The organism is Ornithinimicrobium flavum (assembly GCF_004526345.1).
Lineage (GTDB): Bacteria > Actinomycetota > Actinomycetes > Actinomycetales > Dermatophilaceae > Ornithinicoccus > Ornithinicoccus flavus.
The window spans coordinates 1,307,365-1,536,542 of sequence record NZ_CP038213.1; the positions used below are offsets into that span (position 1 = coordinate 1,307,365).

A 229,178-nucleotide genomic window follows, 5' to 3' on the forward strand; every position below is an offset into this window, starting at 1 on the left:
ACCGACTCCTCATATATAGGTATGCCGCACCACCCCGGAGCCGCACGCGGACCCCGCGTCGTCGTGGTCGTCGACCGGCCGGGGACCGGTTGCCCGCCGGGATCGCCGAGCAGGTCGCGGGGGGGTGGGCGGCGAGCGCCCCGCACGTGCAGGTCGGGGCGTTCTCCTCCCACGACGGCGGCGCCGGCTTCGCGGCCGTGGTCGCCGAGCGTCTGGGCGCAGCCCTGCACCCGGTGGTGGTCCCCGGACCCACCGGGGCCGACGTGCCCGCCGCGGTCGCGGTGGTGGGGGACGCCGAGGGTGGCACCGCATACCTCGACACCGCGCAGGTCGCCGGCCGCCACCTCGTGGGCGCCGACCGCCTGCGCGACCCGGACGGTATGACGAGCGCCGGCGTCGGTCGGCTGCTCGCCCTGGCGCGGGGGACGGGGGTGCGGCGCGTCGTCGTGGGCGTCGGACCCCTGGCCTGCCACGACGGTGGCGCCGGTCTGCTCGCCGCGCTGGGAGCGGGGGCGGACCTGACCGACCTGCGGGCGGTCCGCGACGACTGGGCCGGGACCCAGCTCGTGCTCGCGTCGACGACCGAGTCGCCCCTGCTGGGCTTCTCCGGTGCCAGCGCCTCCCTCGGGGAGCTCGGCGTGGCTCCCGAGGTGACCCAGCGGCTCGAGACCGCGATGGGTGACGTGGCCGACCGCGTCAACGCCGTGCTGCCGCCCGCGCGCGACCTGCTCACCGGGCTCCCCCGCCGGCCGGAGCGGGCGGCCGGGGCCGGTGCCGGGGGAGGGGTCGGCTACGCGCTCCAGCTGCTCGGCGCGCGCACCGACACCGGTGCCCGGCTGCTGCTGGACGAGCTCGGCATCCGCCCGCTGCTGCCGGGGTCGCTGCTGGTCCTGGTCACCGACGCCTACGACCACCACACGGTCCACGAGGGCGTGGTGGCCGAGACGGCGCGCGCAGCCCTGGAGACGGCGACCCCGACCGTCGTCCTGGCCCGCGAGGTCGCGGTCGGACGACGCGAGGGTATGTCGCTCGGCATCAGCGGCTCCTACGCCCTCCGCCCCGGGGAGGACCTCGCCGCGCTTGCCGGCCGGGTGGCCCGGACCTGGACGCCCGCACCGCCAACGACCTGAGCCGCCCCCGACCGCCTGAGTCGACACAGCCCGGTGACGTACCCTGTCCTGAGCGGGAACATTCGGGCCTGACCCGGGCGTTGCCCCCAGAGCATCGACATCCCTGAAGGAGATGACCGCTTCATGACCGACACCCAGAGCACCGCGACCCACGGCGTCAAGCTGTCCGACGTGGCGGCCACCAAGGTCAAGAGCCTGCTGGAGCAGGAGGGTCGGAGCGACCTGCGTCTGCGCATCGGCGTGCAGCCCGGCGGCTGCTCCGGCCTGATCTACCAGCTCTACTTTGACGAGCGCACCCTGGACGGTGACCTCTTCGCCGACTTCGACGGTGTCGAGGTCGTCGTGGACCGCATGAGCGCCCCCTACCTCGACGGCGCCTCGATCGACTTCGCCGACACCATCGAGAAGCAGGGCTTCACCATCGACAACCCCAACGCCGGCAGCTCCTGCGCCTGCGGCGACAGCTTCAGCTAGTCACGCCCCGAAGACCCCCGTGCCCACCCGGGCGCGGGGGTCTCGTCGTCCCCTGGCTCGATCGGCAAGACTGGTGATATGCCCGTCGAGCCGCCACCGACCCCCTGGGTGCTGACCCCGGCCGGGGCCGGTCCCGGGGAGGACCTCGTTGCGGTCGGGGGTGACCTGGAGCCGGGGACCCTCCTGGCGGCCTACCGGGCGGGCCTGTTCCCCATGGGGCTCGGCGTCGGCGGGGGGCCTCCGCTGGGCTGGTGGTCACCCGACCCGCGCGGGGTGATGCTGCCGGGGGACCTGCACGTCAGCCGCTCCCTGCAGCGGTCGCTGCGTCGCTTCGAGGTCTCCGTCGACGCCGCCTTCGACCGGGTCGTGGAGGGGTGCGCCGACCCGCGGCGGGACGGGGCGTGGATCACGCCGGAGATCGGGACCGCCTACCGTCGACTGCACGACCTGGGTTGGGCCCACTCGGTCGAGGTGTGGCAGGAGGGGGAGCTGGTGGGCGGGCTCTACGGCGTGGCGGTCGGGGGGCTCTTCGCCGCCGAGTCGAAGTTCCACCGGGTCACCGACGCGTCCAAGGCGGCCGTCGTCGCGCTGGTGCGGGTGCTCGAGCAGGACGGTATGCCGTGGCTGCTCGACGTGCAGTGGCGGACCGACCATCTGGCGACGCTGGGGGTGCGTGAGATGCCCCGTGAGGACTACCTCCGACGACTCCGCGAGGTGCGGTCCGCACCCCTGCCCAACCGGTGGCGCGCCATACCTTCCTGACCGCCTCCCCTCGTGCGAGAATCGCCCGAGGGAAGGGTAGAGTCCCTCCCAGTCATGCCCGGCAGCGCGAGAAGTGTGAGGTGGATAGTGCGACGCCTTGAGGAGACCCGGCCCAGTCCGGCCCGCAGGCGGTGGGGGACCGCCGCCGTGGTCGCCGCCGCGTCCCTGCTGCTGAGCGGCTGCGGCGCCTTCGGTGAGGCGGGCGGCGTGCTCCCCATGCCGGAGCCGGTCACCGAGGTCGGCCCGGACATCGTGGCCTTCTGGAACGGCACGTGGATCGCCGCCTGGGGTGTGGGCATCCTGGTCTGGTTCCTCATCCTCTGGGCGGTCTTCGCCTACCGGCGCCGCTCCGACGACGAGGTCCCCACCCAGTTCCGCTACCACGTGCCGCTGGAGATCCTCTACACCGTCGTCCCGATCTTCATGGTCGCGACCCTGTTCGGCCAGACCGTGCAGCTCGAGAACAAGATTCGCGAGATCCAGGACGACCCGGACGTCGTCGTCAACGTCGCCGGCAAGAAGTGGAGCTGGGACTTCAACTACGTCAACGAGGACGTGCACATCGCGGGCATCCAGGCCCACGACCTCAACGAGGGGGAGGAGGGTGTGCCGGAGACGCTGCCGACGATGGTGCTCCCCGTCGACTCCCGGGTCGAGTTCGTGCTCACCTCGCGCGACGTCATCCACTCCTTCTGGGTCCCGCAGTTCCTCACCAAGCTCGACATGATCCCCGGCCGGGTCAACATCCTGCAGGTGACCACCACGCAGGAGGGCACCTTCCAGGGCAAGTGCGCCGAGCTGTGCGGCGCCTACCACTCGGAGATGCTCTTCCAGGTGCAGGTCGTGTCCCAGGACGACTACGACCAGTTCATCGAGGACCTGCGTGCCTCGGGCAACACGGGTCTGCTCGGTCCCGAGCTCGACCAGTACGAGCTCCAGGTCGACCAGGCGGAGAAGATCAACCTCGACGCGGCCAACCAGGACTAAGGACAGACCTATGGCGACGATCACCGGACCTTCCCTGACCCCCTCGACCCTGCCCGAGGGCACCGAGCGCCCCGAGGAGCGCAGCTCCTTCGTCCGCAACGCGGTCAAGGTGCTCACCACCACCGACCACAAGGTCATCGGCAACCTCTACTTCGCCACCACGATGTTCTGGTTCATCGTCGGTGGCCTCATGGCGCTGGTCATTCGCGCCGAGCTGTTCACCCCCGGCCTGCAGGTCGTGGACAACCCGGACGTCTACAACCAGATGTTCACCATGCACGGCACGATCATGCTGCTGATGTTCGCGACGCCGCTGTTCGCCGGCTTCGCCAACGCGCTGGTGCCCCTGCAGATCGGCGCACCCGACGTCGCCTTCCCGCGGCTGAACATGCTGGCCTACTGGTTCTTCTCCTTCGGCAGCCTCATCGCCGTCGGTGGCTTCCTCACCCCGGGCGGCTCGGCGGCCTTCGGGTGGACCGCCTACATGCCCCTGGCCGGGCCGACCCACAGCCCCGGCCTGGGCGGTGACCTGTGGGTCCTCGGCCTGGCGATCTCCGGCTTCGCGACCATCTTCGGCGGGGTCAACTTCATCACCACGATCCTGTGCATGCGGGCCCCCGGCATGACGATGTTCCGGATGCCGATCTTCACCTGGAACGTCCTGGTGACCTCGATCCTCGTCCTCATCGTCTTCCCGGTCCTGGCCGCTGCCTTATTCGGCATGGCCGTCGACCGGCTCTTCGGCTGGCACATCTACGACCCGGCCTACGGCGGCGCCCTGCTGTGGCAGCACCTCTTCTGGTTCTTCGGCCACCCCGAGGTCTACATCATCGCGCTGCCCTTCTTCGGCATCATCTCCGAGGTCATCCCGGTCTTCTCCCGCAAGCCGCTGTTCGGCTACAAGACGCTGGTCTTCGCGACGATGGCGATCGCCGCCCTGTCCGTGGCGGTGTGGGCCCACCACATGTACGCCACCGGTGCGGTCCTGCTCGAGTTCTTCGCCATCATGACGATGCTCATCGCGATCCCGACGGGCGTGAAGTTCTTCAACTGGATCGGCACCATGTGGAAGGGCTCGATCAGCATGGACACCCCCATGCTGTGGGCCGTCGGCTTCATGGTGACCTTCCTCTTCGGCGGTCTCACCGGTGTCATCCTGGCCAGCCCCGCCCTGGACTTCCAGGTCACCGACAGCTACTTCGTCGTCGCCCACTTCCACTACGTGGTCTTCGGCACCGTCGTCTTCGCGATGTTCGCCGGGTACTACTACTGGTGGCCCAAGTTCACCGGGCACATGCTCGACGAGACGCTGGGCAAGATCCACTTCTGGCTGCTCTTCATCGGTTTCCACGGGACCTTCCTCATCCAGCACTGGCTGGGGGTGTCGGGTATGCCGCGTCGTTACGCCGACTACATGCCCGAGGACGGCTTCACCTGGATGAACCAGGTGTCCACGGTCTTCTCCTTCGTGCTTGCCGTCTCGATGCTTCCCTTCTTCTACGCCGCGTGGAAGAGCTTCAAGACGCCCAAGGTCACCGTGGACGACCCGTGGGGCTGGGGCACGTCGCTGGAGTGGGCTACCTCCTGCCCGCCCCCGCGCCACAACTTCACCTCCATCCCGCGGATCCGCTCCGAGCGCCCGGCCTTCGACATGAACCACCCGGAGATCGGCAGCCTCGAGTCGCCCGAGCCGGACAAGGGCGTCGCCGAGGTCCTGCTCGGCGGACCGACCACCGACCCCGCCGGTCGCACCGGCACCGACACCGGTGGCTACACCGGAGAGGAGCGCTGACCCATGAAGGCTGAGACCAAGGTCTTCTTCGTCCTGGTCCCGTTCTTCCTGCTGATGACGGTGATCTACGCCTACTTCACCGACTTCTCGGAGTGGGTCGGCATCATCGGGCTCTTCCTCACGGCGCTCTTCGCGGCGTGGATCGCCGCCTACCTCTGGCTGACCGGGCGCAAGACCGACCCGCGCCCGGAGGACAACCTGCAGGGCGAGATCTCCGACGCCTCCGGCGACTTCGGCCACTTCGCGCCCTACAGCTGGTGGCCGCTCTGGCTGGGGCTGTCGACCAGCATCCTCGTCCTGGGCATCGCCGTGGGCTGGTGGCTGGTCATCGTCGCCGCACCCTTCGTCGTGCTGGCCGTCATCGGCTGGACCTTCGAGTTCTTCCGCGGGACCAAGGCCGTCTGAGCCCCCCCACGAGCAACGGCACAGGGCCCGACCACCAGGTCGGGCCCTGTGCCGTGTCCGTGGCCCGCGGGAGCCCGGAGGGGCAGCGGGTCAGGAGGTGAGCAGGATGAGCTTGCCGGTCGTGCCGCCGCCCTCGAGGTCGCTCTGCGCCCGTCCGGCGTCCGCCAGCGGGTAGCGCCCCCCGATCCGGATCTGCAGACGACCCTCGGCGATGGCGCCGAGCACCTCACCGGCCCGCCACACGAGCTCGTCCCGGTCGGCGGCGTAGTGCGCCAGGCTCGGGCGGGTGAGGTAGAGCGACCCCCGCTGGTTGAGCAGCTGCGGGTCGACCGGTGGGACGGCGCCGCTGGCCGCGCCGAAGAGGACCATCATCCCGCGCGGACGCAGCAGCTGCAGACCCGCGTCGAAGGTGTCCTTCCCGACGCCGTCGTAGACGACGTGCACCCCGGCCCTCGGTGAGGCGGGAGGCCTCGGCCTCGAGGTCGACCTCGCGGTAGAGGACGGTGTCGCTCGCGCCGTGCGCGCGGGCCAGCTCGGCCTTGTCCTGGCTGCCGACCGTCCCGATCACCCGGACGCCCTTGTCGCGCAGCATCTGGCACAGCAGCAGGCCCACTCCTCCGGCCGCCGCGGTGACCAGGGCCGTCTGTCCCTCCGCCGCCGGGAAGGTGGAGTTCACCAGGTAGTGGGCCGTCATGCCCTGGAGCATGCTCGCCGCGGCGATCTCCAGGTCGACCCCGTCCGGCACCGGCACCACCCGGTCGGCCGCGATCACGACCTGCTCCGCATACCCGGTCTGGGGGGTCATCGCCCAGGCGACCCGGTCACCGACGGAGACGCCCTCGACGCCGGCCCCGACCGCGGAGACCGTGCCGGCACCCTCGCTGCCGGCGACGAAGGGCAGCGGCAGGGGGTAGTCCCCCCGGCGCTGGTAGACGTCGATGAAGTTGACGCCGGCGGCGGTCACGTCGACCCGCACCTGCCCCTCACCGGGCTCGGGGGTCTCCCGCTCGACGACGGTGAGGGCCTGCGGCCCTCCTGGCTCTTCCACGATGACAGCACGCATGCCTGCGACGGTAGCGCAGGCGGGTGCGGCGACCCGGGTCGCCCCGTCAGGTCGTGGCGGCGGCCCAGCGCCGGACGACATCGGTGGCCGCGCCGCCGTCGATGGCGGCCGCCGCCCGGTCCATCCCCGCCCGGACCAGCTGGTGCAGCTCGGTCTCGTCGGCGGGATGGGTGCCTGCCTCGCCGGCGTCGAGCAGAGCCAGGGCGGTCCCGGCGTTGAGCAGGACCGCGTCCCGCACGGCCCCGCGCTCCCCGGCGAGCAGCTGCCGGGTGACCTGGGCGTTGTGCTCCGCGTCGGCCCCGCGCAGAGCGTCGACCGGGTGCAGCGGGAGTCCCAGGCGCTCGGGGTCGAGCCGCCACTCCCGGACCTCGCGTCCCGGGACCCCGTCCACCCACCACAGACGGGTGGTCGTGGCGGGGGTGATCTCGTCCAGCCCGTCCTCCCCGCGGAAGACGGCGGCGGCGGTCCCGCGCGCCGCGAAGACGCCGGCCAGCAGCGGAGCCATCCGCGCGTCCGCCGAGCCCACCGCGGCATACCGGGGCTGGGCGGGGTTGGTCAGCGGGCCGAGGAAGTTGAAGGCCGTCGCGACGCCGAGGTCCTTGCGCACGGCGGCGGAGTGGCGCATCGCCGGGTGGAAGGTCTGGGCGAAGCAGAAGGTGATGCCCGTCTCGTGCAGCACCTCGGCGACCCGCTCGGGGGACAGGTCCAGGCGCACGCCGAGGGCCTCGATCATGTCGGCGGACCCGGACCGGCTCGAGCTGGCGCGGTTGCCGTGCTTGACGACCCGGGCGCCTGCCGCCGCCATGACGATCGCCGACATGGAGGAGATGTTGACGGTCATCGCCCGGTCCCCACCGGTGCCGACGATGTCGATGGTGGGGCCGTCGACGGTGAAGCGGTGCGCGTGCTGCAGCATCGTGCTCGCGAGCCCGGTCATCTCCGGCACGGTCTCGCCCTTGGCCCGCAACGCCGTGAGGAACGAGGCCAGCTGGACGGGGGAGGCCTCCCCGGACATGATGCGGTCCATGGCCCAGGCGGCCTGTTCGACGCCCAGGTCCTCACCCTGCAGGAGCGAGGTGAGCAGGTCCGGCCAGGTGGGGGAGGGGGCGTCGGTGGACGGCGGGGTGCTGCCCGTGCTCACCGGCGCGCGAGGTCGGCGACGGCGGCGCGCAGGCGCTCCTCGTCGAGCGGCCGGGCCAGGACGGCGTCGGCCAGCGACCAGGTGGCCAGCCAGCCGTCACCGGGGCGGCCGGTCAGCACCAGGATCGGGGGGCAGTCGAAGATCTCGCTCTTGAGCTGGCGGGCCACGCCCATCCCGCCGTAGGGCTGGGACTCCCCGTCCAGGACGAGGACGTCGTAACCACCGGACTGCACCTCCAGCAGGGTGGCGGCGGGCGTCGCGCACTCCTGCCACCGGGTGATCCGCACGTCCTCGGCGGGCTCGTCGCCGACGGCGATCCGCACGGCGTCGCGGACCCCGCGGTCGTTCGCGTAGAGGAGCACCGAGACCTCACGGGTCGACTGCGAGGGGACTGCAGGAGTCGTCATGATGGGATCGTACCGAGCCTTTCCCGACGGGGGGGACCACGGGGGCACGCCACGCGGGACAAGGGGGTGGCGCACCGGGCCCGGTCGTGGGCCATAATGTGCGGGTGGCGACGACACCTGCAGCAACGATGACCGACGCGGAGCGGTTCCACCTCACCGCGACCGGGCCTGCGACGCGGCCCAACATGACGGCCGTGGGCACCATGGTCTGGCTGGGCAGCGAGATCATGTTCTTCGCCGGGCTCTTCGCCATGTACTTCACGATCCGCTCGGTGTCCCCGGACCTGTGGGCCGAGCGCACCGAGTACCTCGACCTCACCTTCGCCAGCATCAACACGATGATCCTGGTCATCTCCTCCCTCTGGTGCCAGTTCGGCGTGTGGGCGGCGGAGAAGGGGATCCCGCACCGCACCGGCCGCCTGCTGGAGGTGGGCAAGTGGGGGATGCGCGAGTGGTACACCCTGACCTTCCTCTTCGGCGCCACCTTCATCGCCGGCCAGGTCTGGGAGTACGCCACGCTCACCATGGAGGGGGTCACCCCGACCGCCGACCCGTACGGGTCGGTGTTCTACATCACGACCGGTTTCCACGGGCTGCACGTCACCGGGGGTCTGCTGGCCTTCCTGCTCATCATCGGCCGCAGCTTCACCGCCAAGCGTTACACGCACGCCCAGGCCACGGGAGCGGTCGTCACCTCCTACTACTGGCACTTCGTCGACGTCGTGTGGATCGCGCTGTTCGCCGTGATCTACCTCATCCGGTGACCTCATGGCCGGACCCACCGCCCCGTCCCCACGTCCCCACCCTCGGAAGGACCGACGAGTGAACTCCCTCGCCGCCCGCCGCCGCAGCCCCATGGCGCTGCTGGTGCTGCTCCTGCTCGGGCTGGGCTTCACCGGCACCGCCTACGCGGCGCTGCAGCCCTCCGCCACGCTCGGGACCTCGAGCACCACGGTCTCCGCCGACGACATCGAGGCGGGCGAGCAGCTCTTCCTCGCCAACTGCGCCACCTGCCACGGCACCAACGCCGAGGGCACCCCGGACGGCCCGTCCCTGCACGGTGTCGGCGCGGCCTCGGTGGACTTCCAGGTCGCGACCGGTCGGATGCCCCTGCCCGCACCCACGGTGCAGGCCCGGCGCAACGCCTCGCAGGTGCAGTTCAGCCAGGAGCAGATCACCCAGATGGCGGCCTGGGTGGACTCCCTCGGCCCCGGCCCGGACGTGCCGGACGAGGAGTGGCTCGACTACGCCCAGGGTGACCCGGCCAACGGCGGTGCCATCTACCGCACGAACTGCGCCATGTGCCACAACTCCTCCGGCACCGGCGGCGCGCTGACCCGCGGCAAGTACGCCCCACCCTGATGAACGTCGAGGCCGTCCACATCTACGAGGCCATGGTCACCGGCCCGCAGTCGATGCCGGTCTTCAACGACGAGAACATCACCCCGGAGGAGAAGCGGGACGTCATCGCGTTCCTCAAGTACATCGAGGAGGGCGGCAACGACCACGGCGGTCACACCCTGGGCAGCCTGGGCCCCGCCGGCGACGCCCTCTTCGCCTGGACGATCGGCATCGCCGCCTTCATCGGCGCGGCCATCTGGCTCGGACGGAAGGCGGCCTGACATGGCGGACACCCACGACGACCGGCCCGTGCCGACCGAGGCCGGGCAGAGGGCAGGCGCGCTGAGCACCGAGCGGTTCGAGAACCCCGGCCTGCCGCCGCACGTGCCGCGGCGTGCCGACGTCGACCCGAAGGCGGCCGACCGCGCCAGCCTCCAGGTGGTCATCCTCTTCTCGCTCTCGGCGCTGGCCTCGATCGCCTTCGTGGTCGCCTACTACGCCATCGACCCCGACCTCAAGGGCTACCTCCTGGGCATCGGGGAGATGAACCTCTTCCACCTGGCCCTGGGTGTGACGATGGGCATCTCGCTGCTGGGCATCGGTCTGGGCACGATCCACTGGGCCAAGACCCTCATGCCCGACCAGGAGGTCGTCGAGGAGCGTCACCCGCAGGCCTCCGAGGAGGACGACCGGGTCGCGGTCGGCCAGACCCTCTCGCACGGCTGGCGCAGCTCGCAGCTGAACCGCCGCACCGCGATCCTCGGGTCTGCCGGGGGAGCGCTCGGGCTCTTCGCCCTCCCGCTGGTGCTGCCGGTGGTCGCCGGGCTGGGGCCGCGTCCGCGCCAGGAGCTCTACCACACCAACTGGGAATCGGGGATGCGGCTCATGATCGACCCGTCCGGGACGCCGATCCGCGCCGCGGACGTCACCCAGGGCTCGGTCTTCCACGTCATGCCGGACGGCTTCGTCGGGTATGAGGCCTTCGAGGAGCTCGGTGCCGAGGAGGCGATGATCTCCAAGGGCAAGGACCAGGTCATCCTGGTCAAGCTCGACCCCTCCCTCATCAAGAGCCAGAAGCAGCGCGACTGGGGGTATGACGGCATCGTCGCCTACTCCAAGGTCTGCACCCACGTCGGCTGCCCGGTGGCGCTCTACGAGCAGCAGACGCACCACCTGCTCTGCCCGTGCCACCAGTCCACCTTCGACATGACCGACGACTGCAAGGTCATCTTCGGTCCGGCGAAGCGCCCCCTGCCCCAGCTGCCGATCACCGTGGACGACGAAGGTTACCTCGTGGCCGCGGACGAGTTCCGGGAGCCCGTCGGTCCCAGCTTCTGGGAACGCAACCGTCCCGGGCTCCTCGGTGGAGGTAACGAGTCATGACCACCCACGTGCCCCAGGGCGCCGGCCACCTGCGCAGCGACACGACCGTCACCCAGGACCGACCCTTCGACCAGACCAACCAGGCCTCGCCCGACGCCCAGTTCCCCAGGGCGTTGGTGTGGGCTGACGAGCGCACGGGCGCCGCCAAGGGTCTGCGCTTCATCCTCAAGAAGGTCTTCCCCGACCACTGGAGCTTCCTGCTCGGCGAGGTCGCGATGTACTCCATGGTCATCGCCCTCATCACCGGCACCTTCCTCACCCTGTGGTTCGTGCCGAGCATGGGGCACGTGACCTACGAAGGCTCCTACGTCCCCCTCAAGGGCATCGGCATGTCCGAGGCCTACCGTTCCACCCTCGACATCAGCTTCGAGGTCAAGGGCGGGCTGCTCATGCGCCAGCTGCACCACTGGTCGGCGCTGTTCTTCATCGTCGGCATCGCGCTGCACGCGGCCCGCGTCTTCTTCACCGGCGCCTTCCGCAAGCCGCGGGAGATCAACTGGGTCATCGGCGTCGTGCTCTCCCTGCTGGCCGCGATCGAGGGCTTCGCCGGATACTCCCTGCCGGACGACCTGCTCTCGGGCACCGGCATCCGGGCGATGAACGGCTTCATGATGTCGGCGCCGGTCATCGGCACCTGGCTCACGTTCTTCGTCTTCGGCGGCGAGTTCCCCGGTGAGGCGATCATCCCCCGCCTCTACATCGCGCACGTGCTGCTGCTGCCCGCGATCATCGTCGGGCTCTTCGTGGCCCACCTGCTGCTCGTCGTCGTGCACAAGCACACCCAGTACCCCGGCCCGGGCCGCACGGACGACAACGTCGTCGGCTACCCGATCATGCCGGTCTACGCCGCCAAGGCCGGTGGCTTCTTCTTCGTCGTCTTCGGCATCACGGCCCTCATCTCCGCGCTGGTCCAGATCAACGCGGTGTGGGCCTACGGGCCCTACGACCCGACGCAGGTGACGGCCGGGTCGCAGCCGGACTTCTACATGTGGTTCTCCGACGGGGCGCTGCGCTTGCTGCCCGGCTGGCTGGAGTTCGAGCTGTTCGGCACCGTCTGGAGCATGAACATCTTCCTCGGCTCGCTGCTGCTGCTGCCGCTGGTCTGGCTGATCCTGGGCGCCTATCCCTTCTTCGAGGCCTGGATCACCGGTGACAAGCGCGAGCACCACCTGCTGCAGCGTCCGCGGAACGCCCCGGTCCGCACCGCCATCGGTGCCGCCGGCATCTCGATGTACCTCGTGCTCGCGCTGGCCTGCATCAACGACATCCTGGCCATCAAGCTGGGGATGTCGATCAACGACCTGACGATCATCTTCCGGATCTCGTTCTTCGTCCTGCCGGTCATCGTCTTCTACGTGGTCAAGCGGCTGTGCATGTCGCTGCAGCGGCACGACCGCGAGCGGGTCCTGCACGGCAACGAGTCCGGCAACATCGTCCGCACCCCCGAGGGCAAGTTCTTCGAGGTGCACGAGCCCCTGGACCCCTACGAGCGCTGGACGCTCGTGCAGCACGACACCCCGCAGCCGCTGGCCCTCACCCAGGGTCCGGGTGTGGACGAGCACGGCGTCGCCCGCAAGCAGGGGGCACTGTCCGGGGTCCGGAACTCCCTGTCGAGCTTCTTCTACAAGGACGCCGTCACGCCGGTGACCCCGGCGGAGCTGGCTGCCTCTGCCCACCACGGGGAGCACGAGGCGCTCGACAGCGCCCACAGCCCGCAGCTCGGCATCCCGGTCAAGGACTCCGCCGGTGACGACGACTTCGAGGACGAGCACGGCGCAGCCGTGCAGGCCCCGCGTCATCATCACTGAGCCCGACGAGGCACGCCGCCCCGATCCCTGCGTGGACGGGGCGGCGTCGCCGTGCCCGGACTGTGGCGGTGTCCACGAGCCCCTGGAGATGTCCCGGGAGGAGTTCGAGGAGGCGGTCGGCGACGCGCTGGACCTCGTGCCGGAGGCGCTGATGGACCAGCTCGACAACGTGGTCTTCCTCGTCGAGGACGAGCCGCCCCCGGACGACCCCGAGCTGCTCGGGGTCTACGACGGGGTCCCCCTGACCGAGCGCGACCTGTCCTGGGGAGGCTCCGTCCCCGACCGGATCACGATCTTCCGCGGTCCGCTGCTGCGCCTGTGCGGCGACCGCGAGGAGCTGCTCGACGAGATCGCCGTCACGGTGGTCCACGAGATCGCCCACCACTTCGGCATCGACGACGACCGCCTGCACGAGCTGGGCTGGGGCTGAGGGAGCGGACGGGGCTGGGACCGGGGGACGGGGCCGGGGGGACGGGGCTGAGACCCGGGGCTGAGACCGGAGGCCGCGGCCTCCCGCTACAGTGAGCAGGTGATTTCCGCCATTGTCCTCATCAAGGCCGAAGTGGCCCACATCCCGGAGGCCGCCCGCGAGATCGCCGGCATCGACGGCATCACCGAGGTCTACTCCGTCACCGGTGACGTCGACCTCATCGCGGTCGCGAGGGTGTCCCGGCACGAGGACTTCGCCGACGTCATCGCCGACCGTCTGAACAAGGTGCAGGGGGTGCTGGAGACCAACACCCACATCGCCTTCCGCACCTACTCCGCCGACGACCTGGACGCCGGCTTCGCCCTCGGTCTCGACGACGCCTGAGGCCGGGGCGCCGCCAGGCCTGGGCCAGGCCGGCGACCGTGCCGCTCAGACGGGCACGGCTCCGACCGGGCGGTCCAGCGGGCGGGCGGGAGCACGGTCGACCCACTCCACCTCGCCCCACGTCCGGGCCTGCGGCTCCAGCGCGGCCCGGCTGCCGCCGGCACCGTCCACGGGGCAGGTCCACTCACCATGGAGGGTCACCAGCCGCGTCCCCTCCGACTCCAGCCAGCCCAGGATCAGCTCGGTCTCCTCGGGCAGGGCGGTGCGACCGGGCTCGGGGATCACCACCTCGGCCGTCTCCCGCAGCGCGGCGACGTAGGGCAGGGGGTCGGCCCCCGCGGGCTCACGGAGGCGCCCGCGAGCCTGCCGTGACGGACGCAGACGAGCTCCCACCCGCCCCCCTCCCGGCGGCGGGCCGCGACGATCTCCGGCGTGGCGGTCACGGGGCGCAGCCGCTGCGCCCGGGCCGACGCCCGCACGAGCGCCATCATCCGGTCCCGCAGCGTGCCGGCCTCCTCGAAGCGCTCCTGCGCCGCAAGGGTGTCCAGCCGCTCCAGCAGGGCGGAGACGACCTCGCGGGAGCTGCCGCCGAGCGCGGCCGCCGCCCGCCCGGCGACCTGGGCGTAGTCCTCCGCCGTCTGTGCCCCCACGCACGGCCCGCCGCAGCGGCCCAGGTCGAAGAGCATGCACGCCGAGTCGCTCGGCCGGGTCGGCGACAACCGCGCGGTGCACTGCCGCAGGGGCAGCACCTCCTGCAGGGCCGTGACGGCGGCCTCCGCCGTGCGGCGGGAGGCGAACGGCCCGGCGTAGTGGGCGTCGTCGTCCTTGACCACGCGCACGACCGACAACCGGGGGAAGGCCTCCGTCGTGAGCTTGACCCAGACGGCCTTCTCGGGGTGGCGGGAGCGTCGGTTGTAGCGCGGCTTGTGCTCGGCGATCAGCCGGAGCTCGCGGACCTGGGCCTCCAGGCGCGTCTGGCACACGATGGGGGTCAGGGACTCGGCCAGCCCGACCATCTCGGCCATCCGGCGCCGGGTCTCCGAGGCCGTGAAGTAGGTGAGCGTGCGCCGGCGCAGGTCGCTCGCGGTGCCGACGTAGAGCGGCTCGCCCCGACGGTCGCGGAAGACGTAGACACCGGGGGCCGAGGGCATCGCCTCGGCGAGGAAGCGCTTGCGCCGCTGGGCCGGGCTGACCCGCGAGCTGTAGGACTGCAGCTCCTCCAGCGTGTGGACGCCGAGGTTGCCCACGCGCTCGATCAGGCCGTGCAGGACGTCGACCGTGGCCCGGGCGTCGTGCAGGGCGCGGTGGTCCGGGGTGGTGGTCGCGCCGAACAGCCGGGCCAGGCTGGACAGCTTGTGGTTGGGCGCCTCGTCCTTGTGCACGAGCGCCCGGGCCAGCCGCACGGTGTCGATCACCGGGTGACCGGGCCACGGGTGACCGGTCTCGAGGGCGGCGGCCTTGAGGAAGGAGATGTCGAAACCCGCGTTGTGGGCCACCAGCACCGCACCGGCGGAGAACTCCAGGAACTGCGGCAGCACCGAGCCGATCCGCGGCGCGTCGGCGACCATCGTGTTGGTGATGCCGGTCAGCACCGTGATGAAGGGCGGGATCGGGGTGCTGGGGCGCACGAGCGTCTGCAGCTCACCGAGGACCTGGCCGCCCCGCACCTTCACCGCGCCGATCTCCGTGATCTGGGAGCCGGCCGGTGACCCGCCGGTGGTCTCGAGGTCGACGACGACGAAGGTGACCTCGGACAGGGAGGTCCCGAGATCCTCGAACGTCGCCTGCACCATCTGCATACCGACGAACGTAGACGCGGCCGCCGACAGACCTCCGACGACAGGCCGACCGGCCACTGCTGCGTGACTCCTGTGACGGGTGTGACGGAGTTCCCCCCACCGGTCTCAGCCGGGTCTGTCGGTGCCCCCCTCTAGCGTCGGGCAGGACAAGGAGGTGGACCGATGACCACGACGTTCACGATCGACTGCCAGACCTGCCCGGCCCGCGGACGGATGTGCGGTGACTGCTTCGTGCCGGTGCTCGGACGCACCTGGCTGCAGCCCCCCACGCTCAGGGACGACGGCCGGGGGGAGGGACCGGAGCGCCACCCCCACGCGGAGCTTCACCCCCACGCCGAGCACGAGGCCCAGGCGGAGCCCGCGCCCGGGCTGCCCGACCTGCCGACGGCGCCCCTGGACACCGACGAGCTGGCGGCCGTCAGCGCGTTCGTCCGGGCCGGCCTCGTGGACCCCGCGGAGGCCGCCGGGGTCCGCGCACGGGTGACGACCCGGGTGCGCAGCGCCGCGGGCTGACCCTCAGGGCCGGGGCCGGGAGTAGATCGCCTCGATCTCGTCGGCGAGCCCCTCGGCGATCCGGCTGCGCTTGAGCTTCATCGAGGGGGTCAGCAGCCCGTTGTCGGTGGTGAAGTCGTCGGTGAGGACGCGGAAGGTGCGGATCGACTCGGCCCGGCTGACCGCGGCGTTCGCCTCGTCGACGGCCTCCTGCAGCGCGGCCCGCACCGTCGCGTGGTGGGCGGCCTGCTCGAGGGTGAGGTCGCCCAGGCCACGGCTCTGCGCCCACGTGGGCAGCATCTCGGCGTCCAGCGTGACGAGCGCGGCGACGAATGGCCGGCCGTCGCCGACGACCATGCACTGGGAGATGAGGGGATGGGCGCGCAGCCGGTCCTCCAGCGGGCCGGGGGAGACGTTCTTGCCTCCCGCCGTGACGATGATCTCCTTGGTGCGGCCGGTGATCGTCAGGAACCCGTCGGCGTCCAGCGTCCCCAGGTCGCCGGTCGCGAACCACCCGTCGCGCATCGCCGCCTCGGTCGCGGCCGGGTTGTCGTGGTAGCCCCGGAACACCCCCACCCCCTTGAGCCAGATCTCGCCGTCGTCGGTGATGCGCACGGACACCCCCGGCAGGGGGCGCCCGACCGTGCCGATCCGGATCATGTCCGGGGTGTTGACGGTCGCCGGGGCGGTGGTCTCGGTCAGGCCGTACCCCTCCAGGACCACCAGCCCGATCCCGCGGTAGAAGTGGCCGAGCCGCTCACCCAGCGCCGCCCCGCCGGAGATGGCGTAGCTCACCCGACCGCCCATCAGCGCGCGCAGCCGGGAGAAGACCAACCGGTCGGCGAGCGCGTGCTGGGTGCGCAGCGCCAGCCCGGGGCGCCCGGAGTCCAGCGCCCGGCTGTAGCGGTCGGCCACCCCCGCGGCCCAGCGGAAGACCCGGCCCCTGCCCCCGGAGGCGGCCTTCTGCTCCGCCGAGTTGTAGATCTTCTCGAAGACCCGGGGCACCGAGAGCAGGAAGGTCGGGCGGAAGCCGGCCAGGTCCTCCAGGACGGTGCTGGGGTCCGGCGTGTGCCCCATCCTGGCCCCGGACTGCAGGCACACCACCTGGATGAAGCGCGCGAAGACGTGGGCCAGCGGCAGGAAGAGCAGGGTGGCCGCGCCGTCCGCGCGGATGACCTCCGGCAGCCGCTCGGCGGCGTTCTCGGCCAGCGCCATGAAGTTGTCGTGGGTCAGCTCGCAGCCCTTGGGCTCCCCGGTCGTTCCCGAGGTGTAGATCAGCGTCGCCACGTCGTCGCGGGTGACGCCGCGCCGGCGCTCCTGCAGGGTCTCGTCCGACACCTCGGCACCGGCGACTGCGAGCTCCTCCAGCGTGCCGGCGTCGATCTGCCAGACGTCGCGCACGCCGGGCAGCTCCCCCCGGAGCCCCGCGAGCATCGCCATCATGGCGGCGTCCTCGACGATGACCGCAACTGCCCCGGAGTCGGCGCAGATCCACCGCACCTGGCTGGCCGAGCTGGTCTCGTAGACCGGCACGGGGACGGCCCCGACGGCCCACAGCGCCAGGTCCGTGACCGTCCACTCCACACGCGTGCGGCTCATCAGCGCCACCCGGTCCCCGACCTCGATGCCGGCCGCGATGAGGCCCTTGGCCAGCCCGTCGACCCGTCGCGCGAGCTCGGCGGCCGAGACGTCGGTCCACGTGCTGCCCGACCGCACGCTGACCAGCACCCGGTCCGGCTCGTCCCGGGCCCAGCGGGCCGGGTAGTCCGCGAGGTTGCCCTCCGTGGTGACGGGGGCGAGCGGCGGGACGGACACCTCGGTCACGGGACCTCCAGGGGGAGCGGGGGGAGACCGGGCCGGCGGGCGCGGGGGACGGGCCGGGGTGCGGGCTCACGGGCGCCACCACCATACCCACCGCGGTTAGGCTGGGCGCGTGAGCATCAGCGTCGGCGTGGACATCGGGGGCACGAAGATCGCCGCGAGCGCCGTCTCGGCCACCGGGGAGATCCTGCACCGCGCCCGGCGCGACACCCCGGCACAGGACCCGGACCTCATCGTCGCCGCGGTCGCCGAGACCGTCGCCGAGCTGACCGAGGTGTGCCGCGGCGAGGGCGGCCAGGTCGGGGCCGTGGGGGTGGCCTGCGCCGGCTTCATCGACCGCCGGGGTGAGACGGTCGTCTTCGCGCCCAACCTCGCCTGGCGGGACGAGCCCCTGAAGGCGCGCGTCGAGGCCGCGACCGGGCTGCCCGTGGTGCTCGAGAACGACGCCAACGCCGCGGCGTGGGGGGAGTTCCGCTTCGGCGCGGCACGGACGGCCGACGACGTGACCATGGTGACCCTGGGCACCGGCGTCGGCGGAGGCATCGTCGTCGCCGGGGAGCTGCTGCGGGGGGCGCACGGCATGGGCGCCGAGGTGGGGCACCTGCGGGTCGTGCCGGACGGCCACCGCTGCGGCTGCGGCAACCGCGGCTGCTGGGAGGTCTACGCCTCCGGCAGCGCCCTGGTGCGCGAGGCCCGGGAGCTGGTCGCGCAGGGCAGCCCCCACGCGGGCGCGCTCTCGGACCGGTGCGGCGGGGACCCCGAGCAGCTGGACGGCGAGATGGTGACGCAGGTCGCCCGGGACGGCGACCCGGCGGCCCTGGAGCTGCTGGAGGACGTGGGCCGCTGGACGGGGGAGGGCCTGGCCAGCCTGGCGGCGGTGCTCGACCCGGGGCTGCTGGTCGTCGGCGGCGGGGTCAGCGCCGCGGGCGATCTCGTGCTCGAGCCGGCCCGGGCCGCCTTCGCCCGCAACCTCACCGGCCGTGGCTACCGCACCCCACCGCCGATCGTCCCCGCCGCGCTCGGCAACGACGCCGGCATGGTCGGGGTCGCCGACCTGGCCGCCCGCCGCACGTGAGCGGGCCGTTCGCGATCGGCGTCGACGTCGGCGGCACCCGTCTCAAGGCGGGCCTGGTCGACGACCGGGGTGCCGTCCTGGTCGAGACCGTGCGGGACACCCCGGCCCGGACGTCGACGCCCGAGGTGCTCGAGGACGCCGTCGTGGGGGTCGTCGTGGAGCTCCTGGGCCGCGCTGAGGGCCCGGTGGCGGCGGTCGGCATCGGGGCGGCCGGCTTCGTCGACGCCGAGCGGGGTGTCGTGGTCTTCGCCCCCCACCTGCCGTGGCGCGACCACCCCCTGCGGGACCGGCTCGCGGAGCGGCTGGACGTCCCGGTCCTCGTCGACAACGACGCGAACGCCGCAGGGTGGGCCGAGCACCGGTTCGGCGCCGGGCAGGGGGAGACGCACCTGGCGGTGGTCACGCTGGGCACCGGGATCGGGGGCGCCGTCATCACCCACGGGCGGCTGCAGCGCGGGCGTCGCGGGCTGGCCGGGGAGTTCGGCCACCAGCAGATGGTCCCCGGGGGGCGCCCCTGCGAGTGCGGCCACGACGGGTGCTGGGAGCAGTACGTCTCCGGCTCGGTCGTCGGACGGGCCGGGCAGGAGCTGGTCCGCGCCGGCGGGGCGCCGGCGCGGGCGCTCGACGAGCTCTGCGGCGGCGACCCGGCCCGGCTGACCGGGGAGCACGTCACCCGGGCCGCCCGGGCCGGCGACCCGGCCTCGGTCGCCGTCCTGGCCGAGGTGGGTGAGCGTCTGGGTGAGGGCCTCGCGGGCGTCGTGGCCGCCCTCGACCCGGGGAGGGTGGTGGTGGGGGGCGGCCTGAGCGAGGCCGGGGAGCTCCTGCTGCGGCCGGCCCGGACCGCTCTGTCCCGGCGGCTCGTGGGCGGCGCCCACCGGTCGGTCCCCGACGTGGTGGCGGCCCGGCTGGGTGCGCGGGCCGGTCTCGTCGGCGCCGCGGACCTGGCGCGGGGCACCGCGGGCGGTGGGGGAGGATAGGGGGTATGCCGGACCCCTTCGCGCCCCTGCGCATCGCCAGCTACAACCTGCGCGGACTCAAGGACGACGCCTCGCTCGCGGCCCGCGTGGTCCGACGGATCACCCCCGACGTCCTGCTGGTGCAGGAGGCCCCGCGCCACCCGCTGTCCAGCTACGCCATGACGAGGTTCGCCCGCGAGAGCGGGATGCTCTGGTCCGGGCGCACCCGCGTGCTCAGCGGGACCACGCTGCTGACCAGCCTGGCGGTGACCGCGAGCGACGCGCAGGACCGACGGCTGCGGACCGGTCTGCGGGAGAACCCCCGCAGCTACACGGTGGCCACGGTCCGCCGCACCGGCGGGCCGGCGCTCGCCGTCGCGTCCGTGCACCTGTCCCTCGACGCCAGGCAGCGGGTCGAGCACGTCAGGGCGGTGCTGGCCGAGATCGAGGCGGACACCCCGTCGCTGCCGCTCGTGGTCGGCGGTGACCTCAACGAGGGGAGCGACGGCACGGCCTGGGGCGCCCTGGCGGGGCACCTGACCGAGGTGAGCGACGACCGCCCCACCTTCCCGGCCGCCCACCCCCGCTCCCGCATCGACGCCCTCTTCGGCCGCGGGCACGCCGGGGTCACACCGGGGGACCCGGCACTGCTGGAGGGAATGGGGCTCTCCCGGGCCAGCGACCACCTGCCGGTCTGGGTCGACCTGCAGCTCTGAGCCTCAGACGCGGGCGCCGTGGCTCCCGTCGTCCGGGCCGCGGCGGGGCGGCTGCCGCAGCACGAGGAGGACGAAGCCGGCCAGGGCGAGCAGCACGCCGACCACCGTCCAGGCCGGCCCCAGCACCGGCACCCCGGCCGAGAGCACGACGAGGAGCGGCCCCAGCACCAGGCCGACCACGATCCCCCAGAAGTGCAGGTCGCCCGCAGGCAGCGGCGGCGGCTCCGGCGGGACGAAGTGGTCGTCCTCCTCCGGAGGCTCGTAGGAGCGGTGGTCGGTCGCCATACCCTCCGGTGTCCCCGCGCCGTGGTGGGAGGACAGCGGGGGGTTGACGTAGGGCTGAGGACGGGGCTGGGCGGGTCCGCGCAGGCCGGCGACGATCTCCCGGAACGCGCGGTCGACGTCGGGGTCGCCGGCGCCGTCCTCGGGGTGGCGCGGCGTGCTCATGAGGCCACGCTCGCGACCGGCTGCCTGCTCACAGCACCCAGTCTCGCACGTCGCGAGGGCAGGGCCCCGGGACCGGACCGGGGGTAGAGTCCTACCCCGGAGGATGCCCGCCCGGGCCTCCGGTCGAAGGGACACCACGTTGATCTACTGGATCCTCAAGCACCTCGTCGTCGGCCCCCCGGTGCGCCTGGTCTTCCGTCCCTGGGTCGAGGGCAAGCACCACATCCCCGAGCACGGCGCGGCGATCCTGGCCAGCAACCACCTGTCCTTCTCCGACTCCATCTTCCTGCCGCTCGTGGTGGACCGGCGCATCACCTTCCCTGCCAAGATGGAGTACTTCACCGGCAAGGGCGTCAAGGGCTGGCTCACCAGGACGTTCATGACCGCGACCGGGCAGATCCCCATCGACCGCTCCGGCGGCAAGGCCTCGATGGCGGCGCTGGACCAGGGCCTGGCGGTGCTGCGGCGCGGTGAGCTGTTCGGGATCTACCCCGAGGGCACCCGCAGCCCCGACGGCCGCCTCTACCGGGGCAAGACCGGCGTCGCCCGCCTGGCCCTCGCCGCAGACGTCCCGATCATCCCCTGCGCCATGATCGACACCGACAAGGCCCAGCCGACCGGCCAGAAGATCCCCAACCTGGTCAAGGTCGGGGTGCGGATCGGCCGGCCCATCCACCACCCCGAGCACGCGGGCAAGCTGGACGACCACCAGGTGCTGCGCGAGATCACCGACGAGGTCCTCCGCGAGCTGCAGCGCCTCTCCGGGCAGGAGTACGTCGACGAGTACGCCGCCACCATCAAGGAGCGCCAGGCGAGCCGGGCCCGCGCCGGTCTCGAGCAGGCCCGGGCCGGGCTGACCCACGCCCGGGACCGGGCCCGGGAGGGTCTGGCCGACGCGCGGGAGGGTCTGGCCGAGCGGCGGGCCCGCCGGCACCCCGAGGACGGGGCCGCCGAGACCCCCGACGGGACCCCCGCCGACACCCCCGCCGACACCCCGACGGGACGCCGCCCCCGACGCCCCAGAGGTCGTCCGACTGACGCCGCGTCAGGAGCGGCCCGGCGCGTCTCCTACCATGGACAGGGTGAGCACCGACACCTTCGGTCTGGTCACCACCGGTGGCCATGACATCCAGTGGCCCGACCTGCCGGCCAAGCAGCAGCCCACCTGGGGCGACCCCGCCGCGCTGGAGCGCACGCTCGCGGTGCTCTCGACCTTCCCGCCGCTGGTCTTCGCCGGCGAGTGCGACCAGCTGCGCGACCGGATGGCCGCGGTGGCCGCCGGCGACGCCTTCACCCTCCAGGGCGGGGACTGCGCCGAGACCCTCGCCGACGTCACCGGACCCAACATCCGCGACCGGATCAAGACCATCCTGCAGATGGCCGTCGTCCTCACCTACGGCGCCGGTATGCCGGTGGTGAAGGTCGGGCGGATGGCCGGGCAGTTCGCCAAGCCCCGCAGCCAGGACGAGGAGACCCGGGACGGCGTGACCCTGCCGGCCTACCGGGGGGACATGGTCAACGGCTTCGAGTTCACCCCGGAGTCCCGGCGCCACGACCCCAACCGTCTGCTGCGCAGCTACCACGCCAGCTCGGCCACGCTCAACCTGGTGCGCGGCTTCACCAGCGGCGGGTTCGCGGACCTGCGCAGCGTCCACGCCTGGAACAAGGGCTTCCTGCAGGGGCCGGCGCAGGCGCGCTACGAGCAGATGGCCACCCAGATCGATCGCGCGGTGCGCTTCCTGGAGGCCTCCGGGGTCGCCGACGCCGAGGAGATGCGCAGGGTGGAGTTCTACTCCGCCCACGAGGCCCTCGTCCTGGACTACGAGCGCCCCATGGTGCGCCGCGACCACCGCACCGGCCTGCTCTACGACACCTCCGCGCACCTGGTCTGGGTGGGGGAGCGCACCCGCGAGCTCGACGGTGCGCACATCGACTTCGTGTCCCGGATCCAGAACCCGGTGGCGGTCAAGCTCGGCCCGGGCGCCGACCGGGACACCGTCCTGGCGCTGATGGACCGGATCGACCCCGAGCGCACCCCGGGCCGGCTCAGCTTCATCACCCGGATGGGCGCGGAGCAGATCCGCGACCGGCTGCCGGCGCTGCTCACCTCGCTGGGGAGGAGGCCCGGCACGTCAGCTGGATCTGCGACCCGATGCACGGCAACACCTTCACCTCCCCGAGCGGTCACAAGACCCGCCGCTTCGAGGACGTGGTGGAGGAGGTGCGGGGCTTCTTCGCCGCGCACTCGGAGGTCGGCACCCACCCCGGCGGGATCCACGTCGAGCTCACCGGCAACGACGTGACCGAGTGCGTCGGCGGCACCTCGACCGGGGTCGACCTGGCCGACCTGGGCCTGCGCTACGAGACCCTGTGCGACCCCCGGCTCAACCACCAGCAGAGCCTGGAGCTGGCGTTCGTCGTCGCCGAGATGCTGGAGCGGGGCGTCCGCTGAGGTGACCGTCCTCGCCGACCTCCGCTCGGACACCCTCACCCGGCCCACGCCGGCGATGCGGGCCGCGATCGTCGACGCCGCGGTGGGCGACGACGTCTACGCCGAGGACCCCACCGTCCAGGAGCTGGAGCGACGGGTCGCCGACCTGCTCGGCCACGAGGCGGCGCTGTTCATGCCGACCGGGTCGATGGCCAACCAGGTCGGGCTCCGGCTCCACGCCGGACCGGGCCAGGAGGTCATCACCGACTCGCTCGCGCACGTGCTGCGGGCCGAGCTCGGCGCGGCGGCCGCCTACTCCGGCATCACCACCCGCAGCTGGGTGGCCCCCCGCGGCCGGCTCGACGTGGGGGCCGCCCTGGCGATGATGGTCCCCGACGGGGGGCTCTACCAGGTGAGCACCGCCTGCGTCGTCGTCGAGAACACCCACAACTTCGGCGGGGGCACCGTCCAGCCCATCGCCGACCTGCGCCGGCTGCGGGAGGAGACGTCCCGGGCCGGTGTCGGGGTGCACCTCGACGGGGCACGGCTGTGGAACGCCTCCGTGGCCAGTGGCGTGGCGCTCGCCGACTACGGTGCCTGCGCCGACACCGTCTCGGTCTGCCTGTCCAAGGGGCTGGGCGCCCCGGTCGGCTCCCTCCTGGCGGCCTCGGCCGAGCGGGTCCGGGAGGCGAGGGTGCTGCGCAAGCGCATGGGCGGGGGTATGCGGCAGGTCGGCCTCCTCGCCGCCGCCGGGCTGCACGCGCTCGAGCACCACGTCGACCGGCTCGCCGAGGACCACGCGCGCACCCGGCGGGTGGCACAGGCGGTGGGCACGGCATACCCCGCGGTGGTCGACCCCGAGCACGTCGAGACCAACATCCTCGTCCTCGACGTCTCCGCAGCCGGCTGGGTCGCCGCAGACCTCGTGGCCGCCGCGGGGGAGCGGGGGGTGCTCGGCTACCCGACGGACGCCCGGCACGCCCGGTTCGTCTGGCACCTCGACGTCGACGACGAGATGACCGAGCACGCCGGGGCGGTCCTGCTCGACCTGCTCGCGCGGGGGCCGGGCGCCTGAGCGTGGACGACGCGGACGCGCCCGGGGGGCACCCGCTGCCCCCGGGGCAGCGGGTGGTGGGCTCCTGGCAGCCCTCGCACTACGGACGGGTGCCGCGCATCGACCCCGAGCGCTGGACCTTCAGCGTCGGGGGCGCCACCCGGGACGGCGGCCACATGGTCCTGGACCTCGAGGCGCTCGACCGCCTGCCGCGGGTGGAGGTCGACGGGGGCATGCACTGCGTCGCCCGCACCTCCGTGGTCGGGCTCCGCTGGGGCGGCGTGCCGCTGCGCCGGGTCGTGGAGCTGATGCCACCCGAGGACGGGGCGCAGCACGTGCTCCTCGCCGCGGTGCGCGGGTATGCGGCCAGCGTGCACCTGGAGGACGTGCTGCACCCCGACGCCCTGCTGGCCACCCACGTGGACGGGGAGCCGCTGACGCCGGAGCACGGGTGGCCCGCCCGGGTGGTGCTGCCGCACCTCTACGGTTTCAAGGGCCCCAAGTGGGTCGTCGAGATGACCTACCACCACCAGGAGCAGCAGGGGTGGTGGGAGTCACGGGGCTACCACCCCCGGGCGCGCGTGGACCGCGAGGAGCGGTGGGCCCACCAGGGCTGAGCGCTCAGACGACCGCCAGCACGACCTCGGTCCCCCGCGGGACCTCCTCGCCCGGCTCGACGGACTGCTCGCGCACGGTGCCGAAGAAGCCTCCGCGGACGTCCTCACGGACGACCACCAGACCCAGCTCGGTGAGCTCCCGCTCGGCCGCGGAGAACTGCCGCCCCACCACCTGGGGGACGACCACCAGCTCCGGGCCCTTCGAGAGCACGAGGGTCACCGAGGTGCCGCGCGGGACGGCGCCCGAGGTCGGCGACTGGCTCACGACGGACCCGTCGGGCACGGACCCGTCGTGCACCCGCTCGGTGGCGACGGTCACGGTGAGACCGACGCCGACGAGTGCCTCCGTCGCCTCCTGCTGGGTGCGCCCGGTGACGTCGGGCACGTCCACCGGTGCGGGGCCGGCGCTCACCACCACGTCGACCGGGGTGCGGGGAGGCACGGACGACCCGGGCTCGGGGGAGGACCGCAGGACCCGCCCCTCCGGCTCCACCTCGTCGTGCTCGCGCACCTGCTCGCCCAGCACGAGGTTGGCCGCCTCGAGCGCGGCGGATGCCGAGTCGAGGGTCAGCCCGGCGACCGGGGGCACGTCATACCGCTCCGGGCCCTGCGAGACGACCAGGCGGACGTCGGTGCCGTGCGGCAGGGACAGACCGGGCTCACGGTCCGCGGAGACGACCACGCCAGCCGGCACCTCCTCCGAGTAGGCCGGTTCAACGACCGGGTCCAGGTCCTCCCCGTCCAGCGCCTGGCGGGCGTCGGTCTCGGTCAGGCCGACGACCACGGGCATGGGGGAGTGGACCGCGGGTCCCTCGGTGAGGTACCAGAAGGCGTAGCCGCCGCCGGCGAGCACGCCGAGGAGCAGGAGCCCCAGGACCCAGCTGCCCGCAGCGCTGCGCCGGCGGCGAGGGGGGCGCCGGGCCGCCCGGGGCGGTCGCACCTCCTCGCGCGAGGGTGCGGGCGGACGGCGGTTGCCGGTCGTGCGGGCGTAGTGGCCGTCCCCGCCGGGGCGTGCCACGGGGATGTGGCGCGTCGAGGACCCGGACCGCGAGCCCATGAGCTGGGTGAGGTCACCCGCCGGTCTGCCCCCGGGCCCGCCGGTGGGTCGGTGGTGGTCGGGGGCGGTCGGGGCGACGACGTCCAGGTCCTCGTCGTCCAACGTGCGCAGCAGGGTTCGCAGCTCCTGCAGGAGCGCACCGGCGTCGGGGTGGCGGTCACCGGGGTCGGTGGCGGTGGCCCGACGGACGAGCTCGGCGACCGGGTCCGGGACCGTCGGGGCCACGTCGCGCACGTCGGGGGCACCGCTGTGCACGTGGTCGTAGGCGACCCGGAGCGGGTCGCCGCCGGGGAAGGCCTTGCGGCCGGTGAGGAGCTCGAAGAGCAGCAGGCCCACGGCATACACGTCCGTCCGCGCGTCGGCACTGCCGTCCTCGACCTGCTCGGGCGCCAGGTAGGCGGCCGTGCCCCACAGCATCTCCGAGGTGGCCTGCTGGCCGGCGGCCGTGATCGCCCGCGCCAGGCCGAAGTCGGCGACCTTGACGCCGCTCTGGTGCCCGTCGGCGAGCAGGACGTTCTCGGGCTTGACGTCGCGGTGCACGAGCCCGCGACGGTGGGCCTCGGCAAGGGCCTCGGCCACAGGGACGAGGAGCGAGAGGGCCTGGCGGGGGGAGGCGGGGGCGCGGTGGTCGATGACGTCCCGGAGCGTGGGGCCGTCCACGAGCTCCATCGCGAGGAAGACCGCGTCGCCGTCCTCACCCTGGTCGAAGACGTTGACGATGTGAGGGTGGGACAACCGGGCCGCGGCCCGTGCCTCCTGGACGAAGCGCCGCACGAAGGCGTCGTCGTGGGCGAGGTCGGCCCGCATCACCTTGAGGGCGACGGGTCGGTCCAGCCGCAGGTCCCGCGCGCGGTAGACCGTGGCCATGCCGCCCCGGGCGATCTCGGCCTCGACCCGGTAGCGACCGTCGAGGACGCGGTCGAGCACGGTGGGGGTCGGGGCGCTCACGCACCGAGTCTACGAACCGGGACGCCCCGACCGTGGGACGTCCGGGGGCTCAGAGGGTCCGCATGAGGTGGCGGATGTTGCGCACGTACCGCTGGGTGTCCTCGAACATCCCGTGCTGCCGCACGCTGGCCAGGCCCTGGTAGTACCCGCCGATCGCGTCGTCACCGGACGAGGCGGAGCGCTGCAGGGCACGCATGATGACCACGCCCGCGGTGACGTTGTCCTGGGGGTCGAGCAGGTTGAGCTCGCGACCGATGAGGGCGGAGGCCCACTCGCCCGAGCTGGGGATGACCTGCATCGCGCCGATGGCGTTGGCCGGCGAGACCGCCCGGTGGTTCCACCCCGACTCCTGGTAGGACAGGGCCACCATGAGTGTGTGGTCCACCCCGTGCCGCTTGGCGGTGTCGACGATCATCGCCCGCATCTGCTCCCGGCCGGGGACGTCGATCGAGGCGAGGTACTCCCGGTTCGCCTTCGCCGAACGGGCGATCCCGCTGCTGTAGCGGTAGTGGAGGAAGGTGTCGTCGACGTCCTCGCCCTCGTGCAGGTCCCCGATCGTGGTCTCGTCGTAGGGCCGGGACAGCGGAGTGGTGGAGCGTGACGGCGAGCCCGCGGCGGAGCCTCCGGACGCGCCGGACCCCGGGAGCCGCAGCTTCTGGCCGGGGTGGATGAAGGACGAGGAGGAGATGCCGCTGGCCTTCGTCAGCGCGCCCACGGTCACCCCGTGGCGGGCGGCGATGCCCGTCAGGGTGTCGCCGGCGCGGACGGTGTACGTACCGCCGGAGGTCGCGCCGGAGCCGGAGGAGGGACGGGACGGCGCGGTGGGGGAGGGTGAGGACGGCGTGCGCGACCCCGGCAGGCGCAGCACCTGCCCGGGGTAGATGAGCCGGCTGTCGGAGATGGTGTTGGTCTCGACGAGCGCAGTGACGGTGACGCCGTGCCGGAGGGCGAGGTGCGAGAGCGTGTCACCGGGCCGGACCGTCACCGAGCCGCCGGAGCCCGAGGAGGAGGAGCCGGAGGACCGCGAGGGGGCGGGGGCGGGCACCGCCGTCGCGGTGCCGGAACCGCCCGGTATGCGCAGCACGGTCCCGGGCAGGACCCAGCGGCCCCCGTCGGCCAGGGAGTTGGCCCGGACGACCGCCTCGACGCTCACGCCGTGGCGCGCGGCGATGTCGTAGACGGTGTCCCCCTCCTTGACCGTGTGCGACCGGTCGCGGGCCATGAGGTGGATGCCCGTGGGCGCGACGTAGGCCATCGTGGGCAGGTCGGTCGGGGGCAGGGCGGCGAAGAGAGGGCTCAAAAGGTCCTCCGGTGAGGGACGGGACGGGCGGGACGGCGGGTGCCCACGCGGCGCTCGTTGCAGGGGATGAGCGAGTGACGCGTGAAACTGAGGGGACAGTACCGCCTCCCCGGCCGAACGCGCCACCTTTCGGCGTGTCGTTTCATGTGATTGACTAGAAGATGTGGTAAATGACGCCGATGTAATTCACGAGTGGCTCACGGTTCCCGACATCGTCGAGCGGACCGGAGCGCCGCTCCAGCAGGTCAAGCGCTGGTTCCAGGAGCGCGAGCTGGTGGGGGTGCGCAGGGGCGAGAACCGGGCCCTGGCGGTGCCGTCGAGCTTCCTCGACCCCGAGGGTCCGTTGCCGGCGCTCCGGGGCACGATCACGGTGCTGGGGGATGGCGGGCTCAGCGACGAGGAGATCGTCGACTGGCTGCTCGCCGAGGATCCGTCCCTCCCGGGGGGCAGCGCGATCGCCTCGTTGCGGTCGGGGTCGAAGACCGAGGTCCGACGCCGGGCGCAGGAGCACGCCTTCTAGGAGACCCCGTGGGGGACGGCTCCGGCTCAGGTGAGCCGGTCGGTGCAGATCGCGACGAGGTCGACCAGCGCGGCCCGGCCCTCGTCGGTGAGGTCCTCCACCCGCTCCAGTGCGCCGAGGGCTCCTCGCGCCGCGGTGGAGATCATCTCCTCGGTGCGGGCGACGGCGCTGGAGCGGACCAGCACCCCGCGGCACTCGGCGACGGTCGCGTCGTCGAGGTCGGGATCGCCGAGGCTGGCCGCGATGAGCTCGGCCCCGGCGGGGTCGGCGTGCTCGAGGACGTGGGCGATGAGCACGGTGTGCTTGCCCTCGCGCAGGTCGTCCCCGGCCGGCTTGCCCGTCTGCCCGGGGTCGCCGAAGACCCCCAGGACGTCGTCGCGCAGCTGGAAGGCCTCACCCAGGTGGTCGCCGAAGGTCGCCAGCGCCTCGATGTCGCCGCCCCGGCCCCCGGCCGCCAGCGCCCCGATGAGCAGCGGCTGCTGCACGGAGTAGCGGGCGCTCTTGTAGCGGATCACGGTGCGGCACTGGGCGATCCGCTCCTCGTAGGTCAGGCCGCCCCAGCCGCGGGCGCCCTCCAGGACGTCGAGGAACTGCCCGCCCATGAGCTGGGTGCGCATCCGGTCGAACTCCGGGCGGGCGCGCTCCAGCGCCGCGGTCGGTAGGCCGCTGGTGGCGAACAGCTGGTCGGTCCAGCCCAGGCACAGGTTGCCGGCGAGGATCGCCCCGGCGTGGCCGAAACCCTCCGGGTCCCCGCTCCACCCCTGGTCGCGGTGCCAGGACGAGAAGGCCCGGTGGGCGGTAGCCCGGCCGCGGCGCAGGTCGCTGTTGTCCATGACGTCGTCGTGCAGGAGGGCTGCCGCCTGGAAGATCTCCATCGAGCTGGCCGCCCGTACGGCGGCGTCGTCGTCGGGGCCGCCGAGGGCCCGCCAGCCCCAGTAGAGGAAGGCTGCGCGCAGCCGCTTGCCGCCGGCGAGGAGGTCGGCCACGGCGTCCACGAGGGGGAGCACCGGCGCACCCAGGTCCGCCAGCACCTCCCGCTGGGAGGTGAGGTGGTCGTCGAGCGCCCGTTGCACACGGGGTCGCAGGTCGACGCCGTCCAGCGGGTGGGCGTGCGTCACGTCTTCTCCTCTGCTCGGGACCGTCGCCCCTGAGCCTAACCGGCCCGCGGTGCCCTCCGGCCCGGGCCATCCCCTCCCTGGCCCGGGCCATCCCCTCCCTGGCCCGGGCCTGGACCCATCCTCGGGGGTCCGGCCACGAGGGCGTCCGGGTTGTCCACAGGCCTGTCGGTGGGGGTTGACAGGATCCGGCCATGGCGTCGTACATTTGTCTCATAGGATCGAACGCATGTTCGATCACGAAGGAGGGTGAGATGCGGCACTACCGGGAGATGATCGAGGTGCGGGTGGGGTCGGCGCAGGAGCACGGGGTGCAGCTGGTCGGGGCGCTGCCGGCGGTGGGGGCGGGCCGCGACCCGGTCCAGGTGCCCACCCTGTTCCTCTGGCGTGGACGGGTCCACCAGGTGCGGGCGGTGCTGTCCCAGTGGACGCAGCGGGTGCCGTGGTGGCGGGCGGTGGGGGAGGGCCTGCAGTCCCGCCGGGGGGAGGGTGACCTCCTCGAGCAACGGGTGTGGCGGGTGGAGGCCGGTGCCGGACGGGCCGGGGGTCTGGGGGTCTACGACCTGGTGGAGGACGAGCAGTGGTGGCTCGAGCGGGTCGCGGACTAGAGGTGGCCCGCCCCACGCGACCACTGGCAGCAGCACGAGACCGGACAGCAGCACGAGACCGGACAGCAGCACGAGGAGGACTGGCATGACCATCCAGACGACGGCACGACCCGACCCCACCCGCACGGCGCCCGGCCCGGGGGTGGCTGCAGGCACGGTGCTGGACCTGCTCGAGCGGGCCCGGAGCGGGTTGCTGGCGGCCTGCCACAGCGAGAGCGCCGGTGAGCGCTACACCCAGGCCCACCTGGCGGCCCTGCGCGCGGGGGCGGCGCTACTCGCGGCCCGCACCGTGCCGAGCCGCCGGGCCCGGCCGCGCAGCGTCTGGGAGATGCTGCCCACCGTGGCGCCCGAGCTGTCCGAGTGGGCGGTCTACTTCGCCGACTCCGGGCGGCGCCGGCTGGCCCTGGAGCGGGGCACGACCCAGGTCAGCACCCGGGACGCCGACGACCTGGTCCGCTCCGGGGAGCACTTCCTGGAGCTGGTGCGCTCCGCGCTCCACCTGCCCTGCGAGACGCCGCTGAGCATCGAGCTGGCGCCCCTGGGGCGGGGGTGATCATGGGTGGCTCCCGTCCCGGCGACGACTTCGTCCATCTGCACGTCGCCTCCAGCGCCTCGATGCGCTACGGCGCGTCCCACCCGGCCGACCTGGTCGCGCGGGCGGTCGAGCTCGGTCAGCCGGCGCTGGGGCTGACCGACCGGGACGGGTTGTACGGCGCGGTCCGTTTCGTGCGGGCCTGCCGCGACGCCGGGATCGCCCCGGTCCTGGGGGTCGACCTCGCCCTGGGGGAGAGCGTGCTGGACGGGGCCGACGGTGCCGGCACGCCGTTCGTCACCGGGGTGCGGCCGACCCGGACCCCCGTCAAGGGCGGGGCCCTGGTCGACGACCAGCAGCCCCGGGTGGTGGTCCTGGCCCGGGGGCAGCAGGGCGGGCTCGGCGCGGGGGTGGGGTGGGCCCGGCTCTGCCGGCTGGTGACCCAGACCCACCTGGCGGGGGAGCGGTCGGTGCCCCGGACCTCCCCGTCGCTGCTGGCCCGGGCCGCCGCGGCCGTCGACGGCGTGGCTCCGGTGGTGGTCCTGCTCGGCCCGGACTCCGACGTGGGACGTGCGGTCCTGGGCCGGCGGCGCGGGTCGGCACGACAGCTGCTCCACGCCTGGGTGGACCGCCTCCCGGCCGGGTCGGTCCGGGTCGAGGTGGTCTGCCACGGCGGGCCGGAAGGCACCCCGGCCAGCCTGGGCCACGCCAGTGCGCTGTGGGCCCTGGCGCGGGAGGCCGGGGTGCCCGCGGTCCTCACGGCCGCGGTCCGGCACGCGACCCCGGAGCAGGCCAGGGTGGTCGACGTGCTCGACGCGGCCCGGCGCATGGTCACCCTCGACGAGCGGCACCTCGACCGGGTCTCCTCGGCCGGCCACCTGACCGGCTCGGCCACCATGCATGCCCTGGCCCGTCAGCTGGAGGTGGCCGGCGGCAGCGACGCCCGCGCCGCCGACCTGCTCCGGGACACCCTCACGCTCGCGGCCGAGTGCCACCAGGACGCCCGCGGCGACCTCGGGATCGGGGCGGTCCACCTGCCCGAGCCGGAGGTGCTGGGCGTGAGCGGGGTCGGGCAGGCGCACCGGGTGCTCACCGAGCGGTGCACCCAGGCGGTCGCCACCCGCTTCCCCCAGGCCGGGCCCGCCCGGCTCGAGCAGATCCGGGACAGGCTGGCCGACGAGCTGGGGGTCGTCGCCGGGCTGGGCTACCCCACCTACTTCCTCACCGTGGCCCAGGTGTGCGACCTGATCCGGGAGCAGGGTGTGCGGGTGGCGGCGCGCGGGTCGGGGGCGGGGAGCCTGGTCACCTACCTGCTGGGGATCAGCGGGGTCGACCCCATGGAGCACGGGCTGCTCATGGAGCGGTTCTGCTCCCCGCTGCGTGCCCAGCTGCCCGACATCGACATCGACGTGGAGTCGGCGCGACGCACCGAGATCTACGAGAAGATCCTGGAGCGCTTCGGCTCCGAGCGGGTGACGTGCGTGTCGATGGCCGAGACCTACCGCGTGCGGCACGCCGTCCGGGACGTCGCCGCCACCCTCGGCATGCCGCCGGGAGAGGTCGACGCGCTGGCCAAGGCCTTCCCCCACGTCCGGGCCCGCGACGCGCGCGCCGCCGTCCGTGACCTGCCCGAGCTGCGCAGGCAGGGTCTGGACGCCCCTCGCATGCAGCAGCTCCTGGAGCTGGTGGAGGCGGTCGACGGGCTCCCGCGGCACATCGCCATGCACCCCTGCGGGGTCATCCTGTCCGACACCAGCCTGCTCGACCGGACCCCCGTCGAGGCCAGCTGGCTGGGCTTCCCGATGAGCCAGTTCGACAAGGACGACGTCGAGGAGCTCGGGCTGCTCAAGCTCGACGTCCTCGGGATCCGGATGCAGTCGGCGATGGCCCACGCGGTGCAGGAGATCGAGCGGGTCGACGGGGTCGGGGTCGACCTGGACGACCGGGCCCAGGTGCCGCTGGACGACCCGGACACCTACGCCCTCATCCAGTCCACGCGCACCCTGGGGTGCTTCCAGATCGAGTCGCCCGGGCAGCGCGAGCTGGTCGGCAAGTTCGCCCCGGAGACCTTCAACGACATCATCATCGACATCTCCCTCTTCCGCCCCGGCCCGGTGAAGTCCGACATGATCCGACCCTTCCTGCACGCCCGGCAGGGGTGGGGGGAGCCGGAGTACCTCCACCCCACCCTCATCCCCTACCTCGCGGAGACGTGCGGGGTGGTCGTCTTCCACGAGCAGGTGCTGCAGATCGTCGCCGCGACGACGGGGGTGAGCCTGGCGCAGGCCGACGAGGTGAGGCGGGCGATGGGCACGGTCGTCGGGCAGGAGCAGGTCGAGGTCTGGTGGCGCGCGGCGGCGACCGCCCGCGGCTACCGGCGCCAGGAGGTCGACCGGATCTGGGAGGTGCTGGCGGCGTTCGCGTCGTTCGGCTTCTGCAAGGCGCACGCGGCGGCCTTCGCGCTACCCACCTACCAGTCGGCCTGGCTGAAGACCCACCACACCGCGGCCTTCCTCGCGGGCGTGCTCACCCACGACCCGGGGATGTATCCCAAACGCCTCATCCTCGACGAGGCCCGGAGCATGGGGGTGCACATCCTCGGCCTGGACGTCAACGCCTCCGACGCCACCTACCGCGTCGAGCGCGTCGATCCGCGCGAGGAGGGCGGGTGGAGCGCTCCTGCCGCTCCCGCGCCCCGCCCTCGTCGTGGGCGCGCCCCGGACCACGTCGACGCCGTCATGGCCCGTACGGAGCAGGTGGCCGCCGGGTACGGCATCCGGCTCTCGCTCACCGACGTCAAGGGGATCAGCGAGGACGAGGTCGCCCGGCTCGTGGCGGGGCAGCCCTACGACTCCCTGGCCGACCTGTGGCACCGCGCGCGGCCCAGTCGCCCGACGGCGGAGCGGCTCGTGCTGGCCGGTGGCCTCGACGCGCTGCACCGGGTCGGCCGGCACCGTCCGAGCGCCTCCCGTCCCGCCGACGGCAGCCCGCTCACCCGCCGCGACCTGCTGCTTCACGTCCGCGACCTGGACCGCTGGACCCGGCACGCCACGACCGGTCACGGCCGCAGCCGGGCCGGGCGACGGCAGCCGGCCCCGACCCTGGCGGGGGGAGAGGTGGCGGCCCGGACCGGCGCGCAGGCCGTGGGCAGACGCACCTGGCACGCCGGCCCGGCCCCCGCGGCCCAGCTCACGCTCGAGCTGGGGGACGACCCCGCCCCCCTCACCGGCAGCGGGCTGCCCGAGATGACCCCGTCCGAGCAGCTGCGTGCCGAGCTGGAGGTGCTGGGGATGGACGTCAGCAGCCACGTCGTGGCCGGCTTCGCCCCCATGCTGGCCGAGCTCGGCGCGACCCGCTCGCGCGACCTGCTGTCCTGCCGCAGCGGGCAGGAGGTGCTCATCGCCGGGGCGAAGGTGGCCACCCAGACCCCGCCGGTGCGCTCCGGGCGCCGGGTCGTCTTCCTCACCCTCGACGACGGCACCGGGCCCTCGGACGCGACCTTCTTCGAGGACGTCCAGGGGCCCTACGCCACCACCATCTTCCACTCCTGGCTGCTGCTCGTGCGGGGCGTCGTGCGGCGTACCGGTCCACGCGGGTTGTCCATCCGGGCCACGGCGGCCTGGGAGCTCGGGGCGCTCGCCCAGGCCTGGGAGGTCGGCGGCCTCCCCGCCGTGCAGGAGGAGATGGCCCGGACGGAGGAGCAGGCGCTGCTGCTGTCCCGGCAGGCGCTGGAGGCCGAGGGGGGCGAGGGGGCGGGTCGTCGGGTCCTGGTCCACCCCTCGGGGTTCCGGCAGTCCCCCTACGCCGACATCCGTCCTGCCGGTGACAGCACCCGTCAGCCCGGGTCCAAGCTGTGGCACTCCAGCCCGGGGAGCTCAGGATGGTGAGCCGTCCTCGGCGGACCGTCCCCGACGACCGTTACGTCCTCCACGTCGACATGGACGCCTTCTACGCCTCGGTGTCGCTGCTCGAGCAGCCCGAGCTGGTGGGGCTGCCGGTCGTGGTGGGCGGTGGCTGGCGCAGCGTGGTGCTCTCGGCGACCTACGAGGCCCGGGCCTACGGCGTGCGCTCCGGGATGCCGATGGCCACCGCACGGCGACTGTGCCCGCAGGCCGTCGTGGTCCGGCCTGACCACGACGCCTACGCCCGGGTGTCCGAGGCGGTGATGGCGATCTTCGCCGAGGTCACCCCGCAGGTGGAGCCGGTCTCGATGGAGGAGGCCTTCCTCGAGGTCTCGGCCGCGGGACGGCAGTGGGGGAGCCCCGCCCGGATCGGGCGGTGGATCCGCGACACCGTGGTCGACGAGCAGGGGATCACCTGCTCGGTCGGGGGGGCACCCACCAAGGCGGTGGCGAAGATGGCCTCGCGCGCCGCCAAGCCCGACGGGATGCGTCTGCTCACCCGGGAGGAGGTCATCCCCTTCCTGCACCCGCTCCCGGTCGGGGCGATCTGGGGCGTGGGCGAGGCCACGCAGGAGGAGCTGCACCGGCTCGGCCTGCACACCGTCGCCCAGCTCGCCCACGTCCCCACACCCACCCTGCGCAGGGCGCTGGGTGAGCAGTCCGCCGCCCACCTGCACGCCCTGGCCTGGGGCGTCGACGACGACCCCGTCGTGCCGGCCCGACGCGAGCGCAGCGTGGGCTCCTCGGAGACCTTCGCCCACGACGTCGACGACCCCGAGGTGGTGCGTCGTCAGCTGCTGCACCTCGCCGAGCGGACCGCGAGCCGGATGCGGCACGGTGGCGTGCTGGGCCGGACGGTCGTGCTGACGGTCCGGTTCTCCGACTTCACCACCATCACCCGGTCCCGGACGGTCCCGGTCCCCACCGACGTCACCAGGGACGTCCACGCGACGGCCTGCGGGCTGTATGCCGCACTCGGGCTGCAGCGGGCCCGTATCCGGATGCTGGGGGTGCGCGTGGAAGGCATCAGCGACGCGGGGAGCACGCCGGTGCAGGCCCGGCTGGACGAGCCGGAGCACGGCTGGCGGGACGCCGAGCGCGCCATGGACAGGGCTGCGGCCCGGTTCGGCCGGGGCGCGGTGCGCCCGGCCAGCCTCGTCGGTGCGGGACGACAGGGCTGAGATGCGGGCCGGTTCGGGTCCACCCGGCGAGTCCGTTCGACAACGACGGGAACTCCCGCTAGTGCTCCACGCGTTGACCACCTATCCTGAGAACAGTCCTGCCGTCGGTCCGCCGACACCGCGTCGACCGACCTACACCACCGGAGGTGACCGTGCCCCTCTCCGAACACGAGCAGCGCGTCCTGGAGCAGATGGAGAAGGCGCTCTACGCCGAGGACCCTCGCCTGGCCACGCAGCTCAAGCGCACGGCAGCCACCGGCGGCCCCGCAGGCCTGGACCGTCGTCGGCTCGCCGTCGGTGTGCTGCTCGCCCTGGCGGGTCTGGCGCTCGTGGTCGTCGGTGTCATGTCCCAGCTGATCTGGGTGGGGGCGATCGGCTTCCTGGCCATGGTGCTCGGCGGGGCCTGGGCCGCCACCCCCACATCGCGCCCGCACCTGGGTGTGGTCGGCACCTCCGGGACGGTCAGCCACCCCGCCGGCAAGGGCCGCAGGACCAGGAAGACGGGTTCGTTCATGGCCCGCATGGAGCAGCAGTGGGACAAGCGCAAGGAGCAGGGCCCCTACTGAGCGGCAGGAGCTGAGGCAGCAGGACGTCTCAGCTGCGGTCGAGCAGCACCGTGGTCGCCACGAAGGCGCCGATGATGACGAACGCCGTGACCAGCTCGATGAGGATGTTGGTGCCCACGGCCCGCAGCGCGTGCCTGGTCGCCCCCCACGCCTCGTGCCGGTTCCGGGACCGCGCCAGGGAGACCAGGAAGATCCCCAGCGGGAACCCAAGGAACAGCCCCACCACCGGGATGACGAAGCCCATCACCAGCGCGCAGGCCACCCCGACGAGCAGGGTCGAGGTCCTGACCCCGGCCCGGCGCATCCGCTGCCCGGGGATCGCCCACTGCAGCACCACCCCGGCCAGGTAGATCGCGGCCGCCACGGCGAAGAGGATCCAACCCAGCCGTGACTGCTCGCCGAGGGCGTAGAGCAGCACCCCCAGCAGCACGATGACGAGACCGGGCAGGACGGGGATGACGATCCCGAGCACACCGATGGCCATCAGCAGCAGGATGAGGATCTCGACGGGCTCCACCCGGTGATTGTGCCAGCACGCACGAGCGCCCGCCCCCACCGTGATGGGGACGGGCGCTCGCGGTGCCGGGAGGCCTCGCGGTCAGATCGCGGGGCTCTCCTCGGCGTGCAGGCGGTGGGTCTCGTCGAGGATGTCGACGTCGTCCAGGTGGCGCAGCTTGTCGAGGTGCTCGCGCCCGTGGTGGGCGCAGAAGTGCAGCTCGAGACCGTCGCCGAGTCGGGCGCGGACGTAGGCCTGGGCCCCGCAGCGGTCGCAGCGGTCCGAGGCGGTCAGCTCAGGGGTCAGCGTGGCGTTCACGGGCTGTCTCCTCTCCTGCTCCAGTCGGGCCGGTGGAGGATCCCCCCGGCGCGCTCTAGAACTCTCAGTCAAGCATGTCAACGTCCCGGCCCCCGGACTTTGTGCCCCGGAGGCGGCGTGTTTCGCTCACCGCGTAGTCCCGCCCCGGGGGGAATAGGCCAGCCTGCGCGGGTGTGTCGGGAGCCCGGGTTAGCCTGCACAGCGTGACGACTCAGGACTACTCCGCCCGGCACCTGCAGGTCCTCGAGGGCCTGGAGGCGGTGCGCAAGCGCCCGGGGATGTATGTCGGGTCCACCGACTCCCGAGGTCTCATGCACTGCGTCTGGGAGATCATCGACAACTCCGTCGACGAGGCGCTCGGGGGGCACGGCGACCGGATCGAGGTCATCCTGCACGCCGACGACTCGGTCGAGGTCCGCGACCGGGCGCGCGGCATACCCGTCGACATCGAGCCGCGCACCGGCCTGTCCGGGGTCGAGGTGGTCTTCACCAAGCTGCACGCGGGAGGCAAGTTCGGCGGCGGCTCGTACGCAGCGTCCGGCGGTCTGCACGGCGTCGGGGCCTCGGTGGTCAACGCCCTGTCCGCCCGGCTGGACGTCGAGGTGGACCGCGCCGGCAAGACCTACGGCATGAGCTTCCGCCGGGGGGAGCCCGGGACCTTCGCCGACGGCGCCGAGCGCGCCCCGGACGCCCCCTTCACCCCCTTCGAGCGGAGCAGCGAGCTCGCCGTCGTCGGCAAGGCCAGGCGGGGCGTGACCGGCACCCGCATCCGCTACTGGGCCGACCCGCAGATCTTCCTCCGCAGCGCCAGGTTCGACTACGACGAGCTCATCGCCCGGGCCCGGCAGACCGCCTTCCTGGTCCCGGGCCTGACGATGGTGGTGCGTGACGAGCGAGGCCTCGCCGGCACCCCGGGGGCCGAGGGTCCGCACGAGGAGGTCTTCGTCTACGCGGGGGGCATCACCGAGTACGTCGAGCACCTCGCCACGGACACGGGAGTGACCGACGTGTGGCGGCTGCAGGGCTCGGGCACCTTCACCGAGACCGTCCCCGTCCTGGACGACCGCGGGCACATGGTGGCCAAGGAGGTCGAGCGCGAGTGCGAGGTCGACGTGGCCCTGCGCTGGGGCACCGGCTACGAGACCACCCTGCGCAGCTTCGTCAACATCATCACCACCCCCAAGGGCGGCACCCACGTCGCCGGCTTCGAGCAGGCGCTGCTCAAGGTCTTCCGCCGCCAGCTGGAGGTCAGCTCCCGCAAGCTCAAGGTCGGCAACGACAAGGTGGACAAGGACGACATCACCGCCGGGATGACCGCGGTCGTGACGGTGCGCCTGCCCGAGCCGCAGTTCGAGGGACAGACCAAGGAGGTGCTCGGCACCAGCGCCGTCCGCGGCATCGTCTCCCGGGTCGTGGAGAAGGCGCTCACCGAGCGGCTCACGAGCACCCACCGCGGGGACAAGGCCCAGGCCTCCCAGCTGCTGGAGAAGGTCGTGGCGGAGATGAAGTCGCGCATCTCCGCGCGGTTGCACAAGGAGACCCAGCGTCGCAAGAACGCCCTGGAGTCCTCCTCGCTCCCGGCCAAGCTCGCCGACTGCCGCACCAACGACACCGAGCGCTCGGAGCTGTTCATCGTGGAGGGCGACAGCGCCCTGGGCACCGCCAAGCTCGCCCGCTCCAGCGACTACCAGGCGCTGCTGCCGATCCGGGGCAAGATCCTCAACGTCCAGAAGGCCTCGATCCAGGACATGCTCTCCAACGCCGAGTGTGCGGCGATCATCCAGGTCATCGGGGCGGGGTCGGGCCGGTCCTTCGACGTCGACCTCGCCCGCTACGGCAAGGTCATCATCATGACCGACGCCGACGTGGACGGTGCCCATATCCGGACCCTGCTGCTGACCCTCTTCTTCCGCTACATGCGCCCGTTGGTCGAGGCGGGACGTGTCTACGCCGCGATGCCGCCGCTGCACCGCATCGAGGTGACCGGCGGACGGGCCAAGGGCAAGGAGGTCCTCTACACCTACACCGAGCAGCAGATGCGCTCGACCGTGAGCGCCCTGCAGAAGAAGGGGCGGTCGATCAAGCAGCCGATGCAGCGCTACAAGGGACTGGGGGAGATGGACGCCGACCAGCTCGCGGAGACGACCATGGACCCGCGCCACCGCACCCTGCGACGCATCACCATGCCGGACGCGGCCCGGGCGGACGCGGTCTTCGACCTGCTCATGGGCTCCTCGGTCGCCCCCCGCAAGGACTTCATCGTCGGGTCGGCGCACGAGCTCGACCGGGAGCGGATCGACGCCTGACCCGGGGGTGTGGTCCGGCCCACCCTGCGGCATCCGGTAGACTCGACGGGCTGCCGCGCCATCTGACGCGCGGAGCACGCCCCGGGACGAACCGTTCCCGGTGGCCCATGCGGGTGCCGCGAGTTGCACCTGGAGGTAGGTCCGACCGCGCCGGAGTGCGTCGAGGCGAGAACCGACCTCGACGATCCGAAGTGATGTGAGCCGCCATGGCCAAGCCTGTGACCAACCCCTCCGGCGGGAAGAAGCCCCGCCACACCCCTGCCCAGAAGAAGGCCGCCCGCCAGGCGCGGGAGAAGACCGCCCGCGCCCAGCTCAAGGGTCGTCCTGCGCGGCGTCCCGAGCGGGGTGAGCGGTGGGAGGACCGCGGCGACCAGCCGCGCAAGGACCGCTGGCGCGAGCGGGACGACGCCGACCCCCGTGGCCGGGGTGACCGTGCGGAGCGTCGCACCTCCTGGCAGGACCGCGACGACCGCCCGCGCCGGGACGTCCGCACCGACCGCCCGGACCGGGGCGGCTACGACCGGCCCGAACGTGGTGGCTACGACCGCCCTCGCCGCGACGACCGCACCGACCGTTCCGACCGCCCGGACCGTGGTGGCTACGACCGTCCCCGCCGCGACGACCGGGGCGAGCGCCGCCCGTTCGCCCAGGGCACCGACCGCAGGGCCCCCGCCCGCTGGGAGGACCGCGAGGAGCGGGGACACCGCCGCCGTGACGACCAGCGCGAGAGCTTCCCCCGCCGCGAGCACACCTGGCGCGCCCACCGCGAGGAGCGCGAGGGCCGCAACCCCGAGCGCGGCCGGCACGAGGGCCGCAGCTGGGACGAGGACCGGCGCCGCAGGGACGACCGGTGGGAGTCCAAGGACCGCTTCGAGCGTCGTGACCGTCCCGACCAGGGCCGCCCCGACCAGGGCCGCTCCGACCGGCCGCAGCGGTTCGACCGCCCGGCCCGCCCCGAGGGCCGGGACGGCTTCCAGGGTCGTGGCCGCCCCGAGCGCCGTGACGGGTTCCAGGGTCGCGACCGCTTCGACCGTCGTGACGGGTTCGACCGTCGTGAGCGCGACCTGTCGCGGTCCGGTGACGACGCCTTCGCCGAGGCGGAGGCCGAGCGCGACGAGGCCGACGCGGCCTACCAGGCGCGCCGCTCGGCGACCCGGGCCGAGGACAGCTCCGCCCAGGTGACGCAGGACAACGGGTTCGCCGCCATGGGCCTGCACGACGAGCTCGTGGCCGCGCTGGCCCGGATCGGCATCACCTCCCCGTTCCCGATCCAGGCCGCCACCATCCCCGACGCCCTGGAGGGTCGCGACCTGCTCGGCCGCGGACAGACCGGCTCGGGCAAGACGATGGCCTTCGGGCTGCCGATGCTGCACCGGCTCTCCAGCCGGCCCCGGGCGGTGCCCCACCGTCCGCGCGCCATCATCCTCAGCCCCACCCGTGAGCTGGCGATGCAGAGCGTCGACGCGTTGACCCCGCTGATGCGCGCCGTCGACCGGCGCTTCGTCCTCGTCGCGGGCGGCATGTCCTACACCCCCCAGATGAAGGCCCTCGAGAAGGGAGTCGACGTCCTGATCGCCACCCCGGGTCGGCTCATCGACCTCATCGACCGGGGCGCGGTCGACCTGTCCGAGGTCGAGGTCACCGTGCTCGACGAGGCCGACCACATGGCCGAGATGGGCTTCGTCGAGGCGATCACCCAGGTCCTCGACCTCACCCCGGCCGACGGGCAGCGGATGCTCTTCTCCGCGACCCTGGACCACGGTGTCGACCGGGTGGCCAAGGCCTACCTCACCGACCCCGTGACCCACTCCACGGACGACGTGTCGGCCAGCGTCGAGACGATGGCCCACCACGTCTTCCTCGTCCACCCGCACGACAAGAAGTCGATCACCGCGGCGATCGCCAACCGTCCGGGCCGCACCGTCGTCTTCTGCCGCACCAAGCTGGGCGCCGACCGCATCGCCCTCCAGCTGCGCGAGTCCGGTGTCTTCGCCGCGGCGCTCCACGGTGGGCTCAACCAGGCCCAGCGCACGCGGGTGCTCGACGCGTTCAAGTCCAGCCAGCTGCCGGTGCTGGTGGCCACCGACGTGGCCGCCCGCGGCATCCACGTCGACGACGTCTCCCTGGTGCTGCAGGTCGACCCGCCGGCGGACCACAAGGACTACCTGCACCGCTCCGGCCGCACCGCCCGCGCCGGCGAGGACGGCGTCGTGGTCACCCTGGCCCTTCCGCACCAGCGCCGGCAGGTCAAGCGGCTGCTCGAGCAGGCCGGCGTGCAGACCGAGCCCCAGGAGGTCCGGCCCGAGGACACCGCGGTCATCGAGACCGCCGGTGGCTCCGTGCCGACCGCCGAGCCGGTCCTGCAGAGCCAGCTCGACGAGATCCTCCGCCCGCGTCGGCCCCAGGGCCGCGGCGGCCGCCGCCCCGGCGGTCGCCCCGGCGGTGCCGGCGGACGGTATGGAGACCGCCCGCGCCGCGAGGGCGGCCCGCGCCGCGAGGGCGGCCCCCGTCGCGAGGGTGGCCCCCGTCGGGACGACCGGCCGGACTGGCGCCCGCGCGGCTGAGCCGGTCCTGCGATGAGCGACGCGCGCCACCAGGCAGGCCTTCCCGGGCCTGACCTGGTGGCGCGCGCGTTCGTCGAGGCCTGGGCCGACCGGGACGCGCGCGCGATCGCGGACCTCTTCGTGGAGGACGCCGACTTCGTCAACGTTGTGGGCCTGTGGTGGCGCGACCGGGACCGGATCGAGCAGGCGCACGCCTACGGCTTCGAGCGGATCTTCGGCCGGAGCACCATGACCCTGGGCCGGGTGCGGACCAGGCGGCTGGGGGAGGACGTCGCCGTGGTGCACGCAGCCTGGCGCATCGAGGGCCAGAGCGCCCCGGACGGCGGCGACGGTCCCGGCGACCGGTCGGGCGTGCTCGTCTTCGTCATGGCCCGGTCGGCGGACGGCTGGCGGGCCGTGGCCGCGCAGAACACCGACCGCGTGCCGGGTGCGGACACCCTGGTCACCGGCCCTGCCGGGACGCCCGGGGTGAGGGGCGCCTCATACCGACAGGGCCGGTGAGTCTGCTGGTCAGGGGTTGGGGCCGACGAGGAGCAGCCCGACGATGAGCACCGCGCCGAGCGCGAGCATGACCACCATCGTGTAGCCGAGGATGTCGCGGATCCGCAGCCTGGCGATCGCCAGCAGCGGCAGCGCCCAGAAGGGCTGGATGAGGTTGGTGATCTGGTCGCCGTAGGACAGCGCCATGATCGCCACCTCCGGGTCGACCCCGAGCTGCTCGGCGGCGGTGAGCAGGACCGGGCCCTGGACCGCGGCCTGGCCGCCGCCCGAGGGCACGAAGAAGTTCACCAGACCGGCCGACAGGAACGCCAGCGCGCCGAAGGTCGCCGGGGTGGACACGGCGACGATGGAGTCGGACAGCACGGCGATGAGGCCGGTGCCGCCCATGATGCCCATGATGCCGGCGTAGAGCGGGAACTGCAGCAGGATCTCGCCGACGTTGGAGGCGCCGCGCTTGGTCAGCTCGACGAGCACGAAGGGGTTGCCCACGAGCAGCAGGACCAGCGTGAGGAAGGTCCAGTTCACGATGTCCAGGGTGAGGGTGCCGCCGTCCCGGAAGTGCAGGACGAGATAGAGCGCCAGGAGCAGACCGGGGACGAGGGTCACCAGGCGGCTGGCGTCGAGGCGGTCGGCGGGGGTCTCCACGTCGTAGGTGATCGACTCGTCCTCCATCTGGTGCTCGGGCATCTCGTGCACCGGGTCGCCCTTCCTCGGCGCGAGCAGGGCGTAGCAGGCGGCGAGGACGGCGAGGCAGACCGCGAGGATGAGCAGGTTCCAGACCGAGAAGATCGTGTCGGACAGCGGGATCGTGCCGCCGAGCTGCTCGGCCAGGAAGCTGTCGGGGGTGGCGGCGGTCAGGGGCGCCGAGCCGCTGTACCCCATGTGCCACACCGCCATGCCGGAGTAGCCGCCGGCCACGAGCAGGGGGAAGTGCAGCTTCTCGCCGCGGCGCCGGGCTGCCGCGGCGACCTGCGTGGCCATGATGGCCCCGACGATGAGACCCAGTCCCCAGGTCAGCAGGGCGGAGACGGCGGTGACCAGCGCCACGAAGACGTAGGGCATGACCCGGCCGCGGGGGATGTCGGCGAGCCGCACCAGCAGCGCCCGCACCGGGCCGGTGTTGGCCAGGATGTAGCCCAGCAGGAGGATGAGCGCCATCTGGGTCATGAAGGCGAGCAGGCCGGCGAGCCCGTCGCCCCAGGCCCGGACGACGTCCAGGGGACCCGAGTCCGTCAGGAGCAGCGCGCCGATCATGACGATGACGGTCAGCACGATCGCGAAGACCAGCGCCGAGGGGATGAACCGCTCGACCAGCGTGTTGACCGGACCCATCATCCGGCTGACGCCGGAGCGCGGTCGGGTGGGGGTGGGCGAGGGGGGAGTCATGGACCTGCTCCTTCTCGGAGGGGAACCGGGAGGCATAGGTATGCAGTGCAGAGCATAAGATGCCGCGCATGACAGGAACCATCGACCCGGCGCTCCAGCACGTCTACGACGCCGTCCTGCGGCGCAACCCCGGTGAGAGCGAGTTCCACCAGGCGGTCGAGGAGGTGCTCGCCAGCCTCGGCCCGGTGGTCAGGCGTCACCCCCACTACCTGGCCGAGCGCGTCATCGAGCGGATCTGCGAGCCGGAGCGGCAGATCATCTTCCGGGTGCCGTGGACCGACGACGCCGGGCAGGTGCAGATCAACCGTGGCTTCCGCGTGCAGTACTCCTCCGTGCTCGGCCCCTACAAGGGCGGGATGCGCTTCCACCCCAGCGTGCTGCTGGGCACCGTGAAGTTCCTCGGCTTCGAGCAGATCTTCAAGAACGCCCTGACCGGTATGCCGATCGGCGGCGGGAAGGGTGGCGCCGACTTCGATCCCAAGGGCCGCTCCGACGGTGAGGTGATGCGCTTCTGCCAGTCGCTCATGACCGAGCTGTTCCGTCACCTGGGGGAGTACACGGACGTCCCCGCGGGGGACATCGGCGTCGGCGCCCGGGAGATCGGCTACCTCTTCGGTCAGTACAAGAAGATGACCAACCGCTACGAGGCGGGCGTGCTCACCGGCAAGGGCCTGGCCTGGGGCGGGTCGCGAGCGCGGACGGAGGCGACCGGCTACGGCACCGTGTACTTCGCCGACCAGATGGCCCAGCACGCGGGACAGCGCCTGGACGGCACGCGGGTGGTCGTGTCCGGGTCGGGCAACGTCGCGATCTACGCCATGGAGAAGGTCGCCGAGCTGGGCGGGCTGGTGGTGGCGTGCAGCGACTCCTCCGGCTACGTCGTCGACGAGGCGGGCATCGACCTGGAGCTGGTCAAGGAGGTGAAGGAGGAACGCCGCGAACGCATCCGGGCCTACGCCGACCGACGGCCCGGCGCCAGGTTCGTCAGCCAGGGCACCATCTGGGACGTGCCGGCCGAGGTGGCGTTGCCCTGCGCCACCCAGAACGAGCTCGACGAGGCGGCCGCAGGCACCCTGGTCACCAACGGCGTGGAGATCGTCGCCGAGGGCGCCAACATGCCGTGCACCCCCGGTGCCGTCCGCGTCTTCCAGGAGGCCGGGGTCCTCTTCGGCCCCGGCAAGGCCGCCAACGCCGGCGGGGTGGCCACCTCGGCCCTGGAGATGCAGCAGAACGCCTCCCGGGACTCCTGGTCCTTCGAGCACACTGATGCCCGGCTGGGCGAGATCATGAGGAACATCCACGAGCGGGTGGTGACAACCGCCGAGGACTACGGCCGCCCGGGCGACTACGTCTTCGGGGCCAACGCCAGCGGTTTCACCCAGGTCGCCGACGCGATGCTGGCCCTCGGCGTCATCTAGGGCGGGCGCATACGATGCGCCCATGATCACCTCCCACGACGTCGTGGTGGTCGGCGGTGGCCACAACGGCCTCACCGCCGCCGCCTACCTGGCCCGCGCCGGCCGCTCGGTCCTGCTGCTCGAGCGGTCCCCGCAGCTGGGAGGGGCGACGGTCTCCGCGCAGGCCTTCCCCGGGATCGAGGCCCGGCTGTCCCGCTACTCCTACCTCGTCAGCCTGGTGCCGCAGCAGATCGTCTCCGACCTGGGCCTCAACCTGCGACTGGCCCGCCGCCGGTACTCGTCCTACACGCCGGTCCCGGGCGAGGACGTCGGGCTGCTCGTCGACCACCACGACGAGCAGGCGACCGCGGCGTCCTTCGCGGCGGTCGGCGCGGCCGACGACGCCGCCCGCTGGGCCCGGTTCTACGCCCGCACCGGCGAGCTGGCCCGCGCGATCTGGCCGACGATGACCGAGCCCCTGCTCCGGCGGCACGACCTGGCCTCCCGCGTCGGGGACCCCGGTCTCGTCCGCGACTTCCTCGAGCGCCCGCTGGGCGAGGTGGTCGAGGCCAGCATCGCCTCCGACCTGGTCCGCGGGGTGGTGCTGACCGACGGGCTGATCTCCACCTTCGCCCAGGCGCACGAGGCCGACCTGCGGCACAACGTCTGCTTCCTCTACCACGTCGTCGGCGGCGGCACGGGGGACTGGGACGTCCCGGTGGGGGGCATGGGCGAGGTGTCCGGCCAGCTCGCGCGGGTCGCGGCCGACGCCGGCGCGCAGCTGCGCACGGGGGCCACGGTCACGGCCGTCGAGGACGGGGCGGTCACCTGGGTCGACGCCGAGGGTATGGAGCACCGCGCCACCGCAGGGCTGGTCCTGTGGGCGGCGGCCCCCGCGGTGCTCGACGACCTGATGGGCACGACCGGGAACCGGGTCGAGGGGGCGCAGGTCAAGGTCAACATGCTGCTCTCCCGCCTGCCCCGGCTGCGCGAGCCCGGGATCGACCCGGCGGCGGCCTTCGGCGGGACCTTCCACATCAACGAGACCTACACCCAGATCCAGACCGCCTACGACGCCGCGGTCGCCGGGCGGGTGCCGGACCCGATGCCGGCGGAGATCTACTGCCACTCGATCACCGACCCGAGCATCCTGTCGCCGCAGCTGCAGGCCGACGGGGTGCACACGCTCACCGTCTTCACGCTGCAGACACCCGACCGGCTGCTCGACGACGTCGCCGACCACGCCCGGGCGCGCGCCGACCTGGAGCGAGCCGTGCTCGACTCGCTCTCCTCGGTGCTGGCCGAGCCCATCGAGGACGTCGTCCTGCGGGACGAGCAGGGTCGGCTCTGCGTGGAGACCCGGACCACCCGCGACCTGCAGGACTCCCTGGCCATGCCGGGCGGCAACATCTTCCACGCGCCGCTCACCTGGCCCTGGGCCGACGACGACGCACCGCTGGACTCGGCGGCGCAGCGCTGGGGCGTGGACACGCCATACCCGGGCGTCCTGCTGGCCGGGGCGGGCTCCCGCCGCGGTGGCGGGGTCAGCGGCCTGGGCGGCTACCACGCCGCCCGGGCCGTCCTCGACGGCTGACCCTGCCGGGCCCGGGATCAGGTGTCGCGCATCGGGCGCGGCAGGTGCTCCCGGGTCTCGTCGTCCCTGACCAGGTCGGGGTCCTCGTACGGTGTGTCGTGCGCGAGCGGCTTGGCGCGCAGGAAGAGGATGCTGGCGATGAGACACCCCCAGACGAGGGTGAGGGCCAGGATCATCATGACGACGGCGGACGTGCTCATCGGGTCTCCTCCTGCCGGGGCAGATCGGGGCGGGCCAGCGGCTCGGGCTCCTCGGGGAGGGCCGGCCAGGGGCGGAAGTCGGGGTTGTCGCGGCCGCGCCAGGGCACGGCCGAGAGCAGCGCGGCGGCGACGACGACGAAGCCGAGCATGCCCCACCCGAAGACGTTGAGGTACCACTGCGGCAGGCCCTCGTAGCCCTCGGTGATGAGCACCACGACCCGCTGCACCAGCATCCAGCCCAGGTAGAGCGGGGCCAGCGCACCGATGAGCAGCACCCACCACCGGCCCAGCTTGAAGGTGGACACCGCGTTGAGGTGCCGGCGCAGCACGTCGCCCTTGCGGAAGACCCAGATGACCAGGATCGCCATCGCGATGGCCGAGAAGACGATCCCGATGTTGTTGGCCCACTGGTCGACGGTGTCCAGCGCGAGCAGGCCCGAGGTGGTGGAGAAGAGCGCCAGCGACAGGACGGCGCAGATCGCCGAGACGGTGACCGCCGAGGCCCGTTGCCCCAGGCCGAACTTCTCCTGCACCGACGCCGCGACCCCGAGCAGGATCGAGATGATCGAGGTGAAGCCGGCCAGCACCAGCGAGCCGAAGAAGATGACGCCGAAGATGTTGCCGCCGGGCATCTGGCTGATGACGGCCGGGAAGGTCACGAACGACAGGATCGGACCGGTGAGCCCCTCCAGGTCGCCCACGGCGATGTTCTGCTGGGCGGCCATGAAGCCCAGCGTCGCGAAGACGCCGATGCCGGCGAGCAGCTCGAAGCTGGAGTTGGCGAAGGCCACGACCAGGCCGGAGGTGGTCATGTTGGCCTTGCGACGCTGGAAGGAGGCGTAGGTCACCATGATGCCGAAGGCGATGGACAGGCTGAAGAAGATCTGGCTGTAGGCGGCGATCCACACGTTGGCGTCGGCCAACGCCGCCCAGTCGGGGGTGAAGAACTCGTCCAGCCCGGCGAAGGCGCCCTCCAGGGTGAGGGCGCGGACGACCAGACCGACGAAGGCGACGAAGAGCAGGGGGATGAAGATGATGTTGACCCGCTGGACGCCGTTGGCCACGCCCAGGGCCAGGACGACCAGCACGGCCACCCAGACCAGCACGAGCGGGATGGTGACGCCGGCCACGAGGCTCGTGGACAGCTCGGGGTCGCCGACCTGCAGGTAGTCGTTGAGGAAGAACGATCGTGGGTCGTCGCCCCAGCGCAGGTCGAAGGCGAAGACGAAGTAGGACAGCGACCACGCGATGACGGCGGCGTAGTAGACCGCGATGACGAACGACAGCATGATCTGGAACCAGCCGAGCGTCTCCGCGGGCCGCGCCATCCGCCGGTAGGCCAGCGGTGCCGCCCCCCGGTAGCGGTGGCCGATCGCGTAGTCGAGGAAGAGGATCGGGATGCCGGCGGTGAGCAGGGCCACGAGGTAGGGGATGAGGAAGGCCCCGCCGCCGTTCTCGTAGGCCACGCCGGGGAAGCGCCAGATGTTGCCCAGGCCGACGGCCGAGCCGATGGCCGCCAGGATGAAGCCGGTGGAGCTGGTCCAGGTCTCACGCCCGTCCGCGCCGCGCTGTGCCACGGGGGAACCTCCTTCGTCGGTGGATGCCGTGGGGGAAGGCTACTCCCGCAGGTGCCGCAGCGCGAGGAGGTCGACGGCATACCCGTAGCCGTGCACGCCGGCCCCGGCGATGACCGCCTCCGCGACGGGGGAGAGGTATGAGGTGTGCCGGAAGGGCTCCCGCGCGTGCGTGTTGGACAGGTGGACCTCCACGACGGGCAGCCGGGTGGCCTTCACGGCGTCCAGCAGGGCGACCGAGGTGTGGGTGTAGGCGGCGGCGTTGAGCACGACCCCGAGGACCTCGCCGGACGCGGCCGCCTCGTGCAGCGCGTCGACGAGCTCACCCTCGTGGTTGCTCTGCCGGCACTCGACCTGCAGGCCGTGGGACGCCGCCATCCGGGCACAGAGGGCCTCCACGTCGGTCAGCGTCGCGGTGCCGTAGATCTCCGGCTCCCGGGTGCCGAGCAGGTTGAGGTTGGGGCCGTTGAGCACCAGGATCCGGCGGGAGGTCATGCCCAGATCGTGGCACAGCCGCCGTTAGGCTGGCGCGCATGGGAGTGACGCAGTGGTGGCGCAGACTGACCGGCGGCGGAGCGGGCAAGAAGGCGGGCAAGAAGGCGGGCGACACGGCGCGCGGCACGGCGGGCAGGAAGAGCGCGGGCCGGGGCGCGGCGGGGACGGGTGCGCAGCCGAAGCCGGCGCGGACCGGGCTCACGGCCCCCACCGCCCGGCCCGGACGCCAGGCCGCGGTGGACCCGTCGCAACCCGTGCTCGGCCTCGTGGCGAGCCGCTCCGGGTGGGTGGGAGCCACGCTCGAGGCCTCCGGGCACGGCACGCCCCACATCGTCACCGCCGGCACCCTGGCGGACGCGGTGGCCCAGGCCGGTCCGGTCACGGTCGTGGCCGTCGGCGTCCCGATCGGCCTGCCCGACACCTCGCGGCGTGCCGCGGACGTCGAGCTGCGCCGCTTCCTGGGCCCCCAGTCCTCGGCCGTGGTCGGCGCCCCGGTCCGCGACGCGGTCTACGCCGGGTCCGACAGCGAGGCCAACCGGGTCAACCGGGAGCGTGCCGGCGCCGGTGTCTCCCGGCAGGCCGCCGACCTGCGCCCGCGCATCACCGAGGTGGACGGGTGGCTGCGGCAGGACCTCCCGCACCGGGTGGTCGAGGTCGTCCCGGAGGCCAGCCTCGCCGTGATGACCGGTGCGCCCCTGGAGTCCCGCCGCGGCTCGGCCGCCGGGGGCCAGGAGCGCCGGGAGGCCCTGGGTCGCGCCGGCATCTACGTCCCGGTGACCGCGCCGCACGGCGTCACCGCCGAGGACGTCGTCGGGGCGTGCGCGGCGGCCTGGACGGCCCACCGGGTCAAGACGGGGCAGTCCCGCTCCTTCCCGGAGCAGCCGGAGACCTTCTCCGACGGGATCCCCGCGGCGGTCCACGCGTAGGTCGCGACGCGGACCTCACCCGCTCCGGCGCAGCTCCTCCCAGGCCTCGAGCAGGGCGGGGCCGTACCACGTGAGCAGCCGCCCGCTCACGAGCCTGGTCGACGTGCGGGCGAAGGCCTCCGGGCCGTCGTCGGCGGTGAAGACATAGGGCTCGTCCGGCAGCAGCACCACGTCCGCGCCCGCCGCGTCGATCTCCTCGACGGGAACGCCGGGGTAGCGCTCCGGGTGCTCGCCGAAGACGTTGCGCATCCCGAGGCGCCCCAGCAGGTCGCTGGTGTAGGTGCGCGAGCCGACCACCATCCACGGGTCCCGCCAGATGGGGACGGCCACCGGGGTCGGCCCGCCCCCCGGTGCGGCGACCGGCAGGCGCCCGCCGAAGACCTCCACCGTCTCCGCGAGCCACCCCGGCCCGGGCCAGCCCAGCACGTCGGTGAGGAGGGTCCGCAGCACCCGCAGGGCGTCGTCCACGGACTCCACGACCCCGACCCACACGGGCACGCCCGCCTCCCGGAGCCGCCGCACGTCCAGCTCGCGGTTCTCCTCCTGCACGCACACCACCAGCTCCGGTGCCAGCGCCGCGACGGCTGCCCGGTCCGGGTTCTTGGTGCCCCGCACCCGCGGCACGTCCAGGTCGGCGGGGTGCGTGCACCAGTCGGTGGCTCCGACCAGCGCCTCCGGGCGGGTCGCCGCGATCGCCTCGGTGAGCGAGGGCACGAGCGACACCACCCGCGTGACCGGGCCGTCCGGCAGCCGCACCTCGCCGCCGAGGTCGTCGCTGACGACGCGGCTCACGGGGCCAGGGTCGTGCCGTCCGCGACCCGGCCGCCCTCCGCGCCCAGCGTCACCGAGCCCTGCACGGTGACGTCGCGCCCGAAGGTCCAGTCCCCCTCCACCGTGAGCCGGCGGGCCTGCACCAGGGACGGCGCGCCGTGCGGGAAGCGCTGGTCGAAGTCCCCGATCATCCCGTAGACGTCCTTGGCGAGGTCGATGACCGGCGCGGGGTCCACGGTGCGGCTCAGCTGCGCGGTCTCCTCGTCCACGGCATACACGTCCGAGCGCAGCAGGAGCAGCTCGTTGGTCGTCTTCACGGGCACGAAGCGCTCGCGGGTCACGCCGATCGACACCGCGTCCTCGAAGAGCTCGACGGCCCCGCCCATCGCGGTCTCGATCTGGACGACCGGCGTGGACGCCTTGTCGCGGGGGTCGACCGTCTTCGCGTTGCGGATGAGCGGCAGCTGCAGCACCCCGCCCTGCTCCTGCAGCATCTCGCGCAGCCGCGCCAGGTCGAACCACAGGTTGTTGGTGTTGACGTAGGGGTGCCGGTCGGCGTCCATGAAGTGCACCATCTCCTCCGGCGCGGTCTGCGCGGTCTCCCGCAGCACGAGCCGGCCGTCGGAACGGCGACGCACCAGGTGCCCGCCCTTGGTGTCCATCTCGGTGCGGGCGACGACCTCCGCGGCATACCCGGCACCGGAGGCGGCGAACCAGGCGGCGATCCGCCCGTCCGGCACCGCACCCAGGTTGTCGACGTTGGAGACGAAGGCCTGCCGGTAGCCCTGCTCCAGCAGGGAGTCGAGCAGGCCGCTGGCCAGGAGCGAGGGGTAGAGGTCGCCGTGCCCCGGGGGGCACCACTCCAGCCGGGGGTCGGCGGGCCACTCGACGGGGGTGAGGTCGTCCGCCCGCAGCTTGGGCTCCTGGCTCTGCAGGAAGTCCAGGGGTATGCCGTCTACCGCCAGCTCCGGGTAGCGCCCCAGTGCCTCCAGGGTGGCCTCCTGGGTGGAGAAGGAGTCCATGAGCACCAGGGGCAGGGGCACCCCGTGGCGCTCGCGCAGCGCCAGGACCTGGCGCACGGTGAGGTCGAGGAAGGTCAGCCTGTCCCGCACCGGGAGGAGCGACTTGGGGCCGGCCAGGCCCATCGAGGTCCCGAGACCGCCGTTGAGCGTGATGACCGCGGTGCGCCCCAGCGCCTCGCGCGCGGTGTCCTCGTCGGGCTCCAGGTCGGCGTGCTGGACGCTCGGCAGGGCCGGCTCGACGTCGGCCTCGGCGATGAGGCCGGTCGCCCCGCCGGCGAGGGCATCGTAGTGCAGGGCGAAGGTGTCGACGGCGGGCCGGCTCACCCCCGCCTCCCGCATGCGGGCCAGGGCCAGGTCACGTCCGGAGGCGCTCATGCGCCCAACCTACCGACGGCCGACTTGACCTGCACGTCAACCTGGGGATGGTCTCGTCTACCATCGGTCAGGACACCCCACTCGACGAGGAGACGTCAGGTGAAGAACGACCAGCTGCACACCCTCACGAACCCGGTCCGCATCGTGACGGCGGCGAGCCTGTTCGACGGGCACGACGCCTCGATCAACATCATGCGGCGCATCATGCAGGGCCAGGGGGCCGAGGTGATCCACCTGGGGCACAACCGGTCCGTGCAGGAGGTCGTCCAGGCCGTGCTGGACGAGGACGCCAACGGGGTGGCGGTCTCGTCCTACCAGGGCGGGCACGTCGAGTACTTCGAGTACCTCGTGGAGCAGCTGCGCGCGGCCGGCGCCGGGCACGTGCGGGTGGTCGGCGGTGGCGGGGGAGTCATCGTCGCCGAGGAGATCGAGCGGCTGCGCGCCTCCGGGGTGACGATCTTCAGCCCCGAGGACGGTCAGCGGCTGGGCCTGCCGGGGATGATCAACAGCGTCCTGGCCGACTGCGACTACGACCTGTGGGAGACCGGTGCCGCCGAGATCGACCGGGCGCTGGCGGGCGACCGCACCGCCGTGGCGCGGGCGATCACCGGGGCCGAGACCGGCCGGCTGCCCGAGGAGGACCGGCAGCGCTACGCCGCCGAGGCGGCCTCGCGCACCGTGCCCGTGCTCGGCATCACGGGCACCGGGGGGTCGGGCAAGTCCTCCCTCACCGACGAGCTGATCCGACGCTTCCGTCTCGACCAGGACGACCGGCTCCGGATCGCCGTCGTCGCGATTGACCCCACCCGCCGCCGCGGCGGCGGCGCGCTGCTGGGCGACCGGATCCGGCAGAACGCCATCGGCCTGCAGTTCGCCGGGGGAGGCCAGGGCTCCGAGACCTCCGGGGCCGTGCTGTTCCGCTCGATGGCGACCCGCGGGGACCGGGAGGTGCCCGAGGCCCTGCCCGTGGTCATCGACATCCTCAAGGCGTGCGGCTTCGACCTGGTGGTGGTGGAGACCCCCGGCATCGGCCAGGGCGACGCGGGGATCGTGCCCTTCGTCGACACCTCGCTCTACGTCATGACCCCGGAGTTCGGCGCGGCCTCCCAGCTGGAGAAGATCGACATGCTCGACTTCGCCGACGTCGTGGCCATCAACAAGTTCGAGCGCCGCGGGGCGATGGACGCCCTGCGCGACGTGGGCCGCCAGTTGGTCCGCAACCGGGAGGCCTTCGGGAAGAAACCGCAGGACATGCCGGTCTTCGGCACCTCCGCGGCCACCTTCAACGACGACGGCGTCACCGCCCTCTACCAGGAGCTGCGCTCCGTCCTCGCCACGAAGGGCCTGTCGGTGACCGAGGGGTCGCTGCCGCCGGTGGACGTGCGGCACTCCTCGGTGCTGCGCCAGGTGGTCCCGCCCAAGCGGGTGCGCTACCTGGCCGAGATCGCCGACACCGTCCGGGGCTACCACGAGGACACCGAGCGCTACGCCCTGGCCGCCCGCCGGGTGGAGCGGCTCGCGGCCGTCGACGACGAGCTCGCCGCGGCCGGGCAGACCGACCACGGCGTCGACGAGCTGCTCGAGGCCGCCCGCCGCGACGTGCCCGCGGAGATCTCGGAGCTGATCGAGGGGTGGCCCGCCCGGGTCGAGTCCTACTCCGGCGACGAGCAGGTCGTGCGGGTGCGGGACAAGGAGATCGTCACCCGGCTCACCAAGGAGACGCTGAGCGGCAACCGCATACCCCGCGTCGCCCTCCCCACGTACGACGAGGCCGGTGCCCTCGTCCGCTACTGGCGCCGGGAGAACCTCCCCGGCTACTTCCCCTACACCGCGGGGGTCTTCCCCTTCAAGCGCGACAACGAGGACCCGGCCCGGATGTTCGCCGGCGAGGGTGACCCGTTCCGGACCAACCGTCGCTTCAAGCTGCTCTCCGAGGGGCAGCCGGCCACCCGTTTGTCCACCGCCTTCGACTCGGTGACGCTCTACGGGCAGGACCCCGCCGAGCGGCCCGACATCTACGGCAAGGTGGGCACCTCCGGGGTCTCGGTCGCGACGCTGGAGGACATGAAGGCGCTCTACGACGGTTTCGACCTGGTGAGCCCGACGACGTCGGTGTCGATGACGATCAACGGCCCGGCGCCGACCGTGCTGGCCTTCTTCCTCAACACCGCGATCGACCAGCAGGTCGACGCCTTCCGTGAGCGCGAGGGCCGCGAGCCCTCGGGGGCCGAGGCCGAGGAGCTGCGGGCCTACGCCCTGCAGAACGTCCGCGGCACGGTGCAGGCCGACATCCTCAAGGAGGACCAGGGCCAGAACACCTGCCTGTTCACCACCGAGTTCTCGCTGCGGATGATGGGCGACATCCAGCAGTGGTTCATCGACCAGGGTGTCCGCAACTTCTACTCCGTGTCGATCTCCGGCTACCACATCGCCGAGGCCGGGGCCAACCCCATCAGTCAGCTGGCCTTCACCCTGGCCAACGGCTTCACCTACGTGGAGTCCTACCTGGCGCGCGGGATGGACATCAACGACTTCGCGCCCAACCTCAGCTTCTTCTTCTCCAACGGCATGGACGCCGAGTACTCCGTCATCGGCCGGGTGGCCCGCCGGATCTGGGCGGTCGCGATGCGGGAGAAGTACGGCGCGAACGAGCGCAGCCAGAAGCTGAAGTACCACGTCCAGACCTCCGGGCGGTCCCTGCACGCGCAGGAGATGGACTTCAACGACATCCGCACGACGCTGCAGGCGCTCATCGCGATCTACGACAACGCCCAGAGCCTGCACACCAACGCCTACGACGAGGCCGTGACGACCCCGTCCGGGGAGTCGGTGCGCCGGGCCCTGGCGATCCAGCTCATCATCAACCGGGAGTGGGGCCTGGCGATGAACGAGAACCCCAACCAGGGCTCGTTCATCCTCGAGCAGCTCACCGACCTGGTGGAGGAGGCGGTGCTCGCCGAGTTCGACCGCATCAGCGAGCGCGGCGGCGTCCTCGGGGCGATGGAGACCGGCTACCAGCGCGGCAAGATCCAGGACGAGTCGATGCTCTACGAGCACCGGAAGCACGACGGTAGCCTGCCGATCATCGGCGTCAACACCTTCCGCCGCCCCGAGGAGGAGCGGGAGGTGGTGCAGGTCGAGCTGGCGCGGGCGACCGAGCAGGAGAAGCAGAGCCAGCTCGAGCGGGTGCGCGACTTCCAGCAGCGGCACGCCGACGAGGCGCAGGAGGCGCTCGACCGCCTGAAGAGGGTCGCGATGAGCGGTGACAACGTCTTCGCCGAGCTGATGGATGCCGCGCGGGTGTGCTCGCTCGGACAGATCACCGAGGCCTTCTTCGAGGTGGGTGGGCAGTACCGTCGCAACGTCTGACGCGGCCCCTGTGGACGAGCCCCGGGGTCTGTCGGCCGTGCCGCATACAGTCCCTGCATGACGGCGGCGGACCTGACCCGGGCAGGCTGGGTGCTCGACCTCTCCGAGGGCGATCTCCAGCGGGAGGTCGGGGTGCTCTCGGTCGCCCGGGCGAAGGTGTATGCGGCGGACGGGCGCATCCACACCCTGGTCGCCGCGCGCGACGGCCGCCACCTGCTGGCGACGGTGAGCGGGTCGGAGCGGACGCGCTACCAGACCGTGGTGGAGCTGATCGACGAGGACGGGCCGGAGTGGTCGGGCCGATGCACCTGCCCGGTGCGGATCCAGTGCAAGCACGCGGTGGCCACGATCATCTGCGCCCAGCTGCGGCTGCGGGAGCAGGGGCGGACGGGCCCGCCGGACTGGGAGAGCCTGCTCACGCCCCTGGTGCGGGGCGCCGACCGTGGCCCGTCGGCGTCGTTGCAGGCGCCGTGGCGCCTGGGTCTGCAGGTGGGCCTGCAGGGGGGTCTCGGTGGCGTGGAGGAGTCCATGCGGGTCACGCTGGTGCCCGTGCGCGAGGGGACGGGTCGCCCCTGGGTGCGGCAGGGGGTGTCGTGGCGCGACCTGGTCTCCAGCTACCGGGTGCACGAGGTCGACCCCGCGCAGCGCGCGGCGCTGGTCCCGCTGCACACGATCTCCCAGGGCCCGGTGCGCTTCCAGGGGGCCGTCCCGGAGCTGGTGCTGGGGGACCTCGGCCGGCTGGCCTGGCCGGCGCTCGCCGGGGTCGTGCGGGCGGGGGTCACGCTCGTCCCCGGGCCTGGCCTCACCCTGGTGGAGCTGGGGGACGGCACGGTCGAGCTCGGCCTGGACCTGACCCGGCGCGACGAGGGGTTGCGCGTGGGGGTCTCGGTGCAGCGCGCGGGGGAGGGTGACACGGGGGAGGGCGACACGGCGGGCGTCGACGGCGGGAGGCTCTTCGTCGTGGGGAGACCGGGGCACGGCCTCGCCCGGGTGAGCGAGGCCGGCGAGCTGACCCTGTGGCCGTTGACCTCCGAGCCGGAGCCGCTGCTGGCCCAGCTGCTCGAGCGCGGTGAGCCGGTCCTGGTGCCGGAGCCGGACGTCCAGCGCTTCCTGGCTCACTACTACCCGTCCCTGGCCCGCAGGGTCCGGGTCACGTCCCGGGACGGCACGGTGGACACCGCGGAGGCGCCGGGGCCGGTCCTGCGGCTCACGCTCACCCCCGAGCCGGAGCATCGTCTGCGGCTGCGGTGGACGATCGCCTACCCCGTGCCGGGCGGGGACGAGGTGGTGGAGGTCGGGCTGGAGCACCGTCAGGACGACCCGCCGCGCGACCTCGGTGCCGAGGCTCGGGCGGTGGCGGCGGTCGGGCCCCTGCTGGCGGCCTGCCCCGAGCTGGTCGAGCACCCGCCGAGGGGGGTGCCCCGGCCGGTGACCGAGCGCGCCCTCCAGGGGCGGAGCACCATCGTCTTCGCCACCCAGGTGCTCCCGATGCTGGAGGCCGCCGAGGAGGTCGAGGTCGTGCTGGAGGGGGAGCTCCCGACGTACGAGGAGGCGGAGGAGGCGCCGGTCGTCGTGCTCGACACGAGCGAGGGGGCGGCCGACGACTGGTTCGACCTGCACGTCAGTGTCACCGTGGCGGGCCAGACCGTCCCTTTCGAGCCGCTCTTCGCCGCGCTGGCCCGGGGTGACGACATGATGCTGCTGGAGTCGGGGACCTTCTTCAGCCTCGACGTGCCGGAGCTCCACACCCTCCGTCGTCTCATCGAGGAGGCGCGCGAGCTGGAGGACCGGCCGCCGCGGGAGGCGACGGTGGGGCTGACCCGGTGGCAGGCAGGGCTGTGGGAGGAGCTCACCGACATCGGCGTGGTGCGCCGGCAGAGCCAGGCGTGGCGGGAGAGCGTCGACGCCCTGCTGGCGCTCGGGGAGGGAGGCGGTGACCTGGCTCGGGCCAAGGTGCCCGACCGGTTGCAGGCCGAGCTGCGTCCCTACCAGCTGGAGGGGTTCGAGTGGCTGGCCCGGCTGTGGGACCACCGCCTCGGTGGCGTCCTCGCCGACGACATGGGTCTGGGCAAGACCCTGCAGATGCTGGCCGTTCTCGCCCGGGCGGAGGAGCGAGGTGACCTGGCCGAGGGCCCGGTGCTCATCGTGGCCCCGGCCAGCGTGGTGCCGGTGTGGGCCTCCGAGGCCGCCCGTTTCGCACCCCACCTGCGGGTGGCGACGATCGCGGCCTCTGCTGCCAGGCGGGGCACCGACCTGGCGACCGAGGTGGGCGGCGCCGACCTGGTCGTCACGTCATACACCCTCCTGCGTCTGGGGGAGCAGGAGTTCCGGCAGCTCCCGTGGAGCGCCCTGGTGCTGGACGAGGCCCAGGCGGTCAAGAACCCCAGGTCCAAGACCCACCGCGCCGTGCGAGGCGTGGGCGGCGTCCGTACGTTCGTCCTCACCGGCACCCCCCTGGAGAACTCCTTGAAGGACCTCTGGGCGATGTTCGCGCTGGCGGCCCCCGGCCTGTTCGGTTCGGCCGAACGGTTCACCAGGGGTTATGTCCGACCGGTCGAGTCGGGCGACCCGGCCGACCGCGACGAGGTCCTGGGGCGGCTCCGACGCCGGATCCGTCCGTTTCTGCTGCGCCGCACGAAGCGGGAAGTCGCCGCGGACCTGCCGCGCAAGACGGAGCAGGTGCTGTCGGTCCCCCTGGCGGTCCAGCACCGCAGGGTCTACGACCGGCACCTGCAGCGGGAGCGGCAGCGTGTGCTGGGGCTCCTGGCGGACATGGACAAGAACAGGGTCGCGATCTTCCGTGCCCTGACGATCCTGCGTCAGCTGGCCCTCGACCCTGGCCTGGTCGACCCCGAGCACGCGGGCATCGCCACCTCGTCCAAGGTCACCCTGCTGCTGGAGCACCTCGTCGAGCTGGCCGCGGAGGGACACCGGGCACTGGTCTTCTCCAGCTTCACCAGCTACCTCGCCCTGGTGCGCGAGGCGCTGGAGGCGCGGGGGATCCCGTACAGCTACCTCGACGGGCGCACCCGCGACCGCAGCGCGAGGGTCGAGGGCTTCCGCAACGGCGACGACCCGGTCTTCCTCATCAGCCTCAAGGCCGGAGGCGTGGGACTGACGCTCACGGAGGCGGACTACGTCTACGTCCTCGACCCGTGGTGGAACCCTGCGGCCGAGGCGCAGGCCGTGGACCGCACCCACCGGATCGGGCAGACCCGCCCAGTCAACGTCTACCGGCTCGTCTCCTCCGACACCATCGAGGAAAAGGTGGTGGCGCTGCAGGCCCGCAAGCGGGAGCTCTTCACGACCGTGGTGGACGCGGGTGAGTTCCGCTCGGGCCGCGTCTCGGCCGCGGACATCAGGGGACTGCTGGACGACTGAGTCCGGGCCGACCTGCGACGATGCGGTATGCCGCCCGCCCTGGACCATCTCGTTCTCGTCGTCCCCGACCTTGACGCCGCCGTCACCGACCTCGAACGCCGCACCGGTGCGCGCGCCGTCGCCGGCGGGGCGCACCCGGGGCGCGGGACGCACAACGCGCTGCTCGGACTCCGTCAGGAGGGCAGCGCCCGGTCCTACCTCGAGATCCTGGCCCGGGACCCTGCCCAGCCGGACGTGGCCGAGCAGGACGTCCTGCTCGGGGCCGGGCCTACGTTGGCGACGGGCGTGTCGCGGCTCTTCGGCTGGGCGGTCCGCACCGAGCCGGCCGAGCTCGCGGCCACCCTGCAGGCGGGGCGGGAGGCAGGGGCGGACATGGGGGAGGAGATCGCGGCGTCCCGGCGCACCCCGGGCGGGCTCGAGCTCTCGTGGCGCCTGGCGGTGCCTCGACCGCTGGGGTTCGGCGGGGTGCAGCCCTTCCTGCTCGCGTGGGACGACGCCCATCCGACGGACGCCGACCTCCCGACCGTCGACCTGCTGTCGTTGGAGCTGCGTCACCCCGCGGCGGAGCGGGCCGGCGCAGTCCTGCGAGCACTGGGGGTCACCGTCCCCGTCCTGCCGGGCCCCGCGGCGAGCCTGACCGCGCGGCTGTCGACGCCCCGGGGGGAGGTCGTGCTGACCTGAGGGCCGGTCAGATCGGATCGGCGTGGGTCGAGTCAGCCTCGCCTGCGCTGGCCCTCGCGACCTGGGCCCAGGGCCTGGGGCACGGGCACGGTGGGCCTCAGTCGGAGCGCTCGTCCTCCTGGTCGTGGCCCTGTCGCCGGCTGGGGTGAGCGTCGTCGGCGTCGTCCTGGTCGATCCTCAGCAGGCGGGCGACGTCCTGAGGGTGCTCGGGAGGGCCGGGGACCCGCCGCCCGGTGCGGCCGTCCGTGTGGTCCAGGGTCAGCCAGGAGTCCGGACGGGACCAGTGCCCCGGGCGGGAGGCGAGGGCGGCGTAGAGCGCCTGACCCGCCAGGTCCCGCCGGTCGTCGAGGTCCTCGGGGTGCACGGTTGCGAGGTACTGACGGTAGTCGTGGACCCGGCTCCGGGTGACCTGCCCGAGCAGGGTCGTGAACGTCAGGTCGCGACGCTCGTTGATGGCCAGGCTCAGCTCGCGGAGGGTCTTCACCCGATGGGTCCGCTTGTCGAGGTCGGCGAGGTTCTGCTCGGTGGTCACCCCGCCGGGCAGCGCCCCGAAGGGGATCACGTGGTCGATCTCCAGCGAGCGGCCGGTGAGCCGGCTGAAGGGGGACCGGGAGTAGACGTCCGCCGCGTGCACCTGCCGGCGCATGTCGGCATCCGGCCGGTAGGCCGCTATCGTCCGCTCCACGCTCCGCCCGTCCGCCGGGTCGACGAGGATCCGGTGCAGGGTGGTGCCGGGAGTGCAGAAGAGCTCCCGGGCATGACCAGGACTGATGAAGGCAGGGTGCGATCCCACCATCTCGGCGACCAGGCCGCGCCCACGACGGTCCGCCTGGGGTGGTCCGCTTGGCCGTGGTGGGTCGGGTGGGTCGGGTGGGTCCGGTGGGTCGGGTGGGTCCGATGGGTCCGATAGGTCCGGTGGGTCCGATAGGTCGGGTGGCTCCGGTGGCTCCACGGGTTCCGCGGTGCCTGTCGGCGGGGTGACGCTGTCGGAGGGATCGGACCGGTGCGGGACATCCTCCGACAGGTCGCCGGCGCAGGTGGCGCAGATCGGGTGGCCGATGCCGAGGGCGTCCGCCGGGACGATGACCTGCATGGTGATGCGGGGGTGGCCGTTGACGACGGCCACCAGGTCGTCCAGCGTCTCCTCGCTCAGCTCGTCGAGCGCCACACCCTCGGGCAGGTCGATCGTGCCGTGCACGAGCGTGCCCAGCATCGAGTCGACGCTCAGCTGGGCCAACGTCGCCCCGTGCCCCTGCCCGCGGAGGGTGCGGGCGATCCCGTCGTGCCGGGCATGCGCCGCCAGCACCTGGTGGATGGGCCCGGTCAGGACGAGGGTCGCTGTGCCGTCGTCGTGGACACGGACCCTCGCCCTGCGCTCGCGGTAGGCGCGACGCCGCTTCTCCCGCTCGGCCAGGACGTCGGTGCCCTCGCAGGCCACGACCTCCCTCATCAGTGCCGCGTCGAAGTCAGCCTGCGGCCAGGGCTGACCGAGCGACAGCTCCCCGTCGGGGTCGAACCTCTCCGAGGCCGCCAGGGCGGGGTCGCTCCCGAAGAGCGCGTGGGTGACGAGCAGCTGCTGGTCCTCCGTCAACCCACGGCTGGTCGAGCTGGTGACCTCCCAGAAGCGGCGCACCTGCGGCCAGGCCGTCTCCCCGCGTCCGAGAGCGGACCGCACCGTCTCGCCCACCTCCGCCGGCGCCATGGCCAGGCCCACGAGCGTGGTCGCCTCGGCGATCCGCACCCCGAGGGCTGCCTGCGTCTCGGTGATCGCGCGTCGCTTGGTGTCGGCCTCCACGCGCCGGACCTGCCCGGGCGCGAGCGCGCTGATCGGGTCGTCCAGCTCCGCCAGCACCCCCTCCCGGCAGGTGACGACCAGGTCGGCGACGGCGGCGATCAGGTGGGCGTCCAGCTCGGCACGGCGCCGTGCCACGGAGGAGATGGCGTCCACGACCCGCGTCGCCCCCGCCCCCGGGGGACAGGTCAGACTCAGCACGGTGGGGGCCCTCGGCCTGGGGTGCAGGTCGACCGCCACGCGGCCCGGCGAGGACGCACGGTCCTCGCCGTCAGGTGCGGGGTGCCCCGCGCTCCGCGACCCGTGCTCCGGCACACCGGTCTGCCCCCTGATCCAGCCGGCCGCGAATGACTCCGCCACGCTGAGCGCCATACCCCTCACCCCCTTGCTCCGTCCTCCCCGTGACCATGATGTTAGCACATCTGTTCGACACGGGGTGGGTTGTGGATCGCGTGTCGTGGATCAGGTCCCCGTCACCCCGAGCCACCGCACGAGAGGTCTCAGCTGCTCCCAGTGCTCCCTGACCACCGGCAGGGACGAGGGGTCGTCACCACGTCACCGTCCTCGATCCACCGCGTCGCGGTGAGGGACCGGTGCCGCAGCAGGTCGATCCGGCGGTGGGACCGGGACATGCCACGGGGAGCCGTGGCGAGCCGGTCGCCCCCCACCTCCCATCCCTTCCGCCGCAGGGTGGCGGTGATCCGCTCCAGCTCGGGGCCGCTGCGCTCGTCGTCCACCGCCCGCCGGTATGACGCGAGTCGTCCGCCCGCCATCCGGTAGCACCCCGCACCGAGACGGAAACCGTCAGCGGACACCTCGGCATACCAGCCCGTCGCCTCGGCCACCGGGACGAAGACGCCCTGGTGCGTCTTGTAGGGGCTCTTGTCGCTCGCGAACCGGACGTCCCGGTGGGGTCGGAAGGCCTTGCCCGTCCCGAAGTCCGGCTCCAGGCCGTGGAGGAGCGACAGCATCGGCGCGCGCACGTGCTCCTGGTAGTCCTCCCTGCGTCGCTCCCAGAACTCCCGCGTGTTGTCCTGCTCGAGGTCGACGTAGAAGTCGACGGCAGCGTGGGGGATCCCGGCGAAGGTCACGGTCCCAGTATGAGGAGTGGGCCCCATGAGGCTGGTGAGGTCACGAAACGGCAACGTTCTGTCGTGTCGGGCAACACGACCCCCTGATCACCACGTCTACTGGGTGGCAGTGGCCACGACGAGGGGACCGACGACCATGAGACTGCAGCGCTTCGACCTCCGCGCCCGCGGCGCGCTGCCTGTCAGCATGCACCGGCGCACCTTCGTGCGGGGCGGTGTCGGCCTGGTCACCGGGGCGCTGCTCGGAGGGGCTTCCGACAACTACGACCTCTTCGCCGTCCCGGAGCCCGAGCCCGAGCCGGTGGAGCCCGAGCCGGTCGCGGAGCCGGCCCCCGAACCCCCGCCCGCCCCCGAGCCGGTCGAGCCGCCCCCGCCGACCGCCCTCAGCCGGGGGATGGGTGGGGAAGAGGTGTGGGCCCTGCAGGACGGGCTGAACGCCGCCGGCTACTGGTGCGGCGCTCCCGACGGCGGCTTCGGCCACCTCACCCAGCAGGCGGTCTACGCGCTGCAGAAGGTGCACGGGCTCTCCCGGGACGGGGTCGTGGGCCCCGCGACACGGGAGGCGCTGGCCACCGGGCACCGACCCGTTCCCGCCACCGGCGGGGACCACCTCGAGGTGCACGTCGGCCCGCAGCTGCTGCTGGTGGTCCGGGGCGGCGCCACCCAGCTGATCCTCAACACCTCGACGGGCAACGGTGAGCCCTACGAGTACGACGGTGAGGAGTACGTCGCCCGGACCCCGAGCGGCGACTTCGCCGTGTGGTTCACCGACGGCAGCGGCTGGCGGCACGGTGAGCTGGGCGAGATGTGGCGGCCGATGTTCTACTCCGGCAACTACGCCATCCACGGCTCGGACTCGATCCCCCCGTGGCCCGCCTCGCACGGGTGCGCCCGGGTCTCCACCGCGGCGATGGACATGATCTGGGCGCAGGGGCTCCTGCGGATCGGTGACCGCGTGCTGGTCGTCTGACCCACCGGCCGTCGGAGCCACCCACTACCCTCCACAGGCGTGGACGTCTTCCTCGACCCTCACCCGGGGTGGATCACCATCGGCGGGCCGGACCACCTCGTCTACGTGGCCGGGCTGATCACCGTCGCCGCGCTCCTGCTCACCTGCCGCCGCTGGGTCCGTGACCACGCCGGGCTGATCCGCCGGGTCCTGGTCGTCGTCCTCGTCGTCCAGCAGGTGACCCTCTACAGCTTCTACGCGGCCACCGGCTGGGACCACGCGGAGTCGTTGCCGCTGCACATCTCGCGTGTCTCGGCGCTCCTCGGCCTCGCCTACCTCCTCACCGTCCACCCCAAGGTGATGGACGTCCTCTTCTTCTTCGGGCTCTGGGCCTGGGCCAGCTTCGCCTACCCGCAGAACATCCAGCCGGTCGACAACATCCTGGGCTGGAGCTTCTTCACCAACCACGTCATCACCCTGCTCATGCCGGTCCTGGCGTGGATCACCACCGACTGGCGCCCCAGCCCGGCGGGGCTGCGTCGAGCCCTCGGGTGGTTCGCCGTCTACGTGGTCGTCGCGGTGGCCGCCAACGCGCTCACCGGCGGCAACTACTTCTACCAGCGCGAGAAGCCGCTGCTCCCCGGTCTCGGACAGCCGTGGTACCTCCTGCTCTCCGTCGCCGCCACGGCCGTCCTCTTCGTCCTCGGGTATGCGGTGGCCAGGCTCGTCGAGGTCGCGCGGCGCTAGCCGGGCCGGGCGGGGCAGGATGGGCGTATGACGTCAGCGCAGACTCCCCGTCCGGCGCCTCCGCGCGGTTCCGTCCTGGGCACCGAGGTCAGGCGGGTGGAGGATCCGGACCTGCTGCGCGGGCGGGGGAGGTTCGTCGACAACATCGACATCGGGGACGAGGACGTGCTCCACGCCGTCTTCGTGCGCAGCCCGGTCGCGCATGCGCAGATCCGGCGCACCGACACGACCGCGGCGGCGGCTGCGCCGGGTGTGGTGGCCGTCCTGACCGCCGAGCAGCTCGGTGAGGACTGGGTGCCCGCCTTCGCCCAGATCCACGACCGGGTCGGGCGGCCGCCGCTGGCCGTCGACCGGGTGCGCTTCGTGGGTGACCCGGTGGCGCTGGTCGTCGCCCGGACCCGCCGCGAGGCGGTCGACGCGGCCGAGCTGGTAGAGGTCGACTACGTCGAGCTGGACCCGGTGGTGGACATGGAGGAGGCGCTCGCGGACGACGCCCCCCTCCAGTTCCCCGAGCTCGGCAGCAACATCGCCCTCGCGGTGAAGGACCCGGAGGGCGACCTCGACCCGCTCGAGGGTGCTGCGCGGGTGGTGCGGCTGCGGATGGAGAACAACCGGATGGCGACCAGCCCGCTGGAGGGTCACGCGATCCTCGTGCGGCCTCGGCTGACGAGGAGGGGGACGACGGAGGGGGAGGCGAGCGACGAGGACGTCACCGGGCTGGACGTGTGGATCTCCAGTCAGCACCCCCACCTGGCCCGGTCGTTGCTGTGCCGCTGGACCGGGCTGCCCCGGGCGGCTGTGCGCGTGCGGGTGCCTCACGTCGGCGGTGCCTTCGGCGGCAAGGCCGGCATCGTCCCCGAGCACGGGGCGGTCGTGCGCGCCGCGCAGCGGCTCGGGCGACCCGTGCGCTGGTCGGAGACCCGCAGCGAGACGATGCTCTCGATGTCCAGCCGCGGTCAGGTGCAGTACGTCGAGCTCGGCCTGGACGAGCAGGCCCGCATCACCGGCATGCGAGCCCGGCTGGTGGGGGACTGCGGTGCCTACGCCGGGCACGGCGGGTCCTTCGCCTCCGGGTCGACCCGCACGATGTCGGAGGGCTCCTACCGCATCCCCCGGCTCCGCTACGACGCGGTCTCCGTCATGACCAACACCGCCCCGACCGGTGCCTTCCGCGGCGCCGGACGTCCCGAGGCCGCGGCGATGCTGGAGCGGCTGATGGACCACGCGGCGCGGGAGAGCGGCCTGCGGCCCGAGGAGTTCCGACGGCGCAACTTCCTCGCGCCGCAGGACTTCCCGCACACCACGAAGTTCGGGGCGCGCTACGACACCGGCGACTACGCCCGCGCCCTCGACGCGGCCCTGGAGGCGGTCGGGGCGGACGAGGTCCGGGCGGAGCAGGTCCGCCGGCGCGAGGCGGGGGCGCCCTGGCAGCTGGGGCTGGGGATCGCCAGCTACGTCGAGATCACCGGCTTCGGCGGCAAGGAGTTTGCCGGCATCCGGGTGGCCCCCGACGGTCGCCTCACGGTGATGGCCGGGACGTCCGCCCACGGGCAGGGCCACGCGACGGCCTTCTCCATGATCGTCGCCGACCAGCTCGGGCTGCCGATGGAGCAGATCGACTACGTGCAGTCCGACACCGACGTGGTGCGTTCCGGCGGCGGCACGGGCGGGGCCCGGTCCCTGCAGCTGGGGGGCTCGGCCGTGCACAACGCCGCGCTCGAGCTCCGGGAGCAGGCGATGGAGCTGGCCGCCGAGATGCTCGAGGTGGCGACCGCCGACGTCGAGCTGACGGACGGTGTCCTCGGCGTGCGCGGGGTCCCCGAGGGGGAGGGGACGAGCCTGACGTGGGCCCAGGTCGCGGCCCGGTCGCACGAGGACGGCGACGGGCTGTCGGTTTACCACGACTTCCAGCAGGACGGCTCCACCTTCCCCTTCGGGACGCACGCGAGCGTGGTCGAGGTGGACGTCGAGACCGGTCGGGTCCGGCTGCTCCGGCACGTGGCCGTCGACGACTGCGGCACGGTCGTCAACCCGCTGCTGGTGCGCGGCCAGCAGCAGGGTGGGGCGGCGCAGGGGATCAGCCAGGCGCTGTGGGAGGAGTTCCGCTACGACGAGGCGGGGCAGCCGATCACCTCGACCCTGGCCGACTACCTCCTGCCCGGCTCGGCCGACCTGGTGCCGCTGGAGACCCACCTGACGGTCACCGAGACCGACCGCAACCCGTTGGGCGCCAAGGGGATCGGCGAGGCGGCGACCGTCGGCTCCACCCCGGCCGTGCAGAACGCCGTGATCGACGCCGTCGCCCACCTCGGGGTGCGGCACATCGACATCCCGTGCACCCCCGAGCGGGTGTGGGCCGCGATCGAGCAGGCTCGCCGCGGCGAGCACGAGCCCTGGCGGGAGGCGCCGGCCGTCCTCGACCACCTCCCCGACATGGAGGAGAAGGACGACGTTGAGGTGTGAGGATGGCGCACCGGTGAGCGAGCTGCTCGACCTGCTCTCGGCCCAGCTGCTCTCCCGCGAGCTCGACCACGCCGCCCGGGAGCTGCAGCGCCGGGGGGAGGGCTTCTACACGATCGGGTCGGCGGGGCACGAGGCCAACGCCGCGGTGGCCATGGCGCTCCGGCCCACCGACCCGGCGCTCCTGCACTACCGCTCCGGGGGCTTCTACTGCGCCCGGGCCGCCCAGGTGGACGGTGTGGACCCCGTCGCGGACGTCCTGCACAGCCTGATGACCTCGGTCGACGACCCCATCTCCGGTGGTCGGCACAAGGTCTTCGGGTCCCGTGCGCTGGCGATCGTGCCGCAGACCTCGACCATCGCCTCCCACCTGCCCCGGGCCGTGGGGCTGGCCTTCGCCCTGGAGCGGGCCCGCAGGATCGGGGTGCGGACCGCATACCCGGGCGACGCCGTCGTCGTCACCAGCCTGGGGGACGCCTCCGTCAACCACTCCACGGCGCAGGGGGCCCTCAACGCCGCCGGGTGGTTGACCCACCAGCGGATCCCGCTGCCGCTGCTGGTGGCCGTCGAGGACAACGGTCTCGGCATCAGCGTGCGGACCCCGCCGGGCTGGCTCGCCGCGACCCTGGCCGGGCAGCCGGGACTCACCTACCTGACCGCCGACGGCGCGGACCCGGCGGCGTTGCTGGGCACCGCCTCCGAGGCGGCCGACCTGGTGCGCCGGCAGCGCCGGCCGGTCGTGCTGCACCTGCGCACCGTGCGTCTGATGGGGCACGCGGGCAGCGACGTCGAGATGGCCTACCGCACCGCGGCCGAGATCCAGGCCGACGAGGCGCGCGACCCGGTGGAGGCCACCGCCCGGGCGCTGCTGGCCACCGGCGCCCTCGACGCGGCCGCGCTCGCCGACCTACGGTCCCGGACCCGCGAGCGGGTGCGGGGGACCCTGGAGGAGCTGCTGCCTGCCCGGCGGCTGAGCACGGCCGCCGAGGTCATGCGGCCGCTGCTCGAGCACCGGCCGGACCGGGTGCGCGAGGAGGCCGTCGTCGCCGCCGACCCCGAGCGGCGCGCGGCCGTCTTCGCCGGTCAGCTGCCCGAGCACGCCGGGCCGCTCACCCTCGCCGAGTCGCTCACCGCAGCACTGACCGACCTCCTGGCGGTCCGTGCGGAGACCCTCGTGCTGGGGGAGGACGTGGCCGTCAAGGGCGGGGTCTACGGCGTGACGCGCGGGCTCCTCGCCCGCTTCGACGCGCGCCGGGTCCTCGACACGCTGCTGGACGAGCAGACGATCCTCGGCACCGCTCTCGGCGCCGCGCTCGCGGGGCTGCTGCCGGTCGCCGAGATCCAGTACCTCGCCTACCTCCACAACGCCGAGGACCAGCTGCGCGGGGAGGGGGCGACGCTCAGCTTCTTCTCCGACGGGCAGTACCGCAACGGGATGATCGTGCGGATCCCCGGCCTGGCCTACCAGCGAGGTTTCGGCGGTCACTTCCACAACGACAACTCCCTCGCCGTGCTGCGCGACGTGCCGGGTCTGGTCCTGGCGGTGCCCTCGTCGGCGGCCGAGGCCCCCGGGCTGGTGCGCGCGCTCGCCGGGCTGGCGCGTGCCGAGGGCCGGGTGTGCGTGCTCCTCGAGCCGATCGCGCTCTACCACCGGCGCGACGAGGACCTGACCGCCCCGTATGCCGCGCCGGCGGACTGGGACGGCCGGACGCCGGCGCTCGGGGAGTGCGCGCTGCACCGGGGCGGGGCCTCGGGTGGGACCACGGCCGGCCCGCACACCCTCGTCGTGACCTTCGGCAACGGGGTGTCGATGACCCGGGCGGCGCTGCGCCGGCCGGAGCTCGCCTCCCTGGCCGGTCGGGTGGACGTGCTGGACCTGCGCTGGATCGCCCCGCTGCCGGAGGCGGACCTCGTGCGGCACGCGGCGGCATACCCCAGGGTCGTCGTCGTCGACGAGACGCGCCGCAGCGGCGGGGTCTCCGAGGGGGTGGTCAGCGTGCTGGTGGACGCTGGGTACCCTGGGCGGATCAGCCGGGTGACCAGCGAGGACAGCGTGATCCCGCTCGGCCCGGGGGCGGCGGCGGTGCTCCTGTCGGAGGACCGGATCGCCGCGGCGCTCGAGGAGGAGCAACCAGCATGAACGACCTGCCCGACCACGCGGACGTCGTCGTCATCGGGGGCGGGGTCATCGGGCTGTCGACCGCCGACTGGCTGCTGGCGCAGGACGAGGACCTGTCCGTCCTGCTGCTCGACCGGGGGCCGTTGGGGGCCGGCTCGACGTGCAAGGCGGCCGGCGGGGTGCGGGAGCAGTTCAGCGACGCCGTCAACATCGCGCTGGCCCAGCGCTCGATGACGGTCTTCGAGGGGTTCGAGGAGCAGTTCGGCGTGGACATCGACCTGCACCAGGTCGGGTACCTCTTCCTCCTGGACGACCCCGACGACGTCGCCGACTTCGAGCGCGCCGTCGCCCTGCAGAACTCCCTCGGCGTCGCCTCCCGCATGGTGGAGCCCGCCGAGGCCCAGCGGCTCTCGCCGCTCATCAGCACCGACGGGCTGCTCGCGGCGGCGTGGAGCCCCCGCGACGGCCACTGCACCCCCGAGGCGGTGGTGCAGGGGTATGCCGCCTCGGCCCGCCGCCGGGGGGCGCGCCTGGTGAGCGGCTGCGCGGTGACCGGCGCCGAGGTCGAGGACGGGCAGATCCGGGCGGTGCTGACCGAGCGGGGGAGGGTCGTGACCGAGCGGGTGGTGTGTGCCGCGGGGGCCTGGTCGGGTCAGGTGGCGGCGTGGTTCGGCGTCGACCTACCCGTCGAGCCGCTGCGCCGGCAGATCCTCACCACCGGGCCGGTGCCGGGGCGACGGGACGACACCCCGATGACGATCGACTTCTCGAGCTCGTTCTACTTCCACAACGAGGGGGAGGGGCTGCTCGTGGGAATGTCGGACCGGGAGGAGACCCCGGGCTTCCGGCTCGCCCGCGACGACCGCTGGCTGACCGGGCTGTCCGCCGCGGTGCAGCGGCGGGCCCCGGCGCTGGCCGATGTCGAGGTCCGGTCCGGCTGGGCGGGGCTCTACGAGATGACGCCGGACCACAACGGCCTGATCGGCGTGGCGGCCGGGGTACCCGGTCTGGCCTACGCCACCGGGTTCTCCGGGCACGGCTTCCTGCTCGGACCGGCCGTCGGCGAGGTGGTGGCCGCCCTCGTCCGCGGCGAGCAGCCCCCGGTGGACGTCTCGGCCCTCGACGTCTCCCGCTTCGACACCGACGCCCCGCCCCCCGTGCGCGAGAAGCACATCGTCTGAGCAACCACACGAGGCGGCCGGTCGCTCGGGGGGCAACCACAGGAGGCGGCCGGTCGCTCGGGGGGCAACCACAGGAGGCGGCCGGTCGCTCGGGGGGCAACCACAGGAGGCGGCCGGTGGAGGGAGAGGTGCCACCGGGCGCCTCGGGTGGTTGCTCTGGGGGCCACCGGGCGCGTCGTAGGGTTGCCCGCATGAGCCCCTCCCTGCCCTCCGCCGAGTCCCTCCGTGAGCGCGCCGAGCAGGCGGCCCGGGCGTGCGGTGTCGACCTGGCCGGCCACACCGGGGAGCACCAGGGTCGGTCGCCGGTCAACGGTGCGGTCGTCTCCGAGCTGGCGTGGGCCAGCCCGCCGGACGTGCGCGAGGCGGTCGCGGCGGCGCAGGAGGCCTTCCTCGGCTGGCGGGCCGTGCCGGCGCCCGTGCGGGGAGCGCTCGTGCGTCGCTGGGCCGAGCTGCTCACATCGCACAAGGCGGACCTCGCGACGCTCGTCAGCATCGAGGCGGGCAAGGTCACCTCCGAGGCGCTGGGGGAGGTGCAGGAGATGATCGACATCTGCGAGTTCGCGGTGGGCCTGTCCCGTCAGCTGTACGGCCGCACCATGGCCTCGGAGCGACCGGGGCACCGGCTCATGGAGACCTGGCACCCGCTGGGCGTCGTCGGCGTCATCTCGGCCTTCAACTTCCCCGTCGCCGTCTGGTCCTGGAACACCGCCGTCGCCCTCGTCTGCGGGGACCCCGTCGTGTGGAAGCCCTCCGAGCGCACCCCCCTGTGCGCCCTGGCCGCCGACGCCCTGCTGCAGCGGGCGATCGCCGAGACCGACCACCCCGCGGCGCTCTCCCAGGTCCTCCTCGGAGGCCCGGACGTGGGGGAGGCCCTCGTCGCCGACCGCGTCGTGGCGCTGCTCAGCGCGACCGGCTCGACCCGGATGGGACGCACCGTCGGCCCCGTCGTCGCCGAGCGCTTCGGCCGCAGCCTGCTCGAGCTCGGCGGCAACAACGCCGCGGTCGTGACGCCCAGCGCAGACCTCGACCTCACCACCCGCGGCATCGTCTTCTCCGCGGCCGGGACGGCCGGGCAGCGGTGCACGACGATGCGCCGCGTCATCGCCCACACCTCGGTGGTCGACGAGGTCACCGAGCGGGTCGCGGCGGCATACCGCAGCCTGCCCGTCGGCGACCCGATGTCCGACGGGACCCTGGTTGGCCCGCTGCTGGACCGCCGCTCCTACGACGCCTTCCGGGCGGCGATCGAGGCCGCCGTCGCCGCGGGCGGGGAGCTCGTCGCCGGAGGTGAGCGAGAGCTGGCTGACGACGCCGAGGACGCCTTCTACGTGCGGCCGGCCGTCCTGCGGATGCCCGGGCAGAGCGAGGTCGTCCACACCGAGACCTTCGCCCCGATCCTCTACGTCCTGGCCTACGAGGAGCTGGCCGAGGCGATCGCGATGAACAACGCTGTGCCCCAAGGGCTCTCGTCCAGCATCTTCACCCAGGACCAGGCCGAGGCGGAGGTCTTCTGCTCGGCCGAGGGCTCGGACTGCGGGATCGTCAACGTCAACATCGGTACCTCAGGCGCCGAGATCGGCGGGGCCTTCGGCGGCGAGAAGGAGACCGGCGGCGGGCGCGAGTCCGGCTCGGACGCCTGGCGGGCCTACATGCGCCGGGCGACCAACACGGTGAACTTCTCCGGCGAGCTGCCGCTGGCGCAGGGCGTGACCTTCGACATCTGAGGGCCCGCCCTGGCTACGGTGGACCCATGGACCGCTCCTCGGACCCCTCGCCCTTCGCCTGGATCTTCGGTGGTGCCCTCGCTCTCGTGGGGGTGGGAGCGGCCCTGTCCGCCCGCCGCCGGCAACGGGAGGCCCGCCGCGAGCAGGTGTGGGCCCCTCCTGCGCGCGCGCCGCGGCCGCGGGAGACCGCCGAGGTGGACGACGTCCTGGGCGCGCACCCGAGCTGAGCCGTGGCTGCCGTGCCGCGTCGCTACGTGGGGGTCGTGGGGCCGGGTGCCGCGGCGCCGCAGCTGGTCGAGCAGGCGGTCGAGGTCGGACGGCTGCTCGCGCAGCACGATCTCGTCGTGGTCACGGGAGGGCTCGGCGGGGTGATGGCCGGGGCCGCGGCGGGGGCGGCGGAGGTCGGGGGCGTCAGCCTGGGTCTGCTGCCGGGGGACGACCGGTCGTCGGCGAACCCTCACCTCACGCTCACCGTCCCGACCGGTCTGGGGGAGATGCGCAACGCCCTGCTGGTGCGCAGCTGCGACGCCCTCGTCGCGGTCGGGAGCAGCTGGGGCACGCTGAGCGAGGTCGCGCTGGCCGCGCGCACGGGGGTCCCGGTCGTGCTCCTGGGTGGCCTCCAGCTCTTCGACGAGGTGCCGGGGGAGGAGCCGGGGGTGCGGCCGCCGGTGCGCGCGGCCTCGCCGCAGGAGGCGGTGGCGCACGTGCTGCGGTTGCTCGGGAGGGCCGACGAGGGTGTCGACGGGTTGCCCGACGGGATGGTGCTCGGGGTCGACCGGCAGGCCGGCGCCTGGGTCGGGGCGCTGCTGCCGACGAGCGGCGTCGGCACCATCGAGCTGGTCAGCGCGCCCGACCTGGCCACCCTGGTCGACCGGGCCTCCTCGCGGGAGACGGTGCGCCTGGTCGCGGTCGACATCCCGGTCGGCCTGCCCGACACGGGGGTACGGCAGGCGGACGTGCTGGTCCGGCGGCGACTGGGTGCCCGCGGGAGCTCGGTCTTCCCGACCCCCGTCCGCGACGCGCTCGCCGCCGGGACGTATGCGGAGGCGCGGGCCGTGAGCCTGGCCCGGACCGGTGGCCGCAGCCTGGCGGCGCAGAGCTACGCCCTGCGGGCCGCGATCCTCGACGTGGACGGCTACCTGCAGGGTGGGGAGGCCGAGGCCGCCGCCCGACCGCCCGTCGTGGAGGTGCACCCCGAGCTGTGCTTCGCGGTCATGGCGGGGGCGCCGCTGGCCACGCGGAAGAAGACCCCGGAGGGGGTCGCGGACCGGGTCGGCCTGCTCACCGCCCAGGGGATCCGGCTGCCCGCGGGCGTGGATCTGGGGCGGGCCGGCGTGGACGACGTCCTGGACGCCGCAGCCGCCGCCTGGAGCGCCGCGCGCGTCCTGCGCGGGCGGGCCGAGCGGATCCCGGCCGTGCCCGAGCGCTTCTCGGACGGGCTCGACGCGGCGATGTGGGTCTGAGCCGGCTCGCGACGGTCGTGCGACCATGAGGCGCATGCGAGCCGTGGTGTGGGAAGGTCCGGACGTCCCGATGCAGGTCGAGGAGATCCCCGATCCCCGTCCGGGGCCGGGGGAGGTGCTCGTCCGGGTCGCCGCCACGGGCGTGTGCCACACCGACCTGCACGTGATGAAGGGTGAGGTCGCCTTCCCGGGGCCGGGCGTCCTGGGGCACGAGATCTCCGGCCACGTCGAGGCCCTGGGGGAGGGCGTGGACGGCTTCGCGGTGGGGGACCGGGTGGTGGGGGCGTTCATCATGCCCTGCGGGACGTGCTCGCAGTGCCGGGACGGGCGCGACGACATGTGCGAGACCTTCTTCGCCGAGAACCGGCTCAGGGGCAACCTCTTCGACGGCACCTCGCGCCTGACCCGGGCCGACGGCTCGCGCCTGTCGATGTACTCCATGGCCGGGCTGGCCGAGCTCGCCGTCGTCCCGGTCACGGCGCTCGCCGCGCTCCCGGAGTCGCTGCCGCTGGAGGAGTCGGCCGTCCTGGGGTGCGCCGCCTTCACCGCCTACGGCGCGCTCGCCCGGGCCCAGCACGACATCCGCGGCCGGGCCGTGGCCGTGGTCGCGGTCGGCGGCGTCGGCTCGGCGATCGTGCAGCTCGCCCGGCACCTGGGGGCCTCGCCGGTCATCGCCGTCGACGTCGACGACGACAAGCTCGCGGCCGTGCGTGACCTGGGCGCCGACGTCGTCGTCAACTCCCGCACCACCGACGCCCGCGAGGCGGTGCTCGAGGCCACCGGGGGCGCGGGGGCCGAGCTGGTCCTCGAGGTGCTGGGCCGCCCGGAGACGGTGGAGCTGGGCTTCTCGCTGCTCCGGGAGGGTGGCCAGCTCGTCGTCGTCGGCATCGCCGCCGGGGCGGCGACGGCCGCGATCCCGATCACGCCGATGGTCCGCCGGGGTATGACGATCACCGGCAGCTTCGGCGCCCGGACCCGCCGCGACCTCCCCGAGGTGGTGCGGCTGGCGGCCGAGGGGGCGTTCGACGTGCGCCGCACGGTGACCCGCCGGTTCGCCCTGGACGAGGCACCGCAGGCCTACGACCTGCTCGACGCCGGGCGGATCCAGGGCCGGGCCGTCGTGGTCATGGACCGCCCGAACCCCTAGAACCCCGCCGAGGCCTCGTCGAGCTCCGCGACGTCCTGGGGCGAGAGCCTCAACGCGGGCGCCGCCAGGATGGCGTCCAGCTGTTCGGGCCGGGACACCGAGGCGATCGGTGCGGTGACCCCCTTGGCCAGCAGCCAGGCCAGCGCCACCGTCGCCGGTTCGGCACCGTGGCGCTCCCCGACCTGCACCAGGGCGTCGACGACCGCGAGGCCGCCGGCCTCGGCATACCTGCGGGCGGCGGAGCCGCGGGCCGCGCCCTCGAAGTCCGCCTCGGTGCGGTACTTGCCCGTGAGGAACCCGGACGCCAGCGCCGGGTAGGAGAAGACCGCCGCCCCGAACTCCGCGGCGATCGGGGCGTAGTCGCGCTCGTAGACCTCGCGGGAGACCAGGGTGTAACGGGGCTGGATCGCCTGCGGCACAGCCAGACCCCGCTCCCGGGCGGTCCCGAACCACTCCCGCATCCGCTCCGGCGAGAAGTTGGAGAGCCCGACGGCCCGGACCTTCCCGGACGCCACGAGCGAGGAGAAGGTGGCGACCTGCTCGGCGACCGGGACGTCCTCGTCGTCGTAGTGCGCGTAGTAGAGGTCGATCCGGTCGGTGCCCAGCCGCTCGAGGGACTCGTCGAGCGCCGCGACGACGTTGTCGTGCGCTAGCCCCTCCCGACCCGGCTTCCGACAGACCTTGGTGGCGACCACCACGTCGTCGCGGTTGTCCCGCTCGCGCATCCAGTCGCCGATCAGCCGCTCGGACTCGCCCCCCTCGTGCCCGTCGACCCAGCAGGAGTAGGCGTCGGCCGTATCGACGAAGCTGCCGCCGCCCTCGAGAAACCGGTCGAGGACGGCGTAGGTCGCGTCCCGGTCGGCCGTCCAGCCGAAGGGGTTGCCGCCCAGGTTGATCGGCAGGAAGGGGCGGTCGGAGGGTAGGAAGGCGGGGAGATGCATGCCCCGACGCTAACCCGGTGAGGGGGGTTGACAGCGCAGCCGCGCCACCCCCAGACTGTTGTGAGAGCGCTCTCACAACTCTCGTCGAGCGCCTCGAGACAAAGGAGTCGGTATGCCGCGCACATCCCCCACCTTCCCCCTGCTGGCCTCCGCGGCCGCCGCGAGCCTGCTGCTCAGCGCCTGCGGCGGCGATGCCGAGGCCGAGCCCGGTGAGGGAGCCTCCGGGTCCGCCGGCGGGGACGGCGAGCAGGTCTCCCTGACCGTCGCCACCTTCAACGAGTTCGGCTACGAGGAGCTGCTCAGCGAGTACGAGGACGCCAATCCTGGCGTTACCGTCGAGCATGTCAAGGCCGACACCGCGGACAACGCCCGCGCCGCCCTGCGCAACAGCCTGGGCGCCAACTCCGGTGCCGCCGACATCGAGGCCATCGAGGTGGACTGGTCACCGAGTTCCGGCAGTACCCCGACAAGTTCGCGGACCTGGCCGATCCCGAGGTCGAGGGTCGGTGGCTGGACTGGAAGACCGAGGCGGTCACGCTCGAGGACGGCAAGCTCATCGGCTACGGCACCGACATCGGTCCGGAGGCGGTCTGCTACCGCGCCGACCTGTTCGAGGAGGCCGGGCTGCCGACCGACCGTGAGGAGGTCGCCGAGCTGCTCGGGGACACCTGGGAGGACTACTTCGCCGTCGGCAGGGAGTTCGTCGCCGCCTCCGACGCCGCGTGGTACGACTCCGCCGGGGCGCTGTGGCAGGGCATGATCAACCAGGTCGAGCGTGCCTACGAGGACGAGGACGGCGAGATCATCGCCACGACCAACCCGGAGGTCCGCGCCCTCTACGACCAGGTCCTGCAGGCCTCCGTGGACGACGAGCTGTCCGCCGGCCTGGGCCAGTGGAGCAGCGACTGGAGCTCCTCCTTCCAGGAGGACGAGTTCGCCACCATGCTGTGCCCGGGCTGGATGCTGGGCGTCATCGAGGGCAACGCCGAGGGTGTCGAGGGCTGGGACGTCGCCAACGTCTTCCCCGGCGGCGGCGGCAACTGGGGCGGTTCCTACCTCACCGTCCCCGCGCAGGGTGACAACATCGAGGAGGCCAAGAAGCTGGCCGCCTGGCTCACCGCCCCGGAGCAGCAGGTCAAGGCCTTCGCCGCCAAGGGCACCTTCCCCAGCCAGGTCGAGGCGCTGGAGTCCGAGACCCTGCTGAGCTCGACCAACGCCTTCTTCAACGACGCCCCTACCGGGCAGATCTTCGTCGAGCGGGCCGAGGCCGTGACGATGCAGCCGCAGAAGGGTCCGAAGTACTTCGACATCAACACCGCCATGGCCGACGCCATCACCCGCGTCGACGTCGACGGCACCGACGACCCCGAGAGCAGCTGGGCGAAGTTCGTCGCAGCCGTGGAGGCGCTGGGCTGACGTGGGAGCCGCCACCACGGCCCCTCCGGCCACCACCGCAGGGCCGCTCCCGGTCCCGCCCCCGCCCCGGCGGGGGCGGGGGCGAGGGCGGCTGGCCCGGCTGGACGTCACCGTCTCGCCCTACCTCTATATCGCGCCCTTCTTCCTGCTCTTCCTCGTCACCGGCCTCTTCCCCCTGGTCTACACCGGCTGGGTCGCGCTGCACGACTGGGACCTCATCATGGGCAAGGGCGAGTTCGTGGGTATGGCGAACTACCTCGACGTGCTCACCGGACGGGGTTTCTGGCGCGCGCTGGCCAACACCGTCAGCATCTTCGTGCTGTCCTCGGTGCCGCAGATCGCGGCCGCCCTGCTCATCGCGACCCTGCTGGACCGCAACCTGCGGGCGAGGACCTTCTGGCGCATGGGCGTCCTGCTGCCCTACGTCGTCGCGCCCGTGGCCGTCGCCCTCATCTTCAACAACCTCTTCGCCGACCGCTTCGGCCTGGTCAACCTTCTCCTGGAGACCGCCGGTATGGAGCCCGTCCGCTGGCACTCCGACCGGCTGGCCAGCCACATCGCCATCGCCACCATGGTCAACTTCCGCTGGACCGGCTACAACGCGCTGATCCTGCTGGCCGCGATGCAGGCCATCCCGCGCGACCTCTACGAGCAGGCGGCCATCGACGGGGCCAACGCCTGGCGGCAGTTCTGGTCGGTGACCGTGCCGATGCTGCGGCCCACGTTGATCTTCGTCGTCATCACCTCCACCATCGGCGGGCTGCAGATCTTCGACGAGCCGAAGATGTACGACCAGTTCGGCCGCGGAGGTGCGGACCAGCAGTGGCAGACGCTGACGATCTACCTCTACGAGCTGGGCTGGACCCGGGCCGACTTCGGTGCGGCCTCGGCGGTGGCGGTGCTGCTCTTCGGCATCATCGTCGCCTTCGGCCTGGTCAACTTCCTGCTCACCCGACGGATCGCGCACGAGGACGGAGGACGTCGATGAGGCGCCCCGGATGGATCGTCTACGGCCTGCTCGCCGCCGTCGTGCTGGGCAGCATGTTCCCGCTGTGGTGGTCGGTCGTCGTGGCCAGCCACGACTCGACGGTGCTGGCGCGCGACCGCTTCCCCCTGCTGCCCGGCGGCAACTTCTTCCGCAACGCGGCCACCGTGCTGGACACGGTGCCCTTCTGGAGGGCGACGCTGAACTCGATCATCGTCTCCACGACGGTCTCCGCCTCGGTGGTCTTCTTCTCGACCCTGGCCGGCTACGCGTTCGCCAAGCTGCGCTTCCGCGGGTCGGGTCCCCTGCTCGTCTTCGTCATCGCGACGATGGCGGTGCCGACCCAGCTCGGAGTCGTCCCGCTCTACCAGGTCATGGCCCGGCTGGGCTGGACCGGTGAGCTCACCGCGGTCATCGTGCCGGGGCTGGTCACCGCCTTCGGGGTGTTCTGGATGACCAGTACCCTCGCGCAGGCGGTGCCCGGGGAGCTCATCGAGGCCGCCCGGGTCGACGGCGCCAGCATGTTCCGCACCTTCTGGCACGTCGGCCTCCCGGCCGCCCGGCCGGCCGCCTCGATGCTCTTCCTGTTCACCTTCGTGGCCACCTGGACCAACTTCTTCTGGCCCTTCATCGTGCTGGGCCCGTCCAACCCGACCCTGCCGGTGGCGCTGCAGCAGCTGCAGGCCGCCCACTTCGTGGACTACTCCCTGGTCCTGGCCGGCGCCGTGCTGGCCACGATCCCCCTTCTCGTGCTGTTCGTCGCCGCCGGTCGCCAGCTGGTGTCCGGCATCATGCAAGGAGCCGTCAAGCAATGACCCCCGACCTGACCTTCCCCGAGGACTTCCTCTGGGGGGCGGCCACCGCCTCCTACCAGATCGAGGGTGCCGGCGACGCCGACGGGCGCTCCGAGAGCATCTGGGACACCTACGCCCGCACCCCCGGGATGGTCCTGCTTGGCCACGACGGGTCCGTGGCGTGCGACCACTACCACCGGTACCCCGAGGACGTGGCGCTCATGCGCGACCTCAACCTCTCGGCATACCGCTTCTCGCTGGCCTGGCCGCGCGTGATGCCGGACGGGCGCACGCTCAACCCGAAGGGTCTGGACTTCTACTCCCGCCTCGTGGACGAGCTGCTCGGGGCCGGCATCACCCCGTGGCTCACCCTCTACCACTGGGACCTGCCCCAGGTGCTGGAGGACGCCGGGGGCTGGCCGGAGCGCGACACGACGCTGCGGCTGCTCGACTACGCCGGCGTCGTGCACGACGCGCTGGGGGACCGGGTGCGGCACTGGACGACGCTCAACGAGCCCTGGTGCTCGGCGTTCCTCGGGTATGCCGCGGGCCGGCACGCCCCCGGGCGCACCGAGCCGGTGGCGGGCCTGAGGGCCGCGCACCACCTTCTGCTCGGCCACGGCCTGGTGGTGGAGGAGCTGCGTCGGCGCGATCCCTCGCTGCAGCTGGGGCTGACGCTCAACTTCACCGACACCCAGCCGCTGGACCCGACCTCCGGCCGGGACCTCGACGCCGCCCGCCGGCTCGACGGGCTCGCCAACCGGTTCTTCGTCGAGCCGGTCATGCTCGGCGCCTACCCCGGCGACGTGCTCGAGGACCTGGGCGACCTGTGGCCGCAGGACCTGGTGCGCGACGGCGACCTGGCGACGATCTCGACCCCGATCGACGTCCTGGGCGTCAACTACTACGCCAGCCAGACCGTCACCGCCGGCTGCGAGCCGGAGCGGGCGCCGGTGGCGGCCGCCCAGGCCCGACGCTACGACGACCCCTCCCCGGCGATCGGGTCCGAGCACGTGGCGGTGGTCCGCCGCGGGGTCCCGGTCTCCGACATGGGGTGGGAGATCGCGCCGACCGGGCTGAGCGACCTGCTGCTGCGCCTGCACAAGGACTACACCGGTGCCGCCGGTGTCCGGCTCTACGTGACGGAGAACGGCATGGCCGACGACGACCTGCCGGACGCCGACGGTTTCGTCGAGGACCCGGCTCGGGTGGCCTACCTCGACGGGCACCTCCGCGCGGTCCACGACTCGATGGAAAGGGGTGCCGACGTCGGCGGCTACTTCGTCTGGTCGCTGCTGGACAACTACGAGTGGGCCTGGGGTTACACCAAGCGTTTCGGCATCGTCCGGGTGGACTACGACACCCAGCGGCGCACGCCCAAGGCCAGCGCCCGGTGGTACGCCGACGTGGCAGGATCGGGGGCGATCCGGAGCGTCCCGGCCCCGGTCAGTCCCGAGTGAGGAGCCCCGTGAGCGCGCGCAGGTCGCCGACCCTGGAGGACGTCGCCGCTCACGCGGGGGTGTCGCGGGCGACGGCCTCGCGGGTGGTCAACGACGACCCGCGGGTCCGGGACCACGCCCGGGCGGCCGTGGCGGCGGCCATCGCCGAGCTGGGCTACCGGCCGAACCGGGCGGCTCGCTCGCTGGTCGTCCGCGAGCCGGACTCGGTGTCGGTGCTCATCCACGAGCCGGACGCGCGCATCTTCGCCGACCCGTTCTTCGGCGGGCTGCTGCGGGGCGTGGGGCAGCGGCTGTCGCGGACCTCGTTGCAGATGGTGCTGCTCATGGGCGACCCGGAGACCGACTCGTCCCGGATGGTGCGCTACCTGCGCGGCGGGCACACCGACGGTGTCATCGTCGTCAGCGCGCACCGCTCCGAGGAGCTCATCCGGGCCCTGCTCGAGACGCGGCTGCCGACGGTGTTCGTCGGCCGTCCCCTCGCCGACCCCGACACCTTTCCCTACGTCGATGTCGACAACCGGGAGGGCGGACGGCTCGCCACCCGCCGGCTGGTGGAGCGGGGCTGCCGGCGGATCGCCACCATCAGCGGGCCGGGCGACATGGCGGCCGGCGTCGACCGGCTCGAAGGCTGGGGCGAGGTGGTGCGGGACGCGGGGCTGGACACCGACCTGGTCGTCCCCGGGGACTTCACGGCGAGCGGCGGGGCCGCGGCCATGAGGCGGCTCCTGGAGGCCGCACCCGACCTGGACGGCGTCTTCGCGGCGTCCGACCTCATGGCGGCGGCCGCGATGTCCGAGCTGCACGCGACGGGCCGCCGGGTGCCCGACGACGTGGCGCTCGTCGGTTTCGACGCCTCCGCCGCGGCCGGGATGACGCACCCGCCGCTGACGACGGTCTCCAACCCCGTGTCGGAGATGGCGGTCCGGGCCACCGACCTGCTGCTGCGCCGGATGGAGGGCGAGCAGGTGGAGCCGGAGATCCTGCCGACCCGGCTGGTCCCCGGTGGCACCGCCTGAGGGCGGTCAGCCGTGCCGGCGGGCGAAGGCGTCGAGGATCTCCCGGCTGACCCGGCCCCGGTCGGAGACGGCATACCCCTGCTCCCGCGCCCAGGCCCGCACCTGGGCCGGTGACGGGGAAGCGGCGGCCGGCAGCGGGCTGGCCTCGAGCCGGGTATGCCGCTCCTCACCGGCGTGCACGACGGCGGCGGCCAGGAAACGGTAGGTCCACTCCTGGGCCAGGGCCCGGGTCTCGCAGAAGACGATGGGCACGGTGGGGAAGCGGGCCTGGCTCTCGCCGAGGGCGTCCGCGACAACCGCGGGCCGCACGCGGTCGAGCTTGAAGACCGCGGAGTAGCGGTCCTCGACCACGACTGCGGCCGCGGGCAGGGCCGCCAGGTCGGCCAGCAGGTAGCGCATCCGACCGCTGGTGAGGGTGGACACGAGGTCCTGCAGGGACTTGCGCTCGACGGCCGCGACGATCTCCTGGCCGACGCTGACGCCGTAGTCACCGGCCCGCAGCGCCCGCCGCACCGTCGTGGCCTGCTGATGGTCGAAGGTCCAGGCGTAGCGCTCGTGGCTGTCCACGACGATCTCCAGCTCCGGCAGGCCGGAGGCCCGGGCGCTCGGCAGCGCCACCGCGGGCCGGGCCTGCTTCGCGGTGCGGGCGGTCTGCCAGAAGATCGCCTCCCGGCCGCCGCGGACGCGGGTGAGGACGAACTGCGAGCGGTTCTCCCGGCCGCGGTCGAGCACGAGGTCGATCGAGGCGCCCCGGCGCACGCAGGATCGGGTGGGGACGACCTCGACCACCTCGGGGTCCAGCGGCCAGCCGACCGCACGGTGGCAGTAGACCTTGCCGGTGCGCGGCCAGGTCTCCTTGGCCTTGAGCACGATCCCATCCTCCCCGAGGGGGATCCGCAGAAGGTAGGGCAGCGTGGTGCCCTCCTCCGGGTTGCGGGCGATGACGAAGTCGTCGGGCACGGCCGTGGCTCAGCCGCTCAGCAGGCTGCGGAGGAAGCACGAACGGGTCATGCCCCCCACGGTAGGTCAGTACCGCTCGCGCGGAGGGAGACGGATCTCCTCCCGGAAGCCGTTCTCCGTCAGCGTGCGGTCGTAGGTGTCACCGTCGCCCTCGGGGACGATGGTGGTGTCCCAGCTCAGCCCCACGTTCTGGCGCTCGATGAGGGGCTGGCCGTTCTCGTCCCGCAGCCAGTCGCCGGTGGCCGGGTCCGCCCAGTGCCCGAAGGTGTCGCCCTGGGTCCGCAGCTGGTTGATGTGGCCGAGCTCGTGGAAGAGGATGACGACCGGGGGCGTGTGGGTGTGCCCGCGGGGGTCGGTGGTGTGGGCGATCCCCATCCGGAAGTCCGGGTTGATCATGACCTCACCCTCGGGGGTCGCGTAGCCGTTCGGCTCGCTCATCTCGATGAAGGTCACCTTCTCCTTGCCCCAGCCGAAGAGGCCGCCCGACTCCTCGTAGTTGCGGATCTGCGCCTCGATCATCGCCTGCCCGGCCTCGCTGGAGGCCAGCATCTGCAGGTCGGCGAGCATCCGCTCCTTGAACGCCTCGGAGCCGTCGACCTCGAACTCCAGCCACTGCGTGTAGTACTCCTCCGACGGGATCTCGACGACGATCGTGGTGCCGGTCCCCACCGTCGTGTCGCCCTCCTCGATCGTGAGCTTGTTGTCACCCAGACCGCCGTCGACGGTGTCCGTGCCGGAGCCGGCATACATCGTGTCGTCGCCGAGACCGCCGAACATCCTGTCGTCCCCGAACCCGCCCGACACCGTGTCGTCGCCGGCGCCGGCCAGCATCAGGTCGTCGTCGCGTCCTCCCTCGAGGTAGTCGTGTCCCTCGCCGCCGGAGATGGTGTCCGAGCCGCCCATGCCGTAGAGGATGTCGTTGCCCAGGCCCCCGAAGACCCGGTCGGCACCCCCGCCGCTGTCGACGTAGTCGTGCCCGGCCCCGCCGTCGACGAAGTCGTGCCCGCCGCCGGTCTCGACCGTGTCGTCGCCCGAGCCGCCGAAGGCCTCGATCCTCCCGGTGGCGTCCTGGGCCTCGACCCGGTCGGTGCCCGCCCCCGTGAGACGCACGTCCACGCGGACGCCCGGTCCGACCCGGATCGTGTCCGACCCGCCACCGGTGTTGATCACGACGTCCTGCCCGGCGGGGATGCGGATCGTCTCGATCAGGCACTGCGTGTCGGTGTTGTAGGTGAACGTCAGGATCGTCTCGCCGGTGCTCGGGTCGACGGTGACGTCGACACTGGTCGGGTTCGTGCCCGTGGTGACGGTCGTGGTGTCCCCGAGGGTCGTCTGCATCGGGGCGAAGCCGTTGCCGGCCGGCACGTCCCACAGCGGCCGACCGTTCGCGGGAGCGTGCCAGGTCTGCGAGAGCGTGTGCGCCGCCGACGCCACCCCGTCGAACGCCCTCCTGTGCCCCCTGATCTCCTCCCGGGCCGCCTCGAGGAGCTGACGAGCACGGTTGAACTCGCGGGCGATCTGCGGCCGCTCCTCGTCGTCCGGGAACTCGAAGGTCACCGTGCCACCACCGCGCGACACCAAGGTCATGCCGGAGATCGCGCGGGCGTAGGAGGTGTCGAGATCGGTCCGCAGCCCGGTGATGATGTCGTGGATGGCACCGAGCGACGTCCTGACCTGGGTCGCCATCTCCCTGAGCTCGTCCAGCCCCGCGGACACCGTCGGTGCGTAGGCGTGGTATCCCTCGGCGTACGTGCCCTCCCAGGCGCCAGCCACCCGCTCGCGCACGGAGGTCGTCGTGGACGAGGCGGAGGCGGCGCTGCTGATCAGGGACCGCCAGCCGTCCTCCGCCGTGGCCAGCCACGAGGGGTCGTCGTCCAGGTCCCAGACGTCGGGGCGTCGGATGATCGTCATCGTGGTGCCTCCCTCAGACGGCGGTGTGCCGGTGGCGTCCGCCACCGCCTCCGCCTCCGGTGCTGTTCATCGCCGAGTCGATGTCGCGCGAGCCGCGCTGCAGGTGGTAGCCGTCGTCGGCGATGGTCGCCTGCAGGTTGGCGGCCGCCCGGATCATCGCGTCCACCGCCTGGCTGTAGGCCGTCTCCACGCCGGTCCCCATGGCGGCGCGGGTCGCGACGTTGCTCGGCATGCTCTGGTGCTGAGCCATCGAGGTGCGGCCTGCGTCCATCGTCATCGAGGCCGTCATCAGCTGGTTGCCGCAGTCGTTGAGAGTTGCCGGGTCGCCTCCGACCATGTGCCCGTCTCCTACTCGTGGTCGGGCAGCCCCAGCGGCCCGGTGCACACGAGCGCACGGCCGGGGCTGTCCATGGTGATCTCGTCGTTGTACGCCGTGGGGCCGGGGGACGGTGCAACCTGCACGCACACCTCCACCTCGGTCGGGGTCGCGGTGAGCGGCTGCTCGTCGTGGACCATCGCCTCGCTCACCTCGGGGAGGTCACCGCGCAGCGGGAGCGGCACGGACATCTCACCGTCCAGGTGCCCGCCCGGGTCGACCAGCACGGCGGGCGCCCGCCACGGGGCGTAGAGCAACGTGCCGGGGGTGGTGCTGAAGACCTGCTTGGACAGACGGGCCACGTCGGGCGAGGCCTGCGAGACCCAGACCGACTCCGGCTCCCGCGGGGCCGTGCTGCTGCCGGACTGGTCGTGGCCCCGCTCCGTGAGGACCAGCAGGGGGGCGTCCCCGTCGTTGGTGACGGTGTAGGACACCCGAAGGCCCTCATCGTCGCGGAGGACCGTGGCCTCGATGCTGGCCCGGGCGGACGCCGGCTCTGTGGTCACTGCAGCCTCCTGCGGGGACGGGGTGGTCACGGTCGTGGGACCGGACGGTGAGGTGCCCGGGCCGGTCCCCGGCCCCGCCCCACCGCAGGCCGACAGCGCCAGGCACAGCCCGGCAGCAACGATCCACCCCGTGCCCCTCATGCGCTCGACCCTAACCGACCTCCGACGTGGCGGCGAGACGACATACCCTCGGACAGGACGGCGAGAGCTCGAGGAGAGGGACGACGATGGAAGCAGTGGTGGAGCACCCCCGCGACTGGGGGATGCTGATCGGCGGCGAGTGGGTCGACGCGGTGGCGGGGGAGCGGATCGACGTCATCACCCCCATCGACCGGCACCAGGTCATCGCCACCGTGCCGCGGGCGCGGGAGGCCGACGCGGACCGGGCGGTCGCCGCCGCCCGCGAGGCCTTCCCGGCCTGGGCGCAGCTGCCCTTCACCAAGCGGGCGCGGGCCCTGGCGCAGGTCGCCGACCGGCTCGAGGAGGCGGTGGAGGAGCTGGCGGTGCTCACCGCGATCGACACCGGCAACGCGATCCGCACCCAGGCCCGGCCCGAGGGCACGATGCTCGTGGAGTCCTTCCGCTACTTCGCCGGGCTGGCCGGCGAGGTGAAGGGCGTGACCCTGCCGACCGCGCCCGACCAGCTGCAGTACACCCGACGTCAGCCGCTCGGCGTCGTCGCCGCCATCCTGCCGTGGAACTCCCCGCTGATGATCGTGGCCTTCAAGCTGCCGGCGCTGCTCGTCGCGGGCAACACCGCCGTGGTCAAGGCCGCCGAGGACGCGCCGCTGTCGGTGCTGCGGATGGCCGAGATCGCCTCCGAGGTGCTGCCGCCCGGGGTGCTCAACGTGGTCACCGGTTACGGCGCGGAGATCGGCGAGTCCCTGGTGGTGCACGACGACGTGGACAAGGTGTCCTTCACCGGGTCCACCGCCGTCGGCTTCGGGGTGGGGGCCAAGGCCGGGGGTCGGCTGGCCCACCACTCCCTGGAGCTGGGCGGGAAGTCGCCGTGCATCGTCTACCCCGACTCCTGCACCGACGAGGTGGTGGAGCAGGTCCTGCTCGCCTCCCGCTTCGCCCGCCAGTCCCAGTCGTGCACCACCGGCTCCCGGCTCTTCCTGCACGAGGACATCCACGACGAGTTCCTCGAGAAGTTCGTCGCGCGCGTGGCGCAGCTCAAGGTCGGGGACCCGCGCGAGGAGGACTCCGACATCGGCTGCATCATCAACGCCAAGCAGTGGGAGCGGGTGCAGGGCTACATCGAGGACGGTCTGGCGCAGGAGGGCGTGCGGGTCGTCCACGACGGTCGCGAGTCGCTCACGATGGGCGAGCCCGGCTTCTACCACGCCCCGATGGTCCTGGCCGGCGTAGGCAACGACTGGCGGATCGCCCGCGAGGAGATCTTCGGCCCGGTGCTGTCGGTCATCCCCTGGCGGGACGAGGACGAGGTGGTGCGGATGGCCAACGACACCCACTACGGGCTCGCGGCCTTCGTCTTCTGCCAGGACCTGGGCGCCGCGCTGCGGACCGCCCACCGGATCGACTCCGGGTGGGTGCAGGTCAACCAGGGCGGTGGACAGGTGGTGGGCCAGTCCTACGGCGGGATGAAGCAGTCCGGGCTGGGGCGTGAGTTCTCCCTCGAGGGCATGCTCGAGGGCTTCACCCAGATCAAGCAGATCAACGTCAAGCTCTGAGCCGGGAGACCCGCCGATGACCTCCAGGACCACGCCGCCCCTCGCCCCGCTCGAGCTCTTCGCCGTCGACCGGCTGATCGGCGAGGAGGAGCGCGACATCCAGGCCACCGTCCGCGCGCTGGTCGCCGAGCGGGTGCGCCCGCACCTGGCGGAGTGGTTCGAGGCGGGGCACGTGCCCGTCCGCGAGCTGGCGCCGGAGCTGGGCCGGCTGGGTCTGCTCGGCATGCACCTGCAGGGGTACGGCTGCGCGGGGACCAGCGCCACGGCATACGGGCTCGCCTGCCTGGAGCTGGAGGCCGGCGACTCCGGCGTCCGCTCGCTGGTGAGCGTGCAGGGGTCGCTGGCGATGTTCGCGATCTGGCGCTGGGGGTCGGAGGAGCAGAAGCAGCAGTGGCTGCCGCGGATGGCGGCGGGGGAGGCGATCGGGTGCTTCGGTCTCACCGAGCCCGACTTCGGCTCCGACCCGGGAGGTATGCGGACCCGCGCCGTCCGCGACGGGGACGACTGGGTGCTCACCGGCACCAAGATGTGGATCACCAACGGGTCGGTCTCCGACGTCGCGGTCGTCTGGGCGCAGACGGACGAGGGGATCCGGGGTTTCGTCGTGCCCACGGACACGCCGGGGTTCTCCGCGCCGGAGATCGGGCGCAAGCTGTCCCTGCGGGCCTCGATCACCAGCGAGCTCGTGCTCGACGGCGTCCGGCTGCCGGCGGACGCCGTCCTGCCCGAGGTGCGGGGGCTCAAGGGGCCGCTGTCCTGCCTCAACGAGGCTCGGTTCGGCATCGTCTTCGGTGCCGTCGGGGCCGCCCGCGACTGCCTGGAGGCGAGCATCGCCTACGCGCAGGAGCGCGACATCTTCGAGCGGCCCCTGGCGGGATACCAGCTCACCCAGGCCAAGCTCGCCGACATGACCCTGGAGCTCGGCAAGGCCATGCTGCTCGCGCTGCACCTGGGGCGCCTCAAGGACGAAGACGCCCTGAGGCCGGAGCAGATCTCGCTGGGCAAGCTCAACAACGTGCGCGAGGCCATCGCCATCGCCCGCGAGTGCCGCACGATCCTCGGCGCCGCCGGGATCACCCTGGAGCACCCGGTCATGCGGCACGCCAACAACCTCGAGTCGGTGCTCACCTACGAGGGCACCTCCGAGGTGCACCAGCTCATCATCGGGCAGGCGCTGACCGGGCGCCCTGCCTTCCGGTAGGACGAGATCATGCGGAGCGGCACCGTGCTGGTGACCGGGGTCGGCCGTCGACGGGGGATCGGCGCGGCGATCGCGCTGCGCCTGGCCGAGCAGGGATGGGACCTCGCCCTGAGCCACCACCGCTCCTACGACGACCGGGTGGGGCTCGAGCAGGGCCCGGACGACCCGCACGAGGTCGCCGACCGCTGCCGGGCCGCCGGCGCCACGGTCGAGCTGGTGCCGGGCGACCTGGCCGACCCGTTCGTCCCCGCACGGCTGGTCGCCGCCGCCGGCGGGCGGGGGGATCTCACCGCCCTGGTGCTCTCGCACGCCGAGAGCGTGGACTCCTCGATCCTCGACACCACCCTGGAGAGCTGGGACCGGCACTTCGCCGTCAACGCCCGGGCGTCCTGGCTGCTCATCAAGGCCTTCGCCGAGCAGCTGCCGGAGCGCGTGCGGACCGCGCGTGCGGGCCGTGTGGTGGCCCTGACCAGCGACCACACCGCGCACAACCTGCCGTACGGCTCGAGCAAGGGGGCACTGGACCGCATCGTCGTCGCCACGGCGATCGAGCTGGCCGACCGGGGGATCTCCGCGAACGCGGTCAACCCCGGACCGATCGACACCGGGTGGATGGACGACGAGACGCGCACGGCCCTGGCCCGGCGGATGCCGGCAGGGCGGCTGGGGACGCCTCAGGACACCGCCGACCTGGTCGCCTTCCTCCTCTCCCCGGCCGGGGGCTGGGTCACCGGTCAGGTGCTCCACAGCGACGGCGGGTTCTCCGCCGGGTGACGAGCGCCTCGGCTAACCCAGCTGGACCGGGAGCAGTCCACGTGGTGTCTGAGCGGCGACGGCCGCGAGGGCGTCGTCGAGGTGCGGATGGCGGAAGGCGTAGCCCGTGCGCAGCAGGACGGCGGGATGGACCCACCGGCTCTTGAGCACGAGCTCCTCCTCCGTCCGGATGATGCGCGCGCCGGCCGCGAGGGTCCAGGCCGGCAGCGGGACGCCGACGGGGCGGCCGAGGTGGCGGCGCACCGCGGCCATGAGCTGGGCGTTGGTGACCGGGTGCGGGGTGGCGAGGTTGACCGGTCCGCTGATCTGCGGGTGGTCGACGAGGTGTCGCACCGCGCCGTGGACGTCGTCGATGTGCACCCAGCTGAACACCTGGTCCCCGTCGCCCTGGGCCCCGCCGAGACCGATCCTGGCCAGGTTGATGAGCGGGTTGAGCGCTCCTCCGCCGGGGCCGAGGACGATGGCGGTGCGGAGGGCGATCCTGCGCACCGGGACCGGAGCGTCATACAGCTCGTGCTCCCAGGCGCGGGCGACCGCGACGGAGAAGCCGGCGCCCAGCTCTCCGGAGCCCTCGTCCTGCGGACGGTCTCGTGCGTCGCGGTAGATGGTGCCGGTGCTGGAGTTGATCCAGACCGGTGGTGGGGAGGAACAGCCGGCCAGGGCGGCGCCGAGAGCCTTGGTGGTCTCGGTCCGGGAGGCGAGGATGGCGTCCGCGTTGCGCTTGGTGTACCGGCAGCTCACCGAGCGGCCGGCCAGGTTGACCAGCGCGACGCTGCCCTCGAGGACGGGCCGCAGGTCCTCGCCCACCGGGCGTCACCACCGGTCCTGCCGATGGTGCGCACGGTGAACCCGTCGCGGGTGAGGGACCGCTGCAGGTGCTGCCCGAGAAAGCCGGTGGCTCCGGCGATGACGATGGTGCTCATGGGTCGTTCCTGTCCGTGGTGGGCGTGGCCAGCTGGTCCACGAGGGTGAAGACGTCGGCGGCCAGCCGGCGGCCGACCGGGAGCCGGCTCAGCGCCACCGTGCGGGCGACGATCGGTGCCAGCCCGTCGACGAGCTGGCGGGTGCGTCGCTGGTCCGGGGAGGGGTCGGTGACCCAGTGGAGGGTGACCCCGAGGTAGGCCAGCCACAGCAGCTCCGGCAGCCGCGCGTGCGAGGTCGGCGACCGGGTGCCCCTCGAGGACGCGAGCACCTGAGCCATGAGCGCCGTGGCCGCCGAGCGGGCGGGGCCGGACTCGGTCGAGAAGGGGCTGACGGGGGAGGAGCGTGACAGGGCGACGTGCAGCATCGTCGACCCGAAGGAGTGGTACGGGCCCATCGTGTCCAGGCCGGTGTGCAGCACGGTGCGGAGGTTCTCCGCCAGCCCCGCTCCCTCGCGCAGCAGCGGTGCCGCCCGCTCCCGGTGCTCCTGCTGGATGCGGACGTACAGCTCGTGGACCAGCGCGTCCTTGCCCTCGAAGTAGTAGTACGCGCTGCCCTGGGAGACCCCGGCCTCCGTGGCGATCAGGCGCATCGTCGTGGCCTCGTACCCCCGCTCCCGGAACAGGCGCAGCGCGGTCTCGACCAGCAGCTCGCGCGTCCGTTCGGCCTTGGCACTCATGGTCTGGAACCTACACCAGGTTTTGAACGCGTTCAAAACAGGGGTGACACGCTCACCCGCTGAGCGCCTGGTCCAGGTTGCTGAGCGCACCCCTGCTCCTGGTGCCGCCCTGGACACGGCGCTGGTGGCTGTACCTGCCCCTCGGTGCCTGGTTCGCGGTCAACCCGGTGATGACGCCGCCGGCTCAGGACACGTCGTCCTTCGCGACCCGGGCGATCCTGGGCGAGGAGTCCTGGACCAGGCATCCCCTGTCCGAGCCGAAGGTCCTGGCGCTGTCGGAAGCAGCCACTGTGTCACTGGCCGGCGCCATGGTGGCGAGCTACCGGCTAGGCCGCAGCCTGCGTCGCGTCCTCGCCCGCGACGAGTGGCTGGACAGTGGACCCTGGAGCGCGATCCGTCAGGAGTCCTGGGGCCAGTTGTCCCGGACCTCGGCCCCGCCCTCGACGACCTCCTCCTCCTCACCGGGCTCGTCCGTCCAGGAGTCCTTCGGGCGGTAGCCCAGGTCGAGCATGGTGTTGGTGAGGTCCCACCGGCGGTTGGGGTTGTCCGAGATGGCGTAGTAGAGCCCGAAGCGGACCTCCGCCTCGATCGCCCGGCGGAAGACCTGCTCGGTGTCGTCCTCGGAGAGCCACATGGCCCTCAGCACGTCCTCGTCCACCAGGGTGGCGTCGCCGGAGACCCAGCCGATCCGCAGGGCGATGAAGTCCAGCCCGTGCTCGTCGTGGTAGAACCGGCCGAGGATCTCGCCGAAGGCCTTGGAGACCCCGTAGAGGGAGTCGCCGCGGGGGAGGTGGTGGGGGTAGACGGGCCACTCCTCGTGACGGTCGTACATCCCCATGGCGTGGTTGCTGGAGGCGAAGACGACGCGGCGCACGCCCTGCTCCCGGGCAGCCTCCAGCACGTTGCGCAGGCCGACGATGTTGGCCGACAGCACGTCCTCCCACTCCGAGTCAGGGGAGGCCGCACCGGCGAGGTGCAGGACCGTGTCCACCCCGTCCATCAGCTCCTTGACCTGCGGGTAGTCGGTCAGGTCGGCCTCGCGCAGGACCTTCTCCTGCTCGGGGGTGCGCGGCGTGCGGCCGTGCTGCACCACGTCGTAGTCGTCGTGGAGGCGCTCGGCGAGGAGGTGGCCGACCTCTCCGGTGGCACCGGTGATCAGGACGCGTCGTGTCATGGCCCCAGTCTGCGGGGCGGGTCGACGGGCCGCGACCCGGCCGGTCGCTGGCACGATGTCCCGCATGACGGACGCCCTGGACCGAGCCCTGGTGCGGGAGGCGACCGAGGCGGCGCAGCGGCTCAGCCCGGTGGCCGCGCGGGTGCTCGAGCACCGGGGACGCACGCTCCGGGAGGCCGAGCAGGCAGGGCGGACCCTGCGGGCCAGGGTGGCCGGGGTGCACCCCCCGGGCTCGCTGCGCTGGCGGGTGCTGCCGCTCGAGCCGGGCGACGGTCCGCGCCTCGGCGCGTTGGCGGCGGCGGTGGGGCTGGAGCCGATGACGGAGGAGCAGGAGCGACTGCTGCGTGCCCTGGTCGAGGACGTGCCGGAGACCGTGCGGCGGACCCGTCCCCTCCACGGCCTGCGTCGTCTCTTCCTCTCGGGCCGGCGTCGGGAGGAGGCGGAGGGTGCCGCCCGGCAGCTGCTGGAGGGGTATGCCGTGTGGGGCTCCGGGGCGACCACGCAGCTGCTGGCGCGGTGGGAGGCGGGCACCCGGGAGCCGACCCTGCCGGTGGCGCTCGCGCAGGCCTGGTCGGACCACGTCGGCCTGACGGAACGCCTCGGCGGAGGCGGGACCCGCCGGTCGGTCGTTCCCCTGGGTGAGCTCGCCGGGCTGCCCGGGGCGGCCCGCTCGCTCGCGGCCGTCATCGGGCGCGAGCTCCGGGCCCGGCAGGCGGCGGTCGACGCCGGGGAGGCCGTGCGCGAGTCCGAGGCCGACCGGCTGGTGGCCCAGATGCCGGTGGACCGGCTGCGGGAGGCGACACGGGAGCGGCTGCGGGTCGGGGCGCTCACCGAGGCCGGGATCACCACCGTGGGGGACGTGCTGGCCCGCGGCACCAGCCTGTCCCGCGTCCCGGGGGTCGGGGAGGTCACCGCCCGGCGGATGCTCGGTGCCGCGGAGACCCTGCGCACGCTGGCCCGCGAGGACGCCCGCGTCACCCTCGACCCCGCCCGGCGGGACCCGGCGGCCACCCGGCTGCTGGGCGCGCTGCATACCTGGGAAATGCTGCGGCAGGCTGCCAAGGCGACCGACGTCGTCGCCCTGGCCCAGGTGCTCCTGCCCCTCGCCGACCGTCTCACCTCGGCCACGACCCACCTGGCCGTCCTGAGCGACGGCCCGGACGCCGACGACCTCCGCGCGCTGGTGACCCCCCTGCTGGAGCGGGCCAGGGAGCTCGACGACGCCCTGCGCCGGGCCGGCGCCGGGGACCCCTGGACCGACTTCGTGCGCCGCCCGGCCGACTACTTCGCGCTCCTGTCCGAGCTCGGCCTGGTCGAGGAGACCGGGGTCTTCGGCGACCTGCCCGACGACGTCGTCGAGGCGGTGCGGGCCCAGGAGCTGGACGGGTCGCTGCTCACGGTGTCGCTGCGCGGCTACCAGAGCTTCGCCGCCCGCTTCGCCCTCGTGCAGGAGAAGGTCCTCGTCGGTGACGAGATGGGGCTCGGCAAGACGATCGAGGGGCTCGCCGTGCTGGCGCACCTGGCCATGCAGGGGGGAAGGTGGTTCCTCGTGGTGTGCCCTGCCGCCGTCGTCAGCAACTGGGTGCGGGAGGTCCACGCCCGCACCGACGCCTCGGTCCGGGCTCACCGGGTGCACGGCCCTGGGCGCGAGGAGGCGCTGGCCCGGTGGCGGCGGGACGGCGGGGTGGCGGTGACGACCTACGAGACGCTCGGGTCGGTGTGGGACGAGCTGACCGGGTTCGAGCTGGACGCGCTCGTGGTGGACGAGGCGCACTACGTGAAGAACCCGCGCGCCCGGCGCTCGCAGCGGATCGCCGCGCTGGCCGCCCGCACCGAGCACGTCGTGCTGCTCACCGGCACCCCGCTGGAGAACCGGACGGCCGAGTTCGGCACGCTCGTCGGCTACCTGCGCCCGGAGCTGGTCGCCGGGCTGGGGACCGCCGCCGCGGCCGACTTCCGCCGGGCGGTGGCGCCGGTCTACCTGCGGCGCAACACCGAGGACGTGCTCGTCGAGCTGCCCGAGCTCGTCGAGGTGGACGAGTGGCTGGAGCTGTCCGCCGCCGACCGCACGGCCTACCGGGACGCGGTCGCGGACGGCAACTTCATGGCGATGCGCCGCGCGGCGTTCGTGGCCGGGGCCGGGTCGGCCAAGCTGCAGCGGCTGGTCGAGCTCGTGGCCGAGGCGGAGGACAACGGCCGTCGGCTCCTCGTCTTCTCCTACTTCCGCGACGTCCTGGAGGAGGTGGCGGCCGCGCTGCCCGGCCCGGTCTTCGGCCCGATCACCGGGTCGGTGCCGGCCACCGAGCGGCAGCGGGTCGTGGACGACTTCTCCGCGGCCCGGGGCGGGGCGGCCCTCGTCGCGCAGATCCAGGCCGGGGGAGTGGGCCTGAACATCCAGGCGGCGTCGGTCGTCGTCCTGTGCGAGCCGCAGGTCAAGCCCACCACCGAGTGGCAGGCGATCGCGCGTGCCCGACGGATGGGGCAGCTGGAGTCGGTGCAGGTGCACCGCCTGTTGGCCGAGGACAGCGTGGACGAGCGGATGGTGGAGATCCTGTCGGGCAAGAGCGAGATCTTCCACCGTTTCGCCCGCGTCAGCGACACCGCGCAGGCCGCACCCGAGGCGTTCGACGTGAGCGAGGCCGACCTGGCCCGTCGGGTCGTCGCGGCGGAGCGGGCGCGGCTCTTCCCCGAGGGGGCCTGAGGCGGGCGGCGGGTCGTTCGCAGGGACGGGTCGGCGCGCCGTTGGGATACTCGACGCGACCGGTCACCCGGTGCCCGTCGCCAAGGAGGTTGTGTCCATGTCCGTCAACACCAGGTCCATCGCCGCCCCGCCGGAGGCCGTCTTCGACGTGCTGGCCAACGGCTGGCTCTTCCCGTCATGGGTGGTGGGCGCCTCCCGCATGCGGGACGTCGACGACGCGTGGCCGTCGGTGGGCGCCAAGCTGCACCACTCCGTGGGTGCCTGGCCGGCCCTCATCGACGACTCCACCTCGATCCTGGAGTGGGACCCGCCCAGGCGGGCGGTGCTGCAGGCCCGGATCTGGCCGATGGGCGAGGCCACGGTGACCCTCCAGGTCGAGCCCCAGGGGGAGGGGAGCCTGGTGACGCTCCTCGAGGAGCCCTCGAGCGGGCCGATGGCGATGCTGCCCGGGCCGATGGCCGACGTGCCGATCTACGTCCGCAACACCGAGACCCTGCGCCGCCTGGCCTACCTGGCCGAGGGCCACGCCAGGTAGCGCCGGGATGGTCGACCCCGGCGTCCTGCGGCTGCTCCTCCTCGCCGACACCCATGTCCCGAGGCGGGCCAGGGATCTGCCCGCCGAGGTGTGGGCCCAGGTCGAGGCGGTCGACGTGGTCGTCCACGCCGGGGACTGGGTCACCCCGGACCTGCTCGACGAGCTCGAGGAGCGCTCACGCCGTCTGGTCGCCGTGTGGGGCAACAACGACGGGCCGGAGCTGCGCCGCCGGCTCCCCGAGGTGGCCAGGGTCGAGCTGGGAGGTATGCGGTGGGGCGTGGTCCACGAGACCGGCGCGAAGGCGCGGCGCGAGGAGCGCCTGCGCGCCGCATACCCGGACCTGGACGTCCTCGTCTTCGGGCACAGCCACATCCCCTGGGACACCGAGCACGCGGGGCTGCGGCTGCTCAACCCCGGATCACCGACCGACCGGCGGCGTCAGTCGCACTGCACGTTCATGACCTGCACCGTCACCGCCGGTGCGGTCCACGACCTGGTGCTGCACCGACTGTGAGGCGGTCGAGGGCCCTCAGCTGGCGGGGTCGTACATGAACACCCGCAGCTCCTGGGCGCAGCGGCAGGCGACGGCGATCTTCGCGGCCCACTCCAGGGCGTCCTCACGGGTGGGGACCTCCAGCACGGTGTAGCCGCCCTCGAGCTCGGAGGTCTGGGGGTAGGTCCCCTCCCTCACGGTGCCGTCGCCGGTGACCAGGACGGGCGGGACGCTCTCGTCGATGCCCCCGCCGAACACCCAGACACCGGCGTCCTTGGCCTCCTGGACCACGGCGTGCGACGCGTCGGAGACAGCCTGCATCTCCTCGGCGGGCACCACCATGGCGGCACTGGGGAACGAGATCAGGACCTTCATGGCGACTCCTTCGCGGTGTTCTCGCGGACGTCGTCAGCGTAGACCCGGCCGGTGACACCGTGGGCGGGAAGCGGGATCGGCACCACAGGGTGCGAGACTGCGCGGCATGACCCTGACGGCCACGACGATCGCGCTCATCGTCGTCGCGATCGTCGTGGGTGCGACCCTGCAGCGGGTCTCGGGGCTCGGCATGGGGCTGGTCGTCGCCCCCCTCCTGGCGTTGCTGCTCGGGGCGTCCGAGGGGGTGCTCGTCGCCAACGCCACGACGACCGTCTCGGCCTTCCTGCTCACGCTCGCGGTGCGGCGCGCGATCGAGTGGCGGCGCGCGCTGCTCATCGGGGCGGCGGCCGTGCCGGGGGCCGTGCTGGGTGCGCTGCTCGTGGGCGCCCTGCCTGCGGCCGCGCTCCAGATCCTCGTCGGGGCGGTCGTCCTGCTCGGGCTGGGCACCGGGTGGCTGGTGGACCACCTGGGCAAGCTCCCGCACGTGCGCCGGTGGTGGGTCACGCCCGGCGCGGGCCTGGTCGGGGGCGCCCTCAACACGATCGCGGGGGTCGCCGGTCCGGTGATGATCGTGCACTCCCGGCTCGTGCGGTGGGGGCAGGCGGGCTTCGCCGCGACCATGCAGCCGGTCTTCATGACGATGGGCGGTCTGTCGGTGCTGGCCAAGACCTTCGTGACCCCCGTGTCGGCGTGGGTGCCGCCGTGGTGGCTCGGGGTGGTGGTCGTCGGGGGAGTCCTCGTCGGCATCGCCGTGGGTGGCTACCTCTCCACCCGGGTCACGGCCGCGACGGCGCGCCGCACCGCCACCATCGTCGCCGCGCTGGGCGCGGCGGCCGCGCTGGTGCGCGGGCTCCTCATGGTGGTCTAGTCGCGCGGGGCCCGGCCGCGGTCCCGAGCAGCCGACCGCCAGGCGGTATGCACGTCCGTGCACCTCATGCACGCCCGACCACCGTGTCTGTGGTGCAGGAGCGTGCATGCCTCCCCTGGAGTCCCTCGGGGACGGCCGCTCAGGCCCGGGTGGTCGCCAACTCGCGGTAGAGGCGGACCAGGCGCTCGGCCGCGGTGGCGCTGTCGAATCGCTCGGCGATCCGGGCCGACCCCCGCCGCCAGCGCTCGCGCTCCTGCGGGTCGTCCCGCAGCCGGGTCAGGGCGTGGGCGAAGCCGTCGTCGTCGCAGCGGAGGACGTCGTCGCCGAAGGTGTCGTCGTACTCCCGCAGGTCGCGGGCCACGACGGGCAGACCGACACCGGCTGCCTCGAGGATGCACATCGGGTGGTTCTCCTGCTCGGCCGGCAGGAGGAAGACGTCAGCGGCCTGCAGGTGGCGCCGGACCTCCGGGTGCGGGACGACGTCGGTGTAGTGCAGGTTGTCGGGGGCCTGGTCCATGAGCCGCCGCATCGCCCCGTGCTCGGCCCCCAGGTGCCTGAACGGGATGCCGCCGACCCAGACGAACGAGACGTCCGGGTGCTCCCGGGCCAGCCGGTCGACGACGTCGAGGCGCTTGCGCGGCTGGACCTGCCCGACCCCCACCACGACGAAGGCGTCCTCGGCGATGCCCAGGTGCCGGCGCGCGGCCGCCCGGTCCTCCGGCGTCGTGCGGTAGGCGCTCATGTCGACGGTGTTGTGCAGCACCTCGATGCGGTGGCCGGCGACACCGAGCTCGTGCTCGAGGACCCTGGCGACGGTGCCGGACACCGCCAGGACCTTGTCGGCCCGCCGGTAGAACCACCGCATGTAGGCCCGCGCCAGGGGCGCCCAGTGGCGGGCGCCCCGGATCGAGCCCACGAGCGAGTCCGGTATGACGTGCGCCGACACCACGGTGCGTGCGCGCCGGTCCAGGACCTTGCGCCACATCGCCGAGCCCATGGTGTGCAGGTGGTAGACGTCGCACTCCACGCGCTCGCCGTAGGCCCCGCGCACCAGCGTCACGTCGTCGCGGCGCTCCAGCGCGCCCGCCAGCTCGACGTAGGCCGTGTGCACGCCATGGCCCTGCACCGAGATGTCGCTCTCGCTGGCCATGTTGACGACCAGGGAGCGTCCGGACCGCACGTCCCTCACGTCGCCAGCCAGGGGAGGACGTGCTGGAGGAGCGACAGGACGCCGAAGGTGTAGACCACCAGCGCCCACGGCTTGAGCAGCAGGACGACGAGCACGAAGGTGCGCAGCCGCATACCGGACAGGCCCGCGAGATAGCACAGCAGGTCGTCAGGGGCCAGGGGCAGGGCGATCCCGACCGCGAACCAGCGGGTGAAGTGCCGGTGCTCCAGCCACCCGAGGTAGCGCTCGACGGTGGCGGGGCGGAAGCGTGAGCGCAGGACGTCCGTGCCCACGTGCCGGGACAGGAGGAAGACCGCGACCGAGCCGAGGCAGGTGGCGGCGTACGCCACGAGCAGGCCCACGACCGGGCCGAACAGCACGGGCGCGGCCAGGACCGTGACCGACCCCGGGACCACGGGGAGGACCGCCTCGCCGGCACCGACCAGGGCGTAGACGATCGGGGCCCACGGACCGAAGCCGGCCAGGAAGTCCTGCAGCCGCCCGACGGAGGTGAGCACCCCGGCCTGGACGCCCCACGTGACCAGCAGCGCGAGGAGGAGCCAGCCGACGACCGTGACCCGTCGGGACCAGCGCAGGACGGGAGGGACCGGTCGCGACCGGATCGGGGACGCCCGCGCGAGCGGGACGGTGGCGACGGCGTTCATGCCGCCCACCTCGCGGTGCGCAGGCGTCCCCGGGCCCGGTCGTAGGTCGCGCAGACGGCGTCCACGAACGCGGCGCGGCCGAAGCCGGCGGCCGTGTCGGTGGCCCCCTGCGACCACCGCCGCCGCAGGGCCGGGTCGCGCAGCAGCCAGGTGAGCGTCCGGGTGAACTCCTCCGGCTGCTGGTAGCGGCGACCGTTGTGACCGTCGAGGACGACCCCGTCCAGCGAGGCGTCGTCCCGGCACAGCACGGGCACCCCGCTGGCCAAGGCCTCCAGGAAGGTCAGGCCCTGGGTCTCGCTGCGGGAGGCGGAGACGAAGACGTCGGCCAGCCGGTAGTAGTCCGGCACCCGGGCCGGGTCGACCGCCCCGGCGAACCGGACCCGGTGCGACATACCCAGGCGTTCCACCTGCTGGCGGAGCGTCCCGGCCTGCGGGCCGTCGCCGGCGAGCACCAGCTCCCACGGCTCGTGCTGCACCTGGCCGAGCAGGTCCACGATCTCGGTCACGCTCTTCTCCTCGGCCAGCCGTCCCAGGCTGAGGACGACGGGGACGCCCGGGGTGAGCCCGAGCTCCTCCCGCAGCTCGGGCGACGGGGCCCCGGGGGTGAAGCGCGTCAGATCGACCCCGGTGGGCACGACGGCGATGGGCACCCGCACGCCGTAGCCCCGCAGCAGGCGCTCGATCTTGGCGGTGGGCGCGATGACCGTGCTCGTCCGGTTGAGGGTCTGCCGGGCGAAGGAGGCGCACAGGGCCCGGCCGGTGCCGCGGTGGGGGAAGAAATAGTGCGTGTAGTCGGCGTACAGCGTGTGGTAGGTGTGCACGTGGGGGACGGCGAGCCGCCGGGCGAGGCGACGGGCCCACCAGAACACGACGAACTCCGTGTGCGAGTGCAGCACGTCCGGTCGCCAGGCGACCAGGTCGGCCAGCGTCTCGGCGTCCACCGGGCGTCCCAGCCGGGCGCGAGGGTAGATGGAGCTGGCGTCGAGCGACGGGAGGCGGTAGATCCCGGCGTCGTAGGTGGTGCGCCGCCCCGGGCCCACGGTGAGCACACGCACGTCGTGCCCGTCCTCCAGCAGCCCCCGGCGCAGCTCCTCGACCGAGGAGACGACCCCGTTGACGGTCGGCCGGTAGGTGTCGGTCAGCAGCAGGACGCGACGCGCGCGGCCGGTGTGCCGACGCGGGCCGGGGACCCTGGACATGACCATGCTCCGATGGTGTCGGACGGAGGGCGGTTGCGTCGTCATCCCGAGGTACGTGTCGCGTCCGACCACGGGATGAGGTGTCAGGTCACGCGCCCAACCCCCTCGGTAGGCTGGAGCCACCGTCGAGGGAGACCGCATGCGCGACGACGCACGCGACCTGCTGGTCCGGCTGAGGCACGCCCTGACCAGCCTGGCGCCGATCCTCGCCGTGGTCCTCGCCTTCCAGGTGCTGGTCATCCGCGAGGTCCCGCCGGACCTGGGCACGCTCGTCGTGGGGATGCTCGTCGTCGCGCTGGGCATCGCGGTCTTCCTCCAGGGTCTGGACCTCAGCGTCTTCCCCCTCGGGAGGAGCCTGGCATCCCAGTTCACCCAGCGACGGGCCCTGGTGCCGCTGCTCGCCTTCGGCTTCGCTCTCGGCGCGGCCGCGGTGGTGGCCGAGCCCGCCCTCATCGCCGTCGCCGACCAGGCCGAGCTGATCAGCGCCGGCCGGATCGACGCCCTGACCCTGCGCCTGCTCATCGCCGGGTCGGTGGGGGCGGTCATCACGCTCGGCATCCTGCGCGCGGTCCTCGGGTGGCGGGTCCACCGGTTCGTCATCACCGGCTACCTCGTGGTCATCCTCGTCACGTATGCGGCACCTCCGGAGATCGTCGGCCTCGCCTACGACTCCGGCGGGGTCACGACCAACATCGTCACCGTCCCCCTGGTCGCGGCCATCGGGCTGGGGCTGGTGGCGTCCCTGGGCGGTCGGACCCCGCTGCTGCACGGCTTCGGCCTCGTGGGCCTGGCCGTGCTGGTGCCGATGATCACCGTGCAGGTCTACGGGATGGTCGTCTACCGGGGGGCCACAGGAGAGACGGTGCCCGACGCGGTGGTCCCCGAACGCAGGGCGAACGTCGGGATCGACGGGGTGGCGGACGTGCTCGCCGGCCTGCTCGGCATGCTGGGCGACGTCGCGCTGCTCGCGGGGTGCCCCACCCCGCGCGGGTGGCGGTCGGCTTCCTGCTGGTGCTGCTGGGGCTCTACGCCTTCGTCGTCGGCCTCAAGCTGGGGCTGCTGCCGCTGGGTGCCCTGCTGGCCGACCAGCTCGTCGCGAAGGACGTGCCCGCGCTCATCCTGCTCTTCGCCTTCCTCGTCGGCTTCTCCACCACCATGGCCGAGCCGGCGCTGGTGGCCATCGCCGGGCAGGCGGAGGACGCGGCGCCGGGACGGGTGCGGGCCACCGTGCTGCGGGTCGCGGTGGCGGTGGGGGTCGGGACCGGCATCACGGTCGGGACCGCCCGGATCCTGGCCGGCGACCCGCTGCACCTCTACATGATCGGCGGCTACGGCCTGGTCATCCTGCTCACCCTGCTGGCCCCGCCGGGGATCGTCGCCCTGCCTTCGACCTCGGTGGGGTGACCACCTCGGAGATCACCGTCCCGGTGGTCACGGCCCTGGGGATCGGGCTGGCCACCGGTGTCGCGGGCCGCGACCCGCTGATCGACGGGTTCGGGCTGATCGCCTTCGCCTCGATGTTCCCGGTGCTCACCGTGCTCGGATATGCCATCATCCAGGATCGACTCCCGAGGAGGATTCGATGAAGTTCGTCGTCGTGGTCGCCATCACCCCCGAGGAGATGGAGGAGGAGGCGGTGCATCGGGCCCAGGCCCAGGGCGCCGCGGGCGTGACGGTCCTGTCCGCGAAGGGCTTGAGCGCCGAGGCGCGCAGGACCTTCTTCGGGCTGACCTTCGAGGGGTCGCAGAGCGTGCTGGTCATGGTCGTGGCCCGCCACGTGGCCCTGGGGATCCTCAAGGCCATGCGCGACCTGCTCGTGCGGGAGGGGGGCGACTCCCGGGGGCTGGCCTTCAGCCTGCCCGTCGAGCACGTCGCCGGGCTCGACATGGAGCAGGTGCTGGCCTTCGACAAGCGCCTGCACCAGAAGGAAGGCTGAGCCGCATGCTCACCGTGGCCGACATCATGATCACCGACGTCTACCGGGTCTCGCCGTTCGCCACCCTGCGCGAGGCCCTGCTCCTCATGGGGGAGCGGGGCGTCAAGAGCCTCGTCGTGGACCGCCGGGGCGAGCACGACTCCTTCGGGCTGCTGGCCTACTCCCACATCCTGCGCACGATCGTGGCGGAGGAGGGCGACATCGACCTCATCAACGTCTACGACGTCGCGCTCACCCCGGTCATCACCGTGGCGCCCGAGCTGTCCGTCCGCAACGCCGCCGCGATGATGGACCGCTACCGGCTCAACCGGCTGGTCGTCACGCAGCAGAACTCCCTGGTGGGACTGGTGACGATGAACGACATCGTCGCCCGGATCATCGCCAGCCTCGACGAGGGGCAGTCCCCGCTCTCGCACGTCTGAGCCGGGCGCGCCGTGCCGTCCCGACGGTCGGGGGCGCCTCAGACCCGGACGAGCAGCTTGCCGAAGTTCCTGCCCTCGAGCATGCCGATGAAGGCCTCCGGGGCGCTCTCCAGCCCGTCGACGACGTCCTCCCGGTAGCGCAGCCGCCCGTCCCGCACCCACGCCGTGGCCTCGTCGAGGAAGTCGTCGTGCATCTCCGGCACGAACTCGTTCTGGATGAACCCCCGGAGGGTGAGGCTCCTGGACAGGACCAGGGAGAGGAAGCCGGGCAGGCGGTCCCGGCGCTCCAGGTCGGCGCCGTTGTACTGCGCCACCAGGCCGCACACCGGGATCCGGGCGTAGAGGTTGAGCAGCGGCATCACGGCCTCGGCGACGTGGCCCCCGACGTTCTCGAAGTAGACGTCGATCCCGTCGGGCACGGCCTCGGCCAGCCTGGCCCGGAAGTCCGGGTCGCGGTGGTCGACCGCCGCGTCGAACCCGAACTCCTCCAGCAGGGCCCGGCACTTCTCCGGCCCGCCGGCGATGCCGACGGCGCGGGCGCCCCTGATCCTCGCGATCTGCCCGACGGCCGAGCCGACCGGTCCGGTGGCCGCCGCGACGACGACGGTCTCGCCGGCCTTCGGCTGCCCGATCCTCAGCAGGCCGGAGTATGCGGTGAAGCCGGGCATCCCCAGCACGCCCAGGGCCGTGGACACGGGCGCCGCCGAGGGGTCCAGCCTTCGCACGTGGGTGCCGTCGACGACGGCGTGCGACTGCCACCCGGCCCCGGCCAGCACGTGGTCGCCCACGGCCAGGTCCGGGTGCCGGGACTCCAGCACCTCGCCGACCGTGCCGCCCATCATGACGTCGCCCACCTCGAGGGGCGCGGCGTACGACCTCGCCGTGCTCATCCGCCCCCGCATGTAGGGGTCGAGGGAGAGGTAGACGGTGCGCAGCAGCACCTGCCCGTCGCCCACCGTGGGAAGGTCGACGACCTCGGTCCGGAAGTTCTCCGGGGTCGGGGCGCCGTCCGGGCGGGAGGCGAGGACGATCCGGGTGCTGGTCGTGGGGTGGTCAGCCATGAGGGCCAGTCTGCCTGCCGGTCAGCCCACCCGGCCCAGCACGTGTCCCCGGGCCTCGGCATACCGCTCCCTCACCTGCGGTCCGTCCGCCCCCGGCGCGACCGTGGTCAGGCCCGGCAGCGGCCAGGACGGCGGTTCCGGCGTCGAGGCGAGGACCCAGGCCGCCTGCCGGGCGGCACCACCCGCGACGTACTCGTCGGGCTCCGGCACCAGCACCGGTGCCCCCAGCACGTCCGCCAGCGCCTGCCGGAGCGAGAGCGAGCGGGCGGCCCCCACCACCTGGTCCAGGCCCGAGGTCCTGGACCAGGTCTGGGTCAAGCGCCGCACCGACCACCCGGTCGGGCCGGACCTGGTCGAGGTGCTCGGCGCACGGCCCGCGGACGGGCCGAGGCACCCCATACCCGGGGTCGACCCGGCGCCCGCCACCGAGCAGGGCGGCGTGCCCGGGTCCTGGTGGACCCGCCTGCCCCACTTCCGCCTCGAGCACGTGCCCTCAGCCGGCCGGGAGATCCAGAGCGAGTGGCTGGTGCCGCGCCGCCACGCGGTGGCGGCGCTCGAGGAGGCCGGCAGGGTCACCCGGCACTCGTCGAGCGGCCGCCCGTCGCAGGTGAGGTAGGGGTGGAGGGAGGCGCCGAACGGTGCGGGTGCGGGGCCGGTGCTGGTGCCGGACACCGTGGCCGAGAGTCCGCGGTCGGCGTCGAGCTCGTAGGTGGAGGTGCACCGCACCTGGAAGGGGTAGCCGTAGGACTCCGGGAGGTCCAGCTCCCAGGTCACGCTGCTCGGCGTGCTCCCGGTCAGCTGCCACCGCTGGAAGGCGGCGAGCCCGTGCAGGGCTGCCCCGGTCTCCGGCTCGTTCACCGGCAGCTGGTAGGTCGTGCCGCCCACCTCGTAACGCCCGTCGACGACCCGGTTGGGCCAGGGCACGAGCGTGCGCCCGCGCCACGCGTCGTCGAGCTCGGTGCGGGGCACGGGGTCCACGAGGCGGTGCCCCCTGTGCGTCAGGCTGAGCAGGGTTGCGCCCACCTGACCGACCGTCGCCTCGTAGTCGCCCGCCCGCAGGTCGACGACCGTGCCGTGGACGCTCGGGCTGCTGGTCGTGAGGTGTTCAGCCATGGGGGCCAGTCTGCCTGCCGGTCAGCCCCGGCCGGGAGGGTGACCGGTTGGAGTCGTGATCACGACGTCAACCGGTCACGGTGTCGAGCCTCTACCCTCGTCCCCGTGAGCGACGACAAGGCCGAGGAGATCCGCAGGTGGGTGCAGGGGCTGTCGCCGACCGAGCTGCAGGGTGTGCTCGACGGCATCGGAGGCGCCCTGGGCTCCTTCACACTCGCGCCGGAGCGGCAGACGCACCAGATGCCGGAGCTGCCCGACCCGCCGGAGGAGACGTCCGCGCTGACCGTGCGGGTCGACGTGGACGACCTGAGGCCGGCGGTGTGGCGGCGGCTGGTGCTGCGCGGCGATCTGCTGCTCGATGAGCTGCACGCGGTCCTGCAGGCGGCGTTCGGCTGGCAGGACCACCATCTCCACAAGTTCTGGCCGGGCCCGCAGAAGCGGATCTGGCGGGGGCCGTCGTTCCTCACCGAGTTCGACCTGTCGGAGGGCGAGGAGGGCGTGCCGGAGTCGGAGGTGCAGCTCGACCAGCTGCTCCGGGCGAAGGGCGACCGGCTGTTCTACACCTACGACTTCGGTGACGACTGGACCTGCACCCTGAGGCTCGAGGCGGTCGGCCCGCTGGACGACGACGCCCCGCAAGCGGTCTGCACCGGCGGCCGCATGGCCGGACCGCTGGAAGACTGCGGGGGAGTCCCCGGTCACCAGGAGCTCGTCGAGGCCTACCTCGCCGACCCCTCCCTGCGCACCCTGGACCGCGAGCGCCGCGACTGGGTGCCGACCGGGTGGGACCCGACCGCCTTCGACCTGGAGGAGGTGGGGCACCGGCTGTCCCTGGTCGGGCTGACGACCGACGAGCTGCTCGAACGCCTCGCGCAGCCCGGCACCGGCGCCTCCTTCCCCGAGGTGCTCGAGCCGCTGCTCGACCTTGCGCTCCCCCCGGTGGTCGCCGAGCTGGCGGGGCTCGTCGAGCAGGCCCGCACCGGGGGCGAGCCGAGCACGGAGGACCTCGCGGAGATCGCCCGCCCCTACCGGTTCATGGTCGAGCTGGCCGGGCAGGACGGGATCCCGCTCACGTCGGCGGGCTGGATGAAGCCGGCCTTCGTCGAGCGGATCTACCACGAGCTGGGTCTCGCCGACGACTGGATCGGCAAGGGCAACCGCGAGGACCTGACCGCTCCCGTCGCCGACCTGCGCAGCACCTGCCAGGAGCTGGGGCTGCTGCGGAGGTACAAGGGCCGTCTGGTGCGGACCCCGCTGGCGCGCGGGCTGAGCACGGACGAGGAGTATGTCGACGCGGTGGCGGGGCGTCTCCTTCGCCACCGCAACACCTGGGTGGAGGTGGCGGGGGCCCTGCTCGCCCTGCTCACGGCCGCCGAGGGTGGACCCTCGCGGGAGCACGACGGCACGATCGCCCGGATCCTGACCGACTGCGGCCTGCGCACGACGCCGGGCGGGGTCGACCGGCGGCACGTCGCGGAGTGGGTCCGGCCCGTGTCGGCGGCGCTGCGTCGCGCCAGGGGTGAGCGGCTGCTGAGCCGGGGCGGCGCCGACCACGACCACCGGGCGGTGGTGCTGACCCGGCGGGCGCTGTGGCCCGGGGAGGACGGGCCGGTCACGGCGTAGTGCGGCCCGAACGCGACCGGCCAGGACGTTTCGGACCACGGGGGAGGCCTGGGAGGATGCACGGGTGACGGCGACGATCCAGGCCCGCGACGTGGCGGTCGGCCACGGAGCCACCCTGCTCTTCTCCGGCCTCGACCTCGTCGTCGCGCCGGGCGACGTCGTGGGGCTCGTCGGGCCCAACGGCGCCGGGAAGTCCACCCTCCTGCACGTGCTCGCCGGTCGGCGGGCCCCCGAGGCCGGGCAGGTCGTCGTCTCGCCCAGGACCGCCCACCTCGGGCTCCTCACCCAGGAGTCCGACGCGCTGGAGGGGGAGACGATCCGGCGATCCCTGGCCAGGCGGACCGGCGTCGCGGAGGCGGAGGCGCAGCTGGAGACTGCGGCGCAGCGGCTGGGGGAGCACCCGGAGGACGAGGCGAGCGGCACGGCATACTCCGCCGCCCTGGAGGCCTGGCTCGCGCTCGGCGGGGCGGACCTCGACGAGCGGGCCGAGGAGGTCGCCGCCCGCCTGGGCCTGGCCGTGGACCTGGACCGCGCGGTGAGCACGCTCTCGGGCGGGCAGGCCGCACGGGTGGGTCTGGCGGGGCTGCTGCTGTCGCGCTACGACGGCTACCTGCTCGACGAGCCGACCAACGACCTCGACGCGGCGGGCCTGGAGCTGCTGGAGGACTTCGTGCACGGCCTCGAGGCGCCGGTGGTGCTCGTCAGCCACGACCGGGCGTTCCTGTCGGCGACGGTGACCACGGTGGTGGAGATCGACCGCAGCCTGCAGCGGGTGGTGGCCTACGGGGGTGGCTACGACGCCTACCTGGAGGAGCGGTCGATCACGCGGCGGCACGCACGGGAGGCCTACGAGGAGTATGCCGAGCGCCGGCGCGGCCTCGAGACCCGCGCCCGGATGCAGCGTGAGTGGATGGCCAAGGGGGTGCGCAACGCCAACAAGAAGGCCGCGCGGCGCCAGGAGAAGGACAAGTTCGTCCGCGCCCACCAGGTGGCCACCTCGGAGAAGCAGGCCGCCAAGGCGCGCCAGACGCAGCGGATGATCGAGCGGCTCGACGTCGTGGAGGAGCCGCGCAAGGAGTGGTCGCTGCAGTTCTCGATCGCGCAGGCGCCCCGGTCCGGGGACGTCGTCGCGGTGGCGCGCGGTGCGGTGGTGCGCCGCTCGGGACCCACGGGGTCGTTCACGCTCGGGCCCGTCGACCTGCAGCTCGACCTGGGCGACCGGGTGGCGATCACCGGGCCGAACGGCTCCGGCAAGACGACGCTGCTCGCCCTGCTCCTCGGCCAGGTGGCGCCCGACGAGGGGACGGTGTCGCTCGGCTCACGGGTCCTCGTGGGGGAGGTCGACCAGGCGCGGCGGATGCTCGACGCCGCCGACGAGACACCGTTGGCGCGGGTGCTGGCCCTGGAGCTGCCGGAGTGGACCGACGCCGACCGGCGCACGCTGCTGGCGAAGTTCGGCCTGGCGGGTGGTCATGTCGGTCGGCCGGTGTCGACGCTGTCGCCGGGGGAGCGGACGCGCGCCGCGCTGGCGCTGCTGCAGGCCCGCGGCGTCAACCTGCTGGTCCTCGACGAGCCGACCAACCACCTCGACCTGCCGGCGATCGAGCAGCTGGAGCAGGCCCTGGACGCCTTCGACGGCACGCTCCTGCTGGTGACGCACGACCGCCGGATGCTGGAGACGGTGCGGCTGACGCGTCGCTGGGAGGTGGACGCCGGTCAGGTGGACGAGGTGCTGCCCGGGGCCGCTCAGTAGCTGGCGCGCTCCTCCCGGTCGCCCGCCCCGAACTCGGCGGCGAGCGCCTCCGAGCCGCGGGCCAGCAGGGCGACGTCGGCCCCGGCCAGCAGGAAGGCCGCGCCGTCGTCGAGGTAGCTCCGCGCCACCTGCGCGTCGAAGGCGTTGACGCCGACCGGTGTGCCGGCGTCACGGACCGCCTGGAAGGCCCGCCGGACGGCGGCGACCACCTCGGGGTGGGCCTGCTGGCCGAGCAGCCCCATGGAGGCAGACAGGTCCGACGGGCCGACGAAGACGCCGTCCACGCCGTCGACCGCCGCGATGGCGCCGGCGTTCTCGACCCCCTCGGCCGTCTCGATCTGCACGAACAGCGAGACGTGCTCGGCGGCGTCGGCGAGGTAGCCCTCCACCCGGTTCCACCGCGCGGAGCGGGCCAGGGCCGAGCCGACCCCGCGACGGCCGTGCGGCGGGTAGCGCACGGCCTCCACCAGGGCCCGCGCCTCCGGGGCCGAGGAGACCATCGGCACGAGCAGGGTCTGCGCGCCGAGGTCCAGCACCTGCTTGATCGCCACCGGGTCACCGCTGGGGACACGCACCACGGGGATCACCGGGTATGCGGCCACCGCCTGCAGCTGGGTGAGGACCGACTCGAGCCCGTTGGGGGAGTGCTCCATGTCGATCAGCAGCCAGTCCACCCGGAGCCGGCGCAGATCTCGGCGACCAGCGGGCTACCGGAGCAGACCCAGATGCCGACGAGGGGCCTCCCGTCGTCCCCGCGGTCCTCCTGCGCGGCGAGGGCGTGGCGCAGCGTCGGGCTCAGACGAAACGGCACGAGATCGTCCCCAGCTCGCGGAAGTCGGCCAGGACCGTGTCGCCCGGGTGCACCCACATCGGGCGGGTGAAGGACCCGGCGAGCACCAGGTCGCCGGCCTCGAGGCGGTCCCCGTGCTGGGCCAGCTTGTCCGCCAGCCACGCCACCCCCATGGCGGGGTGGTTGAGCACGGCGGCGGCCACGCCGGACTCCTCGATGGTCTCGTTGCGGTAGAGGAGCGCGCTCACCCACCGCAGGTCGACCTCGCCGGGGCGCACGGGGTTGCCGCCGTAGACCATCCCGCCCATGGCGGCGTTGTCGCTGATGGTGTCCACGATGGTCCGGCCCTCCATCTCGATCCGGGAGGAGAGGATCTCCAGCGCCGGCACGACATACTCCGTCGCCCGCAGCACGTCGAAGACGGTGGTGCCCGGGCCCTCCAGCGGCTCGGCGAGGCGGAAGGCCAGCTCGACCTCGATGCGCACGTTGGAGAAGCGGTCGTGCTCGATCACTGAGCCGTTCTCGAAGACCATGTCGGCGAAGATCGCCCCGTAGTCGGGCTCGTCGATGCCGGTCGCGGCCTGCATCACCTTCGACGTCAGGCCGATCTTGCGGCCCACGGGGCGACGGCCCGCCTCGATCGCGCGCCGGCGCCACTCGTTCTGGACGGCGTAGGAGTCCTCCACCGTCATCCCGGGGTGGCGGGCGGTGAGCAGCGGCACCATGGTGCGGGACTGCTCGGCGGCCGCGAGCTCGTCCGCGATCGCCGCGATGGTCGCCTCCGGCAGCGGCGTCACAGCTGGTGCCCCAGCTTGTACTCGCCCTGCTTCCAGCTCGGCAGGGCGTCGGCGTCGTCCTCCGGGCGCGTGTAGGAGAAGCCGTCGGCGCCGATGGTGACCTCCATCTCGCTGTCGTCGGTGCGCTCCTGCACCGGCTGGGGGTTGCCGTCCAGGTCGAGCACCAGCGAGGCCTCGGTGTACCAGGAGGGGACCACCGGGTTGCCCCACCAGTCACGGCGCTGGTTGTCGTGGACGTCCCAGGTGACGACCGGGTTGTCCGGGTCGCCGGTGTAGTAGTCCTGGGTGTAGATCTCCACCCGGTGGCCGTCCGGGTCGCGCAGGTAGAGGTAGAAGGCGTTCGACACCCCGTGCCGGCCCGGTCCGCGCTCGATGCGGTCGGACATCCGCAGCGCGCCGAGCTTGTCGCAGATCGCGATGATGTTGTGCTTCTCGTGCGTCGCGAAGGCGACGTGGTGCATGCGCGGCCCGTCGCCCCCGGTCATCGCGGTGTCGTGCACGGTGGGCTTGCGCCGCATCCACGCGGCGTAGGTGGTGCCGGCCTCGTCCTGGATGTCCTCGGTGACGCGGAAGCCCAGGTCCTCCATGTGGGCGACCGCCCGCGGCACGTCCGGGGTGACCTGGTTGAAGTGGTCCAGCCGGACCAGTGCACCGGGGGTGTGCAGGTCGTAGCGCCACGCGAGCCGCTCGACGTGCTCGACGTCGTGGAAGAACTCGTAGGGGAAGCCGAGCGGGTCCTCGACCCTGACGGAGTCGCCGATACCGCGGGTGAACCCCTCGCGGCGGCGCTCGACGCGGCAGCCCAGCTCGGTGTAGAAGGCCTCCGTCTTGTCCAGGTCCTCGGGGGTGCGCACGCGGTAGGAGAAGGCGGCGACGGCCGCGACCGGGCCCTTGCGCAGCACGAGGTTGTGGTGGATGAACTCCTCCAGGCTGCGCAGGTGGACGGTCTCCTCGTCCTCCTCGGTCACGACGAGGTCGAGGACGTCGACGTAGAAGTTGCGCGAGGCCTCCAGGTCGGTCACCACGAGCTCCATGTAGGCGCAGCGCAGCACGTCCGGCGGCTCGGCGGTCGGGGTGGGGATCGGTGAGGTGGGGGTGCGGGGAGTGGTGCTCACGTCAGCGTCCTTGCGTGCGGTGGGGTGTCTCAGCGGGGGTCGGCCGGGTGCGGCGGGTCGGCCTTGCCGAAGGTCGGGTTGTGGACCGTGCCGAGCGTGATGTGCACGGCCTGCTGGTCGGTGTAGAAGTCGATCGAGCGGTAGCCGCCCTCGTGGCCCAGGCCGGAGGCCTTCACCCCGCCGAAGGGGGTGCGCAGGTCACGCACGTTGTTGCTGTTGAGCCAGACCATGCCCGCCTCGACCGCCTGGGAGAAGGTGTGCGCGCGCCTGAGGTCGTTGGTCCAGATGTAGGCGGCCAGGCCGTAGCGGACGCCGTTGGCGAGCTCCAGGGCCTCCTCGTCGGTGTCGAAGGGGGTGATCGCGACGACCGGGCCGAAGATCTCCTCCTGGAAGATCCGGGCGTCCGACGGCACGTCGGCGAAGACGGTCGGGCGGACGTAGTTGCCCGTGGGGAGGCCGTCGGGGCGGCCGCCGCCGGCGACGAGGCGGGCCTCCTGCTTGCCGATCTCGATGTAGCTCATGACCTTGTCGTAGTGCTCCGGGTGCACGAGGGCCCCAACCTCGGTCTCGGGGTCGTGCGGCGGGCCGACGACGACCCGCTCGGCCTGCGCGGCATACCGCTCGACGAACTCGTGGTAGATCTCGCGCTGGACCAGGATCCGGCTGCCGGCCGTGCACCGCTCGCCGTTGAGGGAGAAGACGCCGAAGATGGTCGCGTCGATCGCCGCGTCGAGATCGGCGTCGGCGAAGACGACGGCGGGGGACTTGCCACCCAGCTCCATCGACAGCCCCTTGAGGTAGGGGGCGGCGTTGGCGAAGATGAGCTGCCCGGTGCTGCTCTCGCCGGTGAAGGAGATGAGCGGCACGTCCGGGTGCTTGACCAGGGCGTCGCCCGCGTCCTCACCCATCCCGTTGACGAGGTTGAAGACGCCCGGCGGCAGGCCGGCCTCCTCGAAGATCCCGGCCCACAGCGAGGCGGACAGCGGGGTGAACTCGGCCGGCTTGAGCACGACGGTGTTGCCGGTGGCCAGCGCCGGCCCCAGCTTCCACGACTCGAGCATGAAGGGGGTGTTCCACGGCGTGATGAGACCCGCGACCCCGATGGGCTTGCGGTTGACGTAGTTGATCTGCCGCCCCGGCACCTTGTAGGTGTCGTCGGCCTGGGCGACGATGAGGTCGGCGAAGAAGCGGAAGTTCTCGGCGGCCCGGCGGGCCTGGCCCAGCGCCTGGGTGATGGGCAGGCCGGAGTCGAAGCTCTCCAGCTCGGCGAGGCGGGCGTCCCGGGACTCGACGAGGTCGGCGACCCGGTGCAGGACGCGGGAGCGCTCGCGGGGGAGCATCCTCGGCCACGGACCCTCCGCGAAGGCCCGGCTGGCGGCCTCGACGGCGCGGTCGATGTCGGCCTTCTTCCCGGCGGCGGCGTGCACGTAGGTCTCGTTGGACACCGGGTCCAGGACCTCGAAGGTGCTGCCGTCCACCGAGTCGACGAGCTCGCCGTCGATGTAGTGCTGGATCTTCGCGGGCAGGTCGGCCGGCCGGTGCGGCTGCGGCGTGGGCGTGCTCTGGCTCATGGGTGCCTCCGGGTCAGTGGGCGTCGGGCAACGGGGGTGTCGTCGGTCATCTCTGCCGCCACGCCTCATACCTCTCCCGCCAGGCGGCGTTCATCGGGAACAGGCCGTCGACGGGGTGGCCGGCGGCCACCTGCTCGGCGATCCAGGCGTCCTCCTCCTCCTGCGCCAGCGCCGCGTCGACGACCTCCTCGACCAGGCGCGGCGGGATGACGACGACCCCGTCCCGGTCGCCGACGAGGACGTCACCGGGCTGCACGGTCGCGCCACCGCAGGCGACGGTCACGTCGGTGTCCCAGGGCACGTGCCGCCGACCGAGGACGGCGGGGTGGGCGCCGTTGCTCCAGACGGGTATGCCGACTGCCGCGACGGCGTCGTGGTCGCGGACCCCGCCGTCGGTGACGATGCCGGCTGCCCCGCGGGCGTGGGCCCGCAGCGCCAGGATGTCGCCGAGGGTGCCCGAGCCGCGCTCGCCGCGGGCCTCGATGACGATGACCTCCCCCTCGCCGACGGCGTCGAAGGCGCGCTTCTGCGCGTTGTAGCCCCCGCCGTGGCTCGCGAAGAGGTCCTCCCGGTTGGGGACGAAGCGCAGGGTGCGCGCGGTGCCGACGACCTTGGCCTGGGGGTGCATGGGCTGCAGCCCGTCGATGCTGACGTTGTCGAGCCCCCGCTTGCGCAGCTGGGCGCTGAGCCCGGCGACGGGGGTGCGCTCCAGCTTGTCGCGCAGCTCGGGCGTCAGCGTGAAGGGCTCGGGCTCCGGGACGAGCCCGGCGGCCTCCCTCGAGCCCCACGCCTCGGCCCGCTGGGTGTCGTCCACGGCGGGCAGGGAGCCGAGCTCGCCGTCGAAGGCGTGCACGCCCTGCGTCACCGTGGTGACGAGCCGCCCCGTGCTGGGTGCACCGGGGGTCTGGGGGGCGTCGACCTCGACCTCGACGACGTCGCCGGGCACGATGACCGACGAGCCGGCCGGCGTGCCCGTGAGGATGATGTCGCCCGGCTCGAGCGTGAGGTGCTGGGAGAGGTCGGCGACGATCTGGGCCAGCGGGAAGATCAGCCCCTCCGTCGTGTCGTCCTGACGCAGCTCGCCGTTGACCCAGGTGCGCACGCGCAGGGCCGATGGGTCCAGGTCGCGGGCGTCCAGGAGGGTGGGGCCGAGCGGGGTGTAGCCGTCACCCCCCTTGGACCGGACGTTGGAGCCCTTGTCGTTGGCGCGCAGGTCGTAGAGGCCGAGGTCGTTCGCGGCCGTGACGAAGGCGACGTGGTCCCACGCGTCCTGGGCGGCGACCCGGCGGGCGGAGGTGCCGACGACCAGGGCCACCTCGCCCTCGAAGGCCAGCAGCTCGGTGCCGGCCGGTCGCTCGACGGTGCCGCCGGAGCCGGACAGCGAGCTGGACGGCTTGAGGAAGTAGGAGGGGTGCGCCGGTCGGCGTCCGCGCTGGTCGGCGCGGGAGGCGTAGCTGAGGTGAACGGCCACGATCTTGCCGGGCCGGGCAGTCAGCGGCGCGAACCGGGGGTCGGTGGGGCTCGCGCTCGGGTAGGTCGTCATCGATCTTCCCTCTCTGCGGGTCGTCCGTGGATCGTAGATCGTCCGGGACGGGGGGGAACAGGGGCACCGCCCGGCGCTCAGGCGGGCGGCTCGGGGGTCGGGCGGTTGGCCGCGATGATCTCCTCCTGGTAGGGCGCCATCACGGCGGGCGAGATCCGCAGGTCGAGCAGCAGGAACGGCCGCTCGTCCACGGGTCGGGACACCCAGTCGGCGAGGACCTCCAGGTCCGCCATGGCCCCGACCACCTCGCCCTGCGCCCCCACGGCCCGGGCCAGGGCGGCGAAGTCGACGTCAGGGATGAGCATCGGCTCCTGGGTCAGCCCCTGTCCTCCGTAGACGTGCACCTCCGCGCCGTAAGCGGCGTCGTTCCAGACGACCGCGAGCCCCCGCCCGCCGGCGACCCGCACGGCCGACTCGAGGTCGGCCAGCGCCATCAGCCCGCCACCGTCGCCGGTGGTGAGCACGACGGTCGAGTCCGGCCGGGCCAGGGCCGCCCCCAGGACGCTGGGAAAGCCCAGGCCGATGGCCTGGAAGGCGGTGCCCACCATGACCATCCGGTCCGGGCTGGCGACCGGCCAGTACATGTTGGCCCAGCCGATGAAGTGACCGCCGTCGGAGACCACGACGCGGTCCGGCGGCAGCAGCTCGCCGATGCGGGCCGCGGCGGTGCGGGGGTCGAGCCGGCCGTCGGGGGCCGTGCCGGTGCCGGGCTCGTGGCGCCGGGCGGCGGGAACGTCCACCGACTCGCGCCAGCCGCTCGGGGTCGCCCCGTCCAGGGCCGCGACCAGGGCCTCGGTCACGACGCGGGCGTCCCCGCGGACGTAGCCGGCGACGTGCGGATGGGTGGCGGCCGCAGCGACGTCGACCTGGTAGACGCGCGTCCCGGGGGCGAAGAGCTCGCCGAAGCGCATGGTGAACTGGTTGAGGGAGGCGCCCAGCACGACGGCGACGTCGGCCTGGCGGACGAGCTGCATGGCCCCCTCGGCGCCCCACCCGCCCGCGCAGCCGAGGTCGAACTCGGCGCGCGGGAACAGGTTGCGGCCCAGCGAGCTGGTGGTCGTCAGCGCCCCGGTGGCGTCGGCCAGCTCGCCCAGGGCAGGACCGGCCCCGGCCGCCCAGGCGCCCCGCCCGGCGAGCAGCAGGGGGCGCTCCGCCGCCGCGAGGGCGGCGGCGATCTCGCGCACGGTGGCCTCGGCGAACGGGCCGCGGGGGGCCAGCGGGGCCGGCACGTGGCGCGGGCGCCGTCGGCACGTCACCCGCCTCGAGGGCGGCGACGTCGTAGGGGATGGCCAGGACCGTCGGGACCCGGTAGGTGAGCGCGTGCTCGACCGCGATCGCCGTCGTCGCCGCCGCGTCCGCCCGGCCGACGGTATACGTGCGGGCCCCCACGCCCGAGGCGAGCGCGATCTGGTCGACGTCCCACGGGCGCCGCCCGGAGGTCGGCTCGTCGCCGACCACCAGGACGAGGGGGACGTGCGCCTGCACGGCCTCGGCCAGGGCGGTGAGGGTGTTGGTGAACCCGGCGCCGTAGGTGGCGGTGCCGGCGGCGATCCGCCCCGAGGCGCGGTAGTGGGTGTCGGCGGCGACGACCGCCCCCGCCTCGTGCCGCACGGCCGTGAAGGAGGCGTCGGTCTGCCGCACCAGCGCGTCGAGGAAGTGCGCGTTGCCGTTGCCCATGACGCCGAAGACGTGGTCGAGGTGGGTGGCCAGGGTCAGGGCGACGTGCGCGGAGACGGAGGGCATAGGGACGAGGTCTATCACGTCCACGGCGCGGACCAGGACGCTTGCCGCGATCCGGACGGCGTCGCCCTACGATCGAGGGAGGCGGGCCCCGGTGCGCCCTGCCGTCCGGTGATGTGGTTCTGTGTCACCGCAGACCTCGACAGCGAAGTCCGAGGAGGGAGTCGTATGCAGTTCCACCACCACGGGTACGTCTCGGGGGATCCCAGGGTCCAGCCGGCAGCAGGGATCGGTCTGGACCGTCCGGAGGAGCTTCCCGACGAGGTCGACGTCCTCATCGTCGGCACCGGCCCGGCCGGGATGATCACGGCCGCCCAGCTGTCCATGTTCCCCGACGTCCACACGCGCATCGTGGAACGCCGGGACGGTCGGCTGCGGATCGGCCAGGCGGACGGCATCCAGGCGCGGTCGGTCGAGACCTTCCAGGCCTTCGGCTTCGCCGGCGCGATCACCGCCGAGGCCTACCGCATCACCGAGATGTGCTTCTGGCGCCCCGACCCCGACGACCCGCGCCGCATCGTGCGGGGGGAGCGTCCGCCGGACGACCCCACGGGCATCAGCGAGTTCCCCCACCTCATCGTCAACCAGGCCAGGGTGCTCGACTACTTCGCCGAGTTCATGGGCAACTCGCCGAGCCGGATGAAGCCCGACTACGGCTACGAGTTCTCGGAGCTCGAGGTCACCGAGGACTCTGACCACCCGGTGCGCGTCACGCTCGTGCACACCGCGGGTGAGCGCGAGGGCGAGGAGAAGGTCGTCCGGGCCCGCTACGTCCTCGGCGCCGACGGCGCACGCAGCCGGGTGCGGGACTCCATCGGGTGCACGATGAAGGGCGACCAGGCCTTCCACGCCTGGGGCGTCATGGACGTGCTCGCGGTCACCGACTTCCCCGACATCCGTCTCAAGTGCGCGATCCAGTCCGGCAGCGGCGGCAACATCCTGCTCATCCCGCGCGAGGGAGGTCACCTCTTCCGGATGTACGTCGACCTCGGCGAGGTGGCCCCGGACAACAAGGGCGAGGTGCGCAGGACCCCGCTGGAGCAGATCATCGCCAAGGCCCAGGCGATCCTGGCGCCCTACACCCTGGACGTGAAGCATGTGGCCTGGCACAGCGTCTACGAGGTCGGTCACCGGGTCACCGACCGTTTCGACGACGTGCCTCTGGACCAGGTGGGCACCCGCACCCCGCACGTGTTCATCGCCGGCGACGCCTGCCACACCCACAGCGCCAAGGCCGGCCAGGGCATGAACGTCTCCATGCAGGACGGCTTCAACCTGGGCTGGAAGCTCGGCTACGTCCTCACCGGCCGCAGCCCCGAGAGCCTGCTGGCCACCTACTCCGCCGAGCGGCAGGTCATCGCGCAGAACCTCATCGACTTCGACAAGGAGTGGTCCACGCTCATGGCCAAACGGCCGGAGGAGTTCGAGGACCCCAGGCAGCTGGCCGAGTTCTACGTGCAGACCGCGGAGTTCCCGTTCGGCTTCATGACGCAGTACCCCCCGTCGATGATCGTCGCCGACCAGTCCCACCAGGACCTCGCGACCGGGTTTCCCGTCGGCAAGCGGTTCAAGTCCGCCCCGGTCGTCCGGGTGGCCGACGCCAACCCGCTCCACCTGGGCCACCAGCACCGGGCCGACGGACGGTGGCGGCTCTACGCCTTCGCCGACGGCGTGCCGGGGGAGGCGTCGGCGCTGGCGAGCTGGGCGGGGTGGATGGCCACCGGCGAGGACTCCCCGGTGCTGGCGCACACCCCCGCCGACGGTGAGCTCGACGCCGTGCTCGACGTCAAGGTCGTCTACCAGCAGCGCCACGACACCATCGACATCGGCACCGTGCCCGCCCTGTTCCTGCCGCGGACCGGGCCGTTCGAGCTCGTCGACTACGAGAAGGTCTTCGCCACCGACCCCGAGGACGACATCTTCGACCTGCGCGGCATCGACCGCGGTGGGTGCGTCGTCGTCGTCCGGCCCGACCAGTACGTCGCGGCCGTACTCCCCCTGGAGGCCACCGAGGAGCTCGCGGCCTTCTTCCGCCAGCACCTGAAGGACCTCCGATGAGCACCGAGACCGACCTGCTGCAGCGCGTCCCCGACTCCCTGTTCATCGGCGGGCGGTGGCGCCCGGCCGAGGGTGGGCGCACCCTCGACGTCCTCGACCCCGCGACGGGGGAGCGGATCAGGACCATCGCCGACGCCTCGCCCGCCGACGGGATGGCGGCCCTGGACGCCGCCGTCGAGGCCTTCCCCGCGTGGGCGGCGACCCCGGCCCGTGAGCGCGGCGAGCTCCTGCGTCGCGCCTTCGACCTGGTCCAGGAGCGGAAGGAGGACTTCGCGCTCCTCATGACCCTCGAGATGGGCAAGCCGCTGGCCGAGGCCCGCGGTGAGGTCGCCTACGGTGCCGAGTTCCTCCGGTGGTTCAGCGAGGAGGCGGTGCGGGTCGCCGGCCGCTACGGCCCCAACCCCGAGGGCACCGGGCGGATGATCGTCAGCCAGCACCCGGTCGGCCCCTGCTTCCTCATCACGCCGTGGAACTTCCCGCTGGCGATGGCGACGCGCAAGATCGCCCCGGCCCTGGCAGCCGGGTGCACGGTGGTCATCAAGCCGGCCGAGCTGACCCCGCTGACGACGCTGCTGCTGGCCTCCGTGCTCGAGGAGGCCGGGCTGCCCGCCGGGGTCCTCAACGTCCTCACCACCTCGACCTCGGGCGCCGTCTCGGAGCCGATCATCGGTGACCCTCGCCTGCGCAAGCTGTCGTTCACCGGATCGACCGCGGTCGGCCGCAAGCTCCTCGAGCAGGCGGCCCAGGGGGTCCTGCGCACCTCGATGGAGCTGGGGGGCAACGCACCCTTTCTCGTCTTCGGCGACGCCGACCTGGACAAGGCGGTCGACGGCGCCATCGCGGCCAAGTTCCGCAACATCGGGCAGGCGTGCACGGCCGCCAACCGCTTCATCGTGCACCGCGACGTCGCCGAGGAGTTCGCCCGCCGGGTCACCGAGCGGGTGAGCGGCTTCACCGTCGGCCGCGGCACGGAGGACGGCGTCACCATCGGTCCGCTCATCAACGACGACGCCGTGAGCAAGGCCGACTCGCTGGTCCGGGACGCGGTGGAGCGCGGCGCCACGCTGCGGACCGGCGGCGAGGCCGTGGACGGGCCCGGCACCTTCTACCGGCCGACGGTTCTCTCCGACGTGAAGCCCGGCAGCGAGATCCTCCAGGCGGAGATCTTCGGCCCGGTCCTGGCCATCGTGCCCTTCGACACCGAGGACGAGGCCGTTCGCATCGCCAACGACACCGAGTACGGCCTCGTCTCCTACGTCTACACGGAGAGCCTCGGCCGCGGGCAACGCATGATCGAGCGGCTCGAGACCGGGATGATGGGGCTCAACGTGGGCGTCGTGTCCAACGCCGCGGCACCCTTCGGCGGGTGGAAGCAGTCCGGCCTGGGTCGCGAGGGCGGCGTGGAGGGTATCCACGAGTACCTGCAGGGCAAGTACACGCTCACGCCTGACCCGTTCTGAGCCCGGTCGCCGGCCGTGTCGTGTGCGACCTGTAGGAGCCCTCGCTCCGTTGCCGGCTGACCCTCAGGTCCGGGCCGACAACGCAGGGATGAGGTCCTCGTCGCCGACCAGCCGGGAGTCGTGGTCCAGCTCCTCGTGCTCCTCCACCGTCCAGTCGTGGCCGGTGACGCGCGCGACATACCGGACGATCTCGGGGTAGGTCCACGCGTCGGCGGCGTTGCTGTCGAGGTGCACGGTGCCCGAGCGCCCCGAGGTGGCCAGCGAGACCAACGCGCGGGCGGTGTCGCTCATCCACGACGTGGCGGGGCGCCACAGCCGGCTGGCCCGGATCGTGCCGCCGGCGGCCCCGGCCTGCGCGGCGAGCTGGGCGACCATGTTGTTGCCGAGCCCGTCGGGGTGGGCCTGCCAGCCGATCCGGGCGACCACCGCCCGGTCGTTGGCGGCGCGCACGGCCTGCTCGCAGCGCGCCTTGTAGCTGCCGTAGTCGTCGGTGGCGGTCGGCTCGTCCTCGGGTCGGAACGGGCCGTCCGGGTCCCCGGGTGCGTCCCCGAAGACCGACACCGAGCTGGTGCAGACGAAGGGCAGGCCGTGCTCCCCGGCGTAGGCGGCCAGCCGTCCGGCCCACTCCTCGGGACCCATCCCGAGATGGAAGATGCCCGCGGGCCGGAGCGAGGCGAGGAAGGCGGCGCCGGCGGGGACGTCGCCGACGGGTATGGCCTCCCGGTCCCAGGCGGCCACCTCACCTCCCAGCTCGGTCACGCGCGCGGCCACCTTCGGCGCGACGGTGCCGCGCAGACCGGTCACCAACCAGGTGCCGGTCAACTGCCGCTGGCCCACACTCACACCTCTCTCACCACGGACGGGAACGCCCCCAGTCTGCCCGACCCGCCGGCTCGCTAGGGTGGGACAAGGGGACGTCGAGGGGGTCCTGGAGTTCCGCGACATGGTCGACACGGCCGCGGAGTACGCCCCGCAGATGAAGGCCGCGGGCGCCGACGTCGTCGTCGTCCTCAGCCACGCCGGCCTCGGCGACTCGTCCTACTCCGTGCCGGGCCTGCCGGATGAGAACCCTGCCGACGACATCGCTCGCGAGGTGCCCGGCATCGACGTCATGGTCATCGGCCACACCCACCGCGACGTGCCGGAGCAGATCATCACCAACGAGGTGACCGGCGAGCCGGTGCTGCTGACCCAGGCCTACCGCTGGGGTGGCACCGTGGCGCGGGTCGACCTCGACCTGCACAAGGTGCGCGGCCAGTGGGACGTCGAGGATGCCGAGGGTATGGCGATCCGCACCCGTGACTACCCCGTGCACCCCGCGGTGGTCGAGGCGCTGACGCCGGCCCATGACAAGACGGTCGAGTACGTCAACCAGGTCGTCGCTACGGCGACGGAGGAGCTGTCGGGCGCGGACTCGTACTGGAGGGACACCCCGATCGTCGACTTCATCCAGCACGTGCAGACCGAGACGGTGGAGGCGGCCCTGGAGGGCACCTCCTACGCCGACCTGCCGGTCCTGTCGCTCGCGGCACCCTTCAGCCGGACCGCGGTCTTCCCCGAGGGCGAGGTGACGATCCGCGACATCGCGGGCCTGTACATCTACGACAACACCCTGCACGCGGTGACGATGTCCGGGGCCGAGGTGAAGGACTACCTGGAGTACGGCAACGGGATGTACTTCCACACCGTCCCCGCCGGTGACATCTTCGACCCGGCCACCGACACGAACCTCAACAACCGCCCGGACTACCACCTCGACCTGATGTCGGGTGTCGACTACGAGGTCGACCTGTCCGAGGCGGTCGGCTCGAAGATCGAGAACCTCACGCTGGCCGACGGCACCCCGGTGACCGACGACATGCAGTTCGTCGTCGCGGTCAACAACTACCGCCGCTCCGGTGGCGGCTCGTACCCGCACATCACCGCCGCACCGCTGGTCTACGACGAGCAGCAGGAGATCCGCCAGCTGCTCATCGACTGGGCCAGCGAGCGAGAGGTCATCGACCCGGACGACTTCTTCGACCCGAACTGGACGCTGACCGTCGCGGACGTCCCGGTCGCGCAGTAGGCAGCGACCCGCACCGCGACGAGGGCCCCCGGTCGGGAGACCGGGGGCCCTCGTTGCGCTCAGCCTGACGTTGTCGGCGGAGTGGCGGAGGTGCCGGGCGCCACGGGCTGCCCGAGCACGATCTGCGGGCGCGGGTTCGGCGATCCCGCACCCGTGATCCGCGACATGAGGGCCGCGACGAGGAGCCTCGGGTCGAGCAGCACCCTCGGCCCGACCATCAGGTGGTAGAGACTGGACATCGTCCGCTGGGCCCGCGCGTCGCCGTGCGCCGCCAGCCGGGTGACCTCCCGCGACCAACGCCCCATGAGGTCCTGCAGCACACCGGGGGAGCCCTCGCTGGACGGCAGCCGCAGGTCCTCGCTGCTCGCGATCGCCCACGGCAGCGCGGTGAGCCGGGCGAGCTGGCGCAGCAGGTGCCGCTCGCGTCCGGGCAGCCAACCGGCCCGCAGCGCGTCACGGAGCACGACGCCCTCGCAGGCGGCCACGGCGATCCCCTGGCCGTAGACCGGGTTGAAGGCGACGAACGCGTCGCCGACCGGCAGGATCCCGGCGGGCCATCGACGGAGCCGCTCGTAGCGGTGTCTCCGGTTGCCGGTCTGCCGGTGCACGGCCACGTCGGTGAGAGGGTGGGCGACGTCGACGACCTCCGCCACGGCGGGGTCGGGCAGGGCGCGCAGGAACGCCTCGAACCCTGCGGCGTCCCGGGGTGGCCGGTGATCACCGGAGCCGAGCGCGGTGACGAGCCACCGGTCCTCCTCGACGGGCAGGGCCAGCCCGCCGGCCATGCTCGCCGGGGTCTGCTGGACGACGACACCGGCGGGGGCGACGGTCCCGGCCGGTACGGCATACGTCCGGGTGGCGTAGCCCGTGCGGGCGTCGACCTCCGACACCTCGCCGGACCCGAGGCCCAGCTCCCTCAGCCAGGTCGGCAGGCGCGACCCCCGCCCGGTGGCGTCGACGACGAGATCGGCGTCGTGGACCGCTCCGGCGGCCGTGACGACCTGCCAGGCGCCGGCCCTCCCGTGGCGCAGGGACAGCGCCCGGCTCCCGTCCCGCACGTCCACACCCGGGAGCGCGCGGACGCGCCCGAGGACGGTGTGCTCGAAGAGCGGTCGGGTCAGGGAGAGGATCGGGAACTGGCGGGTGCGGTATGCGGTCCAGCCCACCTCACCGAGCCAGGCCAGGTCGCCGGTGTCCAGCTCCACCGCCCCGGCGCGGCGGAGATCGTCGCCGATCCCCGGCAGCAGCTCCTCGAGGGCGAGCAGGCCGCGGTGGAGCAGGACGTGAGGCTGGCGCCCCTGCGGGACCCCCGTTCGTGGCCCCGGCCTGGGCGGGAGCACGTCCCGCTCGAGCACGGTGACCGAGCGCCCGTCCCCGGCGCACGCCGCCGCGGCACACAGGCCCGCCAGGCTCGCGCCCAGGACGACGACCCGCCGCACAGGAGGGGTGTCACGGTTGCGCCCCATGCGAGCACCCCGCCCGTCAGCCCGCGCCGTCGGCACGGACCCGGAAGTCGATGCCCCGCACCGTGCCGTGCCCGCTGGGGTCGGCGACGTCGGGGACCGTGATGTCCTTGGCGTCGAGGTCGGTCAGGTGGATCGTGCCGAAGGCGTCGCGCTCGGTCAGCACACCGACCCCGGTCCCGCCCGCCGACGAAGTGGTCCCCACCCGCAGCGCGTCGCTGGCAGGGTCGGCGCGGCGCAGGACCTTGTCGGCAAGGCCACCGAGGCCACCCAGGGCGCCGCGGCCGCCAAGAGCGCCGCGCAGCCGCTTGCCCAGGGTCCGTTCCTTCGGTGGCCGCGGCTGCGGGTTGAGCGAGACCTGGTCGCCCGGACGTCCGCCGACCACGATGATCGACCGGTCGTCCCCCTCGCGGACGCCACCGATCACGCCTGCCCGTTCCAGCGCCTTGAGGCTGACGGAGCGGTGCGAGCCGTCGGCCTGGACGATCCTGGCGTGCAGCCGCTCGCTGGTGAGCGCCCCGGCGAGGTCGAGGTCCCGGGCCGGTCTGACCGTCACCCGGCCGCTCCAGTTGACGGGGTCGACCGAGCGCAGGGTGCCCCCTCGCCATACCCAGTCCTCGGCGAGCCGGCAGCTCACGGTGAGCGGCACCTCGGTCTCGACGCCCTCAACGCGGTAGCGGCGGCTCGACCAGCCGCCCGCGTCGTCGTCGTGCCACATCATCGTCGTGCGGCCCGAGGACTGGCCGGACGGGTTGGTGCAGCTGACCTCGAACTGCACCGGGCCCAGCCGGAAGAGGTCCATGAGCTCCTCGTAGGAGGAGCGTCCGCCGAGCGCGTCGGCGAGGTCCGCGGAGCTGAAGCGCAGGGGGGCCGCCTGGGGCGGCGGCTCGGGCTGCGGCCCCGTGGCGTCCCAGATGCTCGCCTCGGTGAAGGGCCGCAGCACGGGAAGGGTGGCGGCGGTCGACATCGGGGCCCGGGCCGCGGTGTCCGCCGTCAGGGCCGCGGTCACGGCGGCAGGCTCGCCCGTCGGCGCGGTGGTCGTCACGATCTGTCTCAGCGGTTGCAGGGTCAGGCGCGCCCAGCGGCCGGCGTCGGCGTCGGCGAGCGACACCCGGCTGCGCACCGTCCGCAGCGCGTCATCGGCCAGGTAGGAGGAGGCGATGCGGTCCAGCGCCGCCGCCATGGTGCGGCCCAGGGGGGAGCCTGTGTCGGTCCGCCAGGCGACCTCGCCCTCGATGACGCCGCTGCGGTCGGGGCGCCGGCTGACGAGCAGCAGCGCCTGGGTGTCGGAGGGCGCACCGCTCGACCGCAGCTGCGAGGCGGCGTCCGGTATGCCGTAGGCGTCGGCCAGCTGGCGGGCCAGGCTCTGCGCGTCGCCGGCGAGGAGCTCCTGGTAAGAGTAGCCGTCGGCGCCGAGCGCCGCCAGCCGCTCGTTGATCGGCCCGAGGTGCTCGCTCGCGCGCCCGGCCAGGTCGAGACCGTCGAGGGCCTTCTGCACCTCGCCCTCGATGCTGATGCCCGCGACCGATGTCAGGAACCGGGCCACCGCCTGGAGGATGTCGCCCGGGAGGTTCTGGCTGTCGATCCGGCCCAGCAGGACCCGCAGGTCCTCCACCGCCGTCACCTGCAGCGGCGCGAGGACGGGCGGCACCGCGACGACCACGGTGACCAGCACCCCGAAGTCCACGGAGAACCGGGGGTCGGCGTAGCTGCCGAGGACGGTCGGGGTCGTCGAGGTGGCGATGATGGTGTTGCGCCCCGAGACGACCGTCAGGGCCAGCGTGCCCGCGCCGCGCCGCTGGACCGACCGGGTCCAGTCCTGGCCGAGCCGCACGTCGATGTCGTAGAGGCTGATGCCGTCGGCCAGCTCCTTGCCGCCCAGCCCCTTCACCGCTCGGGTGACCTCGGCCGTGACCTGGCCCCAAGCGGCGCGGGTCACCCCGTCGAGCAGGTCGGACAGGTCGTCCTCCACCCGCACCAGCCTCCCGGCGTCCACGACCGCGTGGAGCAGCGTGCCGTCGGCGGGGATGTCGATCGTGACGTCGGACATCGAGCGCCTCCTGCTGGAGGGCGCGGCGCCGCGGGTGGTGCCGCGCCGGCGGGTCGGTGACCCGGGTCACATCAGGATAGGACCGGGGTGTCTGTCAGCGCCAGAGCCTGGGCGCGGGTCGCACGGCGAGCACCGCGTGGATCGCGCCCGCCACCTTCACCGCACGCGTCGACACGGGTCGCTCCCCACGGGCAGGAGTGCCACGATGAGCCATGCTGGCCTTGGCGACGTCCCGCGAGATGGTCGGCCGTCGACGTGAGCTGCAGGCCCTGCACGAGGCGGTGCAGCGGGCCCTGGACGGCGTGCCCCACGGTGCGCTGATCCTGGGGGAGGCCGGCATCGGCAAGTCCCGGCTGGTCGCGGAGCTGATCAGTGGTCTCCCCCCGGAGGTTCGGGTCGCACGGGGGCAGTGCATCTCCCGCGGGTCGCTGGCGCCGCCCCTCGGCCCTGTCCGGGAGGTCGTCAGGGACGTGCTCGCCCACGTCGGACCCGACGCCGTCGGGCGCTGCGCCGGGCCGACGGTGCACGTGCTGTCGGCGGTCGTGCCGGAGCTGGGGGCGCACGTGGACGTCGAACCGACCCAGGAGCAGGTCGAGGACGCCGTCCGGCTGCTGCTGGAGACCGTCTCCGCCGAGGTGCCGCTGGTCGTGCTCCTCGAGGACCTGCACTGGGCCGACCTGCCGACGCTGGACCTGCTCCGCGGCTTCCTGCAGCTGCTGCGCCGGGGCCGGGTCCTGGTGGTGGTCACCTGCCGCACGGACGACCTGGAGCCGGGCGACCCGGTGCGGTCGTTCCTCATGGAGGCGGGCCGCAACCGCGGGCTCACGCGGCTCGAGCTCGGGCGCCTGGACACGGCCGAGGCGACGCGGCAGGTCGAGCTCCTCCGCCCTGGGGAGCTCGGCCCGGGGGTCGTCGAGCAGCTGGTCCGCCGTGCGGACGGGGTCCCGTTCCTGCTGGAGGAGCTCGTGGCGCTGAGGGACTCCGGGTCCGAGGAGCTCCCCACCACCCTGCGCGACCTGCTGCTGGCCCGCTACCGCCGGATCAGCCCGGGGGCGCAGGAGGTCGTGAGGCTGCTGGCCGCGGGCGGTCCCCGGCTCGAGCACACTCTGGTCGCGGAGGTCCACGAGGGCGGGGCCGACGCCCTGGACGGGGCGGTGCGCGAGGCGGTCGCGGCACAGGTGCTCCGGACCGACGGCACCGCATACTCCTTCCGCCACGCGCTCACCCACGAGGCGGTCCACGCCGAGCTGCTCCCGGGCGAGCTCACCCGCCTGCACTCCAGGTATGCCGCCGCCCTGGCGACCGCTCCTCCGGCGCCGGGCCGAGCCGCCGAGGTCGCGCACCACCACCTGCTGGCCCAGGAGCTGCCCCAGGCCCTGGCTGCCCTGGTGGCCGCCTCGCGCGAGGCCACGGCCGGGGGCGCACCCCTCAACGGCGGCGAGCTCGGCCTGCGGGCGCTCGAGCTGTGGGACCGGGTCCCCGACGCCCCGTCCCGGGCCGGCCGCACCTTGGCACAGGTGGCTCACGAGGTCGCGGTCGCCCTCGACGCCGCGGGTGACGACCGCGCCCTCGCCGTGATCGACGGTGCTCTCGCCAGGGTCGGCCCCGAGGACCCCACCGGTCGCGCGATGCTGCTGCACGAGGCGATGGTCGTCCGTTACAGCTACGGCCGGTCCGGCGGGGTCGAGCTCTGCCGGGAGGCCCTCACCCTCGTGGAGGACGCGGACGACGACCTGGGCCGCTTCGTGCGGGCGCGGGTGCGGTGCGGTCTGGGCATCGCCCTGAGCTTCCTGCTGGACCCGGCCGGTCCGGATCTGCTGGAGGCGGCGACCGAGGAGGTGCGCCAGCTCCTCCACGAGGTCGCTGACCCGGACCTGCGCGAGCGCGCCCGGCTCGAGATGGTGCGCGCGGCCACCAACCTGGCGACCGTGCGGACGAACCGCCGGGACGTGGAGGAGACGCTGGCGGCGCTGCGGGAGGCCCGCGCCCTGGCCGGCACGGATCCCACGGGTCTGCTGCGGGTGGACGAGCGGGTCGTCCTGCTGCTGCTCGACGCCGGCCGGTTCGCCGAGGCCCGGGAGGTGGCCGCAGCGGCCGAGGAGCTGGCCCGCACGAACGGCATGCACCGCAGCTGGGGCGCGGAGATGCTGCTCATGCAGGGCCTGGCAGGTATGGCCCTCGGCGACCTGGACGTCGCGGGGGAGACCCTGACGCGAGCGCGCACCCTCCTCACGGCCGGGGTCGACCGCGCGATGGTGGACGCGGCCCAGGTGGAGCTCGACCTGACGCGCGGGGACGTGGCCGAGGCGGCGCAGGCGAGGTATGCCGCCTCACGTCACCTCGTCGACGAGGTGCGCCGCGGGGACCCTGGCGACGACCTGGTCCTGGCCTACGTGGGCGGGTGGGCGGCGCTCGCGCAGGGCGATCCTGCCTCCGCCTGGTCGGAGGTGACCACGCTGTGGCGCCACCGCACCCCGCCCCTCGGCCTGAGCTATCCCCTGATCGCCCTGGGGGCTGCAGCGCTGGCGGCCGTGCGACGGGAGGGCACGAGACTTCCTGACCTGACGCCGGAAGAGGCGGAGGAGCGGCTGCGGGGCACCTTCGCGGAGGTGGCGTTGTGGGCCCAGGCCGGAGACTGGGGCGCGCTCATCGAGGCGGAGCTGTCCGGCGAGGCCGGCACGGGCACGGACGTCGCCGCGTGGCGCGCGGCCGTGGAGGCGACGGGTCTCGGCCGTGTTCCCCGCTACCAGCACGCCAACAGCCTGCTGCGCCTGGCCGAGGCAGGCGCAGGTCGGTGCGGGTGACCGGGTCGGAGCCGCGCAGGCCCTGGCCGAGGCCCGGTCGGTCGCCGGGCACTACGGGATGCGAGGCCTGGTCCGATCGGCCGACGACCTCGCCCGGCGAGCGCGGCTGACGCGCGCAGGCCGCGTCGCACGCAACCGCGGGATCGACGCCGAGGATGACAGGGGCAGCGGTCGGCTGGTGCCGGGCGAGGCCCCCCTCACGGCGAGGGAGCGGGAGGTGCTCGCGCTGGTGGCCCAGGGGCTGACCAACCGGCAGATCGGCCAGCGCCTCTTCATGAGCGACAAGACCGCGAGCGTGCACGTCTCGGCGATCCTGCGCAAGCTCGGCGCGACCAGCCGGGCCCAGGCCGCGGCGCTCGCAGCGCAGGTGCTCGGCCCTGGGGCCACCGACGGCTAAGGCGGTCCGACCCCTTAGGGGGGCCGGGGGCGGCCCGGAGATACGGCATACGCCCGATGTGGGTGCCTCCCTCACCCCGCCACCCTGATGAGGCAGGAGCACGGGGCGACAGGACCCCGTGACCGCACCCGAGGAGGGCACCATGTCACAGCTCGATCTCCACCTGGCCCGGTCGATCGCCGCCGAGCGGCACCGCACCGTCGTGCGTGACGCGGACTACCGCCGGCTCGCGCGGGAGCGGTCCTCCGGGTCCGCGACGCACGCCCGGCCCGGGCTTCTCGCCCGCACCGTCGCGTGGCTGCACCCGGTCCAGGCCCCGGCCGTCGGCTGAAGCACGTCGGGGAGCCGCGAGCCGGCGGGGTGGCGTAAGAGCCACCTGTCATGGAGCGGCGTCCCAGCCGCACGATCAGGAACGACGACAGCCCGCACCGCGGGCGAACGCAGAAGGGGAACACGCATGCGACGACACATCAGCTGGGCGATGGCCCTGGCCCTCTCCGCCAGCCTGACGCCGACGCTGCCGTCGGCCGGACACCCGGTCACTCCCGGGGCCCCGGGAGCCGGGTGCGAGGTGAAGGTGATGGCCTGGCCCGAGGACGCGGACGACGGCACGGTGATGGACATCGAGGTCGTGCCCGGGGTGGAGGCCGACTCCTACCCCTGCGTCGTCAACGACGCTGGTCTGGTGGCCGGGACCGCGTGGTACGGGACCCCCTTCGAGGGTCACTACGAGGCGGCCCGGTGGCCCTCGCCCGACGTGCTCGTGCCGCTGGGCCTGCTGCCCGGTGGTGGGTACAGCGATGTCTACAGTCAGTCCGAGGGCGGGTGGGGCGTCGGTCTGGCCGACCACATCGACCCGGAGGCGCCCGAGGGCCACGTGGACCACAGCGTCCTGTGGACCGACGACCGCGAGCACGCCCGGGTGCTGCCCAGCCCCTGGGCGGTCGGGCAGGGGGAGGACGACTGGCGCGAGTGGGTCGGTGGCCCGGCCCACGGCGTCCACACGGCCCTCGACCAGGTCGGCACGCGCGCTCACCTGGACAACCACGCGGACGGGTCCCTCCGGTTCGCCCCCACCCTCTACCTCAACGCCAGCACCTGCGGCGAGCTGGTGCCGACCACGCACCAGGCCTACTGGGACACCGCCGGGGAGGGGCTGGTGAGCACCTCGTCCGCGCGGGTCGCGGGTGCGGAGACGTCCGCGTCCCCCACCAGCCGGCCGGCGGCATACCAGGACCTGCCCCGCGTCGGCGGTGCCGGACCCCACGAGCAGGACGTCACGGCACCCCGCCGCTGACCACACCCCACCCAGAAGGAGCAAGTCATGCACACCACCCTCAAGGCCTCCGCCGTCGCCTGTGCCGGCGCCCTGACCCTGTCGCTGGCCGCGGTGCCCGCCGCTGCCGCGCCCCCGGAGCGCGAGCACATCGTCTACGAGGATCACTTCGACACCGAGTGCGACGGGGTGCTCTTCCCCACCACGGCAAGCGGCACCTTGAACCTGCTTGTCGTGGAGCGGGGCCGCTCGGGGCTGCCGCACTTCAACGGCACCTTCCACGAGACGTTCGTCTACACCAACCCGGAGACGGGTCTCACCTACACCGGCACCTACAACGGCTCGGACCGCGACAGGTCCGTGACCGACAACGGCGACGGGACGCTGTCCATCGTCATCCACGAGTCCGGTGCGTGGAAGTGGTACGACGCCGACGGCAAGCTGCTCTACCGCGACACCGGCACCGCGGTCTACGAGATCAGCGTCCCCCACAACGGCACCCCGTCGGACCCCAGTGACGACGGCCCCGGCGTCTTCGTCCGCGACCTCAAGGAGCTCACCGGCCGGACGGACACCTTCGGTCGGGACTTCTGCCAGGACCTGTTCGACGTCACCGGGTGAGCCCTCGCCCGGCACGGCCGCGCGGACCGCCCGCAGGGGGGCCGGTCCGCGCGGGCGCGTGTCAGGCGCGGTGCGCGACGGCGAAGACCCGCCGGAAGTGCAGCACCACGCGCCCCCGGGCGTCGGCCGGGTAGGCCTGGCGCAGGCGGCCCTTGAGCGCGACCTCGAAGCGCGCCCGCAGCGCACCCGGGAGGGCCTGGAGGGTGGGGCGGGCGCCGGTGCCGGAGACCCAGGTGAAGACCGGGTCCGGTCCCTGCAGGACGTGCAGGTATGTCGTCTCCCAGGCGTCGACCTCTAGGCCTGCCGCCTGCAGCACCCTCAGGTAGGTGGCGGCGTCGTGCGCCTGCGGCGTGGCGACCCCCTCGGTGTGCTCGGCGTAGGGCCCCTCGGCTGCGAGCTCGCGCCGGACCGTGTGGCTCGGCTCGTCCAGGTTGCCCGGCACCTGCATCGCGAACCAGCCGTGCTGGGCGACCCGCTCCACCAGGGACGGGATGAGGTCGAGGTGGCCCGGGACCCACTGCAGGGCGGCATTGTGACCCACGACGTCGACGGGCGCCGACGGCCGGGCGGCTGTGCGCGCCCAGTCCTCGATGGTGCCGAGCTCTGCCGTGATCCCTCGACCCCACAGGCCCGCTCGACCATCTCGGGGCTGGAGTCGAAACCCAGGACGGACGCCCCGGGCCAGCGGTCGGCGAGGAGCCGGGTCAGGTTGCCGGCGCCGCACCCCAGGTCGACGACGGTGCGCGGTCGCGTCGCGCCGATCCGGGCGAGGAGCTCCAGGAACGGTCGGCCCCGCTCGTCGGCGAACCTCAGGTAGCGGTCAGGGTCCCAGGTGTGCACGGTGCCTCCTCCCCGGCGACCCTATCCAGCCGGGGCGGCTACACCGCGGACGGTTCTCGTCACGTGATGGGCGAGGACGCTCCGTCGTCGGGCGCAGCCGGCCTGCCTCAGCCCCTCCCCGAGCCGCGCCGGTCAGCCCGTCACGCAGGCGAAGCGCGGGCCCATCACGCCGCTGGTCGCCTCGTCCTCCTTGCCCTGGAAGATCAGGGAGAACATCCCGGTGAGGGTCTCGTCGTCGAAGGCCTCCGCGACGCACTCCTGCTGCTCCTCGGTCATGGTGCCGTCCTGGCCCATCTGCTCGATGAGCATCGCCTGCGCGTCGACGCAGCCGACGAAGACCTCGGCCGCCGCGTCGGCGTCCGCCTCCTCCATCGTCACGTCGCTGACGGAGTCGTCCACCTGCAGGTCGTCGGTGAGCATGCCGTACTCCTGCAGCTGCTCGACGCCGACCCGGTCGACCAGGCCCTCACCGACGCAGTCGGCCTCATCCTGGGCGACGGGGAACTCCTCGTCGCTCTCCTCCATCATCGAGGTGGAGATCGCCTCCGCGGCCTGCGCCTCCTCATCGCCCCCGCAGGCGGCGAGCGGCACGGAGAGGGCGAGTGCCCCCGCGACGATGAGTGCCCGAGTCTTCATGCGAACCCCAGGCCCGGATGACCGCGACGGCCCCCGATGTCGTTCGGCCCCTGGGCCGGCGGGCCCCCGTCGGTCCGCAGTCCGGACGCTAGCAGAGACGCCGGCCCCGGGGGGCTGGCCGGAGCCTAGAGCACCCGGCGGATCGCCGTCTCGAAGTTGTCCATGTGGTCGACCATGAGACGGGCAGCCTCCTCCTCGTCACCCTCGCGCACCGCCGTCAGGATGTGCTGGTGCTCCGCGATGTGGTCGGCCACGGCGTCGAGACGGCGCACGGCCACCGACCAGATCCGCATGGCGAGGAAGAGGTAGTGCGTGAGCGAGGCCTCGAGGTGGCTGTTGCGCGCGAGGGAGTAGACGACCTGGTGCACGCGCACGTCCATCGCCATGTGGTCCCGCGGCGTGGCGTGGTCGTGCAGCCGCTCCAGGTCCGCACCCACCGCGTCGAGCAGGTGCCGGCCTGAGGCGTCGACCCAGCGCGCCGCCCGCCGCGCCGCCAGCGGCTCCAGGGCCTGCCGCACCTCGCTGATCTCCGCGAGCGCGGTGGGGTCGACCCGGGTGGCGAAGGTGCCCCGGCGGGGGAAGGTCTCGACGAAGCGCTCGACCTCCAGTCGCTTGATGGCCTCGCGCAGGGGAGTGCGTCCGACCCCCAGCTCGGTGGCCAGGCCCTGCTCCTGCAGCGGGGCGCCCGGCGGGATGTCGAGCATGACCAGCCGCTCCCGCAGCTGCAGGTATGCCGACTGCGCCAGCGACAGCTCGCCGTCGACCGGCCGCAGGTCGGCGCTGGTGGTGACCGGCATCGATGCTCCTTCGTCGTGGGGGTCCGGGAGGATCCTTCCGGAACGGCCCGGAGGAGGGGGTTGACTTCCGGGCTGCCGTGCAGCATGCTACCCGACATCTCATATATCAGTTGTCGACGAGCAGGAGGAACGATGAGCACGGCACTGGCAGAGAGCACGCTGCAGGCGGATCTGGCGACGGTGGACCCCGAGGTGGCCCACGCCATCCGGCTCGAGGCCCAGCGCCAGGAGCAGACCCTGGAGATGATCGCCTCGGAGAACTTCGCCCCGGTGGCCGTCCTGCAGGCGCAGGGGTCGCTCCTCACCAACAAGTACGCCGAGGGCTACCCCGGCCGGCGCTACTACGGCGGGTGCGAGCACGTCGACGTCATCGAGGAGCTGGCCCGGCAGCGCGCCAAGGCCCTCTTCGGCGCCGAGCACGCCAACGTCCAGCCGCACTCGGGGGCGCAGGCCAACGCCGCCGCGCTCATGGCGCTGCTCGACCCCGGCGACACCTTCATGGGTCTCTCGCTCGACCACGGCGGCCACCTGACCCACGGCATGCGCCTCAACTTCTCCGGCAAGCTCTACCGCCCCGTGCCCTACGGCGTCGACCCCGAGACCATGCTCCTGGACATGGACGAGGTCGCCCGCATCGCCCGCGAGGCCCGGCCCAAGCTCATCGTCACCGGCTGGTCGGCCTTCCCCCGCCAGCTCGACTTCGCCCGCTTCCGGGAGATCGCCGACGAGGTCGGTTCCCGGCTGATGGTGGACATGGCCCACTTCGCCGGCCTCGTCGCCGCCGGGCTGCACCCCAGCCCGGTGCCGTACGCCGACGTCGTCACCACCACCACCCACAAGACGCTCGGCGGGCCGCGGGGCGGCATCATCCTCTCCCGCCAGGAGCTGGCCAAGAAGATCGACAGCGCCGTCTTCCCCGGTCAGCAGGGCGGGCCGCTGGAGCACGTCGTCGCCGCCAAGGCGGTCGCCCTCAAGCTGGCCGGCACCCCCGAGTTCGCGGAACGGGCACGCCGCACCCTCGACGGCGCCCAGGCCGTCGCCTCGCGGCTGCTCGCCGACGACGTCGCCGCCCGCGGCATCCGCCTCGTCTCCGGCGGGACCGACGTGCACCTGGTGCTGGTCGACCTGCGCGACAGCGAGCTGGACGGCCGCATCGGGGAGGACCGCCTGCACGAGGTGGGGATCACCATCAACCGCAACTCCGTGCCCTTCGACCCCCGCCCGCCGATGGTCTCCTCCGGGCTGCGCATCGGCACCTCGGCCCTGGCGACCCGCGGCTTCGACCGGGAGGCCTTCGAGGAGGTGGCCGACATCATCGCCCGGACGCTCCTGGACGACGCCCCCGGCGTGCTGGCCGAGCAGCGGGCGCGGACCCAGGCCCTGGCCGCCCGCTTCCCCCTCTACCCCACCCTCCCGGACGGACTGTCATGAGCTACGACCCCCGCAACCTGCCCGAGCACCCCGACTTCCTGTGGGCCAACCCGGAGCCGAAGTCGTCCTACGACGTCGTCATCGTCGGCGGCGGCGGCCACGGGCTGGCCACCGCCTACTACCTCGCGGCCCACCACGGCATCACCAACGTCGCGGTGCTGGAGCGCGGCTGGCTCGGTGGCGGCAACATGGCCCGCAACACCACGATCATCCGGTCCAACTACCTGTGGGACGAGTCGGCGGCCATCTACGAGGCCTCCCTGCGGCTGTGGGAGACGATCGAGGACGACCTCGGCTACAACGTCTTCTTCTCCCAGCGCGGCGTCCTCAACCTGGCCCACACCCTGCAGGACGTGCGCGAGTCCGTGCGCCGGGTCGAGGCCAACCGGCTCAACGGGGTCGACGCCGAGTTCGTCGACGCCGACGGGGTGCGCGAGCTGTGCCCCATCATCAACACCGACAATCTGCGCTACCCCGTCCTCGGCGCGACCTACCAGCCGCGCGCCGGCATCGCCAAGCACGACTGGGTCGCCTGGGGGTATGCCCGCCGGGCCGCCGAGCTCGGGGTCGACCTCATCCAGAACTGCGAGGTCACCGGCTTCGTCAAGGACGGCAACCGCGTGGTCGGGGTCGAGACCTCGCGCGGGCGGATCGGCGCCGGACGCGTCGGCCTGGCCGTCGCGGGGAGCACCTCCACCCTGGCCGACCTCGCCGGCTTCGACGTGCCGATCCAGTCCCACCCGCTGCAGGCGCTGGTCTCCGAGCTGTTCGAGCCGGTGCACCCGACCGTGGTGATGTCCAACCACATCCACGTCTACGTCTCCCAGGCGCACAAGGGCGAGCTGGTCATGGGCGCCGGGGTGGACCAGTACACCGGCTACGGCCAGCGCGGCTCCTTCCACGTCATCGAGGAGCAGATGGCGGCCGCCGTCGAGCTGTTCCCGATCTTCGCCCGGGCCCACGTGCTGCGCACCTGGGGCGGCATCGTCGACGTGACGATGGACGCCAGCCCGATCATGGGCAGGACCCCGGTCGAGGACCTCTTCGTCAACACCGGGTGGGGCACCGGCGGGTTCAAGGCCGTCCCCGGCGCCGGTCTGGCCTACGCCCACACGCTGGCCACGGGCCAGCCGCACCCCCTCAACGCGCCGTTCAGCCTCGAGCGATTCGAGACCGGCGCCCTCATCGACGAGCACGGCGCCGCCGCGGTCGCCCACTGAGCAGGAGTCACCATGCTGATCATCGACTGCCCGCACTGCGGGCCGCGTCACGAGCAGGAGTTCCACTACGGCAAGCAGGCGCACGTCGCCTACCCGCAGGACCCGTCGGCGCTGACCGACGCCGAGTGGGCGCGTTACCTCTTCTACCGCGACAACCCCCGCGGCCCGCACGCCGAGCGCTGGGTCCACACCGCCGGCTGCCGCAGGTGGTTCAACGTCGTCCGCGACACGCTCACCTACGAGATCAAGGCCGTCTACCGGGCCGGCGAGCAGCCGCCGCAGGAGTATGCCGCGCTCGCCCGCCCCCGCGGCGGGGTGCCCGCGGCGACCACCGACCAGGCCGTCGACCCCGGCACCGCCGACACCACGAAGGAGGCCTGAGATGGCCCAGCCCCAGCGCACCACCGACGGCGGCCTCGTCGACCGCAGCTGCACGATCACCCTCACCGTGGACGGTCGTCCCATCACGGCGCACCCCGGCGACACGGTGGCCTCCGCCCTGCTCGCCGCGGGGCAGCTGCGCGTCGGCAACTCGATCTACCGCGGCCGTCCCCGCGGTGTCGTCACGGCCAGCGCCGACGAGCCGAACGCCTTCGTGCGGGTCGCCGGCGGCGAGGGCCGCCCCGCCGAGTCGATGCTGCCCGCCACCCAGGTCGAGGTCCGCGACGGGCTCGTGGTGACCCTCGAGGACGGCATCGGGGTGCTCGACCCCACCCCCGACCACGACCTCTACGACGCGGTCAACGCGCACTGCGACGTCCTGGTCGTGGGGGCCGGCCCTGCCGGGCTCGCCGCGGCCCGCGAGGCGGCCAGGAGCGGGGCCCGCGTCATCCTCGCCGAGCGCGAGCCCGTGCTCGGCGGCACCCTGCTCTCGCACCCCGCCGAGCAGGTCGACGGCGAGACCGCCGCCGTCTGGGTGGCCTCCGTGCAGGAGGAGCTGCGCGACGACCCCGAGGTGACCGTCCTGCCCCGCACGACGGTCTTCGGGTCCTACGACAACAACTTCCTCATGGCGCTGGAGCGGCGCACCGACCACCTCGACCCCGCGTCGGTGCCCGCCGGCGTCTCCCGGCAGCGGGTGTGGCGCATCACCGCCGGCCGGGTGGTCCTGGCCACCGGCGCCACCGAGCGGCCGCTGGTCCTGGCCGGCAACGACCTCCCTGGCGTGATGCTCGCCTCGGCCGTCTCCACCTACCTCGCCCGCTTCGGCGTGCTGGCCGGCCGGCAGGTCGTCGTGGCCACCACCAACGACAGCGCCTACACGACCGCCGTCGAGCTCGTGGAGGCCGGCGCCCGCGTGCAGGTCGTCGATGCCCGGCCGCAGGGTGGTCCGGCCACCGCTGCCACCCGTGCGGCCGGGGTGGAGGTCCACCTCGGCAGCGCGGTCGTCCAGGCGCTGGGGGAGGAGCGTGTCGAGGGCGTGCTCGTCGCCACGCTCGACGACGACGGGGAGCCCGCGGCGCAAGCCACCCGGCTCGAGGCCGACGTCCTGGCCGTCTCCGGCGGCTGGTCCCCGACCGTGCACCTGCACTCCCAGCGCAAGGGAGGCACGCGGTGGGACGCCGAGCTGGTCGGCTTCGTCGCCGTGCCCGACGTCGAGGGCCAGCTGCCCGTCGGTGCCCTGCGCGGCACCTACGACACCGGCCTGTGCGTCCGGGAGGGTGCCGAGGCCGGCCGCTGGGCGGCCGGGGGCACCGCATACCCGCAGGACGGTGTCGGGGACCACGCCCGCCGGGCCGTGTGCGGGCCGGTGTGCGAGCTGTGGGCCGTCGCGGCCCCGGACGGCTCGTGGGCCACCCACTTCGTGGACCTGCACCGCGACAACACCGTCGCCGACGTCGTCCGCTCGCTCGGCGCCGGGATGCGCAACATCGAGCACGTCAAGCGCTACACGGCGATCGGCACCGGTGTCGACCAGGGCCGCACCTCCAACGTCATCACCAGCGGCCTGGTCGCCCGGCTGCTCAGCGAGGGCGGCGCCGAGGGTGTCCAGGGCCTGGGCCGGCCGACCGGCCCCGGGGAGATCGGCACGACCACCTACCGGGCGCCCTACACCCCGGTGGCCTTCGCGGCCCTGGCCGGACGGCACCGCGGCGACCTGCTCGACGTGATCCGGCGCACCGCCGTGCACCCCTGGCACGTCGAGCACGGTGCCGAGTTCGAGGACGTCGGGCAGTGGAAGCGGCCGTGGTACTACCCGCAGGACGGGGAGGACCTGGAGGCCGCTGTCGCCCGCGAGTGCCGGGCCGTGCGCGAGAACGTCGGCTTCATGGACGCCTCGACGCTGGGCAAGATCGAGATCCGCGGCGCCGACGCGGCCGAGTTCCTCAACCGCCTCTACACCAACGCCTTCCTGCAGCTGCCGGTCGGCAAGGGTCGCTACGGGCTCATGTGCACCCCGGACGGCATGGTCTTCGACGACGGCGTCACCCTCCGCCTGGAGGACGACCGCTTCTTCATGACCACCACCACCGGCGGGGCGGCCAAGGTGCTCGACTGGCTGGAGGAGTGGAGCCAAACGGAGTGGCCCGAGCTGGACGTCACCTGCACCTCGGTGACCGAGCAGTGGACCACGATCGCCGTCGCCGGGCCACGCTCGCGCGAGGTCATCGCCCGGGTGGCGCCCGACCTGGACGTGTCCAGGGAGGCCTTCGGCTTCATGGAGCTGCGCCACACCACGCTGTCCACAGGGCTCGAGGCGAGGATCTGCCGGATCACCTTCTCCGGCGAGCTGGCCTTCGAGATCAACGTGCCCAGCTGGTACGGCCTGGCCACCTGGGAGCTGGTCGCCGAGGCCGGTGCCGACCTGGGGATCACCCCCTACGGCACCGAGGCCATGCACGTGCTGCGCGCCGAGAAGGCCTACCCGATCGTCGGTCACGACACGGACGGGACCGTCACGCCGCAGGACCTCGGCATGGACTGGATCGTCTCGAAGAAGAAGGAGTTCGTCGGCCGGCGGTCCTACGAGCGCCTCTCGCACACCGGCGGCGTGCGCAAGCAGTGGGTCAGCCTGCACCCGGTCGACGGGAGCACCTTCCTGCCGGAGGGCACCCAGGTGATCGACGCGGGCACCCCGCTCACCCCGCAGGAGGGGCCGGTGCCGATGGTCGGCTGGGTCACCTCCAGCTACCACAGCCAGGCGCTGGGACGCCCCTTCGCCCTGGCCCTCATCAAGGGCGGCCACGACCGGATCGGCGAGCGCGTCAGCGCCGTCGTCGGTGGAGCCGCCGTCGAGTGCGAGATCGCCGAGAGCGTGGTCTACGACAAGGAAGGAGCACGCCGTGATGGCTGACACGATCCAGGAGCCGCGCGCCACGACCCAGGACGTGCGGGCGCTGCGCCGCAGCCCCGCCGAGGGTCTGGCCGAGGAGATGACCCGCGCCAGCACCGCCCAGGTGAGCCTGCGCGAGATCGCGTATGCCGTGATGACGGCCGTGCGCGTCGAGCCCGGCTCGGCCGCGGCCCGGCGGGTCGAGGTCGAGCTCGGGTGCCCGCTCCCGGCCGGCGTCGGGCAGGTCGGCGGCGCCGACGGGCGCTCGGTGCTGTGGCTCGGACCGGACGAGTTCCTCACCTGGAGCCCGGAGGGCAGCCTCGACCCGGCGGCGGCGGCTGCCGACCTGGCGGCCGGGATCGGCAGCGACCGCGGGCAGGCGGTCGACGTCAGCAGCAACCGGACGACGCTGGAGCTGAGCGGCCCCCGGGCCGCGTCGGTGCTCGCCAAGAGCGTCGCCATGGACCTGCACGACTCGGCGTGGCCCGAGGGCCGCGCCCACGCCACCCTGGTCGCCGGCATCCCGGCGCTCGTCTGGCGGGTCGAGGGGAGCACCTACCGCGTGCTGCCCCGGAGCTCCTTCGCCGAGCACCTGGGCCGCTGGCTCCTCGACGGCATGAGCGAGTTCGCCGACCCGGCGGGGGAGGCGCTGTGGCGCTGAGCGCACTGGAGCTGTTCTCCGTCGGCATCGGGCCCTCCTCCTCGCACACGGTGGGCCCGATGCGGGCGGCCCGGCGCTTCGTCGCCGGGCTGTCGCGGGACGGCCTGCTGGAGCCGACGGTGCGCGTGCGCGCCCAGCTCTACGGCTCGCTCGGGGCCACTGGGCGCGGGCACCACTCCGACCGGGCGGTGCTGCTCGGCCTGGAGGGGGAGGACCCCGAGAGCGTCGACACGACCTCGGTGGAGCCGAGGGTGGCCCGGATCCGCACCGAGGAGCGGATCCTGCTCGACGGGAGCCACTCCATACCGTGGAGCGAGGAGGACCTGGTGCTGCACCGGCGCCGGTCCCTGCCCGCCCACCCCAACGGGATAACCTTCGAGGCCTTCGACGGCGCTGGCGAGCTGCTGCGGATGCGGACCTACTACAGCGTGGGCGGCGGCTTCGTCGTCGACGAGGAGGCGGTCGGTGCCGACCGGGTGGTCGTCGACGACACCCCGCTGCCCTACCACTTCACCAGCGGTGACGAGCTGCTGGCGATGTGCCGGGCCTCGGGGCTCAGCATCCCCGAGGTCATGCGGGTCAACGAGGAGCGGTTCCGGCCGTGGGAGCAGACCCGCGCCCAGCTGCTGCACGTGTGGGCGGTCATGCGCGAGTGCGTGGCCACCGGCTGCGCCCGCGAGGGCACCCTGCCCGGCGGGCTCAAGGTGCCGCGGCGGGCCCCCGGGCTGCTGGCCCGGCTCACCCAGGAGCACGCCGCCGACGACCCCCTGCACGCCATGGACTGGGTCAACCTGTGGGCCCTGGCCGTCAACGAGGAGAACGCCTCGGGCGGTCGGGTCGTCACCGCGCCGACCAACGGCGCGGCCGGGATCATCCCGGCGGTGCTGCACTTCTACGACCGCTTCGTCCCCGGTGCGGACGACGACGGGGTCGTCGACTTCCTCCTCGCGGCCGCGGCGATCGGCATCCTCATCAAGGATAACGCCTCGATCTCCGGGGCCGAGGTCGGTTGCCAGGGCGAGGTGGGCTCCGCCTGCGCGATGGCGGCCGCCGGCCTGGCCCAGGTGCTGGGCGGCACCCCGGAGGAGGTCGAGAACGCCGCCGAGGTGGGCATCGAGCACAACCTCGGCCTGACCTGCGACCCCGTCGGCGGGCTGGTGCAGATCCCCTGCATCGAGCGCAACGCCATCGCCTCCGTCAAGGCCATCAACGCCGCCCGCCTGTCCCGCCACGGCGGGGGCGTGCACACCGTCTCGCTCGACCAGGTCATCAAGACCCTGCGCGAGACCGGTGCGGACATGAAGGTGAAGTACAAGGAGACGTCCCGCGGCGGCCTGGCCGTCAACGTCATCGAGTGCTGAGCGGGCCTGCAGGAGTGCAAGGACGCCCCGCGCGGGCCGGCCCGGTCAGCCCTGGCCGACCGCGCGGGGGACGCTCTGCCCGCCGAGCCCGCGGGTGATCTCCGTGGCGGCCCACCGCACGTGCTCCGCGAGCTCGGCCAGACGCTGCGCGTCGGTGCGGTAGCGGGGCGCCGAGACCAGGACGGTCGCGACGGCCACGCCGCGGTGGTCGCGCACGGGGGCGCCGACGCCGACCTCCCCGGGGTCGGTGTCGCCGTCGTTGACGGCCACGCCCTCCCGGGCGACGCGCGCGAGGTCCTCGTGGAGCCGGGCGGGGGAGCGGTGGCCCTGCAGCTCCAGCCGAGAGCCGGTGAGCAGCGCCTCGACCTCCGCCCGGCCCAGCTCGGCCAGGAAGGTCTTGACCGAGCTGCTCGCGGTCGTGCCGTAGGTGGTGCCGATCGCCGTCGTGTGCTTGATCGTCTGCGAGCTGGGCACCTGCTCCACGCACACCGCCTGGTCACCGGTCCACACCATGAGGGAGCACGACTCGGCGGTGCGGTCGGCGAGCTCGACGAGCAGGGGGTATGCCGCGCGCCGCACGTCGAGGTCGGCCAGCAGCGTGCCGGCGACCGAGAGCAGGCCCAGGCCCAGGCTGTAGCGGCGGGTGACCGGGTCGCGCTCGACGAGGCGCTCGGCCTCCAGGGTGCTCATGAGCCGGGAGATCGAGCTCTTGTGCAGGCCCGTGCCCTCGGCGATCTCGACCACGCCGAGGTGGCGGTGCTCGCTGTCGAAGCAGCGCAGCACCGCCATCATCGTGGAGATCACCGACCCGGAGCGGGGGTCGTTCTTGGCGGGGGTCACGGCGGTCCCTCTCCCGGGTCGGTCGGGTCGGTCGGCGGCGGGGCGTCGCAGATCCGACGGCCCGGGCCCATTGTGCCCCGCGGGAGCGCCTGCGGCGGGCGGGCTCACCCCAGCTCGGCGCGCAGGTCGGCCGACAGGTCGCGCACGACCTGCTCCAGGAGCAGGCGGCCGTGCTCGGCGCTGGAGCCGGTGGGGGCCGACAGGCAGCCGGAGGAGGGCGTGCGGTCAGGGACGACGGGCAGCCGGTCGAAGCGGGGGGGCCGGGCCGGGGGGTGGTCCGGGGCGCGGTCGAGCCAGACCGAGCCGGGCTCGAGGTGGAGCATGAGGGAGGTCTCGAGCACGCCGCCGTGCTCGACGTCCCAGCCGGGGAAGGCGTCCCCATAGACCGCGGCCAGGCTGTTGTCGGAGACGTAGTCCCAGTAGGAGAGCAGCAGGACGCACCGGTCGTCGCCGGCGGTGATGCCGCGGTCGCGCAGGGCGAGGTCGACGCCCTCGTAGAGGAACTGGTAGTTCTCGTAGTGGCCGTTGAGCAGCACGACCCGGTGCACCCCCTGGCGCAGCAGCGAGCCGACGACGTCGCGGGTGAGCTGGATAAGCGTCTGCGCGTCGAGGCTGGTGGTGCCGGTGAGGTGGTCGCCGCCGCCGGACTTCTGCTGTGACTTGTAGCCGAAGCTGAACGTCGGGGCGACCAGCGCCCCCACCTGCCCCGCGACGGCCGCGGCGATGCGGCCCGACAGGAGAGCGTCGGTGCCCAGGGGCAGGTGGGGGCCGTGCTGCTCGAGCGCCCCGGCCGGGACGATCACGGTGCGGGGGCCGCCGTCGAGCCACTCGACGAGGCGGTGCGCGTCGACGTCGGCCAGGTGCACGGTGCCGGGGGGGAGCGGGCTCACGGCGGGGTCCTTGATCTGTGGGTCGGGACGGGTGGTGGAGGCGCGCTCAGCGCTGCTCGGGCGGGGTGAGCTGCTGGGCGATCAGCTCCTCGTCCCCGGGGAGGGGGCGGGGGTCGTTGACCTCCTTCTCCAGCTGCTTGACCTCGCGGTCGCGCGAGCGCAGCCGGCGGACGAGGTTGGCGAACATCAGCAGGATGACGAAGGAGAACGGGAACGCGCCGATGATCGTGCCGGTCTGCACGGTGTCGACGACCGCGGTGCCGCCGATCGAGAGCAGGATCGTGGCGACCGAGGCGATGCTCACCACGAGCACGACGCGGAACCACGGGCCCGACTGCTTGGGGGCGGAGACGAACTCGGCCAGGGCGTGCGTCCCCGAGTCGAGGCTGGTGACGTAGTAGGTCGCCACCAGGACGGTCGCCACGACCAGCAGGCCGCCGCCGACATACGGGATCATCGTCAGCATCGAGAACAGCCCGCTGGAGGTGTTCTCCGCGACGTCGGCCGAGATCGAGCCGTCGGTGCGGTCGTCGTAGTGCAGGGCCGCGGACCCGACGACGGCCACCCAGACCATGACGATGACCGAGGGGATCACGGTCACCCCGATGACGAACTCGCGGATGGTGCGGCCCCGCGAGATCCGGGCGATGAAGCCGGCCACGAAGGGGGAGAAGGCGATGACCCAGCACCAGATGAAGACCGTCCACCAGCCGTTCCACGAGTCCTGCCAGGAGTCGAGGGCGCCGCCGGCCAGCGGCGCGTCGGTCCAGAAGCTCATCGGCACGAAGTACTGCACGAACGAGCCGAAGGTCTGGACCATCGTGGAGAGGATGAAGATCGTCGGGCCGAAGACGAACACCCCGACCACCAGGACGATGCTGAGGACCGAGTTGGTCTCGCTGACCCGCTTCATCCCCTTGTTGACGCCCAGGAAGGCCGAGATCGAGGCGAGCAGCCCGAGGGTGGCGATGACGCCGAGCCACAGCAGGGGGGAGGACTCCACAGGCAGGAACGAGGTGAGCCCGGAGGTGAACTGCAGGGCCGCAAAGCCGAAGCTGGTGGCGAGGCCCAGGACGGTGGCGATGATCGCGAGGAGCTCGACCACGACGCCGGCGGGGCGGCGCACGCGAGCCGGGAGGATGTCGACGGTCGCCTCGCGGAAGGTAAGGGTCTTGCCGAGGTTGTGGTGGGAGTAGGCCAGGCAGACCGCCACCGCGCAGTACATCGCCCACGCGGTGAGGCCCCAGTGGAAGTAGGTCCAGACCAGGCCGCCCTCGGGGGCCCAGCCGCCGACCGGGACGACGGGTGCGCCCTCGCGGAGCAGGATCGGCTGGGCGACCGACCAGAAGATCAGGCCGATGCCCTGGCCGCAGGCGAAGAGCATGGAGTACCACGCGAACCGGCCGTGGACCGGCTTGGTCTTGGGGCCGCCCAGGCGCACCGAGCCGACCTTGCTCACCGAGAGCCACACGCAGAGCACGACGGTGATCAGGGAGTAGGCGATGAAGAACCAGGTGAAGCCGGAGGTGACCCACGTGCGCATCCGGCCGATGACGACGGCGGCGCCCTCGGGGTCGGAGACCACCGCGACGATCGCGGCGATGATGAGCACCGGGGGCAGGGCCTTGATGATCGCGCGGTCCAGCGGCGGCATGTCCTGCCCGCGGAAGCGCGGCAGGGCCACCCTCGCCCGCGCTCGACGGCGGGGACCCTCCGGGCTGGGGCTCGGGGGCGTGCTCACCACCTCCTCCTCCGCCGCGGGTATGCCGTGCCGGTCGTGCGGCGGGGCACCGACCGGCGCCCCGCTCAGGGCCCCGCTGCTCATGCTTCCACGATGTTGCGCTCGGGGCCGTACGGGAACTTGGTGATGTTCTCCGCACCGTCCTCGCCCACGACGAGGATGTCGTGCTCGCGGTAGCCACCGGCGCCGGGCTCGCCCTCGGGCACGGTGATCATCGGCTCCATCGAGACGACCATGCCGGGCTCGAGGACGGTGTCGATGTCCTCGCGCAGCTCCAGGCCGGCCTCGCGGCCGTAGTAGTGCGACAGCACGCCGAAGGAGTGGCCGTAGCCGAAGGTGCGGTTGGGCAGCAGGCCGTAGGAGACGTAGATCTTGTTGAGCTCGGCGGCGATGTCCTTGCACACGGCGCCGGGCTTGATGAGCTCCAGGCCCGCCTCGTGCACCTCGACGTTGACCTTCCACAGCTCCAGCGAGCGCTGGTCGGGCTCGCCGAGGAAGAGGGTGCGCTCCAGGGCGGTGTAGTAGCCGGAGGTCATCGGGAAGCAGTTGAGGGAGAGGATGTCGCCCCGCTGCAGGCGGCGGGTGGTGGCCCAGTTGTGCGCGCCGTCGGTGTTGATGCCGGACTGGAACCACACCCAGGTGTCGCGGACCTCGCGGTGGGGGAAGGTGCGGGCGATCTCGTGCACCATCGCCTCGGTGCCGGCCAGGGCCACCTCATACTCCGTGACGCCCTCGCGGATGGCGGCGCGGATGGCCTCGCCCCCGAGGTCGCCGATGCGGGCGCCGTGCTTGATGACCTCGATCTCCTCGGCGGACTTGAGCATCCGCTGGCGCATCGCGTCCTGGGAGACGTCGACGAGGTCGGCGCCGCTGACGGCCTCCTGCAGGCGCTGGCGCTGCAGCACCGGCAGCGTGTCGTCCTCCACGCCGACGCGGCGCGGGGTCACGCCGCGCTGGCGCAGGGCCTCGGAGATGGCGAAGTAGAAGTTGTCGCGCCGCCAGTCGGTGTAGACGACGTTGTCGCCGTAGGAGGTGCGCCACGGCATGCCTGCGTCGATGTTGGCGGTGACGGTCACCGTGTCGTCGTGGGTGATGACCATCGCGTAGGAGCGGCCGAAGTAGGTGAAGAGGAAGTCGGAGTAGTACTTGATGCCGTGGTAGCTGGTGAGGACGACGGCGTCCAGCTGCTTCTCCGCCATGATCTGCCGCAGCCCGGTGAGCCGACGCTCGAACTCGGCGTCGGAGAACGTCAGCGGCTGCTTCTCGCCGTTGTGCAGCACCTTGAGCCGCTCGAGCTCGCTGACCGACGAGGCGGAGCTCGTGCCGAGGGTGGGGAGGGTGGAGGTCGACATGATGGCCTTTCTTCGACGGTGAAGGTTGCGTGTGCTGCAACTTGGTTGCACGATACGCAGCACCGAGGGGTGTCGTCAAGACCCCTCTCCTGACCGGGGTCGGCCCGACACATCGGCCCTCGGGCAGGCATGCTGACCGAACCTTGACCGGGCGCATACCCGGTCTTGACCGTCCCGTGTCTAGCGTGGGCGGGACACATCCACCGTCGAAGGAGCCGGTCATGCCCCACGCCCCGATCTCACGTCGTTCCGTCATCGGGTGGGGGGCCCTCGCCGCCCTGGCTGGCCCGCTGACCGGGGCCGGCGCCGCCTACGCGGACCCGACCTTCCCCCCGCCGAGCGAGGACCCGCCGCTGGACGCCATCCGCTCCTACGGCGACATGGTCGCCGAGCTGGAGAAGCTGGCGCGGACCAGCCGCTACCCGGTGACGGTGAAGACCTTGAGCGAGATCGGGACCCAGGAGTCGCTCTCGGAGCAGGGCGCGAGCCGTATGTGGCGACCCCGGGCAGCGGGGACACGGCGGTCTGGGTGCAGGGCCGTATCCACGGCAACGAGCCCTATGGGCTCGACGGGATCCTGAGCGTGCTGAAGAGCCTGGCGACCAGCGGGGCGAAGCAGTGGCGGCAGATCCGCGAGGAGTTCACCGTCCACTTCATCCCCGTCTACAACCCGGACGGGTCGGAGATGAACATCCGCCACACCATCCTGTGGGACCGGGCGACGGACACCCCGCGGCTGGACGCGAACGGCAACCAGCAGAGGATCGACCTCAACCGTGACTGGGCGCCGACCGCGTTCGTGGCGCGCGAGTCGCTGGCGTGGTACGAGTACTGGACGATGGTCAAGCCGGCGTACGCGCTGGACATCCACCACCAGGGCCTCAAGCGCGACCGGGACACCGGGGAGGCGATCACGTTCTCCCTGGGCATCTCGCTGGCACCCGGCGGACCGACCCTTCCGGGCATCCAGGACGGGGAGTATGACGTGCTCACCCGGCAGATGCAGAGTCACGTGTGGCTGGAGACCAAGGACTACGGTTTCATCGGCATCGACAAGTACGACGTGGGCTACGGCACCGTCATCGACATCCGCGGCGGTGTCGTCTCGGCGATGATGCTCGGCCTGGACTACGGCGGCCTGAACCACACCGGACACAGCAACCCGGCCGTGTTCTTCGAGACCTCGGGCAACACCAGCGACGGCAGCATCGGGCACAAGGCCCGCGGCAAGTTCGTCCGGCAGAACGTCCTCGGCATGACGGCCTGGCTCGACGGCCTGGCCGACGGGAGCGTCTTCGAGGTCGACCCGGACATCTGGCACGACCAGATCCCTGGGACGCCGGTGCTGCGGTACTTCACCGACTGGGGCGGGATCATCCCGGCGGAGTGAGCCTTCCCGCGCAGACGTCGTCGGCGTAATGTGCTGTGGGTCACACACCGGAGTGGAAGGCAGCGACCATGACCCAGACCCTCGAGCCCACGACGACGTCGGGGCCCACTGACCCGCAGTCGCGCGTCGACGCCTGGTTCTCCGCGTTCGAGGACGCGTTGACCGCCGGCGACGTGGAGCTGGCGGCCGAGCTGTTCGCCCCAACGTCGTTCTGGCGCGACCTTGTCGCGTTTTCCTGGAACATCACGACGGTGGAGGACCGCGAAGGGGTGGCCGACCTGTTGCGGCACACCCTGAACCGGACCCGTCCATCGGGCTTCGGCACCACCGAGCCGCCGACGGAGGGGGACGGGGTCGTGACCGCGTGGTTCGAGTTCGACGAGACGGCGGTCGGCCGCGGCAACGGGCTGCTGCGACTCACGGACGAGGGTGCCTGGACTTTCCTCACGGCGCTTCAGGAGCTCAAGGGGTATGAGGAGCCGCGTGGCACGCGGCGGCCGATGGGTGCCGAGCACGGTGCCGACAAGCACCGCCTGACCTGGCTGGAGCGGCGCCAGCAGGAGGTGGAGAGCCTCGGCAGCGCCGAGCAGCCCTACGTGCTTATCGTCGGCGGTGGGCAGGGCGGCATCGCCCTCGGCGCCCGGCTGCGACAGCTCGGGGTGCCGTCCCTGGTCATCGACAAGCACCCCCGACCGGGCGACCAGTGGCGGAGTCGCTACAAGTCGCTGTGCCTGCACGACCCGGTCTGGTACGACCACCTGCCCTACCTGAAGTTCCCCGACAACTGGCCGGTCTTCGCCCCCAAGGACAAGATCGCCGACTGGCTGGAGGCCTACACCAAGATCATGGAGGTGCCCTACTGGGGCAGCACCGTGGCCACGAGCGCGACCTACCACGAGGACGCGGGGGAGTGGCTGGTCGAGGTGGAGCGGGAGGGCAAGCCGCTGACGCTGCGCCCCACGCACCTCGTGCTGGCCACGGGGATGTCCGGCAAGCCGAACGTCCCTGACATCCCCGGCCAGGACGTGTTCAAGGGCGACCAGCAGCACTCGTCCGCCCACCCTGGCCCGGACGCCTACGCGGGGAAGAAGGTCGTGGTGATCGGCAGCAACAACTCCGCCTTCGACATCTGCGGGGCGCTCTGGGAGCACGACGCGGACGTGACGATGGTGCAGCGCAGCTCCACGCACATCGTCAGGAGCGAGACGCTCATGGACATCGGCCTGGGCGACCTCTACTCCGAGCGGGCCCTGGCGGCGGGGGTGACGACGGAGAAGGCCGACATGACCTTCGCCTCGTTGCCCTACCGGATCATGCACGAGTTCCAGATCCCGCTCTACGAGCAGATGAAGGAGCGGGACAAGGACTTCTACGACCGGCTGGAGAAGGCGGGCTTCTGGCTCGACTTCGGCGAGGACGGCTCCGGTCTGTTCATGAAGTACCTGCGGCGCGGCTCCGGCTACTACATCGATGTCGGCGCCGCCGAGCTGGTCGCGGACGGCGAGGTCAAGCTCGTCCACGGACAGGTCGATCACCTCACCGAGGACGCGGTCGTGCTGGGGGACGGCACCGAGCTGCCGGCGGACCTCGTCGTCTACGCTACGGGCTACGGGTCGATGAACGGCTGGGCGGCCGACCTCATCAGCCAGGAGGTGGCGGACAAGGTCGGCAAGGTCTGGGGTCTGGGCTCGGACACCACCAAGGACCCGGGCCCGTGGGAGGGCGAGCAGCGGAACATGTGGAAGCCCACGCAGCAGGAGGCCCTGTGGTTCCACGGCGGCAACCTGCACCAGTCCCGGCACTACTCCCTCTACCTGGCCCTGCAGCTCAAGGCCCGGTTCGAGGGGATCGAGACTCCGGTCTACCGGCTGCAGGAGGTGCACCACCTCAGCTGAGCCCGACCGGGTGCGGTGACCATGGGCGCTGGCTACCATCGGCCATGGTCACCGCCGCATTCGTCGCGCCGTTCCTCCTGGAAGCCACCCGCCGGTTCGTCCTGGCCGCAGCGCGCGTGCCGGGGGTCCGCCTCGCCGTCATCACCGCCACGCCCTGGGACCAGCTCGATCCCGAGCTGAAGGACGCGGTCGCCGGCCACTGGCAGGTCACGGACGGCCTGGACCCGCAGCAGATCGCCGACGCCGTCCGCGGGCTGCGGTCGCAGGTCGGCGAGGCCGAGCGGCTCGTCGGCATCCTGGAGCAGCTGCAGGTGCCGCTCGCGCAGGTCCGGAACGCACTCGGCATACCGGGCATGGACGAGCAGAGCGCCCGCAACGTGCGCGACAAGGCGCAGATGAAGACCGTGCTCCGCGCCGCCGGGCTGCCCTGCGCGCGCCACCAGCTGGTCCACCGGACAGAGGAGGCGCTCGCCTTCCTCGACCTCGTCGGGCTGCCCGTCGTGGCCAAGCCGCCGGACGGCGCCGGAGCCAAGGCCACCTTCCGGCTCGACACCCGCGCCGACGTCGACGCCTGGCTCGAGCTGGCCAGGCGCGACGCGGGCGAGGCGTGGCTGCTGGAGGAGTACCTCACCGGCCGCGAGCACACCTTCGACTCGGTGACGCTCGACGGCGAGACCCTTTTCTCCTCGATCGCCGACTACGTCCCCCCGCCGCTGGAGGTGCTGCGCAACCCGTGGATGCAGTGGCAGGTCGTGCTGCCGCACGCGATCGACGGGCCGGAGTACCGCGAGATCCACCGCGTCGGGCCCGCAGCCCTCACCGCGCTGGGCGTGCGCACCGGCATCTCGCACATGGAGTGGTTCGCCCGGCCCGACGGCTCGGTCGCGGTCTCCGAGGTCGGCGCCCGCCCGCCCGGCGCCCAGCTCGCCAGCATGATCGGCCTGGCCCACGACGTCGACTTCTTCGACCTCTACGCCCGGCTGATGACCCTCGAGCAGTTCGAGCGGCCGGACCGCGTCCACGCGTGCGGCACCGCATACCTCCGGGGTATGGGGCGCGGCCGGGTCCGGGCGGTCCACGGCCTGGACGAGGTGGGCCGCCGGCTCGGGGACATGGTCGTCGACTCCCGCATCCCGCGGCCGGGCACGCCGGCGTCCGGCACCTACGAGGGGGAGGGCTTCGTCACCGTCCGCCACCGCGACACCGACGTCGTCCGCGAGGCCCTCGACCTCATCGTCTCGCGCGTCCGGGTCGAGCTGGTCGAGGCGGAGTAGGGCGATGCCCAACGTCCTGATGATCTCGCCCGGCTTCCCGCTGGAGATCGGGTCCTTCACCCGCGCGCTCGCCCGCACCGGCGCGACCGTGATCGGCATCGGCGACCAGCCGGTCAGCGCCATGCCGGGCACGGCGCGCGACCACCTGGCGCACTACGAGCACGTGCCGCTGGCCGACACCCGTCGGGTCCTCGAGGCGCTGACCGGGCTCGCCCGCAACGTGCGGATCGACCGTGTCGAGTGCCTCTGGGAGCCCTACGTCGTCCTCGCCGCGACCATCCGCGAGCACCTCGGACTGCCCGGCATGAGCGTCGAGCAGGCGACCCGCTTCCGCGACAAGGAGCTGATGAAGAAGGCGCTGGACGGCGCCGGAATCCGCACCCCCCGGCACGCCGGCGCCGAGACCGTCGCCGAGGTCTGGGAGGCGGCCGAGGTCGTCGGCTACCCGCTCATCGTCAAGCCCGTCGACGGCGCCGGCTCGGCCGACACCTACCGCGTCGACACCCCCTCACGGCTGGCAGAGGTGCAGCCGATGCTCGCCCACGTCCGCCGCGTCAGCGTCGAGGAGTTCATCGAGGGGGAGGAGTTCACCCACGACACCGTCTGCGGCGGCGGCGACATCCTCTTCGAGAACGTCAGCTGGTACCAACCCCGGCCGCTCGAGCAGCGCAGCCACGAGTGGGTCAGCCCCGTGACGATCGCGCTGCGCGACACGAGCGACCCTGACCTCGCCGACGGCATCAAGATGGGTCGGCAGGTTCTGAAGGCCCTCGGCCACACCTCCGGCTTCACCCACATGGAGTGGTACCGCAAGGCCGACGGCGAGGTCGTCTTCGGTGAGATCGGCGCCCGACCCCCGGGCGCCCGGACCGTGGACGTCATGAACTACGCCACCGACGCCGACCTCTTCCACACCTGGGCGCTCGCGGTGACGACGGGCACGGCGCCGCCCCTGGAGCACCGCTACAACGCGGCCAGCATCTTCAAGCGGGCGCAGGGCTCGGGCCGGATCTCCCGCATCGAGGGCCTCGACCGGCTGCTGCGCGAGGAGGGGGAGAAGGTCTGCGTCGTCGACCTGTTGCCGGTCGGTGCGCCCCGCCGCGACTGGCGCGCGACCCTGCTCTCCGACGGCATGGTCATCGCCCGCGACCCCGACCTGGACGAGCTGATGCGCGTGCTGAGGAGGTTCGCGACCGAGCTGCAGCTCTACGCCGAGTGACGGGGTATGCCGTCAGGCGTCGGCCGCCACCGGCTCGCGCAGCACGTGGACCGAGCAGTGCGCGTGGCGCACGACGCCCGCGGCGGTCGAGCCGAGCAGGAGGTGGCGCCAGTCGGGCTGGCTGGAGGCGACGACGATGCAGTCGTGGCCCTCCTCCTGCGCGAGGTCGACGATGGCCCGGGCCGGGTAGCCGTGCCTGACCACGACGTCCACGCCGAGGTCGCGCATCTCCTGGACCACCTCGTCGGCCGCCGCCCGCTGGCTCTCCTCGAAGACGGGCTCGACGACGTAGGCCTCGGAGGCCATGTAGCGCGGCAGGTCCTCCAGCACCGTGACCGCGCTGATGGTCCCGTCGGGGGACAGGAGCGCGCGGGCGACCTCCAGCGCCCTCGTCGTCTCCTCACCGTGGCCCGGGGCGACCGGGACGAGGATCTTGTCGTAGGACATGGTGTCTCCTCTCCGGGCACCGGCCTCGGCCGGATGGGGACGCCGGTGGCACCGATCCGCTACTCACCATGGTAGTGACCGGTGGTGCGGGGCGTCGGGGCTCGAAAGACGGGGGCCCGGCCTCTCATCACTCCCACTCGTCGTCCGGCGGCAGGATCGCGCCGAGGAGCTCGCGGGGTCGGCCCGGGCCGGCTTCCATCTCGTAGGTCCGGCCGTCGGGGAGCACAACGATCGGGCCACCGCCGTCGATGGGCTGCCCGGGGTGGTCCGGATCGGTGTGCCCGACGATCCAGAGGTCGAGGTAGGGGTTGGGGCATACGTAGCCCTCGTGGACGACCATGCTCGACCCCTCCCCGACGAGGTGCGCACGGGCGCGAGCCACCGCAACCTGCTTTGTCATCGTCAAGTCGCTGGTCGCGTGGCGTGGCGGCAGGAAGAGGGCATCCTCATGGGCGACGAGGGAGCGAGCGGGACTGTCGTCGAGGTCCCAGGAGAGCTCGGCGGGGATGTCATTCTCGAGGCGCCGCCGCTCTGCCAGCTCCGGGAACCAGCCGTCGCCCCCCTCGTCCTCAAGGATGTGCCGGCGCACGTCGTCGAGGGCGTCACGCCATACGTGCTCGTCGACGTAGGCGACCACCTCGTGCAGCACCCTCAGGCGGACGTCCTCGAAGGCGTCCAGCTCGCCCAGCCCGTAGACCTCGGCGATGCGCTGGAGCTGACCCCAACGCTCGCGACCCTGGCGCCGGCGCCGCTCGCGGGCATAGCTCACCGTCGCGCTCGCCGACTCGGCCCCCTCGAGCTCGGCGAGCATCAGCTCGTCCTCGGTCACCGACCTCTGCCGTCGTCCACCCTTGACCATCCCGACCACCTCTCATCCGTCGCTACAGCGTCCCAGGAGGGTCTGACAGGCCCTCGCCGCTCCTCGTCGCGCTCGACGCATCCGTCCGGGTCCGCGTGAGTCGGGTACTGTCCTGGCCGAGACCAAGAGGTGGGGGACCATGCGCAGGAGATCGACTCGTCTGCTGACCGCCGGCCTGGCCGGGGCTTTGCTGACCCTGGCAGGTTGTGAGGGGGACGCAGCGCAAGACGCACCGACCGTCGCCGGGGCGACGGCGTCGCCGACTCCTGACGATGCCAACCGGACGACGGCCGCGCCCACGACGGCCGCAGCCGCCGAGGAGATCTCCGCCGAGGATACGGCTGACGCGGCGTCAGCGACGACGCCTGCCGCCGCGACGCCGACGCCCACCGAGGAGGCTGCAGCTGCCACGACCGAGGAAGAGGCGGCGGCGGCCGAACCGGCTCCGGCGGGCGACGTGATCGTGGTCCAGGAGGGGGCGGTCTTCACGACGCCCGCCCAGGCGGCCTTCTGCTCCTTGTCGGCCCCGACCGGGGGTATGGCGGCCACGGTCACCTGCGAGGTGGGGGAGAGCAGCGTCCCGCCCGGCGAGGAACTCATGGGACTCTGCCCCAGCGACGGGTACGGGTGGTACTTCAACTTCTTCGAGGATGCCGGGCACGGGGGCTTCTGGTGCAACCACCACGAGGGGATCGTGCACCTACCAGGCGGGGACCTGGCCGGCGACCCGTGGGTGGACCAGAGCCAGGTCCACGTGACGGACCGGGGGACGCGGGTGCCGATCCTGGGCTACGGACGGGTGCTGCGGGCAGGCAACCTGTCTTGCAGCGTGCAACCGGACGGGCTCACCTGTGCCAGCCCCGTGACCGGACACGGTTTCACCGTGAACACCGCGTCATACGTGTCCTGGTGAGGGGCGGCTTCCCGTTTCCTTGAGGACTCTGGCGCCTCCTCGGCCGTGACGCGCCGGAGCGATGGCGGCATGGCATAGACGTGGCATGATCGTGGCATGGCAAAGGTGAGGGTGAGCACGACGGTCGACGCGGACCTTCTTGCGCGCGCGCGGAAGATCTTCTCCGGCCGGACCGACGCTTCATTGGTCGAGGCGGCCCTGGAGGCGCTCCTGCAGCAGCACCGGTCCGCCGAGATCGACGCGGCCTACCTGCGTGCCTACCGGGACACCCCGGTGGACCAGCGCGACGACTGGGGTGACCTCGCGGCCTTCGCGGACGCCGCCGCCAGGCGGTGACCGTGACACTTCCAGCCCGAGGCGAGCTCTGGTGGGCGGACCTGGACGAGGCCGGGGCGAGGCCCGTCGTCGTCGTGAGCCGCGACGCGGCGATCGCCGGGCGTCGGCGCGCGCTGGTGGCACCGTGCAGCACGGTCATCCGGGGCCTCCCGAGCGAGGTGCTGCTGGAGCCAGGTGCGGAGCCGGTGGATCGCCTCTGCGCGGCGCAGGCGGACTCGCTCACCGACCTCCCCGTAGCCGTCCTGACTCGTCGGCTGGGGCGGGTCAGTGACCACGCGATGCGTCAGCTCTGCACTGCGCTCAACGTCGCGGCAGGGTGCACCGGCGCCTGACCGGAGCCCTACTCGAAGCTGATGCTGATCTGGGTGAAGCCCAGGGCGCCCAGGAGCCCTCGCAGCATGGACTCGGTGTTGTCCTCGGCCAGGTCGAGCAGCATGTCCTCGCCGCCGGCGGCGGCCTCCATCTGCTCGACCGCCTTCAGCTGCGCCTCGCGCTCGAGCTCGGAGCCCTGGAAGCGGTTGATGATCCCCTGGTCGTGGCTGACGACGTAGCTGGCCTCCAGGTCGAGGGAGGGTGTGCCGACCGTGGGGGCGGGGAGGGTGATCGACACCATCGTGCCGTCGTCGGACACGGTGACGCTCTCCTCGTCCAGACCGCTGAAGTCCACCACCCCGTCGACGGTGCCCTTGCCGACGTAGAGGACCCGTTCGCCGCTGATCCACCCGGGGACGAACCTCGTGTCATTCTCGATGTCGACGACGGTCTCGTAATAGCCGCTGGCTGCGTGGAAGTCGCTGATCTCGGTGAGCGACTCGAGGACGGACGGCCCGGTGCGGTCGACCGTCTCCTCCGCGAAGGGGTTCCAGGACGGCCGGAGATCGAGGACCCCCGCCGCCCCGACGAGAGCCAGGACCAGCACGGGCACGAGCAGAACGGCCCCCAGGACCGCTGGCCAGCGTCGTCGCATCCGGGGAGGCTATCAGCGCGACAAGCCCAGCGGCGCGAGCTGCATGCCCTCGGCGTCGAAGTTGTCCGGGCGCAGCCAGCGCTCGAAGGCGCTGCGCGCTCGGCGGCCACTCGCTGTCGAGCATGGAGTACCAGGCCGTGTCCCGGTTGCGGCCGCGGTAGACCACGGCCTGCCGGAAGGTGCCCTCGTAGGTGACCCCAGCCGGAGCGCCGCCCGCCGCGACGGCGCGTTGAGGCTGTCGCACTTCCACTCGTAGCGCCGGTAGCCGAGTCCTCGAAAGACGTGCCGCATCAGCAGGTACTGCGCCTCCGTCGACGCGGGCGTGCGCTGAAGGGTGCGCGAGAAGACGACGGTGCCGACCTCGACGACGCCGTTGTCCGGGTCCTGGCGCATGAGCGCCAGGTGCCGAGCGCCGCCCGGTCGCGCCGCGTCGACGACGGCGAAGTTGAGGCGGGTCGAGGCTCTGCGCGGCGGTGACCGCCCAGGCACGGTAGGCCTCGATGGTGCGGAACGGACCGAGGATAGATAGGTCCAGGCGCGGTCGTCGAGTGCCTCGGAGTAATGCGGCGTGCAGGTCGGCGGCGTGCCGGTCAGGGTCGAGGGGCTCGAGGGTGCAGTACCGACCGGGCAGGACGGCCGGACCCGGGCGCCTCGCCGGCCGCCACCCCGGGAGCGCGTCGCCGACCGGCTGAGCGTCCTCGTCCCGTGCCGTCATCGTCACCCTCTCCGGGGGTCAGCGCGCCGGCTTCAGGCCGCAGGGAACGCGCCGGCGAGCCGACCATACACAGCGGCAATCTCTCTTCGGTCAGCGGACCGGGGCCGCCACCGTGGCCGCCAGCTTCCTCGCCACGTGACGGTGACGTCGCGGACGACGAAGTCGCCGCCCAGCAACGGCCAGTCGGCCTCGACGAAGCAGAGCACGCTGCGCACGTCGACGGCGTCGTCGCCCAACGCACCGCTCACGCGGGCCTGCTTGAGGCCGCCATCCACAGCTTGGTGCAGTCGCGTCGGCCGACGAGCAGTTTCTCGGTGCGGGGCGTGAACAGGCCACCCTCGACGACACGGTGGGGTCTGCCCTGGTAGCGCTTGGCGTCGACGACGTAGACCCCGGTCGGACAGACCACCAGGTGGTCGAGGTTGGCGCGGCTCCCCGGGATGCCTCGGTCGTGCAGCACCCGCCCAGGGGGCCGGCGAGGGTCGAGCCGACGCCCGAGCCGCTCCTCGCCGACCGCACCGGTCGCCCAGGCCTTGGTGGTCTGCGGGTCGTCCGAGACAGCCAGGATGAGACCGCCGAGCCGAGGGTGCTTCTGCCGAATCCGTTCCTCCCGCTTCGCGACACGTCGCTCGTGCTCTCGGCGGGCGGACGACCCGGCCACCCCCGGCGAGTGTCCTCAGCCGGCGCCCAGCGTCCCCGGCGCCCGGGGGTTCGCAGGCCAGGCAGAGGACCGACTTCGTCCCGGCGTCGTAGAAGCACGCGTGCCCCGCGGAAGCTCAGTGGTGCACTCACGGCACCGACCGGCGTACCGCAGGCGCATCTCGCGGGCGCCCGGGCTCGGGGGAGTCGGCTCTGTCGCGGTTGCTTCCCTCCTTCAGAAAGGTGGCCGACGGATGCCGGCCACGGTGGCGCCGGTCCCGCCCGGCACCGGGCAGGGTGTTGCACGTGTACGTGCACGCCGGGAAGGTGCTGCAGCCCCAGAAGTGGCCGGTCCGTCCGGACCGCGGGCGGAGCACCCCGACCCTGCACCCGGGGCAGTGGGTGGCGACCGGCCTCGGGCCGACGTCTCGTTACCAGCCCGTCCTGGATCAGCTCGGTGACGAAGGGGGAGCCGTTGTGCTCGGGGGCGAGCAGCAGGACCCCTCGGCGGGCCCTGGTGAGAGCCACGTAGAAGAGCCGGCGCTCCTCGGCGTGGGGGTAGGCGTCGCCGCCGGTCATCGCGAGCGTCAGGACCGGGTCGTCCGCGATCCGGCTGGGGAAGGCGTAGGACCCGGACGAAAGGTTCGGCACGATGACGTAGTCGGCATCGAGCCCCTTGGCCGAGTGGATGTGCGGAAGGCCAGCCGGATGCCCGGAGGACAGGCGCGAGGCATGAGGTTGCGGTCCTGGTGGTAACGCCCGAGGACGTCGACACTCACCGAGTCAGCGGAGATGGCGCCCCCGCGGATGGCGTCGTGCAGCTGGCCGAGGAAGTCGGCGATCGCGCGGGGGACCTCGGCCGCGCTCGGCACCGTGCGCACCTGCACTCCCTCGTGCGCGGCCGGGTCGATCGGCCGGTCGTTCACGGACACGACACGTGCTTGGTCACCTGGTCGGGGTCTTGCTCACGAAGTGCGCCGCGGTGTGCGTGATCGACTGGTGGCACCGGAAGGTCCGGGTCAGCTGCACCGTGGGCCCGGGACCGAAGCGGTTGTGGAAGCGTGTCACCACGCTCAGGTCGGCGCCGGCGAAGCGGTTGATGGACTGCCAGTCGTCCCCGACGGCGAGCAGATGCCGACCGGGCTGGGCCACCAGAGCCCGGGTGAGCCGCGCCCGTGCCTGGCTGGCGTCCTGGAGCTCATCGACCATGACCAACCGGTAGGGGCTGACGTACCTGCCGGACTCGAGGTGGTCGGCGGCCTGCACGAGCATGTCCTCGAAGTCGACGAAGCCGCCCGCAGCGAGCCGTGCCTGCCAGGCGTCGTGGATGGGCCAGTAGAGATCGAGGAAGATGCTGGCTCGGGCCTTGTTGCGGACGCGGCCGGCGTCAAGGCGTCGCTCGACCTCTCGCCGGTCCAACGAGTTCGCCTTGACGTGCAGCATGAAGGTGCGCACGAGGCGGAGCATGTCGACGTCGGTCACCACCTTGACGCCCCGCACGGGCGGTCGGTCAGGGTTCCAGTCCAGGCTGATGCCGTGTCGCGTCAACTCCTCTCGGAGCCGGTCAAAGTCCGTCCTGGCCATCACGCCGGCCCAGGTTGTCTCGAACAGGGTCGTGCCGCGGTCCTGGTGCAACTCCCTCTTCCACTGCATGTCCGCGGCGTAGCCGGGCCAGTCCGCCGGAGGGTTCCCGTCCGCGTCCAATCCCCAGTGCTCGTGCCAGACGTCGATGTCTGGGTAGTAGAAGTCCGGGTGGTACTGCCGGTGCTCTGCGTCCGCGACGTCGTGCGAGTATTTCCGTTCGTACTCGTAAGGCACGCCGTTCAGGAAGAGCCAGTTCGCCACCTGAAGCTCGCCCTGACTCCGGACGATCTCTCCCGCCCATGGTCTTCAGGCCAGATGTGCGGTTAGCAGCATCCCAAGCGTCGGGCTCCACCGTGTCTGACGGGGCCTCAGATGCGTGGAACAGCAGCAGGCGGAACCAGTCCCAGGCGTCCTTGAACCGGGGGTCGGCGGCCTTCAGCTCTGCCACGATCTCCGACAGGACACCCAGCTCGTTTTTGTCGGTCAGCCAGGGCGCGACCGTCGGCTTGCGACCGGTGGCGCGGCCGATGACCTTCAGCCCGAAGGCGTGGAAGGTGGTGGCCTCGACCCCCTCGGCGGGCAGGCCGGCCGCCGCGAACCGGGTCTGGATGCGGGTCTGGAGCTCGGTGGCGGCGTCCTTGTTGAAGGCGAGCAGCACGATCTCCTCCGGCCTGGCCAGCTCCCGGGACACGGCATACGCGGCCCGGGACACCATGACCGACGTCTTGCCCGACCCGGCGGCGGCGATGACGTTCACCCGGTTGTCGTAGGTCACGACGGCAAGGGCCTGTTCGTGGGTCAGCGGGCTGCTCTCGACCGTGTCGAAGAACTGCCGGTGGGACCGGATGACCGCAGCGGCGACCTCGTCGTTGACCGTCCGCACCCACCGACGCGTGCCATCCTGGGTCAGCCACAGGGGCCCGGCTCCCAGCGCATTGCCGGCGACGGCCGGTTCTACGTCGGCGATGCCTGGGCGGGTGGAGAGCACCGCGGTGACCTCCTCCTCGGTGATCCACCGGAGGTCTCGCCGAGCTGTCTCGATCGTGGCCGAGAGCTTCTCGGTCCAGGCGGCGAGAGACCTGGACAGGGCATCCTGCACCGCCTCCTCGAGGCGTCGGCCCTCGTCCCCGGACAGGCCGCGCAGGATCCCGGCTCGGTCTGGCACGCCGGCGACGTTCACGGTGGTCCGCCACCATCGACGGGTCACCGAGATCCGGTCGGCCCCCGAGTCGGGGATGTGCATCTCGTCGGGGCCGTGACGCAGCACGAATCCGTCGTTGCGACGGACGAGCACCCAGTCCTCACCGTGCGGCGTGGTCCCACGCCACATGACGGCTACCGCCATGGGTCACACCCCCTCATCGTCCAGGGACGCCCGCCGCACCCCCTGCCCCTGCTCTCAACCGGGGCACGCGCACCTCGGACGCGACGTTGCGTCCAAGGCTGAGACAGCCCGGAAGGCCGGACGTTAGCAGAGTTCCTGTCGCTGGTGGAGGCATCGCCCCGCCCGCTCAGCTCCCCAGGTATGCCGCCCGCACCCGCTCGTCCTGCTGCAGCGCCGCGACCGCGTCCTCGACGACGACCTCGCCGCGGGTGAGCACGTAGCCGCGGGAGGCGACCTTGAACGCCGCCCGCGCGTTCTGCTCCACCAGCAGCAAGGTGGTGCCCTCGCCGACGAGCTGCACGAGCTTGTCGACGACCTCGTGCACGGCCAGCGGCGCCAGGCCCAGCGACGGCTCGTCGAGGAGCAGCACCTTGGGCCGGCTCATCAGGGCCCGGCCGATGACCATCAGTTGCTGCTGGCCGCCGAGAGCGTGCCGGCGAGCTGCTGGACCGCTCGCGCAGGATGGGGAAGAGGTCGAGCATGTGGTCGACGTCGGCGCGGACCTTCGCGTCGCGCCGACGCGTGTAGGCGCCGAGCCACAGGTGGTCGATGACCGGCAGGCCGGGAAGACCTGGCGGCCCTCCGCACCAGCCCGATGCCGGCGCGGGTGCGCTTCTCCGGGCTCCAGGTCGTGATGTCCTGACCGGCCAGCACGACCCGGCCGGCGGTCGGCCGCAGGTGCCCGGCGATGGTCTTGAGCAGCGTCGTCTTCCCGGCGCCGTTGGAGCCGATGATCGTCACCGCCTCGCCCTCGTCGACGTGCAGTGAGACGCCGTGCAGCGCCTCGATCCGCCCGTACCCCGACCGGACGTCCGTCACCTCCAACAGGCTCATGCGGTGCCCTCCTCGGCGTGCAGCTCGTCCAGGGTCTCGCCGAGGTATGCCGCGCGCACGCGCTCGTCCTGGCGCACCTGCTCCGCGGGCCCGTCGGCGAGGAGCTCGCCGAGCTTGAGCACGAGGACCCGGGCTGACGTCCATGACGGCGGCGACGTCGTGCTCGACGAGCAGCACCGTGACGCCGGTGTCGGCGACATCTCGCATCAGCGCGGTCAGGTCGGCGCTCTCGGCCCGGGACAGCCCGGCGAGCGGCTCGTCCAGCAGCAGCAGCCGCGGCTCGGAGGCGAGCGCGCTGGCGATCTCCACCCGCCGCTGCATCCCGTAGGACAGCGACGTGACCATCGTCTCCCCGTGCTCCTCCATGCCGACCCGCTGCAGGAGCTCGCGGGCACGGGCGCGGTGCACGGCCTCTCCGCCGCGCAGCCCGAGCATGGAGCGCAGGGCACCGGCCCGCACGAACTGCTCGCGGGCCACGAGCACGTTCTCCTCCACCGTCAACGACCCGAAGACCTGAAGGTTCTGGAAGGTGCGGGCGACACCGGCCTTGTTCATCCGGTCCGGGCGCAGCCCCGTGACGTCGGTGCCGTCCAGGTGGATCGTCCCGCTCGTGGGGGTGATCGCCCCGAACACCATGTTGAAGAGCGTCGTCTTGCCGGCGCCGTTGGGCCCGATCAGCCCCACGACCCCGCCGGCGTCGTGGCGCACCGTCACGTCCTTGACCGCCGTCACGCCGCCGAAGCGCTTGGTCAGTGACGCGATCTCGATCGCGATCGGGGCGCGGGTGTCCTCGCCCGGGCGACCGTCGGCCTCAGCTGCGCTCACAGCGCCTGCTCCTTGCGTCGTCCGGGCAGGGCGTCGGCGACCGTCCCCGCCACGCCCTTGGCATGAAGAGCAGCACGACGACGAGCGCCACGCCATACACGATGATCTCGAACTGGCCGCCGACGTTGGGGAAGACAAGAGGCGGTCTCCTTGGCCGCGTGCGACAGCGCGATGACGATGAACGACCCGACCGCCGCGCCCCAGACCGTCCCGACCCCGCCGACGGTGGCCATGATGAGGATCTGGATCGACAGCAGCAGGTCGAGGGTGTGGTAGTCGACGAAGGCGATCCAGTGCGCCTGCAGGCTGCCCGCCAGCGCCGCGAGGACCGCCGCGACGACGAAGGCCGTGCGCTTGTGCCGGGCGGTGCTGATGCCCGACGACGACGCCGCGATCTCGGAGTCGCCCAGTGCCAGTAGCGAGCGGCCGAACATCGAGCCGAGCATGTTGCGCACCAGCACCACGGCGACGAAGAGGATCGCCGCGGCGAGGTAGTAGAAGGACAGGTCGTCGCGGAACGCCATGGTGCCGATCGCCAGGTCGGGCACGCCGAAGATGCCGGAGGCGCCGCCGGTGATGCTCACCTGCCGGGCGACGAAGCCCAGGGTCAGCCCGAACGCGATCGTCGCCAGGGCCAGGTAGTGCCCGCTCACGCGGAAGATCCCCAGGCCCACGAGTATGCCGTCGCGCCGGCCAGGAGCATCCCCACCAGCATCGCGACGATCGGCGACAGGTTGGCCGACGTCGTGAGGATGGCCGAGCTGAACGCGCCCATCCCGAAGAACGCCGCCTGGCCGATGGAGATCTGGCCGGCGTGGCCCATGAGCACGACGAGGCCGAGCGCGGCGATCGCCATGACGGCCATCTGCACGCCGGTCGACATCGTGAAGAAGGGCACGCGGGTGAATACCGGCGGCACCAGCAGCAGCGCCGCGGCGAACACGGCATACGGGAGCAGCCCGCGCAGGCGGCTCATACGCGGGCCTCCTGCACCGAGCGGAGCAGGCCCTGGGGCCGCAGCAGCAACACCAGGAAGAGGATGGCGAAGGTCACCGCGTCCTTGTAGCCCGAGGGCAGCCAGCCGGAGGCCAGCGACTCGATGACGCCGATGCTCAGCCCGCCGACGACCGCGCCGGCGGGGGAGTGCAGGCCGCCGATGACCGCGGCGGTGAAGCCCTTGAGGCCCAGCGCCACCCCGATGCCGGCGTCCGGCGCCTGCAGCGGGGCCAGGATCACCCCGCCGACCGCGCCGAGGGCACCGGCCAGCATGAACGCCAGCATCGACATCCTGCTCGGGGAGATGCCGACCGAGCGGGCCGCGTCCTTGTTCATCGCCACGGCGCGCATCGCCCGGCCTGTCATCGTCCGGGTGAGGAACCACCACAGCGCGACCACGACCAGCGCGGTCGTGCCGACGACCCAGAGGTACTGCGGCAGGATCACCACCGACCCGACCCGGATCGGACCACCTTGCGAGAAGTTGGGCGCGAAGTGCGGGTCGGTGCCCGAAGAGCACCAGCGTTGCGCGGCGGCGAGGATAGCGATCCCCCGGCTCCGTCCAGCGGGCGGCGTGTCCCCTGTAGGGGAGCACGGTGTGAGTGAACTAACCTGTGGCCTTCCCCGGCCAGCCCGGCCTGACCCTCTGTCAGGACTAGGTGGTAGGCATGGCAGCACCGATCAACGAGGGTAGGAGATAGGCGTGTCTATAGAGGAGCCGATGGCGAAGGCGGAAGCATCCCCTGGAGTCTCCCCACGAAACACACTCAATGATCTGACCGCCAAAGAGTGGCTGAGCGAAAGCGTCAGTGTCTGGACACAGCGTGGACTGGACTCGGGCGGCCCACCCCGAGGCAAAGATCGAGCGCCAGCACCTGCCCCATTCTCGTTCCAAGATGTTGGTCGTGTCATCGCAATGTTGACCAAGCGAAATATGACTGTCCTTGACCCATTTGTGGGAGTGGGCTCGACCCTGAAAGCGTGTGCCCTTCTCGGTAGGCGGGGCATAGGAATCGAACTCAACCCAGTATTCGCCGAGCTGGCACGGAAAAGGTTGGGTGAAGAGTTGCCGGAAAACTTGGATCCGTCAAGCCAAATCATCCATGAAGGCGACGCGCGGATTGTCGGCGCGCAACTTGCGCCAAACACCGTTGACCTTATCGTACAAGCCCTCCATACTGGGGAATCCTAAATAAGAAGCCCGATCACAAGGTGAAGTCCGAGCGGATAGCAAACGACTTGTCAGTAAATTATGGTGACGACTCGCGGGACCTAGCGAACATTGACAAATATGACGAATTTGTAGCAGAACTAGCGGACACTTTGAGTACAAGTGCAGGCGCTCTCCGCGCGAAGAAGCACCTCGCGTTGATAGTAGGCGACTTCAGACACGGAGGGCGATATTACCCCTTCCATGCAGATATTGCCCGAGAAATGGAAGTCCGCGGTTTCGTGCTGAAAGCGATGAACGTTCTATATCAGCGCCACAAAAGAGTATTCCCATACGGCTACCCAGCCGCCTACGTCTCGAACGTGCACCACCAAAATATTGTAATCCTGCGCAAGGAGGCCGCGTGACTGACATTCAAGTGGGGGTGCATCAAGGCGACAGTGTGGAACTGCTTCAGACGTTACCTGATGGCGCCGCACGACTTATTATTGCCGATCCGCCATACAATCTCGGTCCCAAGTTCGGAATCGATCGCGAGTGGATGAAGTCGGATGACTGGCTACCGTGGTGTGAGACGTGGCTTAGAGAATGTGCGCGCATCCTGACCGATGACGGATCGATTTTCGTTTACGGAATACACCACTATGTCGGCTACGTCCAAACCCTTCTTTACGATCTTGGTTTACGTTACCGAAGGCTTATAGTTTGGAACTATGAGAACGGATGGAGTAGATCGAGAAAAACCTTGGCGACGCATTACGAGCCCATCCTATGGTTCTCGAAATCAGAGGCCTTCTACTATGACCCCATACGGGAGCCATACAAAAGCACAGAACGTCTCAAGCATCCCATACGCAAGGGTGAATTAGTCTGGACCCCACATCCAGATGGCCGCTTAGCTGGAGACGTTTGGCGTTTTCCAGTGCTGGCTGGACGCCGCTTCCGTGCCGAAAAAGTGGATCATCCTACCCAAAAGCCGCTAAGCTTAACGAACCGCATCGTCAAGCATTGGTCTGAGCCTGGCGACCTTATAGTTGTTCCTTTCGGCGGTAGCGGAACAGAGTGCGTCAGTGCGCTAATGCATCAGCGCCGGTTTTGGGCGGCTGAAATCAATCCCGCGTACGTGCAACTCGCTAATGACCGCATCTCAAGCATTAAGTCAGATGAAGCCCTATTCTAGCCTATTTTGCGGGGGCAACTCCGTGGGCCGCAGTGAGGGCTGCCCCAAAACTTTCCTCGAGCCATTCCGCATTGCTGACTTCGTCGGTATCGACGTATGCGCCATCGTCGATTACATTCAATAGACGGCGATGGCCATCGCGAATCCCAAGTATACTGCGGCTAGGGGGACTGTCCGCATGCGCACGTCAAGGTACCTTTTGGCGTCGGCAAGGATTCTGTAGTAATCGGTCCGCAAGTTTGGCTGGAGAGGCATCACGATGATGGGTACAATGCGTTTTCGCTCGATCTTAAGTCGCGACACTGCGATAGCGAATCCCGTGAAGGCGGCGGTGGGCGTCCAAGGACACAATGCTGGGTCAAGCTGACTGACATGCCGAGAAGCCCATCTCCAGTATTCACGGTGGGTGGTGACTCACTACGCAACCTCTGCCCAGTCGGCGTTGTCACCGATATTGCCCATTCGTGCAGACACTGCCTGTGACCAGGAAAGCATTCCTCACAAGGCGCCGGAAGCCCAAGCGCGTGTTGAGCAGAACCCGGCGTTCGAGTGTTCTAAGCAGTTGACGCACCACCAAGTTGCCGTCTGTGAAGGGCAGGCTCGTAGCTAAGTAGCGCAGCAGCTCGGCGTCTCCGCGACTCAAACTCTCTAAAGGGGACCATGGAGCCTTCCGCAGCGGCACCTACCTGCGCTTCACTAGTTGCTGGGTCTAGGTGAATTGCACCTACGGGACATCTGGTGACGCACAGCCCACAACCGATGCACCTGTCGGGGTCGATTACGGGGGCCTCCCCAACTTTGATAGAGAGCGCGTCAGTCGGACACACTAATCTGTCGGGATTTAGCGATAAGGGTGCTGGTATGTGGCGCGCAACTTCTTGAGGCGTGAACCACGTGCAGGGCGCGTCCGCACAACGCCAGCATTGAGCCGTTGAGCCGTCAAGCATTTGAAGTGGTGCAAAATGCTTACGCAGATTTGTCGCTGGTGAATAGGGAATTTGTGGGACGCCGCCTGAGGCCGCGGCCCGACCGATTGGCCTCATAGGGTGCCTTTCAGTGAAGTCAGTATGTCGCGGTCAAAGGCTTGGCCTGTGATGTTTACGGAAATCAAAATTTCGTATAGACGTCGTAGGGAAATAATTCCGATGCGAATGCCGTAGGCACTTTCGATGTCGTCCAACAGTTCTCGAATTCCCGATCTGGCAGGCGGATTAGCAAAACCAACGACGAGGCTAGATGAGGCACTCAGCGTTGTGTGACCCGACATGCGAGCCAGGGCTAGCTTGTTTTCAAGCGCTTGCTGAATGGCTTTGACGTTTACCGCCTCGACCTCCGTGCGCGACTTAACCTCGACAGGTATTGGGTCGCTGGGGTGCGTTAAGATGAGATCAATGCGGTTACTGGTGTCCCCCTGATTAGAAACAACGGCAGGTACTCCGATCGCCTTGAACAGGCTGCCAACGAGAGGATAGAAGTGCGCCGCTCGGAGGCTAGCAGCGGCGCCCATGGCGCTCTCCACGAGGTGCTCCAGGCTCGCCGGGTCGATCGAGGTGTCACGAGTGGCGTCGGTTAACCAGTTTGAGAAGTACTCAGGAGTACTCTCCTCGGCACATTGACACTGTGAGGTTGGCTGGCCCACGTACGTTCCCGCCTCGGTGTATGCAAAAGCACCAACGGGGCACCGCACTGTGCAGATGCCGCACCCGATGCATCCATCCTCCACCTCCATTGACCCGTCCTCCTTGGAAGGTCGAAGGACGTCGACGGGGCAAAGGTCGGATGGCATGCCCACGGCAGCCGTGTTGATTGTTCGGCACGGCTGATCTGGACATCGGAGACAGACGGAGGTGTGGGAATGGCCGGCGCCATCAGTCATGAAGCCCTGAAGGTTCGTTCCGCCTCGGTGACTCAGCCGCGTCCCGTGAAGGATCACTGGGGGCCACAGTTGCAGCTGGGCTTGAGGGCGTTTCACGGACTGTCTGCTCCTTCGGCGAGGGCCAAGACAGCATCGGTCTCCTGTACAAATGGGGAGAAAAGGATGTCGAGGGGATCGGGGGTTCCCATTGCGTCAAGGATCTTGGCCGAGAGATCCTGGTATTGGGAGAGTTCCGTGGAAAGATTGGGGTATTCGTAGCCTGCGCGCTGCAGCATGACATAATATGTCAGGGATGCAAACGCAGCGCGGTCGTTGCGTGTGAACGACCGTAAATGGGACTCCCTGACATCAATCATGCGTGCGGCATGATGTGCAGTAGCGAGGCCCAGTTGGGATAGACGGATGGCGCGGACCCCGCGCCTATCGGAGTACAACCCCCTGATGGAGTCAGGGGTCCCCCATCGCAGCATTGGCGAAGTAAGGACCCCGACAGGAAAGCGCGTATAATTCTCAAGAGTGGTCAGTTGAACCCCCTCTGCCGCTGCAAAGGCTGCTGCTGCGTCAATGAGTGACCGGAACGGCCCCTTGCGAAGAGCGCGGATGCGCTCGATGGCGTGCGCTAAAGCCCCCGGTGCTTGATCGTCGACGTAGGCCAAGAGTCCCAGGATTATCTCGTGTCGGGTAATGACGCCGTCCAGTTCTGCCGCGAGTTGCAGTAGCCACTTGAAAGGTCGTTGGCTACGAACGCCGTGGTTCTGGGTCGTCTTGTTCGGAAACGTAATCGCAAGCAAGGATTCACGGACCAGCCCGGACCGGTGATGAGCATCCCCGGAGGCATCAGAAATCGTCAGGCCCAAGATGCTGGTTCTGAACGTGAGTCGACTATCGGGGAGGGGTCGTAGCCAGCCCAGCATGCGGTAGATTTCTGAGTACATCTTGAGTTGGTTATATAGAGGGTCGCGGCTTCTGTCGTCCCGTCGGCTGCGTTCGACGGCCATCTGTCCCTGCGCCCCCTGAGACGACGCCTGACCTTCACTTGTGGTAACGGCGGTCATGAAATCTAGATCAAAGGGGTCGCTACCTTCGGCTGCGAGAGTGACGAGATCGAACACGTGCGTCATCCGCTCGATGTCAGAACCTGGATTCGGGAAGCGCAGCTTGCTCACGCACACACCGTCCTCTCGCTCGGGTTGCTTCGCCCGCCACACTAGACTAGTCGTATCGAGTGCGCACCAGCCGCACAGGCGAGTCAGACACGCATGGGACCGCTGCACGGGTAGGTGACATCTGATCTGTGACGCTGCGAGGCGTCGCTGGAAGGATGTGCACCGTGCCCAAGCCCTATCCCCAGGAGTTCCGTGACGACGTCGTGAACGTCGCTCGGAATCGTGAGCCTGGACAGACGATTAAGCAGATCGCGGCCGACTTCGGCATCGCCGAGTCGTGCCTGCGCAACTGGATGCGCGCGGCCGACGTCGCTGACGGCGCCCGGCCCGGGACCACCGCGGCCGAGAACGCCGAGCTGCGCGAGGCCAAGAAGCGGATCCGGTTGCTGGAGCAGGAGAACGAGGTCCTGCGACGCGCCGCGGCCTACCTGTCCCAGGCGAACCTGCCGGGAAAATGATGTACCCGCTCGTCCGCGAGCTGGCCGGCGACGGGATCCCCGTCACGGTGACGTGCCGGGTGCTCAAGATCGCTCGCCAGCCCTACTACCGGTGGCTCGCGGACCCGGTCACCGATGCCGAGCTGGCGGCCGCCTACCGCGCCAACGCCCTGTTCGACGCGCACAAGGACGACCCCGAGTTCGGCTACCGGTACCTGGCCGACGAGGCCCGCGACGTTGGTCAGGACATGTGCGAGCGGACCGCGTGGCGCCTGTGCTCACAGAACGGCTGGTGGTCCGCGTTCGGCAAGAAGCGCGGCAAGAACGGCAAGAAGCCCGGGCCTCCGGTGCACGACGACCTGGTCGAGCGCGACTTCACCGCGCAAGCACCGAACCAGCTGTGGCTGGCCGACATCACCGAGCACCGCACGGGCCAGGGCAAGCTCTACCTGTGCGCGATCAAGGACGTCTTCTCCAACCGGATCGTGGGCTACTCGATCAGCGACCGGATGAAGTCACGCCTGGCCGTCGACGCCCTGAGCAGTGCCGTCGCCCGCCGCGGTGACGTCGCCGGCTGCATCCTGCACACCGATCAAGGGTCCCAATTTCGCAGCCGGAAGCACGTCCGCGCCCTGCACCGTCACGGCATGGTCGGCTCCATGGGCAAGGTCGGTGCGGCCGGTGACAACGCCGCCATGGAGTCCTTCTTCGCCCTGCTCCAGAAGAACGTCCTGGACCGCCGCACCTGGACCACCCGCCAGGAACTGCGCATCGCCATCGTCACCTGGATCGAGCGCACCTACCACCGCCGCCGCCGGCAGGAGGCCCTGGGCCGGTTGACCCCCATCGAGTACGAGACCATCATGACCACACCGGCCGCTCACGCAGCCTGACCCACCCTGTCACCTACCCGTGCAGCAGTCCCCACCGACGAACATCCAGGTCGACCGAGGCGCGGGCTCGGCCCCCGAGCTCGAATCGGCTGCCTGGATCGTGCTCTCGGCGGGCCTGAGGGGCGAACCGTCGCCGCTCACCGGCGCCCCGACGGCGTGGACGTCCAAGGCGGCCGCGGACCTGCATGAGCGACTGCAGCACGACCCGGGCACCGGTGGCTTCATGGACAAGCTGACCGTCCAGATCAGCGACGCCCCGGCGGAAACGATCCTTCTGGCTGCCGAATTGGTCTACCTGCAGTGCGTCGCGCTGTTCGACCTCAAGCCTGCGACGAAGGCGGCCCGTGTCCAAGCCGTGCTCGACCTCCTGCCCGGAAAGCCAGTCCTGCCTCCCGCTCTGCGTGAGCCTCTGAACGCGGGTGGCGCCTTCGCCGGGGGTCAGGGGTGGCACGCGCAGATCGCGCGCCACGTGGAGTGGCTGACCGAGTTCGTGCAGGAGTGGCTCGACCTCGACCCCAGCCGGCGGTCTGCGGCCCTGGCGGACCCGATCCACTTCGCCGAGGTGACCAGCCGGGTCTCACCGGGGGCGACCGTGTCGATGGAGCCCGCGCTGAACTACCTGGCCTGGCCCGGGCACCACTACCCAGTCGTGAGCAGCATCCACCGCCGGAAGATCCGCGACGCCTTCGCCCACCGGATCGGTGGGCCCAGCGGCAAAGAACCGCTGGACATCACCCGGGACCTGGTCAAGATCCGCCACATCCACGAGCAGGAGACCGGCGCGTTCGCGGAGTGGTACTCCTCGCCCTACGTCGAGGAGTGGAACCCCGCGAGCGAGGTCGCGCGTCGCGCGTGGCTGGTGCGGCCGCACCCGGGGGACCGTCCTCTGGTGCAGCGATGGCTCACCGGCGGATATGTCTCGCTCAAGGGTGAGCACCTTGGGAAGGTGCCGGGGGGTGCGGACCAGGCGACGGTCCAGGCCGCGGTGGACGCGGGCTACCAGCACATCGACTACTCGCAGCGCAAGCAGCTGACCTCGGAGTACCACGCATTCCTGACCTCGATGCGTGACGAGGACGTCGTGGTCACGGTGATCGAGGGCACCGTCTACGTCGGCACGATCGTGGACGAGCCGGTCTACCGGCCCGACCCGATGGGGCGGGTGCAGCGTGGCGTGCAGTGGAGCAAGCGAGGGTTCCCGCTCGAGGGCTTGGGCGGGTTGCGAGGCAAGCAGGGGACCGTGGTCGACGTCACCGACTCGCTGCCCCAGCTGCTGCCTCTGCTGGAGAGCGTGGGTCCTGAAGAGGTCGACGAGGAAGCGGTCGCGGAGGCCGGTGTCCCGGAACTGCCCCCCGTCAGCGACGCGCTGGCCGCGGACCTGCACATGCCGGTCCCGGCGCTGCAGGAGATCGTCGACGTCCTGCAGGACCGACAGCAGATCGTGTTCTTCGGCCCGCCCGGGACGGGCAAGACCTACCTCGCTAAGAAGCTGGCCGACTTCCTCGTCGGGCAGGACGACACGAGCCGTGCCCGCCTGGTGCAGTTCCACCCCTCTTACAGTTATGAGGACTTCTTCGAGGGCTACCGTCCGGGTATCTCCGCCCAGGGTCAGGCGGTCTTCAACCTGACACCCGGTCCGCTGCGCGAGCTCGCGTCGCTCGCCGAGCAGCCGGAGAACCAGTCGCAGCCGTTCGTCCTCATCATCGACGAGATGAACCGCGCCAACCTGGCCAAGGTATTCGGCGAGCTCTACTTCCTCCTGGAGTACCGCGGCGAGGCCGTCCGTCCCCAGTACAGCGACCGGCCCTTCCGCCTGCCTCGCAACCTGTTCATCATCGGCACGATGAACACGGCCGACCGCTCCATCGCGATGGTGGACGCGGCGATCCGACGCCGCTTCGCCTTCCTCGAGATGCACCCGGCAGAGGAGCCCGTGCGGAGTGTGCTCACGGCATACCTGAGCGCCCGAAACTTCTCCACCGACCGCGCCGAGCTCCTCAACGCGCTGAACAGCGAGATCGGAGAGGACGAACGGGACCTGCAGATCGGGCCCAGCTACCTCATGCGGTCCGCCGCGGCGACAGAGGAGGGACTGCGCCGTATCTGGCGGTTCGACATCCTGCCCCTCCTCGAGGAGCACTACTACGGACGGCTGACCCGGAGCGGGGTGCACGTGCGGTTCGGGCTGGACGCTCTTCGGGCCGCACCTGCGCAGAATGCGGAGCCAGTCGAGACTGAGGACCTGCAGCCGCCACCCTCGGTGGTCCCGGAGCCATGACCGACTGGCCGGTGACGCTCGACGAACTAAGCCGAGAGGGCGTCGTGCGCTCCCTGTCCCACGCCGAGGCCGCCGCGCTCGCCGGGACGAAGCTGGTCGAGGTGCGCCCGGAAGGCGGGCAGTCCTGGAAGCTTCTGCCAGCGGGGAACGTGGGAGCGACACGCGTCGGGGACAAGCAGATCCAGGTTCTCCCGAAAGGGAGGGTCGGGGTGGCCCATCTCCTCTTCCTCCTGGGTTACGCGAGGAACCCCGGCTTCCGGGAGGAATACGTGCTGGGAGTGCACGATGACGACCTGTGGCCCGCGCTGGCCGAATCTCTGGCCCGGCAGACGGAGCGCGCGCTTACTCATGGGGTGCTGCAGGGCTATCGCACGACCGACGACAGTCTGCGCACGGTGCGTGGACGTATCCGGATCGGGGACCAGCTCTCGCTCCGGCAGGGGCAGCTGTTGCCCATCGAGGTGACTCACGACGAGTTCACCGTCGACACGGTCGAGAACCGCATCCTCCGCGGTGCCCTGCGACGGATGCTCGCGGTTCCGCGGGTTGACCCGGAGGTGCGACGACGGCTCGTGCACCTCGACGCCAGGCTGGAAGGGGTGGCGTTCCTGCGGGCCGGGGAGGACGCCCCGGTGGGTCCCCACCCGCCAGAACGTCCGCTATCAGCCGGCGCTGCGGCTCGCGGAGATCGTGCTGCGCAACGTGTCGGCGCGGCGGGGGCCGGGGAGGTGCCTGTGGCGTCCTTCGTCGTCTCGATGGCCAAGGTCTACGAGGACTTCGTCACGACTGCGCTCACTGAGGCGCTGCGCGAGACTCCCGGTCGGACGGAGGCACAGCACCGCGTCTGGCTCGACGAGCCCGGCCCCGGGCGACGGCACGGCGCGATCCGGATGGACGTCGACGTCGTTCATCTGGACCGTGACGGGCGACCACAGGTCGTCTACGACGCGAAGTACAAGGCGGCGAGCCCCAAGGGGGAATACCCGAACGCCGACCACTACCAGATGCTTGCCTACTGCACTGCGCTAGAGGTGCCGGTCGCGTGGTTGGTCTACGCGCAAGGGGTGGCCTCCCCTGCGCCGCGGCGGGTGCGTCATACGGGCATCACGGTCGTGGAGTATCCGCTTGACCTGTCCGCGCGACCTAGGGTTGTCCTGGAGCAGGTTGCAGACTTGGCCAGGTTGAGCGTGGAGGCGTTCCCCATGCCTTTAAGCATGTGGCGTCGTCCAGCACGAGCCAGCACATCTCTGGTGGTCCGCGGGTAGAGCTTCATACTGCGCTGACCAGGCACAACAAGCGAGCAGGAGGGTGAGATGGAAGAACATCAAACACCGGGTGACCCGATCTACGATCGCAGAGCCGAGGTGGAGCAACACCTAGCTGCAGACGAGACGGTCCTGGGCCGGTATTGGAAGTACACCCAGGAAGGCCTAAGTCGAGAGGAAATGGCTGCGCGCGAGGGGCTGGAGACCTCTGGGTGGGTCTCGAACTACGAGGGCGTTCTGTTGGCCCTCCGGGACGGGCGGATTGCGACGTCGCCCAGCGGGGCCCGTCAATCCGCTGCTCGGATTCGGTCGTGGCTCAAGAAGAAGCCGCTCAGCCCGAGACTTGCCGCCGATCTGGCTGAGCAAGAAAGGGTGTTGGCGGCCATCGCCGATGATCGCGAGGCGCAGGAGGCGGAGGATGCGCGGGCTGTTCAGGCGTCGAAAGAGGCAGAGGCCGCTCTCACCCCAGGGATCTACGTATACAGCCTGCCTCACTATCTCAAGCACCCATTTGATCCCGACAGTGGTCGAACCCTCCTCAAGGTCGGCCATTCTGGACGTGATGCGTACTACCGCGTATCGTCCCAAGGCAGGCTCACAGCTCTTCCGGAAGATCCGATCCTCCTTCGCATCTACCCAGCAGAAGAGTCTGCCAACGTCGAGGCGCAGTTCCATGCTTGGCTTCGAGATGCCGACCACCCAGGGAGCCGGTCACGCAGAGGCGGTGCCGAATGGTTCGTAACCTCCACCAAGTTCTTGGACCGCGTGGCAAGTTCGCTCGGTCTCGAGATCCGCGCCGTCAACGAAATGGAGGTATTCGGCGAGTAGTGATGCAGTAGCGGTGGAACATCGGCGGCTGCGCCGCGCTGACCTGCGACATTCGACCTGTCAAAGCTTCTTTGCAGGTCTCGCTGAGGGCCACTCAAGTGTCATCGTCAGACTTGGTCAGAACACAGCGAGTTCATGCCACCTGCTTTGCCTCAGGACACAAGTGGGCGAGGCACGCACCAGTCGATCTGCTCTCCACATTCGACAGCCCTCGAACACTGCTGCTGTGCAGGAGACTTTTTATGCCGGCGCCGGCGCCGAAGTCGCCGTTGGGTGACGGGGAATGAACCCGCGATCGCCGAGATCGATAATCTCGTCGTACAGCCCCCGACTTGGTAACCTCAGCGCAATGCCCTTGGATCTAGAGGGTCGGCCCCTCGGGCTAGGCTTAGTGGGCGCACATGGGGGGGCCGCCTGGAACCCTACTCAGTTCGATGGGGGGCTTGCCCGGGGGCGACGGGCGGCTGGTTCCCGGAACTGGTGCAGGGGTATCGCTCCAACGTGCGGGCACCTGATCCGCTTCGAGGGGCGCGGTGGGCGGATGAGCACTGGGTCCGTCTACGATCCCCCCATGACGGGAGCGGGGCAGGACATCGCAGTGTTCGACGCGGGGGATGGGTTGCTCCTCTTCGGCAGCGAGAGCGCCCTAGCGATGTTTGACGCCGAGGCTGCCGTGCCGGCCAGGCCGATATCTCGGAAGGACCTTGCCCGGCTGGGTGGGCAAGCCGGGGGCGGCGCCAGCAAGCTCATGGAACAGGGCGGACGGTGGGTCAAGTTGACGGCCGACTCCGCCAAGGACGCCAGGGCGGTCGGTGGGGTCGACAAGCTGACCTCAGGCGTGCTCCGCGGAGACAAGGGTCAGATCCTCAAACACCTCAATTTCGAGAACCTGGGGCGTGGCGCCGTTCTCACCCCAGCGGCTCCGGCCGTGCTCGGGGCGATGGCGACGCAGTACGCGCTGGAGGCGGCGCTCGACGACATCACTGCATACCTCGAGACGATCGACCGGAAGCTTGACCAGCTCCTTAGGCAGCGCAAGACGGAGACGCTCGGTGAGATCGGTGGTGTCACGCTGGCCATCGACGAGGCGGCGGCCATCTACTCCCACACGGGGGTGGTCTCCGGCGTGACGTGGTCGAAGGTGGAGGGTCTGGCCTTCACTCTCCAGCGGATGCAGTGGGAAGCGGTCGAGCAGCTGCACGAGGTGGCGAAGAACGTGCAGTCCGCCGCGGGTGACGCGGACAAGTCCGCGAAGGCTCTCGCCCAGGCTCAGGAGGACGCCGAGTTCTGGCTCGGCGTGCTGGCACGCGCCATCGCCCTGCAGGACCGCTACTACGTGCTCGAGCTCGCGCGCGTGGCGGCGGAGGACGTCATGCAGCTCGAGACCCACCGGCAGGGGATCGCGGTCGCCCGTGCCGACCGCGTCCGGCGGATCACCCACGGCCTGCAGGCGGTGTCTGGCGCCGTCATCTCAGCTGCTGCTCTGTCCAATGCCGCGAAGGTCGCGAACCCGATCGCGGCGCCGAAGGTGGCTCGCCACGCTAACGGCCTCAGCGTGGGTATGTCTTCCTTTGCCGAGCACGCAAACCTGGAACTGGGAGTGCTGGGTGTCGTCGACGAGACCCGGTGGGCACGTGCTGCGCGCGAACTCGCTGGTGAGGCGTCTTCAGCCGTGGTTGCTGGAGGATCCGGTGCAGCGGCTCGGGCGCGTGCTGCGGGTCAGGCATTGGCGCAGCGTCGTGACGAGAAGGTCCTGCGCCGCGCGCGGAAGATCGAGGAGAGGCGTGGCAGCGTCGAGTAGCGCTGCCGTGGTGGCGCCCCACGCCATCCGCTACGCCGCAGCAGGCGCGCCCCGGTGTGGTGGGCGCCGGGACAAGATCACGAGCCGACACTAGTGCTGCGCGGCGGCCACCAGATTCAGGAGACGACTTCGAATGGCATCAGCTGGCGCAGCTAGGTCCACGGTTGCGACGCGCATTCTGTGCCGTTGAATGATCGCGGTGACATCGATGTCCGACGTACCGCTCGTTCGGGGATACAGCAGCAGCCCCTCGACAGAACGGACCCCACCGCTGCCCCCGTCCTGTGTACGGATGTACGCGTAGAGCTGGTAGAGGTGAGCCGATTTGAAGCTCTGACGACTCCCTCGATGCGACTCCTCTAGAGCGCTGGTGAACTTTGTGTCGATGATCAATTGCGAACCATCCGGTCGGTCGATACTAATGTCGGTTCTCATGCTTGGGAAGTACATCCGCGGGTCACCCTCCTCACGCGCGATGGGCCACGAAAGCCGACGTGCCCCCACCCGGCAGGACGGCAGATTTCGTCTGTAGAAGTTGCGTAAGGCCCGTTCGTAAAGGTCGCGAAGTCCCCGTTCGGAGTAGTCGAGCCGTCGAACCGGGAGACCGCCCAGCGAGTGAGAGGGGAGCGCCCAATCAATGACAAGCTGAGCGGCCGAGACCATGAGGCGGTCCTGGCCGTCGAAGTGACCGAAGACCTCCGTGCGCGGAGTTGCTGGGTCTGGGGGACCGGTACGGACGCCCAGACGCTCAAGGCGGGTCGCGGCGGTTGAACATTGATTCGCGAGGCCGGGGCGGTCGCGACGCAAGTGCCGACCTGCGATGTCCAGGGCGGCCAGGACGTAACGATTGCGAGGGGTGTCGGGGGAGAGGTCTTCAAAACGACAGATCACCCGTCCTCGCTGCAGGTGTCCTCCCCGGGACGTGGTGAGATGATCGATGCGTCCGCGTACGGCGCCGACTGCCTCGTGCCGCTCGACGTGCTGTAGCGTCACCGCCCTCTGCAGGCGGGTTTCTACCTCCTCGCACAGAACCTTCGCAGCCAGAGCCTGGAGGTGATCGACGTTCTGCTCGGCGGAGACTCTCTCGGGTGAGGGCAAGTGAGCGTAAAAAGAGGTGCACCAAAGGTACAGGAGCCACAGGTTTCGAACTGGTATCGTGGTGCGCCCTTCGCCCACAGTGACGCCGATCTTTTCCGCTGTCATCGCGGCCATTTTGTCAGGAGAGCCTGTGTCAGTTCGTCGGCGCGGGCGCTGTCGTTGAACCAGTACTCCCTGAGGAGCGGACGCACTGATGTCTCGACCTGTTCCTCGAACCACCGCGCCTCGCTAGTAAGCGGCTCCTGGGGCGTGAAGAAGCTGTGGCCTAGTACGAAAGAGGGCCCCAGGGTGGGGTCGTCACTGATCTCCTGATTAAGGGTTGTCACCGCATCGGCAAGCGTCTCCGTGAATTCACGGCTTGCTCCGTGTTTGCCCATCCAAGTCTTCCAAGGTTCCCGAAACTGCGGGGTCAGGGTGAAGAAGGCGAAACGACGACGTAGGGCGAGGTCCACCAAGGCCAGTGATCTGTCAGCGATATTCATGGTTCCCACGGTGAAGAGGTTTGGAGGGAGCCAGACACCTTTCTCCTCCATGCCAAGCTTCTCGTACGTCAGATGGATCGCCTCGTCGGGAGTGCGTTTGGACGACTCCAAGAGCGTGAGCATCTCACCGAGAGCACGGGCTGGTGTACCTCGGTTTATCTCCTCAATGACAACAGTACATGGCCGGTCAGGGTGTGCGTGCGCACGATCGCTCAGACGAAGAAACGGCCCGTCGACGAGTTTAAGGCCAGCGGTCCCGTCGCTCGAGGTGACCGGACGGTAGCCGCGGACGAAATCTTCATATGCAGTGTTCGGGTGGAACTGAACCACTTTTACATCGTCGGTGGTTTTGGAGCCCGCCAATACCCATGCCAGTCTTTTCGCGAGCCATGTCTTCCCGGTGCCTGGTGCCCCCTGCAGAATGATGTTCTTGGTGCGCTGCAACACGCGCAGCATGTCCTCAACTTCGCTCCGGGGGAAGAAGCAGCCCTCCGCCATGAGGTAGTCAAGGTCGTACCGTTCTACGTCGGTCTGTTCTGATGGTGTGGGGCTAGGGGGGTCGTCGTCGGGGGTCTCGTCACCTGTTTGGCTGGCGTATTGCCACGCGAGATCGGACAACTCAGCGATGCTACGCACTGCAGCTCCGGGTGATGCCAAATAGGCCTGAACGGCTCCGAGCGCGTCGAGATACCAGTCAACTGCGTCCGGACTCTTGGGGGACGGCGGGGCTGGCACATCGATGATTCCGGGTAGATACTTTCGCGTATTGCCGTCCATGGGCAAGAAGAACTGTGGCCGTGCTCTGAAAAGCCCGGTCAAGAGGATCCAGCTGTTGTCGGCCAAGGCCGTGCGCAGTGCTGTTTCGAAAGCGTTGCGCCTTTCGTGGTCGGGTGGCTCGTCCGCCCAGGAAAGTGCGGCCGAAAAGACTGCCCACAGCTTGTCAATGATGTCGCCTCTATCCTGGGCCCAGCCGAACAGCCATGCTCTTCGGGGGTCAGTGATTGGCACACCTGTGAAGTGGCTGGGGGCGATGAGATCTAAACCCAGACGCTCGGCCATGTCCTGAGCGATCGCCCGACGCTTGCTCGGCGGAGTCGGGCCGAGATTAAAGATGCTCGTTGCGGTGAAAGGGTCGATGTCCAGCAACGGACCTGATGTGCCGTCGGCGAATTTGTCCTGCCACGGACTCAAGCCGTGCTTCGACCTTACATCGTGGACCACCTGCATCAACTCTTCTCGGCGTCCTCGCCAATCCAGAAGTCCGTCTGCAAATGCTTCGAAAAATGTTATCCATTCGAAGTCGCTTGTGTCAGGGATGACTTCTGCTGGGGGTGTCCCGTATCGCTTGGCCCAGAAAGGATCTTGCAGGAAGCGGTCGAGGTCTTGCGGCCGGTCATCAAAAATGAATTGGACCAGCGCGCGGCCATACTCTCGCTCAGGGAGGCGCCAAATGGTGTAACGGTGAGTGTAGAAATACCAGTCTCTCGCTGGGTGCAACTTCTCCCAGTCAACGAGTAATCGCTCGGGGGTGACGCGGCTGATCACGCCTCTAGCCTTGATGCGCATGACTGAGACGACGTGTCCGTTGGCCTCGAAGGGTAGGCTGTGCTTCTGCGTGAAGGTTGCCTTAATAGCGATCCGATCACCGGGCTGCATCGCGGCCATGTTGACTATGTCGGACTTGGACGGCGCGGTCATCTCCCATACGCCTTCGTCAACGAAGCGGTCTGTCTGGTCTTCGCCTCCCAGGACCGCACCTACCAGCCAAGTTTGTCGCACGGTTGACGGGGGGTTGGGTGCATCGGGGTCAACGTCGGCCTCTGGCATGACAGGCATGCTAGCGAGAGCTCACGACTTCCGTACCCCGAAGCTCCCGGTCTCCAGCGATGCCGATGGCCGCGCTCGCCAGAGACGCGGGCGATTCTTAGAGCCGAGGCAGCTGGAGCCGCGGACCCACAGGGCGATGGCTTTGCTGCACGCACCTTCCGCCAGGACTGCGATCGTGCCTTCTCCACGGACCCATTAGCGAGGAGTCAGACATCCTCTCAAGGGAGGCCGCCAACGCCTCGAACGGTGGCAACCGCATGGGGCGCAAGGACGTTATCTGTGGCGGCCAGCCTTCGAGCTCATGCCGACCAAGTTCGACGCCGACGGTTGCGGGCAACCGGGGAGTCAGGCTTCCGGCTCCATTGCCGAGCGAATGCTCAACGTCCCGTGTCTAGCGCTTATCACAGCATCCGCAGCTCCAGGGCTGATTACCCGTTCGACGATCTCCACGTAGGCGCGGAGCTGCGGCGCGTAGAACGCTGCGCGCGATGGCCAGAACTCGGCCCGCACGTTGTCCGTCTTGTAGTCGACGACGATGAGCCGGCCATCATCCTCGCGGTAGAGAAGGTCGATGAACCCCTCCACGACCGTGCCATCATCCTGGACCGCCCCTACGTAGGACTCCCGCCAGTGTTCGCGCTGGGCCGCACGATGCACGACCTCCGACTGCAGGAACGTCCTGGCCAGATCGCGCACCGCCTCGGCTTGGTCGGTCACGCCCTCGGCCCAGCACTGTGCAGCCACCGCGTCGTCCAGCCCCGCACCAGTGGCCAGGTCGACGGTCTGCATCACGCCGTGCACCGCCCGGCCGATCGCCGAGCCGTAACGCCCCTTGACCCACGCTGGCCGTTCCACGTCGCGGCCTCCCTTCGCCGTGGACCGGGCCACCTGCCCGTCGTCCGGCAGGACGTCCTGGCCCTCCGCGGCGTCAGTGGACCCAAGTGCCGGCAACCCAGTCAGTTCGACCTCGGGGTCGGTGCCCTCCAGACCCGACGCGCTGATGGCACTGCGTCGATGTGAAGCGTTGATCGCCTCGTCCCTCTCAGCACGCCAGGTCGCCCACTCAGGTGGCGGCTGGACGGCCCGCGCCGTACTGACCGGCACCTGCTCGCCGGAGCTAGCCATCGGGTCGAGCGTCACCGCGCCACCCAGCTCGGCAGCCCCGACGCCCGCCAGCAGGTGCGCCAGGGTGCCGCTGCCGCCGTTCGCCGCCCGGTGCATCGACACCACGAGGTGGTCCTGCGCGCGGGTGGTGGCGACGTAAAGCAGGCGGCGCTTCTCCAGGTCGCTCATCTGCTCGTCCACCGGCTGCGCGTCGGCGAAGTCACCAGTGGTCAGGTCCTTGCCGAGCGAGATCGCGAAACCGTCGTCGGTCCACAGCAGCTGGACGCCTCGGCGGTTGTTCGGCTTCGACGACAGCCCGGAGACCACGACCATGGGGAACTGCAGGCCCTTGGCGGCGTGCACGGTCATGATCCGCACCGAGTCGACGTCCGACTCCGGCAGCACCGCCTCGCCGGCGCGGGAGGTCTCCGACGCCTGGGCCTGCGCCCACGCCAGGTAGGCGCGCAGGCCGCCGTGCTCGGTCTCCGACCACGCCCGGGCCTGGTCCACGACATACCGCAGCCGCCGCCAGGTGTCCCGCGCCCGCGGGCCGTCAGCGGCCACCTCCTGCATGCGCCGGTCCACGACCAGCCGGGTGAGCACCTCGCTCGGGGTGAGCCACCGTGCCTCGTCGTGCAGGCCCCGCAGGTATGCCGTCGCCCGCGCCACCGGGTGGTCGGCCAGGGCCTCCGGCACGGGGGCCAGCACGTGGAATCTGCCGCCGTCGCGGCGGAAGGTGAACAGGTCGTCGTCGCCGCAGGCGAAGAGGCTCGAGCGCAGGGCGGTGACGAGGGTGAAGCCGTCGGAGGTGTCGGCGATCGCCCGCAGGGCGGCGAAGAGGTCGCGCACCTCCTGGGCCTGGTAGACGATCGAGCTCGACTCGGTGCGGTAGTCGACGCCTGCCGTGTCCAGCGCCTCCTCCAGGAAGGGCACCGACGTCCGGGCTGGCACGAGGATCGCGATGTCGTCCTCGCGCAGCGGCCGCCAGCCCTTGCGCCGTCGGCCGTGCTCGTCGCGCTCGTCCGTCTCGGTCTCGGTGGTCCACCCTTCGTCGAGGGCGCGGCGGATGGCGGCGGCCACGTCCTCCGCCTCGCGACGCCGCACCTCGTCGGCCCTGGGCTTGTCCACGTGCGCCTCCGCGCCCAGCACCGCCACCGGCGGGCCTACGGCCGGGCCACCGCGGTGGGCGCCCAGCGCCTCGTACTCCGGCTGCTTGTCGGGCTGCTCGACGATGAGCTGGTCGAAGACCGCGTTGACCCAGTCCAGGACCGGCGCGCCGCTGCGGAAGTTGGTCGTCAGTGACACCCGGCCCCCGAGCGTCTCGCGCGCCTGCAGGTACATCTTGATGTCGGCCCGGCGGAAGCGGTAGATCGACTGTTTGGGGTCGCCCACGACGAAGAGGGAGCCGGCCGGCACCTCCACGTCGCGCCAGTCGGGCTGGCCGGCCGCCGCGCCGCCGGCGATGCGGACCGCGATCTCGACCTGGATCGGGTCGGTGTCCTGGAACTCGTCGAGCAGCAGCCGCCGGTAGCGCTGCTGCAGCGTCTGCCGCACCTCGGGGTTGCGCAGGAGCAGGTCGCGGGCGAGCACGAGCAGGTCGTGGAACTCCAGCCGGCCCTCCCTCCGGCGCGCATGGGCGGCCTCGAGCACCCGCTCGCCGCACCAGCGCACGATGACCCGCAGGCAGCGGTCCTTCAGCCCGGCCAGCACCTGGGCGACCTCGGTCTGCCACGCCTTGCAGTCGGATCTGAGCTGGCCCAGGTCTGACCAGTTCTTGCCCCGCCCGTGGTGCCACCGCAGAGCCTCCACCGCCTGCAGCGACTCGACGGTCGATGCGGGGTCTGTCCCTCCCGCGCGATGCGCCTCGACCCACTCGGCCAACTTGGTGAGGCGCCCGACGAAGAGATCCTCGGGGTCGGCACAGGTGTCGGCGTTGGCGGCGAGCTCCACCGCCCGCTCCACGAGGTGGTCGACGTCGGGCAGCGTCGCCGGCTCCGGCGCCGGCGCCCCGACGACGTGCGACTCCACGAGGTCCCAGTCCGCGTTGAGCTTGGCCACGATCGCGCGCACCTGGTCGACCTTCACCCCGGCCGCCAGGGCCAGCTCGAGCGTCGGCGCGAGCTCTTCGTCGTCCAGCAGCAGCCCCCGCAGCTCCGCCCACCGGGCCTCGAACGCGACGGAGGAGCCGACCTCGTCGAGCACCTCGACCAGCGGCGGCACACCGGCCTCGATCGGGTGCTCGGAGAGGATCCGCTGCGCGAAGGAGTGCAGGGTGCCGATCGCGGCCAGGTCGAGCCCCTCGAGCGCCGCCTCGGCGCGGGGGCGCTCCTCGTCGTCGCCCGCGCGAGCGACGTGCTCGAACGAGGCACGCAGCCGGTCGCGCAGCTCGGCCGCGGCGCGCTCGGTGAAGGTCACCGCCGCCACCGCCTCGATCGGTATGCCGTCGCGCAGCACGAGCGTGGACACCCGCTCCACGAGGGAGCGGGTCTTGCCCGACCCGGCGCCCGCCTCGACGAAGAGGGTCTCGTCGGTGCGGTCCCAAATCCGCCGACGGGCGGCCTCGTCGTGAGCTGCGTCATACCCCGTCCTCTCCCTCGCCCTCGGCCGGCGCCGCCAGGGCGTCGGGCTCGACCAGCCCGGTGTAGTCCTGCAGCTCGGGCGTCGTGCGCAGGGCCACCCAGCGCTCGCGGATGTCGGCGTGCCCGAGCCCGTCCGGGTTGCACGCCGAGCACTGCGTGTAGCTGAAGTCGGCCGTCTTCGGCGCCCGTTGGGGGAAGGCTCCCCGGGCGATGCCGTCGACGAGCAGGGCGAGCGTCTCGGCATACCGCTGCATGACCGCCTCGGTGAGCGGCAGCTGGACCCGGCCGCTGTCCTTGCCGGCGAACCAGTAGAGCGCCTCGACCGGGGTCTGCCCGTCCCCGTGCGCCGCCCGGGCGGCCAGGGCGTAGGCGGGCAGCTGGAGCTTGCTGCCCCCGAGCACCGGGTCGTCCTCCATGCCCTTGAACGAGCCCTTCCTGCCGGTCTTGATGTCCGTCACGAGCAGACTCCCGTCGCGGCGCCGGTCCACCTTGTCGGCGGACCCGCGCAGCAGGACCTCCCGGCCGTCCGGCAGCGTGACGTGCACGGGCTCCACGCCGTGCATGCCGAACCTCAGCTCGCTGGTGACCACCGCCGCGCCGTGCTCCGCACGCCAGGCGTCGTCCTCGGTCAGCATCCGGTCCAGGACGGTGCGGAGCCACTGGCGCTGCCGGGCCCACAGGCGGGGGTGCCCGGTGCGCCCCTCCGCCTCGTAACGCTCGCCGAGCTCCTCCCCGAGCTCGAGCAGACGGGCGCGCTGGGCCAGGGTCCACGGCTGCCCGTGACCGGGCAGCTGCCCTCGCGCCGCGGCCTCGGCGACCAGGCCGTCCATGGTCTCGTGGACGAGGGAGCCGAGGTCGGCGGCGCTGATGGTGATGATCTCCTCGGGGGCCTCCACCGGCTCGACCCGCAGCAGCCTCTGCAGGAAGTAGGCGTGTGGGCACGTGGCGTAGCTCTCCAGGGCGGTGGGGGAGACGGCGGACGTGCCCGCCCCGTGGTCGGGGAGCCCGGTGACGCCCGCGAGGTTGCCGTCGAAGCGGCTGAACGTCTCCCCGCGACGAGCACGGACCATCTCCTGGGTCGCGGCCACGACCGGGTCGTGCGGGGCGACGCCGGCCAGGTGCGCCCGGACCCGCCACTCCTGCTCCGTGGCCGGGTGCCGAGTCGTGCGCAGGCTGCCGGCGAACGAGGGGGAGCCGTCGATGGTGTCGCGGGCGCTGCTGGCCCCGCGCTCCCACTCGGTGGCGGGCAGGTCGGCGTCGCCGCTGAGGGTGCGCAGCGAGGGGAGCAGCCAGCGCGAGGGGAGCCGGTGGGAGTGCCGGCGCAGGTCGCCTCGGGGGAAGCTGGCGGTCACGTGCGGCGCGGCGTCGAACGCGGCGAGCAGGCTCCGGTGGGTCCTGTCGGCGCGGCGTCGGCTGCTGCGGAGGGCCCAGCCGGTGGCCTCCCGGGCGCGCTCGGGCAGGAGGGAGTCCTCGCGCAGCGTGCCGGGGCACAGGTCCTCGGCCAGGCCGACGACGTAGAGGGCGTCGAGGTCGAGCCCGACCGCCTGCTCGACGGGGGCGACGAGGACGCCCTGGCCGAAGGTGCCGACGCGGGGGAGCGCGCCGTCCAGCTCGAGGCCCAGGATCTCCTCCACGCCGGCGAGGGAGGGGCTGGTCGGCGTGCTGTCGAGCGCGCGCAGCTGTCCGAGTGCGCTGCGCACCGTCACGAGGGCGTGCTGCTCGGCGGGCGGCAGGTGCCGGTGGGTGGAGGGCGGCAGGAGGTCGTCGAGTATGCCGTGCAGCACCTCGGCAGCCCCGGTCCACGTGGGCGCCCGGTCCAGGTCGGCGAGCCGCCGGCGCAGGGTGGCCATGAAGTGCTGCATGGACGCGGTCGCGTCGCGGTGCCGGGTGAGCCGGTCGCGGGTGCTGTCGTGGAGGTCGTCGTCCTTGAGTTTCTGCTCGAGGGAGTGACGGTGGAAGTCCAGTCGCTCGTGCCAGTCGTTCCCGGAGACGACGCCGGCCTCCCGGGTGATGCGTTCCAGAGGGGGAGGGGCAGCGTCGTGGTCGCACGGTCGGGGTCCTCGAAGGTGGTGACCGGGAGCTCGCCGACGGCCCGGAGCACGTCGGCGCGGCGGTAGCCGGTGCGTGCGGTCTCCAGCAGGCCCAGGACGAGCCGGGCCACCGCCCGCTCGGCGACGGGGCGCACCCCGGGGCCGTTGACCTCGATCCCGGCGGCAGCCAGGTGCTCGTGGAGCAGGCGTGCGTAGGGGTCGCGAGCGGCATACAGGACCGCGACGCGGTGCGCGGGAGTCGTCCGCAGGGTCTGCACGACGTCCCGGACGACGCAGCGCACCTCGTCGTCGGAGTCGGAGGCGTGCAGCACGCGCTGCACCGTGGGTGGGGTGCGAGGCGGCGGCGAGGCGTCCGACGCGATGGCGTTGACGGACTCGGTCACGGCGGCGTCGGCGCGAGGGTCGCCGGTGTGCCCGGCGATGACGTGGGTGTCGGTGAGCGTGGCGAGTGTCGCTGCCAGGGCGGTCTCGGCGTGGGTGAGGTCCTGGGGCAGGTAGATGACGATGCTGCCGAGCTCGGCGGCGCGTTCGGCCGTGAGTGTGGCGGCCGCGGTGTGGAGGAGGTCGGTCTCGTCGTAGTGGCTGTCTTTGACGCGCGCGCGGTGGCGCGGTGCACGCGGACGACGTCGGCGCAGAGGCTGCTGGTCCCTGCGACCTGGTCGCACGCGGAGTCGTCCACGTCGCGCAGGTCGTGGTGGGCGCGGGCGAGGGAGCGCGCCGTCGACGGGTGGTCGGCCACCTCGCCGAAGACGCCCGGGTCGTCCAGCAGCACACCCCGGACCGTGGCGCCGACGAACGCGCGGGTGGCCGGTCGGCGGCCGGTGCCGGTGAGCAGTGGTGCGGCGAGCTGCTCGGCCAGCCGGGGGAGTGTGGTGATCCAGAGGCCTGCGACGGCGGGGCGGCCGGGGTGGAAGCCGCGGGCGAGGTGCCGGCGGGCGACGATGCCTGCGATGTTGCTCGGGACGACGAGGGTGACGGGGTGGAGTGGGTCGTCCTGTTTCAGGTGGGCCACCACCTGGGTGAGGGCGTCCAGCGCCGAACGGCCGTAGGACGTCCACGTCACATCTACCGGCACCGGCCCTCCTTCAGTGTCCTGATGACACCGTACACAGAAGGGTCGTGTCTCCTGCCACGCGGTCGGACTGCGGCGTCAGCTCGTCCGGTCGAGGTCGAAGTGCTCGGCGAGCTTCCTCAGGGTGAAGTCCTGTCGAAGCTTGCAGGCGCTGTGCTGGGAGGCGAACATGCCTGCCTCGCGGTAGGCCTGGTCCGCCGGCACGGCGACGTCCCACTCGACCGGGACGATGTACTCCGCCCGATCTGTCTCGTCCTCAGGCAACCCTCGTCGGTAGTCGGCCTCGAGGGGAAGGTCGAGCAACCGCTGCCACTGGCCCTGGTGGAGCACTTCCGCGACGTCGCTGCGCGTCGCCGGCCGAAGAGTCGTCCCGACCGCCACATACCCCTTCTGCGGCAGGTAGACGTTAACCCGCGCGCCGACGGGCAGGTTGCGCAGGGTGCGCGAGTACCACTCTCCGCCGCCTGCGGAGATAAAGCCGTACTCGAGGCCGTCCTCCCACGACCGGCTGTCGCCTTCGCCGAAGTTGACGTACCAGTCCTGCCCGTTCCAGCGGGCGATCTTGCCGCGCCGCGTTGCGCTGGGTGCGCCCTCGGAAGACTCGTCCGTGGCGAACCAGGATCGAGCCAGGTACTGCCGCCCGTCGTCCTGCAGGAACGAAAAGAAGACGGCGTTGATGGGCACGCCGAAGTCACGCAGATAGGTGACGATCCGCTCCGAGCTTGGGTCGAGCGAAGAGGCGACGACCGTGAGCTGGATGTCGTTGCTGAATTCGTCGGGCACAGGGGCATCGAAGGTTTCGGCGAAGACCGGCTCGAAGGCCTGCCCCAGGTGGTGGGAGGCGAGGTCGATGACGTCGTCTCGCTCAAGGGTGGAGACCCAGGAGCCGTAGTCCAGCACCTGGGCGATGACCTCGCGTGGGGTCTTGTCCCGCTTGAGCTCGAGAACGTGCAGCGTCCCCTCGGCGTCGATGGCGAGCAGGTCGATATAGGTGTTGTACGGCGTGCGGACCTGGCGACCGACGACCAGCAGCCGGTCGCCCAAGAGGGAGGGATCTCTGGCCAAGAAGTCTTCCAGCTGGGACTCGAGAGGCATCGCGCTGGGCTGGAGCCGGTGCGGCTGGTCTTGGTCGATCCGCCAGATTCCCATCTCGGTAGGCATGGGGACAGTCTGCCTCGGCAGGTTGGGCCGTCAGGGACCGGCCGTCGCCGGAGCCTGGGCGACGGTCTGGGCACCCTGCGCGGTGAGAGCGGCTGCATACGCTTCCGCAACCGTGGTGCAGAAGGCCCAGAGCGGCTCGATCCTCTCTGGAGTCAGCCATCCAGGCTCGGTGCGAGCCTGTCGTTCCGTGCCGCCGAAGCCGAAGAGCGCGTCCGCCTGGGCGCGGAACTCGGCCGTCGTGAGTGCAGTGACAGGCACGCCGCTGTTCTGCCCAGCGTACGAACCGAACGGCACCATCACACGGCCATCCGTGTAGAGGGCCACAACCGTGCGGATGCCGCTCACGGCCGGTCCGCCAGCCTCAAGGACCACATGGCTCGGGCCGAGCCGCCGTCGGTAGCCGGCAGCGCCCCACCGGTCGAGCATCGTGCGAACGGCTGTCGCGGTCTCGTCCGAGTCGAACTGCTCCCAGAACTGCGCCAGTGTGGCGGGCCGCTCGTCCTGCTTGGCTCGCTCGACGGTCGCAGTGAACTGGTTCGGCTGGACGACGGCGGTGAAGAGCGGCGCCCAAGGCCCGTCGTCGACCCGCACTGCGCGAGCCTCCACCAGCCACACGGCGATCCCTCGCGCAGGATCCAGTTCCCTCATGTCGTTGAGATACTGCGCGACGGCGCGGAACTCGTCGCGGTGTTCCTCCGCAACGAGCACCAGCCCACGAGCGTCTCAGGCGACGGCATAGGCGAGCCCTCGCGTGAGGTGGTCGTGATCCGCACGGCCGTACTGGTTCTCGATGACAAACTCGCTGCCGTCTGACCCTTGGGCCACGATGTCGATCCGGCGACCACCGGTCGTCGTCACCTCTGACCGTCCCGCCGCTACGAGCTCGAGGTCCAGCGCCTCACCGAGCTGGTCCAGTCGATCCACCAGGAGCGGCGTGAAGTCGGACGCCTCGCCCGCCCACGCCTGGGTCAGACGGCCGAAGGAGAGCCTGCCCATGTACGCCATGGTCTCTGTCTATCAGGACGGACCCCGCTGTCGCAGTGAGGCCTGAACGGACACTCTCCCAGGGGGTGTCGTGGGCGAGGACTACGATCACGGCATGACAGAGGCAGGGGAAACGGTCGCGGTCTACGAGGCCGAGGACGGTGTGCTCGTCTTCGGCAGCGAGGCAGCGCTGGAACTACTCGACGACGATGCTGGCCTGGCTTCTAGGCCGCTGTCGGCCAAACACCTGGCGAGGGTAATCGGCTATGCGGGAACAGCTGGTGGGCAGCTCGTCGCCGAGAGCGGACGATGGGTCAAGCTCACGAGTGAGTCGGCCGCAACTGCCGAGGCCACGCTGGGTGGCGTTGACAAGCTCACGTCGGGCGTGATCCGGAACAAGGGCGGTGACATCGCCCAGCATGTCAACTTCGAGAACATCACCAAGGTCGGCGCCCTCACGCCGGCGGCCCCCGCGGTTCTGGGTGCGATGGCGACCCAGTACGCCATCGAGTCGGCGTTGGACGACATCACCGCCTACCTCGAGGAGATCGACCGCAAGCTGGACCAACTGCTCAAGCAACGCAAGACCGAGACCCTCGGGCAGATCGGTGGTGTCTCGCTCGCGATCGACGAAGCGGCCTCCATCTACGCGTCGACCGGGACCGTCTCGAGCACCACGTGGTCCAAGGTGCAGGGCACGTCCCTTGCCCTGCAGACCATGCAGGCCGAATCGATCGAACAGCTGCACGCCCTCAGCGAGGACGTCAAGGCCGCGGCCGGAGACGCGGACAAGGCCGCGAAGGTGCTCACCCAGGTCAGCGACGACGTCCAGTTCTGGCTGGGTGTGCTGGCTCGGACGATCGCCCTGCAGGACAGGCAGTACGTGCTCGAGCTGGCCCGGGTCGCTGACGAGGACGAGCAGCAGCTGGACGCCCACCGCGAAGGAATCACGGTGGCGAGGTCAGATCGGGTCCGCCGCATCGTGGCCGGTCTGGAAGCCATCGTGGACTCGGTCACCGCGTCGTCCACGCTGTCCAACGCCGCGAAGGTTGCCAACCCGATCTCGGCGCCGAAGGTCGCTCGACAGGCCAACTCCATCGCCGACAGCATCTCCGCCTTCGCGCAGCACGCCGGTCTGGAGCTCGGCGGCTCGGGGCCGGTCGACCTGACCCCTTGGGCCAGGGCGGCCCGAGGGCTTCTGGACGAAGCCTCCACGGTCGTGACCACCGCCGGCACAGGTGTGGCTGGCCGTGCCCGGTTGTTCGGTCGGGCGGTCGAGGAGCGGCGAGACGAGCGGGTCCTGCGAAGGGCGAAGAGGATCGAGGAGAAGCGCTCGGGCGATGCGTAGCAGCACGTGATGCGCTCCTGGGTGCATCGGATTTCGCTTAACTGAGAGACATCTTCCATCTATGCGAAGTTCCGGAACACCCGGCGAGCCGACCGCTGGCTGAGCTCCTCGACCTGAGCTTCGGTCGCGGTAAACCGGGCCGCGCTGGGGCGCCTTGCGCGTCTGCACCAAGGAGAATGGCTGAACCCAGGACGGACCCGGGTGACAGGACGACGGAGGCGAGATGCGGCATACCCCGCACTTTCTGATGACGGACCCCGACGAGGTCCGCCGGCTGATCCGGAACCACCCGTGGGCCACGATCGTGTCGCCGGGCACCACCGGTCTGGTCGCGTCGCACTACCCGGTCATCCTCGACGAGAGCGCCGAGGGCCCGGACATCACCGTCCTCAGTCACTTCGGCGTCCCGACGACCGGCTGCACGAGCTCGGGCGGCACGAGATCCTGGTCATCGTCCTGGGGCCGCACGACTACATCTCGCCCAGCTGGTACGCCCCCGGCGAGCTCGTGCCGACGTGGAACCACGTGACGGCGCATCTCTACGGGACGCCCGAGATCCTCGACGAGGAGCAGAACTACGCGGCGCTCTCCCTCCTGACCGACCACTTCGAGCGGGGCCGGCCCGGCGGTCGCTCGCCGAGGACGAGCAAGCCACCCGGCGGGAGGCCAAGGGGGCGGTGAGCTTCCGGATGCGGGTCGACCGGTTCGACGCCCGCGGCAAGCTCAGCTGCTCGACCATCACCCGCGTCTTCACTCCGTCGATCTCCACCTCGGGGCGGAAGGGCGCCTCGCGTATGCCCGTCGACGTCGGCGCGACGAGCCAGGTCGACAGCGGAAGGTCGTCGGACTGCACGACCACGACATATCGCGGGCCGGACTGCTCGTGCCCTCGGGCATCCTGGGTGCCCGAAGGCGGTAGAGGTCATCACGCACGCGCGTCGTCCATCTCGGCAGCCAGCTGGCGCGAGGCGGCGGCATCCTCAGGGTCGTCGCGCAGAGCCTCGGCCTCAGCCCTCAGCCCTCAGCCGGGCTCGTCGGTGCGCGCGCTCTGCCTCGAGGATCGCGGCACGGGCGGTCTCCGAGCGTGAGAGGCCCCCACTGGTGAGCACGGCAAGAGCATGCTCCACCGCCTCGTCAGTGCGAATTGTCAGCGTCGACATACGACAAATTGTGCAACGCCGTCCGTGTGCGCGCTCGGCTGCGGCTTCCGTCCTAGCCTCTGCGGGAGGATGGGCCCGTGGATCAACACGACCTGCTCATCCGCCATGCCGTCGCCTGGGCCGCCAAGCGCAAGCAGCCGCTCGACCGCGACCTGCTCGAGACTGTCCTCAACCTGCGCGACTTCCACGACCTCAGCGCGCCCCAGGAGTGGCCGGCCGGCAGCGCCGAGCACCTGATGCTCGTCCGCTGGCCCTCGCACGGGCCCTCCGGTGTCCCTGACGTCGAGCGGCTGGTCGAGACGCTGGACAGCTTCTGGAGGTTCCTGCGTGGCACGGGCCGGATGGCGTCCTCCTCGGCCGACCCGCGCGAGCTCGCGAAGGAGGCGCGACGCGCGGCGCTGCACATGCCGGACGCCTGCGCCGATCCCACGAGGCGTGGTGCGGCGAAGTCGATGGTGGAGTTCGGCGAGAGCATCGGGTTGTCGCTGGACGGTGCCGGGTCGATGGAGGAGCTCAACGAGCGGCTGCAGCAGATCGTCGGGGCGTGGAACGCCCTGCCCGACGACCAGCGGATGGCCCTCGCACCCACGACGGCGCACCAGGGCAGCCTGCGCGGGATGGCGGCGACCGATCTCATGGCCTCTCTGATGGAGGATGACGAGGGCGAGGCGCACGACGTCTTCGGGCTGGGCGACGAGCACGGCAACATCCCCTTCGCCGAGGTGACCGACGTCGCCGCCGACGTCCGTGACGCGCCGTTCGTGCAGCAGTGCCGGCGCCTGGTCCAGTGGGTGGGGGAGCGAGGCAGAGAGATCACGCCCAAGGAGGTGCTGCGTCTCGCCCCGGCCCGCGAGGCGTACGACGTGCTCGGGCTGGGTGAGTGGGAGCGCGAGGCGGACCGGTTGGCCTACGGCGATCTCATCACCAAGCTGCCGCCGGAGTCGGAGGAGCTCCTGGTCGCAGCGGCGCGGGACTCTTTCCGCAGCGCGGCGGAGTGCAGACCGCTCGACCGGTTGTGGACCGCCTGTGTGGAGGCCGGCCTGCTGGAGCTGAGCCGCACCCGTGCCTACGCGGCCTGGGACGAACCCTCGTCGGACGAGGAGTGGCGCCACCTCGGCACCGTCCTGGCCACGGCCGTCCTGATCCACGCTGACCACGGCCACGTCTCACCGCTGATGGGTGCGCTCCTGCACCTGATCGACCCTGCGAGGGAGTCGATGCCGCTCCGGGAGCTCGAGGACTGGTGGTGGCAGAGCCCGAGGAACTACGTCTCCCTGCTGCGCGAGCAGGACGAGTCGATGAGGAGCTGGAGCGACAACGCGCTCCACCGGGCGCTGCACGAGATGGAGGACCTGCGGGTATGGCGCCGGGACGGCGACGCACTCCTGCCCACAGCGTTCGGGCACGACGTCGCGCTGCTGGCCGCGGCCCTCGCCGAGGAGGGCGTGATCGAGGCCTGAAGGTGAGCTCGTTGCAGAACACCTTCTTCGTCCCGTGGCGCTGCTGCTTCGGCACACCCCAGGAGAGCGTCGCCGACTTCGGGCTCTACGAGACGCGAGCGTGGATCGCCCCGGTGGAGGGCGGCGTCGTCAGGGAAGCCACCCAGGTGGAGCTGTCCACGACCCCGGTCAAGACCGCCGTCTTCACAAAGCCCGTCCCGGGCTGGGAGGAGTGCTTTCCCGGCACTGCGACGCAGGTTCACCACCAGACGGCCAGCGCGAACGTCGACCTTGCACCGGGAGAGTATGTGGCGACGTGGGAGGACGTCTACGCCGGCGGGGAGCCCTACACCTCGACGTTGCGCATCACGGTGCTGCCCGACTGAGCGTCGCCGGGGCCTACGGCGCTAACCCGGGACGGGCCGAAGACCAGCCTCCGGGGTACGCCTCAGGAGGCGCAGCACCGGTCTCGTCATGGCCGGGCTCCCCGCCCAGGGCACGTCGCGTCATACGGTTGCGAGAGTCCAGCAGTTCATCCAGCCCCGCCTTCAGGTCCTCGTCCAAGATGGTGGGCGCCACCTGGTCGGGGTCGCGCTCGAGAGAGACGAGCGCCGCCCTGCGCAGGAGCTCCTTGGCGAAGGAGGCCGTCGTCCCCTCGGAGCGCTCGACCGCCGAGTCGAGCGCAGCGTCGCTCACCTCCCAGCCCAGCTCCGCCCGGTAGAGATGGAGCAGCGCGCGTCGTGCGCCCGCGTCGGGCAGCTCCATCTCGACCGCCTGGTCGATGCGCCCGGGGCGGGTGGTGAGAGCCTGCTCGAGCAGGTCGGCGCGATTGGTCGTGAGCACGAAGACGACGTCGGCCTCGGCGGCGAGGCCATCCATCTGGTTCATCAGCTCGAACAGCATCGGCTGCGCCTCGTGCGCCAGGTGCCGGTCCATGGCGATCAGGTCGACGTCCTCGACCACGACCATCGCCGGCTGCAGGTTGCGGGCGATGGCGCACGCCTCGCCCACGAACCGGACAGCGGGTCCGCTGATCAGCAGCACGGTGGTGTCGGGCAGCAGGCCCATCAGGTGCCGGATCGTGTGGGTCTTGCCGGTGCCGGGCGGGCCGTAGAGCAGGATGCCCCGTCGCAGGTGCTGCCCGCCGGCCCGCAAGGCGTCCCGGTGCTCGGCGACCGTGAGCACCTGACGCCGGATCTGGGCGAGCACCTCCTCGGGCAGGACCAGGTGCTCGCGCGGCACGTGCGGCCGGGTCTGGAAGGTCAGCAGGCTCGCGCCACGCTCCTGCCCGAAGATGTCGTCACCGAAGCTCACCACCCGGCCGCGAAAGACGTTCCGCTCGATCACCAGCTCGCGCAAACGCCCGGCGACGGCCTCGGCGCGCGTGGTGTCCGCGCACACGACCTGCACGTGGACGCGCCGGTCCATCATCTCGCCCGACCGCACGAGCATCGCCAGACGGGTCCCGTCAGGCTCGGTCACCAGCAGGACTCCCGTGTGGATGCACCGCAGAGTCTCCCCGTCCGGTCCGCTGGGCAGGTTCACGGTCGCCAGCCCACCCAGCCGCACGGGCATGAAGTCGGGCCCGAGGTGCAGAAGCTCGCTGAGCCCGAACTCCATGTGCTGGAAGCCCGCCAGCCCCATCACCTCGGCATGGCGTCCGGGCTCCGCCAGCCAGGCGTCCAGCGCCCGTTGCACGTTGACGTGGTCGTAGATGGGCCAGCTGTCGTCCACCACCGGCGCATCGTCGAGGCGGCCCAGGAACGACCGGAGCCGCCGCGCGACGTTGGGCTGCTCGTCCGCCCTGGCGGCCTTGACGGTGAGACGGACCGCCCGGTCGACGAGCCGGCGCAGGTCGCGAAGCTCAGGTGCCGGGTGCTCGTCGTCGGTCCGCTCGTCCGTGAGGGTCATGCCCTGAGTGAACCAGAGGTGGGCCCGGTCGAGTATGCAGAGCGGGGGCATGGTGAGTCGATCCTCACCATCCACGGGTCGCAGGGCGGGTGGGACCAGGGTCTCGTGGCGGGTGAGTTCCTGCGCGTCAAGGGCGTCCGGATCATCGCTCCGAGCAGGCCGGGATATCTCGGCACACCGCTCTCGAGCCGGGCGGACGTTCGCGCAGCAGGGGTATGCGCTGGCGGCACGGGACTTCCCCGTCCAGGAGGTGCTCTGGCTGCTGCGGCACGCCACGAGGCCGACACTCACCGCGCTGTTGCTCGCCCGGCGGCGTCCGGGACTGAAGAACGACTTCACCGGTTCCGGCACTCCCGCACCGCTGGAGCGCATCACGTGCCCGACTCTGATCGTCCACGGCCGCCGGGACAAGGTCGTGCCACCGGCCCACGCCGAGTATGCCCACGCGCACATCACCGGTTCCGAGCTCGACTGGATGGACGGCTCGCACCTCGCCTTTCCCCTTGAGGCTGCCGATACCGCACCGGCATACGTCGCCAACTGGCTGCGCGACACCGGGTGACCCCGTGGGCGAGACCTGTGCGACATACCGGCGTCGCCTCAGGATGTCGCCGTCTCGTCGGCAGCGTTCCAGAACGCGGCGAGAGCCCACGTCTCTGGACGACACTCATGCGCCCACCGCCGTGACCCCTCGGGTGCTCGCATCGTCGAGCGCGGCGTTCACGCCAAGAGCGGCGATGCCGCGACCTGGAGCTTGCTCGCCGACCCGGGAACCGAGCGAGGTCACTCTCGTCGGTTGGTCGCACAGGAGGCTGACTTCAGGACGAAGCCTGGGTAGCACTGTCAGGCATGCCCGTGAGGACTCGTAGCGTCACGTTCTTCATAGAGGCTAGGCTCCCAACATCGCAGTTGACGCAAGGTCAAGAGAAAGGGGTGCGATGGCAACGACGCCGAAGGACACCGCCGAGCCCAGCGCTCCACTGGTTGCCCGGCACCTGCGTGTCCCGTTCATCCTGCTCATCCTCTGTTTCGCAGCGTGGGGTATGGCTGCCAACCTCACCGACATCCTCGTCGGCGTGTTCCGCGGCATCTTCGACATGTCGAACTTCCAGGCCTCGCTGGTCCAGTTCGCCTACTACGGCGCCTATTTCCTGCTGGCGGTCCCGGCCGCGTTCATCAACGCCCGTTACGGCTTCAAGGCCGGTGTCCTGGTGGGGCTGGGGCTGGCGGCCGTGGGTGGTTTCCTCTTCATTCCGGCCAGCAACCTGCTCGCCTACGAGATGTTCCTGCTGGCGCTCTTCGTGCTCGCGGCGGGTCTGTCCATCCTGGAGACCTCCGCCAACCCCTTCGTCATCGGCATGGGCGAGGAGGCCAGTGCCACCCAGCGGCTCAACCTCGCGCAGTCCTTCAACCCGGTCGGTGCCAACGTCGGTGTGCTGATGGGCGCGATCCTCATCCTGCCGAACCTGACGCCGGAGGAGAGCAAGACCATCATGGGCGAGGACGAGCTCCTGGCCGCCACGGAGTCCGACCTGGCGTTGGTGCTGCAGCCCTACCTGGTGATCGCCGGGATCCTGGTGCTCATCTGGCTGCTCATCGCCTTCCGCAAGATGGAGCTGCCCAGCGCGCCGGCGCCGGTCGACCTGACCTCGGGCCGCGGTGGCACACTGGCCCGGTTGTGGGCCAACCGGCACTACCGCTACGGCGTGGTGGCACAGTTCTTCAACGTCGCGGCCCAGACGTCCACCTGGACCTTCACCATCCTGTATGCCCAGGACGTCGCCGGAACCTCCCCCGGCGAGGCCGGCTGGTGGCTGCAGGCGAGCCTGGTCCTGTTCCTGATCTCACGCTTCGTGATGACCTACCTGCTGGGGATCTTCCGGCCGGCCCTGCTGCTGCTGATCATGGCGGTCTTCGGCGTGATCTGTTGCCTGACCTCCATCTTCGTCCTCAACGTCGTCGGGTTGATCGCGGTGGTGGCCATCTCGGCCTCGCTGTCGCTGATGTTCCCGACCATCTACGGCCTCTCGCTGCAGGGGCTGGGCCCGGACGCCAAGTTCGGCTCGGCCGGTCTGGTCATGGCCATCCTCGGCGGTGCGCTGGTGCCGATGGTGCACGCGGCCGTGATGGATGCGGCCGGATCGGCGCTGGGGTACATCGTGCCGGGCATCTGCCTGGCGGTGGTCGCGGCATACGCCCTGTTCGCGTTGAAGAACACCCGTCCGGCGGTCGGCGCCGCGACGGATCAGGCCTGAAGGGTGGCGATCGGTATGCGCACACGCACGTGGATCACGCTGGGCGCAGTGCTCTGCGGCCTCACCCTGGCGGGTTGTGCCGGTGAGGAGCAGGAGTCCGTGTCGGTGGGGCTGATCACCAAGCAGGAGGAGAACCCCTACTGGGTCTCGATGAAGGACGTCGCCCAGGAGACGGCCGATGACCTGGACGTCGAGCTGACCACGGCCACCGGTGCCAGCGACACCGACGTCACGTCACAGGAGGCTGCTCTCGCGGACATGGTCGCCGAGGGGGTGGACGGCATCCTGATCGCGCCGACGGATCCGGTCGCCCTGCTGCCGGCGATCCAGGAGGCACGCGACGCCGGGGTGCTGGTGATCGCGCTGGACACCCCGGTCGATCCGCCGGAGGCGGTGGACGCCTTCTTCGCCACGGACAACGAGGCAGCAGGCCGTTCGATCGGGGAGTATGCCGCTGCGAAGGCCGACGACCTCGGGCTGGATCCGCAGGTGGCTCTGCTCAACCTGGCCGGAGACATCAGCTCCGGGGAGCTGCGACGCACGGGGTTCCTCGAGGGCTTCGGACTGACCGAGGACGATCCCGCGATCGTGGCGTCAGTCGACACCCAGGGTGACCGGGACAACGCCGCGGTTGCGATGACCCAGGTGCTTTCTGAGCATCCGGACATCAACGTGGTCTACACGGTGAACGAGCCAGCCGCGCTCGGGGCCCTGGCAGCGCTCGAAGCTGCCGAGCTCGACCTGGACGAGGTCGTCCTGGTCTCGGTGGACGGAGGGTGCCGTGCGATGCGTGAGGCCGTGCGGCCCGGAGACATCGACGCTACCGCGACGCAGTATCCGCAGAACATGGCGCGAGAAGGTGTCCGGGCGATCGCGGCGGCGGTGCGCGACGGTGTGACGCCCAGCGGATTCCGGGACACGGGCAGCGAACTCGTCAGCGACAACCCGGTGGACGGGGTGGAGTCGCGGCGGGTGGAGTTCGGGATACGGACCTGCTGGGGCAGCTGACCCGGGGGCCGGCCGGTCAAGCGGTGTTCAGTGCCGGTCGGTGGGGCACTCAGCGCTCAGTGAGGCGGGAGGGCCAGTCGACGATGGTGACACCGCGGGTCGCCGGGAAGGCCATGGTGTCGCGGGGGGAGCCGGTCAGGAGGCGGTACATGAATGTGGCCATGTATCCAGGGTCGCTGGACACCATCGATACGTCCAATGTCTCTTAGACAGGCGACGTATGCGTTAACGTTATAGGTATGGAGACGGAGAGTCTGCGTTGGTTTCAGCTCGTGGCGGACGGTGTGACGGTGACCGAGGTGAGCCAGATCGAGGGCATCTCTCAGCCTGCGGTCTCCCGGGCCCTGAGCCGGCTCGAGTTGGACGTGGGGACCCCACTGCTCCGGCGTAAGGGCCGGGTGCTGCGGCTGACTCACGCCGGGGCCGCGTTCAAGCAGCACATCGACCCGGTGCTGCACCACCTTGATGACGGGATCGCGGCGGTGCAACAGATCCTGGACCCTGAGCGGGGCACGGTCACCATCGCCTTCCAGCCCTCTTTCGGCAGCTGGCTCGTCCCAGACCTGGTGAGCAGTTTCCACGCGGAGCACCCGCACGTTCACCTCGACCTGCGCACGACGGCCGACGAGACGGTGCCGGACGTCGATCCGCGCAGCGACGTGGATGTCGAGCTCTCTACCTTGCGACCCCCGCCGGGCCCCGAGCACCCACGCTGGAGGGTCCTGGCCGTGGAGCCCCTGCGCCTGCTGGTCGGACCCGGCCACCGCCTCGAAGGCACCCACGAGGTCGCGCTGAGCCAGGTCGCCGATGAGCCGTTCGTCATGATCAAGCCGACCTCGCTGCTTCGCCGGCAGTCCGAACGATTGTGCGCCGAAGCTCATTTCGAGCCCAACGTCGCCTTCGTGGCCGACGACCTCCCCACCCTGCGGGGGTATGTCGCTGCCGGCCTGGGTGTGGCCATCGCACCGGCCCTGTGGGGTGGATCAGTGGCCGCCCCGGTGGCGGGTCTGCACGTCCTGGCGCTGACCGACCCGGGCGCGACCCGGGAGGTGGGACTGAGTTGGTCCCCTCAGCGGCGCATGCTGCCAGCGGCCGAACTGTTCCGTGAGCACGTGCTGGCCCGGGCACGCGCCGGGAAGCTGCCCCGACCCGTCTGAGGCGGACGACCAGCCCCGTTCCATCGAGCTGCGGGTGCTGGACCTTCAGTCCGGTGGTGTCAACCCATTCTGCTAGGTCACGCAGCCAGATTCGTTCCCGGTCGACCTCAAGTGGCTCGTCGAAGAGCGCACTCCGCAAGACAGCACTGACATGGACCGTCTCGGTCGACTGCTCCAGGGACCGCCCGGCGTCCCTGCCGGGCTGCGGCGACGCCCAGGTGCGTCTTGCCGGCGCACGACCGGGGCTGCTGATAGGTGTGCCGTAAGGCCTCGGCCGCGGTGACGTGGGCGGGGTCGGTCACGGTCATGCTCCGGGCCCACCGGCGCGGGTGCTCGGCCACCAGCTACCGACCGAGTAGTCATTGGTGTCGACGCGCACGTAGTAGCCCCGGCTCAGGCGCACGTCTTCGCGCCAGCCCAGGTGCGCCCGCCGCCGGCGGCAAGGACAGCATCGCGTCGGTGTCCGCCGCGAGCAGGCCCACGGGGGGCGGGCCTTGGCCCACCTCTTGGGGAGCATGAAGGACTTCAAGCTAAGGCGGGCCTCCACCGGGTGGCGCGACACCTTCCTCGACACCGAGGAGAATGGCTGAAACCCAGGACGGGCCGGGGAGACGGCCGCGGACGACGACGGAGGCGAGATGCGGCATACCCCGCACTATCTGATGACCGACCCCGACGAGGTCCGCCGACTGATCCGGAACCATCCGTGGGCCACGATCGTCTCGCCGGCCAGCACCGGTCTGGTCGCGTCGCACTACCCGGTGATCCTCGACGAGAGCGCCGACGGCCCGGACATCACGATCCTCAGCCACTTCGGGCGACCGGACGACCGGCTGCACGAGCTCGGGCGGCACGAGATCCTGGTCATCGTCCAGGGGCCGCACGACTACATCTCGCCCAGCTGGTACGCCCCGGGCGACCTCGTCGCGACCTGGAACCACGTCACCGCACACCTCTACGGGACGCCCGAGATCCTCGACGAGGAGGAGAACTACGCGGCGCTCTCCCTGCTGACCGACCACTTCGAGCGCGACCGGCCCGGCGGGCGCTCGCTCACGGAGGACGAGGCGGCCACTCGGCGGGAGGCCAGGGGTGCGGTGAGCTTCCGGATGCGGGTCGACCGGTTCGACGCCCGCGCCAAGCTCAGCCAGAACAAGACCCCGGAGGTCGTCGACAACGTCATCGTCCATGTGGGGGAGCACAACCCCGGTCTCGCCGAGGAGATGCGGCGCGTCCGGGAGGCTTCACGCGGGGGGCGCTGAGCCCGCGCGAGCGACTCGAGTCGGTCGCGAGCGACTCGAGTCGGTCCTGACGCGCTCGTCCTGACATGGAGAGGCGGGCGTCAGAGGCGGACGACGCGCGTCGCGCGGTCGCGGAGGGGTCCAAGAGGAAATATCGCGGATCGTCGATCAACAAGCCTGATCGACGATCCGCGATATTCGTCTGCTGACGGGTGTTCCCCTGCAGCCTCAGAGGAGGGACCCACCGGCGCACGGCAGCGTCCCGCAGATCTCGTCACGCGGAAGTCGCGCACGTCCCCGACTGTCGCGTGACGAGGATCACGGGACGCGCGGGGAGCGGGCATCGTGCGCGCCTGAACCTCGGCGACACGTTCGCCTACGCGCTGCACCGGGTCACCGGTGAGCCGATGCTCTTCACGGGCGGAGACTTCGCAGCGGCGGGTGTGGAACGGGCCAGGTGACTCACAGCCGCACGACGCGCGTCGCTCCATCCCTGAGGGCCTCTATCGCGACCGCGTTGTCGTGGTCCGGCCCGGACGCCCGCTCGTGCGCCCGCGCAGGGTCCTCGCCGTGCCGGACGTGCCGCTCGACCAGCCGCGACTCACGCACCGCCGGGTCGAGGTCGAGGAACCACACCTCGTCCAGGGCAGCGCAGGCCCGCGGCCACGCGCCGGTGCGGGCGAGCAGGTAGTTGCCCTCGGTGACCACGAGCGGCACAGACGGAGAGATGGGCAGGGCTGAGCCGATCGAGGTCTCGAGGTCGCGGTCGTAGCGCGGGGCGTAGACGACCTCGTCCGCCGCCTGGGAGCGCAGGCGGGTGAGGAGAGCGGCATACCCGGCGTCGTCGAAGGTGTCGATGGCGCCCTTGCGGCCGCGGGCCCCGCGGGCGTGCAGGATCGCGTCGTCGAGGTGGAAGCCGTCCATCGGCGCCAGCGCGACCAGCTCGGGCCCCAGCTCGTCGGCCAGGGCCGCGGCGACCGTCGACTTGCCGGCGCCGGGCGCCCCGGTCAGCCCGAGGATGGTGCGTCCGGGGCGCGCTGCGAGGCGGCGGGCGTCCTCGACCAGCGTGGCGAGCGTGTCCGGAGGTGGCTCGAGGGCTGCGGCGGGACCGGCAGCGTCCTCAGGAGGAGACGTCACTGCCGCACGCCGTGCACGGTGGCGAGGAGCTCGGCATACCGGCCCTTGATCTCCTCCACCGACGGGTCGAGGACCGGCTCCGCGCCGACGACGGTGTCCACCGCCGCCCACTGCGGGCAGGTCTCCTCGCCGGAGAGCACCCAGGCGGCCTGGAGCGCGGCGCCGCGGGCGACGTACTCGCCGGGACGGGGCACGACGAGCGGGACGCCGATGAAGGTCGCGGCGATCTCCCGGACGGCTGCCGACCCCGTCGCGCCGCCGATGAGGAGGACCCGGTCGACGTCCACCCCCTCGCGGCGGAGGGCGTCGACGCCGGCGGCGACGTTGAGCAGCATGCCCTCGACGAAGGCCCGGGCCACGTTGGCGGGGGTGAGGTTGTCGCGGGTCATGCCGGACAGGGTGCCGCTCGCCGTCGGCAGGTTGGGGGTCCGCTCGCCGTCGAGGTAGGGGAGCAGGGTGAGCCCGCCCGCGCCGGGCTGCGCCTCGAGCGCCAGCCGCTCGAGCCCGGCCAGGTCCGTGCCGAGCGCCGTGGCCCCGGCGCCCAGCACGCGGGCGGCGTTGAGCGTGCACATGAGCGGCAGATGACCCCCGGCGGCGTCGGCGAAGCCGGCGACCTCGCCCGTGGGGTCCGAGGTGGGCCGTGGGTGCGAGGCGAAGGCGGTGCCGCTCGTGCCCAGCGAGACGGCCACGTCCCCGCCGCCCAGGCCGAGCCCCAGCGCCGCCGCCGCGTTGTCGCCGGCGCCGGGTCCGACCACCAGACCCCCGGGGCCGACCAGGCCTCCCGGGCTCCGGCCGGCAGCGGTGGCGGGGCCGAGCACCTCCGGCAGCTCGAGGTCGCCGCGGCCGGTCGCCAGGCGCAGGAGGTCTTCGTGGTAGGCGTCGGTGGAGGCGGAGAAATAGCCGGTGCCGGACGCGTCGGACCGGTCGGTGACCCACCTGCTCACCGGTGCGTCGCCGGCGAGCAGCCGGCTCGTCAGCCAGTCGTGCGGCAGCACGACGGTGCGCGTGCGCGCCAGGGAGTCCGGCTCGTTGCGGGCCAGCCAGCGCAGCTTGGTGACGGTGATCGCGGCGACCGGCACGACGCCGATCGCCTCCGCCCACGCCTGCGGTCCGCCGAGCTCGTCGATGAGGTCGAGCGCGTCCGGGGCCGACCGGGTGTCGTTCCAGAGCAGCGCCGGGCGGACCACCTGCTGGTCCTCGTCGAGGCACACCATGCCGTGCTGCTGACCGGCGACGGAGATCGCCGACACTCCCTCCAGCAACCCACCGGAGGTCGCCTCGTGCAGGGCGCTCCACCAGTGGTCAGGGTGCACCTCGGTGCCGTCGGGATGGGACGCGCGGCCGGTGCGCACCACCTCGCCGGTGCGGGCTTCGCAGACCATCACCTTGCACGACTGCGTGGAGCTGTCGACCCCGGCGACCAGGGTGGGGGCGTTCATCAGTGCCTCAGTCCTCCCAGACGATGCAGACCTTGCCCGCCTGCCCACCGTCGGCGACCTCGTAGGCCGCGCCGGCCTCGCTCAGCGGGTAGCGATGGGTCACGATCCTCTCAGGATGCTCGCCCCACCGCACGAGCATCTCGAGCAGCTCGGCCATGTGCTGCACCGACGACACCCACGACCCGTGCACGCTGATCTGCGGGTGGATGAGCAGCGGCGAGACGTCCATCGTCATCGTGCCGCCCTCGCCCACCAGGACGCACCGACCCCAGTGCCGGGTATGCCGCAGCGCGGCCAGTCGGGCGTCGGGGTGGCCGGAGCAGTCGATCGCCACCTCGCAGCCCCGGCCGTCGGTGGCCGAGCCGACCGCCTCCGCCAGGTCGGCCGGGTCGGTCACCGCCACGTCGAGCAGGTCCAGGCGCTGGGCCAGCTCCACCCGGCTGGCGACGGGGTCCATACCGATGACCCGGCGGGCGCCGAGGTGACGGCCCAGCAACGCCGCCGCCAGCCCGACCGGCCCGAGGCCGGTGACCAGGAGCGTGTCGCGGCCGCTGACCTGGCCTCTGAGCAGGCCCTCGTAGGCGGTGCCGAAGCCGCAGGAGACCAGCGCCCCGTCGACGAAGGTCAGCGGCTCGGGCAGCAGCAGGCAGCTGACCTCCTCGGCCAGCAGGTAGTCGGCGTGCCCGCCGTCGCGCTGCCAGCCGTGCGCCGCCCGGTGCTCGGAGGAGCACCCGACGGGGTAGCCGCGGCGGCACTCCTCGCACTGGCCGCACCCGCTGATGTGGTAGACGACGACCCGGTCGCCGGGGGAGAGCCGACGGGCTCTCGGCCCCACGGCGACGACCTCCCCGCACGGCTCGTGTCCGGCGACGACACCCTGGTAGGCCTCGGCGCCGACGCCGAGGTGCTCGCGGTAGATCGCCCGGATGTCCGACCCGCAGATGCTCGAGGCGCGCATCTTGAGCAGCACCTGGCCCGGCCCCGGCTCGGGCACGTCGACGGTGACGTGCTCGACGGTGGAGTCGCCCGGGAGCCGGACGCCGCGCATGGTGGAGGGCAGGGTCGTCGGCACGTGTTCCTCAGCTCTGGGGGTGGATCATCGACTTGATGGCCCGCGGGTCGTCCGTCGCCGCGGTGAGCGCCTCGGCGGTCTGGTCGAGCCGGAAGTGCCCGGTGACGAGGTCGTCCAGCCGCACCTGCCCGCAGCGAGCAGAGCGATGGCCGTGGGCCAGGTGTTGGCGTAGCGGAAGACCCCGGTCACCAGGAGCTCGCGCTCCTGGACGAGCGAGAGCGGCAGGGCGAGGGTGTCGCCGCCCATGCCGACCAGCACGGCCCGCCCGGCCGGGGACAGCGACCGCAGACCGGCCAGCGTCGAGCCGGCGTGGCCGCTGCACTCCAGCAGCACGTGGGGGTCGGGGCGCTCGCCGTACCAGTCGGGCAGCGACACCTCGCTGGCGTCCACCGTGTCCGTGGCACCGTGCGCGGCCGCGACCGCGAGCCGGTGCGGGTTGACGTCGACGACCACGACCTCGGCCGCACCCGCCACGCGCGCCACCTGGGCGCAGAGCAGCCCGACCGGCCCGGCCCCGGTGACGAGCACGCGGTCGCCGGTGCCGACGGCGGCCTTGCGGCAGGCCCACAGCGCGACCGAGAGCGGCTCGACCATCGCGGCGGCGTCGTCCCCCACCTCGTCCGGCACGGGGTGGGCGAAGGCGGAGTGGTGCACGATGAGCTCGCTGAGCGAGCCGTCGACCGGCGGGGTGGCGTGGAAGACCATGGCCGGGCACAGGTTGTAGCGACCGGACAGGCACTGCTCGCACTGCCGGCACGGCACGCCGGGCTCGATCGAGACCCGCTGCCCGACGCGGGCGGGGTCCACGTCCGCGCCGACGCCGACGATGACCCCGGCCGACTCGTGACCGAGGACCAGCGGCGCCGTCACGGCATACGAGCCGATCCGTCCGTGCGTGTAGTAGTGCGTGTCGGACCCGCACACCCCGACCGAGGTGACCTGGATGAGGACCTCGTCGTGCCCGGGCTGCGGGCGCGGGCGCTCCTGGACCTGGATCGTGCCGGGCTCGAGCAGGACGGCGGTCCGCGTCGTCCCGCGGTCGTCAGCCGTTGACATGGTCCTCCAGGGTCGCGCGGGCACCCTTGTCGTGCAACGACCGGAGGAACCCGAGGTATGCGGTGGTGAACCGCTCGTCGTGCCGCAGGTCGCCGAAGAAGGACTCGTCCTCGAGGAAGGCGAGCGGCTCCTCGCGCTGCCGCGCGGCCGCCGCCATCACCGTGTCCCTGAACCGGTCGACCACCTCGATCGGCTCGCCCTGCTCGTCCACCCCCTCGGCATACCGGGCCCAGGAGGCGACGACGAGCGCGGAGGAGTCGATCCGGCCGCCGCGCTCGAGGTTGTGCCGGATCACCGGCACCAACCACTTCGGTATGCGGTCGCTGGACTCCGCGCACAGGCGCGCCAGGGTGTCGCGCACCTCGGGGTTGGCGAAGCGGTCGATGAGCTCGCGGCGGTAGGCGTCGAGGTCGACGCCCGGGACCTCGGGCAGGGTGGGCGTGCCCTCGTGCTCCATGTAGCCGAGCAGGAACGTGACGAAGAGCGGGTCCTGGCAGACCTCGTGGGCGTAGCGGTAGCCGGCGAGGTAGCCGAGGTAGCACAGCGCCTGGTGGCTGGCGTTGAGCAGGCGGAGCTTCATCAGCTCGTAGGGGACGACGTCGTCGACGACCTGGGCGCCGGCTGCCTCGAAGGCGGGGCGTCCGGTGGGGAAGGAGTCCTCAAGCACCCACTGGGTGAACGGCTCGCAGACCACCGGCCACGCGTCCTCCACCCCGAACTGCTCGGCCAGCGCCGTGATGTCCTCCTGGCTGGTCACCGGGGTGATGCGGTCGACCATCGAGCTGGGGAACGCGACGTGCTCGGCGAGCCAGGGGGCCAGCGGCTCGCTGCCCGGCGAGCGGTCGTCCTGCAGAGCTGCGAAGGCGCCGATCATCGCCCGGGCGACGTCGCCGTTGCCAGGCAGGTTGTCGCAGGAGAGCACGGTGAACGGCTCGGTCCCGGCCGCCCGGCGCCGGCGCAGCGCCTCGCAGATGAAGCCGAATGCGCTGCGCGGGGTGCCGGGGGAGTCGAGGTCGGCCTGCAGGGCCGGGTCGTCGGGGTCGAAGCGGCCGGTCACCTGGTTGACGTGGTAGCCGCCCTCGGTGATGGTCAGGGAGACGATCCGGACCCGGGGGTCGACCATGGCGGCCAGCACCGCCTCGGGGTCGTCCGGGGCGAAGAGGTAGTCGACCATGGAGCCGATGACCCGCGGCTCCAGCCTCCCGTCAGGATGCTTGAGCACCAGCGTGTAGAGGCAGTCCTGCCCCTTGAGGGCGTCGCGCATGCGGACGTCGCCGGGCATCGTGCCGACCCCCACGATCGCCCAGTCGGAGTCGCGGCCGTCCTCCATGAGACGGTCGAGGTACATCGCCTCGTGCGCCCGGTGGAAGCCGCCGACGCCGAGGTGGACGATGCCGGGGGTCAGGGTCGAGCGGTCGTAGGTGGGCCGGGCCACCGTGTGGGGCAGCTCGTCCAGGGTCTCGTCGCTGAGGGGGACCGGCATCACCGCACGGCGCCCATGGACAGGCCTGTGACCAGCTTGTCCTGCGCGGCGAAGCCGGCGGCCAGGACCGGGACCGAGACGACCAGGCTGGCCGCGCAGACCTGCGCCAGGAACAGGCCCTGGCTGGTGACGAAGCCGGTGAGGTAGACGGGCGCGGTCTGGGCGACGGTGCTGGTCAGGACGCGGGCGAGGAGCAGCTCGTTCCAGCTGAAGATGAAGCAGATGAGCGCCGCCGCGGCGATGCCGGGCATCACGACCGGGGCGATCACCTGGCGCAGGGTGGTCGTCAGGTTCGCCCCGTCGATCTGCGCCGCCTCGATCATCTCCACCGGAACCTCCGCGAGGAACGAGCGCAGCATCCAGATGGCGATCGGCAGGTTCATCGACGTGTAGAAGATGGTGAGCAGCACGATGTTGTCCAGCAGCCCGGAGAACTGCGCGAACAGGTAGATCGGCAGGATCGCGGCGACGATCGGCAGCATCTTGGTGGAGAGCATGAAGAACAGCACGTCCTGCCACTTCTTCACCGGTCGGATCGACAGCGCGTAGGCCGCCGGGAAGGCCAGGAGGATGACCAGCGCCGTCGACAGCACGCTGGCGGTCAGGGAGTTGAGCAGCGGCCCCCACGGGTCCGCCCCGAAGAAGTTGCGGTAGCCCTCCACGCTGAAGGGGGCGAACAGCTGCGGCGGGTTGGTCGCCGCATCCGTCTCGCTCCGGAAGGACACCAGCACCATCCACAGGAACGGGATGAAGAAGAGCAGGCCGATCGCCCAGGCCAGGATCGCCAGGCCGAGGCCCTGGCGACCGGCCTTGTCGCGGAACGGCGACCGACGCTGGCTCGGGGGCTTCAGGGCGATGGTCATCGTGACTCCTCCTGGAAGACGGTGAAGACGGTCCGGAGGGCGAGCATCGACACGATGAGGGTGCCCGCCACCGTGACCACGCCGGCTGCCGAGGCGCGGCCGTAGTCCTGTGCGGTGTAGAAGGTCTGGTAGACGAAGTAGGGCAGGTTGGCGCTGCCGGTGGCGCCGGCCGTGATGGTGAAGACGTGGTCGAAGTTCTGCACCACGTAGATGGTGCCGAGCAGCACGCTGAGCTCGATGTAGGGGCGCAGGTGCGGCAGCGTCATGTGCCGGAAGATCTGCCAGCTGCTCGCGCCGTCGATGCGCGCCGCCTCGACGACGTCCATCGGCCGGCTCTGCAGCCCGGCCAGCAGGATGAGCATCATGAACGGCGTCCACTGCCAGGAGATCGCCGCGATCAGGGCCGGCAGCGGCATGCTGCCGACCCAGTCGGGCTGGGGGGCGTCGTCGCCGAGGAAGATGGTGAGCAGGCCGTTGAACAGGCCGTACTCGGGGTTGTAGAGCGCGTGCTTCCACAGCAGGGCCGCCGCGATCGGCACCAGCAGGAACGGCGTGATCATCATCGTGCGCACCACGCCGCGGCCGGGGAACTTCCGGTCCAGCAGGAGCGCGATGACCAGACCCAGGATGAGGCAGATGAGCACCACGCTCACGGTCAGGACGACGGTGACGACCACCGCCGAGCGGGCGTTGACGTCCGTGAAGACCCGTGCGTAGTTGCTGAACCCGGCGAACCCGCGGTCGTCCGGGTAGTAGGAGTTCCAGTCCATGAACGAGACGATCAGCGTGCCTATGAACGGCAGCTGGGTCAGCACGATCACGAAGATCAGGGCGGGCAGCAGCGGCAGCCGGCGGCGCCACGTCTCCGACATCCCGCTCTGCCGTCGCTCGGCGGGCGGTGGTGCCCCCGTCCGGACGGCGTCGGCGGCCACTTCGGTGCTCATCGGTCGCGCTCCTCTCGTGCCTCGTAGCGTTCGGCGATGTCCTCGGCCAGCTGCTGGCCCTGGGCGAGGGCGTCCTCGACGCTCATCCGTCCCGCGATCGCGGCGCTGATGTCCTGGCTGACCTGGGTGCCGAGCTCGGGGAACTCGGGCAGGCCGATGAACTGGATGCCCATCGCGGGCCGGGGCTGCAGGCCGGGGTTCTCCGGGTCGGCGGCCTCGATCGCCTGCCTGGTCGGCTCGGCGAACGCTCCCGCGACCTCGAGGTAGTCGGGGTTCTCGTAGGTGGAGGCCCGCTTGCCGGACGGCACCTGGGCCCACCCGACCTGCTCGCCGACCAGCTCCTCGTACTCCTTGCTCGAGGCCCAGGAGATGAACTCCCACGCGTCGTCCTTGTTCTCCGAGGCTTCCTGGACCGCGAACGACCAGGCGTAGAGCCACCCGGAGCTGTCCGTCTCGACCACCGGTGCGGGCGCGTAGCCGAGCAGGCCCTGCACGGGGGAGCCGTCGGCCTCGAGCGAGCCGGCGGCCGAGGTCGCGTCGTACCACATCGCCGAGTTGCCCTGCGTCAGGTTGTTGAGGCACTCGACGAAGCCGGAGTTGGGCGCGCCGCGCTGACCGTGCTCACGCACCAGGTCGACGTAGAAGGTGACGGCCTCGGTGAACTCCGGCGAGTTGACCATCGGTGTCATCCCGCTCGTGGAGTTCTGCTCGTCGGACTCGAACCAGGTGCCGCCGAAGGTGTTGACCACGGTGGTCAGAGGGGCGAAGATCTGGCCCCAGCCGGGCTGCCCGCGCAGACAGATGCCGGACATGCCGGGCTCGGCCCCGTCCACCTGGGCGGCGATGTCGGCGACCTCCTGCCAGGTGGGCTGCTCAGGCATCGCGATGCCCTCACGGTCCAGGATGTCCTTGCGGTACATCAGGAACGACGACTCGCCGTAGAACGGCTCCCCGTAGACGCTGCCGTCGACCGTCAGCGACGTCGTCATCGGCGCGAGGATGTCGTCCTGGTCGAAGTCCGGGTCGCCGGCGATGTAGTCGTCGAGGTTGGCGACCCACCCGGCCCGCGCGTAGATCGGGATCTCGAAGTTGGAGAGGGTGGCCACGTCATACTGCCCCGACTGGCTGGTGAACTCCTGGCTGACCCGGTCGCGGAGGTCGTTCTCCGGCAGGATCGTGTAGTTGACCGTGATCCCCGTCTCGGCGGTGAAGTGCTCCTCGGTCAGCCGCTGGAGATCGGCCATCTGCGGGTTGTTCACCATGATCACGTTCAGTGACCCCTCCGCCCCCGAGCCGCCACCCGCCCAGCCCAGGGTGCAGGCGCTGAGCGAGAGCGAGGCGGCGAGGGACAGGGCCAGCGCCGTCGTGGTCCGTGCCCGTCTGCGTCGTTGCACTGTCTCTCCCCTTCGTCGGGCTCAAACGAGCAACTGTCGTGCACGCTTGAGCGCAGGTGATCGAGTCAACTATCTTTCTGCTGGGGTGTCAAGGCCTTCCCGACGCCGTGGGTCGGGATCCCGGACGGAGAGGCGGCAGGCGATGGGGCGAGGAGACGTCTTGGGCTCGGGTGAGCGGCGTGCTGCTGCCGCCGTGGCGCGTCGGTACTACCTGGACGGCGAGTCCAAGGTCGACATCGCGGCCGAGCTCGGCCTGAGCCGCTTCAAGGTCGCCCGCCTGCTGGACCTGGCCAAGGAGGCCGGGATGGTGCGGATCGAGATCGTCGAGCCGGTCGAGGAGCAGATGCTCGAGCTCGCGGCACGGGTCAGCAGCAGGTGGGGCCTGCGCGAGTGCTGGGTCGTGCCCGGCTCGGCCACGGCGCAGCTGGACGTCGCGCGGGCAGCGGCCGAGCTGCTGGGCAGGCTGCTCGGCCCGCAGGACGTGCTGGGTATGCCGTGGAGCCGGTCGGTGCACGCCATGGTCGACTCCCTGGTCACGCTGCCGCGGGTGCCGATCGTGCAGCTCAGCGGCGCGGCGGCGACAACCTCTGTGGACAGCAGCACGGTCGACATCGTGCGTCGCGCGTCCCGGATCGCCGGTGGTGGGCGGCAGGTCTTCTTCGCACCTCTGGTCATGCCCGACGAGCAGGCGGCCGAGGCGGTGCGCCGTGATCCCGCGGTGCGCGACACCCTGGCCGCCGCGAGCACCGTGACGGTGGCGATGGTGGGCATCGGGGCCTGGGCTCCGGGGGAGTCGACCATCTACGACCTCGTCGACGAGGCGGCCCGTGACGAGGTGGTCGCCGTCAACACCGTCGGCGAGATCGCCGGGGTCTTCTTCGACGAGCAGGGGCGTCTCGTCGAGCCTCCCCTCTCCCGGAGGGTGATCGCGCTGAGCGGGGAGCAGCTCGTCGGGATTCCCACGGTGCTCGCCAGCTGTCACCAGCTGTCGCGGATGCCGGCGCTGGTTCCTGCGTTGCGAGGGGGACTCGTCAACGCGCTCGTCGTCACGGCAGAGATCGCGGACGCGCTGCTGGACGTCCCCTGACACGGCTCGGCGAGCGTCCCCGGCAACGGCGCGTGCTCGAGCGAGGAGGCACAGGGGTCCGTGAGGAAATATCGCGGATCGTCGATCAACGAGCCTGACCGACGATCCGCGATATTCGTCCGCTGACGGGTGTCCCCTGCCGCCTCAGGGAGGAGGGACCCACCGGCGCACGGCGGCGTCCCGCAGATCTCGGCACGCGGAAGTCGGACACGTCCCCGACTGTCGCGTGACGAGGATCGCGGGACGCACTTCAGCGTCGAGCAGGGGGTCCGGAGGGGGACGGCCCGAATCTACGGGCTGCCGAGCGCGTCGAGCAGGGCGCCCAGGACCGTCTCCTCGTGCACGGCCCGCCCGTGCCGGCGCATCGCCGCACCCAGCTCCGGGTCCCAGGAGGGCTCGACCGGCGCCCCCACCAGCTCCGGGCCGCCCATGGTCAGCCCGGCCAGGTAGTCGTCCACGCTCATCCGCCACGGCCGCACCCCGTGCCGGGCGACCGCCCGCTCGGCCAGCGCGACGCCGGGCCAGTCGAAGTCGCCGTGGTAGCGCAGGTCCGCCCCGGCCGCGGCGAGCAGGCCGAGCACCTCGTCCACGACCAGGTTGGGCTCGCCCGCGGTGCACACGACCGCCCAGCCGTCGATCGAGCTCTCGGCGACGGCCTCCAGCACGCGCGGGTTCTCGCACACCAGGACCGGCCGGTCGACGACCGGGACCACGGCATCGGCGCGGCGCAGGTCCCACGCGGTCACGTGCACCGGATCGCCGGCCGCAGCCGCGCTGGCCAGCCGCCGGGCGAGCGGGTCGTCGCCCACGAGACGCAGACGCCACAGCAGGCAGGTGCGCGAGACCAGGTCGGGAGCCACCCCGACCGCCGCCCACAGCTCCTCCCGCCCCCGGGCGGACGCCGGGACGGCCACACCGGCCGCGGCGGCCAGGCCGCGGAGCACCACGTGGTGGACGACATTGTCCCGGTCCAGGGCGTGGGCGTCCCCGAGCAGCCGCGCACCCAGCTCGACCCGGGAGACGGTATGCCGTGCCGACCCCGGTGCGGGCAGCGCGCCGAGGACGGCCGCCGCCCCGCGCACGACCTGCTCCGCGTCGGGCCGAGACGTCAGCACGCCCGTGCGCCGCAGGCCGGCCACCCACTCCTGCGCCCACGGCGTGCGGACCAGCTCGGCGGCCAGGGCCAGCGGCGTCTCCCGGGCGGTGTCCCGGGCCGCGCGGGAGGCCGGGCGGTCCCGCGGGGCGCTCCCGGTGACGAGGGTGAGCACCTCCAGGAGGCCGCCGACCCCGGACCGCTCGCGCAACCGGGCGTCCAGCGCGTCCAGGGCGACCCGCTGCCGGTCCCGGACGGTGGTGCGGCCGAGCAGGGCGGCGAGCGCCTGCCGCTCCACGCGCGTGGCGGGAGCGAGCACGACATACCCCTGCGGCTCGAGCCCGGCCTGCTCGAACCGGTCCCGGATGCGCGCCCACGTGGGGCCGAGCGCGGCGTCGGCCAGCCACGGGGGCAGGTCGCTCACCCCACGCTCTCCAGGGTCCGGCCGTCCCAGCGGTACTCGTACTGGGCGATGCCCCGCTGCGCCGGGTCGCGCAGCGCCTCGTAGATCGCCAGCGACGGCACGGTCGGGTGGTCGCCCCACAGCCGCTCGCTGGTGATGACGAAGTCCAGGTCGAGCTGGACGAGGAGACCGAAGAGCAGCGGGTGGGTGCGCACGTCGATCTTGGGGAAGGCGTCGTCGAGGAGGACGAGACGCGGGGCGTGGGGCGCGGCGCCGGCCAGCGAGGTGAAGTGCGCGGCGGCGGCGGCGAAGAGTGGCAGGTAGCAGAGCACCTTCTGCTCCCCCTGGGACAGCGGCGAGCGGCGGTGCAGCCGCTCCCACCGGCCCAGGGCCTCGGGGCGGGTGTAGCGGATGGTGAACGCGAACCACGTGCGGTAGTCCAGCGCGGCGGCCAGGTGCTCGGAGTAGGACAGCTCGGGGTGCTCGGCGCGGGAGGCCTCGATGAGGCGGTGCAGCGCGTCGTGGAGCTTGGCCCGCTCCTCGGGCAGCAGCGCGCCGACCGGCTGGGTGAGCAGGTCGACGGCCTCGCGCGCCTCGGCGGCGACGTCGTCGCGCAGCTTCCAGTCCAGCCGTACCCGGATGCCCTGGGACGTGGTCACGTGCCCGAGCTGGGCGTTCATCGCCTCGACCAGCTCCTGGGCGTCGCGCCGGCAGCGCCGCAGGGTCTCGCCGAGCTCGCCGAGGACGTGCCGCTCGAACTGCTGGCGCTCCCGCCTCGTCAGCAGCTCCCGGTCGCGCTCCACCCCCGCCGCCACCCGACGGGCCAGGGCCGTCACCGCGGCCTCGCCCGCCTCGTCGCGGCCGGAGACGGTATGCAGCTCGCCCAGGGTCGCCAGCGCGGGCTGGTGCTCGGCCGCGGGCCCGCTGGTGGCGCTGCTGTGGCGCTCGTAGAGGCGGGTGGTCACGGAGGGCACCTCGGCCTCGCTGAGCCCGGTGAGGGCGCGGGCGGCGGTCACGGAGGCGCGGGGGACGGGCGCCGTGGGGTCCAGCGCGGCGAGGGCCAGCAGCGCGTCGGTGGACTCCGGGGCTACCTCGGCCGCCTCGCCCAGCCCGTCCACCCGCAGCGCCTCGACGAGGGCGGCGAGGGTGGCTGCGCGGGTGTCGGCGTGGTCGGCGAGGCGCTGCCGGGCCGCGTCGACGCCGGTGCGACCCTGACCGAGCTCCACCAGCAGGTCCTCGAGCGACCGGCGGGAGGCGACGACCGTGCGGCGGTGCTCCTCGAGGGTCGTCCGGGTGGCCGTGATCCGGCGGTCGAGCTCGGCGACGGAGTCGCCGACGCTGGAGCGCAGCTCCTCGTGCGCGGCGGCGGCGACGTCCGCCCGCCGGCGTGCCTGGTCGGCCGCCGCCTCGTCGGCCTCCTGGGTCTGCACGGAGAGGGCGTGGTCGTCGGCGGCGCGGGACCAGGTGGCCAGCAGCCCCCGGACGTGCGGGACCTGGCGGTCGAGGTCGCGCAGGTCCACGGCCAGGGCTCGCAGCGCCTCCTCGACCGCGTCGAGGGCGGTGCGCTCGGGCGGCAGGTCGTGCTCCGTGGCGATGCGCCGCAGCTCCTCGGCGAGGCGGGCGGTCTCTGCCCGCGCGGCCTGGGCGGCCGACTGCGCCCGCTGGTTGTGGCCCTCCTCGCGCTGCTCGGTCTCCAGCAGCAGCTCGGCGCGCTGCCAGGCGGAGAGCAGGTCCCGCCCGCTGGGCACCGCGGCCACCCACGCCTCCAGGGCGGTGACGCCGGCACCGGCCTCGGCCCGCTCCCGCTCGCTGCGCTCCAGCTGCTGCTGCTGCGCGGCGATCTCGGCGTCCAGGGCGGCCAGTCTCCGGGCGCGCTCCGCGGCCCGGGCGGGGGCGCCGACGTACTGCGCCAGGTCCTTGCCGGCGTGGCCGTGGGCCGGCCCGAGGCGCCAGGAGCCGTCCGTGCCGATGCGAGGACCCGGACCGTCGCTGCCCAGCCCGATGCCGCCCAGCACCGCCGCGACGTCGGACTCGGCGACGTCGCTGCCCTCGGGCAGGTCGACGACGAGGGTCTGCGCCAGGGACGGCGAGACCGGCGGACCCGCGACCAGCACGATGTCGCGCAGCCCCGCGTCCAGCAGCCGTCCGCCGGGTCGGACCCAGGCGTCGAGCAGCCCCGAGGCCTGCAGCGCCGCCTCCAGGCCGGCACGTTCCTCCCGCGAGAGGTGGTCGGCGAAGTCGACGACCTGCCACAGGGCCGACCCGTCCGGCCGGGCGGCGCGGGGGAGGGGAGGCGGTGGGGGTGCCGGGTCGCGCTCGGACTCGACGGTCGCGCGTTGGGTGTGCAGCAGCCCGAGCTGCTCCTGGGCGGTCCGGGCGGCGGCCCCGGCGCGCGCGCCCGTCTCGCGCAGCTCGGCCAGCCGTGGTCCGGCGGCTCCGGCCGCGAGCCGACCGAGGTCGCCGACGGCCTGAGGGGTCAGCTCGGCCGGCAGGGCCACCTCCGGCGTGCCCTCCGCACCCGCCCAGCCGGTGAGTGCGTCGAGCAGCAGGTCGACCTGCCGGTCGGCCTCGACCTCGGCCTCCGTCCGCAGGGACCGGGCCTCCTCCCAGCGGGCCTCCGCCTGCTCCGCCTCCCGCTCGGCCCCCGACTGGCGGACCTCGGCGTCGGCGAGAGTCTCGGCCGCCCCACGCACGACGCCCACGCCGGCCCGCCGTCGGGTGACCGCCGAGGTGGCGTCGGAGAGCGCGTCGGCGAGCTGGTCCAGGCCCGCGGCGACCGGGCCCCCGGCGACCACGTCGGCGGCGGTCCCGGGCTCGTCGGTGAGCGACTGCGCGGTGAGGGTGGTCGTGAGGGAGACGTCGTGCACGGTGCGCCGCAGCCCGTCGGCGGTGGTCCGCACCGCGGCGGACAGCTGGTCGAGCGTCGCCCCGAGCTCGTCGCGGGCCCGCTCCAGCGCGCCCGCGGTTCGCCCCGACGCGCCGCGGGCACGCTCGGCGCGCGCGTCGGCGTCCCGGGCGAGGTCGGCGTCGCGCCGTGCCTGCTGGGCGAGCTCGCCCAGCCGCCGCTGGTCGCGGAACTCCGGGCTGTCCCGCAGCGTGGCCAGCCGCGCCTCGTCCGCGGCCACCCCGGCCTCCGCGGCGGTCAGCGCCGAGCGCGCCCCGGCCTGCCGCTGCTCGACCTCCGCCAGGGTCTCCTCCGCCCGGTGCACCGCGGTCCGCAGCCGCCCTTCCTCCTGGACCACGGCGACGACGGTCCGGCTCCGGGCGGCCAGGACGGCCCGCGCGTAGTCGGCATACGCCTGCGCGAGCGCGGTCAGCGCGGCGGCCGCGGCGGCGCGCCGGTCGATCTGCTCGCCGAAGGCGGTGAGCTCATCGAAGGTGTCGGCCGCCGCACGGACCGACTGCTCGTCGAGCTGGGGCAGCGCCTGGGACAGCTGCTGGGTGAGCCGGGCGGGCTCGATGTCCTCCCCGACCTGCGGCTGGCGCAGCCAGTAGAGCAGGCGCAGCACCTCGTCGTAGCTCCTCGGGTCGAGGCCGAAGAGGGCCCGCCCGACGTGCGCCTTGTAGTCGGCCGCGCGGTCGAAGACGTGGTCGGCGCCCAGCACTTCGCGCAGCCGGGCGTGGGGGAGCGGTCCCGCCGCGTCCTCGAGCTCGAAGTCGTCACCCAGGCGCTGGTCGGTCGCGAAGTGCCACGCCGTCGCGGACCGGGCGCTGGAGGAGGCGCGGATGCCGACGCCGCAGGTGAGGCGCTCCTCGTCGCCGTCAGCGGTCGTGCGGGCGAACTCGACCCACACGTAGCCCACCCGGTTGCCGGCCTCGACGCCGTCGGTCATCAGCCACAGCAGGCTCGTGTGGTGCTTGGCCGACGCGGTGAGCCGAGCCTTGTCGCCGTCCAGCGCGAAGGGCAGGAGCATCTCCAGCGTCTTGGACTTGCCGGCGCCGTTGGCGCCGCGCAGCAGCAGGCGGCCGTCGGCGAAGGTGAAGACCTGTTCGTCGTACTGCCAGACGTTGAGGACCCCCGCGCGGGACAGCCGGAAGCGGGACGCGCCGTCGCCGGCGGCGGCGGCCGGGCCGCGGCCGGGCAGGGGCAGGGTCATACGTCCTCCTCGAAGAGCGACCGCTCCCCGGCGGGGCCGGCGGTGGTGACGAGCTCGGGCCGGGGTGCGTAGCGGGCGGCGGCGGCGTGCACGAGCAGCGTCGAGCCCTCGTCGCGCACCAGACCGGTCGCCGCGAGGATCGCCAGCGCCTCCGCCCACAGCGCGTCGGGGTCGGCCTGGTGGGCCTTGCGCAGGCCGCGGCGCCAGGTGCGGAACACGCGGTCGGCGGCCGACCTGGCCGTGGAGGTGGCGACGGGCGTCCACGCGCCGCTCGCCCCGTCGTGGTCCTGCCCCCGCGCCGCCTCGGTCAGCTCGCCGAGGAGCAGGAGGGCGAAGTGCCGGGCCGACCCCGCTCCCGGGAAGGTCAGGTCGGTCAGCTCCCCGTCCCGGTCCAGCGCCAGTGCACCCTCGGCACGGATCTCCAGCTCCAGGCCGAACCAGCGGGCGAACCACTCCCGCTCCCGCTCGCGGTTGCGTCGCCACCAGCCGGCCTGCTCCTCGCTCAGCTCCTCGGTCGAGAGGACGGGGCGCTCCAGCAGGTGACGGCGGACCGCGATCCGGGCGCCCCCGGCCGCGGAGGGCACCTCCATGACGGTGAGGACGTCCTCGGGCGTGCGGCAGGTGGACAGAGGCGCGGCCACCAGGACCGCGAGCCGGTCGCGGTGCACGTCGAGCAGGGACTCGGTATGCCGTTCCGCCCAGTGCTCGAGGTCGCCGTCGCGCTCGGTGAGCACGCCGAGGTCGACGAGGGCGGTGAGCGCCGAGTGCAGGGCGCGCCGGTCGGTGATCCCGTCGAGGTCGATCTCGACGCCCGCGTCGGCGGCGGCCGACCGCACGCCGGCCACGAGCTCGTCGACCATGACCTGACGGCGGGCCCGGGTCAGCGCGGCCAGGGTCAGGGCCAGGAGCGCGTAGCGCCGGGGGGTGAAGGGGGTGCCGTTGCGACGGCGCAGCCCCCGGGTGGCGTCGGGGTGCAGGCCGGTCTTGACCAGGCGGGCCAGGGTCGGCTCCACGACGAGGCGGTAGCCGAGGCCGTCGGCGAACATCGGCACGAGCTCGCGCTGGTGGCGCCGGACCAGGGCGAGGTCGTCGGCGTGCCCGTCGGCGTGCAGCAGCGGGGTGCGCACGAGCGCGCGGGCGGCCCGGCGGCGCTCGGCCTCCGCGTAGGGGTCGGTGGGTGGAGCCGGTCGCTCGTCCAGGCTCATGCCTCGATTCTCCTGACCTGTTCCTCGGCCGGCTCGGTGGTGCGCAGCTCGACCGCCAGGTCACGCAGCACCAGCGTCCCGGCGGGGCTGCGCAGCCGGACGGCGGCGCCCGGTTCGCGGCGCACGTCGAGGAACAGCGAGGTGTTGCTGGTGCGCAGCTGGGCCCGTGCGGTGTCCGTGGGCCCGAGCGGGCGGCCCGCCCGGGTGAGCGCGGCGGCATACAGGTCCAGGAAGGCCGAGCGGGCCTCGTCGCTGACGCGCAGGTCGTAGAGGGGACCGGCGTGCGCGGCCAGCTCCGCCGCGGCGGCGCGCAGACGGGCCTCCTGCTGGGCGCGCTCGGCGAGGCGCGCCTGCTTGGCCGCGGTGTAGTCGGCCCGTGCCGCCGCCCGGCCACCCGCCTGCCGGTCGCCGCGCAGCCGCAGCCCGACCGGCACCTCGGCGGCCGGGGCGTCCCACCAGCTGCGCGTCGAGGGGACGGGGTCGCCCTCGGTCTCGGCGGCGAAGGCGAGGTGTCGGCTGCCGTAGAGGCCGAACGCCGCGGCCCACAGCTCGTGCGCCCGGTCGTCGGGAGCGTCGTCGAACCACCCGGCCAGCCGCACCAGGTCGCCGTACCGGCTCTGGTGACGGTCCGCGCCCGCGGCGATGCGCCGCAGGTTGGTGAGCAGCGCCCGCAGCGCGTCGGTGGCCAGCCGGCGGACGTTGTCCGCGTCGGCGCGGCGGCCGGGGGAGCCGAGGAACCACGCGTGCAGGCTCCGCCAGTCGTCCGGGTCCAGGCCGGGCGCCCGCTGCGCCTGGCTCCCGTCGAGGGCGACCAGGCGCCCGCCCGATGCGGCCCGGTCGCACAGCGGGACCACGTGCGGCTCGAGGGCGACCAGCTGGTCGGCCATCTGCGGCAGGTGTCGCGAGATCTCGTCGACGAAGCGCTGGAGGTAGTCGATGAGCGCGCCCTTGAACAGGACGAACTCGTCACGGCCCAGGTCGAAGCGGGTCAGCACCTGGGCCAGGTAGGAGTAGAACTGGCGGGTCGAGGTGACCAGCACCTCGAACTGCGCGAAGAGGGTGGAGGCCTGGGTGGCGACGTCGGTCGGGTCGGCGCGGTCCAGGCCCTGCCCGCACAGCCGGTCGAGCCTCGAGAGCCCGGCCAGCATGCCCGGCAGCATCTCGCTGGACACCTCACGGGCGCCGTCGGACCGGGTGAGCAGCTCCTCGACCTGGCGCTGCACGAGCTCGCCGCGAGGCGTCAGCTGGTAGCGGGAGCGGTTGCGCAGGTACTCGCGGACGCTGCGGGCCTCGGTCTCCCTGGGACTGCGGGCCAGGTTGCCGTGCTCGACGAGGTAGGACAGGCGCTGGTCCACCGTGTCCCGGTCGAGCTCGACGCCCTGCTCGCGGAGCCGGTCGGTGATCTCGTCGGCCGACTGGTCGGAGAGGAAGCCGCTGATCCCGGCGGTGAACAGCCGCATGATCGCCAGGTACGTGCCCGCCTCGTCGTTGACGGCATACCGCAGCGCGCCGAGCGTGAGCCGCTCGGCCGGCTGGAGCACCCCGTCGGACATGGGCACAGCCTACGAAGTCCCGCCCGGTCTTCAGCCCCTGCTCACCCCAGGAGGTCCGCGACGGCGCCCCACAGCTGATTGACGCCCAGCACGAGGAAGATCAGCGTCGTGAGGCCGAGCGTCGCGTTGAGGTACCACTTGTTGGCCCACTCCTTCGGGATCCGGCTCCCGTTGAGCAGGCCCAGCAGCGTGAGCGCCAGGAACGGCATGAAGAGGGCGCCGAGCACGCCGTAGGCCAGGATCAGTCCGATCGGGCGACCGAGGAAGAGCAGCAGCATCGGCGGGAAGGTCAGCCACAGTAGGTAGAACTTGAAGTATTTCCCGCCGACCCGGGTGTCGGGGTGGCCCGACTCGACGCCCCGCATGTTGCCTAAGAAGTCGGCGAACATCAGGGACGCCGTTCCACACGCCGATGATCGAGGAGAACGCGGCCGCCCAGAACCCGACCAGGAACCAGGTGCCGATCACGTCGCCGTAGCGCTCCTTCAGCACCTCATACAGGTCGAGCAGCCCCTCGTCCCCCGCACTGATCGCGGCGCCGGCGGCGCGCACGACCTCCGCGCCGACGATGAGCATCGCGGTGACGAAGATGCCGGTGAGCACGTAGGCCATCGAGTTGTCGATGCGCATGACCTTCATCCACTTGGGTGTGTACCACCCCTTCTCCCGCAGCCAGTAGCCGTAGGCGGCCAGGGTGATCGTGCCGCCGACGCCGCCGGCCAGGGCAAGGGTGTAGACGAGGCCACCCTCGGGGATGCGCGGCACCAGGCCGGTGAGCATCTCCGGCACGTTGGGCAGGGCGATGATGGCCAGACCCACGACGCTGACGAACATGATGCCGACCAGCCCGGCGGTGATCTTCTCGAAGACGGCGTAGCGGTTGAACCACACGATCGCGAAGCCGAGCAGGCCCATGAGGATCGCCCAGACAGTCAACGGCACCTGCGGGAAGAGGGCCGCGAGGGGCAGCGCCGTCGAGGACATCGCGGAGGCGCCGTAGACGAAGCCCCAGATCATGATGTAGGGCCCCGAAGTACCAGGTGGTCCACCGGCCGAGACTGCGCCACCCCTCGAAGATCGTGTATCCGGTGGCCAGGGTGTAGCGCCCGGCGCCCTCGACGAGCACGATCTTGAGGAGCACGCCGACGATGACCGCCCAGAGCAGCGTGTAGCCGTAGCGCGACCCGGCCGCCAGGGTGGCCACCATGTCGGCCGCGCCGACACCGGTGGCCGCCACGACCAGACCCGGGCCGATGACCTTCCAGCGAGCCTTCTTGCCCTGGTCGTCGTCGACCGTCTCGAGATGGCCGACCTTGCGTCCTGAGTCCTCGGTGCTCATGGTCCCTCCCAGGTATGCCGTGCCCAGCGCGGGGGCAGTCGACGGGTGCGGGACAGGCTACGACAGCCCCTTCCCGATGTCCTGTCCGTCCCGACCCGTCCCCGGTCCCCGCGACGGCCGGTGGCGGGGAGGCCACACTGACGTCCACGACGGCGGCTCATTCACAGGGCAGGGGCGTAGGCTCCGGGGAGCGAGACCGTTCAGGTCTTCTTTCTAAGGGTTTCCCATGGCCGACAAGTCCCCGCGCAACTCCATGTCCAAGAAGTCCGGCAAGTCGATCAAGGAGAAGCGGGCCGACAAGCGCGCCCAGGGAGAGTCGTCGTCGTCGCAGGTCGAGAAGGCGATCCACCCCAAGAAGCACTGACGTGGCGCTGCTCACGGTCGGCGTCATGGCCCGCTCCCGCAAGGAGAACGAGCACCGGCTGCCGATCCACCCCGAGCACCTGCACGCGGTCGACGAGGACCTCCGCTCCCAGCTCTTCCTCGAGCAGGGGTATGGCGTGCCCTTCGGCATGTCCGACGATGCTCTGGCGGGCCTGGTCGGGGGAGTGCGGACGCGCGAGGAGCTGATCGCGGAGTGCGACGTCATCCTGCTGCCGAAGGTGCAGGCCGAGGACCTGGCGGAACTGCGGGACGGGCAGGTGGTCTGGGGCTGGCCGCACTGCGTCCAGGACGCCGGGATCACCCAGGAGGCGGTCGACCGGCGTCAGACGCTCATCGCGTTCGAGGCGATGAACCACTGGTCGCGCGGCGGCAACCACCTGCTGCACGTCTTCCACAAGAACAACGAGCTGGCCGGTTACTGCTCGGTGCTGCACGCCCTGCAGCTCATCGGGTCGACCGGCAGCTACGGCCGCAAGCGGCGCGCGGTCGTCATCGGCTTCGGGGCCACGGCCCGCGGTGCCGTGACCGCGCTGAGCGCCCTCGGGGTCGCAGACGTCCGGGTGCTGACCCAGCGCAAGGTGGCTGCGGTCGCCTCACCGATCCACTCCGTCGACATCGTCCACGTCGACCAGGACGAGGACCCGGCGCTGACGACCGTCGTGACCACCGAGGGCCGGGTGCCGCTGGCGCCCTACCTCGCCGACAACGACATCGTCGTCAACTGCGTGCTGCAGGACACGGCTGCGCCGTGGACCTTCCTCACCGAGGACGACCTGAGGCTGTTCCGGTCGGGGAGCCTGGTGGTGGACGTCTCGTGCGACGAGGGGATGGGCTTCTCCTGGGCCCGGCCGACGACGTTCGAGGACCCGACCTTCGTCGTGGGCGACAACGTCACCTACTACGCCGTCGACCACAGCCCGTCCTACCTGTGGGGCTCGGCGACGTGGGAGATCAGCCTGGCGCTGCTGCCGCACCTGCGCACGGTCCTGTCCGGCCCGGGCGCATGGGAGGCCGAGCCGACGGTCGGCCGCGCGGTCGAGATCCAGGACGGGCAGATCCGCAACCCGGCGATCCTGGCGTTCCAGGGCCGCGAAGCCACCTACCCGCACCGACGCCAGGCCGACAGCACCAGCTAGTGGTGCCCGAGGACGACGACGGAGGCCCGGGATGCGGCATACCCCGCACTATCTGATGACCGACCCCGAGGAGGTCCGGCGGCTGATCCGGGCCCACCCGTGGGCGACGATCGTCTCGCCGGTGAGCACCGGGCTGGTCGCCTCGCACTACCCGGTCATCCTCGACGAGAGTGCCGACGGCCCGGGCATCACGATCCTCAGTCACGTCGGGCGCCCGGACGACCGGCTGCACGAGCTGGGGCGGCACGAGATCCTGGTCATCGTGCAGGGGCCGCACGACTACGTCTCGCCCAGCTGGTATGCCCCCGGCGACCTCGTGCCGACCTGGAACCACGTGACGGCGCACCTTTACGGGAGGCCCGAGGTCCTCGACGAGGAGGAGAACTACGCGGCGCTCTCTCTCCTGACCGACCACTTCGAGAAGGGCCGATCTGGTGGTCGCTCGCTCGCCGAGGACGAGCCGGCCACCCGGCGGGAGGCCAGGGGAGCGGTGAGCTTCCGGATGCGGGTCGACCGGTTCGACGCCCGCGCCAAGCTCAGCCAGAACAAGGCGCCTGAGGTCGTGGACCACGTCATCGAGCATGTGGGGGAGGACAACCCCAACCTGGCGGACGAGATGCGGCGTGTCCGTGAGACTTCCCGCGGGGAGTGACTTCGCCACGTGACGGTCGGCAGGTGACTCGCCGCTGCCCAAGAGAATGCCTATGGAGGGGTAGCGCCCGGGAGTTGCCGGAGCGACGTCGAGGCCCGCCAGGTCGCGTTGCGGGCTGATCACCCGCGCCTCAGCCACGTCGCGCGCTCACCCTCAGGGGGTCTGTCAGTGGCGAGTCATACATTTGTCCTATGGGGGAGAGATGGAACGGGGAGGTGCTCCGGACCACCGCGGGGGCGGTGCTGGAGGGTCGGCCCCCGGTGCCCCGGATGCCGGGGGAGCGGGTGGTGGGGTGCCTGCGGGAGGCCGGTCGGGAGGCGACGTTCGCGGACCTGGCGGCCCAGGAGGTCGGGCTCGTCCAGGACGCCGACCTGGCGTCCGGGCTGGAGCTGGTCGCGACGGTGGCATCCGCGCTGGAGCGGGCCCGGGTGCGGATGGCCTGCGAGGCCGCGGCGCGAGGGCTGCACACCGAGCAGGGCATGAGCCTGGCCGACTGGCTGGCGCTTCGATGCCCCGACCTGGCCCGTCCGGTGCTGCACGACCTGGTCCGGGTCGCCCAGGCGGGGCAGGAGGCGGTGCACGAGCCCCTCATCGACGGTCTGCTGACGAGAGGTATGCCGCTGGCGCGGGCGGCGAGGCTGCACCGGGCACTGACCCGGGTGCGGGGGGCGCTGGGGCCCGAGGGCTACGGGAGCGCGGTGGAGCTGCTGGCCGACGCGGGGTGCAACCCGGTCTTCGAGGACGCCGACGTCGGGAAGATCGTGACCCAGCTGGTGCGGGTGTGCCTGCCGGAGAAGGACCACGAGGAGCGGGCACGGGCGAAGCGCGAGCTGCGGGACGTGCACGAGTCGTCCCTGGCCGACGGGTCGGTGCGGCGGATCATCTGGACCTTCGGCGACGACGCTGACTACGAGGCGGTCCGGGCGATCCTGCGATCACCGCTGGCGGCGCCCGCGTCGCGGGAGGAAGTCGAGGCCACCGGCGAGGAGGACCGGCGGACCCCGGGCCAGCGGCGCTACGACGCCCTGCTGACGGTGGTGCGCCGCGGGGTGGCCGGCACCGAGGGTCAGCCCACGACGGCGAAGGCGACGCTGCTGGTGACGATGGACCTGCAGACCCTGCAGCGCAGCCTGGCAGAGGCCGGTGGCGAGCTGCCCGGCTGCGGCGCGACCGTCGAGGGGGCATCGGTCAGCGCGGAGTCGATCCGCCGGCTGGCGTGCGAGGCCGACATCATCCCGATGGTCCTGGGTGGGGCCTCCGAGGTGCTCGACCAGGGGCGTAGCAAGAGACTGGTCACCCCGGGGCAACGGATCCGGTTGGCAGTCCGGGACGGCGGGTGCACGATCCCCGGGTGCACGGTGCCCGCGACCTGGTGCGACGCCCACCACATCGTGGCCTGGGCCAACGGTGGCCGGTCCGACCTCGACAACTACGCCCTGCTCTGCGAGCGGCACCACACCTGGGTCCACCAGCGGGGGTTGACTGCGACGGTGCTCGAGGACTGCGTCATGTGGCACCTCAGATGACCCTGCTCCGCACCGGCCCCAGCGGGGCCGGCGCAGCAGCATGCCCGGCCGCGTGAACGGGGACAGGTAGTTGCTGATCCCGACGTGTGCACGAAGATAGGCCCGTGGATCAGCACGAGCTTCTCATCCGTCACGCCGTCGCCTGGGCCGACAAGCGCAAGCAGCCGCTCGACCGTGAACTCCTCGAGACGGTCCTCAACCTGCGCGACTTCCACGACGCGACCGCGCCGCAGGAGTGGCCGGCGGGCAGCGCCGAGCACCTCATGCTCGTCCGCTGGCCCTCCCACGGGCCCTCCGGCGTGCCCGACGTCGACCGGCTCGCCGAGACGCTGGACAGCTTCTGGCGGTTCCTGCGCGGCACCGGCCGGATGGCGTCCTCCTCGGCCGATCCCCGCGAGCTGGCGAAGGAGGCGCGGCGTGCGGCGCCGCGCATGCCGGACGCCTGCGCCGACCCGACGCGGCACGGTGCGGCGAAGTCACTGGTGGAGTTCGGCGAGAGCATCGGGCTGTCGCTCGACGGCGCCGGGTCGATGGAGGAGCTCAACCAGCGGATGCAGCAGATCATGGAGGCGTGGAACGCGCTGCCCGACGACCAGCGGATGGCCATGTCCCCCTCCTCAGCGCACCAGGGGAGCCTGCGCGGGATGGCGGCCACCGACCTCATGGCCTCTCTCCTGGCGGGCGACGACGATGTCGACGACGTCTTCGGCCTCGGGGACGAGGACGGCAACATCCCCTTCGCCGACGTCCCGGAGGTCGCCGCCGACGTGCGGGCGGCGCCGTTCGTGCAGCAGTGCCGGCGCCTGGTCGAGTGGGTGGGGGAGCGGGGCCGGGAGATCACGCCCAAGCAGGTGCTGCGCCTGGCCCCCGCCCGCGAGGCGTACGACCGGCTCGGGCTCGGCGAGTGGGAGCGCGAGGGTGCGCGGCTGGCCTACGGCGACCTGGTGGCCGAGTTGCCGCCGGAGGCGCAGGAACGCTGGACGGCGACGGCGACGACGCGAGAGTCCTTCCGCAGCGCGGCGGACTGCCGCCCCCTGGACCGGCTGTGGACGGCCTGCCTCGAGGCGGGCGTGATCGAGCTGAGCCGCACCCGGGCCTACGCCGCCTGGGACGAGCCCAGCTCCGACGAGGAGTGGCGCCATCTCGGCGTCGTCCTGGCCAGCGCCGTGATGATCCATGCCGCCCCGGTCCGCCTGCCACCGCTGATGGGGGCGTTGCTGCACCTGCTCGACCCCCAGCGACGCTCGCTGCCGCTCGCGGAGCTCGAGGAGTGGTGGTGGGACAGCCCGAAGAACTACCTGACCGAGCTCGGCTACCGCGACGAGAGGGCTCGCCTGCACAGCGACAGCGCCCTGCACCGGGCGCTGCACGAGATGGACGACCTGGGGGTATGGCGCAGGGATGGGGAGGCGCTGCTGCCCACCGCGCTCGGGCACGACGTTGCCTTGATGGCTTCGACCCTCGTCGAGGAGGGCGTCATCGACTACTGAACGTCAGGTCGTCGGATCGGCAGGTCGGCAGGTCGTCTGGTCGGCAGGGCCGGAGGCATCCCCGGTCCCGCGCGTCACCGACGGACGTCGTCACCTCGCAGCGCAGACCGCAGGAGCGTCGCCACCTGCTCCTCGCTCACCGGCTCAGGGTTGGACCCCGGGATCGCCACCGTCGCCAGCTCGGCGGCCAGATCCACGTCGTCCTCGGTGAGGCCGAGCTCGCCGAGCGACCCGGGCGCACCCACCTCCCGGGCGAGATCCCACAACCCGGCGGCAGCGTCGGGGGTGCCGAGGGCCTCGGCGATGCGGGACGCGGAGTCCGGGTCCGCGGGCGCGTTGTAGGCCACGACGTACGGCAGCACCACGGCGTGGGTCTGGGCGTGGGGCAGGTTGAAGGTCCCGCCGAGGACGTGGCAGATCTTGTGGTGCATCCCGGCCCCCGCCGAGGCCAGGGCCACCCCGGAGAGGTAGGTGCCGTAGAGCACCTGCTCGTGTGCGCGCAGGTCCTCGGCATCGGCGCGGAGGCCGCGCAGCCCCGGGACCAGCGCGCGCATCCCCTCGCCGGCCAGGGCTCCGTTGATGGGGTCGGCGCGCGGGGCCCACAGGCTGTCCACGGCGTGGGCCAGGGCGTTCAGCCCGGAGTGGGCCGCGAGGTCGGGCGGCAGGCCCTGGGTCAGCGTCGCGTCGTAGACCACCACCCGCGGCAGCACACGGGGGTCGGTCCCGGTGGTCTTGCGCTCGTCCTGCGTCATCCCCCAGATGTCGGTCGCCTCCGACCCGGAGAAGGTGGTAGGCACCGCGACGACGGGCAGCCCGGTGTCCCGGGCGACGATCTTGGCCAGCCCGGTGGCCGAGCCGCCGCCGATGGCGACGACCGCGTCCGCGTCCACCTCCCGGGCGAGCGCGACCGCCGCGCGGGCCCGCTCCGCCGGCACGTGCTGGACGACCTCGCCGATGTGGCCCGCGACGTCGAGCTCCGTGGAGATCTCGTCCACGACCTGGTCCGCGTGACTGCCGCCGACGAGCAGTGGCCGTGAGGCCCCCAGGTCCCGCAGCGCGGCGGCGATGTTCGTCGCGGCCGCCCCGGCGCCGAAGAGCACCCGCTGCCCCAGGGTGGTGTGGTCGAACCTGATCTCCATACGATCCTCTCCCTCGTGCCGCACCGGCGGTGCGGTCATCGGCCGGCCGTGGCACTGACGGTATGCCGCAGCAGCCGGGCGGTGAGCTCGGCCGCCGTGGCGGTGACCTCGTGCTCGCTGCCCGGTTCGATCAGCGAGGTGAGCCGGGCGTCCAGGCTGCGCAGCCAGGCCTCGGTCTGAGCCATCCGGGTGCGGGGCACCCAGGGGTCAGCCTCGCACCCGGCCAGCAGGGCCGGCATACCGCCGAAGCTCCCGGAGAAGGAGACCGTCTCGTCCTCGGTCCCGACGTACCCCCCGGTGAGGAGCACCAACCCGGCATACCTGGCGGGGTGCAGCAGCGCCCAGTGCGCCAGCAGGCACGCCCCCTGGGAGAAGCCGAGCAGCACCACCTTCTCCGGCGGGTATCCCGCGGCGGCGAGCCGGCCGAGGTGCGCGTCGACCGCCTCCAGCGACCAGGCGAGCCATGGGTCGTCATGAGGCCGTTCCTCCATGAAGCCGTACGGGTACCACGTCCGCCCGGCCGCGGCCGGGGCGTGCCACCGCAGACCCTCCACGTCGAGGCGCTCGGCGAGGGCGTGCATGTCGGCGGGCGACTGGGTGCGGCCGTGCACCGCGAGCACGGCGACGGGTGCATCCTGCTCGCCCCAGCACTCCGCACCGGGGGCCAGGTGAGGGTTGTCGCCGGCCGGCGGTCGTGCCGCTGCCGCGGAGCTGGTCACACCTGGATCGGCTCGAGCTGGGACATGATCTGGCTGCGCTCGGACTCGAACTGGGGCGGCAGCATGAAGGCTTGGCCGAGCTCCTCGGGCGACTCGTCGCAGTCCCAGCCGCCCTCGCTGTGGGTCACGGCCAGCTCGAAGAGGGCACCGCCGGGCATCCGGACGTAGTGGGACTTGAAGTAGGTGCGGTCCTTGAGCTCGGAGATGTCGGTGTAGCCCGCACCCTCGATGTCGAACTTGACCTGCTCCTGGTTCTCCAGGTCCCCGAGGTTCCACGCGAAGTGGTGGTAGGTGCCCGCACCGAAGCGCCAGGTGCCCTGGTCGTCGGTGCGGTTGCCGCGCAGCTCGACCCAGTTGCCGTGCTTGGCGTCGCCGACCCGGAACCGGGCCAGGTCACCGTCCTCCTCGACGTCGCCGGCGAGGAAGAACGCCTCCTGGCCGAAGTCGACCGACCGGTCCTGGTCGTAGACGTGGATGCCGATGCCGTGGATGCCGTGGACCGCGTGCTCGCGGGTCACGCCCGCGGCCTCGTGGCCGACGCGGGGGTCGTCGTCGCTCTCGACGAACTGGTACTCGATCCCAGACGGGTGGGCGAAGGCGAGCCGGCGGGCGCCGAAGACCTCGATCGAGGAGCTGTCCACCTCGTGGTCGGCGAGCCGCTTGGCCCACCAGTCGAGCGAGCCGTGGGGGACGGCCAGGAGCACCTCGCGGGCCTGGTTGGTGCCGCGGCTGCCGTAGAGGTTGGCCTGCGCCCACGGGAACGTGGTGATGACCGAGGACGGGTCACCCGCCGCGTTGGAGTAGTAGAGGTGGTAGACCGGCTTCGAGCCGTCGTAGAGCACCGTCTTCTTGATGAAGCGCATGCCCAGCACCTGCGTGTGGAAGTCGACGTCCTCCTGGGCGCCGGCGACCGAGAGCGTGACTACGAGGCGCTCTTCGCCGGGGCGGCGAGCTCGGTGCTGCGCGAGGAGCTCGGGGTCGTCCAGGCGCGGGTGCGGGTGCTGTGCGCCTCCAGCCTGTCCGAGACCGGTCGCGGCGCGACGGCGATCCGCGAGCTCCGGGCCGTGGTCCAGGCGATCGTCGAGTGCGACGGACCCCGCGCCGCGGCTCTCATGCGCGAGCACATCGCCTTCGCCGCCGCCGCCACGCTGCGCACCCTCCCGCGTCCGGACTGAGATCCGTGCAGGCTCACGCCCGCCGATCGGCATCGATACGCGCAGGGCATCAATCCGTACTCACTTTGTCTTGCGGCTGTCCTGATTGATCTCTACCGTCGATCAATGAAGCCGGATCGACCGGCCCCGGGACGGAGAGCGACGATGACGATCGAGACGCGGCACCTGCGGTGCTTCCTCGCCGTCGCCGAGACCCTGCACTTCGGTCAGGCCGCCGAGCGCCTCCACCTCGCCCAGCCCGCGGTCTCCCGCACCGTCGGCCAGCTCGAGCGCGAGCTGGGCACCCTCCTGCTGGAGCGCACCACCCGGTCGGTCTCGCTGACCCCGGCGGGGGAGGAGTATGCCGAGCGGGCCCGCGGGCTGCTCGCCCAGCTCGACCTGGCGGGGGAGGCGGCGCGTGACATCGCCGCCGGACGCTCGGGCGTCCTGCGGGTCGGGGTGACGGGGTCGGCCACCTACGGCTACCTGCCGGCCCTGGCCCGTGTCGCCGCCCAGGCCATGCCCGATGTCCACCTGCACGTCGAGACCGAGCTGCTCACCCCGCAGCAGGAGCACGCGCTGCTCGAGGACCGCCTCGACCTCGGCGTCCTGCGCAGCCCGATCGGCTCGCCCGACCTGCAGCACGTCCTCGTGCGTCCCGAGCGTCTCGTCGTCGCGCTCCCCGAGGACCACCCCCTCGCCGCCGGCGACCCCGACGCCGTCGTCGACGTCGCCTACCTGGCCGACGAGGACTTCGTCACCTACGCCGACCGCAGCGGCTCGGTCGTCCTGCGCACCGTGCTCGCCGCCTGCGAGGACGCCGGCTTCGTCCCACGCCGCCCGCACCAGGTCACCGCCACTTCCACCGCCGTCGCGCTCGTCGCCGCCGGCCGCGGCGTCGCGCTGCTGCCCGAGTCGGCGAGCGCCCTGACCCTGGGCGGCGTCACCTTCCGGCCGACCTCCACCCGTCAGCGCCTCGACCTGACCCTGGCCTGGCCGGCGCACCGCCGCCGCCCCGTCGTGACCCGGCTGCTGCGGGCGCTGCACGAGGCCGGCCTGGCGCCCGCGCTTCCCGCTGTGCCCCCCGCATCGGGCGGCGCACCCCATACCTCGGCACCTGCCGCACCCACCCCGGCAGCGGCCACGACCCCACGGAGGGCGAGCGCGTGAGCGACCTGACCATCGAGAGCGTGGAGGCGATCCCGTTCGCCATCCCCTACCGCAAGGCGTTGCGCTTCGCCTCCGGCGAGGTGCGCACGGCCGAGCACGTGCTGCTGCGCGTCCGCACCGCCGGCGGGCTGCTCGGGCAGGCGGAGGCGCCGCCGCGGCCCTACACCTACGGGGAGACGCAGGCCTCGATCGTCGCGGTGGTCGACCAGCTCTTCGGCCCGGCGCTCGTCGGCACCAGCGCCCTCGACCGCGAGGAGCACCGCGCCCGGCTCTCCCGCACCGTGGGCAACCCCACCGCCAAGGCAGCGCTGGACATGGCCGTCTGGGACGTGCTCGGGCAGGCGCTCAGGCAACCCGTGCACCGCCTGCTCGGGGGGTATGCCGACTCCCTGCGGGTCTCGCACATGCTCGGCTTCGACCGGCCCGAGGTCATGGTCGCCGAGGCGCAGCGGATGATCGACGAGCACGGGATCACGACGTTCAAGGTCAAGGTCGGGCAGCAGCCCTACACCCTGGACGTGGCCGTGGTCCGCGCGCTGCGGGAGGAGTTCGGCGACGACGTCGAGCTCTACGTCGACGGCAACCGCGGCTGGACCGCCTCGGAGTCGGCCCGCGCGCTGGCCGAGATGGCCGACCTCGGGCTCACCCTCGCCGAGGAGCTCAACCCCGCCGACGACGTCCTCGGCCGACGCTGGCTGGTGCAGCAGTGCCCCGTGCCGTTCGTCGCCGACGAGTCCGCGACCACGCCGGCCGAGGTGACCCGCGAGGTGCTGGGCGGCTCGGCGACCGCCGTGTCCGTCAAGACCGCGCGCACCGGCTTCTCCGAGAGCCAGCGCGTGCTGCACCTGGCCGAGGGGCTGGGCGTCGAGGTCGTCATGGGCAACCAGATCGACGGCCAGGTCGGCACGTTGTGCAGCGTGATCTTCGGCGCCGCGCACCGGTCCACCTCGCGCCGCGCGGGGGAGCTGTCCAACTTCCTCGACATGAGCGACGACCTGCTGGCCGAGCCGCTCACCATCACCGGCGGCCGGATGGCCGCCCCGACCGAGCCCGGGCTGGGCCTGCGCCTCGACGAGGACAAGCTCACCCGCTACCGGCAGGACCGCTGAGGCGGGCCGGCACGGCATACCGAAGCAGCACCACACCGCACAAGAATCCCCACCCTGCGAAGGAGCAGATCATGAGCGAGACCCAGACCCGCACCGAGTTCGACGCCAAGGCCGCCGAGTCCGGCGCCGGCGCCACCGAGGCCTTCCGCGCCAAGCAGAAGGCCGCCGCCCTCGACGTCCCGGCCGAGCGCGTCAGCGCGATGGCCCGCGACGCCCTCGAGGCGATCCACGACGTGATCCGCAAGCACCACATGACCTACGAGGAGTACGACGCGCTCAAGGCGTGGCTGATCCAGGTCGGCGAGGACGGCGAGTGGCCGCTCTTCCTCGACGTCTGGGTCGAGCACGTGGTGGAGGACGTCAACACCTCCCACCGCGAGGGCTCCAAGGGCTCCATCGAGGGGCCGTACTACGTGCCCAACGCTCCCGAGCAGGGGGCCGACGGGACGATCCCGATGCGCGACGACGAGCCGGGCACCCCCCTGGTGTGGACGGGCCAGGTCACCTCGACCACCGGGAAGAGCCTCGGCGGCGCCAAGGTCGAGCTGTGGCACGCGGACAGTAACGGCTTCTACAGCCAGTACGCCCCCGGCCTGCCCGAGTGGAACCTGCGCGGCACCTTCACCACCGACGAGGAGGGCCGCTTCTCGATCCGGACCGTCCAGCCGGCGCCCTACCAGATCCCCACCGACGGCGCGTGCGGCAAGCTCATCGCCGCCGCCGACTGGCACGCGTGGCGCCCCGCCCACCTGCACGTCAAGGTGTCGGCCCCCGGCCACGAGCTGCTCACCGCTCAGCTCTACTTCCCCGGTGACCCGCACAACGACGACGACATCGCCGCGGCCGTCAAGCCCGAGCTCGTCCTCGACCCGCAGGAGGGCGAGGACGGCTCGCGTACCGTCGACTACGGCTTCGTCCTGGACCCGGTGTCGGCCGACTCGCCGACCACCCGTTGACGACGACCGACGTCGACGAAGGAGCCCGGATGCTGTTCATGGTGCGTATGCAGGTCACCCTCCCGCCGGACCTCGACCCGGTCCGGCGGGAGGACCTGGTGGCCGCCGAGAGGAAGTACTCCCAGGGGCTGCAGGAGTCCGGCAAGATCGCCGCGATCTGGCGCGTCTCCGGACAGTTCGCCAACTACTGCCTCTTCGACGTGGCCTCTCACGAGGAGCTCCACGAGTGCGTCTCCGGGCTGCCGATGTTCGCCTTCATCACCACCCAGGTGGAGGCGCTCAGCCGGCACCCGAACGCGATCGAGCGCTGAGGACGGAGACCGGGTGATGACCGAGCTCA

The 229,178-nt window shown here is 71.9% G+C and carries 201 protein-coding genes and 12 pseudogenes (2 of these 213 only partly in view); 116 read left to right on the forward strand and 97 right to left on the reverse strand.

From position 1 onward, the window contains the following. From trpS to E3Z34_RS06120, 7 genes are all read left to right on the forward strand, one after another. Position 1, forward strand: a 1-nt sliver of a protein-coding gene (gene trpS / locus E3Z34_RS06090; RefSeq protein WP_238695379.1) for a tryptophan--tRNA ligase. 1,133 nt of this gene lie to the left of the window's left edge; only 1 of the gene's 1,134 nt is visible here; its start codon lies off the left edge, out of view; only part of the stop codon is in view: it crosses the left edge, with 1 base visible at position 1. A gap of 88 nt (positions 2–89) precedes the next feature. Beyond that, positions 90–1,130, forward strand: coding sequence for a glycerate kinase (locus tag E3Z34_RS06095; protein ID WP_158288615.1), 1,041 nt, complete (start codon positions 90–92; stop codon positions 1,128–1,130). 123 nt (positions 1,131–1,253) lie between these two features. Further along, positions 1,254–1,604, forward strand: a complete 351-nt coding sequence (locus E3Z34_RS06100) for a HesB/IscA family protein (protein ID WP_134772891.1) — start codon at positions 1,254–1,256, stop codon at positions 1,602–1,604. 78 nt (positions 1,605–1,682) lie between these two features. Beyond that, positions 1,683–2,366, forward strand: a complete 684-nt coding sequence (gene aat / locus E3Z34_RS06105; RefSeq protein ID WP_134772892.1) for a leucyl/phenylalanyl-tRNA--protein transferase — start codon at positions 1,683–1,685, stop codon at positions 2,364–2,366. A gap of 87 nt (positions 2,367–2,453) precedes the next feature. Then, positions 2,454–3,353, forward strand: coding sequence for an aa3-type cytochrome oxidase subunit II (gene ctaC / locus E3Z34_RS06110; protein WP_238695380.1), 900 nt, complete (start codon positions 2,454–2,456; stop codon positions 3,351–3,353). A 10-nt stretch (positions 3,354–3,363) separates the two neighbouring features. After that, complete coding sequence (gene ctaD, locus E3Z34_RS06115; protein WP_134772893.1) at positions 3,364–5,145, forward strand: aa3-type cytochrome oxidase subunit I; 1,782 nt, start codon at positions 3,364–3,366, stop codon at positions 5,143–5,145. 3 nt (positions 5,146–5,148) lie between these two features. Then, positions 5,149–5,550: a cytochrome c oxidase subunit 4 gene (locus E3Z34_RS06120; RefSeq protein WP_134772894.1), complete on the forward strand. Its 402-nt coding sequence runs from the start codon at positions 5,149–5,151 to the stop codon at positions 5,548–5,550. 90 nt (positions 5,551–5,640) lie between these two features. Here E3Z34_RS06120 and E3Z34_RS06125 read toward each other — a convergent pair. From E3Z34_RS06125 to E3Z34_RS06135, 3 genes and pseudogenes are all read right to left on the reverse strand, one after another. Then, positions 5,641–6,613, reverse strand: a pseudogene (locus E3Z34_RS06125) (quinone oxidoreductase family protein). A gap of 46 nt (positions 6,614–6,659) precedes the next feature. Then, positions 6,660–7,754: an anthranilate phosphoribosyltransferase gene (gene trpD / locus E3Z34_RS06130; protein WP_134772895.1), complete on the reverse strand. Its 1,095-nt coding sequence runs from the start codon at positions 7,752–7,754 to the stop codon at positions 6,660–6,662. Further along, positions 7,751–8,161: a response regulator transcription factor gene (locus E3Z34_RS06135; protein WP_134772896.1), complete on the reverse strand. Its 411-nt coding sequence runs from the start codon at positions 8,159–8,161 to the stop codon at positions 7,751–7,753. The genes trpD and E3Z34_RS06135 overlap by 4 nt, the downstream gene beginning before the upstream one ends. 128 nt (positions 8,162–8,289) lie before the next feature. Here E3Z34_RS06135 and ctaE point away from each other — a divergent pair, with 128 nt between their 5' ends. The 6 genes and pseudogenes from ctaE to E3Z34_RS06165 all read left to right on the forward strand — a co-directional run bounded on the left by ctaE (position 8,290) and on the right by E3Z34_RS06165 (position 13,507). Continuing rightward, positions 8,290–8,925 carry an aa3-type cytochrome oxidase subunit III gene (gene ctaE / locus E3Z34_RS06140; RefSeq protein WP_170213045.1) on the forward strand — a complete coding sequence of 212 codons (636 nt, stop codon included), beginning with the start codon at positions 8,290–8,292 and terminating at the stop codon, positions 8,923–8,925. 58 nt (positions 8,926–8,983) lie between these two features. Next, positions 8,984–9,783 (forward strand): annotated as a pseudogene (gene qcrC, locus E3Z34_RS06145) (cytochrome bc1 complex diheme cytochrome c subunit). Between the two features lies 1 nt (position 9,784). After that, on the forward strand, positions 9,785–10,885 hold the full coding sequence (gene qcrA, locus E3Z34_RS06150; RefSeq protein WP_134772897.1) for a cytochrome bc1 complex Rieske iron-sulfur subunit: 1,101 nt from the start codon (positions 9,785–9,787) through the stop codon (positions 10,883–10,885). Next, on the forward strand, positions 10,882–12,693 hold the full coding sequence (qcrB, locus tag E3Z34_RS06155) for a cytochrome bc1 complex cytochrome b subunit (RefSeq protein ID WP_134772898.1): 1,812 nt from the start codon (positions 10,882–10,884) through the stop codon (positions 12,691–12,693). The genes qcrA and qcrB overlap by 4 nt, the downstream gene beginning before the upstream one ends. An 88-nt stretch (positions 12,694–12,781) precedes the next feature. Further along, positions 12,782–13,123 carry a metallopeptidase family protein gene (locus tag E3Z34_RS06160; RefSeq protein WP_134772899.1) on the forward strand — a complete coding sequence of 114 codons (342 nt, stop codon included), beginning with the start codon at positions 12,782–12,784 and terminating at the stop codon, positions 13,121–13,123. Between the two features lie 99 nt (positions 13,124–13,222). Next, a complete protein-coding gene (locus E3Z34_RS06165) occupies positions 13,223–13,507 on the forward strand; it encodes an Lrp/AsnC ligand binding domain-containing protein (RefSeq protein WP_134772900.1) in 285 nt (94 codons plus the stop codon). Positions 13,508–13,552: 45 nt separating this feature from the next. On the opposite strand, the gene E3Z34_RS19690 is transcribed toward E3Z34_RS06165, so the two are convergent. Continuing rightward, positions 13,553–13,795 carry a hypothetical protein gene (locus E3Z34_RS19690; protein ID WP_338043784.1) on the reverse strand — a complete coding sequence of 81 codons (243 nt, stop codon included), beginning with the start codon at positions 13,793–13,795 and terminating at the stop codon, positions 13,553–13,555. Beyond that, a complete protein-coding gene (locus E3Z34_RS06170; RefSeq protein WP_338043785.1) occupies positions 13,789–15,306 on the reverse strand; it encodes a DEDD exonuclease domain-containing protein in 1,518 nt (505 codons plus the stop codon). The genes E3Z34_RS19690 and E3Z34_RS06170 overlap by 7 nt, the downstream gene beginning before the upstream one ends. 162 nt (positions 15,307–15,468) lie before the next feature. On the opposite strand from E3Z34_RS06170, the gene E3Z34_RS06175 reads away from it, so the two are divergent. Then, positions 15,469–15,819 (forward strand): hypothetical protein, encoded by a 351-nt coding sequence (locus E3Z34_RS06175; protein ID WP_134772901.1) that lies wholly within the window; start codon positions 15,469–15,471, stop codon positions 15,817–15,819. A 3-nt stretch (positions 15,820–15,822) separates the two neighbouring features. Here the strand turns inward: E3Z34_RS06175 and E3Z34_RS06180 are convergent, their stop codons facing one another. Further along, positions 15,823–17,622, reverse strand: a complete 1,800-nt coding sequence (locus E3Z34_RS06180) for an AMP-dependent synthetase/ligase (protein WP_134772902.1) — start codon at positions 17,620–17,622, stop codon at positions 15,823–15,825. A 109-nt stretch (positions 17,623–17,731) separates the two neighbouring features. On the opposite strand from E3Z34_RS06180, the gene E3Z34_RS06185 reads away from it, so the two are divergent. The 3 genes from E3Z34_RS06185 to E3Z34_RS06195 are packed head-to-tail and all read left to right on the forward strand — an operon-like array spanning position 17,732 to position 20,366. Further along, on the forward strand, positions 17,732–18,694 hold the full coding sequence (locus E3Z34_RS06185; protein ID WP_134772903.1) for an ROK family glucokinase: 963 nt from the start codon (positions 17,732–17,734) through the stop codon (positions 18,692–18,694). Beyond that, complete coding sequence (locus E3Z34_RS06190) at positions 18,691–19,671, forward strand: ROK family glucokinase (RefSeq protein WP_134772904.1); 981 nt, start codon at positions 18,691–18,693, stop codon at positions 19,669–19,671. Before E3Z34_RS06185 ends, E3Z34_RS06190 begins: the two co-directional genes overlap by 4 nt. A 5-nt stretch (positions 19,672–19,676) precedes the next feature. Further along, entirely contained in the window at positions 19,677–20,366 is a 690-nt protein-coding gene (locus E3Z34_RS06195; protein WP_134772905.1) for an endonuclease/exonuclease/phosphatase family protein, read from the forward strand. A 3-nt stretch (positions 20,367–20,369) separates the two neighbouring features. Here the strand turns inward: E3Z34_RS06195 and E3Z34_RS06200 are convergent, their stop codons facing one another. After that, the gene (locus E3Z34_RS06200) at positions 20,370–20,813 is read right to left on the reverse strand and encodes a hypothetical protein (protein WP_134772906.1); all 444 of its coding nucleotides are present in this window, start codon (positions 20,811–20,813) and stop codon (positions 20,370–20,372) included. A gap of 139 nt (positions 20,814–20,952) precedes the next feature. On the opposite strand from E3Z34_RS06200, the gene E3Z34_RS06205 reads away from it, so the two are divergent. The 4 genes and pseudogenes from E3Z34_RS06205 to E3Z34_RS06220 all read left to right on the forward strand — a co-directional run bounded on the left by E3Z34_RS06205 (position 20,953) and on the right by E3Z34_RS06220 (position 24,915). Continuing rightward, positions 20,953–21,939: a lysophospholipid acyltransferase family protein gene (locus E3Z34_RS06205; protein WP_134772907.1), complete on the forward strand. Its 987-nt coding sequence runs from the start codon at positions 20,953–20,955 to the stop codon at positions 21,937–21,939. After that, positions 21,887–23,265 (forward strand): annotated as a pseudogene (locus E3Z34_RS06210) (class II 3-deoxy-7-phosphoheptulonate synthase). The gene E3Z34_RS06205 and the pseudogene E3Z34_RS06210 overlap by 53 nt, the downstream one beginning before the upstream one ends. A gap of 1 nt (position 23,266) precedes the next feature. Beyond that, positions 23,267–24,319, forward strand: a complete 1,053-nt coding sequence (locus tag E3Z34_RS06215; protein ID WP_238695381.1) for a threonine aldolase family protein — start codon at positions 23,267–23,269, stop codon at positions 24,317–24,319. A gap of 2 nt (positions 24,320–24,321) precedes the next feature. Continuing rightward, positions 24,322–24,915, forward strand: coding sequence for a molybdopterin-dependent oxidoreductase (locus E3Z34_RS06220; protein WP_134772908.1), 594 nt, complete (start codon positions 24,322–24,324; stop codon positions 24,913–24,915). Positions 24,916–24,919: 4 nt separating this feature from the next. Here the strand turns inward: E3Z34_RS06220 and pknB are convergent, their stop codons facing one another. Both pknB and E3Z34_RS06230 read right to left on the reverse strand, forming a co-directional pair. After that, positions 24,920–26,920, reverse strand: a complete 2,001-nt coding sequence (gene pknB, locus E3Z34_RS06225; protein ID WP_134772909.1) for a Stk1 family PASTA domain-containing Ser/Thr kinase — start codon at positions 26,918–26,920, stop codon at positions 24,920–24,922. Positions 26,921–26,969: 49 nt separating this feature from the next. After that, the gene (locus tag E3Z34_RS06230) at positions 26,970–28,220 is read right to left on the reverse strand and encodes a lytic transglycosylase domain-containing protein (RefSeq protein WP_134772910.1); all 1,251 of its coding nucleotides are present in this window, start codon (positions 28,218–28,220) and stop codon (positions 26,970–26,972) included. Between the two features lie 163 nt (positions 28,221–28,383). On the opposite strand from E3Z34_RS06230, the gene E3Z34_RS06235 reads away from it, so the two are divergent. Continuing rightward, positions 28,384–28,740 carry an Rv2175c family DNA-binding protein gene (locus E3Z34_RS06235; protein WP_134772911.1) on the forward strand — a complete coding sequence of 119 codons (357 nt, stop codon included), beginning with the start codon at positions 28,384–28,386 and terminating at the stop codon, positions 28,738–28,740. 26 nt (positions 28,741–28,766) lie between these two features. On the opposite strand, the gene E3Z34_RS06240 is transcribed toward E3Z34_RS06235, so the two are convergent. Continuing rightward, entirely contained in the window at positions 28,767–29,858 is a 1,092-nt protein-coding gene (locus E3Z34_RS06240; protein ID WP_134772912.1) for a polyprenyl synthetase family protein, read from the reverse strand. A gap of 251 nt (positions 29,859–30,109) precedes the next feature. Between E3Z34_RS06240 and E3Z34_RS06245 the strand changes: the two genes are divergently transcribed. The 5 genes from E3Z34_RS06245 (at position 30,110) to E3Z34_RS06265 (ending at position 36,644) form a co-directional block, all read left to right on the forward strand. Further along, on the forward strand, positions 30,110–30,463 hold the full coding sequence (locus tag E3Z34_RS06245) for a DUF6504 family protein (RefSeq protein WP_202977035.1): 354 nt from the start codon (positions 30,110–30,112) through the stop codon (positions 30,461–30,463). An 85-nt stretch (positions 30,464–30,548) separates the two neighbouring features. Next, positions 30,549–31,016: an SAV_6107 family HEPN domain-containing protein gene (locus tag E3Z34_RS06250; protein ID WP_158288616.1), complete on the forward strand. Its 468-nt coding sequence runs from the start codon at positions 30,549–30,551 to the stop codon at positions 31,014–31,016. A 2-nt stretch (positions 31,017–31,018) separates the two neighbouring features. Further along, entirely contained in the window at positions 31,019–34,882 is a 3,864-nt protein-coding gene (locus E3Z34_RS06255; RefSeq protein WP_134772913.1) for a DNA polymerase III subunit alpha, read from the forward strand. Beyond that, on the forward strand, positions 34,876–36,078 hold the full coding sequence (dinB, locus tag E3Z34_RS06260) for a DNA polymerase IV (RefSeq protein WP_134772914.1): 1,203 nt from the start codon (positions 34,876–34,878) through the stop codon (positions 36,076–36,078). The genes E3Z34_RS06255 and dinB overlap by 7 nt, the downstream gene beginning before the upstream one ends. Positions 36,079–36,224: 146 nt before the next feature. Then, a complete protein-coding gene (locus E3Z34_RS06265) occupies positions 36,225–36,644 on the forward strand; it encodes a DUF3040 domain-containing protein (protein WP_238695382.1) in 420 nt (139 codons plus the stop codon). Positions 36,645–36,672: 28 nt separating this feature from the next. On the opposite strand, the gene E3Z34_RS06270 is transcribed toward E3Z34_RS06265, so the two are convergent. Next, complete coding sequence (locus E3Z34_RS06270) at positions 36,673–37,161, reverse strand: DUF456 domain-containing protein (RefSeq protein ID WP_134772915.1); 489 nt, start codon at positions 37,159–37,161, stop codon at positions 36,673–36,675. 81 nt (positions 37,162–37,242) lie between these two features. Continuing rightward, complete coding sequence (locus E3Z34_RS06275) at positions 37,243–37,458, reverse strand: DUF7455 domain-containing protein (RefSeq protein ID WP_134772916.1); 216 nt, start codon at positions 37,456–37,458, stop codon at positions 37,243–37,245. 203 nt (positions 37,459–37,661) lie between these two features. Here E3Z34_RS06275 and E3Z34_RS06280 point away from each other — a divergent pair, with 203 nt between their 5' ends. The 3 genes from E3Z34_RS06280 to E3Z34_RS06290 all read left to right on the forward strand — a co-directional run bounded on the left by E3Z34_RS06280 (position 37,662) and on the right by E3Z34_RS06290 (position 42,829). Beyond that, entirely contained in the window at positions 37,662–39,764 is a 2,103-nt protein-coding gene (locus E3Z34_RS06280) for a DNA gyrase/topoisomerase IV subunit B (protein ID WP_134772917.1), read from the forward strand. Between the two features lie 206 nt (positions 39,765–39,970). Continuing rightward, positions 39,971–42,328, forward strand: a complete 2,358-nt coding sequence (locus E3Z34_RS06285; RefSeq protein ID WP_134772918.1) for a DEAD/DEAH box helicase — start codon at positions 39,971–39,973, stop codon at positions 42,326–42,328. A 12-nt stretch (positions 42,329–42,340) separates the two neighbouring features. Then, positions 42,341–42,829: an SgcJ/EcaC family oxidoreductase gene (locus tag E3Z34_RS06290; protein ID WP_134772919.1), complete on the forward strand. Its 489-nt coding sequence runs from the start codon at positions 42,341–42,343 to the stop codon at positions 42,827–42,829. Positions 42,830–42,838: 9 nt separating this feature from the next. On the opposite strand, the gene E3Z34_RS06295 is transcribed toward E3Z34_RS06290, so the two are convergent. Next, positions 42,839–44,215, reverse strand: coding sequence for a short-chain fatty acid transporter (locus tag E3Z34_RS06295; RefSeq protein WP_238695383.1), 1,377 nt, complete (start codon positions 44,213–44,215; stop codon positions 42,839–42,841). Positions 44,216–44,283: 68 nt separating this feature from the next. Between E3Z34_RS06295 and gdhA the strand changes: the two genes are divergently transcribed. Both gdhA and E3Z34_RS06305 read left to right on the forward strand, forming a co-directional pair. Beyond that, positions 44,284–45,633 (forward strand): NADP-specific glutamate dehydrogenase, encoded by a 1,350-nt coding sequence (gene gdhA / locus E3Z34_RS06300; protein ID WP_134772920.1) that lies wholly within the window; start codon positions 44,284–44,286, stop codon positions 45,631–45,633. 22 nt (positions 45,634–45,655) lie between these two features. Then, complete coding sequence (locus tag E3Z34_RS06305) at positions 45,656–47,206, forward strand: phytoene desaturase family protein (protein ID WP_134772921.1); 1,551 nt, start codon at positions 45,656–45,658, stop codon at positions 47,204–47,206. A 17-nt stretch (positions 47,207–47,223) separates the two neighbouring features. On the opposite strand, the gene E3Z34_RS06310 is transcribed toward E3Z34_RS06305, so the two are convergent. The 3 genes from E3Z34_RS06310 to aroQ are packed head-to-tail and all read right to left on the reverse strand — an operon-like array spanning position 47,224 to position 49,475. After that, positions 47,224–47,406, reverse strand: coding sequence for a methionine/alanine import family NSS transporter small subunit (locus E3Z34_RS06310; RefSeq protein ID WP_134772922.1), 183 nt, complete (start codon positions 47,404–47,406; stop codon positions 47,224–47,226). Continuing rightward, positions 47,403–48,983 (reverse strand): sodium-dependent transporter, encoded by a 1,581-nt coding sequence (locus tag E3Z34_RS06315; protein WP_134772923.1) that lies wholly within the window; start codon positions 48,981–48,983, stop codon positions 47,403–47,405. Before E3Z34_RS06315 ends, E3Z34_RS06310 begins: the two co-directional genes overlap by 4 nt. Positions 48,984–49,022: 39 nt before the next feature. Then, the gene (gene aroQ / locus E3Z34_RS06320) at positions 49,023–49,475 is read right to left on the reverse strand and encodes a type II 3-dehydroquinate dehydratase (protein ID WP_134772924.1); all 453 of its coding nucleotides are present in this window, start codon (positions 49,473–49,475) and stop codon (positions 49,023–49,025) included. Positions 49,476–49,513: 38 nt separating this feature from the next. On the opposite strand from aroQ, the gene E3Z34_RS06325 reads away from it, so the two are divergent. Continuing rightward, on the forward strand, positions 49,514–50,401 hold the full coding sequence (locus tag E3Z34_RS06325; RefSeq protein WP_134772925.1) for a DUF429 domain-containing protein: 888 nt from the start codon (positions 49,514–49,516) through the stop codon (positions 50,399–50,401). A gap of 15 nt (positions 50,402–50,416) precedes the next feature. Here E3Z34_RS06325 and E3Z34_RS06330 read toward each other — a convergent pair whose 3' ends face one another. Further along, positions 50,417–51,193, reverse strand: coding sequence for a helical backbone metal receptor (locus tag E3Z34_RS06330; RefSeq protein WP_134772926.1), 777 nt, complete (start codon positions 51,191–51,193; stop codon positions 50,417–50,419). Beyond that, on the reverse strand, positions 51,190–52,569 hold the full coding sequence (locus tag E3Z34_RS06335) for a UTP--glucose-1-phosphate uridylyltransferase (protein WP_134772927.1): 1,380 nt from the start codon (positions 52,567–52,569) through the stop codon (positions 51,190–51,192). The genes E3Z34_RS06330 and E3Z34_RS06335 overlap by 4 nt, the downstream gene beginning before the upstream one ends. Positions 52,570–52,668: 99 nt before the next feature. Between E3Z34_RS06335 and icmF the strand changes: the two genes are divergently transcribed. Genes icmF through E3Z34_RS06350 form a run of 3 tightly spaced genes read left to right on the forward strand, consistent with a single transcriptional unit; the run spans position 52,669 to position 60,000 of the window. After that, complete coding sequence (icmF, locus tag E3Z34_RS06340) at positions 52,669–55,938, forward strand: fused isobutyryl-CoA mutase/GTPase IcmF (RefSeq protein WP_134772928.1); 3,270 nt, start codon at positions 52,669–52,671, stop codon at positions 55,936–55,938. A gap of 57 nt (positions 55,939–55,995) precedes the next feature. Next, positions 55,996–59,319, forward strand: a complete 3,324-nt coding sequence (locus E3Z34_RS19400) for a DEAD/DEAH box helicase (protein WP_134772929.1) — start codon at positions 55,996–55,998, stop codon at positions 59,317–59,319. Between the two features lie 27 nt (positions 59,320–59,346). Continuing rightward, complete coding sequence (locus E3Z34_RS06350; RefSeq protein WP_134772930.1) at positions 59,347–60,000, forward strand: VOC family protein; 654 nt, start codon at positions 59,347–59,349, stop codon at positions 59,998–60,000. A 97-nt stretch (positions 60,001–60,097) separates the two neighbouring features. On the opposite strand, the gene E3Z34_RS17635 is transcribed toward E3Z34_RS06350, so the two are convergent. Both E3Z34_RS17635 and E3Z34_RS06360 read right to left on the reverse strand, forming a co-directional pair. After that, positions 60,098–62,164: a hypothetical protein gene (locus tag E3Z34_RS17635; protein ID WP_158288617.1), complete on the reverse strand. Its 2,067-nt coding sequence runs from the start codon at positions 62,162–62,164 to the stop codon at positions 60,098–60,100. A gap of 128 nt (positions 62,165–62,292) precedes the next feature. Further along, positions 62,293–62,883 (reverse strand): DUF2461 domain-containing protein, encoded by a 591-nt coding sequence (locus E3Z34_RS06360; RefSeq protein WP_238695384.1) that lies wholly within the window; start codon positions 62,881–62,883, stop codon positions 62,293–62,295. 136 nt (positions 62,884–63,019) lie between these two features. Here E3Z34_RS06360 and E3Z34_RS06365 point away from each other — a divergent pair, with 136 nt between their 5' ends. The 9 genes from E3Z34_RS06365 to E3Z34_RS06405 all read left to right on the forward strand — a co-directional run bounded on the left by E3Z34_RS06365 (position 63,020) and on the right by E3Z34_RS06405 (position 74,673). Further along, entirely contained in the window at positions 63,020–63,853 is an 834-nt protein-coding gene (locus E3Z34_RS06365; protein ID WP_238695385.1) for a L,D-transpeptidase family protein, read from the forward strand. Positions 63,854–63,892: 39 nt separating this feature from the next. Next, on the forward strand, positions 63,893–64,579 hold the full coding sequence (locus E3Z34_RS06370; protein ID WP_134772932.1) for a TMEM164-related integral membrane acyltransferase: 687 nt from the start codon (positions 63,893–63,895) through the stop codon (positions 64,577–64,579). 27 nt (positions 64,580–64,606) lie between these two features. Beyond that, a complete protein-coding gene (locus tag E3Z34_RS06375; protein ID WP_134772933.1) occupies positions 64,607–67,042 on the forward strand; it encodes a xanthine dehydrogenase family protein molybdopterin-binding subunit in 2,436 nt (811 codons plus the stop codon). A 13-nt stretch (positions 67,043–67,055) separates the two neighbouring features. Next, entirely contained in the window at positions 67,056–69,179 is a 2,124-nt protein-coding gene (locus E3Z34_RS06380; RefSeq protein WP_238695386.1) for a thiamine pyrophosphate-dependent enzyme, read from the forward strand. Further along, a complete protein-coding gene (locus E3Z34_RS06385; RefSeq protein WP_202977036.1) occupies positions 69,176–70,339 on the forward strand; it encodes an NAD(P)/FAD-dependent oxidoreductase in 1,164 nt (387 codons plus the stop codon). The genes E3Z34_RS06380 and E3Z34_RS06385 overlap by 4 nt, the downstream gene beginning before the upstream one ends. A gap of 191 nt (positions 70,340–70,530) precedes the next feature. Beyond that, positions 70,531–72,063 (forward strand): L-piperidine-6-carboxylate dehydrogenase, encoded by a 1,533-nt coding sequence (amaB, locus tag E3Z34_RS06390; protein WP_134772935.1) that lies wholly within the window; start codon positions 70,531–70,533, stop codon positions 72,061–72,063. A 26-nt stretch (positions 72,064–72,089) separates the two neighbouring features. Further along, positions 72,090–72,290, forward strand: coding sequence for an MYXO-CTERM sorting domain-containing protein (locus tag E3Z34_RS06395; RefSeq protein WP_134772936.1), 201 nt, complete (start codon positions 72,090–72,092; stop codon positions 72,288–72,290). A gap of 3 nt (positions 72,291–72,293) precedes the next feature. Then, the gene (locus E3Z34_RS06400) at positions 72,294–73,526 is read left to right on the forward strand and encodes a DUF429 domain-containing protein (RefSeq protein WP_134772937.1); all 1,233 of its coding nucleotides are present in this window, start codon (positions 72,294–72,296) and stop codon (positions 73,524–73,526) included. Between the two features lie 34 nt (positions 73,527–73,560). Then, positions 73,561–74,673 (forward strand): zinc-binding dehydrogenase, encoded by a 1,113-nt coding sequence (locus E3Z34_RS06405; protein ID WP_134774787.1) that lies wholly within the window; start codon positions 73,561–73,563, stop codon positions 74,671–74,673. Here the strand turns inward: E3Z34_RS06405 and E3Z34_RS06410 are convergent. After that, a complete protein-coding gene (locus E3Z34_RS06410) occupies positions 74,670–75,614 on the reverse strand; it encodes an aldo/keto reductase (RefSeq protein WP_134772938.1) in 945 nt (314 codons plus the stop codon). The genes E3Z34_RS06405 and E3Z34_RS06410 overlap by 4 nt on opposite strands. A gap of 112 nt (positions 75,615–75,726) precedes the next feature. Here E3Z34_RS06410 and E3Z34_RS06415 point away from each other — a divergent pair. The 5 genes and pseudogenes from E3Z34_RS06415 (at position 75,727) to E3Z34_RS06435 (ending at position 81,285) form a co-directional block, all read left to right on the forward strand. Then, positions 75,727–77,030: pseudogene (locus tag E3Z34_RS06415) on the forward strand (ABC transporter substrate-binding protein). Position 77,031: 1 nt separating this feature from the next. Next, positions 77,032–78,018 carry a carbohydrate ABC transporter permease gene (locus tag E3Z34_RS06420; RefSeq protein ID WP_134772939.1) on the forward strand — a complete coding sequence of 329 codons (987 nt, stop codon included), beginning with the start codon at positions 77,032–77,034 and terminating at the stop codon, positions 78,016–78,018. Next, on the forward strand, positions 78,015–78,830 hold the full coding sequence (locus E3Z34_RS06425; protein ID WP_134772940.1) for a carbohydrate ABC transporter permease: 816 nt from the start codon (positions 78,015–78,017) through the stop codon (positions 78,828–78,830). The genes E3Z34_RS06420 and E3Z34_RS06425 overlap by 4 nt, the downstream gene beginning before the upstream one ends. After that, positions 78,827–80,269 carry a GH1 family beta-glucosidase gene (locus tag E3Z34_RS06430; protein WP_134772941.1) on the forward strand — a complete coding sequence of 481 codons (1,443 nt, stop codon included), beginning with the start codon at positions 78,827–78,829 and terminating at the stop codon, positions 80,267–80,269. The genes E3Z34_RS06425 and E3Z34_RS06430 overlap by 4 nt, the downstream gene beginning before the upstream one ends. A gap of 8 nt (positions 80,270–80,277) precedes the next feature. Beyond that, positions 80,278–81,285: a LacI family DNA-binding transcriptional regulator gene (locus tag E3Z34_RS06435; RefSeq protein ID WP_238695387.1), complete on the forward strand. Its 1,008-nt coding sequence runs from the start codon at positions 80,278–80,280 to the stop codon at positions 81,283–81,285. Positions 81,286–81,291: 6 nt separating this feature from the next. Here E3Z34_RS06435 and E3Z34_RS06440 read toward each other — a convergent pair whose 3' ends face one another. From E3Z34_RS06440 to E3Z34_RS06455, 4 genes are all read right to left on the reverse strand, one after another. Continuing rightward, positions 81,292–82,245 (reverse strand): Lsr2 family DNA-binding protein, encoded by a 954-nt coding sequence (locus tag E3Z34_RS06440; RefSeq protein WP_134772943.1) that lies wholly within the window; start codon positions 82,243–82,245, stop codon positions 81,292–81,294. Between the two features lie 66 nt (positions 82,246–82,311). After that, the gene (locus tag E3Z34_RS06445) at positions 82,312–84,156 is read right to left on the reverse strand and encodes a M91 family zinc metallopeptidase (RefSeq protein WP_134772944.1); all 1,845 of its coding nucleotides are present in this window, start codon (positions 84,154–84,156) and stop codon (positions 82,312–82,314) included. 13 nt (positions 84,157–84,169) lie between these two features. Beyond that, entirely contained in the window at positions 84,170–84,493 is a 324-nt protein-coding gene (locus tag E3Z34_RS06450; protein ID WP_134772945.1) for a hypothetical protein, read from the reverse strand. An 11-nt stretch (positions 84,494–84,504) separates the two neighbouring features. Then, on the reverse strand, positions 84,505–85,179 hold the full coding sequence (locus tag E3Z34_RS06455) for a hypothetical protein (RefSeq protein ID WP_134772946.1): 675 nt from the start codon (positions 85,177–85,179) through the stop codon (positions 84,505–84,507). A gap of 86 nt (positions 85,180–85,265) precedes the next feature. On the opposite strand from E3Z34_RS06455, the gene E3Z34_RS06460 reads away from it, so the two are divergent. Genes E3Z34_RS06460 through E3Z34_RS06470 form a run of 3 tightly spaced genes read left to right on the forward strand, consistent with a single transcriptional unit; the run spans position 85,266 to position 88,707 of the window. Beyond that, positions 85,266–86,732, forward strand: a complete 1,467-nt coding sequence (locus E3Z34_RS06460) for an aldehyde dehydrogenase family protein (RefSeq protein ID WP_134772947.1) — start codon at positions 85,266–85,268, stop codon at positions 86,730–86,732. A 16-nt stretch (positions 86,733–86,748) separates the two neighbouring features. Beyond that, positions 86,749–87,933, forward strand: a complete 1,185-nt coding sequence (locus tag E3Z34_RS06465) for an acyl-CoA dehydrogenase family protein (protein WP_134772948.1) — start codon at positions 86,749–86,751, stop codon at positions 87,931–87,933. A 9-nt stretch (positions 87,934–87,942) separates the two neighbouring features. Next, entirely contained in the window at positions 87,943–88,707 is a 765-nt protein-coding gene (locus E3Z34_RS06470; RefSeq protein WP_134772949.1) for an SDR family oxidoreductase, read from the forward strand. Positions 88,708–88,719: 12 nt separating this feature from the next. Here the strand turns inward: E3Z34_RS06470 and E3Z34_RS06475 are convergent, their stop codons facing one another. Genes E3Z34_RS06475 through E3Z34_RS06480 form a run of 3 tightly spaced genes read right to left on the reverse strand, consistent with a single transcriptional unit; the run spans position 88,720 to position 90,307 of the window. Further along, positions 88,720–89,514, reverse strand: a complete 795-nt coding sequence (locus tag E3Z34_RS06475) for a TIGR01777 family oxidoreductase (RefSeq protein WP_338043786.1) — start codon at positions 89,512–89,514, stop codon at positions 88,720–88,722. Continuing rightward, positions 89,445–89,630 (reverse strand): NAD-dependent epimerase/dehydratase family protein, encoded by a 186-nt coding sequence (locus E3Z34_RS19695; RefSeq protein ID WP_338043787.1) that lies wholly within the window; start codon positions 89,628–89,630, stop codon positions 89,445–89,447. The genes E3Z34_RS06475 and E3Z34_RS19695 overlap by 70 nt, the downstream gene beginning before the upstream one ends. Continuing rightward, a complete protein-coding gene (locus E3Z34_RS06480) occupies positions 89,627–90,307 on the reverse strand; it encodes a TetR/AcrR family transcriptional regulator (protein ID WP_134772950.1) in 681 nt (226 codons plus the stop codon). The genes E3Z34_RS19695 and E3Z34_RS06480 overlap by 4 nt, the downstream gene beginning before the upstream one ends. A 101-nt stretch (positions 90,308–90,408) precedes the next feature. Between E3Z34_RS06480 and E3Z34_RS20125 the strand changes: the two genes are divergently transcribed. After that, positions 90,409–90,804 (forward strand): hypothetical protein, encoded by a 396-nt coding sequence (locus E3Z34_RS20125; protein ID WP_420818988.1) that lies wholly within the window; start codon positions 90,409–90,411, stop codon positions 90,802–90,804. Here E3Z34_RS20125 and E3Z34_RS06485 read toward each other — a convergent pair. After that, on the reverse strand, positions 90,705–91,481 hold the full coding sequence (locus E3Z34_RS06485; protein WP_134772951.1) for an NAD-dependent epimerase/dehydratase family protein: 777 nt from the start codon (positions 91,479–91,481) through the stop codon (positions 90,705–90,707). The genes E3Z34_RS20125 and E3Z34_RS06485 overlap by 100 nt on opposite strands. Positions 91,482–91,545: 64 nt before the next feature. Between E3Z34_RS06485 and E3Z34_RS06490 the strand changes: the two genes are divergently transcribed. The 3 genes from E3Z34_RS06490 to E3Z34_RS06500 all read left to right on the forward strand — a co-directional run bounded on the left by E3Z34_RS06490 (position 91,546) and on the right by E3Z34_RS06500 (position 95,231). Next, positions 91,546–94,182, forward strand: a complete 2,637-nt coding sequence (locus E3Z34_RS06490; protein ID WP_134772952.1) for a DEAD/DEAH box helicase — start codon at positions 91,546–91,548, stop codon at positions 94,180–94,182. Between the two features lie 97 nt (positions 94,183–94,279). Then, entirely contained in the window at positions 94,280–94,717 is a 438-nt protein-coding gene (locus tag E3Z34_RS06495) for an SRPBCC family protein (RefSeq protein ID WP_134772953.1), read from the forward strand. A gap of 7 nt (positions 94,718–94,724) precedes the next feature. Then, positions 94,725–95,231, forward strand: a complete 507-nt coding sequence (locus E3Z34_RS06500; protein WP_202977038.1) for a metallophosphoesterase family protein — start codon at positions 94,725–94,727, stop codon at positions 95,229–95,231. A 15-nt stretch (positions 95,232–95,246) separates the two neighbouring features. On the opposite strand, the gene E3Z34_RS06505 is transcribed toward E3Z34_RS06500, so the two are convergent. After that, positions 95,247–95,585 carry a YciI family protein gene (locus E3Z34_RS06505; protein WP_134772954.1) on the reverse strand — a complete coding sequence of 113 codons (339 nt, stop codon included), beginning with the start codon at positions 95,583–95,585 and terminating at the stop codon, positions 95,247–95,249. A 106-nt stretch (positions 95,586–95,691) separates the two neighbouring features. Between E3Z34_RS06505 and E3Z34_RS06510 the strand changes: the two genes are divergently transcribed. Beyond that, positions 95,692–96,453, forward strand: a complete 762-nt coding sequence (locus tag E3Z34_RS06510) for a TSUP family transporter (RefSeq protein WP_134772955.1) — start codon at positions 95,692–95,694, stop codon at positions 96,451–96,453. Positions 96,454–96,592: 139 nt separating this feature from the next. Here the strand turns inward: E3Z34_RS06510 and E3Z34_RS06515 are convergent, their stop codons facing one another. The 3 genes from E3Z34_RS06515 to E3Z34_RS06525 are packed head-to-tail and all read right to left on the reverse strand — an operon-like array spanning position 96,593 to position 99,491. Next, positions 96,593–97,633 (reverse strand): glycosyltransferase family 4 protein, encoded by a 1,041-nt coding sequence (locus tag E3Z34_RS06515; RefSeq protein WP_134772956.1) that lies wholly within the window; start codon positions 97,631–97,633, stop codon positions 96,593–96,595. 5 nt (positions 97,634–97,638) lie between these two features. Beyond that, positions 97,639–98,286 (reverse strand): TVP38/TMEM64 family protein, encoded by a 648-nt coding sequence (locus E3Z34_RS06520; protein WP_134772957.1) that lies wholly within the window; start codon positions 98,284–98,286, stop codon positions 97,639–97,641. Continuing rightward, positions 98,283–99,491, reverse strand: coding sequence for a glycosyltransferase (locus tag E3Z34_RS06525; protein WP_238695388.1), 1,209 nt, complete (start codon positions 99,489–99,491; stop codon positions 98,283–98,285). The genes E3Z34_RS06520 and E3Z34_RS06525 overlap by 4 nt, the downstream gene beginning before the upstream one ends. Positions 99,492–99,624: 133 nt before the next feature. Here E3Z34_RS06525 and E3Z34_RS18660 point away from each other — a divergent pair. The 4 genes and pseudogenes from E3Z34_RS18660 to E3Z34_RS06540 all read left to right on the forward strand — a co-directional run. Continuing rightward, positions 99,625–100,260, forward strand: a pseudogene (locus tag E3Z34_RS18660) (DUF1538 domain-containing protein); the annotation flags it as partial. A 236-nt stretch (positions 100,261–100,496) separates the two neighbouring features. Further along, positions 100,497–101,071 (forward strand): annotated as a pseudogene (locus E3Z34_RS18665) (DUF1538 domain-containing protein). Continuing rightward, the gene (locus tag E3Z34_RS06535; RefSeq protein WP_134772958.1) at positions 101,068–101,421 is read left to right on the forward strand and encodes a transcriptional regulator; all 354 of its coding nucleotides are present in this window, start codon (positions 101,068–101,070) and stop codon (positions 101,419–101,421) included. Before E3Z34_RS18665 ends, E3Z34_RS06535 begins: the two are co-directional and overlap by 4 nt. A 5-nt stretch (positions 101,422–101,426) precedes the next feature. Next, on the forward strand, positions 101,427–101,843 hold the full coding sequence (locus tag E3Z34_RS06540) for a CBS domain-containing protein (RefSeq protein ID WP_134772959.1): 417 nt from the start codon (positions 101,427–101,429) through the stop codon (positions 101,841–101,843). Positions 101,844–101,881: 38 nt separating this feature from the next. On the opposite strand, the gene E3Z34_RS06545 is transcribed toward E3Z34_RS06540, so the two are convergent. Together E3Z34_RS06545 and E3Z34_RS19405 are read right to left on the reverse strand one after the other, a co-directional pair. Further along, positions 101,882–102,904, reverse strand: coding sequence for an NADP-dependent oxidoreductase (locus tag E3Z34_RS06545; RefSeq protein WP_134772960.1), 1,023 nt, complete (start codon positions 102,902–102,904; stop codon positions 101,882–101,884). 21 nt (positions 102,905–102,925) lie between these two features. Continuing rightward, positions 102,926–104,017 (reverse strand): aldose epimerase family protein, encoded by a 1,092-nt coding sequence (locus tag E3Z34_RS19405; protein ID WP_134772961.1) that lies wholly within the window; start codon positions 104,015–104,017, stop codon positions 102,926–102,928. Between the two features lie 105 nt (positions 104,018–104,122). Between E3Z34_RS19405 and E3Z34_RS06555 the strand changes: the two genes are divergently transcribed. Together E3Z34_RS06555 and E3Z34_RS06560 are read left to right on the forward strand one after the other, a co-directional pair. Continuing rightward, on the forward strand, positions 104,123–105,640 hold the full coding sequence (locus tag E3Z34_RS06555; RefSeq protein ID WP_134772962.1) for a plasmid pRiA4b ORF-3 family protein: 1,518 nt from the start codon (positions 104,123–104,125) through the stop codon (positions 105,638–105,640). 64 nt (positions 105,641–105,704) lie between these two features. Then, the gene (locus E3Z34_RS06560; protein ID WP_134772963.1) at positions 105,705–107,393 is read left to right on the forward strand and encodes an ABC-F family ATP-binding cassette domain-containing protein; all 1,689 of its coding nucleotides are present in this window, start codon (positions 105,705–105,707) and stop codon (positions 107,391–107,393) included. On the opposite strand, the pseudogene E3Z34_RS06565 reads toward E3Z34_RS06560, so the two are convergent. The 6 genes and pseudogenes from E3Z34_RS06565 to E3Z34_RS06590 all read right to left on the reverse strand — a co-directional run bounded on the left by E3Z34_RS06565 (position 107,387) and on the right by E3Z34_RS06590 (position 114,952). Next, positions 107,387–108,204, reverse strand: a pseudogene (locus E3Z34_RS06565) (HpcH/HpaI aldolase family protein). The gene E3Z34_RS06560 and the pseudogene E3Z34_RS06565 sit on opposite strands and share 7 nt — an antisense overlap. After that, complete coding sequence (locus tag E3Z34_RS06570; protein WP_238695457.1) at positions 108,189–108,908, reverse strand: fumarylacetoacetate hydrolase family protein; 720 nt, start codon at positions 108,906–108,908, stop codon at positions 108,189–108,191. The pseudogene E3Z34_RS06565 and the gene E3Z34_RS06570 overlap by 16 nt, the downstream one beginning before the upstream one ends. A gap of 68 nt (positions 108,909–108,976) precedes the next feature. Continuing rightward, positions 108,977–110,095, reverse strand: coding sequence for a 3,4-dihydroxyphenylacetate 2,3-dioxygenase (hpaD, locus tag E3Z34_RS06575; RefSeq protein ID WP_202977039.1), 1,119 nt, complete (start codon positions 110,093–110,095; stop codon positions 108,977–108,979). Positions 110,096–110,124: 29 nt separating this feature from the next. Next, positions 110,125–111,666: a 5-carboxymethyl-2-hydroxymuconate semialdehyde dehydrogenase gene (hpaE, locus tag E3Z34_RS06580; RefSeq protein WP_134772964.1), complete on the reverse strand. Its 1,542-nt coding sequence runs from the start codon at positions 111,664–111,666 to the stop codon at positions 110,125–110,127. A 46-nt stretch (positions 111,667–111,712) separates the two neighbouring features. Next, positions 111,713–113,209, reverse strand: coding sequence for a fumarylacetoacetate hydrolase family protein (locus E3Z34_RS06585; RefSeq protein ID WP_134772965.1), 1,497 nt, complete (start codon positions 113,207–113,209; stop codon positions 111,713–111,715). 77 nt (positions 113,210–113,286) lie between these two features. Then, positions 113,287–114,952, reverse strand: a pseudogene (locus E3Z34_RS06590) (thiamine pyrophosphate-binding protein). Positions 114,953–115,117: 165 nt separating this feature from the next. Between E3Z34_RS06590 and E3Z34_RS06595 the strand changes: the two are divergent. Together E3Z34_RS06595 and E3Z34_RS06600 are read left to right on the forward strand one after the other, a co-directional pair. Beyond that, positions 115,118–117,007, forward strand: coding sequence for an FAD-binding monooxygenase (locus E3Z34_RS06595; protein WP_134772966.1), 1,890 nt, complete (start codon positions 115,118–115,120; stop codon positions 117,005–117,007). Beyond that, positions 117,004–118,467 carry an NAD-dependent succinate-semialdehyde dehydrogenase gene (locus E3Z34_RS06600; RefSeq protein WP_134772967.1) on the forward strand — a complete coding sequence of 488 codons (1,464 nt, stop codon included), beginning with the start codon at positions 117,004–117,006 and terminating at the stop codon, positions 118,465–118,467. Before E3Z34_RS06595 ends, E3Z34_RS06600 begins: the two co-directional genes overlap by 4 nt. A 63-nt stretch (positions 118,468–118,530) precedes the next feature. Here E3Z34_RS06600 and E3Z34_RS06605 read toward each other — a convergent pair whose 3' ends face one another. After that, a complete protein-coding gene (locus E3Z34_RS06605) occupies positions 118,531–119,304 on the reverse strand; it encodes a sugar nucleotide-binding protein (RefSeq protein WP_158288618.1) in 774 nt (257 codons plus the stop codon). Between the two features lie 64 nt (positions 119,305–119,368). Here E3Z34_RS06605 and E3Z34_RS06610 point away from each other — a divergent pair, with 64 nt between their 5' ends. Continuing rightward, entirely contained in the window at positions 119,369–120,535 is a 1,167-nt protein-coding gene (locus tag E3Z34_RS06610) for a bifunctional metallophosphatase/5'-nucleotidase (protein WP_158288619.1), read from the forward strand. 59 nt (positions 120,536–120,594) lie between these two features. Here E3Z34_RS06610 and E3Z34_RS06615 read toward each other — a convergent pair whose 3' ends face one another. Together E3Z34_RS06615 and E3Z34_RS06620 are read right to left on the reverse strand one after the other, a co-directional pair. Next, the gene (locus E3Z34_RS06615; protein ID WP_194092438.1) at positions 120,595–122,001 is read right to left on the reverse strand and encodes an FAD-dependent monooxygenase family protein; all 1,407 of its coding nucleotides are present in this window, start codon (positions 121,999–122,001) and stop codon (positions 120,595–120,597) included. A 16-nt stretch (positions 122,002–122,017) separates the two neighbouring features. Beyond that, a complete protein-coding gene (locus E3Z34_RS06620; RefSeq protein ID WP_134772970.1) occupies positions 122,018–124,048 on the reverse strand; it encodes a hypothetical protein in 2,031 nt (676 codons plus the stop codon). A 212-nt stretch (positions 124,049–124,260) separates the two neighbouring features. On the opposite strand from E3Z34_RS06620, the gene E3Z34_RS06625 reads away from it, so the two are divergent. The 5 genes from E3Z34_RS06625 to E3Z34_RS06645 all read left to right on the forward strand — a co-directional run bounded on the left by E3Z34_RS06625 (position 124,261) and on the right by E3Z34_RS06645 (position 129,146). Continuing rightward, complete coding sequence (locus E3Z34_RS06625; protein WP_134772971.1) at positions 124,261–126,852, forward strand: ATP-binding protein; 2,592 nt, start codon at positions 124,261–124,263, stop codon at positions 126,850–126,852. Beyond that, positions 126,782–127,249, forward strand: a complete 468-nt coding sequence (locus tag E3Z34_RS06630; RefSeq protein ID WP_238695389.1) for a helix-turn-helix transcriptional regulator — start codon at positions 126,782–126,784, stop codon at positions 127,247–127,249. Before E3Z34_RS06625 ends, E3Z34_RS06630 begins: the two co-directional genes overlap by 71 nt. A gap of 142 nt (positions 127,250–127,391) precedes the next feature. Beyond that, the gene (locus tag E3Z34_RS06635) at positions 127,392–127,580 is read left to right on the forward strand and encodes a hypothetical protein (protein ID WP_134772972.1); all 189 of its coding nucleotides are present in this window, start codon (positions 127,392–127,394) and stop codon (positions 127,578–127,580) included. A gap of 126 nt (positions 127,581–127,706) precedes the next feature. Beyond that, entirely contained in the window at positions 127,707–128,546 is an 840-nt protein-coding gene (locus tag E3Z34_RS06640) for a hypothetical protein (RefSeq protein WP_134772973.1), read from the forward strand. A 27-nt stretch (positions 128,547–128,573) separates the two neighbouring features. Beyond that, on the forward strand, positions 128,574–129,146 hold the full coding sequence (locus E3Z34_RS06645; protein ID WP_134772974.1) for a hypothetical protein: 573 nt from the start codon (positions 128,574–128,576) through the stop codon (positions 129,144–129,146). Between the two features lie 61 nt (positions 129,147–129,207). Here the strand turns inward: E3Z34_RS06645 and E3Z34_RS18680 are convergent, their stop codons facing one another. From E3Z34_RS18680 to E3Z34_RS06660, 4 genes and pseudogenes are all read right to left on the reverse strand, one after another. Further along, on the reverse strand, positions 129,208–129,687 hold the full coding sequence (locus tag E3Z34_RS18680) for a class I SAM-dependent methyltransferase (RefSeq protein ID WP_238695545.1): 480 nt from the start codon (positions 129,685–129,687) through the stop codon (positions 129,208–129,210). A gap of 116 nt (positions 129,688–129,803) precedes the next feature. Then, a pseudogene (locus E3Z34_RS18685) lies at positions 129,804–129,986 on the reverse strand (trans-aconitate methyltransferase); the annotation flags it as partial. A gap of 132 nt (positions 129,987–130,118) precedes the next feature. Then, the gene (locus tag E3Z34_RS06655) at positions 130,119–130,622 is read right to left on the reverse strand and encodes a hypothetical protein (RefSeq protein WP_134772975.1); all 504 of its coding nucleotides are present in this window, start codon (positions 130,620–130,622) and stop codon (positions 130,119–130,121) included. 125 nt (positions 130,623–130,747) lie between these two features. Further along, entirely contained in the window at positions 130,748–131,419 is a 672-nt protein-coding gene (locus E3Z34_RS06660; RefSeq protein ID WP_134772976.1) for a GntR family transcriptional regulator, read from the reverse strand. A gap of 132 nt (positions 131,420–131,551) precedes the next feature. On the opposite strand from E3Z34_RS06660, the gene E3Z34_RS06665 reads away from it, so the two are divergent. From E3Z34_RS06665 to E3Z34_RS06690, 6 genes are read left to right on the forward strand one after another with little or no spacing between them, the layout of a single operon-like run. Next, positions 131,552–132,850 (forward strand): serine hydroxymethyltransferase, encoded by a 1,299-nt coding sequence (locus E3Z34_RS06665; RefSeq protein ID WP_134772977.1) that lies wholly within the window; start codon positions 131,552–131,554, stop codon positions 132,848–132,850. Continuing rightward, positions 132,847–134,070: a sarcosine oxidase subunit beta family protein gene (locus tag E3Z34_RS06670; RefSeq protein WP_134772978.1), complete on the forward strand. Its 1,224-nt coding sequence runs from the start codon at positions 132,847–132,849 to the stop codon at positions 134,068–134,070. Before E3Z34_RS06665 ends, E3Z34_RS06670 begins: the two co-directional genes overlap by 4 nt. Before the next feature lie 12 nt (positions 134,071–134,082). Beyond that, positions 134,083–134,451: a sarcosine oxidase subunit delta gene (locus tag E3Z34_RS06675; RefSeq protein ID WP_134772979.1), complete on the forward strand. Its 369-nt coding sequence runs from the start codon at positions 134,083–134,085 to the stop codon at positions 134,449–134,451. 1 nt (position 134,452) lies between these two features. After that, on the forward strand, positions 134,453–137,365 hold the full coding sequence (locus E3Z34_RS06680) for an FAD-dependent oxidoreductase (protein ID WP_134772980.1): 2,913 nt from the start codon (positions 134,453–134,455) through the stop codon (positions 137,363–137,365). After that, positions 137,358–138,005: a sarcosine oxidase subunit gamma gene (locus E3Z34_RS06685; protein ID WP_134772981.1), complete on the forward strand. Its 648-nt coding sequence runs from the start codon at positions 137,358–137,360 to the stop codon at positions 138,003–138,005. The genes E3Z34_RS06680 and E3Z34_RS06685 overlap by 8 nt, the downstream gene beginning before the upstream one ends. Further along, the gene (locus E3Z34_RS06690; protein ID WP_134772982.1) at positions 137,996–139,366 is read left to right on the forward strand and encodes an L-serine ammonia-lyase; all 1,371 of its coding nucleotides are present in this window, start codon (positions 137,996–137,998) and stop codon (positions 139,364–139,366) included. The genes E3Z34_RS06685 and E3Z34_RS06690 overlap by 10 nt, the downstream gene beginning before the upstream one ends. A 45-nt stretch (positions 139,367–139,411) precedes the next feature. Here the strand turns inward: E3Z34_RS06690 and E3Z34_RS06695 are convergent, their stop codons facing one another. The 4 genes from E3Z34_RS06695 to E3Z34_RS06710 form a co-directional block, all read right to left on the reverse strand. Continuing rightward, positions 139,412–140,206 (reverse strand): IclR family transcriptional regulator, encoded by a 795-nt coding sequence (locus tag E3Z34_RS06695; protein ID WP_238695390.1) that lies wholly within the window; start codon positions 140,204–140,206, stop codon positions 139,412–139,414. A gap of 104 nt (positions 140,207–140,310) precedes the next feature. Beyond that, positions 140,311–141,096, reverse strand: a complete 786-nt coding sequence (locus E3Z34_RS06700) for a creatininase (protein WP_134772983.1) — start codon at positions 141,094–141,096, stop codon at positions 140,311–140,313. Between the two features lie 46 nt (positions 141,097–141,142). After that, positions 141,143–142,921, reverse strand: a complete 1,779-nt coding sequence (locus E3Z34_RS06705; RefSeq protein WP_134772984.1) for a BCCT family transporter — start codon at positions 142,919–142,921, stop codon at positions 141,143–141,145. Continuing rightward, the gene (locus E3Z34_RS06710; RefSeq protein WP_134772985.1) at positions 142,918–144,189 is read right to left on the reverse strand and encodes a M24 family metallopeptidase; all 1,272 of its coding nucleotides are present in this window, start codon (positions 144,187–144,189) and stop codon (positions 142,918–142,920) included. Before E3Z34_RS06710 ends, E3Z34_RS06705 begins: the two co-directional genes overlap by 4 nt. A gap of 221 nt (positions 144,190–144,410) precedes the next feature. On the opposite strand from E3Z34_RS06710, the gene E3Z34_RS18690 reads away from it, so the two are divergent. The 5 genes from E3Z34_RS18690 (at position 144,411) to E3Z34_RS06730 (ending at position 149,967) form a co-directional block, all read left to right on the forward strand. Further along, a complete protein-coding gene (locus E3Z34_RS18690; protein ID WP_238695391.1) occupies positions 144,411–144,770 on the forward strand; it encodes a hypothetical protein in 360 nt (119 codons plus the stop codon). After that, positions 144,719–145,579, forward strand: a complete 861-nt coding sequence (locus E3Z34_RS06715; RefSeq protein WP_238695392.1) for a M14 family zinc carboxypeptidase — start codon at positions 144,719–144,721, stop codon at positions 145,577–145,579. The genes E3Z34_RS18690 and E3Z34_RS06715 overlap by 52 nt, the downstream gene beginning before the upstream one ends. Before the next feature lie 68 nt (positions 145,580–145,647). Then, positions 145,648–147,474: an NAD(P)/FAD-dependent oxidoreductase gene (locus E3Z34_RS06720; RefSeq protein WP_134772986.1), complete on the forward strand. Its 1,827-nt coding sequence runs from the start codon at positions 145,648–145,650 to the stop codon at positions 147,472–147,474. Between the two features lie 44 nt (positions 147,475–147,518). After that, a complete protein-coding gene (locus E3Z34_RS06725; protein ID WP_134772987.1) occupies positions 147,519–148,748 on the forward strand; it encodes an ATP-grasp domain-containing protein in 1,230 nt (409 codons plus the stop codon). A gap of 4 nt (positions 148,749–148,752) precedes the next feature. Next, a complete protein-coding gene (locus E3Z34_RS06730; protein WP_134772988.1) occupies positions 148,753–149,967 on the forward strand; it encodes an ATP-grasp domain-containing protein in 1,215 nt (404 codons plus the stop codon). 12 nt (positions 149,968–149,979) lie between these two features. Here the strand turns inward: E3Z34_RS06730 and E3Z34_RS06735 are convergent, their stop codons facing one another. Both E3Z34_RS06735 and E3Z34_RS06740 read right to left on the reverse strand, forming a co-directional pair. Then, entirely contained in the window at positions 149,980–150,414 is a 435-nt protein-coding gene (locus tag E3Z34_RS06735) for a universal stress protein (RefSeq protein ID WP_134772989.1), read from the reverse strand. A 127-nt stretch (positions 150,415–150,541) separates the two neighbouring features. After that, positions 150,542–151,243: a hypothetical protein gene (locus E3Z34_RS06740; RefSeq protein WP_134772990.1), complete on the reverse strand. Its 702-nt coding sequence runs from the start codon at positions 151,241–151,243 to the stop codon at positions 150,542–150,544. Positions 151,244–151,412: 169 nt separating this feature from the next. Between E3Z34_RS06740 and E3Z34_RS06745 the strand changes: the two genes are divergently transcribed. From E3Z34_RS06745 to E3Z34_RS06755, 3 genes are all read left to right on the forward strand, one after another. Beyond that, positions 151,413–152,186 carry a hypothetical protein gene (locus tag E3Z34_RS06745; protein ID WP_134772991.1) on the forward strand — a complete coding sequence of 258 codons (774 nt, stop codon included), beginning with the start codon at positions 151,413–151,415 and terminating at the stop codon, positions 152,184–152,186. 111 nt (positions 152,187–152,297) lie between these two features. Beyond that, positions 152,298–152,522 carry a type II toxin-antitoxin system VapB family antitoxin gene (locus tag E3Z34_RS06750; RefSeq protein ID WP_238695393.1) on the forward strand — a complete coding sequence of 75 codons (225 nt, stop codon included), beginning with the start codon at positions 152,298–152,300 and terminating at the stop codon, positions 152,520–152,522. A 2-nt stretch (positions 152,523–152,524) separates the two neighbouring features. After that, a complete protein-coding gene (locus tag E3Z34_RS06755) occupies positions 152,525–152,854 on the forward strand; it encodes a type II toxin-antitoxin system PemK/MazF family toxin (protein WP_134772993.1) in 330 nt (109 codons plus the stop codon). 8 nt (positions 152,855–152,862) lie between these two features. Here the strand turns inward: E3Z34_RS06755 and E3Z34_RS06760 are convergent, their stop codons facing one another. The 13 genes and pseudogenes from E3Z34_RS06760 to E3Z34_RS06815 all read right to left on the reverse strand — a co-directional run bounded on the left by E3Z34_RS06760 (position 152,863) and on the right by E3Z34_RS06815 (position 160,916). Further along, a complete protein-coding gene (locus E3Z34_RS06760; protein WP_134772994.1) occupies positions 152,863–153,489 on the reverse strand; it encodes a DUF4230 domain-containing protein in 627 nt (208 codons plus the stop codon). A 12-nt stretch (positions 153,490–153,501) separates the two neighbouring features. Then, the gene (locus tag E3Z34_RS06765; RefSeq protein WP_238695394.1) at positions 153,502–153,978 is read right to left on the reverse strand and encodes a GNAT family N-acetyltransferase; all 477 of its coding nucleotides are present in this window, start codon (positions 153,976–153,978) and stop codon (positions 153,502–153,504) included. Positions 153,979–154,236: 258 nt separating this feature from the next. Then, positions 154,237–154,452, reverse strand: a complete 216-nt coding sequence (locus E3Z34_RS18695; RefSeq protein ID WP_134772995.1) for a hypothetical protein — start codon at positions 154,450–154,452, stop codon at positions 154,237–154,239. Beyond that, entirely contained in the window at positions 154,449–154,865 is a 417-nt protein-coding gene (locus E3Z34_RS18700; RefSeq protein WP_134772996.1) for a nuclease-related domain-containing protein, read from the reverse strand. Before E3Z34_RS18700 ends, E3Z34_RS18695 begins: the two co-directional genes overlap by 4 nt. A gap of 127 nt (positions 154,866–154,992) precedes the next feature. Further along, entirely contained in the window at positions 154,993–155,220 is a 228-nt protein-coding gene (locus tag E3Z34_RS20130) for a topoisomerase DNA-binding C4 zinc finger domain-containing protein (protein ID WP_134772997.1), read from the reverse strand. A 187-nt stretch (positions 155,221–155,407) separates the two neighbouring features. Further along, positions 155,408–155,494, reverse strand: a pseudogene (locus tag E3Z34_RS20135) (hypothetical protein); the annotation flags it as partial. Positions 155,495–155,788: 294 nt separating this feature from the next. After that, positions 155,789–156,343 (reverse strand): UvrD-helicase domain-containing protein, encoded by a 555-nt coding sequence (locus E3Z34_RS06790; protein WP_158288620.1) that lies wholly within the window; start codon positions 156,341–156,343, stop codon positions 155,789–155,791. A 64-nt stretch (positions 156,344–156,407) separates the two neighbouring features. Beyond that, positions 156,408–157,772: a UvrD-helicase domain-containing protein gene (locus tag E3Z34_RS06795; RefSeq protein ID WP_134772999.1), complete on the reverse strand. Its 1,365-nt coding sequence runs from the start codon at positions 157,770–157,772 to the stop codon at positions 156,408–156,410. Positions 157,773–157,938: 166 nt separating this feature from the next. Further along, positions 157,939–158,217 (reverse strand): ATP-binding cassette domain-containing protein, encoded by a 279-nt coding sequence (locus E3Z34_RS18170; protein WP_170212987.1) that lies wholly within the window; start codon positions 158,215–158,217, stop codon positions 157,939–157,941. Then, on the reverse strand, positions 158,217–159,470 hold the full coding sequence (locus tag E3Z34_RS20410; RefSeq protein WP_202977040.1) for an ATP-binding cassette domain-containing protein: 1,254 nt from the start codon (positions 159,468–159,470) through the stop codon (positions 158,217–158,219). Before E3Z34_RS20410 ends, E3Z34_RS18170 begins: the two co-directional genes overlap by 1 nt. Further along, positions 159,467–160,123, reverse strand: coding sequence for a branched-chain amino acid ABC transporter permease (locus tag E3Z34_RS06810; RefSeq protein WP_158288621.1), 657 nt, complete (start codon positions 160,121–160,123; stop codon positions 159,467–159,469). Before E3Z34_RS06810 ends, E3Z34_RS20410 begins: the two co-directional genes overlap by 4 nt. Further along, entirely contained in the window at positions 160,120–160,446 is a 327-nt protein-coding gene (locus E3Z34_RS17640; protein ID WP_158288622.1) for an ABC transporter permease subunit, read from the reverse strand. The genes E3Z34_RS06810 and E3Z34_RS17640 overlap by 4 nt, the downstream gene beginning before the upstream one ends. Beyond that, positions 160,443–160,916 carry a branched-chain amino acid ABC transporter permease gene (locus E3Z34_RS06815; RefSeq protein WP_158288623.1) on the reverse strand — a complete coding sequence of 158 codons (474 nt, stop codon included), beginning with the start codon at positions 160,914–160,916 and terminating at the stop codon, positions 160,443–160,445. The genes E3Z34_RS17640 and E3Z34_RS06815 overlap by 4 nt, the downstream gene beginning before the upstream one ends. A 271-nt stretch (positions 160,917–161,187) precedes the next feature. Between E3Z34_RS06815 and E3Z34_RS20155 the strand changes: the two genes are divergently transcribed. Both E3Z34_RS20155 and E3Z34_RS06825 read left to right on the forward strand, forming a co-directional pair. Beyond that, positions 161,188–161,658, forward strand: coding sequence for a DNA methyltransferase (locus tag E3Z34_RS20155; protein ID WP_134773002.1), 471 nt, complete (start codon positions 161,188–161,190; stop codon positions 161,656–161,658). A 382-nt stretch (positions 161,659–162,040) separates the two neighbouring features. Further along, positions 162,041–162,817, forward strand: a complete 777-nt coding sequence (locus tag E3Z34_RS06825; protein WP_158288624.1) for a DNA-methyltransferase — start codon at positions 162,041–162,043, stop codon at positions 162,815–162,817. A gap of 554 nt (positions 162,818–163,371) precedes the next feature. On the opposite strand, the gene E3Z34_RS20160 is transcribed toward E3Z34_RS06825, so the two are convergent. The 3 genes from E3Z34_RS20160 to E3Z34_RS06840 all read right to left on the reverse strand — a co-directional run bounded on the left by E3Z34_RS20160 (position 163,372) and on the right by E3Z34_RS06840 (position 165,859). Beyond that, a complete protein-coding gene (locus E3Z34_RS20160) occupies positions 163,372–163,860 on the reverse strand; it encodes a 4Fe-4S binding protein (protein WP_134773004.1) in 489 nt (162 codons plus the stop codon). Beyond that, positions 163,857–164,336 (reverse strand): restriction endonuclease, encoded by a 480-nt coding sequence (locus E3Z34_RS06835; RefSeq protein ID WP_134773005.1) that lies wholly within the window; start codon positions 164,334–164,336, stop codon positions 163,857–163,859. The genes E3Z34_RS20160 and E3Z34_RS06835 overlap by 4 nt, the downstream gene beginning before the upstream one ends. Before the next feature lie 449 nt (positions 164,337–164,785). Further along, a complete protein-coding gene (locus tag E3Z34_RS06840; RefSeq protein ID WP_134773006.1) occupies positions 164,786–165,859 on the reverse strand; it encodes a hypothetical protein in 1,074 nt (357 codons plus the stop codon). Positions 165,860–166,023: 164 nt separating this feature from the next. Between E3Z34_RS06840 and E3Z34_RS06845 the strand changes: the two genes are divergently transcribed. The 5 genes from E3Z34_RS06845 to E3Z34_RS06865 all read left to right on the forward strand — a co-directional run bounded on the left by E3Z34_RS06845 (position 166,024) and on the right by E3Z34_RS06865 (position 173,361). Continuing rightward, positions 166,024–167,189, forward strand: a protein-coding gene (locus E3Z34_RS06845) for an IS3 family transposase (protein ID WP_134773007.1) whose coding sequence is annotated in 2 segments (ribosomal slippage) — positions 166,024–166,308 and positions 166,311–167,189 — 1,164 coding nt in all. Because the reading frame shifts where the segments join, the coding sequence is not laid out codon by codon here. A gap of 19 nt (positions 167,190–167,208) precedes the next feature. After that, a complete protein-coding gene (locus E3Z34_RS06850; RefSeq protein ID WP_202977041.1) occupies positions 167,209–169,467 on the forward strand; it encodes an AAA family ATPase in 2,259 nt (752 codons plus the stop codon). 11 nt (positions 169,468–169,478) lie between these two features. Further along, on the forward strand, positions 169,479–170,732 hold the full coding sequence (locus E3Z34_RS06855; protein ID WP_238695395.1) for an McrC family protein: 1,254 nt from the start codon (positions 169,479–169,481) through the stop codon (positions 170,730–170,732). A 48-nt stretch (positions 170,733–170,780) separates the two neighbouring features. Continuing rightward, the gene (locus tag E3Z34_RS06860) at positions 170,781–171,560 is read left to right on the forward strand and encodes a hypothetical protein (protein WP_134773008.1); all 780 of its coding nucleotides are present in this window, start codon (positions 170,781–170,783) and stop codon (positions 171,558–171,560) included. Positions 171,561–172,131: 571 nt separating this feature from the next. Beyond that, entirely contained in the window at positions 172,132–173,361 is a 1,230-nt protein-coding gene (locus E3Z34_RS06865) for a hypothetical protein (protein ID WP_134773009.1), read from the forward strand. Positions 173,362–173,451: 90 nt separating this feature from the next. Here the strand turns inward: E3Z34_RS06865 and E3Z34_RS06870 are convergent, their stop codons facing one another. From E3Z34_RS06870 to E3Z34_RS19410, 4 genes are all read right to left on the reverse strand, one after another. Next, positions 173,452–174,573, reverse strand: a complete 1,122-nt coding sequence (locus E3Z34_RS06870) for a 5-methylcytosine restriction system specificity protein McrC (protein WP_134773010.1) — start codon at positions 174,571–174,573, stop codon at positions 173,452–173,454. After that, positions 174,561–176,768: an McrB family protein gene (locus tag E3Z34_RS06875; RefSeq protein WP_158288626.1), complete on the reverse strand. Its 2,208-nt coding sequence runs from the start codon at positions 176,766–176,768 to the stop codon at positions 174,561–174,563. Before E3Z34_RS06875 ends, E3Z34_RS06870 begins: the two co-directional genes overlap by 13 nt. A 345-nt stretch (positions 176,769–177,113) precedes the next feature. Continuing rightward, a complete protein-coding gene (locus E3Z34_RS06880; protein WP_338043802.1) occupies positions 177,114–180,416 on the reverse strand; it encodes a UvrD-helicase domain-containing protein in 3,303 nt (1,100 codons plus the stop codon). A 31-nt stretch (positions 180,417–180,447) separates the two neighbouring features. Next, a complete protein-coding gene (locus E3Z34_RS19410) occupies positions 180,448–182,301 on the reverse strand; it encodes a PD-(D/E)XK nuclease family protein (RefSeq protein WP_134773013.1) in 1,854 nt (617 codons plus the stop codon). Between the two features lie 60 nt (positions 182,302–182,361). Between E3Z34_RS19410 and E3Z34_RS06890 the strand changes: the two genes are divergently transcribed. Continuing rightward, entirely contained in the window at positions 182,362–182,568 is a 207-nt protein-coding gene (locus E3Z34_RS06890; protein ID WP_134773014.1) for a hypothetical protein, read from the forward strand. 313 nt (positions 182,569–182,881) lie between these two features. Here E3Z34_RS06890 and E3Z34_RS06895 read toward each other — a convergent pair whose 3' ends face one another. The 4 genes from E3Z34_RS06895 to E3Z34_RS06910 form a co-directional block, all read right to left on the reverse strand. Further along, on the reverse strand, positions 182,882–183,577 hold the full coding sequence (locus tag E3Z34_RS06895) for a hypothetical protein (RefSeq protein ID WP_134773015.1): 696 nt from the start codon (positions 183,575–183,577) through the stop codon (positions 182,882–182,884). 75 nt (positions 183,578–183,652) lie between these two features. Next, positions 183,653–184,735 carry an endonuclease NucS domain-containing protein gene (locus E3Z34_RS06900; protein WP_075958594.1) on the reverse strand — a complete coding sequence of 361 codons (1,083 nt, stop codon included), beginning with the start codon at positions 184,733–184,735 and terminating at the stop codon, positions 183,653–183,655. A 30-nt stretch (positions 184,736–184,765) separates the two neighbouring features. Further along, the gene (locus E3Z34_RS06905; protein ID WP_134773016.1) at positions 184,766–185,443 is read right to left on the reverse strand and encodes a hypothetical protein; all 678 of its coding nucleotides are present in this window, start codon (positions 185,441–185,443) and stop codon (positions 184,766–184,768) included. A gap of 15 nt (positions 185,444–185,458) precedes the next feature. Further along, a complete protein-coding gene (locus E3Z34_RS06910; protein WP_134773017.1) occupies positions 185,459–185,731 on the reverse strand; it encodes a PDDEXK family nuclease in 273 nt (90 codons plus the stop codon). 79 nt (positions 185,732–185,810) lie between these two features. Between E3Z34_RS06910 and E3Z34_RS06915 the strand changes: the two genes are divergently transcribed. The 3 genes from E3Z34_RS06915 to E3Z34_RS19420 all read left to right on the forward strand — a co-directional run bounded on the left by E3Z34_RS06915 (position 185,811) and on the right by E3Z34_RS19420 (position 187,748). After that, positions 185,811–187,067, forward strand: a complete 1,257-nt coding sequence (locus E3Z34_RS06915; RefSeq protein ID WP_075958597.1) for a hypothetical protein — start codon at positions 185,811–185,813, stop codon at positions 187,065–187,067. Between the two features lie 247 nt (positions 187,068–187,314). Next, positions 187,315–187,596 (forward strand): FMN-binding negative transcriptional regulator, encoded by a 282-nt coding sequence (locus tag E3Z34_RS19415; RefSeq protein ID WP_158288627.1) that lies wholly within the window; start codon positions 187,315–187,317, stop codon positions 187,594–187,596. Continuing rightward, a complete protein-coding gene (locus E3Z34_RS19420) occupies positions 187,524–187,748 on the forward strand; it encodes an FMN-binding negative transcriptional regulator (protein ID WP_275106682.1) in 225 nt (74 codons plus the stop codon). Before E3Z34_RS19415 ends, E3Z34_RS19420 begins: the two co-directional genes overlap by 73 nt. Before the next feature lie 100 nt (positions 187,749–187,848). Here the strand turns inward: E3Z34_RS19420 and E3Z34_RS20165 are convergent. Beyond that, positions 187,849–187,926, reverse strand: a pseudogene (locus E3Z34_RS20165) (type II toxin-antitoxin system PemK/MazF family toxin); the annotation flags it as partial. 378 nt (positions 187,927–188,304) lie between these two features. On the opposite strand from E3Z34_RS20165, the gene E3Z34_RS06935 reads away from it, so the two are divergent. Continuing rightward, a complete protein-coding gene (locus E3Z34_RS06935; RefSeq protein ID WP_134773019.1) occupies positions 188,305–189,687 on the forward strand; it encodes a hypothetical protein in 1,383 nt (460 codons plus the stop codon). A gap of 11 nt (positions 189,688–189,698) precedes the next feature. Next, a complete protein-coding gene (locus E3Z34_RS06940) occupies positions 189,699–190,052 on the forward strand; it encodes a hypothetical protein (protein ID WP_134773020.1) in 354 nt (117 codons plus the stop codon). A gap of 13 nt (positions 190,053–190,065) precedes the next feature. Here the strand turns inward: E3Z34_RS06940 and E3Z34_RS06945 are convergent, their stop codons facing one another. Continuing rightward, positions 190,066–191,577 carry an AAA family ATPase gene (locus tag E3Z34_RS06945; protein WP_134773021.1) on the reverse strand — a complete coding sequence of 504 codons (1,512 nt, stop codon included), beginning with the start codon at positions 191,575–191,577 and terminating at the stop codon, positions 190,066–190,068. A 250-nt stretch (positions 191,578–191,827) separates the two neighbouring features. Here E3Z34_RS06945 and E3Z34_RS06950 point away from each other — a divergent pair, with 250 nt between their 5' ends. The 4 genes from E3Z34_RS06950 (at position 191,828) to E3Z34_RS06965 (ending at position 195,997) form a co-directional block, all read left to right on the forward strand. Next, entirely contained in the window at positions 191,828–192,139 is a 312-nt protein-coding gene (locus tag E3Z34_RS06950) for an alpha/beta fold hydrolase (protein ID WP_134773022.1), read from the forward strand. Between the two features lie 376 nt (positions 192,140–192,515). Next, on the forward strand, positions 192,516–193,832 hold the full coding sequence (fucP, locus tag E3Z34_RS06955) for an L-fucose:H+ symporter permease (RefSeq protein WP_134773023.1): 1,317 nt from the start codon (positions 192,516–192,518) through the stop codon (positions 193,830–193,832). A gap of 15 nt (positions 193,833–193,847) precedes the next feature. Then, positions 193,848–194,840, forward strand: a complete 993-nt coding sequence (locus tag E3Z34_RS06960) for a substrate-binding domain-containing protein (protein WP_134773024.1) — start codon at positions 193,848–193,850, stop codon at positions 194,838–194,840. 239 nt (positions 194,841–195,079) lie between these two features. Continuing rightward, positions 195,080–195,997: a LysR substrate-binding domain-containing protein gene (locus E3Z34_RS06965; protein ID WP_134773025.1), complete on the forward strand. Its 918-nt coding sequence runs from the start codon at positions 195,080–195,082 to the stop codon at positions 195,995–195,997. Positions 195,998–196,301: 304 nt separating this feature from the next. Here E3Z34_RS06965 and E3Z34_RS18715 read toward each other — a convergent pair whose 3' ends face one another. Beyond that, complete coding sequence (locus tag E3Z34_RS18715) at positions 196,302–196,514, reverse strand: Mu transposase domain-containing protein (RefSeq protein ID WP_420818979.1); 213 nt, start codon at positions 196,512–196,514, stop codon at positions 196,302–196,304. Positions 196,515–196,635: 121 nt separating this feature from the next. Between E3Z34_RS18715 and E3Z34_RS06970 the strand changes: the two genes are divergently transcribed. Next, positions 196,636–197,259 carry an FMN-binding negative transcriptional regulator gene (locus tag E3Z34_RS06970; protein ID WP_134773026.1) on the forward strand — a complete coding sequence of 208 codons (624 nt, stop codon included), beginning with the start codon at positions 196,636–196,638 and terminating at the stop codon, positions 197,257–197,259. 441 nt (positions 197,260–197,700) lie between these two features. Here E3Z34_RS06970 and E3Z34_RS06980 read toward each other — a convergent pair whose 3' ends face one another. From E3Z34_RS06980 to E3Z34_RS07015, 8 genes are read right to left on the reverse strand one after another with little or no spacing between them, the layout of a single operon-like run. Continuing rightward, positions 197,701–198,375, reverse strand: a complete 675-nt coding sequence (locus tag E3Z34_RS06980) for a nucleoside/nucleotide kinase family protein (RefSeq protein WP_202977042.1) — start codon at positions 198,373–198,375, stop codon at positions 197,701–197,703. After that, positions 198,372–199,814 (reverse strand): xylulokinase, encoded by a 1,443-nt coding sequence (xylB, locus tag E3Z34_RS06985; protein ID WP_134773027.1) that lies wholly within the window; start codon positions 199,812–199,814, stop codon positions 198,372–198,374. Before xylB ends, E3Z34_RS06980 begins: the two co-directional genes overlap by 4 nt. A 7-nt stretch (positions 199,815–199,821) precedes the next feature. After that, entirely contained in the window at positions 199,822–200,886 is a 1,065-nt protein-coding gene (locus E3Z34_RS06990) for a zinc-dependent alcohol dehydrogenase family protein (RefSeq protein WP_238695397.1), read from the reverse strand. A gap of 24 nt (positions 200,887–200,910) precedes the next feature. Further along, entirely contained in the window at positions 200,911–201,942 is a 1,032-nt protein-coding gene (locus E3Z34_RS06995) for an NAD(P)-dependent alcohol dehydrogenase (protein WP_338043788.1), read from the reverse strand. Continuing rightward, positions 201,929–203,425 carry a mannitol dehydrogenase family protein gene (locus E3Z34_RS07000; protein ID WP_134773028.1) on the reverse strand — a complete coding sequence of 499 codons (1,497 nt, stop codon included), beginning with the start codon at positions 203,423–203,425 and terminating at the stop codon, positions 201,929–201,931. Before E3Z34_RS07000 ends, E3Z34_RS06995 begins: the two co-directional genes overlap by 14 nt. Beyond that, positions 203,425–204,288 (reverse strand): carbohydrate ABC transporter permease, encoded by an 864-nt coding sequence (locus E3Z34_RS07005; RefSeq protein ID WP_134773029.1) that lies wholly within the window; start codon positions 204,286–204,288, stop codon positions 203,425–203,427. Before E3Z34_RS07005 ends, E3Z34_RS07000 begins: the two co-directional genes overlap by 1 nt. Then, the gene (locus E3Z34_RS07010) at positions 204,285–205,232 is read right to left on the reverse strand and encodes a carbohydrate ABC transporter permease (RefSeq protein ID WP_134773030.1); all 948 of its coding nucleotides are present in this window, start codon (positions 205,230–205,232) and stop codon (positions 204,285–204,287) included. Before E3Z34_RS07010 ends, E3Z34_RS07005 begins: the two co-directional genes overlap by 4 nt. Then, positions 205,229–206,626, reverse strand: a complete 1,398-nt coding sequence (locus tag E3Z34_RS07015) for an ABC transporter substrate-binding protein (RefSeq protein WP_134773031.1) — start codon at positions 206,624–206,626, stop codon at positions 205,229–205,231. Before E3Z34_RS07015 ends, E3Z34_RS07010 begins: the two co-directional genes overlap by 4 nt. A 160-nt stretch (positions 206,627–206,786) precedes the next feature. Between E3Z34_RS07015 and E3Z34_RS07020 the strand changes: the two genes are divergently transcribed. Beyond that, a complete protein-coding gene (locus E3Z34_RS07020) occupies positions 206,787–207,713 on the forward strand; it encodes a sugar-binding transcriptional regulator (RefSeq protein WP_158288628.1) in 927 nt (308 codons plus the stop codon). A 290-nt stretch (positions 207,714–208,003) separates the two neighbouring features. Here E3Z34_RS07020 and E3Z34_RS07025 read toward each other — a convergent pair whose 3' ends face one another. The 5 genes and pseudogenes from E3Z34_RS07025 to E3Z34_RS07045 form a co-directional block, all read right to left on the reverse strand. Continuing rightward, on the reverse strand, positions 208,004–209,230 hold the full coding sequence (locus E3Z34_RS07025) for a TIGR02679 family protein (RefSeq protein ID WP_158288629.1): 1,227 nt from the start codon (positions 209,228–209,230) through the stop codon (positions 208,004–208,006). Beyond that, positions 209,227–213,306, reverse strand: coding sequence for a TIGR02680 family protein (locus E3Z34_RS07030; RefSeq protein WP_134773034.1), 4,080 nt, complete (start codon positions 213,304–213,306; stop codon positions 209,227–209,229). The genes E3Z34_RS07025 and E3Z34_RS07030 overlap by 4 nt, the downstream gene beginning before the upstream one ends. After that, entirely contained in the window at positions 213,303–214,511 is a 1,209-nt protein-coding gene (locus tag E3Z34_RS07035) for a TIGR02678 family protein (RefSeq protein WP_134773035.1), read from the reverse strand. Before E3Z34_RS07035 ends, E3Z34_RS07030 begins: the two co-directional genes overlap by 4 nt. Beyond that, complete coding sequence (locus E3Z34_RS07040) at positions 214,508–216,064, reverse strand: TIGR02677 family protein (RefSeq protein ID WP_134773036.1); 1,557 nt, start codon at positions 216,062–216,064, stop codon at positions 214,508–214,510. Before E3Z34_RS07040 ends, E3Z34_RS07035 begins: the two co-directional genes overlap by 4 nt. Before the next feature lie 41 nt (positions 216,065–216,105). After that, a pseudogene (locus E3Z34_RS07045) lies at positions 216,106–217,403 on the reverse strand (Nramp family divalent metal transporter). Between the two features lie 226 nt (positions 217,404–217,629). Between E3Z34_RS07045 and E3Z34_RS17835 the strand changes: the two are divergent. From E3Z34_RS17835 to E3Z34_RS07065, 5 genes are all read left to right on the forward strand, one after another. Next, positions 217,630–217,767 carry a hypothetical protein gene (locus tag E3Z34_RS17835; protein ID WP_170212989.1) on the forward strand — a complete coding sequence of 46 codons (138 nt, stop codon included), beginning with the start codon at positions 217,630–217,632 and terminating at the stop codon, positions 217,765–217,767. A gap of 25 nt (positions 217,768–217,792) precedes the next feature. Beyond that, on the forward strand, positions 217,793–218,923 hold the full coding sequence (locus E3Z34_RS07050; RefSeq protein ID WP_134774797.1) for a N(5)-(carboxyethyl)ornithine synthase: 1,131 nt from the start codon (positions 217,793–217,795) through the stop codon (positions 218,921–218,923). Positions 218,924–218,954: 31 nt separating this feature from the next. After that, on the forward strand, positions 218,955–219,575 hold the full coding sequence (locus E3Z34_RS07055) for an FMN-binding negative transcriptional regulator (RefSeq protein WP_134773037.1): 621 nt from the start codon (positions 218,955–218,957) through the stop codon (positions 219,573–219,575). 191 nt (positions 219,576–219,766) lie between these two features. After that, complete coding sequence (locus E3Z34_RS19425) at positions 219,767–221,101, forward strand: HNH endonuclease signature motif containing protein (protein WP_134773038.1); 1,335 nt, start codon at positions 219,767–219,769, stop codon at positions 221,099–221,101. A gap of 104 nt (positions 221,102–221,205) precedes the next feature. After that, positions 221,206–222,591 carry a hypothetical protein gene (locus E3Z34_RS07065; RefSeq protein WP_134773039.1) on the forward strand — a complete coding sequence of 462 codons (1,386 nt, stop codon included), beginning with the start codon at positions 221,206–221,208 and terminating at the stop codon, positions 222,589–222,591. A 74-nt stretch (positions 222,592–222,665) separates the two neighbouring features. Here E3Z34_RS07065 and E3Z34_RS07070 read toward each other — a convergent pair whose 3' ends face one another. Genes E3Z34_RS07070 through E3Z34_RS07080 form a run of 3 tightly spaced genes read right to left on the reverse strand, consistent with a single transcriptional unit; the run spans position 222,666 to position 225,312 of the window. Next, complete coding sequence (locus E3Z34_RS07070) at positions 222,666–223,730, reverse strand: maleylacetate reductase (protein WP_134773040.1); 1,065 nt, start codon at positions 223,728–223,730, stop codon at positions 222,666–222,668. 35 nt (positions 223,731–223,765) lie between these two features. Further along, positions 223,766–224,449 carry an alpha/beta hydrolase gene (locus tag E3Z34_RS07075; protein ID WP_134773041.1) on the reverse strand — a complete coding sequence of 228 codons (684 nt, stop codon included), beginning with the start codon at positions 224,447–224,449 and terminating at the stop codon, positions 223,766–223,768. Beyond that, positions 224,446–225,312 (reverse strand): VOC family protein, encoded by an 867-nt coding sequence (locus tag E3Z34_RS07080; RefSeq protein ID WP_238695399.1) that lies wholly within the window; start codon positions 225,310–225,312, stop codon positions 224,446–224,448. Before E3Z34_RS07080 ends, E3Z34_RS07075 begins: the two co-directional genes overlap by 4 nt. 15 nt (positions 225,313–225,327) lie before the next feature. On the opposite strand from E3Z34_RS07080, the gene E3Z34_RS18725 reads away from it, so the two are divergent. The 6 genes from E3Z34_RS18725 to E3Z34_RS07105 all read left to right on the forward strand — a co-directional run. Next, positions 225,328–225,624: an FCD domain-containing protein gene (locus tag E3Z34_RS18725; RefSeq protein ID WP_238695400.1), complete on the forward strand. Its 297-nt coding sequence runs from the start codon at positions 225,328–225,330 to the stop codon at positions 225,622–225,624. Positions 225,625–225,768: 144 nt separating this feature from the next. Next, positions 225,769–226,773: a LysR substrate-binding domain-containing protein gene (locus tag E3Z34_RS07085; RefSeq protein WP_202977043.1), complete on the forward strand. Its 1,005-nt coding sequence runs from the start codon at positions 225,769–225,771 to the stop codon at positions 226,771–226,773. After that, positions 226,770–227,882: a mandelate racemase/muconate lactonizing enzyme family protein gene (locus tag E3Z34_RS07090; protein ID WP_338043789.1), complete on the forward strand. Its 1,113-nt coding sequence runs from the start codon at positions 226,770–226,772 to the stop codon at positions 227,880–227,882. Before E3Z34_RS07085 ends, E3Z34_RS07090 begins: the two co-directional genes overlap by 4 nt. A gap of 71 nt (positions 227,883–227,953) precedes the next feature. After that, positions 227,954–228,838, forward strand: a complete 885-nt coding sequence (gene catA, locus E3Z34_RS07095) for a catechol 1,2-dioxygenase (protein ID WP_134773043.1) — start codon at positions 227,954–227,956, stop codon at positions 228,836–228,838. Positions 228,839–228,867: 29 nt separating this feature from the next. Then, positions 228,868–229,149 carry a muconolactone Delta-isomerase gene (locus E3Z34_RS07100; protein ID WP_134773044.1) on the forward strand — a complete coding sequence of 94 codons (282 nt, stop codon included), beginning with the start codon at positions 228,868–228,870 and terminating at the stop codon, positions 229,147–229,149. 16 nt (positions 229,150–229,165) lie between these two features. Then, on the forward strand, positions 229,166–229,178 hold the 5' end (the start) of the coding sequence (locus E3Z34_RS07105) for an alpha/beta fold hydrolase (RefSeq protein WP_134773045.1). It continues 821 nt past the right edge of the window; only the first 13 of its 834 coding nucleotides appear in the window; its start codon is at positions 229,166–229,168; its stop codon lies beyond the right edge, outside the window.

Coding starts and splice junctions, on each gene's coding strand:
- E3Z34_RS06120 (WP_134772894.1), top strand. CDS start 5,149: ATGAAGGCTGAGACCAAGGTCTTCTTCGTCCTGGTCCCGTTCTTCCTG.
- E3Z34_RS06995 (WP_338043788.1), bottom strand. CDS start 201,942: ATGTCAACGGCTGACGACCGCGGGACGACGCGGACCGCCGTCCTGCTC.
- E3Z34_RS06495 (WP_134772953.1), top strand. CDS start 94,280: ATGTCCGTCAACACCAGGTCCATCGCCGCCCCGCCGGAGGCCGTCTTC.
- E3Z34_RS06295 (WP_238695383.1), bottom strand. CDS start 44,215: ATGACTCCCCCCTCGCCCACCCCCACCCGACCGCGCTCCGGCGTCAGC.
- E3Z34_RS06730 (WP_134772988.1), top strand. CDS start 148,753: ATGCCCAACGTCCTGATGATCTCGCCCGGCTTCCCGCTGGAGATCGGG.
- E3Z34_RS06910 (WP_134773017.1), bottom strand. CDS start 185,731: ATGGGCAGGCTCTCCTTCGGCCGTCTGACCCAGGCGTGGGCGGGCGAG.
- E3Z34_RS06965 (WP_134773025.1), top strand. CDS start 195,080: ATGGAGACGGAGAGTCTGCGTTGGTTTCAGCTCGTGGCGGACGGTGTG.
- aroQ (WP_134772924.1), bottom strand. CDS start 49,475: ATGACCTCCCGCCGGATCCTGGTGCTCAACGGCCCCAACCTCAACCTG.
- E3Z34_RS19425 (WP_134773038.1), top strand. CDS start 219,767: ATGGGGGAGAGATGGAACGGGGAGGTGCTCCGGACCACCGCGGGGGCG.
- E3Z34_RS06875 (WP_158288626.1), bottom strand. CDS start 176,768: ATGCCAGAGGCCGACGTTGACCCCGATGCACCCAACCCCCCGTCAACC.
- E3Z34_RS19410 (WP_134773013.1), bottom strand. CDS start 182,301: ATGGCCACCCTGCGCCGGCGGCTCGCCGACCTGGACCGGGCGCCCACG.
- E3Z34_RS06410 (WP_134772938.1), bottom strand. CDS start 75,614: ATGCATCTCCCCGCCTTCCTACCCTCCGACCGCCCCTTCCTGCCGATC.
- E3Z34_RS19400 (WP_134772929.1), top strand. CDS start 55,996: ATGACGGCGGCGGACCTGACCCGGGCAGGCTGGGTGCTCGACCTCTCC.
- E3Z34_RS06455 (WP_134772946.1), bottom strand. CDS start 85,179: ATGAGGGGCACGGGGTGGATCGTTGCTGCCGGGCTGTGCCTGGCGCTG.
- E3Z34_RS07080 (WP_238695399.1), bottom strand. CDS start 225,312: ATGCGCTTCATCAAGAAGACGGTGCTCTACGACGGCTCGAAGCCGGTC.
- E3Z34_RS06510 (WP_134772955.1), top strand. CDS start 95,692: ATGACCCTGACGGCCACGACGATCGCGCTCATCGTCGTCGCGATCGTC.
- E3Z34_RS06870 (WP_134773010.1), bottom strand. CDS start 174,573: ATGGCCGCGATGACAGCGGAAAAGATCGGCGTCACTGTGGGCGAAGGG.
- E3Z34_RS06545 (WP_134772960.1), bottom strand. CDS start 102,904: ATGGCTGACCACCCCACGACCAGCACCCGGATCGTCCTCGCCTCCCGC.
- E3Z34_RS06745 (WP_134772991.1), top strand. CDS start 151,413: ATGCGCAGGAGATCGACTCGTCTGCTGACCGCCGGCCTGGCCGGGGCT.
- E3Z34_RS07005 (WP_134773029.1), bottom strand. CDS start 204,288: ATGACCATCGCCCTGAAGCCCCCGAGCCAGCGTCGGTCGCCGTTCCGC.
- E3Z34_RS19415 (WP_158288627.1), top strand. CDS start 187,315: ATGACGGACCCCGACGAGGTCCGCCGGCTGATCCGGAACCACCCGTGG.
- E3Z34_RS06430 (WP_134772941.1), top strand. CDS start 78,827: ATGACCCCCGACCTGACCTTCCCCGAGGACTTCCTCTGGGGGGCGGCC.
- qcrA (WP_134772897.1), top strand. CDS start 9,785: ATGGCGGACACCCACGACGACCGGCCCGTGCCGACCGAGGCCGGGCAG.
- E3Z34_RS06160 (WP_134772899.1), top strand. CDS start 12,782: ATGTCCCGGGAGGAGTTCGAGGAGGCGGTCGGCGACGCGCTGGACCTC.
- E3Z34_RS06540 (WP_134772959.1), top strand. CDS start 101,427: ATGCTCACCGTGGCCGACATCATGATCACCGACGTCTACCGGGTCTCG.
- E3Z34_RS06445 (WP_134772944.1), bottom strand. CDS start 84,156: ATGACGATCATCCGACGCCCCGACGTCTGGGACCTGGACGACGACCCC.
- E3Z34_RS07055 (WP_134773037.1), top strand. CDS start 218,955: ATGCGGCATACCCCGCACTATCTGATGACCGACCCCGAGGAGGTCCGG.
- E3Z34_RS06310 (WP_134772922.1), bottom strand. CDS start 47,406: ATGAGCACGTCCGCCGTCGTCATGATGATCCTGGCCCTCACCCTCGTC.
- E3Z34_RS06640 (WP_134772973.1), top strand. CDS start 127,707: ATGCGACGACACATCAGCTGGGCGATGGCCCTGGCCCTCTCCGCCAGC.
- E3Z34_RS07000 (WP_134773028.1), bottom strand. CDS start 203,425: ATGCCGGTCCCCCTCAGCGACGAGACCCTGGACGAGCTGCCCCACACG.
- E3Z34_RS06620 (WP_134772970.1), bottom strand. CDS start 124,048: ATGTCCGACGTCACGATCGACATCCCCGCCGACGGCACGCTGCTCCAC.
- E3Z34_RS06535 (WP_134772958.1), top strand. CDS start 101,068: ATGAAGTTCGTCGTCGTGGTCGCCATCACCCCCGAGGAGATGGAGGAG.
- E3Z34_RS06470 (WP_134772949.1), top strand. CDS start 87,943: ATGCGGAGCGGCACCGTGCTGGTGACCGGGGTCGGCCGTCGACGGGGG.
- dinB (WP_134772914.1), top strand. CDS start 34,876: ATGGTGAGCCGTCCTCGGCGGACCGTCCCCGACGACCGTTACGTCCTC.
- E3Z34_RS06860 (WP_134773008.1), top strand. CDS start 170,781: ATGGAAGAACATCAAACACCGGGTGACCCGATCTACGATCGCAGAGCC.
- E3Z34_RS06385 (WP_202977036.1), top strand. CDS start 69,176: ATGAACGACCTGCCCGACCACGCGGACGTCGTCGTCATCGGGGGCGGG.
- E3Z34_RS06960 (WP_134773024.1), top strand. CDS start 193,848: ATGCGCACACGCACGTGGATCACGCTGGGCGCAGTGCTCTGCGGCCTC.
- E3Z34_RS06135 (WP_134772896.1), bottom strand. CDS start 8,161: ATGACGACTCCTGCAGTCCCCTCGCAGTCGACCCGTGAGGTCTCGGTG.
- E3Z34_RS06645 (WP_134772974.1), top strand. CDS start 128,574: ATGCACACCACCCTCAAGGCCTCCGCCGTCGCCTGTGCCGGCGCCCTG.
- E3Z34_RS06710 (WP_134772985.1), bottom strand. CDS start 144,189: ATGTCGACCTCCACCCTCCCCACCCTCGGCACGAGCTCCGCCTCGTCG.
- qcrB (WP_134772898.1), top strand. CDS start 10,882: ATGACCACCCACGTGCCCCAGGGCGCCGGCCACCTGCGCAGCGACACG.
- E3Z34_RS19405 (WP_134772961.1), bottom strand. CDS start 104,017: ATGGCTGAACACCTCACGACCAGCAGCCCGAGCGTCCACGGCACGGTC.
- hpaE (WP_134772964.1), bottom strand. CDS start 111,666: ATGAGCCAGAGCACGCCCACGCCGCAGCCGCACCGGCCGGCCGACCTG.
- E3Z34_RS06450 (WP_134772945.1), bottom strand. CDS start 84,493: ATGGTCGGAGGCGACCCGGCAACTCTCAACGACTGCGGCAACCAGCTG.
- ctaD (WP_134772893.1), top strand. CDS start 3,364: ATGGCGACGATCACCGGACCTTCCCTGACCCCCTCGACCCTGCCCGAG.
- E3Z34_RS06735 (WP_134772989.1), bottom strand. CDS start 150,414: ATGTCCTACGACAAGATCCTCGTCCCGGTCGCCCCGGGCCACGGTGAG.
- E3Z34_RS17640 (WP_158288622.1), bottom strand. CDS start 160,446: ATGAGCCGCCTGCGCGGGCTGCTCCCGTATGCCGTGTTCGCCGCGGCG.
- E3Z34_RS06670 (WP_134772978.1), top strand. CDS start 132,847: ATGAGCTACGACCCCCGCAACCTGCCCGAGCACCCCGACTTCCTGTGG.
- E3Z34_RS07010 (WP_134773030.1), bottom strand. CDS start 205,232: ATGAGCACCGAAGTGGCCGCCGACGCCGTCCGGACGGGGGCACCACCG.
- E3Z34_RS06245 (WP_202977035.1), top strand. CDS start 30,110: ATGCGGCACTACCGGGAGATGATCGAGGTGCGGGTGGGGTCGGCGCAG.
- E3Z34_RS18715 (WP_420818979.1), bottom strand. CDS start 196,514: ATGCTCCCCAAGAGGTGGGCCAAGGCCCGCCCCCCGTGGGCCTGCTCG.
- E3Z34_RS06375 (WP_134772933.1), top strand. CDS start 64,607: ATGACGTCAGCGCAGACTCCCCGTCCGGCGCCTCCGCGCGGTTCCGTC.
- E3Z34_RS06460 (WP_134772947.1), top strand. CDS start 85,266: ATGGAAGCAGTGGTGGAGCACCCCCGCGACTGGGGGATGCTGATCGGC.
- E3Z34_RS06500 (WP_202977038.1), top strand. CDS start 94,725: ATGGTCGACCCCGGCGTCCTGCGGCTGCTCCTCCTCGCCGACACCCAT.
- E3Z34_RS06625 (WP_134772971.1), top strand. CDS start 124,261: ATGCTGGCCTTGGCGACGTCCCGCGAGATGGTCGGCCGTCGACGTGAG.
- E3Z34_RS06100 (WP_134772891.1), top strand. CDS start 1,254: ATGACCGACACCCAGAGCACCGCGACCCACGGCGTCAAGCTGTCCGAC.
- E3Z34_RS06760 (WP_134772994.1), bottom strand. CDS start 153,489: ATGCGACGACGCTGGCCAGCGGTCCTGGGGGCCGTTCTGCTCGTGCCC.
- E3Z34_RS06520 (WP_134772957.1), bottom strand. CDS start 98,286: ATGAACGCCGTCGCCACCGTCCCGCTCGCGCGGGCGTCCCCGATCCGG.
- E3Z34_RS06725 (WP_134772987.1), top strand. CDS start 147,519: ATGGTCACCGCCGCATTCGTCGCGCCGTTCCTCCTGGAAGCCACCCGC.
- E3Z34_RS07040 (WP_134773036.1), bottom strand. CDS start 216,064: ATGTCCGACGGGGTGCTCCAGCCGGCCGAGCGGCTCACGCTCGGCGCG.
- catA (WP_134773043.1), top strand. CDS start 227,954: ATGAGCGAGACCCAGACCCGCACCGAGTTCGACGCCAAGGCCGCCGAG.
- E3Z34_RS06685 (WP_134772981.1), top strand. CDS start 137,358: ATGGCTGACACGATCCAGGAGCCGCGCGCCACGACCCAGGACGTGCGG.
- E3Z34_RS06305 (WP_134772921.1), top strand. CDS start 45,656: ATGATCACCTCCCACGACGTCGTGGTGGTCGGCGGTGGCCACAACGGC.
- E3Z34_RS06405 (WP_134774787.1), top strand. CDS start 73,561: ATGCGAGCCGTGGTGTGGGAAGGTCCGGACGTCCCGATGCAGGTCGAG.
- E3Z34_RS06970 (WP_134773026.1), top strand. CDS start 196,636: ATGCGGCATACCCCGCACTATCTGATGACCGACCCCGACGAGGTCCGC.
- E3Z34_RS06615 (WP_194092438.1), bottom strand. CDS start 122,001: ATGGGGCGCAACCGTGACACCCCTCCTGTGCGGCGGGTCGTCGTCCTG.
- E3Z34_RS06285 (WP_134772918.1), top strand. CDS start 39,971: ATGGCCAAGCCTGTGACCAACCCCTCCGGCGGGAAGAAGCCCCGCCAC.
- E3Z34_RS06395 (WP_134772936.1), top strand. CDS start 72,090: ATGGACCGCTCCTCGGACCCCTCGCCCTTCGCCTGGATCTTCGGTGGT.
- E3Z34_RS19695 (WP_338043787.1), bottom strand. CDS start 89,630: ATGAGCACCATCGTCATCGCCGGAGCCACCGGCTTTCTCGGGCAGCAC.
- E3Z34_RS18170 (WP_170212987.1), bottom strand. CDS start 158,217: ATGGTCATCGGCCGGGCCCTGATGAGCCGGCCCAAGGTGCTGCTCCTC.
- E3Z34_RS06570 (WP_238695457.1), bottom strand. CDS start 108,908: ATGGTGCCGCTGCTCACCGCCCGCCACCCCGGGATGACGGTGGAGGAC.
- E3Z34_RS06290 (WP_134772919.1), top strand. CDS start 42,341: ATGAGCGACGCGCGCCACCAGGCAGGCCTTCCCGGGCCTGACCTGGTG.
- E3Z34_RS07070 (WP_134773040.1), bottom strand. CDS start 223,730: ATGGAGATCAGGTTCGACCACACCACCCTGGGGCAGCGGGTGCTCTTC.
- E3Z34_RS06525 (WP_238695388.1), bottom strand. CDS start 99,491: ATGGTCATGTCCAGGGTCCCCGGCCCGCGTCGGCACACCGGCCGCGCG.
- E3Z34_RS06945 (WP_134773021.1), bottom strand. CDS start 191,577: ATGACCCTCACGGACGAGCGGACCGACGACGAGCACCCGGCACCTGAG.
- E3Z34_RS06365 (WP_238695385.1), top strand. CDS start 63,020: ATGAGACTGCAGCGCTTCGACCTCCGCGCCCGCGGCGCGCTGCCTGTC.
- E3Z34_RS06705 (WP_134772984.1), bottom strand. CDS start 142,921: ATGAGCAGCGGGGCCCTGAGCGGGGCGCCGGTCGGTGCCCCGCCGCAC.
- E3Z34_RS06465 (WP_134772948.1), top strand. CDS start 86,749: ATGACCTCCAGGACCACGCCGCCCCTCGCCCCGCTCGAGCTCTTCGCC.
- E3Z34_RS06665 (WP_134772977.1), top strand. CDS start 131,552: ATGAGCACGGCACTGGCAGAGAGCACGCTGCAGGCGGATCTGGCGACG.
- E3Z34_RS06480 (WP_134772950.1), bottom strand. CDS start 90,307: ATGAGTGCCAAGGCCGAACGGACGCGCGAGCTGCTGGTCGAGACCGCG.
- E3Z34_RS06350 (WP_134772930.1), top strand. CDS start 59,347: ATGCCGCCCGCCCTGGACCATCTCGTTCTCGTCGTCCCCGACCTTGAC.
- E3Z34_RS06250 (WP_158288616.1), top strand. CDS start 30,549: ATGACCATCCAGACGACGGCACGACCCGACCCCACCCGCACGGCGCCC.
- E3Z34_RS06595 (WP_134772966.1), top strand. CDS start 115,118: ATGCAGTTCCACCACCACGGGTACGTCTCGGGGGATCCCAGGGTCCAG.
- E3Z34_RS06795 (WP_134772999.1), bottom strand. CDS start 157,772: ATGGCGGTAGCCGTCATGTGGCGTGGGACCACGCCGCACGGTGAGGAC.
- E3Z34_RS06900 (WP_075958594.1), bottom strand. CDS start 184,735: ATGCCTACCGAGATGGGAATCTGGCGGATCGACCAAGACCAGCCGCAC.
- ctaE (WP_170213045.1), top strand. CDS start 8,290: ATGACCGACGCGGAGCGGTTCCACCTCACCGCGACCGGGCCTGCGACG.
- E3Z34_RS07030 (WP_134773034.1), bottom strand. CDS start 213,306: ATGACCCTGCCCCTGCCCGGCCGCGGCCCGGCCGCCGCCGCCGGCGAC.
- E3Z34_RS06600 (WP_134772967.1), top strand. CDS start 117,004: ATGAGCACCGAGACCGACCTGCTGCAGCGCGTCCCCGACTCCCTGTTC.
- E3Z34_RS06675 (WP_134772979.1), top strand. CDS start 134,083: ATGCTGATCATCGACTGCCCGCACTGCGGGCCGCGTCACGAGCAGGAG.
- E3Z34_RS06195 (WP_134772905.1), top strand. CDS start 19,677: ATGCCGGACCCCTTCGCGCCCCTGCGCATCGCCAGCTACAACCTGCGC.
- E3Z34_RS06490 (WP_134772952.1), top strand. CDS start 91,546: ATGACGGACGCCCTGGACCGAGCCCTGGTGCGGGAGGCGACCGAGGCG.
- E3Z34_RS06335 (WP_134772927.1), bottom strand. CDS start 52,569: ATGAGCGCCTCCGGACGTGACCTGGCCCTGGCCCGCATGCGGGAGGCG.
- E3Z34_RS06660 (WP_134772976.1), bottom strand. CDS start 131,419: ATGCCGGTCACCACCAGCGCCGACCTGCGGCCGGTCGACGGCGAGCTG.
- E3Z34_RS17835 (WP_170212989.1), top strand. CDS start 217,630: ATGGCCGACAAGTCCCCGCGCAACTCCATGTCCAAGAAGTCCGGCAAG.
- gdhA (WP_134772920.1), top strand. CDS start 44,284: ATGACAGGAACCATCGACCCGGCGCTCCAGCACGTCTACGACGCCGTC.
- E3Z34_RS06655 (WP_134772975.1), bottom strand. CDS start 130,622: ATGAAGACTCGGGCACTCATCGTCGCGGGGGCACTCGCCCTCTCCGTG.
- E3Z34_RS06680 (WP_134772980.1), top strand. CDS start 134,453: ATGGCCCAGCCCCAGCGCACCACCGACGGCGGCCTCGTCGACCGCAGC.
- fucP (WP_134773023.1), top strand. CDS start 192,516: ATGGCAACGACGCCGAAGGACACCGCCGAGCCCAGCGCTCCACTGGTT.
- E3Z34_RS07100 (WP_134773044.1), top strand. CDS start 228,868: ATGCTGTTCATGGTGCGTATGCAGGTCACCCTCCCGCCGGACCTCGAC.
- E3Z34_RS07085 (WP_202977043.1), top strand. CDS start 225,769: ATGACGATCGAGACGCGGCACCTGCGGTGCTTCCTCGCCGTCGCCGAG.
- E3Z34_RS06325 (WP_134772925.1), top strand. CDS start 49,514: ATGGGAGTGACGCAGTGGTGGCGCAGACTGACCGGCGGCGGAGCGGGC.
- aat (WP_134772892.1), top strand. CDS start 1,683: ATGCCCGTCGAGCCGCCACCGACCCCCTGGGTGCTGACCCCGGCCGGG.
- amaB (WP_134772935.1), top strand. CDS start 70,531: ATGAGCCCCTCCCTGCCCTCCGCCGAGTCCCTCCGTGAGCGCGCCGAG.
- E3Z34_RS20160 (WP_134773004.1), bottom strand. CDS start 163,860: ATGAGGCCAATCGGTCGGGCCGCGGCCTCAGGCGGCGTCCCACAAATT.
- E3Z34_RS17635 (WP_158288617.1), bottom strand. CDS start 62,164: ATGGCGCTCAGCGTGGCGGAGTCATTCGCGGCCGGCTGGATCAGGGGG.
- E3Z34_RS20155 (WP_134773002.1), top strand. CDS start 161,188: ATGGCGAAGGCGGAAGCATCCCCTGGAGTCTCCCCACGAAACACACTC.
- E3Z34_RS06720 (WP_134772986.1), top strand. CDS start 145,648: ATGACCCAGACCCTCGAGCCCACGACGACGTCGGGGCCCACTGACCCG.
- xylB (WP_134773027.1), bottom strand. CDS start 199,814: ATGAACGCCCCCACCCTGGTCGCCGGGGTCGACAGCTCCACGCAGTCG.
- E3Z34_RS06175 (WP_134772901.1), top strand. CDS start 15,469: ATGACCACGACGTTCACGATCGACTGCCAGACCTGCCCGGCCCGCGGA.
- E3Z34_RS18690 (WP_238695391.1), top strand. CDS start 144,411: ATGCCCCACGCCCCGATCTCACGTCGTTCCGTCATCGGGTGGGGGGCC.
- E3Z34_RS06635 (WP_134772972.1), top strand. CDS start 127,392: ATGTCACAGCTCGATCTCCACCTGGCCCGGTCGATCGCCGCCGAGCGG.
- E3Z34_RS06485 (WP_134772951.1), bottom strand. CDS start 91,481: ATGACACGACGCGTCCTGATCACCGGTGCCACCGGAGAGGTCGGCCAC.
- E3Z34_RS06865 (WP_134773009.1), top strand. CDS start 172,132: ATGACGGGAGCGGGGCAGGACATCGCAGTGTTCGACGCGGGGGATGGG.
- E3Z34_RS07035 (WP_134773035.1), bottom strand. CDS start 214,511: ATGAGCCTGGACGAGCGACCGGCTCCACCCACCGACCCCTACGCGGAG.
- E3Z34_RS07050 (WP_134774797.1), top strand. CDS start 217,793: ATGGCCCGCTCCCGCAAGGAGAACGAGCACCGGCTGCCGATCCACCCC.
- E3Z34_RS06170 (WP_338043785.1), bottom strand. CDS start 15,306: ATGCAGATGGTGCAGGCGACGTTCGAGGATCTCGGGACCTCCCTGTCC.
- E3Z34_RS06200 (WP_134772906.1), bottom strand. CDS start 20,813: ATGAGCACGCCGCGCCACCCCGAGGACGGCGCCGGCGACCCCGACGTC.
- E3Z34_RS06585 (WP_134772965.1), bottom strand. CDS start 113,209: ATGACGACCTACCCGAGCGCGAGCCCCACCGACCCCCGGTTCGCGCCG.
- E3Z34_RS06255 (WP_134772913.1), top strand. CDS start 31,019: ATGGGTGGCTCCCGTCCCGGCGACGACTTCGTCCATCTGCACGTCGCC.
- E3Z34_RS06425 (WP_134772940.1), top strand. CDS start 78,015: ATGAGGCGCCCCGGATGGATCGTCTACGGCCTGCTCGCCGCCGTCGTG.
- E3Z34_RS06505 (WP_134772954.1), bottom strand. CDS start 95,585: ATGAAGGTCCTGATCTCGTTCCCCAGTGCCGCCATGGTGGTGCCCGCC.